Source organism: Actinoplanes sp. NPDC021490 (assembly GCF_055562135.1).
This window is the reverse complement of the sequence record NZ_JBVHFW010000003.1, coordinates 107,198-332,329: the sequence shown is the minus strand read 5'-3', so window position 1 is coordinate 332,329 and position 225,132 is coordinate 107,198. Positions and strand designations below refer to the sequence as shown.

General features: G+C 71.2%; 209 protein-coding genes and 4 pseudogenes (2 of these 213 only partly in view). 114 read left to right on the top strand and 99 right to left on the bottom strand.

All coding sequences use genetic code 11. From position 1 onward, the window contains the following. From ACZ3I4_RS09800 to ACZ3I4_RS09790, 3 genes are all read right to left on the bottom strand, one after another. Positions 1-1,287, bottom strand: partial view of a CaiB/BaiF CoA-transferase family protein gene (locus tag ACZ3I4_RS09800; protein ID WP_465381493.1) — the 5' portion only. The gene continues 900 nt to the left of window position 1, outside the view; 1,287 of the gene's 2,187 nt are visible here — the first part of the coding sequence; it begins with the start codon at positions 1,285-1,287; its stop codon lies beyond the left edge, outside the window. Further along, on the bottom strand, positions 1,284-2,807 hold the full coding sequence (locus ACZ3I4_RS09795) for an AMP-binding protein (protein ID WP_465381492.1): 1,524 nt from the start codon (positions 2,805-2,807) through the stop codon (positions 1,284-1,286). The genes ACZ3I4_RS09800 and ACZ3I4_RS09795 overlap by 4 nt, the downstream gene beginning before the upstream one ends. A 101-nt stretch (positions 2,808-2,908) precedes the next feature. Continuing rightward, a complete protein-coding gene (locus tag ACZ3I4_RS09790) occupies positions 2,909-4,357 on the bottom strand; it encodes an aldehyde dehydrogenase family protein (protein WP_465381491.1) in 1,449 nt (482 codons plus the stop codon). Between the two features lie 145 nt (positions 4,358-4,502). Here ACZ3I4_RS09790 and ACZ3I4_RS09785 point away from each other — a divergent pair, with 145 nt between their 5' ends. Beyond that, on the top strand, positions 4,503-5,234 hold the full coding sequence (locus ACZ3I4_RS09785) for an SDR family NAD(P)-dependent oxidoreductase (RefSeq protein WP_465381490.1): 732 nt from the start codon (positions 4,503-4,505) through the stop codon (positions 5,232-5,234). Positions 5,235-5,299: 65 nt separating this feature from the next. Here the strand turns inward: ACZ3I4_RS09785 and ACZ3I4_RS09780 are convergent, their stop codons facing one another. Next, a complete protein-coding gene (locus tag ACZ3I4_RS09780; protein ID WP_465381489.1) occupies positions 5,300-7,768 on the bottom strand; it encodes an FG-GAP-like repeat-containing protein in 2,469 nt (822 codons plus the stop codon). Between the two features lie 393 nt (positions 7,769-8,161). Between ACZ3I4_RS09780 and ACZ3I4_RS09775 the strand changes: the two genes are divergently transcribed. Genes ACZ3I4_RS09775 through ACZ3I4_RS09745 form a run of 7 tightly spaced genes read left to right on the top strand, consistent with a single transcriptional unit; the run spans position 8,162 to position 15,081 of the window. Beyond that, positions 8,162-9,175, top strand: a complete 1,014-nt coding sequence (locus tag ACZ3I4_RS09775) for an SIS domain-containing protein (protein ID WP_465381488.1) — start codon at positions 8,162-8,164, stop codon at positions 9,173-9,175. Between the two features lie 19 nt (positions 9,176-9,194). After that, positions 9,195-10,274, top strand: a complete 1,080-nt coding sequence (locus ACZ3I4_RS09770) for a substrate-binding domain-containing protein (RefSeq protein ID WP_465381487.1) — start codon at positions 9,195-9,197, stop codon at positions 10,272-10,274. 58 nt (positions 10,275-10,332) lie between these two features. Beyond that, complete coding sequence (locus ACZ3I4_RS09765) at positions 10,333-11,370, top strand: ABC transporter permease (protein WP_465381486.1); 1,038 nt, start codon at positions 10,333-10,335, stop codon at positions 11,368-11,370. Then, positions 11,367-12,143 carry an ATP-binding cassette domain-containing protein gene (locus tag ACZ3I4_RS09760; protein WP_465381485.1) on the top strand — a complete coding sequence of 259 codons (777 nt, stop codon included), beginning with the start codon at positions 11,367-11,369 and terminating at the stop codon, positions 12,141-12,143. The genes ACZ3I4_RS09765 and ACZ3I4_RS09760 overlap by 4 nt, the downstream gene beginning before the upstream one ends. Next, on the top strand, positions 12,140-12,955 hold the full coding sequence (locus tag ACZ3I4_RS09755; RefSeq protein WP_465381484.1) for a PfkB family carbohydrate kinase: 816 nt from the start codon (positions 12,140-12,142) through the stop codon (positions 12,953-12,955). Before ACZ3I4_RS09760 ends, ACZ3I4_RS09755 begins: the two co-directional genes overlap by 4 nt. Beyond that, positions 12,952-14,280, top strand: a complete 1,329-nt coding sequence (locus tag ACZ3I4_RS09750; RefSeq protein ID WP_465381483.1) for a M20 family metallopeptidase — start codon at positions 12,952-12,954, stop codon at positions 14,278-14,280. Before ACZ3I4_RS09755 ends, ACZ3I4_RS09750 begins: the two co-directional genes overlap by 4 nt. A gap of 54 nt (positions 14,281-14,334) precedes the next feature. Then, the gene (locus ACZ3I4_RS09745) at positions 14,335-15,081 is read left to right on the top strand and encodes a GntR family transcriptional regulator (RefSeq protein ID WP_465381482.1); all 747 of its coding nucleotides are present in this window, start codon (positions 14,335-14,337) and stop codon (positions 15,079-15,081) included. A 75-nt stretch (positions 15,082-15,156) separates the two neighbouring features. Here the strand turns inward: ACZ3I4_RS09745 and ACZ3I4_RS09740 are convergent, their stop codons facing one another. After that, positions 15,157-15,849 (bottom strand): SDR family NAD(P)-dependent oxidoreductase, encoded by a 693-nt coding sequence (locus ACZ3I4_RS09740; RefSeq protein ID WP_465381481.1) that lies wholly within the window; start codon positions 15,847-15,849, stop codon positions 15,157-15,159. A gap of 36 nt (positions 15,850-15,885) precedes the next feature. After that, positions 15,886-16,209, bottom strand: coding sequence for a putative quinol monooxygenase (locus tag ACZ3I4_RS09735; protein ID WP_465381480.1), 324 nt, complete (start codon positions 16,207-16,209; stop codon positions 15,886-15,888). A gap of 142 nt (positions 16,210-16,351) precedes the next feature. Between ACZ3I4_RS09735 and ACZ3I4_RS09730 the strand changes: the two genes are divergently transcribed. Next, the gene (locus ACZ3I4_RS09730) at positions 16,352-17,212 is read left to right on the top strand and encodes a helix-turn-helix transcriptional regulator (RefSeq protein WP_465381479.1); all 861 of its coding nucleotides are present in this window, start codon (positions 16,352-16,354) and stop codon (positions 17,210-17,212) included. A 12-nt stretch (positions 17,213-17,224) separates the two neighbouring features. Here the strand turns inward: ACZ3I4_RS09730 and ACZ3I4_RS09725 are convergent, their stop codons facing one another. Then, on the bottom strand, positions 17,225-17,959 hold the full coding sequence (locus ACZ3I4_RS09725; RefSeq protein ID WP_465381478.1) for a siderophore-interacting protein: 735 nt from the start codon (positions 17,957-17,959) through the stop codon (positions 17,225-17,227). 53 nt (positions 17,960-18,012) lie between these two features. On the opposite strand from ACZ3I4_RS09725, the gene ACZ3I4_RS09720 reads away from it, so the two are divergent. Both ACZ3I4_RS09720 and ACZ3I4_RS09715 read left to right on the top strand, forming a co-directional pair. Then, positions 18,013-18,753 (top strand): helix-turn-helix domain-containing protein, encoded by a 741-nt coding sequence (locus ACZ3I4_RS09720; protein ID WP_465381477.1) that lies wholly within the window; start codon positions 18,013-18,015, stop codon positions 18,751-18,753. Positions 18,754-18,825: 72 nt separating this feature from the next. Next, the gene (locus ACZ3I4_RS09715; protein ID WP_465381476.1) at positions 18,826-19,953 is read left to right on the top strand and encodes a 4-hydroxybenzoate 3-monooxygenase; all 1,128 of its coding nucleotides are present in this window, start codon (positions 18,826-18,828) and stop codon (positions 19,951-19,953) included. A gap of 186 nt (positions 19,954-20,139) precedes the next feature. On the opposite strand, the gene fdxA is transcribed toward ACZ3I4_RS09715, so the two are convergent. After that, positions 20,140-20,481 (bottom strand): ferredoxin, encoded by a 342-nt coding sequence (gene fdxA, locus ACZ3I4_RS09710; protein ID WP_465381475.1) that lies wholly within the window; start codon positions 20,479-20,481, stop codon positions 20,140-20,142. A gap of 2 nt (positions 20,482-20,483) precedes the next feature. Next, positions 20,484-21,455: an NAD(P)/FAD-dependent oxidoreductase gene (locus tag ACZ3I4_RS09705; protein ID WP_465381474.1), complete on the bottom strand. Its 972-nt coding sequence runs from the start codon at positions 21,453-21,455 to the stop codon at positions 20,484-20,486. A 168-nt stretch (positions 21,456-21,623) separates the two neighbouring features. Between ACZ3I4_RS09705 and ACZ3I4_RS09700 the strand changes: the two genes are divergently transcribed. The 7 genes from ACZ3I4_RS09700 (at position 21,624) to ACZ3I4_RS09670 (ending at position 28,785) form a co-directional block, all read left to right on the top strand. After that, positions 21,624-22,898 (top strand): aromatic ring-hydroxylating oxygenase subunit alpha, encoded by a 1,275-nt coding sequence (locus ACZ3I4_RS09700; protein WP_465381473.1) that lies wholly within the window; start codon positions 21,624-21,626, stop codon positions 22,896-22,898. Beyond that, the gene (locus ACZ3I4_RS09695) at positions 22,898-23,824 is read left to right on the top strand and encodes a DODA-type extradiol aromatic ring-opening family dioxygenase (RefSeq protein ID WP_465381472.1); all 927 of its coding nucleotides are present in this window, start codon (positions 22,898-22,900) and stop codon (positions 23,822-23,824) included. Before ACZ3I4_RS09700 ends, ACZ3I4_RS09695 begins: the two co-directional genes overlap by 1 nt. Continuing rightward, complete coding sequence (locus tag ACZ3I4_RS09690) at positions 23,821-25,080, top strand: M20 family metallopeptidase (protein WP_465381471.1); 1,260 nt, start codon at positions 23,821-23,823, stop codon at positions 25,078-25,080. The genes ACZ3I4_RS09695 and ACZ3I4_RS09690 overlap by 4 nt, the downstream gene beginning before the upstream one ends. Continuing rightward, entirely contained in the window at positions 25,077-25,937 is an 861-nt protein-coding gene (locus tag ACZ3I4_RS09685; RefSeq protein ID WP_465381470.1) for an alpha/beta fold hydrolase, read from the top strand. Before ACZ3I4_RS09690 ends, ACZ3I4_RS09685 begins: the two co-directional genes overlap by 4 nt. Positions 25,938-26,142: 205 nt before the next feature. Beyond that, on the top strand, positions 26,143-26,967 hold the full coding sequence (locus ACZ3I4_RS09680) for an alpha/beta fold hydrolase (RefSeq protein ID WP_465381469.1): 825 nt from the start codon (positions 26,143-26,145) through the stop codon (positions 26,965-26,967). Then, positions 26,967-27,890 (top strand): quinone oxidoreductase family protein, encoded by a 924-nt coding sequence (locus ACZ3I4_RS09675; protein ID WP_465381468.1) that lies wholly within the window; start codon positions 26,967-26,969, stop codon positions 27,888-27,890. The genes ACZ3I4_RS09680 and ACZ3I4_RS09675 overlap by 1 nt, the downstream gene beginning before the upstream one ends. An 85-nt stretch (positions 27,891-27,975) precedes the next feature. Then, positions 27,976-28,785, top strand: a complete 810-nt coding sequence (locus ACZ3I4_RS09670; RefSeq protein ID WP_465381467.1) for an IclR family transcriptional regulator — start codon at positions 27,976-27,978, stop codon at positions 28,783-28,785. Here ACZ3I4_RS09670 and ACZ3I4_RS09665 read toward each other — a convergent pair. Both ACZ3I4_RS09665 and ACZ3I4_RS09660 read right to left on the bottom strand, forming a co-directional pair. Continuing rightward, positions 28,766-30,673 carry a GMC family oxidoreductase N-terminal domain-containing protein gene (locus ACZ3I4_RS09665; protein ID WP_465381466.1) on the bottom strand — a complete coding sequence of 636 codons (1,908 nt, stop codon included), beginning with the start codon at positions 30,671-30,673 and terminating at the stop codon, positions 28,766-28,768. The genes ACZ3I4_RS09670 and ACZ3I4_RS09665 overlap by 20 nt on opposite strands. Further along, positions 30,670-31,479, bottom strand: coding sequence for an alpha/beta fold hydrolase (locus tag ACZ3I4_RS09660; RefSeq protein ID WP_465381465.1), 810 nt, complete (start codon positions 31,477-31,479; stop codon positions 30,670-30,672). Before ACZ3I4_RS09660 ends, ACZ3I4_RS09665 begins: the two co-directional genes overlap by 4 nt. 311 nt (positions 31,480-31,790) lie before the next feature. On the opposite strand from ACZ3I4_RS09660, the gene ACZ3I4_RS09655 reads away from it, so the two are divergent. The 12 genes and pseudogenes from ACZ3I4_RS09655 to ACZ3I4_RS09600 all read left to right on the top strand — a co-directional run bounded on the left by ACZ3I4_RS09655 (position 31,791) and on the right by ACZ3I4_RS09600 (position 48,440). Then, entirely contained in the window at positions 31,791-33,305 is a 1,515-nt protein-coding gene (locus ACZ3I4_RS09655) for a sugar ABC transporter ATP-binding protein (RefSeq protein WP_465381464.1), read from the top strand. Further along, positions 33,302-34,360: an ABC transporter permease gene (locus ACZ3I4_RS09650; RefSeq protein WP_465381463.1), complete on the top strand. Its 1,059-nt coding sequence runs from the start codon at positions 33,302-33,304 to the stop codon at positions 34,358-34,360. The genes ACZ3I4_RS09655 and ACZ3I4_RS09650 overlap by 4 nt, the downstream gene beginning before the upstream one ends. 105 nt (positions 34,361-34,465) lie before the next feature. Beyond that, positions 34,466-36,394: an FAD-dependent oxidoreductase gene (locus ACZ3I4_RS09645; protein WP_465381462.1), complete on the top strand. Its 1,929-nt coding sequence runs from the start codon at positions 34,466-34,468 to the stop codon at positions 36,392-36,394. Between the two features lie 77 nt (positions 36,395-36,471). Beyond that, a complete protein-coding gene (locus tag ACZ3I4_RS09640; RefSeq protein WP_465381461.1) occupies positions 36,472-37,458 on the top strand; it encodes a sugar ABC transporter substrate-binding protein in 987 nt (328 codons plus the stop codon). Between the two features lie 57 nt (positions 37,459-37,515). After that, positions 37,516-38,925: an amidase gene (locus ACZ3I4_RS09635; protein ID WP_465381460.1), complete on the top strand. Its 1,410-nt coding sequence runs from the start codon at positions 37,516-37,518 to the stop codon at positions 38,923-38,925. After that, positions 38,922-40,442: an amidase gene (locus ACZ3I4_RS09630; RefSeq protein WP_465381459.1), complete on the top strand. Its 1,521-nt coding sequence runs from the start codon at positions 38,922-38,924 to the stop codon at positions 40,440-40,442. The genes ACZ3I4_RS09635 and ACZ3I4_RS09630 overlap by 4 nt, the downstream gene beginning before the upstream one ends. Before the next feature lie 187 nt (positions 40,443-40,629). Beyond that, positions 40,630-41,306: pseudogene (locus ACZ3I4_RS09625) on the top strand (IS5 family transposase). Between the two features lie 325 nt (positions 41,307-41,631). Continuing rightward, entirely contained in the window at positions 41,632-43,002 is a 1,371-nt protein-coding gene (locus ACZ3I4_RS09620; RefSeq protein ID WP_465381458.1) for an FAD-dependent oxidoreductase, read from the top strand. Between the two features lie 78 nt (positions 43,003-43,080). Then, a complete protein-coding gene (locus ACZ3I4_RS09615; RefSeq protein WP_465381457.1) occupies positions 43,081-44,259 on the top strand; it encodes a sensor histidine kinase in 1,179 nt (392 codons plus the stop codon). 112 nt (positions 44,260-44,371) lie between these two features. Further along, a complete protein-coding gene (locus ACZ3I4_RS09610; RefSeq protein WP_465381456.1) occupies positions 44,372-46,684 on the top strand; it encodes a N,N-dimethylformamidase beta subunit family domain-containing protein in 2,313 nt (770 codons plus the stop codon). Positions 46,685-46,737: 53 nt separating this feature from the next. Further along, entirely contained in the window at positions 46,738-47,235 is a 498-nt protein-coding gene (locus ACZ3I4_RS09605) for a SigE family RNA polymerase sigma factor (RefSeq protein WP_465381455.1), read from the top strand. Then, positions 47,232-48,440, top strand: coding sequence for a WD40 repeat domain-containing protein (locus ACZ3I4_RS09600; protein ID WP_465381454.1), 1,209 nt, complete (start codon positions 47,232-47,234; stop codon positions 48,438-48,440). Before ACZ3I4_RS09605 ends, ACZ3I4_RS09600 begins: the two co-directional genes overlap by 4 nt. Here the strand turns inward: ACZ3I4_RS09600 and ACZ3I4_RS09595 are convergent, their stop codons facing one another. Continuing rightward, the gene (locus ACZ3I4_RS09595) at positions 48,441-49,247 is read right to left on the bottom strand and encodes an IclR family transcriptional regulator (RefSeq protein WP_465381453.1); all 807 of its coding nucleotides are present in this window, start codon (positions 49,245-49,247) and stop codon (positions 48,441-48,443) included. It lies immediately after the preceding gene. Between the two features lie 185 nt (positions 49,248-49,432). On the opposite strand from ACZ3I4_RS09595, the gene ACZ3I4_RS09590 reads away from it, so the two are divergent. The 4 genes from ACZ3I4_RS09590 to ACZ3I4_RS09575 are packed head-to-tail and all read left to right on the top strand — an operon-like array spanning position 49,433 to position 52,255. Continuing rightward, positions 49,433-50,911, top strand: coding sequence for an aldehyde dehydrogenase family protein (locus ACZ3I4_RS09590; RefSeq protein ID WP_465381452.1), 1,479 nt, complete (start codon positions 49,433-49,435; stop codon positions 50,909-50,911). 31 nt (positions 50,912-50,942) lie between these two features. Further along, positions 50,943-51,161, top strand: coding sequence for a hypothetical protein (locus ACZ3I4_RS09585; protein WP_465381451.1), 219 nt, complete (start codon positions 50,943-50,945; stop codon positions 51,159-51,161). Continuing rightward, the gene (locus ACZ3I4_RS09580) at positions 51,161-51,568 is read left to right on the top strand and encodes a diguanylate cyclase domain-containing protein (protein WP_465381450.1); all 408 of its coding nucleotides are present in this window, start codon (positions 51,161-51,163) and stop codon (positions 51,566-51,568) included. Before ACZ3I4_RS09585 ends, ACZ3I4_RS09580 begins: the two co-directional genes overlap by 1 nt. Positions 51,569-51,628: 60 nt before the next feature. Further along, positions 51,629-52,255, top strand: coding sequence for a hypothetical protein (locus ACZ3I4_RS09575; protein WP_465381449.1), 627 nt, complete (start codon positions 51,629-51,631; stop codon positions 52,253-52,255). Here ACZ3I4_RS09575 and ACZ3I4_RS09570 read toward each other — a convergent pair. The 6 genes from ACZ3I4_RS09570 to ACZ3I4_RS09545 form a co-directional block, all read right to left on the bottom strand. Next, entirely contained in the window at positions 52,246-53,088 is an 843-nt protein-coding gene (locus ACZ3I4_RS09570) for an SCO6745 family protein (protein WP_465381448.1), read from the bottom strand. The two genes, ACZ3I4_RS09575 and ACZ3I4_RS09570, sit on opposite strands and share 10 nt — an antisense overlap. A 23-nt stretch (positions 53,089-53,111) precedes the next feature. Further along, positions 53,112-53,918 (bottom strand): ABC transporter ATP-binding protein, encoded by an 807-nt coding sequence (locus tag ACZ3I4_RS09565; protein WP_465381447.1) that lies wholly within the window; start codon positions 53,916-53,918, stop codon positions 53,112-53,114. Next, a complete protein-coding gene (locus tag ACZ3I4_RS09560) occupies positions 53,915-54,940 on the bottom strand; it encodes a FecCD family ABC transporter permease (RefSeq protein WP_465381446.1) in 1,026 nt (341 codons plus the stop codon). The genes ACZ3I4_RS09565 and ACZ3I4_RS09560 overlap by 4 nt, the downstream gene beginning before the upstream one ends. Then, positions 54,937-55,983 carry a FecCD family ABC transporter permease gene (locus ACZ3I4_RS09555; protein ID WP_465381445.1) on the bottom strand — a complete coding sequence of 349 codons (1,047 nt, stop codon included), beginning with the start codon at positions 55,981-55,983 and terminating at the stop codon, positions 54,937-54,939. The genes ACZ3I4_RS09560 and ACZ3I4_RS09555 overlap by 4 nt, the downstream gene beginning before the upstream one ends. Then, the gene (locus ACZ3I4_RS09550; RefSeq protein ID WP_465381444.1) at positions 55,980-57,020 is read right to left on the bottom strand and encodes an iron-siderophore ABC transporter substrate-binding protein; all 1,041 of its coding nucleotides are present in this window, start codon (positions 57,018-57,020) and stop codon (positions 55,980-55,982) included. The genes ACZ3I4_RS09555 and ACZ3I4_RS09550 overlap by 4 nt, the downstream gene beginning before the upstream one ends. 159 nt (positions 57,021-57,179) lie before the next feature. Continuing rightward, a complete protein-coding gene (locus ACZ3I4_RS09545; protein ID WP_465381443.1) occupies positions 57,180-58,784 on the bottom strand; it encodes a methyl-accepting chemotaxis protein in 1,605 nt (534 codons plus the stop codon). Between the two features lie 134 nt (positions 58,785-58,918). Between ACZ3I4_RS09545 and ACZ3I4_RS09540 the strand changes: the two genes are divergently transcribed. Beyond that, entirely contained in the window at positions 58,919-59,929 is a 1,011-nt protein-coding gene (locus ACZ3I4_RS09540) for a LacI family DNA-binding transcriptional regulator (protein ID WP_465381442.1), read from the top strand. Between the two features lie 182 nt (positions 59,930-60,111). After that, positions 60,112-62,079 carry a right-handed parallel beta-helix repeat-containing protein gene (locus ACZ3I4_RS09535; protein WP_465381441.1) on the top strand — a complete coding sequence of 656 codons (1,968 nt, stop codon included), beginning with the start codon at positions 60,112-60,114 and terminating at the stop codon, positions 62,077-62,079. 76 nt (positions 62,080-62,155) lie between these two features. On the opposite strand, the gene ACZ3I4_RS09530 is transcribed toward ACZ3I4_RS09535, so the two are convergent. Next, entirely contained in the window at positions 62,156-62,620 is a 465-nt protein-coding gene (locus ACZ3I4_RS09530; RefSeq protein ID WP_465381440.1) for an NUDIX hydrolase, read from the bottom strand. 95 nt (positions 62,621-62,715) lie between these two features. Here ACZ3I4_RS09530 and ACZ3I4_RS09525 point away from each other — a divergent pair, with 95 nt between their 5' ends. Continuing rightward, positions 62,716-63,132 carry a hypothetical protein gene (locus ACZ3I4_RS09525; protein WP_465381439.1) on the top strand — a complete coding sequence of 139 codons (417 nt, stop codon included), beginning with the start codon at positions 62,716-62,718 and terminating at the stop codon, positions 63,130-63,132. Here the strand turns inward: ACZ3I4_RS09525 and ACZ3I4_RS09520 are convergent. Next, positions 63,107-64,446: pseudogene (locus tag ACZ3I4_RS09520) on the bottom strand (serine hydrolase domain-containing protein). The gene ACZ3I4_RS09525 and the pseudogene ACZ3I4_RS09520 overlap by 26 nt on opposite strands. Positions 64,447-64,554: 108 nt before the next feature. On the opposite strand from ACZ3I4_RS09520, the gene ACZ3I4_RS09515 reads away from it, so the two are divergent. Then, positions 64,555-65,199, top strand: coding sequence for a TetR/AcrR family transcriptional regulator (locus ACZ3I4_RS09515; protein WP_465381438.1), 645 nt, complete (start codon positions 64,555-64,557; stop codon positions 65,197-65,199). On the opposite strand, the gene ACZ3I4_RS09510 is transcribed toward ACZ3I4_RS09515, so the two are convergent. Then, a complete protein-coding gene (locus ACZ3I4_RS09510; RefSeq protein ID WP_465381437.1) occupies positions 65,184-66,761 on the bottom strand; it encodes a Na+/H+ antiporter in 1,578 nt (525 codons plus the stop codon). The two genes, ACZ3I4_RS09515 and ACZ3I4_RS09510, sit on opposite strands and share 16 nt — an antisense overlap. 24 nt (positions 66,762-66,785) lie before the next feature. Further along, complete coding sequence (locus tag ACZ3I4_RS09505) at positions 66,786-68,246, bottom strand: FAD-binding oxidoreductase (RefSeq protein ID WP_465381436.1); 1,461 nt, start codon at positions 68,244-68,246, stop codon at positions 66,786-66,788. A 384-nt stretch (positions 68,247-68,630) separates the two neighbouring features. Here ACZ3I4_RS09505 and ACZ3I4_RS09500 point away from each other — a divergent pair, with 384 nt between their 5' ends. After that, complete coding sequence (locus ACZ3I4_RS09500) at positions 68,631-69,125, top strand: hypothetical protein (protein ID WP_465381435.1); 495 nt, start codon at positions 68,631-68,633, stop codon at positions 69,123-69,125. 20 nt (positions 69,126-69,145) lie between these two features. On the opposite strand, the gene ACZ3I4_RS09495 is transcribed toward ACZ3I4_RS09500, so the two are convergent. The 4 genes from ACZ3I4_RS09495 to ACZ3I4_RS09480 all read right to left on the bottom strand — a co-directional run bounded on the left by ACZ3I4_RS09495 (position 69,146) and on the right by ACZ3I4_RS09480 (position 72,515). Further along, on the bottom strand, positions 69,146-69,595 hold the full coding sequence (locus ACZ3I4_RS09495) for a hypothetical protein (RefSeq protein WP_465381434.1): 450 nt from the start codon (positions 69,593-69,595) through the stop codon (positions 69,146-69,148). 105 nt (positions 69,596-69,700) lie between these two features. After that, positions 69,701-70,849, bottom strand: a complete 1,149-nt coding sequence (locus ACZ3I4_RS09490) for an endo-1,4-beta-xylanase (RefSeq protein ID WP_465381433.1) — start codon at positions 70,847-70,849, stop codon at positions 69,701-69,703. A gap of 255 nt (positions 70,850-71,104) precedes the next feature. Beyond that, positions 71,105-71,506, bottom strand: coding sequence for a hypothetical protein (locus ACZ3I4_RS09485; protein WP_465381432.1), 402 nt, complete (start codon positions 71,504-71,506; stop codon positions 71,105-71,107). A 166-nt stretch (positions 71,507-71,672) separates the two neighbouring features. Then, positions 71,673-72,515 (bottom strand): phosphotransferase family protein, encoded by an 843-nt coding sequence (locus ACZ3I4_RS09480; RefSeq protein ID WP_465381431.1) that lies wholly within the window; start codon positions 72,513-72,515, stop codon positions 71,673-71,675. 56 nt (positions 72,516-72,571) lie between these two features. Here ACZ3I4_RS09480 and ACZ3I4_RS09475 point away from each other — a divergent pair, with 56 nt between their 5' ends. The 4 genes from ACZ3I4_RS09475 to ACZ3I4_RS09460 all read left to right on the top strand — a co-directional run bounded on the left by ACZ3I4_RS09475 (position 72,572) and on the right by ACZ3I4_RS09460 (position 75,433). Beyond that, a complete protein-coding gene (locus ACZ3I4_RS09475) occupies positions 72,572-73,003 on the top strand; it encodes an SRPBCC family protein (RefSeq protein ID WP_465381430.1) in 432 nt (143 codons plus the stop codon). Next, entirely contained in the window at positions 72,996-73,310 is a 315-nt protein-coding gene (locus ACZ3I4_RS09470) for a metalloregulator ArsR/SmtB family transcription factor (protein ID WP_465381429.1), read from the top strand. Before ACZ3I4_RS09475 ends, ACZ3I4_RS09470 begins: the two co-directional genes overlap by 8 nt. Before the next feature lie 144 nt (positions 73,311-73,454). Further along, entirely contained in the window at positions 73,455-74,453 is a 999-nt protein-coding gene (locus ACZ3I4_RS09465; RefSeq protein ID WP_465381428.1) for an alpha/beta hydrolase, read from the top strand. 5 nt (positions 74,454-74,458) lie between these two features. Beyond that, on the top strand, positions 74,459-75,433 hold the full coding sequence (locus ACZ3I4_RS09460) for a helix-turn-helix domain-containing protein (RefSeq protein WP_465381427.1): 975 nt from the start codon (positions 74,459-74,461) through the stop codon (positions 75,431-75,433). A 132-nt stretch (positions 75,434-75,565) separates the two neighbouring features. Here ACZ3I4_RS09460 and ACZ3I4_RS09455 read toward each other — a convergent pair whose 3' ends face one another. Continuing rightward, entirely contained in the window at positions 75,566-77,428 is a 1,863-nt protein-coding gene (locus tag ACZ3I4_RS09455) for a diguanylate cyclase domain-containing protein (RefSeq protein ID WP_465381426.1), read from the bottom strand. Between the two features lie 196 nt (positions 77,429-77,624). Here ACZ3I4_RS09455 and ACZ3I4_RS09450 point away from each other — a divergent pair, with 196 nt between their 5' ends. The 3 genes from ACZ3I4_RS09450 to ACZ3I4_RS09440 all read left to right on the top strand — a co-directional run bounded on the left by ACZ3I4_RS09450 (position 77,625) and on the right by ACZ3I4_RS09440 (position 81,179). After that, positions 77,625-79,913, top strand: a complete 2,289-nt coding sequence (locus tag ACZ3I4_RS09450) for a putative bifunctional diguanylate cyclase/phosphodiesterase (protein ID WP_465381425.1) — start codon at positions 77,625-77,627, stop codon at positions 79,911-79,913. Between the two features lie 198 nt (positions 79,914-80,111). Further along, on the top strand, positions 80,112-80,543 hold the full coding sequence (locus ACZ3I4_RS09445) for a DoxX family protein (RefSeq protein ID WP_465381424.1): 432 nt from the start codon (positions 80,112-80,114) through the stop codon (positions 80,541-80,543). Positions 80,544-80,549: 6 nt separating this feature from the next. Next, positions 80,550-81,179 (top strand): diguanylate cyclase domain-containing protein, encoded by a 630-nt coding sequence (locus ACZ3I4_RS09440; protein WP_465381423.1) that lies wholly within the window; start codon positions 80,550-80,552, stop codon positions 81,177-81,179. A gap of 14 nt (positions 81,180-81,193) precedes the next feature. Here the strand turns inward: ACZ3I4_RS09440 and ACZ3I4_RS09435 are convergent, their stop codons facing one another. Continuing rightward, positions 81,194-83,917, bottom strand: a complete 2,724-nt coding sequence (locus ACZ3I4_RS09435) for an AAA family ATPase (RefSeq protein WP_465381422.1) — start codon at positions 83,915-83,917, stop codon at positions 81,194-81,196. Positions 83,918-84,015: 98 nt separating this feature from the next. On the opposite strand from ACZ3I4_RS09435, the gene ACZ3I4_RS09430 reads away from it, so the two are divergent. Beyond that, positions 84,016-84,795 (top strand): class I SAM-dependent methyltransferase, encoded by a 780-nt coding sequence (locus tag ACZ3I4_RS09430; RefSeq protein ID WP_465381421.1) that lies wholly within the window; start codon positions 84,016-84,018, stop codon positions 84,793-84,795. On the opposite strand, the gene ACZ3I4_RS09425 is transcribed toward ACZ3I4_RS09430, so the two are convergent. Beyond that, entirely contained in the window at positions 84,782-85,798 is a 1,017-nt protein-coding gene (locus tag ACZ3I4_RS09425) for a LacI family DNA-binding transcriptional regulator (RefSeq protein WP_465381420.1), read from the bottom strand. The genes ACZ3I4_RS09430 and ACZ3I4_RS09425 overlap by 14 nt on opposite strands. Before the next feature lie 214 nt (positions 85,799-86,012). On the opposite strand from ACZ3I4_RS09425, the gene ACZ3I4_RS09420 reads away from it, so the two are divergent. The 7 genes from ACZ3I4_RS09420 (at position 86,013) to ACZ3I4_RS09390 (ending at position 93,036) form a co-directional block, all read left to right on the top strand. Beyond that, on the top strand, positions 86,013-87,365 hold the full coding sequence (locus ACZ3I4_RS09420; RefSeq protein ID WP_465381419.1) for an extracellular solute-binding protein: 1,353 nt from the start codon (positions 86,013-86,015) through the stop codon (positions 87,363-87,365). A gap of 2 nt (positions 87,366-87,367) precedes the next feature. Continuing rightward, complete coding sequence (locus ACZ3I4_RS09415) at positions 87,368-88,294, top strand: carbohydrate ABC transporter permease (RefSeq protein ID WP_465381418.1); 927 nt, start codon at positions 87,368-87,370, stop codon at positions 88,292-88,294. Next, the gene (locus ACZ3I4_RS09410) at positions 88,291-89,136 is read left to right on the top strand and encodes a carbohydrate ABC transporter permease (protein WP_465381417.1); all 846 of its coding nucleotides are present in this window, start codon (positions 88,291-88,293) and stop codon (positions 89,134-89,136) included. The genes ACZ3I4_RS09415 and ACZ3I4_RS09410 overlap by 4 nt, the downstream gene beginning before the upstream one ends. Beyond that, positions 89,133-90,668 carry an arabinosylfuranosidase ArfA gene (gene arfA, locus ACZ3I4_RS09405; RefSeq protein WP_465381416.1) on the top strand — a complete coding sequence of 512 codons (1,536 nt, stop codon included), beginning with the start codon at positions 89,133-89,135 and terminating at the stop codon, positions 90,666-90,668. Before ACZ3I4_RS09410 ends, arfA begins: the two co-directional genes overlap by 4 nt. Positions 90,669-90,748: 80 nt before the next feature. Further along, positions 90,749-91,606, top strand: coding sequence for an SDR family NAD(P)-dependent oxidoreductase (locus ACZ3I4_RS09400; RefSeq protein ID WP_465381415.1), 858 nt, complete (start codon positions 90,749-90,751; stop codon positions 91,604-91,606). Between the two features lie 42 nt (positions 91,607-91,648). Further along, positions 91,649-92,659 carry a molybdopterin-dependent oxidoreductase gene (locus tag ACZ3I4_RS09395; protein WP_465381414.1) on the top strand — a complete coding sequence of 337 codons (1,011 nt, stop codon included), beginning with the start codon at positions 91,649-91,651 and terminating at the stop codon, positions 92,657-92,659. Positions 92,660-92,712: 53 nt separating this feature from the next. Further along, complete coding sequence (locus ACZ3I4_RS09390) at positions 92,713-93,036, top strand: hypothetical protein (RefSeq protein WP_465381413.1); 324 nt, start codon at positions 92,713-92,715, stop codon at positions 93,034-93,036. Here ACZ3I4_RS09390 and ACZ3I4_RS09385 read toward each other — a convergent pair. After that, entirely contained in the window at positions 93,033-95,954 is a 2,922-nt protein-coding gene (locus ACZ3I4_RS09385) for an MGH1-like glycoside hydrolase domain-containing protein (RefSeq protein ID WP_465381412.1), read from the bottom strand. The two genes, ACZ3I4_RS09390 and ACZ3I4_RS09385, sit on opposite strands and share 4 nt — an antisense overlap. Before the next feature lie 188 nt (positions 95,955-96,142). Between ACZ3I4_RS09385 and ACZ3I4_RS09380 the strand changes: the two genes are divergently transcribed. Continuing rightward, complete coding sequence (locus tag ACZ3I4_RS09380; RefSeq protein ID WP_465381411.1) at positions 96,143-97,015, top strand: GNAT family N-acetyltransferase; 873 nt, start codon at positions 96,143-96,145, stop codon at positions 97,013-97,015. Here ACZ3I4_RS09380 and ACZ3I4_RS09375 read toward each other — a convergent pair. Then, the gene (locus tag ACZ3I4_RS09375; RefSeq protein WP_465381410.1) at positions 97,008-97,433 is read right to left on the bottom strand and encodes a GNAT family N-acetyltransferase; all 426 of its coding nucleotides are present in this window, start codon (positions 97,431-97,433) and stop codon (positions 97,008-97,010) included. The genes ACZ3I4_RS09380 and ACZ3I4_RS09375 overlap by 8 nt on opposite strands. Before the next feature lie 104 nt (positions 97,434-97,537). Here ACZ3I4_RS09375 and ACZ3I4_RS09370 point away from each other — a divergent pair, with 104 nt between their 5' ends. Together ACZ3I4_RS09370 and ACZ3I4_RS09365 are read left to right on the top strand one after the other, a co-directional pair. Next, positions 97,538-97,765: a hypothetical protein gene (locus ACZ3I4_RS09370; protein ID WP_465381409.1), complete on the top strand. Its 228-nt coding sequence runs from the start codon at positions 97,538-97,540 to the stop codon at positions 97,763-97,765. Between the two features lie 19 nt (positions 97,766-97,784). Beyond that, on the top strand, positions 97,785-98,747 hold the full coding sequence (locus tag ACZ3I4_RS09365; RefSeq protein ID WP_465381408.1) for a LacI family DNA-binding transcriptional regulator: 963 nt from the start codon (positions 97,785-97,787) through the stop codon (positions 98,745-98,747). A 5-nt stretch (positions 98,748-98,752) separates the two neighbouring features. Here the strand turns inward: ACZ3I4_RS09365 and ACZ3I4_RS09360 are convergent, their stop codons facing one another. The 3 genes from ACZ3I4_RS09360 to ACZ3I4_RS09350 all read right to left on the bottom strand — a co-directional run bounded on the left by ACZ3I4_RS09360 (position 98,753) and on the right by ACZ3I4_RS09350 (position 101,004). After that, the gene (locus tag ACZ3I4_RS09360; protein ID WP_465381407.1) at positions 98,753-99,178 is read right to left on the bottom strand and encodes a hypothetical protein; all 426 of its coding nucleotides are present in this window, start codon (positions 99,176-99,178) and stop codon (positions 98,753-98,755) included. An 80-nt stretch (positions 99,179-99,258) separates the two neighbouring features. After that, a complete protein-coding gene (locus ACZ3I4_RS09355; protein WP_465381406.1) occupies positions 99,259-100,194 on the bottom strand; it encodes an endonuclease/exonuclease/phosphatase family protein in 936 nt (311 codons plus the stop codon). A 24-nt stretch (positions 100,195-100,218) separates the two neighbouring features. Beyond that, positions 100,219-101,004, bottom strand: coding sequence for a class I SAM-dependent methyltransferase (locus ACZ3I4_RS09350; RefSeq protein ID WP_465381405.1), 786 nt, complete (start codon positions 101,002-101,004; stop codon positions 100,219-100,221). Between the two features lie 173 nt (positions 101,005-101,177). Between ACZ3I4_RS09350 and ACZ3I4_RS09345 the strand changes: the two genes are divergently transcribed. After that, positions 101,178-102,413 (top strand): ricin-type beta-trefoil lectin domain protein, encoded by a 1,236-nt coding sequence (locus ACZ3I4_RS09345; RefSeq protein ID WP_465381404.1) that lies wholly within the window; start codon positions 101,178-101,180, stop codon positions 102,411-102,413. 55 nt (positions 102,414-102,468) lie between these two features. On the opposite strand, the gene ACZ3I4_RS09340 is transcribed toward ACZ3I4_RS09345, so the two are convergent. From ACZ3I4_RS09340 to ACZ3I4_RS09295, 10 genes are all read right to left on the bottom strand, one after another. Next, positions 102,469-104,364, bottom strand: a complete 1,896-nt coding sequence (locus tag ACZ3I4_RS09340) for a putative bifunctional diguanylate cyclase/phosphodiesterase (RefSeq protein WP_465381403.1) — start codon at positions 104,362-104,364, stop codon at positions 102,469-102,471. A gap of 106 nt (positions 104,365-104,470) precedes the next feature. Continuing rightward, positions 104,471-105,742 carry an Nramp family divalent metal transporter gene (locus ACZ3I4_RS09335; protein ID WP_465381402.1) on the bottom strand — a complete coding sequence of 424 codons (1,272 nt, stop codon included), beginning with the start codon at positions 105,740-105,742 and terminating at the stop codon, positions 104,471-104,473. A 3-nt stretch (positions 105,743-105,745) separates the two neighbouring features. Beyond that, the gene (gene groL / locus ACZ3I4_RS09330) at positions 105,746-107,437 is read right to left on the bottom strand and encodes a chaperonin GroEL (protein ID WP_465381401.1); all 1,692 of its coding nucleotides are present in this window, start codon (positions 107,435-107,437) and stop codon (positions 105,746-105,748) included. Positions 107,438-107,460: 23 nt separating this feature from the next. Continuing rightward, positions 107,461-108,177, bottom strand: a complete 717-nt coding sequence (locus tag ACZ3I4_RS09325) for an iron-sulfur cluster assembly protein (protein ID WP_465381400.1) — start codon at positions 108,175-108,177, stop codon at positions 107,461-107,463. Beyond that, a complete protein-coding gene (locus ACZ3I4_RS09320; protein ID WP_465381399.1) occupies positions 108,174-109,244 on the bottom strand; it encodes an amidohydrolase family protein in 1,071 nt (356 codons plus the stop codon). Before ACZ3I4_RS09320 ends, ACZ3I4_RS09325 begins: the two co-directional genes overlap by 4 nt. A gap of 5 nt (positions 109,245-109,249) precedes the next feature. Beyond that, on the bottom strand, positions 109,250-109,624 hold the full coding sequence (mimD, locus tag ACZ3I4_RS09315; RefSeq protein ID WP_465381398.1) for a propane 2-monooxygenase effector subunit MimD: 375 nt from the start codon (positions 109,622-109,624) through the stop codon (positions 109,250-109,252). Next, a complete protein-coding gene (locus tag ACZ3I4_RS09310) occupies positions 109,621-110,790 on the bottom strand; it encodes a ferritin family protein (RefSeq protein WP_465381397.1) in 1,170 nt (389 codons plus the stop codon). The genes mimD and ACZ3I4_RS09310 overlap by 4 nt, the downstream gene beginning before the upstream one ends. Continuing rightward, complete coding sequence (locus ACZ3I4_RS09305) at positions 110,790-111,815, bottom strand: FAD-binding oxidoreductase (RefSeq protein ID WP_465381396.1); 1,026 nt, start codon at positions 111,813-111,815, stop codon at positions 110,790-110,792. The genes ACZ3I4_RS09310 and ACZ3I4_RS09305 overlap by 1 nt, the downstream gene beginning before the upstream one ends. A gap of 19 nt (positions 111,816-111,834) precedes the next feature. Beyond that, complete coding sequence (locus tag ACZ3I4_RS09300) at positions 111,835-113,484, bottom strand: ferritin family protein (RefSeq protein WP_465381395.1); 1,650 nt, start codon at positions 113,482-113,484, stop codon at positions 111,835-111,837. Positions 113,485-113,564: 80 nt separating this feature from the next. After that, complete coding sequence (locus ACZ3I4_RS09295) at positions 113,565-113,801, bottom strand: hypothetical protein (RefSeq protein WP_465381394.1); 237 nt, start codon at positions 113,799-113,801, stop codon at positions 113,565-113,567. A 114-nt stretch (positions 113,802-113,915) separates the two neighbouring features. Here ACZ3I4_RS09295 and ACZ3I4_RS09290 point away from each other — a divergent pair, with 114 nt between their 5' ends. Continuing rightward, positions 113,916-115,688, top strand: a complete 1,773-nt coding sequence (locus ACZ3I4_RS09290) for a sigma-54-dependent Fis family transcriptional regulator (RefSeq protein WP_465381393.1) — start codon at positions 113,916-113,918, stop codon at positions 115,686-115,688. Between the two features lie 11 nt (positions 115,689-115,699). After that, the gene (locus ACZ3I4_RS09285) at positions 115,700-115,996 is read left to right on the top strand and encodes a hypothetical protein (RefSeq protein WP_465381392.1); all 297 of its coding nucleotides are present in this window, start codon (positions 115,700-115,702) and stop codon (positions 115,994-115,996) included. A gap of 106 nt (positions 115,997-116,102) precedes the next feature. Here the strand turns inward: ACZ3I4_RS09285 and ACZ3I4_RS09280 are convergent, their stop codons facing one another. From ACZ3I4_RS09280 to ACZ3I4_RS09270, 3 genes are all read right to left on the bottom strand, one after another. Then, entirely contained in the window at positions 116,103-116,942 is an 840-nt protein-coding gene (locus ACZ3I4_RS09280; RefSeq protein WP_465381391.1) for an IS5 family transposase, read from the bottom strand. A 68-nt stretch (positions 116,943-117,010) separates the two neighbouring features. Beyond that, positions 117,011-117,607 carry an RICIN domain-containing protein gene (locus ACZ3I4_RS09275; RefSeq protein WP_465381390.1) on the bottom strand — a complete coding sequence of 199 codons (597 nt, stop codon included), beginning with the start codon at positions 117,605-117,607 and terminating at the stop codon, positions 117,011-117,013. 265 nt (positions 117,608-117,872) lie between these two features. Further along, positions 117,873-118,871: an aldo/keto reductase gene (locus ACZ3I4_RS09270; RefSeq protein WP_465381389.1), complete on the bottom strand. Its 999-nt coding sequence runs from the start codon at positions 118,869-118,871 to the stop codon at positions 117,873-117,875. Positions 118,872-118,974: 103 nt separating this feature from the next. Here ACZ3I4_RS09270 and ACZ3I4_RS09265 point away from each other — a divergent pair, with 103 nt between their 5' ends. After that, a complete protein-coding gene (locus ACZ3I4_RS09265; RefSeq protein WP_465381388.1) occupies positions 118,975-119,817 on the top strand; it encodes a helix-turn-helix transcriptional regulator in 843 nt (280 codons plus the stop codon). A gap of 29 nt (positions 119,818-119,846) precedes the next feature. Next, entirely contained in the window at positions 119,847-120,581 is a 735-nt protein-coding gene (locus tag ACZ3I4_RS09260) for a lysostaphin resistance A-like protein (protein WP_465381387.1), read from the top strand. Here ACZ3I4_RS09260 and ACZ3I4_RS09255 read toward each other — a convergent pair. Continuing rightward, positions 120,578-124,501, bottom strand: a complete 3,924-nt coding sequence (locus tag ACZ3I4_RS09255) for a WD40 repeat domain-containing protein (RefSeq protein WP_465381386.1) — start codon at positions 124,499-124,501, stop codon at positions 120,578-120,580. The two genes, ACZ3I4_RS09260 and ACZ3I4_RS09255, sit on opposite strands and share 4 nt — an antisense overlap. A gap of 653 nt (positions 124,502-125,154) precedes the next feature. Between ACZ3I4_RS09255 and ACZ3I4_RS09250 the strand changes: the two genes are divergently transcribed. Genes ACZ3I4_RS09250 through ACZ3I4_RS09240 form a run of 3 tightly spaced genes read left to right on the top strand, consistent with a single transcriptional unit; the run spans position 125,155 to position 130,308 of the window. Continuing rightward, positions 125,155-125,832 carry a hypothetical protein gene (locus ACZ3I4_RS09250; RefSeq protein ID WP_465381385.1) on the top strand — a complete coding sequence of 226 codons (678 nt, stop codon included), beginning with the start codon at positions 125,155-125,157 and terminating at the stop codon, positions 125,830-125,832. Continuing rightward, positions 125,832-128,984: a helicase HerA domain-containing protein gene (locus ACZ3I4_RS09245; RefSeq protein WP_465381384.1), complete on the top strand. Its 3,153-nt coding sequence runs from the start codon at positions 125,832-125,834 to the stop codon at positions 128,982-128,984. Before ACZ3I4_RS09250 ends, ACZ3I4_RS09245 begins: the two co-directional genes overlap by 1 nt. A 25-nt stretch (positions 128,985-129,009) precedes the next feature. After that, positions 129,010-130,308 carry a cytochrome P450 gene (locus ACZ3I4_RS09240; RefSeq protein ID WP_465381383.1) on the top strand — a complete coding sequence of 433 codons (1,299 nt, stop codon included), beginning with the start codon at positions 129,010-129,012 and terminating at the stop codon, positions 130,306-130,308. Here the strand turns inward: ACZ3I4_RS09240 and ACZ3I4_RS09235 are convergent. Both ACZ3I4_RS09235 and ACZ3I4_RS09230 read right to left on the bottom strand, forming a co-directional pair. Further along, positions 130,285-131,748: a diguanylate cyclase domain-containing protein gene (locus tag ACZ3I4_RS09235; protein ID WP_465381382.1), complete on the bottom strand. Its 1,464-nt coding sequence runs from the start codon at positions 131,746-131,748 to the stop codon at positions 130,285-130,287. The genes ACZ3I4_RS09240 and ACZ3I4_RS09235 overlap by 24 nt on opposite strands. 127 nt (positions 131,749-131,875) lie before the next feature. Continuing rightward, positions 131,876-133,234, bottom strand: a complete 1,359-nt coding sequence (locus tag ACZ3I4_RS09230; RefSeq protein WP_465381381.1) for a DUF1996 domain-containing protein — start codon at positions 133,232-133,234, stop codon at positions 131,876-131,878. A 368-nt stretch (positions 133,235-133,602) separates the two neighbouring features. Between ACZ3I4_RS09230 and ACZ3I4_RS09225 the strand changes: the two genes are divergently transcribed. The 4 genes from ACZ3I4_RS09225 (at position 133,603) to lexA (ending at position 136,681) form a co-directional block, all read left to right on the top strand. Further along, a complete protein-coding gene (locus ACZ3I4_RS09225) occupies positions 133,603-134,304 on the top strand; it encodes an ANTAR domain-containing protein (RefSeq protein WP_465381380.1) in 702 nt (233 codons plus the stop codon). A gap of 183 nt (positions 134,305-134,487) precedes the next feature. Continuing rightward, complete coding sequence (locus ACZ3I4_RS09220; protein ID WP_465381379.1) at positions 134,488-135,282, top strand: SigB/SigF/SigG family RNA polymerase sigma factor; 795 nt, start codon at positions 134,488-134,490, stop codon at positions 135,280-135,282. Between the two features lie 17 nt (positions 135,283-135,299). Continuing rightward, a complete protein-coding gene (locus ACZ3I4_RS09215) occupies positions 135,300-135,992 on the top strand; it encodes an ANTAR domain-containing protein (protein WP_465381378.1) in 693 nt (230 codons plus the stop codon). Positions 135,993-136,039: 47 nt separating this feature from the next. Then, on the top strand, positions 136,040-136,681 hold the full coding sequence (gene lexA / locus ACZ3I4_RS09210) for a transcriptional repressor LexA (protein WP_465381377.1): 642 nt from the start codon (positions 136,040-136,042) through the stop codon (positions 136,679-136,681). Here the strand turns inward: lexA and ACZ3I4_RS09205 are convergent. The 8 genes from ACZ3I4_RS09205 to ACZ3I4_RS09170 all read right to left on the bottom strand — a co-directional run bounded on the left by ACZ3I4_RS09205 (position 136,678) and on the right by ACZ3I4_RS09170 (position 145,749). Next, positions 136,678-138,129, bottom strand: coding sequence for a GGDEF domain-containing protein (locus ACZ3I4_RS09205; protein WP_465381376.1), 1,452 nt, complete (start codon positions 138,127-138,129; stop codon positions 136,678-136,680). The genes lexA and ACZ3I4_RS09205 overlap by 4 nt on opposite strands. Before the next feature lie 125 nt (positions 138,130-138,254). Continuing rightward, positions 138,255-140,690, bottom strand: a complete 2,436-nt coding sequence (locus tag ACZ3I4_RS09200) for a transglycosylase domain-containing protein (RefSeq protein WP_465381375.1) — start codon at positions 140,688-140,690, stop codon at positions 138,255-138,257. A 787-nt stretch (positions 140,691-141,477) separates the two neighbouring features. Further along, on the bottom strand, positions 141,478-142,239 hold the full coding sequence (locus ACZ3I4_RS09195; protein WP_465381374.1) for an ABC transporter ATP-binding protein: 762 nt from the start codon (positions 142,237-142,239) through the stop codon (positions 141,478-141,480). Next, positions 142,236-143,204: a FecCD family ABC transporter permease gene (locus ACZ3I4_RS09190; protein WP_465381373.1), complete on the bottom strand. Its 969-nt coding sequence runs from the start codon at positions 143,202-143,204 to the stop codon at positions 142,236-142,238. The genes ACZ3I4_RS09195 and ACZ3I4_RS09190 overlap by 4 nt, the downstream gene beginning before the upstream one ends. Positions 143,205-143,218: 14 nt before the next feature. Next, positions 143,219-143,986 carry a class I SAM-dependent methyltransferase gene (locus tag ACZ3I4_RS09185; protein WP_465381372.1) on the bottom strand — a complete coding sequence of 256 codons (768 nt, stop codon included), beginning with the start codon at positions 143,984-143,986 and terminating at the stop codon, positions 143,219-143,221. Further along, a complete protein-coding gene (locus tag ACZ3I4_RS09180) occupies positions 143,983-144,921 on the bottom strand; it encodes an ABC transporter substrate-binding protein (protein WP_465381371.1) in 939 nt (312 codons plus the stop codon). The genes ACZ3I4_RS09185 and ACZ3I4_RS09180 overlap by 4 nt, the downstream gene beginning before the upstream one ends. A 71-nt stretch (positions 144,922-144,992) precedes the next feature. Further along, positions 144,993-145,373, bottom strand: a complete 381-nt coding sequence (locus ACZ3I4_RS09175) for an SRPBCC family protein (protein ID WP_465381370.1) — start codon at positions 145,371-145,373, stop codon at positions 144,993-144,995. A gap of 19 nt (positions 145,374-145,392) precedes the next feature. Next, positions 145,393-145,749, bottom strand: a complete 357-nt coding sequence (locus tag ACZ3I4_RS09170) for a hypothetical protein (protein ID WP_465381369.1) — start codon at positions 145,747-145,749, stop codon at positions 145,393-145,395. Positions 145,750-145,791: 42 nt separating this feature from the next. On the opposite strand from ACZ3I4_RS09170, the gene ACZ3I4_RS09165 reads away from it, so the two are divergent. Next, positions 145,792-146,373, top strand: coding sequence for an NAD-dependent epimerase/dehydratase family protein (locus ACZ3I4_RS09165; RefSeq protein WP_465381368.1), 582 nt, complete (start codon positions 145,792-145,794; stop codon positions 146,371-146,373). A gap of 18 nt (positions 146,374-146,391) precedes the next feature. Here the strand turns inward: ACZ3I4_RS09165 and ACZ3I4_RS09160 are convergent, their stop codons facing one another. Next, positions 146,392-146,892: a YbhB/YbcL family Raf kinase inhibitor-like protein gene (locus ACZ3I4_RS09160; RefSeq protein WP_465381367.1), complete on the bottom strand. Its 501-nt coding sequence runs from the start codon at positions 146,890-146,892 to the stop codon at positions 146,392-146,394. 76 nt (positions 146,893-146,968) lie between these two features. Here ACZ3I4_RS09160 and ACZ3I4_RS09155 point away from each other — a divergent pair, with 76 nt between their 5' ends. The 4 genes from ACZ3I4_RS09155 (at position 146,969) to ACZ3I4_RS09140 (ending at position 149,696) form a co-directional block, all read left to right on the top strand. Next, on the top strand, positions 146,969-147,607 hold the full coding sequence (locus ACZ3I4_RS09155; protein ID WP_465381366.1) for a GntR family transcriptional regulator: 639 nt from the start codon (positions 146,969-146,971) through the stop codon (positions 147,605-147,607). 138 nt (positions 147,608-147,745) lie between these two features. Beyond that, positions 147,746-148,897, top strand: a complete 1,152-nt coding sequence (locus tag ACZ3I4_RS09150; RefSeq protein ID WP_465381365.1) for a GAF domain-containing sensor histidine kinase — start codon at positions 147,746-147,748, stop codon at positions 148,895-148,897. 66 nt (positions 148,898-148,963) lie between these two features. Next, the gene (locus ACZ3I4_RS09145) at positions 148,964-149,320 is read left to right on the top strand and encodes a PRC-barrel domain-containing protein (protein WP_465381364.1); all 357 of its coding nucleotides are present in this window, start codon (positions 148,964-148,966) and stop codon (positions 149,318-149,320) included. A 100-nt stretch (positions 149,321-149,420) separates the two neighbouring features. After that, complete coding sequence (locus tag ACZ3I4_RS09140) at positions 149,421-149,696, top strand: SCO0607 family lipoprotein (RefSeq protein ID WP_465381363.1); 276 nt, start codon at positions 149,421-149,423, stop codon at positions 149,694-149,696. 45 nt (positions 149,697-149,741) lie between these two features. Here ACZ3I4_RS09140 and ACZ3I4_RS09135 read toward each other — a convergent pair whose 3' ends face one another. The 4 genes from ACZ3I4_RS09135 to ACZ3I4_RS09120 all read right to left on the bottom strand — a co-directional run bounded on the left by ACZ3I4_RS09135 (position 149,742) and on the right by ACZ3I4_RS09120 (position 153,515). Next, positions 149,742-150,962 (bottom strand): PEP/pyruvate-binding domain-containing protein, encoded by a 1,221-nt coding sequence (locus ACZ3I4_RS09135; protein WP_465381362.1) that lies wholly within the window; start codon positions 150,960-150,962, stop codon positions 149,742-149,744. Continuing rightward, positions 150,959-151,501 carry a transcriptional regulator gene (locus ACZ3I4_RS09130; RefSeq protein WP_465381361.1) on the bottom strand — a complete coding sequence of 181 codons (543 nt, stop codon included), beginning with the start codon at positions 151,499-151,501 and terminating at the stop codon, positions 150,959-150,961. The genes ACZ3I4_RS09135 and ACZ3I4_RS09130 overlap by 4 nt, the downstream gene beginning before the upstream one ends. Next, positions 151,498-152,577 (bottom strand): TetR/AcrR family transcriptional regulator, encoded by a 1,080-nt coding sequence (locus tag ACZ3I4_RS09125; protein WP_465381360.1) that lies wholly within the window; start codon positions 152,575-152,577, stop codon positions 151,498-151,500. Before ACZ3I4_RS09125 ends, ACZ3I4_RS09130 begins: the two co-directional genes overlap by 4 nt. A gap of 110 nt (positions 152,578-152,687) precedes the next feature. Beyond that, on the bottom strand, positions 152,688-153,515 hold the full coding sequence (locus ACZ3I4_RS09120) for a LysR family transcriptional regulator (protein ID WP_465381359.1): 828 nt from the start codon (positions 153,513-153,515) through the stop codon (positions 152,688-152,690). A gap of 70 nt (positions 153,516-153,585) precedes the next feature. Here ACZ3I4_RS09120 and ACZ3I4_RS09115 point away from each other — a divergent pair, with 70 nt between their 5' ends. Beyond that, on the top strand, positions 153,586-154,305 hold the full coding sequence (locus ACZ3I4_RS09115; RefSeq protein WP_465381358.1) for an SDR family NAD(P)-dependent oxidoreductase: 720 nt from the start codon (positions 153,586-153,588) through the stop codon (positions 154,303-154,305). Between the two features lie 6 nt (positions 154,306-154,311). Here ACZ3I4_RS09115 and ACZ3I4_RS09110 read toward each other — a convergent pair whose 3' ends face one another. Then, complete coding sequence (locus ACZ3I4_RS09110; protein WP_465381357.1) at positions 154,312-155,127, bottom strand: SAM-dependent methyltransferase; 816 nt, start codon at positions 155,125-155,127, stop codon at positions 154,312-154,314. A 55-nt stretch (positions 155,128-155,182) separates the two neighbouring features. Here ACZ3I4_RS09110 and ACZ3I4_RS09105 point away from each other — a divergent pair, with 55 nt between their 5' ends. The 3 genes from ACZ3I4_RS09105 to ACZ3I4_RS09095 all read left to right on the top strand — a co-directional run bounded on the left by ACZ3I4_RS09105 (position 155,183) and on the right by ACZ3I4_RS09095 (position 157,784). Beyond that, a complete protein-coding gene (locus ACZ3I4_RS09105; protein ID WP_465381356.1) occupies positions 155,183-155,647 on the top strand; it encodes an SAM-dependent methyltransferase in 465 nt (154 codons plus the stop codon). 89 nt (positions 155,648-155,736) lie between these two features. Further along, the gene (locus ACZ3I4_RS09100) at positions 155,737-157,539 is read left to right on the top strand and encodes a trypsin-like serine peptidase (RefSeq protein ID WP_465381355.1); all 1,803 of its coding nucleotides are present in this window, start codon (positions 155,737-155,739) and stop codon (positions 157,537-157,539) included. Then, positions 157,530-157,784 carry a carboxypeptidase-like regulatory domain-containing protein gene (locus ACZ3I4_RS09095; protein WP_465381354.1) on the top strand — a complete coding sequence of 85 codons (255 nt, stop codon included), beginning with the start codon at positions 157,530-157,532 and terminating at the stop codon, positions 157,782-157,784. The genes ACZ3I4_RS09100 and ACZ3I4_RS09095 overlap by 10 nt, the downstream gene beginning before the upstream one ends. Here ACZ3I4_RS09095 and ACZ3I4_RS09090 read toward each other — a convergent pair. From ACZ3I4_RS09090 to ACZ3I4_RS09080, 3 genes are read right to left on the bottom strand one after another with little or no spacing between them, the layout of a single operon-like run. Continuing rightward, the gene (locus tag ACZ3I4_RS09090; RefSeq protein ID WP_465381353.1) at positions 157,781-158,638 is read right to left on the bottom strand and encodes a phosphatidylinositol-specific phospholipase C/glycerophosphodiester phosphodiesterase family protein; all 858 of its coding nucleotides are present in this window, start codon (positions 158,636-158,638) and stop codon (positions 157,781-157,783) included. The genes ACZ3I4_RS09095 and ACZ3I4_RS09090 overlap by 4 nt on opposite strands. A gap of 42 nt (positions 158,639-158,680) precedes the next feature. Further along, positions 158,681-159,448 carry an SAM-dependent methyltransferase gene (locus ACZ3I4_RS09085; RefSeq protein ID WP_465381352.1) on the bottom strand — a complete coding sequence of 256 codons (768 nt, stop codon included), beginning with the start codon at positions 159,446-159,448 and terminating at the stop codon, positions 158,681-158,683. A 48-nt stretch (positions 159,449-159,496) separates the two neighbouring features. Next, positions 159,497-160,315, bottom strand: coding sequence for a helix-turn-helix transcriptional regulator (locus tag ACZ3I4_RS09080; RefSeq protein ID WP_465381351.1), 819 nt, complete (start codon positions 160,313-160,315; stop codon positions 159,497-159,499). A gap of 109 nt (positions 160,316-160,424) precedes the next feature. Here ACZ3I4_RS09080 and ACZ3I4_RS09075 point away from each other — a divergent pair, with 109 nt between their 5' ends. From ACZ3I4_RS09075 to ACZ3I4_RS09035, 9 genes are all read left to right on the top strand, one after another. Then, entirely contained in the window at positions 160,425-161,135 is a 711-nt protein-coding gene (locus tag ACZ3I4_RS09075) for an SDR family oxidoreductase (RefSeq protein WP_465381350.1), read from the top strand. Positions 161,136-161,604: 469 nt separating this feature from the next. Further along, complete coding sequence (locus ACZ3I4_RS09070; RefSeq protein ID WP_465381349.1) at positions 161,605-162,342, top strand: ATP-binding protein; 738 nt, start codon at positions 161,605-161,607, stop codon at positions 162,340-162,342. Positions 162,343-162,500: 158 nt separating this feature from the next. Beyond that, positions 162,501-162,671, top strand: coding sequence for a hypothetical protein (locus ACZ3I4_RS09065; RefSeq protein WP_465381348.1), 171 nt, complete (start codon positions 162,501-162,503; stop codon positions 162,669-162,671). Position 162,672: 1 nt separating this feature from the next. Beyond that, complete coding sequence (locus ACZ3I4_RS09060) at positions 162,673-163,221, top strand: P-loop nucleotide/nucleoside kinase family protein (protein WP_465381347.1); 549 nt, start codon at positions 162,673-162,675, stop codon at positions 163,219-163,221. A 152-nt stretch (positions 163,222-163,373) separates the two neighbouring features. Then, positions 163,374-163,727: a hypothetical protein gene (locus tag ACZ3I4_RS09055; protein ID WP_465381346.1), complete on the top strand. Its 354-nt coding sequence runs from the start codon at positions 163,374-163,376 to the stop codon at positions 163,725-163,727. Beyond that, positions 163,727-165,316 carry a tetratricopeptide repeat protein gene (locus tag ACZ3I4_RS09050; protein ID WP_465381345.1) on the top strand — a complete coding sequence of 530 codons (1,590 nt, stop codon included), beginning with the start codon at positions 163,727-163,729 and terminating at the stop codon, positions 165,314-165,316. Before ACZ3I4_RS09055 ends, ACZ3I4_RS09050 begins: the two co-directional genes overlap by 1 nt. A gap of 37 nt (positions 165,317-165,353) precedes the next feature. Then, positions 165,354-165,989: a TetR/AcrR family transcriptional regulator gene (locus ACZ3I4_RS09045; RefSeq protein ID WP_465381344.1), complete on the top strand. Its 636-nt coding sequence runs from the start codon at positions 165,354-165,356 to the stop codon at positions 165,987-165,989. 26 nt (positions 165,990-166,015) lie between these two features. Further along, positions 166,016-168,367, top strand: coding sequence for an MMPL family transporter (locus ACZ3I4_RS09040; RefSeq protein WP_465381343.1), 2,352 nt, complete (start codon positions 166,016-166,018; stop codon positions 168,365-168,367). Beyond that, entirely contained in the window at positions 168,364-169,260 is an 897-nt protein-coding gene (locus ACZ3I4_RS09035) for a DUF5996 family protein (RefSeq protein ID WP_465381342.1), read from the top strand. Before ACZ3I4_RS09040 ends, ACZ3I4_RS09035 begins: the two co-directional genes overlap by 4 nt. Here the strand turns inward: ACZ3I4_RS09035 and ACZ3I4_RS09030 are convergent. The 4 genes from ACZ3I4_RS09030 to ACZ3I4_RS09015 form a co-directional block, all read right to left on the bottom strand. After that, complete coding sequence (locus ACZ3I4_RS09030) at positions 169,257-170,027, bottom strand: SAM-dependent methyltransferase (RefSeq protein ID WP_465381341.1); 771 nt, start codon at positions 170,025-170,027, stop codon at positions 169,257-169,259. The genes ACZ3I4_RS09035 and ACZ3I4_RS09030 overlap by 4 nt on opposite strands. A 117-nt stretch (positions 170,028-170,144) precedes the next feature. Continuing rightward, positions 170,145-170,495, bottom strand: coding sequence for a hypothetical protein (locus ACZ3I4_RS09025; RefSeq protein ID WP_465381340.1), 351 nt, complete (start codon positions 170,493-170,495; stop codon positions 170,145-170,147). A 54-nt stretch (positions 170,496-170,549) separates the two neighbouring features. Next, positions 170,550-172,811, bottom strand: coding sequence for a CHAT domain-containing protein (locus ACZ3I4_RS09020; RefSeq protein ID WP_465381339.1), 2,262 nt, complete (start codon positions 172,809-172,811; stop codon positions 170,550-170,552). 32 nt (positions 172,812-172,843) lie between these two features. After that, positions 172,844-173,338 carry a hypothetical protein gene (locus tag ACZ3I4_RS09015; RefSeq protein WP_465381338.1) on the bottom strand — a complete coding sequence of 165 codons (495 nt, stop codon included), beginning with the start codon at positions 173,336-173,338 and terminating at the stop codon, positions 172,844-172,846. An 82-nt stretch (positions 173,339-173,420) separates the two neighbouring features. On the opposite strand from ACZ3I4_RS09015, the gene ACZ3I4_RS09010 reads away from it, so the two are divergent. Next, complete coding sequence (locus ACZ3I4_RS09010; RefSeq protein ID WP_465381337.1) at positions 173,421-173,831, top strand: hypothetical protein; 411 nt, start codon at positions 173,421-173,423, stop codon at positions 173,829-173,831. On the opposite strand, the gene ACZ3I4_RS09005 is transcribed toward ACZ3I4_RS09010, so the two are convergent. Both ACZ3I4_RS09005 and ACZ3I4_RS09000 read right to left on the bottom strand, forming a co-directional pair. Then, positions 173,802-174,122 carry a hypothetical protein gene (locus ACZ3I4_RS09005; RefSeq protein WP_465381336.1) on the bottom strand — a complete coding sequence of 107 codons (321 nt, stop codon included), beginning with the start codon at positions 174,120-174,122 and terminating at the stop codon, positions 173,802-173,804. The genes ACZ3I4_RS09010 and ACZ3I4_RS09005 overlap by 30 nt on opposite strands. Before the next feature lie 123 nt (positions 174,123-174,245). Beyond that, on the bottom strand, positions 174,246-174,902 hold the full coding sequence (locus ACZ3I4_RS09000; protein ID WP_465381335.1) for a DUF3632 domain-containing protein: 657 nt from the start codon (positions 174,900-174,902) through the stop codon (positions 174,246-174,248). Positions 174,903-175,004: 102 nt separating this feature from the next. Here ACZ3I4_RS09000 and ACZ3I4_RS08995 point away from each other — a divergent pair, with 102 nt between their 5' ends. Then, on the top strand, positions 175,005-176,807 hold the full coding sequence (locus tag ACZ3I4_RS08995) for an immune inhibitor A domain-containing protein (protein ID WP_465381334.1): 1,803 nt from the start codon (positions 175,005-175,007) through the stop codon (positions 176,805-176,807). Between the two features lie 64 nt (positions 176,808-176,871). On the opposite strand, the gene ACZ3I4_RS08990 is transcribed toward ACZ3I4_RS08995, so the two are convergent. Further along, entirely contained in the window at positions 176,872-177,513 is a 642-nt protein-coding gene (locus ACZ3I4_RS08990) for a DUF4360 domain-containing protein (RefSeq protein ID WP_465381333.1), read from the bottom strand. A 277-nt stretch (positions 177,514-177,790) separates the two neighbouring features. Between ACZ3I4_RS08990 and ACZ3I4_RS08985 the strand changes: the two genes are divergently transcribed. Beyond that, positions 177,791-178,378 carry a hypothetical protein gene (locus tag ACZ3I4_RS08985; protein WP_465381332.1) on the top strand — a complete coding sequence of 196 codons (588 nt, stop codon included), beginning with the start codon at positions 177,791-177,793 and terminating at the stop codon, positions 178,376-178,378. Here the strand turns inward: ACZ3I4_RS08985 and ACZ3I4_RS08980 are convergent. Both ACZ3I4_RS08980 and ACZ3I4_RS08975 read right to left on the bottom strand, forming a co-directional pair. Next, a complete protein-coding gene (locus tag ACZ3I4_RS08980) occupies positions 178,347-179,279 on the bottom strand; it encodes an SDR family NAD(P)-dependent oxidoreductase (RefSeq protein WP_465381331.1) in 933 nt (310 codons plus the stop codon). The genes ACZ3I4_RS08985 and ACZ3I4_RS08980 overlap by 32 nt on opposite strands. Next, on the bottom strand, positions 179,276-179,917 hold the full coding sequence (locus ACZ3I4_RS08975; protein WP_465381330.1) for an NAD(P)-dependent oxidoreductase: 642 nt from the start codon (positions 179,915-179,917) through the stop codon (positions 179,276-179,278). The genes ACZ3I4_RS08980 and ACZ3I4_RS08975 overlap by 4 nt, the downstream gene beginning before the upstream one ends. Before the next feature lie 57 nt (positions 179,918-179,974). Between ACZ3I4_RS08975 and ACZ3I4_RS08970 the strand changes: the two genes are divergently transcribed. From ACZ3I4_RS08970 to ACZ3I4_RS08960, 3 genes are read left to right on the top strand one after another with little or no spacing between them, the layout of a single operon-like run. Then, the gene (locus ACZ3I4_RS08970) at positions 179,975-180,538 is read left to right on the top strand and encodes a TetR/AcrR family transcriptional regulator (RefSeq protein ID WP_465381329.1); all 564 of its coding nucleotides are present in this window, start codon (positions 179,975-179,977) and stop codon (positions 180,536-180,538) included. Between the two features lie 53 nt (positions 180,539-180,591). Next, entirely contained in the window at positions 180,592-182,103 is a 1,512-nt protein-coding gene (locus ACZ3I4_RS08965; RefSeq protein WP_465381328.1) for a beta-N-acetylhexosaminidase, read from the top strand. Between the two features lie 36 nt (positions 182,104-182,139). After that, the gene (locus tag ACZ3I4_RS08960) at positions 182,140-182,613 is read left to right on the top strand and encodes a hypothetical protein (RefSeq protein WP_465381327.1); all 474 of its coding nucleotides are present in this window, start codon (positions 182,140-182,142) and stop codon (positions 182,611-182,613) included. A gap of 3 nt (positions 182,614-182,616) precedes the next feature. On the opposite strand, the gene ACZ3I4_RS08955 is transcribed toward ACZ3I4_RS08960, so the two are convergent. From ACZ3I4_RS08955 to ACZ3I4_RS08940, 4 genes are read right to left on the bottom strand one after another with little or no spacing between them, the layout of a single operon-like run. Next, a complete protein-coding gene (locus tag ACZ3I4_RS08955) occupies positions 182,617-183,789 on the bottom strand; it encodes a zinc-dependent alcohol dehydrogenase (RefSeq protein ID WP_465381326.1) in 1,173 nt (390 codons plus the stop codon). Further along, on the bottom strand, positions 183,786-184,190 hold the full coding sequence (locus tag ACZ3I4_RS08950) for a hypothetical protein (protein WP_465381325.1): 405 nt from the start codon (positions 184,188-184,190) through the stop codon (positions 183,786-183,788). Before ACZ3I4_RS08950 ends, ACZ3I4_RS08955 begins: the two co-directional genes overlap by 4 nt. After that, the gene (locus ACZ3I4_RS08945; protein ID WP_465381324.1) at positions 184,187-184,375 is read right to left on the bottom strand and encodes a hypothetical protein; all 189 of its coding nucleotides are present in this window, start codon (positions 184,373-184,375) and stop codon (positions 184,187-184,189) included. Before ACZ3I4_RS08945 ends, ACZ3I4_RS08950 begins: the two co-directional genes overlap by 4 nt. Positions 184,376-184,431: 56 nt before the next feature. Continuing rightward, positions 184,432-185,088, bottom strand: a complete 657-nt coding sequence (locus ACZ3I4_RS08940; protein ID WP_465381323.1) for a sensor histidine kinase — start codon at positions 185,086-185,088, stop codon at positions 184,432-184,434. A 30-nt stretch (positions 185,089-185,118) separates the two neighbouring features. Between ACZ3I4_RS08940 and ACZ3I4_RS08935 the strand changes: the two genes are divergently transcribed. Then, on the top strand, positions 185,119-185,772 hold the full coding sequence (locus ACZ3I4_RS08935; RefSeq protein ID WP_465381322.1) for a response regulator: 654 nt from the start codon (positions 185,119-185,121) through the stop codon (positions 185,770-185,772). A gap of 51 nt (positions 185,773-185,823) precedes the next feature. On the opposite strand, the gene ACZ3I4_RS08930 is transcribed toward ACZ3I4_RS08935, so the two are convergent. Next, positions 185,824-187,059, bottom strand: a complete 1,236-nt coding sequence (locus tag ACZ3I4_RS08930; RefSeq protein WP_465381321.1) for an Nramp family divalent metal transporter — start codon at positions 187,057-187,059, stop codon at positions 185,824-185,826. A 116-nt stretch (positions 187,060-187,175) separates the two neighbouring features. Between ACZ3I4_RS08930 and ACZ3I4_RS08925 the strand changes: the two genes are divergently transcribed. The 3 genes from ACZ3I4_RS08925 to ACZ3I4_RS08915 all read left to right on the top strand — a co-directional run bounded on the left by ACZ3I4_RS08925 (position 187,176) and on the right by ACZ3I4_RS08915 (position 190,216). After that, positions 187,176-188,093, top strand: a complete 918-nt coding sequence (locus ACZ3I4_RS08925) for a manganese catalase (protein ID WP_465381320.1) — start codon at positions 187,176-187,178, stop codon at positions 188,091-188,093. Between the two features lie 72 nt (positions 188,094-188,165). Beyond that, entirely contained in the window at positions 188,166-189,143 is a 978-nt protein-coding gene (locus tag ACZ3I4_RS08920) for a methyltransferase (protein WP_465381319.1), read from the top strand. Further along, positions 189,140-190,216 carry a carboxylate-amine ligase gene (locus tag ACZ3I4_RS08915; protein WP_465381318.1) on the top strand — a complete coding sequence of 359 codons (1,077 nt, stop codon included), beginning with the start codon at positions 189,140-189,142 and terminating at the stop codon, positions 190,214-190,216. The genes ACZ3I4_RS08920 and ACZ3I4_RS08915 overlap by 4 nt, the downstream gene beginning before the upstream one ends. On the opposite strand, the gene ACZ3I4_RS08910 is transcribed toward ACZ3I4_RS08915, so the two are convergent. After that, positions 190,213-191,331 carry a SigB/SigF/SigG family RNA polymerase sigma factor gene (locus ACZ3I4_RS08910; protein ID WP_465381317.1) on the bottom strand — a complete coding sequence of 373 codons (1,119 nt, stop codon included), beginning with the start codon at positions 191,329-191,331 and terminating at the stop codon, positions 190,213-190,215. The genes ACZ3I4_RS08915 and ACZ3I4_RS08910 overlap by 4 nt on opposite strands. A gap of 96 nt (positions 191,332-191,427) precedes the next feature. On the opposite strand from ACZ3I4_RS08910, the gene ACZ3I4_RS08905 reads away from it, so the two are divergent. From ACZ3I4_RS08905 to ACZ3I4_RS08885, 5 genes are all read left to right on the top strand, one after another. Continuing rightward, a complete protein-coding gene (locus ACZ3I4_RS08905) occupies positions 191,428-191,694 on the top strand; it encodes a DUF6412 domain-containing protein (protein WP_465381316.1) in 267 nt (88 codons plus the stop codon). 54 nt (positions 191,695-191,748) lie between these two features. Beyond that, positions 191,749-192,492: a membrane protein insertase YidC gene (gene yidC / locus ACZ3I4_RS08900; protein ID WP_465381315.1), complete on the top strand. Its 744-nt coding sequence runs from the start codon at positions 191,749-191,751 to the stop codon at positions 192,490-192,492. Between the two features lie 58 nt (positions 192,493-192,550). Beyond that, on the top strand, positions 192,551-193,348 hold the full coding sequence (locus tag ACZ3I4_RS08895; protein ID WP_465381314.1) for a serine/threonine-protein kinase: 798 nt from the start codon (positions 192,551-192,553) through the stop codon (positions 193,346-193,348). A gap of 7 nt (positions 193,349-193,355) precedes the next feature. Beyond that, positions 193,356-194,645, top strand: coding sequence for a VanW family protein (locus tag ACZ3I4_RS08890; RefSeq protein WP_465381313.1), 1,290 nt, complete (start codon positions 193,356-193,358; stop codon positions 194,643-194,645). Positions 194,646-194,726: 81 nt separating this feature from the next. Next, entirely contained in the window at positions 194,727-196,985 is a 2,259-nt protein-coding gene (locus ACZ3I4_RS08885; RefSeq protein ID WP_465381312.1) for a hypothetical protein, read from the top strand. Here the strand turns inward: ACZ3I4_RS08885 and ACZ3I4_RS08880 are convergent. Further along, on the bottom strand, positions 196,982-197,536 hold the full coding sequence (locus tag ACZ3I4_RS08880; protein ID WP_465381311.1) for an alpha/beta fold hydrolase: 555 nt from the start codon (positions 197,534-197,536) through the stop codon (positions 196,982-196,984). The genes ACZ3I4_RS08885 and ACZ3I4_RS08880 overlap by 4 nt on opposite strands. On the opposite strand from ACZ3I4_RS08880, the gene ACZ3I4_RS08875 reads away from it, so the two are divergent. From ACZ3I4_RS08875 to ACZ3I4_RS08840, 8 genes are all read left to right on the top strand, one after another. After that, a complete protein-coding gene (locus ACZ3I4_RS08875) occupies positions 197,523-197,843 on the top strand; it encodes an MmyB family transcriptional regulator (RefSeq protein WP_465381310.1) in 321 nt (106 codons plus the stop codon). The two genes, ACZ3I4_RS08880 and ACZ3I4_RS08875, sit on opposite strands and share 14 nt — an antisense overlap. 12 nt (positions 197,844-197,855) lie before the next feature. Further along, positions 197,856-198,413, top strand: a complete 558-nt coding sequence (locus ACZ3I4_RS08870; protein ID WP_465381309.1) for an RNA polymerase sigma factor — start codon at positions 197,856-197,858, stop codon at positions 198,411-198,413. Further along, positions 198,413-199,219: a hypothetical protein gene (locus ACZ3I4_RS08865; protein ID WP_465381308.1), complete on the top strand. Its 807-nt coding sequence runs from the start codon at positions 198,413-198,415 to the stop codon at positions 199,217-199,219. The genes ACZ3I4_RS08870 and ACZ3I4_RS08865 overlap by 1 nt, the downstream gene beginning before the upstream one ends. An 18-nt stretch (positions 199,220-199,237) precedes the next feature. Further along, a complete protein-coding gene (locus ACZ3I4_RS08860) occupies positions 199,238-199,972 on the top strand; it encodes an IclR family transcriptional regulator (protein WP_465381307.1) in 735 nt (244 codons plus the stop codon). A gap of 49 nt (positions 199,973-200,021) precedes the next feature. Next, a complete protein-coding gene (locus tag ACZ3I4_RS08855) occupies positions 200,022-200,792 on the top strand; it encodes a 2-keto-4-pentenoate hydratase (protein WP_465381306.1) in 771 nt (256 codons plus the stop codon). Beyond that, positions 200,792-201,733, top strand: a complete 942-nt coding sequence (locus tag ACZ3I4_RS08850; protein WP_465381305.1) for an acetaldehyde dehydrogenase (acetylating) — start codon at positions 200,792-200,794, stop codon at positions 201,731-201,733. Before ACZ3I4_RS08855 ends, ACZ3I4_RS08850 begins: the two co-directional genes overlap by 1 nt. Further along, entirely contained in the window at positions 201,730-202,740 is a 1,011-nt protein-coding gene (gene dmpG, locus ACZ3I4_RS08845; RefSeq protein WP_465381304.1) for a 4-hydroxy-2-oxovalerate aldolase, read from the top strand. The genes ACZ3I4_RS08850 and dmpG overlap by 4 nt, the downstream gene beginning before the upstream one ends. A gap of 131 nt (positions 202,741-202,871) precedes the next feature. Continuing rightward, complete coding sequence (locus tag ACZ3I4_RS08840; RefSeq protein WP_465381303.1) at positions 202,872-204,224, top strand: S28 family serine protease; 1,353 nt, start codon at positions 202,872-202,874, stop codon at positions 204,222-204,224. 121 nt (positions 204,225-204,345) lie between these two features. Here the strand turns inward: ACZ3I4_RS08840 and ACZ3I4_RS08835 are convergent, their stop codons facing one another. The 5 genes from ACZ3I4_RS08835 to ACZ3I4_RS08815 form a co-directional block, all read right to left on the bottom strand. Further along, the gene (locus ACZ3I4_RS08835; RefSeq protein WP_465381302.1) at positions 204,346-205,167 is read right to left on the bottom strand and encodes an alpha/beta fold hydrolase; all 822 of its coding nucleotides are present in this window, start codon (positions 205,165-205,167) and stop codon (positions 204,346-204,348) included. A gap of 291 nt (positions 205,168-205,458) precedes the next feature. Next, positions 205,459-205,920 (bottom strand): DUF3291 domain-containing protein, encoded by a 462-nt coding sequence (locus ACZ3I4_RS08830; protein WP_465381301.1) that lies wholly within the window; start codon positions 205,918-205,920, stop codon positions 205,459-205,461. Positions 205,921-205,941: 21 nt separating this feature from the next. After that, on the bottom strand, positions 205,942-206,553 hold the full coding sequence (locus ACZ3I4_RS08825) for a helix-turn-helix transcriptional regulator (protein ID WP_465381300.1): 612 nt from the start codon (positions 206,551-206,553) through the stop codon (positions 205,942-205,944). 48 nt (positions 206,554-206,601) lie between these two features. Next, the gene (locus ACZ3I4_RS08820; RefSeq protein WP_465381299.1) at positions 206,602-207,828 is read right to left on the bottom strand and encodes a M15 family metallopeptidase; all 1,227 of its coding nucleotides are present in this window, start codon (positions 207,826-207,828) and stop codon (positions 206,602-206,604) included. A gap of 32 nt (positions 207,829-207,860) precedes the next feature. After that, complete coding sequence (locus tag ACZ3I4_RS08815; protein WP_465381298.1) at positions 207,861-209,258, bottom strand: lysozyme; 1,398 nt, start codon at positions 209,256-209,258, stop codon at positions 207,861-207,863. Positions 209,259-209,626: 368 nt separating this feature from the next. Between ACZ3I4_RS08815 and ACZ3I4_RS08810 the strand changes: the two are divergent. Beyond that, positions 209,627-210,160, top strand: a pseudogene (locus ACZ3I4_RS08810) (cupin domain-containing protein); the annotation flags it as partial. A gap of 87 nt (positions 210,161-210,247) precedes the next feature. On the opposite strand, the gene ACZ3I4_RS08805 reads toward ACZ3I4_RS08810, so the two are convergent. After that, positions 210,248-212,995 (bottom strand): AfsR/SARP family transcriptional regulator, encoded by a 2,748-nt coding sequence (locus ACZ3I4_RS08805; RefSeq protein ID WP_465381297.1) that lies wholly within the window; start codon positions 212,993-212,995, stop codon positions 210,248-210,250. Between the two features lie 289 nt (positions 212,996-213,284). Here ACZ3I4_RS08805 and ACZ3I4_RS08800 point away from each other — a divergent pair, with 289 nt between their 5' ends. Beyond that, entirely contained in the window at positions 213,285-213,878 is a 594-nt protein-coding gene (locus ACZ3I4_RS08800; RefSeq protein ID WP_465381296.1) for a hypothetical protein, read from the top strand. On the opposite strand, the pseudogene ACZ3I4_RS08795 reads toward ACZ3I4_RS08800, so the two are convergent. From ACZ3I4_RS08795 to ACZ3I4_RS08785, 3 genes and pseudogenes are all read right to left on the bottom strand, one after another. Next, positions 213,826-214,457, bottom strand: a pseudogene (locus ACZ3I4_RS08795) (MmyB family transcriptional regulator). The gene ACZ3I4_RS08800 and the pseudogene ACZ3I4_RS08795 sit on opposite strands and share 53 nt — an antisense overlap. 298 nt (positions 214,458-214,755) lie before the next feature. Beyond that, entirely contained in the window at positions 214,756-214,971 is a 216-nt protein-coding gene (locus ACZ3I4_RS08790) for a hypothetical protein (RefSeq protein WP_465381295.1), read from the bottom strand. A gap of 7 nt (positions 214,972-214,978) precedes the next feature. Further along, on the bottom strand, positions 214,979-216,208 hold the full coding sequence (locus ACZ3I4_RS08785; protein WP_465381294.1) for a L,D-transpeptidase: 1,230 nt from the start codon (positions 216,206-216,208) through the stop codon (positions 214,979-214,981). A gap of 217 nt (positions 216,209-216,425) precedes the next feature. Between ACZ3I4_RS08785 and ACZ3I4_RS08780 the strand changes: the two genes are divergently transcribed. Continuing rightward, positions 216,426-217,019: a dihydrofolate reductase family protein gene (locus ACZ3I4_RS08780; protein ID WP_465381293.1), complete on the top strand. Its 594-nt coding sequence runs from the start codon at positions 216,426-216,428 to the stop codon at positions 217,017-217,019. 8 nt (positions 217,020-217,027) lie between these two features. Here ACZ3I4_RS08780 and ACZ3I4_RS08775 read toward each other — a convergent pair whose 3' ends face one another. The 7 genes from ACZ3I4_RS08775 to ACZ3I4_RS08745 form a co-directional block, all read right to left on the bottom strand. Further along, positions 217,028-217,591 carry a DUF1349 domain-containing protein gene (locus ACZ3I4_RS08775; RefSeq protein WP_465381292.1) on the bottom strand — a complete coding sequence of 188 codons (564 nt, stop codon included), beginning with the start codon at positions 217,589-217,591 and terminating at the stop codon, positions 217,028-217,030. A gap of 31 nt (positions 217,592-217,622) precedes the next feature. Next, positions 217,623-218,687: an LLM class flavin-dependent oxidoreductase gene (locus ACZ3I4_RS08770; RefSeq protein WP_465381291.1), complete on the bottom strand. Its 1,065-nt coding sequence runs from the start codon at positions 218,685-218,687 to the stop codon at positions 217,623-217,625. After that, positions 218,684-220,018 (bottom strand): LLM class flavin-dependent oxidoreductase, encoded by a 1,335-nt coding sequence (locus ACZ3I4_RS08765; RefSeq protein ID WP_465381290.1) that lies wholly within the window; start codon positions 220,016-220,018, stop codon positions 218,684-218,686. Before ACZ3I4_RS08765 ends, ACZ3I4_RS08770 begins: the two co-directional genes overlap by 4 nt. After that, the gene (locus ACZ3I4_RS08760; RefSeq protein ID WP_465381289.1) at positions 220,015-220,734 is read right to left on the bottom strand and encodes an ABC transporter ATP-binding protein; all 720 of its coding nucleotides are present in this window, start codon (positions 220,732-220,734) and stop codon (positions 220,015-220,017) included. Before ACZ3I4_RS08760 ends, ACZ3I4_RS08765 begins: the two co-directional genes overlap by 4 nt. Beyond that, positions 220,710-221,540, bottom strand: a complete 831-nt coding sequence (locus ACZ3I4_RS08755; protein ID WP_465381288.1) for an ABC transporter permease — start codon at positions 221,538-221,540, stop codon at positions 220,710-220,712. Before ACZ3I4_RS08755 ends, ACZ3I4_RS08760 begins: the two co-directional genes overlap by 25 nt. Beyond that, complete coding sequence (locus ACZ3I4_RS08750; RefSeq protein ID WP_465381287.1) at positions 221,537-222,592, bottom strand: ABC transporter substrate-binding protein; 1,056 nt, start codon at positions 222,590-222,592, stop codon at positions 221,537-221,539. The genes ACZ3I4_RS08755 and ACZ3I4_RS08750 overlap by 4 nt, the downstream gene beginning before the upstream one ends. A gap of 97 nt (positions 222,593-222,689) precedes the next feature. Beyond that, positions 222,690-223,823, bottom strand: coding sequence for an ROK family protein (locus tag ACZ3I4_RS08745; RefSeq protein ID WP_465381286.1), 1,134 nt, complete (start codon positions 223,821-223,823; stop codon positions 222,690-222,692). A 96-nt stretch (positions 223,824-223,919) separates the two neighbouring features. Here ACZ3I4_RS08745 and ACZ3I4_RS08740 point away from each other — a divergent pair, with 96 nt between their 5' ends. Beyond that, a protein-coding gene (locus ACZ3I4_RS08740; RefSeq protein WP_465381285.1) for a S9 family peptidase crosses the window boundary here: on the top strand, positions 223,920-225,132 show its 5' portion. The gene runs 773 nt beyond the window's last position; only the first 1,213 of its 1,986 coding nucleotides appear in the window; it begins with the start codon at positions 223,920-223,922; its stop codon lies off the right edge, out of view.

Below are 225,132 nucleotides of genomic sequence, written 5' to 3'. Positions count from 1 at the left end.
CTGCGCGGCCAGCCGGCGCACGATGTCCTGGCCCTCGGCGGTGCGCATGTTCACGGCGATCGAGCGCTTGCCCCGGTTGAAGTTGAGGAAGTAGCCGCCGTCGTCGTGCGTGGCCCCGGGCCGCAGCCGCATCGAAGGCGCGAACCGGGTCGGGTCCTGGCGGTGCCTCGACTCGACCTTGATGACGTCGGCGCCGTGGTCGGCGAGCTGCCGGGTCGCGTACGGGCCGGCCAGCACCCAGGTCAGGTCGAGCACCCGCAGCCCGGCCAGCGCGGGCTGACCCGGGCCGCCGCGCCGCCAGGTCTTCGAGCCCGGTTCGGACGCGGGCAGCTTGACGGCGTAGCCGACGTCGGTCAGCCCGTCCACCTCGATGAAGAAGCCGCGCGCCCGCAGCTGGGGATTCTCGGCGAGCTGGTCGGCCCGGCTGACCGCGGCCCACGGCAAGGCGCGCCGCCGTCCCTCTTCGCCGAGCGTTTCCGCCGTACGCCGGGCCGCGAACCGGGCCACGATCTCGTCCACGTGCGGGCGCGAGTTCCAGCGGAACACGGCGTCGGCGTACTTCTCGCCGGTCAGGTCGCCGGCCTCGCCGGTCTCGTCCATCCAGGCCAGCAGGTCGGTCCACATCCGGTTGCTGCCCGAGTAGCCACCGGCGGCGTACCCGTCGGCCGCCCGGAACACCCGATGCGCGACGTGGCCGTAGATTCCGCCCGTACGCCGGGGGAACGCGCCGCCGTGGATCCAGGCGATCGCACCGGTCTCCAGGGTGGCCGCGACCGCCTCCTGCGCCGACACGTCGATCAGCTGGCCGATGCCGTCCCGGTCGCGGGCGAGCATGCCGAGATAGGCGGCGATGGCCGCGTGGGCCCCGGCCACCTGCAGCGCCGACTCGCGTGGGGGCGGCTTGGGCGGTCCGTCCGCTCGTCCGCCGAGCCACGTCATGCCGCCCGCCGAGGCCGCGATCAGGTCGTCGGCCAGCCAGTCGCGGCGCGGGCCGGTGAGCCCGAACGGCGTCACCACCACGTGCACGAGCGAGGGCCAGCGCGATTCGCCGTCGGCGGTGACGCCGCGCAGCCGGGCGACCGGCCCGCTCTCCACGACGACGTCGGCCTCGGCGGCGAGGGCGTCGAGGTCCCCGTGGGCGGCGGTCCGGGTTCCGGCATACCAGTGCAGCTCGGCCGCCCGATCCCCGTCCGGGTCGGTGCCCGGTCGGATCACGTCGGCGCCGAGCCCCACGAGGGCGCGGATCGCCGCCGCTCCGAGCTCGTCGGTCAGGTCCAGGACTCTCACTGTCGATCCTTTCCGGGGATACGCCTCAGGTGCTCCAGGTCGGCCGCGGCGGCCACCACCGCCGGGTCGCGGAGAGCAAGCTTGCTGACCTTGGTGGAACCGTTGCGGGGCAACGACTTCAGGACGGCGATGTAGCGGGGCCACGCGTGCCGGGGCAGCCGCTCGCGGCACCACGCGTGCACGTCGTCGGGTGTCGTCCCGGCGACCGGGACCACGGCGACGAGCACGTCCTCCTCGGTGAACTCGGAGCTGACCCCGGCCGCGGCCGCCTCCCGGACGCCCGGCATGGCCGCCACGACCGACTCCACGTCCCAGGCCGAGATGTTCTCGCCACGGCGGCGGATCACATCGGAGTGCCGGCCGCAGAAGACCAGCCGGCCGTCCCCGTCGAACCGTCCCAGGTCGCCGGTCGCGATCCACTCCGGCCGGTCCCCGGCGACGCCGGTGTAGCCGAGGCTGCTGATGTGCGGGTGCCGGGCCCGGACCGTGATGCCGCCGACCGCACCCGCGGGCACAAGCTCGCCGGTGGCGCCGCGCAGCGTCACCTCGTACTCGGGAAGCGGTTTTCCGGCCGTTCCGGGCGCGACGTCGCCGACGCGGTTGGACGTGACGTCGCCGAGTTCGGTGCAGGCGTACGCCTCGATCAGCTGGACGCCGAAGCGCGAGCGGAACTGCTCGGCCAGCCAGCGGGGGGCCGGCCCGCCATAGGCCCGGGTGACGCGATGCCGCATGTCCGAGGGGCCGGGCGCCGTACGCAACAGGATCGCCGCCACCGCACCCATGAAGTTGAACGCGGTCACGCCCTCGTCCCGGCAGATCGCCCAGAACGCCGACGCCGAGAACCGCGGCACCGCCAGCAGCCGCGCGCCGCTGACCAGCGCGGCCAGCAGGCCGGTGTGCCGCACGTTGACGTGGTTCCACGGGAAAGCGTTGTAGAGAACGTCGTCCGGGCCGTACCCCATCGAGTCGCTCACCCGCCGCGCGTGCCGGACCCCGGCGAAATGCGGCAACAGCACCCCCTTGGGCCGTCCGGTGGTGCCCGACGTGCTCAGCACCAGCGCCGGGTCGCCGGGCGCGGGCAGCCGGGGGAGCGGGCCCGGGCGCAGCTCGTCGAGGGTGCCCGGGCCGCCGCCGTCGTCCACCGTGAAAACGGCCGGGGCCAGGGTGGCCAGTGCGGGGTTGGCTTGCAGGGCCGCGGTCCCGATCAGGGCGACCGGGGCGTCCGCGTGCCGGCCTCCGGGCGAGTCCAGGGCGACGGGCACCTCGACCCGCCCGGCCCGGGCCACTCCAGCGACGACGGCCGCGAGGGCGCCGCCGGGGCGCAGGCACGTGATCACCGGGGCGTGCGGGCCGAGGCCCAGCCGCGGCGCGGACAGCAGCCGGGCGACCCGCTCGGCCCCGTGGAGCAGCTCGCCCGCCGTGATGCTGCCCGCGCCGTGAAACGTCGCCACGACCGCCGCGGCGTCATTCTCGGCCCGCCGGACGAGAACGTCGACCACCGTCTCCGGCTTCGCTGTCACCGGGTTCGGCGGCTCTGTCACGGGTTTCAGCGGCTCTGTCACGGTTTTCGGCGGCTCTGTCACGGGTTTCGGCGACGCCGGCACGGTTTTCGGCGGCTCGGTCATCGGGCCAGGTTGACCCATACGCCCTTGGTCTCGGTGAACTCGTCCAGCGCGAACGTGCCCATCTCGCGGCCCCACCCGGAGAGGCCGAAGCCGCCCCACGGCGCGCCCGGGTCGATCAGGGGCAGCTGGTTGACGAACACCGTGCCGGCCTGGATGCGGGCGGCGAGCCGGTGCGCCGACGTGAGGTCCTGCGTCCAGACCACCGCGGCCAGACCGAAATCGGTGTTGTTGGCGCGGGCGACGACCTCGTCCTCGTCGTCGTAACTGAAGATCGACAGCACCGGGCCGAAGATCTCCTCACGGGCGATGGTCATGTCGTCCCGTACGCCGGAAAAGACTGTCGGGCTGAAGAAGTAGCCCTCGTCCAGACCCGGGCCGGACGCGCGCCCGCCCCCGGTGATCAGCTGGGCGCCCTGCTCGAGGCCGCCGCTCACATAGCCGGCCACCCGGTCGAGATGCTCCTGCGAGACCAGCGGCCCGAGCACCGTGTCGAACTCCAGACCCGGCCCGATCTTGAGGGTCTGCGCGGCCTTGGCGATCTTCTCGGTGAACTCGTCGGCCCGCTGGGCGTCGACGTAGAAGCGGGTGTACGCGCCGCAGGCCTGCCCGGTGTTGAACAGCGCCCCCTGCAGGTTGCCGGCCACGGCGGCGTCGATGTCGGCGCCGCGGGTGATGATGCTCGGCGCCTTGCCACCCAGCTCGAGGCTGACCCGCTTGAGGTCGGCCGCGGCCGCCGCGGCGATCTGCTGACCGACCTCGGTCGACCCGGTGAACGAGATCTTGTTGACGCCGCGGTGCGCGACCAGGGCCTTGCCGACCTCGGGGCCGCCGGTCAGCACGTTGACGACACCGGCCGGGATACCCGCCTCGAGGCAGAGCGCGCCCAGCTTCAACGTGCTCAGCGGGGTCTGCTCGGCCGGCTTGAGCACCACGGTGTTGCCGGTGGCCAGGGCCGGCGCCAGCTTCCAGGCGGCGATCGCGAACGGGAAGTTCCACGGGGTGATCAGCCCGACGACGCCCAGCGGCTCCCGCCGGGTGTAGTGCAGCGTGTCCGGCACCGACACCGACGACAGCTTGCCCTCGATCTTGGTGGCCCAGCCCGCGTAGTAGCGGAAGACCTGCGCCGCCAGCGTCACGTTGACGTTGGTGGTCAGCGCGATCGGCATGCCCTGGTCGCGCGTCTCCAGCTCGGCCAGCGCGGTCGCGTCCCGCTCGATCAGGTCGGCGACCTTCCAGAGCAGCCGCCCCCGCGCGTCCGGCGTCAGGTCGCGCCAGGCCGGGTCCTCGAACGCGGTCCGGGCCGCGGCCACCGCGGCGTCGACATCGGCCCCGCCGGCCTCGGCGAAATCGGCCAGCTTGGCCCCGCTCGACGGGTCGAAGGTCTCGCTGGTCCGCCCCGACGCCGCCGGAACCCACTCGCCCGCGATCAACAGCTGTTCCGCCACGGTGCCCTCCCTCACCGGCGGCACGCCGACCGTGCCACCGAGGTCCCGATCGTCGGGCGGCCCCCCGGGACGGTCAACGCGATCGGACCGCCCACCGGACCGCCGCGATAGCCGGGCCCCTCACCCGCGGGCCAGGATCGGCGGCATGGGAGCTGTGCTGATCACCGGCGGTACCAGCGGCATCGGACTGGCGGTGGCGGCCGCGCTGGCCGCGCGGAACCGCCCGGTGGCGCTGCTGGGCCGCGACCGTGACCGCTGCGAGGCCGCCCGGGCCGCGCTGGGCGGGGACGTGCCGGTGATCCGGGGCGACACCACGGACGCCGGGGACCTGTCCGCGCTGGTGGCCGAGGCGGAACGCCGGTGGGGCGCGGTCGATGGCCTGGTCACGGCGGCCGGGCGGCTGGCCCGGGGCAGCCTCGAGACGCTCGCCGAGGCCGACTTCCGCGCCGCCTGGGAAACCAACGTCCTGGGCACCTGGCTGGCGATCCGGGCGGTCGCCCCGGGCATGACCGCGCGCGGCCACGGCCGGATCGTCACGATCGGTTCGGTGCTCGGCTCGACCGGCGCTCCCGAGCGCGCCGGATACGCCGCCACCAAGGGCGCGGTCGCGGCCCTGACCCGCTCGCTGGCCCTGGAACTGGCCGGCACCGGCGTCACGGTCAACTGCGTCGCCCCCGGCCCGGTCCGCACCCCGATGAACGCGGCCGCCGCCACCTCCGACGCCGCCGCGCAGGCCGCCTTCACGGCCAAGGTGCCGCTGGGCCGCTGGGGCACCCCGGAGGAGGTCGCCCACGCCGTGATCGCCCTGCTCGACCCGTCGGCCGGCTTCACCACGGGCAGCGTCTGGCACGTGGACGGCGGCTACACCGCCCAGTAGCTCATGTACCGCACACGGCGAAGGCCCCCTCCCCGCGTACGGGAAAGGGGCCTTTGCCGGTGGAACTAGAAGATCAGGTTGAACTGGTTCCAGCCCGTGCCGATCTTGATGTTGGTGGAGGGGTCGATCCAGGAGCCCTTGCCGTTGCCGCGGTACAGGCGGAGCTCGCCGGCGGCGTTGCGGCCGATGACGTCGGTGAAGCCGTCGCCGGTGAAGTCGCCCGGGGAGAAGATCTGGTTGAACTGGTTCCAGCCGGTGCCGACCTCGTCGGGGTCGGTGCCGTTGAGCCAGCCGCCCTTGCCGTTGCCGCGGTAGAGCTTGAGCTCGCCCGCCGAGGTGCGGCCGATCACGTCGGCGAAGCCGTCACCGGTGAAGTCGCCCGGGGAGAAGATCAGGCTGTACTGGTTCCAGCCGGTGCCGATCTTGATGTTGGTCGAGCCGTCGATCCAGCGGCCCTTGCCGTTGCCCCGGTAGAGCAGCAGCTCGCCCGCCGCGTTGCGGGTGATGACGTCGGTGAAGCCGTCGCCGTTGAAGTCGCCGGGGGAGAAGACCGCGGTGAAGCTGTTCCAGCCGACGCCGATCTCATCGGGGTTGCCGCCGTTGATCCAGCCGCCCTTGCCGTTGCTGCGGTACAGCTTGAGCTCGCCGGCGGCGTTGCGGCCGGCCACGTCGAGCGCGCCGTCGCCGGTGAAGTCGCCGACCGGGAACACGTGGTTGTACTGCTGCCAGCCCGAGCCGACCTCGATGTTGGTCGACGGGTCGATCCAGGAGCCCTTGCCGTTGCCGCGGTACAGCTTCAGCTCGCCCGCCGGGTTGCGGCCGATCACGTCGGCCCAGCCGTCGCTGTTGAAGTCGTTGCGCCACGCGTCCAGCGGGTAGTTGACCGGGCCGTGACCGGGGTCGGTGACCTCGACCGGCTCGTCGGTGACCGTCAGGTCGTCGATCAGGCCGCGGAAGCCACCGGCGTTGCGCGGCTGGTCGTAGCCGACGACGACCGTGGTGACCTGCTTGTCGGCCAGGGTGCCGAGCGGCACCACGACCTGGTTCCAGCGGTCGGCGACCAGCTTGCTGCACTGGAACGCCGGGTGCACGCGGACGCCGTTCTGGTCGGTCAGGCCCGAGTCGCGCAGCGTGGTGCCGTCGCTGAACACCAGGTCGACCGAGACGCAGGTGCTGTTGCGGGTCTTGACCTCGGACCGGGCCGCCGTGCTCTGCGGGAAGATCCAGTACGACAGCTTGGTCGACGGCTTCACCGCGATGCGGCTCACCGTCATCGTCTTGAGGTACGCGTACGAGGAAAGGGTGTTGACGTCGGTGCCGGAGTAGACGAGCGCGGACGTCCCGCTGTGGCCGGCGCCGGCCGCCACGGTGACCGTGGGGCTGGTGACGTTGGCGATGCTGCCGCTGACCGGGGTGGTCGGCTGCACGTCGGCCGCCTCGAAACCGGTGGTCACGTCGAGGTCGAACTGCCCGGCCCGGACGAAGTCGTTGAGCTGGGTCGGCGTGCCGGCCAGCGCCTTGGCCGCGTGGTGGGCCAGGTTGAGGTCGCCGTTGGTGGTGGCGGTCGCCTTGATCTGCAGGGCGATGGCGCGGTCGGCCTGGTAGGCCCGCTCGAGCGCGATCGCGATGTCGCGGTCCTTGGCGGCGTGGATGCCGGTCTCGATGAACGTCTTCCACACGGCCGCGTCGTTGCTGCGGGCGGCCGCGATGGCGGCGGCCTGCACCTCGGTGCCGTCGGTGGCGAAGTTCCACACCTCGGTCACGAAGTCGCGGTCGGGCAGGGTGAGCAGCTGCTCGGTGACGGTCAGGCCGATGCGGTTGGCGGCCAGCTTCTTGGCCGCCCGCGACCGTTCGGCGGCCTTCTGGGCCTCGGTCGTGGCGTCGTCGGCGGCGATCCGGTCGTCCACGTCCTGGTGGGCGGCGGCGGCCAGACCGGTCGCGATGAAGGCGGTCCGGTCGGCGTCGGTGCCCTCGCGGGCGGCCCGCGCGGCCGCCTTGACCTTGGGCCACTTGCCGTCGTCGGCGACCTTTTCCCAGATCAGCCGGACGAAGTCGGAGTCGGTGCCGTTGAGCAGGGCGGCGTCGGCCACGACGTCGATGCTGGCCGCGGCCGCGCTGCGGGCCAGGTCGCTCTGCCGCTTGGCCTCGGCCTCCTGCCGCTCGCGGGCGACGTCACGGTCGAACGCGGCGAACACGCCGGTGACGATGAAGTCGTAGGAGGCCTGCTCGGCGGCGTCGGGCGCTTCCTCGTTGGCCGAGAACGCCCGCTCGGCGGCGGCGCGGACCTCGAGGTGGTCGTCGTTGTTCCGGACGTGGTTCCAGATCGCGATGACGAAGTCGCGGTCGGCCAGCTCGATCAGCGCGAAGTCGTCGCCGCGGCCGAACTTGATCGCGACGGCGAGCTTCTGGTTGTACGTGGCCTCGCTCGCGGCGAGCACCGCGTGCACCGGCCTCGGGACAGCGTGGGCCGCGGCCGGGGTGACGACCAGAAAGGTCGCGACGATCCCGGCGGCGAGAAGTTTTCTGGGCAGCATGAAGTTGGCGTTCCCCCGTGGTAGTTCGTTGCGGATCGATTCGACTCGATCCGGGGAGAGGGTAACGGATCGACCAGGGTGACGATGCCCCGCTTGCCCGTACGCCCGAGCCGGCGCGTTCGGGCGAACTGCCGGGAACGCCCGTGCCGCGAGCAATTTCCGATCTGCCGGGACACCGCCGGTCACGGAGTGTTACCTATCGGTTAACTCAGGTAACGGAGTCGTTCACCCTATTGACAGCGTAATCAGACAACACAACACTGTCGTTCACTGACCTGGCAAGTCATCAGACAATTCAGAATCTTGAGAAGCCGCAGGTCGTGGACAACAGGGCGGAAGCCCGATCGCTCGAGCGCGAGCACCGCGCGTTCCGCACGAAAGTGAGCAAGAGCTTTGCTGAACTTCGACGAAGACCGGTTCGTGGCCATCCAGGCGTCCGCCGTGGGTCTGGCCGAGCCGATCGACACCCTCATCGGCCGGTTGGTGAACGAGGGAGCCCGGAACCTCTTCTTCCTCGGCGCCGGCGGCGCGGGCGTCCTCATGCAGCCGGCGGCGCAGCTCATGCACCGCGAGTCGGACTTCCCCACGTTCCTCGAGAACGCGGCCGAGCTGCTGGCCGTGGACTCGAAGAACCTGGGCCCGCAGTCCATCGTCGTCATCCCCTCACTGTCGGGCACGACGAAGGAAGCCCTCGCGATCAGCGACCTGGCCCAGAAGAAGGGCGCCACGGTCGTCGCGCTGACCGGGAACGACGAATCCCCGCTGGCCCGGGCGGCCGATCACAACTTCACCGTCCGGGCCGCCGACGACACCTCGTCGGAGTCCTTCTATCTGCAGTCGCTGCTGATCGCGCTGTCGATCCAGAAGCACCGCGGCGAACGCGACGACTACGCCCAGCTGGTGAGCGAGCTCCGGACGCTGCCCGGCCACCTGCTCGAGGCCAAGCGCGCCTTCGAGGACCGCGCCGCCGAGCTGGCCGCCCGGTTCAAGGACGAGGGCTACCACATCTTCACCGGGGCCGGCCCGTCCTGGACCGAGTCGTGGTACTTCGCCACCTGCATCCTCGAGGAGATGCAGTGGATCCGGACGCGTCCGGTGCACGCCTCGGACTTCTTCCACGGAACGCTGGAGCTCGTCGAGAACGGCGTCAGCGTCTTCCTCCTCAAGGGCGAAGGTCCCACCCGGGAGCTGGCCGAGCGGGTCGAGCGCTTCGTCCCGACCGTGACCGACACGTTCACCGTCATCGACTCGGCCGGCTTCGCGATGCCCGGCGTCAGCCCCGAGGCGCGCGCCCTCGTGAGCCACGTCGTGCACGCCACCGTTCTCGAGCGCCTCAGCGTGCACCTCGAGCAGGTGCGCAACCACCCCCTGACGACCCGCCGGTACTACCGCCGCATCGACTACTGACCAGATAAGGAAACCCCCCATGGTTAATCGGAAGGTCCTCGCCGTCTGCAGTGCGGCGCTCCTCATGGCGGGCCTGGCGGCCTGCTCGTCGGACAGCGGCTCCTCCGCCGCCGGTGGCGACGACAAGAAGGTGTCGGTCTCGCTGATCATCAAGACCCAGGGCACCTCGTTCTTCCAGAAGATGGCCGACGGCGCCACGAAGGCCTCCGAGGATCTCGGGGTGAGCCTGACCGTGGCCGCCGGCAAGGTCGACGGCGACGAGGACACCCAGATCCAGGCCATCGAGAACGCGGTGTCCCGGGGCGACCAGGGCATCCTGATCACCCCGAACGGGCCGGGAGTCTTCGACGCGATCGCCAAGGCGCGGGACGCCGGCGTGAAGGTCATCGCCCTCGACACGGTGCCGGACCCGGCGACGCTGGTCGACACGACCTACGCCACCGACAACTTCGAGGCGGGCCGGCTGGTCGGCGAGTGGACCGCGAAGAAGCTCGACGGCAAGGACGCCACGATCGCCCTTCTCGACCTTTTCGGCGACAAGGTGCTGACCGTCGACTACGACCGTGACCAGGGGTTCCTGACCGGGATGGGCATCGACGTGGCCGACCCCAAGGTCAACGGCGACGAGGCCAAGACCGGCAACTACACCGGCGGCAAGGGCGGCAAGTACACGATCGTGGGCAACCTGCCGACGGAGGGCACCGAGGACGGCGGCCGCACCTCGACCGAGACGCTGCTCAGCAAGAACCCGAACATCAACGTGATCTACGGGATCAACGAGCCGGCCTCGTACGGCGGCTATCAGGCCCTGAAGGCCGCGGGCAAGACCGACGGGCTGATCACGGTGTCGATCGACGGCGCCTGCGACGGCGTGAACTACGTCAAGGACGGCATCCTGCAGGCCACCGCCCAGCAGTACCCGCTCAAGATGGCCGAGCAGGGCGTCAAGGCCATCCACGACCTGGTGGTCAACGGCACGCAGCCGAAGTCGGACGAGGGCAAGAACTTCGTCAGCACCGGGGTCAACCTCGTGACCAGCGACCCGCAGGACGGTGTGACCAGCATCGACCCGACCGAGGGCCTCAAGGACTGCTTCTGACGGCTGACGGGTGGGGGCGCGCGAGTGCCCCCGCCCGGCTCAGTTCTGGAGAATATGGATGACCAACACGGTACCGCCGCCGACCGCGACACCAGATCTGTCCTCGGCCTTCCTCGACCGCTCGACGCCCCTCTCCCGCGTGCGTGATCTGCTGCACCGGTATCCCGCCATCAGCCCCGCCGTCGTCCTCGTCGTCGCGGTGCTGGTGTTCGGCCTGCTCAACGATCGCTTCCTGGCGCCGGCCAACCTGTCCCTGATCACCCAGCAGGTCGCCGTCGTCGGCACCCTGGCGATCGCGCAGACCCTGGTCATCCTGACCGCCGGGATCGACCTCTCGGTCGGCGCGGCCATGATCCTGTCCGCCATGATCATGGCTCAGTCGGCGTCGTCCACGGGTGTCCCCCCGGCGCTCAGCCTGGTGCTCGGGCTCGTCGCCGGCATCGCCGCGGGCAGCCTGAACGGATTCCTCGTGACCCGCCTCAAGCTCCCGCCGTTCATCGTGACGCTGGGAACGCTGAGCATCTTCACCGCCCTGACGCTTCTCTACACCGGCGGCAGCACGATCCGCGGCTCACAGCTCTCCGGCACCCTCACCCTGACCGGCAACACCCTCTCGGTGCTCGGTATCAAGATCAGCATCGGTGTCCTCATCATGCTCGCCCTCTACGTCCTTATCGCGTACGTCCTCAAGGGGACGGCCTGGGGACGCCACGTCTACGCCGTGGGCGACGACAAGGAGGCCGCGCGGCTCTCGGGTGTGCGGGTGAACCGGGTGCTCGCCTCGGTCTACCTCGTCGCCGGGGCGATCATCGCGATCACCGCCTGGATCCAGATCGGGCGGACCAACGCGGCCAGCCCGAACTCCGGCATCGACCTCAACCTGGACTCCATCACCGCGGTCGTGATCGGCGGCACCAGCCTGTTCGGTGGCCGCGGCGTCATCTGGGGCACGCTGCTGGGCGCCCTCATCGTCGGGGTGTTCCGCAACGGCCTGGCGCTGGCCGGCCTCGACGTCCTCTATCAGACCCTGACGGTCGGCATCCTGGTGATCGTGGCCGTGGCCGTCGACCAGTGGATCCGGAAGGCGAAGTCATGACGGTCGAGACAGCCGCCGCCCGGCCCGTCCTCGAGGCCCGGGACCTGGTCAAGACGTACGGGCGGGTGGTCGGCCTGGACGGGGTCGGGCTCCAGCTCTTCCCGGGCGAGATCCTGGCCGTGGTCGGTGACAACGGGGCCGGCAAATCCACCCTGATCAAGTGCCTGACCGGCGCGGAGGTCCCGACCTCGGGCGAGATCTTCGTCGACGGCTCACCGGTCAGCTTCCGGCGTCCTCAGGACGCCCGGGCCGCCGGGCTGGAGACGGTCTACCAGACCCTGGCGGTCTCCCCGGCGCTCGACGTCGCCTCCAATCTCTTCCTCGGGCGGGAGATCCGGCGCAAGGGCTTCGCCGGATCGGTGTTGCGGGCCCTCGACGTCAAGGGCATGCGCGAGCGGGCCCGCGCCGAACTGGCCGAGCTGGGAATCTCGACGCTGCAGGACGTGACCGTGCCGGTCGAGAACCTGTCCGGCGGCCAGCGTCAGGCCGTCGCGGTGGCCCGGGCCGCGGCCTTCGGCTCCAAGGTCGTCGTGCTGGACGAGCCGACCGCGGCGCTCGGCGTGCGCGAGTCCAACCAGGTCCTCCAGCTGATCCGATCCCTGCGCGACCGGGGTACGGCGGTGATCCTGATCAGCCACAACATGCCGCAGGTGTTCGAGGTGGCCGACCGCATCCACATCCAGCGTCTCGGCAAGTGCGCCGGCACCATCACCCCGCAGAGCCACTCGATGACCGAGGCCGTGGCCATTATGACCGGAGCGCAGACCCTGTGAGCGCCGGGCCGCGACCCTGGGTCGCCGTCGTCGGCGACAACTGCGTGGACCGGTACCGGGGCAGCGAGGACCGCGACTACTCCGGGGGCAACGCCTTCAACGTGGCGGTCCAGCTGGCCCGGGCCGGAGTGGCCGTGCGCTACTTCGGGGCGGTGGGCACCGACGACCTGCAGGCGGTCATCCGGTCCGGCCTCGAGGTCAACGGCATCCCCACCGGCGACCTCACCGTGCTCGACGGCCCGACGGCCGTCACCGAGATCAGCGTGGCGGCCAACGGCGACCGCACCTTCGACCGCGAGGACTTCGGCGTGACCGCGGAGTATTTCCCGGCGGAGGCCGAGCTCGACCGGATCGCCGGGGCAAGCTGGGTGCACATCGGCATGCTGCCCGAGGCGACGCGGCTGCGGAAGGCGCTGGCCGGCCGGGTCACGGTCAGCCAGGACTGCGCGGTCGCCTCCGGGCTCACCGACCTCGACGTCGCCTTCCTCTCGGCCGGCGAGACCGGCGACGCCCACGAGGCCGCCGCCGGTCCCGCCGCCGCGGGCGTGGGCGTGGTCGTCGTGACGCGCGGCGCCGAGGGCTCGGCCGGCCTCAGCGAGGGCCGCTGGTACGAGCAGGCGGCCCTGCCCGCGGTCGTCGTCGACACCACCGGCGCCGGGGACAGCTTCATCGCCGGTTTCATCGCGGCCCGCCTGAGTCGCGGATCCGTGCCCGAGGCGCTGGCCAACGGCGCCCGCTTCGCCGCGGCCACATGCGCGTACCGCTCGGGCTGGCCCCACCTGCCCCTGTCCCTCAACGAGGAGTCACGATGAACGACCCCGACGGCACCCTGGCGGCCATCGACGCCTCGATCGCCGCCGGCGCCGGCGATGCCGAACAGCTGCTCGTCGACCTGGTGGCCTGCCGCAGCGTCAACCCGCGGCAGCCCGGGGTCGACGCCGCGGACTACGAGGGAGAGGAGCGACGGGCCAACCAGATCCTGGCCGAGGCGCTGCGCCCCCTGGGCTTCGACATCAACTGGGTCGAGGAGGCCGAGGGCCGCCCGAATCTGGTCGCCGTGCGGCCCGGCCACGGCGGCGGGCGCTCGCTGGCGTTCAACGGGCACATCGACACCGTGGCCCCGCAGCGGGGCCGGTTCGACAACCCCTGGAAGGCGGTCGTCGAGGACGGCTACCTGTACGGGCTCGGCGCCACCGACATGAAGGCCGGGCACGCCGCCATGTGGCTCGCGGGCCAGGCGCTGCGGGACGCCGGGGTCACGCTGGCCGGAGACCTGCACATCCACTCCGTGGTCGGCGAAGAGACGATGAGCCACGAGATCGGCACCACCGCCGTGCTGAACGCCGGTTACACGGTGGACGGCGCCCTGGTGCCCGAGCCCACCTCGCCCGAGCCACGGGTTCTCGACATCTCGAACGTCGCGGCCGGCAACTATCTGTTCTCCCTGACCGTACGGGGGAAATCGGCGCACTGGGCCGCCCGCAACCTCGCCATCCGGGCCGGCGGCTCGGGCGACGCGATCGGCGTCAACGCCATCGACAAGGCGGTCTACGTCTATCAGGCCATGCGCCAGCTGGAGGAGCAGTGGGCCTTCACCAAGGCGCACCCGGCCTTTCCGCCGGGCGCGTTCATCATCCATCCCGGCGTCCTGCGCGCGGACATCGGCGTCGAGGCCGCGCCGTTCTTCCCCGACCGGGCGCGCATCGACTACCTGCTGTCCTTCCCGCCCGGAAACACGTCCGAGCAGATCCGCGACGAGATCGAGCACCACATCCGTACCTCCTCGGAACTCGACCCGTGGCTGCGCGAACACCCGGTCGAGTTCACCTGGACCGACACGTGGCCACCGGCCTACACCGACCCCGACAGCGATTTCGCCCGGCAGATGATGGCCGAGCGGACCCGTCTGGCCGAGGCCGACGCCCGGGTCAACCCGCTGGCCGCGCCGGTCACCGCCGCGGCGCAGTCCGACGCCAACTTCTACGAGGCCATGGGCATCCCGGCTCTGGTGTGCGGTCCCGGCGACGTCCGCCGGGCGCATGCGGCGGACGAGCGCGTACGGCTGGAGAACATCGCCCTGTCGGCGGCCTTCCTGGCCCGCGCCGCGCTGAACTGGTGCGGGAGGTCCGGACGCTGAACGTAAAGTGACCCATGCCTCCATCCCCGTGCCGCGCTCTCCGAGGAGAGAACCTTGACGTCCCCAGCCGGCGCTCGCCCCGCCAAACGCTCCACCATGGCCCCGCAGCTCAAAGAAGACATCCGCCGGCTCATCACGCAGGACGGGATGGGGCCGGGTGATCAGCTGCCCACCGAACCCGAGCTGTCGGAACGGTTCGGCGTCTCCCGCAACAAGATCCGGGAGGCGTTGAAGCTGCTGGAGCAGGACGGCATGGTCACCGCCATTCAGGGGCGGGGCCGGTTCGTGTCGGCCCTGGGGTCGCTGCCGATCGAACGGCCGGTGAACATCTACGAGAGCATCACCGAGCTGCTGCAGGGCCTCGGCTACACGGTCACCAATGTGGTGCTGGGCGTGGAAGAGGCCACCGCGGACGCCCGGGTCGCCCGGGAGCTGCAGCTGAACGAGGGCGACCCGATCATCCGGCTGGTGCGCCTGCGTCTCGGCGACGACCAGCCCATGGTCTTCAGCATCAACATCATCCGCCGGGAGGCGCTGCCCGGCCCGCTGGAGTTCCGCAACTGGGGCGCCTCCATCACCAAGATCCTGGAAGGACACGGGCACTACGTCGTCTCCTCGATCGCCCGGCTGTCCGCCGCGAACCTCCCGGCCGAGCATTCCAAGAACTACGACCTGGCCCAGTACGACCCGTGGCTGCTGGTCGAGGAGACCTGCGTGACCCGCGAGGGCGAGCGGGTGCTGTACGCCATCGACTACCACCGCAGCAGCGAGATCGCCTTCAACGTGGTCCGCCGCCGATAGACCACGCGAGCCGGGCCGGCGGCGCCGCGCGGGCGTCACCGGCCCGGAAGCTCCTGTTCGAGACGGTGATCCTGCCTACCAGGGGAGGACACCATCGCGGTCGGTCGCCGTACCGCTCGGCGTCTTGTCGCCGAGGGTAGCGATCCGCACGACCGCGTCCGTACCGTCCTGCACGCTGTGGCCCACCCCGCCGGTAAATTCCGTAGCCGATTGTCCGGGGTCTACCGCGTTGAACCGGACGTCCGGGATGGTCTTGGCATATTGCATGGTGAGCATGGTGACCGCGACCTTGGACGACCCGTAGGCCGCCAACGGGTACCGAGACTCGACCCGGTTCGGGTCGTGAACCAGCGTGAAAGATCCGACGCCGCTGGTGACGTTGATGACTGACGGCGCCTCGGCGGCCCGCAGCAGCGGCAGGAACGCACGGGTGACCCGCACGGTGCCGAACACATTGGTCTCGTAGACGGGACGCATGTGCTCGACGGTCATATCCTCGGGCGACGTGACATCTCCGAGGATTCCGGCGTTGTTGACAAGAATGTCCAGGTGTCCGGCCTCGGCCCGGATCGTCTCGGCGGCCGCGACGACCGACGCGTCGTCGGTCACGTCGAGCTGCACGAATCGGGCGCCGAGCCGGTCGGCGGCGGCCTGACCCCGCTCGGCGTCCCGGGCGCCGAGCCAGACTGTCTGGCCGGCCTCGATGAGGCGGCGTGCGATTTCGTAGCCGAGTCCCCGGTTGGCACCGGTGATGAGCGTGGTGATCACGTGAATGGGTTCCTTTCGATGGCGACGGGGCCGGTGCTACTGGGCGGGGCGGAACGGGCGCAGCAGGGTGATTCCGTCCTCGATGGAACCGTCGATCAGTTCGAGCATCCGCGGCACGAGTTCCTGCATGCGGGGGGCGCCGAGGTGCGCGTCGAGGTATTCGCGGTTCTCCCAGCGTTCGTAGATGACGAAGGCGCCAGGCTGACCTTCGACCTCGTGGGCCTCGTAGTCGATGTTGCCGGCGTCGTTACGGGAGGGGGTCACGGCGGACGTGATGAAAGCCTTCAGATCGGCTTCCTTCCCGGCCTTGGCCCGGGTCTGCCAGATGACGGTCACGTAGCCGTTGGACGTTGCGGTCATGTTGATGTCCCTTTCCCTGTGGTGCTTTGAGCCTGCGGCCTGCCGACATCCGTAGCCAGGTAAAGACCGTGCTACCCATCCGGCCCAGCCTGGGATCGCCGGTACCAGGCAGAACTCGTGCGCCACAGGCAGAATGAGAGCAATGACCTCCGCACCGCTGTCTCTCGGTGAGCTGCTCCGCAGCCGGCGCGAGCACCTCACGCCCGCCGACGTCGGGCTGGAGTCCTTCGGCCGGCGTCGCACGGCGGGGCTACGGCGCGAAGAGCTCGCGCAGCTGGCCGGCGTAAGCGTCGACTACATAACGCGTCTCGAACAGGGACGCGCCCGCACGCCGTCCCCGCAGATAGTTGCCTCGCTGGCCCGGGCCCTGCAGCTGAGCCGCACCGAGACGGCACTGCTTCACCGCGCCGCCGGCCTGACTCCACCAGCATCGGGAACCGTCTCGCACCACATCCCGGCCGGGGTACAGCGGATGCTCGCCCGCATGTCGGACATGCCGCTGGCTGTGTTCGCCGCCGACTGGACTCAGCTCGCCTCGACGCCGCTCTGGCAGGCGCTGTTCCAGACCCCTTCCGTGGCGGCCGACCCGAACCAGAACCTCCTCGTCCAGGCGTTCATCGACAACAGCATCAGCGAGGTCGCGACCGCCCACGGCGGCCCGGACGCGTTCGAGCGCGCACTGGTCCACGACCTGCGCCGTTCCGCCGCCGACTACCGCGACGATCCCCGGTTCCGGGCGTTCGTCGCCGACCTGCGAACGCGCAGCCCTCGGTTCGCCGCAATGTGGGACGAAGGGCGGGCCGCTGCTCATCAGAGCATGGTGAAGACCGTGCACAACCCGGTGGTGGGTGACATCGTGCTCGACTGCGATGTCGTCGTCGTTCCGGCCTCCGACATCAAGGTCGTCATCTACTCGACGGCACAGCGGGGAACGGACGCGGAGAAGCTCGACTTTCTCCGCGTGAGCGCCGTGCAGGCGATGCACCGAACACTGGGTCCCTGATCACTGCGGCTGCTACCCCAGGCTTGCGCGGCCCAGCCGCCAATAGCCGCGGAAAGTGACGTCGGAGCGGGCCACCCCGCGGTCGTTGACGAGATGCCGGCGTACGCCGGTGGCCAACGCGGATTCGCCCGCCACCCACGCGGAGAACGGGCCCGGGCGCAGCGGCGCGTCCCTCACGGCCGGCAAGGCCAGCGTGCCCGCGCCGGCTCCGTTGCGGGGCAGCCAGTGGATGCCGGGCACATCGGAGCGGATGTCCGCGCTCGTCGGCACCTCGACGTAGGCCACCGCATCGGGGCAACGGTCCAGGATCGCCAGGATGGCGGGCAGCGCGCTCTCGTCGCCCACCAGTAACTGCCACACGGTGTCCGGGCGCGGCGCATAGCCGGCTCCCTGGTCGAGGAAGGCGACGCGCTCGCCCGGCTCGGCCGTGAGGGCCCACGCGCTGCCCGGCCCGTCCCCGTGCACGGCGACCTCGATGTCGAACGCGGCCGTATGGAAACGCCGGATCGTGTACGTCCGGATCCGCGGCCGCTGCCGGCCCGGCTGGAACGTCGTCCGCAGCATCCAGTGCCCGTCGGCCGGCAGCACGACGTCGTCCCGGCCGGAGCCGGCGAAGAACAGGCGGCCCGACTGGTCGTAGCCGGTCCGCTCCAGATGCCTGACGTCGTTTCCGCCCAGGGTGACGCGGACGAAGTGGGGGCTGATCTGTTCCCGGTCCAGGACGGTCAAAGCCAGCATGCGTCTCATGCATCGATCGTCGGCGGCCCACCGGCGGCCGACCACCGGTAAGCTGACTCGCTATGCCGGAAACCCGCCAGACCCCGAGCGGCGGGGGCACCATGCCGCACGGCTATCAGCTGGACGCGCACCGCCACGATCAGGGCCAGCTCGTCTACGCGGCGGCGGGCGCGCTCGCGACCACGACCGAGCGCGGCACGTGGGTCGCGCCGGCCAACCGGATCACGTGGACGCCGCCCGGTTTCGAGCATGGGCACCGGTTCTACGGCGACACCGACGTCCGCATCCTTGCGATCCCGGTCGAGATGTGCGGTGAGATCGTGCCGCACCCCAGCGTGTACGCCGTGAGCCCGCTGCTGCGGGAAGCGTTGCTGGCGCTGACCGATCGGCCCGAGGCGCGGCCCGGCGCCTTCGAGCGGCTTCGCGCGGTGGTGATCGACGAGCTCGTCACCACGCCCGAGCAGTCCCTGCATCTGCCCGAGCCGCGCGACGACCGGCTGCGCAAGGTGACGGATCTGCTGCACGCCGACCCGGGACGGGCCGCCACGCTGGCCGAGCTGGGCCGCGCCGCCGGGGCCGGGGAACGTACGCTCAGCCGCCTTTTCCACGCCGAACTCGGTATGAGCTTTCACCGGTGGCGCACGGTCCTGCGCGTGCATCACGCCCTGGTGCATCTCACCGGTGGCCGGTCGGTCACCGAGACGGCCACGGCGTGCGGCTGGTCCAACCCGTCCAGCTTCATCGAAGCGTTCACCGAGGTCGTCGGTCAGACGCCGGGCCGCTACCAATCCACCGTACGGTAATTGGCGGGTTTTCGGCATCAAGGGTCGTTTTACCGGTGGTGGTCGGGGCTCGCCGGCGGCCAGAGTGGCGACATGGTGAAAACAGACGTGGTGATCGTGGGGGCCGGGGTCGCGGGGCTCACGCTCGGCAATTTCCTGCTGCGTAACGGAATCGGGTGCATCGTCCTCGAGAAGCACCGCCGCGAATACGTCGAGCAGCGGCAGCGGGCAGGCACGATCGACAGCCTCGGCGTGCGCATGTTCCGGGCGTGGGGTCTGGGCGAGGTGATCGAGGGCGACCCGATTCCGGAGGCCGAGGGCGGCTTCTGGATCGACGGCCAGGAAATGCCGGTCGACTTCGACGACGACAGCGACAGCCTGTTCTGCCCGCAGCAGGTGCTCGTCCGCAACCTCACCGACGTGTTCCTGCGTGACGGCGGAGACCTGCGTTTCGAGGCCGGAGGAATCTCGATCGAGGACAACGTCGTCCGCTATGGCGACACCGTCATCGAAGGCCAGTTCATCGCCGGCTGCGACGGCGATCGCGGGGTGACCCGGGCCGCCATTCCGCCCGGAGTTCTCACGAGCTATTCGCACGCGTACGGGTATGCCTGGCTCAGCGTGCTGGCCGCGGTGCCCGCAAAACCGTCCGGAATGGCCATCCACTCCCGGGGCCTGGCCGGGCTGATTCCTCGCGGAGCGACCGCCAGCCGCATCTATCTGCAATGCCCGCCCGGCGACTCGGTCGAGGACTGGCCCGACGATCGCATCTGGACCGAACTGGAGACCCGCTTCGGCACCCCGCTGCCGAAGGGCCCGATCCTCGACAAGCGTCTCGTGCCGTTGCGCAGCGTCGTTCACGAGCCGATGCGGCACCGCAACCTGTTCCTGCTCGGCGACGCCGCCCACATCGTGCCGCCGATGAGCGCCAAGGGCATCCACCTGGCCCTGTACGACGCCGAGGTGTTCGCCCGGGCCGTCATCGAGCACGCCAGGACCGGCGACACGACGTTGCTGGACAACTATTCCGACACGTGCCTGGAGCACATCTGGAACTACCAGGCGTTCGCGTCCTGGATCACCGACCTGATGCACAACGCGGGCGATTCCTCGTACGAGGGCGAGTTCCGCAAGCAGGTGGCCCGGGCCGAGCTGCAGCGCCAGTTCCGCTCACCGGCCGCCAACCGCCTCTTCGCCGAGCTGACCGCGGGCCTGAACTAAGGCCAGGGTGGCCGCGTGCACGCCGGGCGCGGCCGCCACGTAGCCCTCGCCGGCGCGGCACCACGAGCTGCCGCTGCCCCTGCCCCGCCCGCCGATCATCGGCGTCTGGCACCAGCGTTACGACACCGACACGGCACACGCCTGGCTGCGCGACCGCGTCCGCGACGCCGTGGCCGCCGTGGTCCCTCAGGCGTCGTAGCCGGCGATGAACGGGGTGTCCACGCCGAGTTCGCCGACCTTGCGGGCGCCGCCGGGGGAGCCGAGGGGCGTGTCGCGGCCGGGCAGCACGATGGTGAAGAAGTTGCGCTGGTCCTCGACGAATTGGGTGCGCTCCTCGTCGCCCCGGGCCTTGCGGTCGACGAAGATGGCCTCGACCGGGCACTCCACCTCGCACGCGCCGCAGTCGATGCACTCGGCGGCGTTGATGTAGCTCTTGCGGTCGCCGACGTAGATGCAGTCGACCGGGCAGACGTCCATGCAGGCGCGGTCGTTGACGTCGACGCAGTCCTGGCCGATCACGTACGGCATGTTCAGGCTCCTTCGGTGGAGTGGCCGGGGAAGAGGGCGGCCTCGGGGTCGAGCTCGACCGCGGCGTTGTTGACCGCGGTGGCGACCTCGCCGAAGCCGACGGACATCAGCCGCACCTTGCCCGGATATTCGGTGACGTCGCCGGCTGCGAAGACCGCCGTCAGGTTGGTGCGCATGCGCTGGTCGACCACGATCGTGCGGCCGGACAGCTCGAGTCCCCAGCCGGCCAGCGGCCCCAGGTCGGAGATGAAGCCCAGCGCGGCGATCACGCTGCCCGCCTCGAGGACGTCGGAGGAGCCGAGGCGGACGTGCGAGACCCAGTCGTCGCCGATCAGCTCGTCGACCTCGCAGTTGGTGCGGAACGCGACCCCGGCCCGCTCGGCCTCGGCGATCGAGGCGGCGTGGGCGCGGAACCGGGCCCGCCGGTGCACCACGGTGACCGAACGGGCCAGCGGCGCCAGCGCGTTGGCCCAGTCGATCGCGCTGTCGCCGCCGCCGACCACCACCACGTCCCGGCCGGCGTGCGCGCTCAGGTCCGGCACGAAGTAGGACAGCCCGCGGCCCAGGAACTCCTCGCCGGCCGGCAGCGCCCGCGGGGTGAACGTGCCGATCCCGGCGGTCAGCACCACCGCGCCCGCGTCGACCACCGTGCCGTCCGAGAGGGTCAGCTGTGGCCGCCCGGCCTCGTGGCCGATCCCGACCGCCTGCCGCTCCAGCAGGTAGCGCGTGCCGAACGCGTCGGCCTGCGCGGCCAGCCCGTCGACCAACTGGCGGCCGGTGACCGCGGGCAACCCGGCCACGTCCCGCACGACCTTCTCCGGGTACAGCGCGGCGATCTGACCGCCGACCTGCGGCAGCGCGTCGACCAGGACGGTGCTGAGCCCGCGGAAGCCGGCGCAGAACGCGCCGTAGAGGCCGGTCGGTCCGGCCCCGACGATGACCAGATCCGTGTGGACCGTCGTGGTGGGTTCCATGGCCAGGACCGTAGGAAGCGGAGCGGGACGAGCCGAGCGAAACAGACCGCTGAGCGGACCGTGTACCGCTGAGCGGAACGCGTTTCGGTGGGTGGACTCTTCGGCTGGGACCGGGACGAGAACGGTGATTCTCTGCTCCCCATCGAACAGCACGATGGGAGTTGCACCATGGTCGCAGAACCCACCACCGGCGGCACACCGGCGGCGCGTCCTCCGCGAGCCGAACGGCCGCGGCGCCCCTCGCGGCGTGGCCGGCTGCCCGGCCGGCAGGACTGGTCGAGCTGGCCGCACTACCAGCAGGCGGCGGCTGGTTTCCGCGGCTACTGGTATCCGGTGGCGTTCTCGTCGCAGATCACCGGCAAGCCGACCGGCGTGACGCTGCTGGGCGAGCGGATCATGGTGATGCGCGACCGCGGCACCGTGTACGCCCTCAAGGACCGCTGCCCGCACCGCGGCGTTCCGCTGAGCTACGGCAACCAGCAGTTCCCGGGCACGGTCAGCTGCGTCTACCACGGCTGGACGTTCGACCTGAAGACCGGCGACCTGGCCGCGGCCATCACCGACGGCCCGAACTCGCCGATCTGCGGCAAGGTCACCCAGCCCACGTACGAGACGGCCGAGCGGCTCGGCATGGTGTGGCTGTTCGTCGGCGACGGCGAGGACGCCCCGCCGATCGATGAGCAACTGCCCGAGGAGCTGGTCGGCAACGCGGCCGTCGTCGGCGCGCGGATTCAGCCCCGCGAGGGCAACTGGCGGTTCGCGGCCGAGAACGGCTACGACGAGGGGCACGCGAAGTACCTGCACCGTACGGCGTTGTGGCGGCTGTTCAAGGCGATGCCGGTGCACAACGACACCCGGATCGTCAAGCGCGGCCGCTGGATCTACCGGGTGCAGGACGCTCAGTACTGGGATGCCGAGTTCCCCGGCCTGGGCAAGTGGAGCGGCAAGGCCTGGTACAAGATCGACCCGTCGAAGAAGAAGCCGGGCACCAAGGTCAACAGCAACATCGGCAACACCGGTGGCGCGGCCAAGGTCAACGAGGTCATCGCGGCCCAGGAGTTCCCGGGCTTCGCCTCGATCTCGATGCCGGGCGTGCTGCGCATCGCCTACCCGGGCTTCATCCACTACGAGTTCTACGTGCCGGTCGACGCGGACAACCACCTGTACGTCGGCGTCATGGTCAACTTTGCCCAGGGCGCGGCGACGCTGCCGTTCTACGCGAAATACCTGGGCGCGATCCGGTGGCTGTTCCACGGCGAGTTCTCCGGCCAGGACAAGTGGATGGTCGAGGTGACCGACGCCCCGCCGGAGCGCCTCTACCGTCCCGACGAGTCGCTGCTGCAGTGGCGCAAGCTGGCCGAGGACGTCACCGAGGAACGCGTCGAGCGCCTCCAGGAGCAGGGCATCACGGCCGAGCACAGCAAGCCGGAAGTGACGCGCTGATGGGCGGGATCGTGCTGGGTGTCGCGGCCTCGCACTCGACCCTGATGAACACCCACTGGGACAAGGTGGCCGGCCTCGACCGGGCCGAGCGCTTCCGCGACGCCCTGGGGGAAGCCCGCGACGCGATCGCCGAGGCCCGGCCGGACAACGTGGTGATCATCGGCTCCAACCACTTCCGCGGTTTCTGGCTCGACCTGATCCCGTCGTTCACCCTCGGCGTCGACGAGGTGATCGCGGCCGGCGACGGCGGCACCCCCAAGGGCCCGCAGAAGTCGGATCCCGCGTTCGCCCAGGCCCTCGCGGAGGAGCTGGTCGAGCGGGGCACCGAGGTCGCGATCAGCGCCAAGATGACGATCGACCACGGCCAGAGCCACGCCGTGCAATATCTGCTGCGCGACCTCGACGTGCCGATCACCCCGCTGGTCGTCAACGTCTTCGCCACCCCGCTGCCGACCGTGAAGCGCTGCATCGAGCTGGGCGGCAACCTGGCCCGGGCCATCGAGAAGAGCGACAGGCGCGTGGTGGTCGTCGCCTCGGGCGGGTTGAGCCACCAGCTGCCCTGGCCGAGCCGCTGGCAGGACCCGGACGGCGACGACGAGGAGTTCCTGGTCGAGGCGTGGCGCAACGGCCGCGGCGAGTGGGAGAAGTACGACAAGCGCCGTCGCGAGATCATCGTCGGCGCCCGGCCCACCCTGTTCCCCGAGTTCGACGAGGCCTTCCTGGGCCGGCTCGACCGCGGCGAGCTGGACCACTACACCGGCTGGACGACCGCGCGGATCGGCGCGGAGGCCGGCAACGGCGGCCAGGAGATCCGCACCTGGCTCACCATGGCGGCCGCGCTCGGTTTCGCGCCGGGCCGCACCCTGGCCTACAGCCCGATGCCCGAATGGCTGACCGGCATGGGTGTCGGAGTGATCCGTCCGTGAGCGACCTCCTCGAGGAGGTGCTGCGCCGCATCACGCCCGAGCGTCTGCGGGCGGCGGCGGTGGCGGTCACCTCGATCCCCAGCCCGACGGGGGAGGAGCGGCCGCTCGCGGAATGGCTGGCGGCCCAGTTGCGCACGTCGGGCATCGACGGCCAGGTCCAGCGGATCGATGCCGGCCAGGCCAACGCGGTCGGCCGGGTGAGAAGCAGCCGGCGCGGCCAGGACCTCATGCTCTACGCCCCGATCGACACGCTCACGACCGGCGACGCCGCGGAGGACGTCCCGTGGATCGGGCCCGAGCTGCGGCCGGACATGCGGCCGCAGGCGACGGTCGACGGCGATTACGTGCAGGGCCTCGGCGCCGGCAACCCCAAGGGGCACGCCGCGTGCGTGCTGGTAGTGGGCCAGGCGTACGCGGAAGCGGTTGCCGCGACCAGGGCCGGGACCCTGGGTGATCTGGTGCTCGCGTTCGGCGCCGGCGGGATGCCGACCAACGCGCTGGAAAAAGAGGGACGGCAGAACACCGGCCACGGGGTCGGGGCGTCGTTCCTGCTTGAGCGCGGCTGGTACGCCGACCACGCGATCATCGCCAAACCCGGTGACTTCGTGGCCCACGACGAGGTCGGGCTCTGCTGGTTCGAGGTGATGGTCAAAGGCATTCACACGTACGCCGGAAGCCGCCACCGTCTCCCGTACGAGAACCCGATTGTCACCGCGGCCGAGGTGATCACGCGCCTGGAGCGCTGGCTCGCGGACTTCCCGGCCCGCCACCGCACCGCCACGGCCGCGCCGCAGGGCATCATCGGCTCGATCGCCGGCGGCTGGGAACGCATGCTCGCCGTCACCCCCGCCGCCGTCCGGATCCGCCTCGACATCCGCCTTGCGCCCGGTCAGACGCCGCTCGGCGTACGGCGGGAACTTGCGGCCTTTCTCGGTGACGACGCGGATTGCGAGCTGGTGGCCCACATCCCGGCCACCACGACCGATCCGGGCGCCTGGGTGATCACCGAGACGATCCGCGCGTGGGAGGCGGCGTCGGGCCGCGAACACACGCCGATCCCCGACAACAGCGGCGCGACCGACGCCAACATCCTGCGCGCCCGCGGCATCCCCACCGCGCGCGTCGGCATGCCGAAGGCGCCCCTGCCCGGCATCGACTTCGCGCTCGGCATGAACACCGTCCAGGTGACCGAGATGCGGCGGCTCTGCGAGGTGCTCGCGCGCGTCGCGGTCGCGAACTCCGAGGAGGAACGATGAGCAAGGCGCCCGAGGGCAAGTACGCCGACGGCTACCACTACCTGGACATGGGCGCGGGGCTCGACACCGTGTTCCTGCACGGCGGTGGTCCGGGCTGCACGGGCTGGAGCGACTTCGGCCCGGTGGCCGGGCTGTTCGCCGCCGACCGGCGGGTGCTGATCCCCGACATCCTGCAGTACGGCCGGTCCGAGAAGGTGCGCATCACCGGGCCGATGTGGGACTTCCACGCGGCCAGCCAGGTGCGGCTGCTGGACACGCTGGGCGTCGAGCGGGCCGACTTCGTCTGCAACTCCTGGGGTGGCACGATCGCGCTCAACCTGGCCGCGAAATACCCCGATCGCGTACGGTCGCTGGTCGTCACCGGCAGCATGCCGGTCTTCTACGGACCGCTGGCCCCGCTTCCCGAGAACGGCCACCGCGGCCGTACGGCCCGGGACGTCTACTACGGCGGGGAGGGCCCGACCCGCGAGAAGATGCGGCAACTGATCACCCGCCTCGAGTGGTGGGACGGCGGCAAGCTGCCCGACGAGACGCTCGACATGCGCTACGAGCAGAGCCTCGACCCCGAGGAGCGCGCGCTGGCCGCGATGTCGGACTCGCCGCGCGGCGACTGGCAGGACCTCACCGCCGAGCTGGGCCAGGTGCAGGCGCCGACGCTGTTCATGTGGGGCCGCGAGGACGCGTTCCTCACCCCGGACTACCCGATGATGCTGGCCCGCATGGTGCCCAACGGCAATCTGCACGTGATGGACCACGTGTCTCACCACCTGCAGGAGGAGCAGCCCGAGCGCTACCACGCCGTCGTCGCCGCCTTCCTGGCCGACGTCGCTCGTCGAGAAGGAGTTTCCGCACAGTGAAGATCATTTTCTGGTTGACCGGCGCCGGCGTACTCGTCGTTCTCGGCCGGCAGCTCGCCAAGCGCAGCAACACCCAAGTCCACCGCATCAACCAGCCGTAGGAGAGCCCGCTATGAACGACTGCACCGGAGAAAGCGTCAGCGTCCGTAGGGCCAGGAGTGCATGGCAACCGCAGGCTCAGTCCATCTGGACCGACCTGACACCGTTGCCGTTCTCGCTGTCCTACGTGGACGCCGGCGGCGTGCGGACCCGGACGCTGCGGGCCGGCGAGGGCGCCCCGGTGGTGTTCCTGCACGGCACGAGCGGGCACCTCGAGGCGTTCACGCGCAACATCGCGCCGCACGCCGAGCAGTATTCGGTGCACGCCATCGACATGCTCGGCCACGGCTACACCGGCAAGCCCGGCCACCCGTACGAGATCCCGCTGTATGTGAAGCACCTGCTCGACTATCTCGACGCCGTCGGGATCGAGAAGGCGCACATCGTCGGCGAGTCGCTCGGCGGCTGGGTCGGGGCGCGCGCGGCCGTCGACTTCCCGGAGCGGATCGCCAGCCTGCAACTGCTCTGCGCGGGCGGCACGGTGGCCAACCCCGAGGTGATGCAGCGCATCGACTCCAGCACCCGCCAGGCCGTGGCCACCGACGACGTCGAGCTGACCCGCAAGCGGCTGCGGCTGCTGATGGCCGACCCGGTCAACGCCACCGAGGAACTGGTCGACGTGCGGCACCGGATCTATCACGAGCCCGACTTCGTGGCCAACATCGACAACCTGCTCTCGCTGCAGAAGATGGAGATCCGGCAGCGCAACCTGCTGACCCGGGAGCAGATGGGCCGCATCACCCAGCCCACGCTGATCGTCTGGGGCCGCAAGAACCCGTTCGGCGACGTGCCCGAGGCCCAGGCCATGCACGAGGCCATCCCGGGTTCGCGGCTGGAGCTGTTCGAGGAGACCGGTCACTGGCCGCAGCACGAGCAGGCGGCGATCTACAACCCGCTGAGCCTCGAGTTCCTCGCGAAGGCGTCCGCCTGATGCGGGCGCTGCGCTTCCACGACTGGGGCCGGGACCCGGTCATCGACGAGATCGAGGAGCCCGTACGGGGTGCGGGCGAGGTGCTCGTCGAGGTGCAGGCGGCCGCGCTCGCGCACCTCGACCTGACCGTCGCGTCGGGCACCTTCGGTCTCAAGCCGCCGCTGCCCTACACCGGCGGCGTCGAGGGCAGCGGCGTCGTCCTCGAGGCCGACGACCTGGAGCCCGGCACCCAGGTGATGCTGCGCGGCGCCGGCCTCGGCCTGCTGCGCGGTGGCACCTGGCAGGAGCGGGTGAGTGTGCCCCGCAAGGCGGTCACCGTGCTCGACCCGCGGCTGCCGGCCGAGGTGGCGGCGACGTTCTTCGTGCCCACCACGACCGCCGCGGTGGTGCTGCACGACGTGGCCAAGGTGCAGCCGGGCGAGAAGGTCGCCGTGGTCGGTGCGGCCGGCGCCGTCGGCGCGAGCGTGGCCCAGCAGGCCCGGCTGGCCGGGGCCGAGGTGACCGGTCTGGTCGGCCGGGAGGACCAGCTCGCGCTCGTGCCCGAGGGGGTCACCGGCGTGGTGCTGGGCTCGTTCGACGACCGCCCGTTCGACCTGCTGGTCGACACGCTGGGCGGCGACGGGCTGGTCGGGCGCAGCCGCTGGGTGCGGCCGGGCGGACGGGCCGTCGTGATCGGCTACGTGGCCGGCACGCAGATCACCATCGACCTGCCGAGCTGGCTGCTGGACGACGTGGCCCTGCTGCCGGTCAACATGATCCGCCACGAGCGCCGGGCCCGGGAACTCGCGCCCGCGCTCATCGTGGGGCTGGCGGCCGGCGAGCTGGACGTGGCGGTCGAGTCGGTGCCGCTGGAGGACGCCGTCGACGCGATCGGGCGGATGCGCTCGGGACACGTACGGGGACGCGCGGTTCTGCATTTCTGAAACCCCGGGGTCCGGTCAGCGGGACGTGTTCCGCTGACCGGACCAATTCGTTGATAAGTGTGACGGCGGCGACGAGATTCGGGTGATGGAGGCCACGACCGGACCCAGCTGCCTGTTCCAACCCGACCCCCGCGAACCGCACCCCGTCCCCGACAGCAACAGCGTGCTGGGCAAGGTGCGCCGCATCCTCGAGGTGTTCGGCCTCGACGACGAGACGCTGAGCCTCAGCGAGCTGGCCCGCCGGACCGGCCTGGCCAAGGCGTCGGTGCACCGGCTCAGCCAGGAGCTCGTGCAGTGGGGGCTGCTCGAACGGCGCAACGGCGAATACCGGCTCGGCATGCGGCTCTTCGAGATCGGCCAGCGCGTGCCCCGCCAGCGGATCCTGCGCGACCTGGCCCGGCCCCTCATGATCGACCTGGTGCAGGCCACGCACGAGACCGCGCACCTGGCCGTGGCCGACGGGCTCGAGGTGCTCTATCTGGACAAGGTGTCGGGGGAGCACGCCCAGATCAGCCGGCCGTCCCGGGTCGCCGGCCGGATGCCGCTGCACTGCACGGCGACCGGCAAGGCGCTGCTCGCGTTCGGCCCGCGGCACCTGCTGGACGAGGTGATGACGGCGCCGCTGACCCGCGTGACGCCGCGGACCACGGTGGCGCCGGGCCTGCTCGCCCAGGAGCTGCAGAAGGCCCGCGAGCAGGGCTTCGTGGCCGAGTACGAGCAGACCCGCATCGGCTACATGAGCGTGGCCATCCCGCTCACCGGCGCGACCGGCGCCGTCGTGGCGGCCCTGTCAGTGACCGCCCCGACGACGCGGGCCAAGGTGGATCGCTATGTCGGCCTGCTCAACCTGGTCGGCCGCCGGATGACGAAGCTGCTCAGCGCGCAGGAACTCTAGAGCTCACGGCTGTGACGATGTGCCCGGCGGTCTTCGCCGCGTACGCCTCGATCGAGACCATCGGATTCACCCCGGGCGCGGTGGGCAGCGCCGACGCGTCGGCCACGTAGACACCCTTCACGTCGAACAGCTGGCCCTCGCCGTCGACGACAGTGCCGGTCGCGCACGTGCCCGACTGGTGCGCCGACAGCGTCAGCACGTCCGGCCCTTCCAGAGCGCCCAGCACGGTCAGGAATTCCTCGAAGTCCTCGCCCTCGCGCCAGCGCGGATCACCGGGCAGGAACGTGAAGATCTCCTGGGCGCCGGCTCCGCGCAGCAGCTTGGCCAGTTCGACGTGGCAGCGCCGCACGACTTCCAGGTCGACGGCGTCGTTCAGATCCCAGTGGATCAGCGGCATGCCGTCCGGGCCCAGCTCGACATGGCCCGAGCCGTGGTCGCGGGCGAAGCCCCAGACACCCGAGACGTGCCGCAGCCGCAGCTGTTCGCGCTTGTGTGCCTCGCCGTCCTGCCAGGGTGTGAGCGCCGTCCAGAAACCCAGACCCATCGGGGCCGCCTCCACGACGAAGCCGTGCTCGCCCGCGACGTGCTCGTAGTCGTGGCTCACGCTGGTCAGGATCTGCCCCTCCCAGCCGCGCACGTCCTCGGCGAAGACCCCGCTCATGAAGTACGACGGGTGCACGTGCAGGTTCCGGCCGACTTCGGGGCCGCCGATGCCCGACGCGAGCAGCAGCGCGGGACTGGCCAGGGCGCCCGCGGCCACGACGACGACCGGCGCCCGCAGCTCGACCTCCCGATCACCGACCTTTGCCCGTACGCCGGAAGCCTGTCCTTGATCGTGCAGGATCTCGCGCACGTCGCAGCCGGGCAGCAGGCGCGCGCCCTGGTCCGACGCGTCCTGCAGGAACGTCTTCATCGTCGACTGCTTGCACCCGACCAGGCAGCCGGCGTTGCACTCGCCGCAGTAGCGCGATTCGTCGTCCTTGGCGTTGCGGGCGAGCGTGGCCCAGGCCAGCCCGGCCGCCTCGAAGCCGCGGATCAGGATCTCGTTGACGTGGTTGTGCACGGTGTTCGACGGTTTCGCGTTGATCCGTTCCATCACCGCGCGCACGTGCTCGTCGAAGTCCTCCAGCCCCTTCATGCCGCGCTGCCGCCACTCCTCGACCACATAACCGGGCGTGGGCAGACAGGCCATCGAGTTGACCGTGGTGCCGCCGCCGACGGTCGAGCCCGCGAGCAGACCGACCGAGGCGCTGGCCGACCACAGGAAGCCGCCGCCGAGATAGAGGTTGGGGAACGACAACGCCTCGAGCTGCGGCAGATCGGGTTCGTTGCGGTAGGACCCCTTCTCCAGCACGAGCACCCGCAGCCCCGCCTCGGCCAGGCGCGCCGCCGCGACCCCGCCCCCGGCGCCCGAGCCGACCACGATGGCATCGGCGGTCAGGTCGTCGTCCGCGGTGATCGTGCGCAGGGTCTTGGGGAACTCGGCCTCGCTCGGCGTGGGCAGCAGCGGGCCCGCGTAGCCGATCGCGGGCCAGGTCGGGTTCTTGGCGTCGGCGTCCGGGCCGGTGTAGAACATCGCCAGCACGGTGCTCTGCAGGATGATCGCGCCCGGGTAGGTCCCCGGGTTCTCCAGGACGGACCGCCAGCGGCGAGCCCGCTCCTCGTCGCCGGCCGCGGCGAAGTCGTCGCCGAGCGCGCCCAGTGTCGCCGTGATCTTGTCTTGGACGTGCGGCGCGAGCATCGGGATCACGGCCGCGGCGATCGCGTCGATCCCCAGGTCCGAGGCGCTCAGGCTGAGCAGCGTGGCCGCTTCGAGACTGTCGTCGCAACCGGCCGGCACCCGGGGGATGAGGGTGTCGCAGACGGCTTTCAGCGTTTCCGTGTTCATGCGCGTTCTCCGAGGAATTCCAGGACGACGGCGGCCACTTCGGGGGCCTTCTGCTCCATGAGCGGGATGGTGCCGCCCTCGATCACGGCGGTCTCGACCCGTACGGCGTTGGTCAGGTGTTTCTGCAGCCGTTCGACGTCGGGCAGCGCGAACGGGTCCGCCGACGCGCCGATCAGCAGCACCGGGGCCGTCACGAGGCCGATCCGGTCCTCCATCAGGTAGCGGGCGCAGGCCATGTGCCCCTCGGCCGGGTCGACGCCCGGAGCCAGCGCGTCCCGGATGAACCGGTCGAGCAGGTCGGGCCGCCCGGCCGGGTAGTACGGCTGCCGCAACGCCCACAGCTTGGTCAGGTGGGTGCCGTCCGCGGCCGTCACGGCCTCGTCCACCCCGGGCCCGTTCGCGTGGCCCTCGCGGTAGGCGGCGTCGGTCCAGGGCGCCGAGGACAGCACGAGCGCCGCGACCCTGGCCGGGGAGGCCGCGGCCATCTCGATCGCGACCGCGCCGCCGGTGTGGTGGCCGAGAACGGTGGCCTGTTCGATGCCGAGCGCGTCGAGCAGCGCGAACGCGCCTTCGGCGATGGCCTCGATGGTCTGCGGGGCCGGTAGCGGGGCGCTCAGCCCGAACCCGCGCATGTCCATGGCGATCACCCGGTGCCCATCGGCGAGCAGCGGCTGAACCTCACGGAACTCGTCGTACGAGCGCGGGGTCTGGTGCAGCAGCAGCACGGCGGGGCCCTCGCCCAGCTCGGCGTAGTGCATCTGGCCGTACGGCGTGGCCGCGTACCCGCGGGTCGGCACTGGGCTCATGCCCCCGCCTCCACTTCGTCACGGCAGAGGCCTGAGCCGGGCTTTGAGCCCACCGATTCACTCGCAAGCTCGTTCATGGGCGTGTCCTCCGTCGGAATGTGTTCTGGGTCTCCACAACACGCCTCCGGTGTTACGCGCGCCTTCCCCGCGGTCCGTTCACCGGACTGCCCGGCCAAATCTCCGAACGTCGCGATCCGGCCACAGTCCGTTCAGCGGAACAGGTCGCTTAGGCCGGTAACCCGCCGGTGCCAAGGTGAGCGCCAATCCGGTTGACGGTGGGTGAACTCACAAACCCCCATGGAGGTACGCAGGTGAACGCAAGTGCGGCGCCTCTGGTCGAGGTACGCGGGGTCTCGAAGAGGTATCCGGGCGTCCTCGCCCTCGACAACGCCAGTCTGTCCGTCAGCGCGGGCGAGATCGTCGCCCTGACCGGCGAGAACGGCTCCGGCAAGTCGACCCTGTCGAAGATCATCGGCGGGGCCGAGCAGCCGGACGGCGGCGTCGTGCTCGTCGACGGCGCCGAGACGGTGATCGCCAACCCGGCGACCGCCCTCAAGCTCGGCATCGTGATGATCAGCCAGGAGCTCACCCTGGCCCCGCAGCTGACCGTGGCCGAGAACGTCTTCATGGGCCGGCTGCCCCGCCGCGGCCGGGTGATCGACTGGGCCACCGTCCGGCGCCGGGCCCGCGAGGAGCTGGCCGCGCTGGACGTGCACGTCGACGTCAACGCCAAGGTCGGCGACCTGTCGGTGGAGCTGCAGCAGGAGGTCGAGATTGCTCGCGCGGTCTCCTCCAAGGCCCGGCTGCTGATCCTCGACGAGGCCACCAGCTCGCTCTCCGAGCATGCCACCGAGCGGCTCCTCGAGCTGGTGCGCGAGCAGGCCAAGCGGGGCGTGGCGGTGCTGATGATCTCGCACCGGATGCCCGAGCTCTATGCCACGGCGAGCAAGGCCGTGGTGCTGCGCGACGGCAGGCTGGTCGGCACCGTGCCCCTGCCCGCGACCTCCGAGTCGCAGCTGGTGCGCATGATGGTCGGTCGCGAGCTCAACGACTACTACGGGAGCCGCGACTGCGTGCCCGGTGACGTGGTGCTGCAGGTGCGCGACCTGGCCTCGGCCGACGGCGCGCTCGCCCCGACGTCGTTCGAGGTGCGCAGCGGCGAGATCGTCGGCATCGCCGGGCTGGTCGGCTCGGGCAAGGCCCAGCTCGGCATGGCGCTCGGCGGGGCCATCCCGGCCACCGGCGAGGTGCGGGTCAACGGGGCCGCGGTGACGCTGGGCGATCCGAGGCGGGCGCTCGGCGCCGGCATCGGCCTGGTGCCCGACGACCGCAAGCGCGCGGCCCTGCTGCCGACCCGCAGCGTGGCTCACAACATGACCCTGACCTGGCTGCCGAAGCTCTCCAAGTTCGGCGTCGTGCCCACCCGCACCGAGAAGCGCCGGGTCCGCGAGGCGATCGCCGAGTACGGCGTGAAGACCTCCTCCCCGGCCAAATTGATCACGCAGCTCTCCGGCGGCAACCAGCAGAAGGCGATCCTCGGACGCATCTTCGCGCTGGACTGCCCGGTCTACGTGCTCAGCGAGCCCACCCGCGGCGTCGACGTCGGCTCCAAGAGCCAGATCTACGCCCTGTTGCAGAAGCTGACCGAGAGCGGCGCCGCTGTCGTGATCATCAGCTCCGAGCTGCCCGAGCTGATCGGCCTGGCCGACCGGGTCCTGGTCTGTTTCCAGGGCGCGGTCCACGGCGAGGTCAGCGGCGAGCAGCTCCAGGAAGAGGTGCTGAACGCGATCGCGGTCAGCGGGCACGTCCACGAGGAGTCGTCATGAGCCAGGACACGTCGATCCGTCCTCCGGAAAAGGTCGCGGCGCCGTCCGATCCCGGTCGCCACGGCATCCTCACCAACGTGTGGCGGGCCTCCGGCAAGACCACCGGGGTGCTGGCCGGGCTGATCCTGCTGGTGGTCTACCTGTCGATCACCCAGCCGATCTTCATGACCTGGGGCAACATCACCAACATCGTGGCCAGCAACAGCGTCGTGCTGGTGCTCGCGGTCGGGGCCACGTTCGTGATCATCTCGGGCGGGCTGGACCTGTCCACCGCTTCGGCGGCGGCGGTCACCGGCATGTCGTACGGGATGCTGCTGCAACACGGGATGAGCGCCTGGGTCGCGGTGGCGGGCGCGCTGGCCGTGGGCCTGCTCCTCGGCATCGTGAACGGCGTCCTGATCTCGTACGTGAAGATCTCGTTCCTGGTCGTCACGCTGGGCACGTTGTCGGTCTTCGAGAGCGCGGCACTGGTGATGTCGCAGGGCAAGACGATCAACGTGTTCGCGATCGAGGGCTTCCAGCCGATCTACAACCTGGTCAACGGCAAGATCGCCGGGATTCCGTACCTGCTGATCTTCGACGTGGTCCTGGTCGTGGTGGCCGCCCTGGTGCTGCGTTACACGACGTTCGGCCGCGGGGTCTACGCGCTCGGCTCCAACCGCGAGGCGGCCCGGCTCAACGGCATCAACGTCGCCCGCACCACGCTCAGCGTCTTCCTGATCGCCGGCCTGGCCGCCGCCGTGGCCAGCCTCATCCAGGTCGGCCGGCTCACCGGCGCCAGCCCCGGCATCGACTCGACGCTGCTGCTCACGGTGGTGGCCGCGGTGCTGATCGGCGGCACGGCCTACACCGGCGGCGACGGCGGCGTGGGCGGAACCGTCCTCGGCGTCCTGTTCCTCGGCGTGATCCAGAACGGCCTGACGCTGAGCGACGTGTCGACGTTCTGGCGCGGCACGGTCAACGGCGTCGTGCTGATCGTCGCGGTCGCCCTGGGAGTGGCCCGGGACCGGGGCTGGTTGCGGTTCAATCGGGGCAGGACCCCGGCATCGTCCTGAACGCCACCCACTCACCAATCGCCTTTCTCGGATCTGCACGACACGCACCATGCCCCACGCCGGGCGGGCTTCACGGCCCGATCGGCTGACGCGACGGAGGACTCCATGCCGGAATCACAGGACCAGGCGATCATCCAGGCGGTCTCCGACACGTTCGCGCCGTCCCTGGACGCCCCGTCGGGCGCGGATGACGCCACCATCGCGTTCTACCGCGACGGGGCCAAGGCGCGCGGCATCGACGTGGCGGTGGCCGGCGCGGTCGGGTCGCTCGACGCCCTCACCCGCGGGGCCGTCGCGGAGCTCGTCGACCGGCTCGGCCCGAGCTTCGTCGACACCGATCTGGAGACGCGTACGGCGACGCTGCTCGCGGTGGCCGACGAGTCGATGCGGCTGCGTCTCGGCGTACGGCAGCTCAAGGCCATGACCCTCGCGACGCTGGTCGGGGCGGTGGACGAGACCGGCACCAACCCGACGTGGCCCGCGCTGGGCTACCCCGGCCCGGCCTCCAAGCCCCCGGCCGCCCCCAAGGATTTCCCGCTCCTGTCGTTGCCCGCGGGCCCGGCCGAGCTGGACGCCGACGTCGTCGTGATCGGCTCGGGGGCCGGCGGCGCGATCGTGGCCGCCCGCGCGGCCCAGGCCGGGCTCTCGGTGCTCGTGCTGGAGGCCGCGCAGTACCGCAACGAGGCCGACTTCCGGCAGATCGACTCGCTCGGCGCGGCCACGATGTTCCTGCGCGGCGGCTCGCTGTGGTCGTCGTCGGGGCAGATGGGCGTGCTGGCCGGCGCGACCCTGGGCGGCGGCACGGTGATCAACTCGATGGTCTGCCTGCGGACGCCGCAGCACATCCGCGAGCTGTGGGCCTCGTACGGGCTCGAAGGTCTGGACGGGCCCGACTACGACAAGTTCACCGACATGGTGTGGGACCGGATCGGGGTCAACACCGACGCCACCCGGTACAACGCCAACACCCGGGCCATGATCACCGGGCTCGCCTCGCTGGGGCACCGGCACGAGCGGCTGCCCCGCAACGCCGCGCTCGACGACGACGCGACGATGTGCGGCTACTGCAACGCCGGCTGTCAGCAGGGCAAGAAGCGCTCGACCCTGCACACATACCTGCAGGACGCCGTGGACGCCGGGGCACGCGTTGTCGTCGGCGCGCACGTCGACAGGATTGTCACTGCGGACGGGCATGCCACGGGTGTCCTGGCCACCGTCGACGGCACCACTTCGTTGTCCGTCTCGGCGAGAAACGTCGTCGTCGCGGCCGGCGGCATCGAGTCGCCCGCGGTGCTGCTGCGCTCGGGCATCGGCGGCCCCGCGGCCGGCAAGAACCTCACCCTGCACCCGGCCTGGATCGTCACCGGCGTCTACGAGGAGCCGGTCGAGGCCTGGCACGGCCAGATCCAGTCGGCCGTCAGCTTCGACCTGACCCGGGTCGTCGACGGCGGCGGCTTCCTGGTCGAGAGCCTCGCCCTCAACCCCGGCACGTGGGGCGGGCAGTCCCCGTTCGTCGACGGTCGCACGACCCGCGACCAGCTGCGCAAGCTGCCCTACTTCGCCACCTGGCACGGCGTCTCGCACGACCACGGCAGCGGCGAGGTCTATCTCGACGCCGACGGGCGCGCCGCCGTGCACTGGAACCTCGACGACGACGTCGACCACCGCATCGCCGTACGGGCGCACACCGAACTGGCCCGCATGCACCGTGAGGCCGGCGCCACCGAGATCTTCACCTTCCACTGGAGCGACCAGCGCTGGAAGCGCGGCGAGGACTTCGACGCGTACCTGGAGCAACTGGCCGGTTCCCCGATCGACGACCACACCGCTTTCTCCGCCCACCAGATGGGCTCCTGCCGGCTCGGCGCCGACCCGGCCACCTCGGTGGCCGACGGCTGGGGACAGCTTCACGACGTCAAGGGCGTCTGGATCGGGGACGCGTCCGCGTTGCCGACCGCGCCCGGCGTCAACCCCATGATCACAGTCATGGCCCTGGCCGAACGGACTGCCTCGGCCCTCGTCAAGACCTTCTAGCGCTCGCTTGTTGTGCCTCACCCCTCGGAGGAATCGTCATGCCCGTTTCCCGGTGGAAACTTACCTCTTGTAGCGTTTTGGGCATTGCCGCCCTGCTCGGCGCCACGGCCTGCGGCGGGGGCGACGACGCCTCCGCGGGCGGCAGCTCCGGCGGCCTCAAGGTCGCCTACTCCAGCCCGGTCGCGTCGCAGCCGGGCCAGCAGATCGTCACCAACGGCCTCAACGCCGGCGCCAAGGAGCTGGGCTGGGAGGTCAACGTCATCGACGCCAACCTCTCGCCCGACCAGCAGGTCTCCAACGTGCAGACGATGATCCAGCAGCAGGCCGCCGCGATCGGGCTCTGGGCGCTCGACTCGGGCGCCATGGAGGGCACGTACGCCCAGGCCAAGGCGGCCAACATCCCGGTCATCGGCGTCAACTCGGAAGGCGCGAACGTCTCCTCGACGGTGTGGTGGGGCGTCAACCGCTGCGACGACGACCAGTCGCCGTACCGGCAGGCGGCCAAGCAGATCGCCGAGGCCCGCCCGGGCGGCAAGGTGATCGTCATGGGTGGCCCGCCGGTGCCGTCGATCCAGGCCAACGTCAAATGCTTCAGCGACGCGGCCAAGGCGGCCGGGCTGACCATCCTGGCCCAGATCGACAACACCAAGGACACCTCGGCCAACGCGGCGTCGCTGACCGGCGACACGTTCACCAAGTACCCGGACGTGGACGCGGTCTGGTCGTACAACGACTCGTCGGCCATCGGCGCGTCGACCTCGGCCACCCGGGCCGGGCGCAAGATCTCCGACGGCACCACCGAGGGCATCATCATCCAGGGCTCGAACGGTGACCCGGACGCGATCGAGGCGGTCAAGCAGGGCCGGCTCAGCGGCACGTGGGACCCGGACTCCTTCGCCACCGGCATGGCCGTCATCAAGGCGATGGACGACGCCAAGAAGGGTGTGACCGGCAAGAACTACGTGGTCACGGCGAAGTACTGGAGCCAGGCCAACATCGCCGAGTACAAGGACACCGCGACGCTCGGCTACACCCTGGCCACCATCCCGGTCACCGAGAAGTAAAACCCGAGGAAGCCCCCGGTCGACGGCGGCCGGGGGCCCAGGAAGGGGTTCGATCACGTGACTGACACTCCACTCGACGCCACGGCGATGGCCGCGCTCGTCGCGTCCGGGGAGGCGAGCCCCACCGAGCTGGTGAGCGCCGCGATCGGCCGGATCGAGGAGCTCGACGGCCGGGTCAACGCGGTCGTGCACCGCCGCTTCGAGCAGGCCCTCGACGAGGCCGCGGGCCCGCTGCCGGACGGACCGTTCCGCGGCGTGCCGATCGTGCTCAAGGACCTGCGCAGCGGCAGCGCCGGCGACCCGGACCAGCAGGGCAACGCCTTCCTGCGCGGCATCGACCACCGCGCCGCGCACGACGCCAACGTGACGGCCGCCCTGCGCCGGGCCGGCTTCGTCGTGCTCGGGCGCACCAACACCCCCGAGTTCGGCCTGGTGTCCACCACCGAGCCGCGGGCCTTCGGACCGACCCGCAACCCGTGGGACCTCACCCGCTCACCGGGCGGATCCTCCGGCGGCTCGGCCGTGGCCGTCGCCACCGGGATGGTGCCGCTGGCTCAGGGCACCGACGGCGGCGGCTCGCTGCGCATGCCGTCGTCGCACTGCGGCGTGTTCGGCTTCAAGAGCAGCCGGGGCCGGGTCAGCGCCGGACCCGACGAGGGCGACGCGCTGGCCGCCCACAACATCTACGGCGTCATCACCCGCAGCGTGCGCGACAGCGCGGCCGCCCTCGACGCGATCGCCGGCGAGCACAGCGGCGACCCGGTGGTGGCGCCCGGGCCGTCCCGGTCGTTCCTGGCCGCCGCCTCCGCCGAGCCCGGCCCGTTGCGGATCGGCGTGATGCTCGTCGACGACGTGAACGGCTACCCGGTCGACCCGCGGGTGAACGCGGTCGTGCGGCGCACGGCCGACCGGCTGGCCGCCCTCGGCCACCACGTCGAAGAGGCCTACCCGGCCGCGATGACCGATCCGGCCTACCTCGAGCACTGGCTGGGCCTGCTCAGCCCCAGCGTCACCGTGCTGATGGAGGACCTGGCCGCCATGGCCGGGCGGCCGCTGCGCCGCGACGAGTTCGAGGAGGTGACGTGGTGGTGGGCCGAGCAGGGCGCCAAGGTGTCGGCGGCCGACTACGTGCGTCACGAGACCTGGCGCGACGACTTCCGCCGCCGCATGGGCTCGTGGTGGACCGGCGGCTACGACCTGCTGCTGAGCCCGGTCGTGCCCAACCCGCCGCCCCCGCTGGGCCTGTTCGACGGGCCGGACGGGATCCGACGCTCCATCGACATCCTCTGCTTCACGCCGCAGTTCAACACCACCGGTCAGCCGGCCATGGCGGTGCCGGCCTCGCTCCCATCGGAGGGGCTCCCGATCGGCGTGCAGTTCGCTGCCGCCTACGGTCGCGAGGAGACGCTGTTCTCGCTGGCCGGGCAGCTCGAGGCGGCGCACCCGTGGATCGGGGCCGGCACATGACGATCACCGGACCGGCCGACCGGCACATCCGGGCCGCCGCCGGCCACCTGGGGCTGCCGCTTTCCGAGGCCGATGTCGTCGCCGTACGGGCCGACATCGCGCCCATCATCGAGCTGCTGGGCGGGCTCGACGCCATGGCCGAGCCGCTGCCCCCGGTACGGTATCCGCGCACCCCGGGCCACCGTCCGGGCGCGGCCGACGACCCGTACAACGGCTGGGCCGTCCGCACCGACATCGCCGGCGCCGAGTCCGGTCCGCTGGCCGGGCACCGGATCGCCGTCAAGGACACGGTCGGCGTGGCCGGGGTGCCGATGACCGCCGGATCAGCCACGCTGCAGGGCTTCGCGCCGGACTTCGACGCCACGATCGTGACCCGCATCCTCGACGCGGGCGGCATCCTGGCCGGCAAGGCCAACTGCGAATACTTCTGCTACGGCGCGGGCAGCCACACCAGCGCGAACGGGCTGGTGCGCAACCCGTGGGGCCCGGCCCGCACGGCCGGCGGCTCCTCATCCGGCAGCGCGGTGCTGGTCGCCTCGGGCGCGGTCTCGATGGCCGTCGGCGGCGACCAGGGCGGCTCGATCCGGGTGCCCGCCGCCCACTGCGGTGTCTACGGCCTCAAACCGACCCACGGGCTCGTGCCGTACACGGGCGTCATGCCGGTCGACCCGTCGATCGACCACGTCGGCCCGATGACCGCCACCGTGACCGACAACGCGCTGCTGCTGGACGTGCTGGCCGGCCCCGACGGGCTCGACCCGCGTCAGGTGGGCGTGCGAAAAGGCGACTACCTCAGCGCGGTCACCGGCGGCGTCGAAGGCCTGCGCATCGGCCTGCTGACCGAGGGCTTCGGGCAGCCACTGGCCGAACCGGGCGTGGAGGACCTGGTCCGCGCGGCGGCCGACCGGCTCGCGGCGGCGGGGGCCACGGTCGTCGAGGTCTCCGTGCCCGAACACCGCACGATGATGAACGTCTGGGCGGCGATCATCCTGGAGGGCACCGTCCAGATCGCCATGCACGGCAACGGCGCCTGGATGGGCATCACCGGCCTCAACCCGACCGCGCTGATGCGGGCACACGCAGGCTGGCGGCACCAGGCCCACCTGCTGTCCGAGCCGATCAAAACCGGGCTGATCGCGGGCCACTACCTCCGTGAGGTCTACGGCGGCATCTACTACGCCAAGGCGCAGAACCTCGTCCGCGTCGCGCGAGAGGCGTACGACACCGCTCTGAACCAGGTCGACGTGCTCGCGCTGCCGACCGTGCCGTTCGTGGCGCCGCCACTGCCCCTGGGCACCAGCCGGGCCGAGATGTCCGCCCCCGGCTTCGACCCCGTGGTCAACACGGCGCCCTTTGACTGCACCGGGCATCCGGCGCTCTCCGTACCGTGCGGGCTCAGCGACGGGATGCCCGCGGGCCTGATGCTGGTCGGCCGGCACTGGGACGAGGCGAGCCTTTACCGGGCGGCCGGCGCGCTCGAACGGGCGGGGGACTGGCGCGATTGGCGGTCCGAGTAAGCAGGTGCCCGCGGCTCGGCTCCACGTTGTCCACAATCCCGGCCACCGTGCAGCGCCCTGTGGACAACTAAGGCGTGTTTCGTAAGTCCCGCTGGGTCTGAAGTTGCGGCGTGGCGGTGATCGATAACTGAAGAGGTCTCCGGTATCTGGTTCTGCGACCAAGCAAGAACTTCATACCGGAGACCTCGTGGCCACCTTAGCGGTGACGAGGCGGCATGACCTGACCGACAGGCAGTGGGCTGTGCTGGCCCCGCTGCTGCCTGCCGCGTCGTCCACGGGTCGGCCGCCGAAGTGGGAGAAACGGCAGCTGATCGATGGGATCCGGTGGCGGATCCGGATCGGTTCCCCGTGGCGTGACGTGCCGGCGGAGTACGCGCCCTGGCCGACGATCTACGGGTTGTTCCGTCGATGGCAGCGTGATGGGACCTGGGATCGGATCCTGTCGGCGTTGCAGGCTCAGGGCGATGCTCAAGGTCGCATCGACTGGACGGTCAGCGTGGACTCAATGACCAGCCGCGCTCACCAGCACGCTGCGGGTGCCCGCACCGACGGGCATCTGCAGAAGGAACCCCCCGGCGGCGTCCACGACGAGCCGGCCGATCACGGACTCGGCCGTTCCCGGGGCGGGCTGACTACCAAGACGCATCTGGCCTGTGAGCAGGGCCAGAAAGTCCTGTCGATGATCGTGACTGCCGGGCACCGCGGCGACAGTCCGCAGTTCATCCCGGTCCTGCGCCGGATCCGGGTGAGCCGGCTCGGTGTCGGCCGCGCCCGCGACACCGCGGTGTTGCCACCCGCTACGACAAGTTAGCCGTCCGCTTTCAAGCCGTCCTGACCATCACCATCATCGGCGAGTGGTTATGAAACACGCCTTAGTGCCAGATCCCGCCATCCAGGCGTAGGGTCCAGCCCCTGCCCTTGGGTGGGCGGGGGAGGTGGCGGCACTCCACCGATCTTGAGACAAGCAGGCCCCGGTCAACGGCGACCGGGGCCTGCTCTTGATTCGTTAGGGATTACCTGGAGCGCCACGCAGCGATCGTCGGGTTCGTTCCGCCTACGCTGCTCGTCTCCGCCAGGGGGTTCGCCGCCGGTCCGCCGTCGCGGCGCGGGACCTGGCTGCCGGATGCCGACGCCCGACCAGCGGAAGCGGGGCCCAATTAATCGATGAAATCGAATATGGTCCGGCTTCATGGGCCTGACACGTAAGCAAGTTCTCTCGATGATGGGGGCCGCGGCCGCGGCTCCGTTGGTGGCCGGGGCGGGCAAGCCGAGGGTGATCCGGCGGGACGTCTGTGTGCTGGGCGGCGGCTCGGCCGGCACGTACGCCGCGGTACGCCTCGGTGATCTGGGGCGCAGCGTGGTCGTGGTGGAGGCGCAGGACCGGCTGGGCGGCCACACCGAGACCTACCACGACCCGGCGACCGGCGGCACGATCGACATCGGCGTCGTGGTGCTCGAGGACGAGCCGGTCGTTCGCAACCACTTCGGCCGGTTCGGCGTCGATCTTGTGCCGCTGGCCGGTGGTGAGGGCGGCACGACGGTGCAGGTCGACTTTCGCACCGGGCGGCCGGTCGGCTACACGCCCCCGCCGCCGGCCGCGCTGCCCGTCTACTACCAGCAGATTCTCCCGTACGGGCCGATCGACACCGTGCTCGATCTGCCCGACCCGGTGCCGGCCGAGCTGGTGGCGCCGTTCGCCCGGTTCGTGGCCGAGCGCGACCTGGGCTCGATCGTCCCGCTGGCTTTCGCGTACGGGCAAGGAATCGGCGATCTGCTGGGGCTGCCCGCGTTCTATGCGCTCAACCTGTTCGGGCAGGGCGTGGTGGGCAAGCTGCTCGGCGGCGGCTATGTCACCTCGGCCGCGCGTGACAACAGCCTGCTTTACGAGCGCGCGACCGAGCATCTGGGCGACGACGTGCTGCTGGGCACCCGAGCCGTACGGGTCGAGCGCACCCGCAACGGCGTCCGGGTGCTGACGGCCGGTCCGGACGGGCCGGTGCTGATCGAGGCGGGCAAGCTGCTGGTCACGATTCCGCCGCTGGCCCGCAACCTGACCGCCGTCGACCTCGACGCCACCGAGCGCTCGATCTTCGGCAAGTTCACGAGCGGCGGCTATTACACCGGTGTCGTACGCCTTTCCGGCCTGCCCGCCGGGGTGGGCCTCGACAACGCGGCCCCCGAGACGCCGTTCCACCTGCCGCCGCTGCCGGGGCTTTACATGGTCGCGCCGAGCGCGGTGCCGGGGCTCTACAGCGTCAAGTACGGCAGCCCGTCGCCGCTGCCGGACGCGGTGGTGCGGCGCGAGATCCGGGCCGGCATCGAGCGGGTCGCCGCCGCGGGCACGTACCCGGTGCGGTTCGAGGGTTTCGCCACGTACGCCGGGCACGTGCCGTTCGAGCTCAAGGTCGGCCCGCGCGACATCGCGGGCGGCTTCTACCGGCGGCTCAACGCGCTGCAGGGCCGCAACCGCACGTATTGGTCCGGCGCGGCCTGGCACTCCCACAACTCGGCCCGCATCTGGGTCGGGCTGGAGAGGCTGCTGCCCTCGATCGCAGCCTGAGAAGGGGAGTTACCTCTACCCCGGATCCTCGGGTCTGCGGGATCGATCGGGCGTCCCGGCCGGCGTTGCATGGACCCCATGGTGACGATCGGAAAGGCGGCCCTGGCCGGGCTGCGGACGGTCGCGGTGGGGCGGGAGCCGCCGGGGCTGCGGCGGCGGCCCTGGCTCACCGTGCTGTTCTTCCTGCTGGCGTTCGCGGCCGGGGCCGGGGTGCACGACGAGCTCGACGGGCAGCCGCAGGTGGTGCGGCTGGGCTTGGCGGTGGCAGTCGGGGTCTCGGTGGTGCTGGTCCCGCGGCATTCGTTGCCGGCCTGGCGGATCGCGATGGTGGCGACGCTGCTCACCCTGCCGCCGGAGATCGCGCCCGGGGGCGTCTCGTGGCCGTGGCATCCGATGCAGCTCTGGGTGCTGCCTCTGCTGGTGCTGGTGGTTACGCTGCGGCATCGGACCTCGACGACCGTCGTCGCCGCGCTGCTCACGGTGGCCACCGCGGCCGGGCATCTGCGCTCCGATCAGGTGCCGGTCGTGGTGGGGGCGGTCGTGGTGCTGGCCGTGATCGGTGATCAGGTCCGGCGGCGGGTGGAGGCGCAGCACAGCCTGGTCGCGGCGCGCGAGCTGACCGCGGCCGAGCAGGAACGCAGCGCCGTGCTCGAGGAGCGGGCCCGCATCGCGCGGGAGATGCACGATGTGGTCGCCCATCACATGTCGATGATTGCCGTACGGGCGGAGACGGCGCCCTATCGGCTCAGCGATGAGCGGGAGGCGCGCGATGCGGAGTTCGGCGCCATCGCGGGCGCGTCGAGGGCGGCGCTGCAGGACATGCGGCGGCTGCTGGGGGTGCTGCGCAGCGACGACGTGGATGCCTCGCTCACCCCGTCACCGGGGCTGGGCGACATTGCCGGCTTGGTGACCGAGGCGGTGGAGTCGGGGCTGGACGTCGTGCTGACCCAGAGCGGCAACGCGAACGCCGCGCCGCTGGTGGGGCAGACCGCGTACCGGATCGTGCAGGAGGGCCTGTCCAACGCGACCCGGCATGCGGCCGGCGCGGCCGTACGGGTCGAGGTCGCGGCGCGGGAGCGGGCGTTGTACGTCACGGTGCACGGCGATGCCTCGACCCGGGCGGACCGCACGACGGGCGGTGGTCACGGCATCGCGGGTATGCGGGAACGGGTCACGGCGGTCGGCGGCGAACTGACGGCAGGGCCGGCCGCGGACGGGGGCTTCGAGCTCCGCGCCGAGCTGCCGCTGAGCGGTTGACCATGGCGGCGGTAACAGCCGGATGCCCGCAGTTCAAGCCGGGCCGAAAAGCCGGTCCGTTGACCGGACCCAACTTCCTGCGCGGCCGTCATGGCGCTGCGATCGTGCGGAGATGAACATCATCGGGTATCTCGACCGGCTCAGTTACGCGCCCGGTGCCACCGTGCACGCCAAGTTCAGCACGCCCGCGGCCAGTTTCGAGGCGCGGCTGGTGCGGCTGATCAACGGGGACGCCCATCCGCTCGGGCCGGGCGTCGACATCCGGGCGGTTCCGTCGGCGCTCGACGGGCTGAGCTTTCCGGGGCGGGTGCAGCCGATTCGTGCGGGTTCCTTCGCCCGTACGGCGGAAGGCCCCGTCCCCGCGGGTCACGTCGAGCTGCGCCTCGCGTTCCGGCCGACGCTCGCCACGGGTGCCGGGCACGAGCAGACGGTGGTGGCTCTGACCAGCGGTGACGAGCTGGTGGCCGAGGTTGTCATCGAGGAGGGACAAACCTTCCTGCGTACGGGGGAAGGGTCTGTTCTCGCCGGCGAAGTGGTGACCGGCCGCTGGTATCGGCTCGTGCTGGCCGTGTCAGGATCGACGGCGAGCGTGGCGCTCAGCCCCGGCCCCTCACCCGCCTCCGCCAAGCGGATCCCCACAGCGCAACAAATCGTGATAAGTCCGGTTTGGGCGGCGGAGGGTGCGGCGACCGGAACAGTGGCGGCGGCCGGGACAGTGGCGGCGGACGAGGGAGGAGCGGCGGCCGGGACAGGGACGGCGGACGCGGCAGGGACGGCGGACGCGGCAGGGACGGCGGACGCGGCAGGAGCGGCGGACGCGGCAGGAGCGGCGGACGCGGCTGGGGTGGGATCACGAACCTTGGCGGTCGCGTTCGCGGCCGGCGGCACCGGGAAGAACCACTTCAACGGCCGCATCGATCGCCCCACGCTGCACGCCGGTGACACCGTGATCGCCGAGTGGGATTTCGGGCCCAGCCGCACGCTGCGGCAGATCGCCAACCGGGTCGGCCCCGATTTCCACGGCGAGTCGGTCAACTTCCCGCTGCGGGCCTGTCTCGGGATCGACGGCGCGGCCGACGACGTGGACCCGCGGCTGGCGCCCGAGGCCTACCAGGCGATCCACTTCCACGACGACGACCTCGACGACGCCGGCTGGGCCGACGACCTGACCCTGGACGTGCCGGCCGAGCTGCCCAGCGGCGTCTACGGCATCCACGTCACGGCGGCCGACGGCACCGAGGACACCGTCCCTTTCATCGTCACGCCCGGTGACAACCCCCGGAAGCGTGCCCTCGTCGTGTTACCGACCTTCAGCTACCTCGCGTACAGCTGCGAGCACGTCATGGCCGACCCGGGCGCCCGCGACTATCTCAAGGGGGTCGGCGTCGGCGAGCCCCCGGAGTTCGGCGGCAACGTGCACGACGCCTACCTGCTGGCCAACGGTCTGCGCAGCCTCTACGACGTGCACACCGACGGCACCGGTGTCTGCTTCACCAGCACCCGGAAACCCCTGCCCAACGTACGCCCGGAGCACCGCTGGGCGGCCGTGGCCGGGGGCGAGACGTCGGCCCACCAGTTCAGCGCCGACCTGCACCTGCTGGCCTGGCTGGACGCCGAGGGCTACGACGTCGACGTGATCAGCGACGAGGAGGTGCATCGGGAGGGCCTGGCCGCGCTGGCCCCCTACCGTGTGGTGCTGACCGGCAGTCACCCGGAGTATCCGACGACGGCGATGATGGCCGCCTACGAGTCGTACCTGGAGCAGGGCGGCCGGCTCATGTATCTGGGCGGCAACGGCTTCTACTGGGTCACCTCGATCGACCCGGAGCGCGAGCACACGATCGAGATCCGGCGCACGGCGGGCATCCGCGCCTGGCAGCCCGAGGCCGGCGAGTGGCATCACGCGACGACCGGCGAGCTGGGCGGGCTGTGGCGGCTGCGGGGCAAGGCGCCCCAGAAGATGCTCGGCGTCGGCATGGCCTCGCAGGGTTTCGACACCAACCGGCCGTACGACGTGGCCGAGCGGGTTCCGTTCGTCTTCGAGGGCATCTCCGGAGACCGCATCGGCGACTTCCCGTCGCTGGTCAACGGGCACGGCGCGGCCGGGGTCGAGATCGACCGCGCCGACCGGGCGCTCGGCACGCCCGACGACACGATCGTGCTGGCCTCGGCGACCGGCTTCTCCCGGGCGTACGGGCTGGATCCGATCGAGGTGCAGCTGCCGGACGGCTGCTACGACGGCACGACCAGCGACAAGGTCCGCTGCGATTTGGTGCTGGTGCCCAAGCCGAACGGCGGCGCGGTCTTCTCCACCGGCAGCATCGCCTGGTGCGGCTCGCTGCTGGCCGGCGAACGGCGCAACAACGTCTCCGTGCTCACCGGTAATGTGCTGCGGGCGTTCCTGACCCGAGACGAATTGATGTAGCCCCCAACCATCCGTCGCCTGGCCATCGTTAGGGCGGGTGAAGGGGGTGAGGGATGGACGACTTCCGGGACTTCGTCCGGGAGCGCTCGCCGGCGTTGTCGCGGCACGCGTACCTGCTCACCGGGGACCACCAGCTCGCCGAGGATCTGCTGCAGAGCGCGCTGGCCGGCGTCTACCGGCATTGGCGGCGGGTGCGCGACGACAATCCCGAGGCGTATCTGCGCCGGGCCATCTATCACCAGCACGTCAGCTGGTGGCGGCGCCGCCGCGTGCGCGAGCACCTGACCGGGGCGCCGCCGGAGGTCGAGCGGGCCGACCCGGCCGAGGCCACCGCCCTGCGGCTCAGCCTGGCCCAGGCACTGTCGGCGCTCAGCCCCAAGCAGCGCGCGGTCATCGTGCTGCGCTTCTACGACGACCTGACCGAGGCTCAGGCGGCCGACGTGCTCGGCGTGCGGGTCGGCACGGTCAAACGGCATGCCCACGACGCGTTGCGCCGGCTGCGGGAGATCGCGCCCGGCCTCATCGACGACGGCGAGAGGAGCCCCCGGTGACTGCCCACCTGCGGGAAGAGCTGCGGCGTGAGGCCGCGACGGCGAAAACCTACGACGTGTACGCCGGGAGTGTGCGCCGGGCCAGGCGGGGCCGCCGCCGCACTGCCGTCGTGTGGGCCGTGCTCGTGGCGGCGCTGGCGCTGGCCGTGCCCTTCGCACCTCGGCCGTCGACGACCCCGGCGGCTTCGGGCGGCGTGATCTCGCTGCCCGACAAGCTGGGCCTGCCCGCGTACGGGGCCCGTGGGGTGTCCGGGCTCGGCGCGGCCTCCGTCGTCTATTCGGGTTACGGCCCGCGCTTCGGCCCCTGGTTCGACGACCACGACACGTACGGGCTGGTGGGTGCGGCAGAGGAGGACTACCGGAAGATCCACACCGGGCTCGTGGACGACGGGGTGCTGCTCGCCCCGGACGGCGCCACGCTGGCCGTCCCCGATCGGCTGGTCGACCTGCGGACCGGTGACGAGCGGCCGCTGCCGGGCTTTCCGCTCGCCTGGTCGCCGGACGGCCGCCGGCTGGTGACCGACGACGGAACCGTGCGGATCATCGACGTGACCAGCGGCGGCACGACCACGCTGGGGTCGGCGCCCACCCAGTCCTCGGCGGCCTGGTCGGCGGACGGCACCCGGCTCGCCTGGACCAGCGAGGGCAGGCTGACCGTGACCGATCCGGCCGGGCGGACCCTGACGTCGTTCAGCGTCGGCTTCGACGGGCTGCTGGCCGGCAAAGGCGCGTGGACGCCGGACGGCCGGGCGGTGGCCGTCAGCGAGCAGGAGGACCGGGCGCCCAGATGGTTCGACCCGGCGACCGGCCGCGAGGCCGACGGCCCGGATTTGCCCGCGGTCGACGGCACCGTCTACCGCCAGTGGTTCGCGGGCTGGCGGCCCGACGGCAGCGCGCTGGTCTTTGTCCTCGGCGACGAGCCCCGGCTCCTGGCGCTGACCCCGGGCGCGAACCGGCCGACGACCGCGATGACGCTGCCGTCCCAGGTCAACTATCTCGACCTGGCCGATGCGGCTGTCGACTCGGGGGCCGTACGGAAAGGGAATTCTCCGTTCTTGATCGGCCCCTGGTGGTGGCTCAGGCTGGGCCTCGGCGGGCTGATCGTGCTGGCCGTGACGCTCGTCGTGCGCAGGCTGAACGAGCGCGCCCGCACGCGCCGCGTCGTCGCGATCCCGTGGGAGACCACCCACGGGCCGCTGGTCTGATCAGGCCGCCGTCCGCGCCTCGACCGCCCGGTGGATCAGCTCCGCCGTCGCCTGCACGATCGGCAGCAGGCGGGGCACGATCAGCTGCGACGTGGGCATCGTGATCGACACGGCGGCATAGATCTCCCCGTACGCGTCGACGACCGGCACGGCCAGCGAACTGTGCCCGACCAGCATCTCCTCGAGCTCCACGGAATGCCCGCGCTTGCGCACCTCGGCCAGCTGGCCCGCCAGCGCCTCCAGGGTGGGGACGCTGCGCGTGGTCGGGCGCATCAGCCCGTGCCGGCTCAGCTCGGCCAGGGCCGCCCGCCCGTCGGGGCGCAGCGCCAGAAACAGCTTGCCCGAGGCGGAACAGCTGGCCGGGAGCCGGCCGCCGACCTCGGAATGGGTGAGCACGTTGGCCGCGCCCGCGATCTTCTCCAGGAACAGCACGTGGGTGCCGTCGGGGACGATCAGATGCACGGTGGCCCGGGTGGCCGCGTACAGGTCGACCAGGGCCGGCCGGGAGACGCGGCGCAGAATTGCCGCCACCGGCACCCGCTGGCCCAGCTCGAAGACGCGCAGGCCGAGCTGATAGCTGTTGCCGACCCGTTCCAGCAGCCCCCACTGCACGAGTTCCTGGGCGAGTCGGTAGGCCGAGGCTTTCGGGACCCCCGAGCGGCGGCTGAGCTCGGTCAGCCGCAGATGGACGGCGCCCGCGCCGAACGCGGCCAGCAGCAGCTGGGCCTTGCCCAGCACGGACTTCGGGGTGCCGGTCTCGTCATCGAGCTCGACGTCAGGCGGGATGCGGAAAGCGAGGTCGGTCATAAGCGGCTCCCTCCACGGCTGTGGATCTTGCCTTCCCGACGATAGCCCCGTGTCGCGTAGGGTTGCCGCTGCCGGGCAGACAGTAATTTCCGCCCGTTCGGGCCGGGTCCGGTGACCGGAACGCGCTGGTTGCCGCCCCGGGGGCGCGGCGGCGACGCTCATTCGAGCCGACCCTGAGGAGTGTCATGGAGCGATTCCGTCCCGCCGCGGACTACCGGATGTTCGTCGGTGGCGACTGGGTGGCCGCTTCCGGGTCCTTCGAGGCCGTCGACCCCAGCCTGGGCAGCCCGTGGGCGGCCATCGCGGACGGCACGGCGGCCGACGCCGAGGCCGCGGTCGAGGCGGCCCGCAAGGCGCTGCCGGCCTGGCGCAAGTCGTCCGTGGCGACCCGCCAGGCGCTGCTGAGCAGGATCGCCGACCGCATCGAGGCCAACGCCGACCTGTTCGCGCGGCTGCTGCCGACCGAGAACGGCCGTCCCGTACGCGAGGTCGCGATCGCCGACGTGCCGGCCAGCGCGGCGATCTACCGCTACTACGCCGGCATCGTCCGCTCGCACCGCGGCGACCAGATCCCGGTCGAGGACCCGCACAGCCTCGTCTACACCGTGCGCGAGCCGCTCGGCGTGATCGCCGCGATCCTGCCCTGGAACTCGCCGCTGATCACCACGGCCAACAAGCTCGCCCCCGCGCTGGCCGCCGGCAACACCGTCGTCCTCAAGCCCAGCGAGTTCGCCTCGGCCGGCGTGCTCGAATTCGTCAAGCTGATCGCCGACCTGCTGCCCGCGGGCGTGCTCAACGTCGTGACCGGCGGCCCGGTGGTCGGGGCCACGCTGGCCGGGCACCCCGACGTGGCCAAGGTGACGCTGACCGGCGGCGGCCCGACGGCCCGCGCGGTGATGACGGCGTCGGCGGCCGTGCTGACCCCGACAATCATGGAGCTGGGCGGCAAGAGCGCGATGATCGTGGCCGAGGACGCCGACCTCGACCGGGCCGTGGCCGACGCCGCCATGGGCATCTACCTGGCCAACGGGGAGGCCTGCATCGCGTCGTCGCGGCTGCTGCTGCACGCCTCGATCGCCGATGACTTCCTCTCCCGGTTCGCTGCGCTGGCCGCCTCGATCAAGGTGGGCGACGCGCTCGACCCCGCCACCCAGGTCGGCCCGTTGGTGTCGCGGCCGCACTACGAGCGGGTGATCGGACATCTGGGCCGGGCGCGCGAGGAGGGCGTCCGCGTGCTCGCCGGCGACGAGGATCTGGGTCTCGCGCCGGAGAACAAGAACGGCTTCTTCGTACGGCCGACCGTGCTGCACGACCCCACCGGCCGCGCCGGCATCGTCACCAGCGAGGTGTTCGGCCCGGTGACGGTGGCCGAGACGTTCACCGACTACGACGAGGTGGTCGCCCGGGCCAACAGCACCCGCTACGGCCTGGCCGCCGGCGTGTGGACGACCGACCTGGCCCGCGCCCACCGCATCGCGGGTGAGCTGGAAGCCGGCATCATCTGGGTCAACAAGTGGTTCGACCTGCCCGCCGGTGCCCCCATGGGCGGCGTCAAGGACAGCGGGTTCGGCCGCGAACTGTCCTGGGAGACGCTGCTCGAATACAGCGCCCCCAAGACCATCAACGTCGACCTCGGTGCGCCCCGGTTCCCGCTCTGGGGCTAAGAACCGGATCTTTGCCGCCGATGGACCCGATATGGGGGCCGGGAACAGCGTCGGAGTGCTGGCGCCGTTCGTCGGAGGCACCTACTACGGCAGTCTCGTCGCGGGCACGGTCGCGGCGGCGGCCACCCACGGGCGCCCGCTGATCGCGATCCAGACCCTCGACGCGGCGGCCGAACTCAGCGTCAGCGGCGGCGACCCGGCCTTCGACGCCCCGGTCGCCTGGGACCATTCACCACCGCGCTGTCCCTGATGGTCGGCCGCCCCGGCGCAGTGCTCTTCCTGGACCTGGACGGCTTCAAAAAGGTCAACGACACCCTGGGCCACCACGCCGGCGACGACCTGCTGATCCGCGTGGCCGGCCGCATCCGCCACTGCCTCCGCGAAGCCGACCTGGCCGCCCGCTTCGGCGGCGACGAGTTCGTCATCCTGCTCGGCGACAGCGTCCCCGGCCCCGACCAGGACAGGCTTGTGGAACGGCTGCGCGCCACGATCAGCGCCCCGTACCGGATCGGCGACCGCACCGCCCACATCGGCGTCAGCATCGGCGTGGCCGACTGCGCCACCGGAACCAGCGCCGAACAACTGCTCCGCGACGCCGACACCTCGATGTACCGCGTCAAGGCGGCCCGCCGCCGGACGCCCGCCGCCACCCACTGACCGCCGCCGCGTCTTGGTGGGGGCTGACCGGCCCGGCCCCACAGAAGGGAGGATGGTGGCATGGCTCTGCTTCCCTGGTCCGACCTGTCCGCGGCGAACTGGCTCACGGCCGACGACCGCCCCTGGCATGAGCTGGTGACGTTCGGGCCTTCGGCAATGAAGTCCTATGCCCGGCTGCGATTCCTGCCCGACCCGGCGTTCCCGGGGCAGAGTGAGAACGACGCCGCCGGCGACGAGGACGCGCCGTCGGAGACCGAGCGGCTGCGGATGGTTCTGGAAACGCTCGCGCGGCACACCGGCACGCCGGAGGAGTGTTACTTCCTGCTCTGGGAGGGCTGGGGCACCGCCCTCTGGGGCGACCACCGCACGGCCCCGGCCTTCCCTCCCGCGGTGCTCGACGGCCCGAAGGTCGAGCTGCCCCACCGCTCCTACTTCCTGTTCCGCGGCCCGCTCACCGACTTCGGCGACTGGGGCGCGGCCGACATGTGGCCCGGCCGGCCCCGGCTGGACATGCCCGGCCCGGCGTTCGTCTGGCCCGCCGACCACGCCTGGTGTGTGGCCGACGACGTCGACCCGCACTGGGCCGGGATCGGCGCGACCGAGGCGGCCGTCCGCGAGCTGACCGCCGACCGCCGGATCGATGTGGTGCCCGCCGACCCGGGCCGTCCGCAGCCGGCCTACAGGTGAGCCGCGCGGCGCAGGGGGATCGGGTTGTCGTCGGGCACGACCCGCCAGGCCCGGTCGGCCAGCGGTTCCAGCAGGGTGGTGGCCGCCTTGTCCAGGTTGTCCCACGGGCCCGCCGCCAGCTGGTCGGTCAGTTGCTCGACCCAGGCGTACGCGTCGCGGCCCTGATCCGTGGCGGTGCCGTCGGCGGCGACCCAGCCGCGCTCCTCAAGCCGGTCGGTCGCCGCCCGCCACTCGTCGTCGGTCCAGCCGCGGGCGGGCTGGGTGACCTCGCGCAGGCGGCCGCCGTCGAGGGCGGCCCGCCAGGCCAGTGACTCGCAGCCGTCGATGCCCGCGGTCAGCAGGGCGGCCACGTGCCCGTCGCCGCGGTGCTCGCGCAGGACGGTGGCCGCGTGCCAGAGCCGGCCGATCGGGTCGTCGGGCCAGGGCAGGTCGGCGTGGGCGGCGGCCAGCACCCGCCCCGGCATGTCGGCGGCCCGCGCGGCCTCGGTCAGCACGTCGGCGGCTTCGGCGATCGTTGCCGCCGGCAGGCCGGTGAACAGGTCGGTCAGCGCGGCGGTGGCCCCGGCCGTGCGGGCGGCCAGGGCCGCGGGCGGCGTGATCCGCGACCAGACGCCGGGCAGTGCCCGCGACACCATGGCCGGCGCGAACCCGAAGAAGGCCGCCGTCACCGGGCCCGGCCCGACCGGGCCGAGCGCCGCGGCGCGTCCGGCGAAGTAGCGCCGCCAGAAACCGGTCACCCCCGCCTGCTCGAAGGCCACGGCGCCCTGCGGGGCGAAGTAGACGACCGCGTGCAACGGCTCGAAGAGCGCCCACATCCGGCGCGCGACAGTCATGCCCTCATCCCACCACGAGACTGTCAACCGGCGATCACATGGTGGCGGCCCAGGGGCAGCATCAGCGGCTTGCCCGACGTGGGGTCCGTGATCACCTGGCTGTCCAGGCCGAACACCGCCCGTACGCAATCCTCGGTGAGCACCGACGACGGGTCCCCGGAGGCGTGCAGTGCGCCGTCGGCCAGGGCAATCAGGTGGTCGGCGTAACGGGCCGCCATGTTGAGGTCGTGCAGCACCATGACGATGGTCGTGCCGCGGGTGTGGTTGAGGTCGGTCAGCAGGTCCAGCACCTCGACCTGGTGGCTCACGTCGAGGAACGTGGTCGGCTCGTCGAGCAGCAGAACGTCGGTCTGCTGGGCCAGGGCCATCGCGATCCACACCCGCTGGCGCTGGCCGCCGGACAGCTCGTCGACCGAGCGGTCGGCCAGGTCGGCGGTGTGGGTGGCGTCGAGGGCGGCCGCCACGGCGACGTCGTCCTCATGGCTCCAGCGGGACAGCAGCCGCTGGTGCGGGTTGCGGCCGCGGCCGACCAGGTCGGAGACCGTGATGCCCTCGGGCGCGATCGGGGACTGGGGGAGCAGCCCGAGCGTACGGGCGAGCTCCTTGGCCGGCATCCGGTGCACCTCGCGCCCGTCGAGCAGCACGTGGCCGGCCCGCGGGGCGAGCAGCCGCGACATCGAGCGCAGCAGCGTCGACTTGCCGCACGCGTTGGCGCCGACGATCGCGGTGATCTTGCCGGGGAGGACGGTCAGGTCGAGCGACTCGATGACCGTACGGTCGCCGTAGCCGAGCTTCAAGGAGGAGACGAGCAGGGAATGTGAAGCGGTCACAGGGAGCCTCCCGCGCGGTTCGTGCGGATGAGCAGATAGACGAGGTAGGGGGCGCCGAGCACGCCGGTGATGACGCCGACCGGGTAGCGGATCTCGAACGCGTACTGGCCGAGCAGGTCGGCCAGCAGCACCAGCAGCGCGCCGACCAGGCCCGCGGGCACGAGCAGGGAACCGGCCGCGCCGACGATGCGGGCCGCGATCGGGCCGGACAGGAAGGCCACGAAGGCGATGGGGCCGGTGGCCGCGGTGGCGAAGGCGAGCAGCCCTACGGCGGCCACGATCACCAGGATCCGAGTTCGTTCCAGCCGTACGCCGAGGGCCGCGGCCGTGTCGTCGCCGAGCTGGAGCATGAACAGGTTGCGGGCCTGCCCGAGCAGCACCGGCCCGAGCACGAGCAGCGCGATCACCACCGGCACGGTCTCGTCCCAGGTCGCGCCGTTGAGGCTGCCGGTCAGCCACCGTACGGCCTGTTGCAGGTCCCACTGGGCGGCCTGGCTCAGCACGTACGCGGTGGCGCTGTCGAGCATGGCGGCGATGCCGATGCCGATCAGGATGAGCCGCGTGCCCAGCACCCCGTCGCGGAACGACAGGACGTAGACGATGATCGCCACGCCGAGGCCGGCCACGATCGCGAACGCCGACACGCCGGTCTCGCTGAGGCCGAGGATGACGATGGCGAACGCGGCCGCGGCGCTCGCGCCCGAGGTGATGCCGATGACGTCGGGGCTGGCCAGGGGGTTGCGCAGCATGGTCTGGAAGGTGACGCCGCCGAGCCCGAAGCAGAACCCGGCCAGGGCGGCCAGCGAGGCCCGGGGCAGCCGCAGCTCGCCCACGGTGAACGACGCCCCCGGCACGGTCTCGCCGAGGATTACCCGCCAGACCTCGGACAGGGAGTAGAAGGTCTCGCCGACCATGAGGGAGGCGGCGTAAAGCGCGGCGATGAGAAGGGCGAGGACGCCCATGACAAGGGCGCGGCGGCGCGAGCGGCGAACCCGGCTGTGGATGACGGCCTGGAGAGTCACAGCTCGCGCACCTTCTGCCGCCGGACGATGTAGATGAAGAACGGGGCGCCGATCAGCGCGGTGATGATGCCGACGTCGATCTCCTGCGGCCGGGCCACGACCCGGCCCACCACGTCGGCCGCGGTCAGCAGGGCCGCGCCGACGACGGCCGAGAACGGCAGCAGCCAGCGGTGGTCAAGCCCGATCAGCAGGCGGCACAGGTGGGGCACGACCAGCCCGACGAAGGCGATCGGCCCGGCCACGGCGGTCGACGCGCCGCAGAGCAGCACCGCGCCCAGGGCGGCCACGCCGCGGGCCAGCGCCACCCGCTCGCCCAGACCGGCCGCGAGGTCGTCGCCCAGCGCCAGCGAGTTGAGCGATTTGGCCGAGAGCAGCGAGATCGCGAACCCGACCAGTAGGAACGGGCCGGCCTGGCGCAGGCTGTCGTACGAGGCGCCGCCCACGCCGCCGATCTGCCACGACTGGAAACCGGTGGCGATGTCGCTCCGCGGCAGCACGAACGCGCTGATCAGCGAGGCCAGCGCGGCCGAGATGGCGGCACCGGCCAGGGCGAGCTTGAGGGGAGTGGCCCCGCCTCGGCCGAGCGAGCCGACGGCGTACACGAAAACCGCCGTGACCGCCGCACCGAGAACGGCCACCCAGACGTAGGAGGCGGCCGAGCTGAGGCCGAACGTGACGATGCCGGTGACGACGGCGAGCGAGGCGCCCATGTTGACGCCGAGGATGCCCGGGTCGGCCAGCGGGTTGCGGGTGACGCCCTGCATGACGGCGCCGGCCAGGCCGAGCGCCGCGCCGACGACGACCGCGAGGAGCGTACGGGGAATGCGTTTGACCACCGCGGCCTGGCCGAGGTTGTCGTCGCCGCCCCGCACGCCGGCGACGATGTCGTGCCATCCGACGACGCGCGAGCCGAACGCGACCGACGCCAGCATGAGCAGGGCCAGCGCGGCCAGGCCGGCGAGGATCCAGAGCGTACGCACCCGTGCCGGGCGCCGCCGCGGAACGGCGGGGCCCGGCACGGGACGGGAGTCGAGCTGCGTCATGACACCTTGTCGGCGGCGGTCGCGAGCAGGTTGACGTAGTCGTCGAGCACGAACGGGATGGCCAGGACGGTCGGGTTGGCCGCCGTCGCCAGCGGGGTGCTGCCGACCAGGCTGACCACCGAGCCGCGCTTGATCGCCGGGATCTTCGACAGCAGCGGGTCGGCCTGCAGCTTGGCCAGCTGTTCCGCGCTGTCGGCGTACATCACGATCACGTCGACGTCGTCGAACGCCTGGATCTGCTCGGCCGACTGGTTGAGGGTGAACTGGTCGGTGCCCTGCGACGCCTTCTCCACCACGTCGGCGATCTTGAGGCCGAGGTCGCTGAAGAACTGGGTCCGGGTGTCGTGGCTGGTGTAGTAGCCGATCTTGCTGAGGTCGGTCGGGTCGATGTGCGTCACGAACATCGTCTGCTTGCCGGCCAGCTGCGGCTTGGTGGCGGCCGCGTCCTTCATGGCCTTCTCGGTGCTCGCGATGAGCGCGTCACCCTCGGCGGCCAGGCCCAGCGCCTGGCTGGAGAGCTTCACGATGTCGCGCCACGGGGTCGCCCACGGCGCGTCCGGGTAGGCGATCACCGGCGCGATCTTGCTGAGCGTGTCGTAGTCCTGCTGGGTGATGCCCGAGTAGGTGGCCAGGATGACGTCCGGCTTGGTGTTCGCGACCTCCTCGAACGCGATGCCGTCGGTCTCGTCGAACATGACCGGGGTCTGGCCGCCGAGCTGCTTGATCTTCTCGCCGACCCACGGCAGCATGCCGTCGCCGTCGTCGTCACCGAAGTTGGCCTTGGCCATGCCGACCGGGACGATGCCCAGCGCCAGCGGGACCTCGTGGTTCTCCCACTGCACGGTGGCGACCCGCTCGGGCTTCTTCTCGATGGTGGTGGTGCCGAGCTTGTGCTTGATCGTGATGGGGAACTGCGCGGCGGCGGAGCTACCACCGGCGGGGGTCTCGTCGGGCTCGTCGGAACCGCCGCCGCAGGCGCCCAGCGCCAGGGCAGCGGCCGCGGCGACAGCGGCCGCCAGCAAACGGTGTGCGCGCATGCGCGACTCCAGTTCTGCAAATTCGAAGTAAGGGGTGCCTAACCTAACATCGAGTTTGGAGGAGTCCAGAGGTCGCGGCAACTCAAGGGCGCAGGTCACGGGCGGGTGAGGGCCTGTCGCGGGGCTGGACGGGATCTGCTAAGCCCCCGCCGCTGACGCTCAGGACAGGCGGTAGACCGAGACCGTCGCCTGCAGCTCGGCCGCGGTCCGGGCCAGGCCGGCCGCCGTCTGCCGGGTGTCGGCCGCGCCCGAGGTGACGTGCGAGGCGGCCTCGGAGACGCCCGCGATCGTGTCGGCGATGCTGGTCGAGCCCATGGCGGCCTCGCTGACGCTGCGGGTGATCTCGGCCGTGGTGGCGGTCTGCTCCTCGACGGCGGCCGCGATGGTCGTCGTGTAGTCGTTGATGGTGGCGATGACCTCGCCGATCTGCTGGATCGCGATGACCGCGGCGTTGCTCTCGGCCTGGATCGCGCCGACCTGGGTGGTGATCTGCTGGGTGGCCCGCGCGGTCTCCTGGGCCAGGTCCTTGACCTCGCTGGCGACCACCGCGAAGCCCTTGCCGGCCTCGCCCGCCCGGGCCGCCTCGATGGTGGCGTTCAGCGCGAGCAGGTTGGTCTGCTCGGCGATCGAGGTGATCAGCGCGACGACCGAGCCGATCTGGGCCGACGCCTCGCCGAGCCGGGCCACGCTCGCGTTGGTGCTCTCGGCGGCGCGGGCCGCGTCGGCGGCGACACTGGCGGCCTCGTTGGCGTTGTTGGCGATCTCGCGGATCGACACGCCCATCTCCTCGGCGCCCGCGGACACCGTCGTGACGCTGGTCGACACCATGGACGCCGACTCCGACACCGTGGACACCTGGGCCGAGGTCTCCTCGGCCGAGGCCGAGAGCTCCGACGACACCGCCGACAACTCCTCGGAGGCCGAGGCGAGCAGCGTCGAGCTGTTCTGGATGCGCTCGACCATCTCACCGATGGCGACGGCGGTCCGGTTCAGCGTGCCGGACATGTGGCCGACCTCGTCGTCGCTCTCCACCGGGACGCGCGCGGTGAGGTCGCCCTGGGCGATGCGTTCGAGCGCGTCGACGTTGCGGGCCAGCGGCTTAACGATCATGCGAGAGATGGCGTAGGCCAGGGCCAGGCCGAGCAGCAGGCTCCCGGCCAGCAGCGCGATCACCAGCGTGCGGGTCGACTCGTAACGCGACTGGGCCGAGGCGGCCTGCTCCGCGCTCGCCTCGACGGTCATGTCGGACAGCGAGGTCAGGTCGGCGCGGACGTCCTTCATCTCCTTGGCCAGCACGCCGTCGCGCAGCGTGTTGAGCGCGGCCTTGGCGTTGCGGTCGGACAGCGGCATGACCTCGCCGGAGAGCAGCTTGGTGTACTCCGCCCAGTTCCGGTCGAAGTCCCCCGCGGTGGCCAGCGCGGCCGGGCTCACCGGGAACGACTGGAACTCGCGGGAGAACTGGGCGACCTCGCCCTCGGCCTTGGTGATGGCGGCGGCCGCGGTGCTCCGCTCGGCGGCCGTGTCGGCCAGCAGGTAGTCGTCCATCGCCAGCCACGTGCGGTTGACGGCGGCGCGCAGGTTGCCGATGCTGTTGAGCTCCTGGTTGTGCTCGAACCCGTGCTCGACCTCGTGGTTGGTCGCGCTGAGGCTGCTCAGCGCGTACAAGCCGTTGCCCACCCCGAGGAGGGAGACCACGCCGACAGCGGCCATGATCTTCGTGCCGACGCGCCGGTCGGTGAGCAGGCGCTTGAATCGAGGGCTCACGGGTCAACTCCGTCTTGCTTGGCGGGGCGGGGGCTGTCCCGGGCAAGATCGGCGGACCGGCGTACGGGCTTCAGGAAGCGCCCGGGTGCGAAAAGGTTGCGATACTGAGTTCCGCTGGAATCGGGAGGGATGCCGTGGCACGTGAGCCGCAGCGGGCGACGCTGGCCGCCGTCGCGCGGGAGGCCGGCGTGTCGGTGCCGACCGTCTCCAAGGTGGTCAACGGGCGCGCCGACGTGGCGTCCGAGACCCGCCGGCGCATCGAGGAGCTGCTGGTGCGGCACGGTTACGTGGCCCGCGGCCCGGGCGGCGCGCAGCCGGCGACCCGTACGGTCGAGGTGGTCTTCGACGGCATGCGCTCGCCCAACAACCTCGAGATCCTGCACGGCGCGCTCGAGGCCGCGGCGGCCGAGCCGGTCGAGATCGTGGTCGGCACCCTGCCGCAGGATCCGCTGGGCGCGGCCTGGGCCCGGCGGATGGCCATCGCCCACCGCGAGGGCCTGATCCTGGTCACCTCTGAGATCAACCCGCACCAGTGGCGGCAGTTCGCCGAGCAGCACATCCCGGTGGTGACGATCGACCCGATCAACCTGCCCGGCCCCGACGTTCCCAGCGTCGGCGCCACCAACTTCAACGGCGGCATGGCGGCCACCACGCACCTGCTCGACCAGGGCCACCGCCGGATCGGCTTCATCGAGGGCCCGCCCGGCGCGATGGTGGCGATCGCCCGCCTGCACGGCTACCACGCCGCCCTCGCGCAGCGCGGCCTGTCCAGCGACCCCGACCTGATGAGGGCCGGACCGTTCCAGTTCGACACCGGCTTCTCGGCCGCGCTGGAACTGCTGGGCCTCCAGCCCCGGCCGACCGCGCTGTTCGCCTCGAACGACGGGCAGGCGCTGGGCGCGATCGAGGCCGCCCGCACGCTCGGCCTGCGCGTGCCCGAGGACGTCAGCGTGGTCGGCTTCGACGACATCACCGCGGCCCAGTGGTCGGCGCCGCCGCTGACCACCGTGCGTCAGCCGTTCGCCGAGATGGGCCGGGTGGCGATGCGCCGCCTGCTCCGGCTGATCGACGGCGAGGAACTGGCCTCGCCGCGCGTCGAGCTGGCCACCCAGCTGATCATCCGGAAGTCGACCGCCCCGGCCTGACGCTGCTGACTCTGCTGCTGCCGTCGCTGCCGCAGCCGTCGCCGTCGTCTTCCTCGGCTCGAAAGTTTTCGAGACCTTGACATGACGTTTTCGCAATCTTACGTTGACGCGAGTCTGCACCGTGCCCCTGGCAGTCTGAACCGGCCAGGACCCCAGGCTCGGCACAAGAGAAAGGCTCGTTCATGACCTCCGTGTTCCACGTGGCGACCACCGGCTCGGACACCGCCGCAGGATCTGAGGACCAGCCCTTCCGTACGATCAACCGCGCGGCCGCCCTCGCGCAGGCGGGCGACACCGTGATCGTGCACGCGGGGGAGTACCGCGAGTGGGTCAAGCCCCGCCGCGGCGGCCTCAGCGCCGCGCGCCGCATCACCTATCAGGCCGCCGAGGGCGAACACGTCGTCATCAAGGGCTCGGAGCGCATCACCGGCTGGGTCCAGGAATCCGGGACGGTCTGGCGCGTCGACGTTCCCAACACGCTGTTCGGCGACTTCAACCCGTACGCGGAAGAAGTCGGCGGCGACTGGATCGTCTATCCCGAGGGCGCCCCGCACAAGCACCTCGGCGACGTCTACCTCAACGGGCTGAGCTTCTACGAGGCCGACTCCGCGGAGGCCGTCGCCTCGCCCGAGGCCCGTACGGAAATCGTCGACAACTGGACCACGACGACCGACCGCGTCCGCAACGTCGAGCAGACCAAGCTCGTGTGGCACGCGACGGTCGGCGAGGAGTCGACGACCATCCGGGCCAATTTCCAGGGCGCCGATCCCAACGCCGAGCTGGTCGAGATCAACGTACGCCGGTCGGTCTTCTACCCCGATCTTCCGCACCTGGACTACATCACCGTGCGCGGCTTCGAGCTGGCCCAGGCGGCCTGCCCGTGGACGCCGCCGACCGCCGACCAGCCCGGCCTGATCGGTCCCAACTGGTCCAAGGGCTGGATCATCGAGGACAACGTCATCCACGACGCCAAGTGCTCGGCCGTCTCGATCGGCAAGGAGGCGTCGACCGGCCACAACTACGCCACCGAGCGCGGCGACAAGCCCGGCTACCAGTACCAGCTCGAGTCCGTCTTCTCGGCCCGGCAGATCGGCTGGGACAAGGAGCACATCGGCTCGCACGTCATCCGCCGCAACACCATTTACGACTGCGGCCAGAACGGCATCGTCGGCCACCTCGGCTGCGTGTTCTCGACCATCGAGGACAACCACATCTACAACATCGCCCTCAAGCGCGAGTTCTACGGCTACGAGATCGGCGGCATCAAGCTGCACGCGGCGATCGACGTCGAGATCCGGCACAACCGCATCCACGACTGCTCGCTCGGCACCTGGCTCGACTGGCAGACCCAGGGCACCCGGATCTCGCGCAACGTCTTCTACAACAACAGCCGCGACATCTTCATCGAGGTCAGCCACGGCCCGTACCTGGTCGAGCACAACGTCTTCGCCTCACCGGCCGCGATCGAGCTGTTCAGCCAGGGCGGCGCATTCGTCAGCAACCTGATCTGCGGAACCGTCCGCGTCGAGGCGGTCATGGACCGGGCCACCCCCTACCACCACCCGCACACCACGCAGGTCGCCGGTTACGCGTACATCCGCGCCGGCGACGACCGCTGGGTCAGCAACCTCTTCGTCGGCGGAGACTCTTCCCTCGCGTACGGTCCCGGCGCCGAAGGAAAAGCTCCCGCGCTCTCCGGCACGTCGGCCTACGACGGCTACCCGGCTTCGTTCGAGGACTACGTGGCCCGCATCAAGGCCCAGCCGCCCGGCGACCACCAGCGCTACCTCGACGTGGTTCAGGCCGTCTACACGACCGGCAACGTCTACGCGGCCGGCGCCCGCCCCTTCGACGGCGAAACCAGCCCCGTCGTGGTCACCCCCGGCCAGGCCTCGGTGGTGGAGGAGGACGACGCCGTCTACCTGGTGACCGACCTGCCGGCCGACTTCGACGACGCTCGCCTCGCCCCGATCACCGGCCGCGACCTCGAGCGGGTCCGCTTCGCCAACGCCGAGTTCGAGGAGCGCGACGGCACCCCCGCCGTGCTCGACGTCGACCTGGTGGGTACACACAAGCCGGCCGACTCCCGTTTCACCGCGGGCCCGATCGCCGGCCTGGCCTCCGGCTCTTCCCGTACGCGGATCTGGTAGCCCCCCCCCCCGGAAGCGACCGCGCGACGCCGCGCGGTCGCTTCCTTCACCACCACCAGCTGCCCGCGCGGCCGCCTCACCGGTGTAATCGGCAGAGCTCCGCATCCAGCGCGGCCAGGTTCGGGAGGTCCGATCCGTCCCACCATCGGATCTCGCCGATTTCGTCGTTGGGTTCGAACGGCGCCCGGCCGGTCAGTGCGGCTCCGAACACTGCCGCGTACTCGAGGCGGTCGTCCGGCTTCAGGCGGAACGTGGCCAGGCCGCTGTAGGTGACCACCGGCGCCTCCTGCCCGGTCTCCTCGATGAACTCGCGAACGGCAGCTTCTCGGGGACTCTCGCCGTGTTCGATCATGCCGCCGGGCAGCTCCCACTGCCGGCGCCGGCGGTTGAAGACAAGCAACGTGCAGCCCTGATGCCGCCCCACGACCAGTGACAGCGGAAGCGGAATGCCGGGGTCGAGTTGCTCGAGATTCTGTTCGGGTCCCACCCGGTATTCCAGAAGCTCGTTCCCCTCGACATCGACCGCGATCGGCGAAGTCATGGACGAAACAGTTCCCTTCCCAGCGAGGCGCTTCAAGCGTGAGCCGACGCGCCATCGGCAGTTACTGGGCATCACGCCAGCTAGCCTTGCCCACCATGGTGGAACGGCCGACCACGTGGTGGCGTGAGCGAGTAGCTGACGAAGTAAGCGAGATCGCGGCGGGCACTCTCGACCCGGATGACGCGTTCGCGGCCGGCCTGTTTCCCGCGGAGATGCTCGCCCAGACGGACCAGGTTCTGACCCGATTCGAGCAGGACGTCGCTGATCTGGTCAATCATCGCCGGGAACCGGCGGCCGACTCGGACGTCTTCGCAGTGATCGAGCGGACGGTGAAGGCGCTCAACGCGGTCAATGCCCGTTTCGAAGGGGCGGCATACGAGACCGGTGAACGTGAACAGCTCTGCGAATACCTCAACGAAGCCCTGGAGGACGGCGGGATCGATGTGGACGCGTTCGCCGGCCGTCATCGGATGACTCGCCACGAGATCACTGATGAGTGGCGGGATTGGTAGGCCCCCGCTCACCGGCCGTCCGGAAACGTGACAGGGCGAGGGCTCCGAGGCGGGTGGTCGCGAGCGCCGCGGCCAGCACGGCGACCACGACGATGGTCCAGCCGATGTCGGGAACCCACAGCAGGGCCTGGCCGAAGTCGCCGCTTAGCTGGGCCGGCAGCACCACCAGGACGAGGGCGATGAGGACGGCGGATCCGGCGGCCGTCGCGACCGCGGGCCACAGTTTCCGGGCCGGCCGGATCAGCGACGAGGTGACACCGGCGGCCAGCAATGCGGCCACGGCCAGAAGCGCATACCGGACGTAGCCGAGCACCGGATCGGCCTGGCCCGGCTCCGGGGATCGGCCCAGTGTCATCCGGGCCACGTTGAAGCCCAGGGCGGCCAGCGAGTCGTCCAGGGCCAGGCTGTAGCTGTTGGCCAGCACGACCACGCCGAGGTCCGACCCCGGCAGCACCACGTGCGCGAAGTAGCCGGGGGTGGCGCCGGCGTGCCACACCACGCGGGCGCCGTCCATCTCGGTATCGCGCCAGCCCAAACCGTAGCCGTTGGGGGTCTGGCCGGCGTGCATCGCGCTGTGCTTCCCGCCCAGATGCGCCCGCGCGAACAGCGCCATGTCGTCCAGGCTCGCCGCGACATAGCCGTACGGCGCACCGGACGTGTCGTATCCGGGATCGAAGCGCCGCGGATGGCCGAGCCAGTATCGGTGACCCGCGGGCAACCCCACCCGTTCCGCCTCGGCCTCGGTGGCGGCGGCGTGCCGCATGCCCAGTGGTTCGAAGATTTCAGAGCGCAGGAATTCCCGTACGGCTTCCCCGACACGGTTTCCACGAGCGCGCCCAGCACCATGTAGTTCGCGTCGCTGTATTCGTGGGCGGCGCCGGGAGCCCGGGAAGGCTTGACGCTCGCGAGATCGCGAACCGACCGGGCCAGCCCGTCGGCGCTGTTGTCGAACCGGTCGGTGCGACTGGCCCACTGCCCGAGGCCGCTGGTGTGGGTCAGCAGGTGCCGCACCGTGATGCGGCCCGCGGCGTCCTCGTCGGCCAGCCGGAACCAGGGCACGTGCCGCCGCACCGGATCGTCCAGCCCGACCCGCTTCGTCTCGACCAGCCGCATGACGGCTTGCGCGGTGACCGGCTTGGAGACCGATCCGATCAGGAACGGGGTCTGCGCGGAGACACCCCAGGCCGCCTGGCGAACCACGCCGTCACGGTCCACGATCGCGTACGCGAGCCCGGGGATCCGCAGCTCCGCCTGCTGTTGCCGCAGATATCCCTCGACGTCGTCACCCGTTGCGGCATGGGCCGGGACCGGCATGAGAAGCACCAGCAACACCATCAACCATCGCATGACCATCACGCCATCCCCCATAATCGTATGGCCGTATGGTTATAGAGATATACCGTACCGCGATATGGTTATGCAATGGCTCGCACCGCGGATCACGACGCCCGGCGACGGCAGGTCGCCGAGGCCGTCGAACACCTCGTCGCGACCGAGGGATACGACGCCGTGACGGTGGCCAAGACGGCGGCCGCGGCGGGCATCTCGGTCGGGCTCGTGCAGCATTACTTTCCGAGCAAGGACGAGATGCTGCTGCACGCGTTCACCCACGCTCGCGAGCGGACCGAGCAACGTTTGCTGGCCGACGCCGCGAACGCCGACCGGGCCGGCGCCCGCATCGAGCACATCCTGCTCGACGCGCTGACCGAGCTGCTGCCGCTCGACGAGCGCCGCCGCCGCGAGTGCCGGGTCGAGCTGGCCTTCACCGGCCGGGCCGTCGACAACTCCCGCGTCGCGCAAGCGCTGGGCCGCAGCAACGCCCATCTGCGCGCTCAGCTGGAACAGGCGATCCGCAACGGCAAGGAATGCGGCGAGGTGGCCGCCGGCATCGAGGAGCGCGCCGAGGCGGCCCACCTGCTGGCCATCCTGGACGGGCTCAAGCTGCACGCGTACACCGAACCGGCGACGATGACGGCCGCCGCCTCCCGCGACGCGCTGGCCGCCCAGCTGCACCGGATCTTCTCAGGCACGTGCCATCACCGCCGGGGCGGTCAGTCGGCGACGTGATCGCCGAAGTTGTGGTGGCGGATCTGGACCTCCTCGAAGTCCAGCGTGGTCTGGATGCTCTGCAGCACCTCGTCGTCGATGACGCCCTCGTCCCGCAGCCGCACGACGGTGGCGTGCTTGTGCGCGATCGCGGCCAGCCGTAGCCGCCGGTCCTGCTCCTCGCGGAGGCGGGCGCCACTGCTGTCGTCGGGGCCGTCGGCGCGCAGGATGCCCAGCCGGCGGTCGAACTCCTCGCGCAGCTGGCCGGCCAGCTCGGGGGCGGCGCCGGTCTCGGCGGCCAGCTCGGGCAGGGCGGCCACGGCCTCCTCGGCCGCGGTGATCTCGGCCCGGTGGCGTTCCCGGGCGGCCTCGCCGTCGTCGGCCAGCCGGGCCCAGCGCACGATCCGCGGCAGCAGCGGCGCCTGCACGACCAGCGTCACGGCGATCACGCCCGCGGTCACGAAGACGACCACATCGCGGCCGGGCAGGCTTTCCGGCACGGCCAGGGCCGCGGCCAGCGAGACCGCACCCCGGAAGCCCGCGGCGGCCATCACCGTACGGGGTCTCGCACCCAGCCTCAGCTCGCGTTGCCGGGGGCGGCGGTCGAGCAGGCGGATCGCGTACGGGCTGGTGAACAGCCAGGCGAAGCGCACGCCGATCACCGCCGCCGACACCGCGACCACCGCCGCCAGCGCCTGCGCGAGCCCGACCGTGCTGAGACCCCGTACGGCGGACTGCACTTCCAACCCGACCAGCACGAACAGGGCCGCATTGGCCAGCGCGGTCAGGAAGGCCATGACGGTCCCCACGTAGTGCCGGGCGTCGGCCGAGAACAGGCGGGGCGCGGCCCGGCTCACCCACAGACCGCTCACCACCACAGCCAGCACCCCCGAGGCTTCGACCTCCTCGGCCACCAGGTACGCGGCCAGGGGCGTGGCCAGGGCGACGATGTTGTGCTGGAACGGGTCGTCGAGGCGCTTGCGGGCCTGCACGCTGAGCCACGCGAGCGCGAACCCGATCGCGATGCCACCCAGGTACGCCAGCAGGAATCGGCCCGACACGCTGGCCAGGCCGACATGCTCCTCGCCCATCGTGACCCCGACCGCCAGCGCGTAGATGACCAGCGCGGTGCCGTCGTTGACCAGGCTCTCGGCCCGCAGCGTGGTGGCGATCCGCCGGGGCAGGGACCGGCCCAGCACCCCGACGGCGGTGGCGTCGGTCGGCGCGACGGCCGCGCCCAGCACCCAGGCCGGACCCCACGGCATGCCGAGCAGATGCGCCGCGGTGGCGGCCACGGCGGCCGTCGCGGCCACCAGCACCGTGCTGAGCAGCAGGATCGCGCGCAGGTTGGTGCGGATCTCGCGCAGCGACGACGTGAAGCTCTCCCAATAGAGCAGCACCGGCAGGAACAGCAGCAGCACCGCCTCGGGCGGCAGGTGCGCCGACCTCAGCGCGGGAACGAAGCCGAGCAGCACCCCGGCGAGGAGCAGCAACGCGGGCGGCGCGATCCGGAACTGACGAGCCAGGCTCGTGCAGACCAGAACCGCCATCCCGACCGAAACGGCCAGCAGCAGACTGAGCACGTCCGGCTCCGCTACCCGATCGGCTCAGCCGGTAACCTTCCCCGGATTGAACAGATTCAACGGGTCCAGCGTCTGCTTCACGGCGACCTGCATGGCCAGCACCGCGGGCGACAGCTCCTGTTGCATGCCGGCCCGCTTGAGCAGCCCCACGCCGTGCTCACCGGTGACCGTGCCGCCCATCGCGATCGCGGCGCTCAGCATGTCCTCGAAGGCCGCCTGGGCCGCCCGCTTGGCCTGCTCGTCGCCGGCCGGGGCGAGGATCAGCGGGTGCAGGTTGCCGTCGCCGGCGTGCGCGATGGTGGCGATCGTCGAACCGTGCCGGGCCGCGATCTCCTCGATCGACGCCAGCATCTGCGGCACCTTCGAGCGGGGCACGCAGATGTCCTCGGTGAGCACCGGGCTGAGCCTTTCCAGGGCCGGGTAGGCCAGGCGGCGCGCCGCGAACAGCGCCTCGGCCTCCATCTCGTCGGTCGACTGCTCGGCCCACATCGCCCCGGCCGCCCGGAACACCCCGGCGACCGCGGTGGCCTCCTCGTCACCGGCCACGCCCGGGGTGTCGAGCTGGGCCAGCAGCAGCGCGGCCGCGTCGGCCTCCAGCCCCAGGTGCTTCCATTCCTCGACGGCCCGCAGGCAGGTGCGGTCGAGCAGTTCGAGGGCGGCCGGCAGCAGACCGGCCCGGGTGATCGCGGCAACCGCCTCCCCGGCCGCGACCACACTTGCGAACGCGCCGACCACCGTGCGCGGCGCCTCCCGCCGGGCGGGCCTCAGCCGTACGGTGACCTCGGTTATCACCCCGAACGTGCCCTCCGAGCCGGTGAAAAGCCCGGCCAGGTCGTAGCCGCTGACACCCTTCGTGGTGCGCCGTCCGAGCCGGACCACGGTCCCGTACGCCCCGGCGGGCCCGCCCACCACGGCCTCCAGCCCGAGCACGTAGTCACGGGTCACGCCGTATTTGAGACAGCACAGCCCGCCCGCGTTGGTCGACACGTTCCCGCCGATCGTCGACCAGGGCGCGCTGGCCGGGTCGGGCGGATACCACAGCCCGTGCTCGGCGACGGCCCTCTTCAGATCGTCGTTGATCACACCCGGCTGGACGGTCGCGGTCATGTTCTCGGCGTCGATCTCGACGATCCGGTTCATCTTCGACAGGTCGAGGATCATCGCGCCGTCGACCGCGTTGGCCCCGCCCGACAATCCCGTCCCCGCCCCGCGCGGCACGATCGGGATCCGCCGCTCGGCGCAGGCCGCCACGACCGTCCGCACCTCTTCGGTGGTCCGCGGCCGGACAGCGGCGACGGGCTTGCCGTACGGCGCCCATTCCGCGTCGTCGTGGCTCAGGCTTTCGAGCACGTCGGCGTCGTCAACAACGTCGATGCCCGGCAGAAGTTGCTTCACGTTGGTCCGCTCCGGCTGGTCGACGTTGACGGCATGCCGCTCACCCTGCAGCCCCGCCCGGTCGCCGTCGCTGGTGTGGATCGTGCCCATACCGGCGACCCTACGCCCGGACTCCGCCGACCGCCCCGGGCCGGCAAGGTCCCCTCAGGGCAAGGCGGCGCGTGCATCGTCACCGTCTGACCGGCAGCGGCCCCGGAGCCCACCCCGGTGGCGCACCGGAGTGGGCTCGCCCGCGTCAGCAGAGAGTGCTGGGCAAGCGGTGAACCTGGAGCTGGTAGTCGTAGGCGAGCGACGTCGCCTGGTCGGCGGGACCCCGGAAATTGACCCAGGAAGTCCAGGAGCCACCGGTCCCGGCCGCCCGGCGGAAGGCCCGCACGCAGTAGCCGTTGCAGGTACCTTCTCCGCCGGGCGCTGTGGGATTCCTGTGGCTCGATCTCTCCGGCGGCCGGTCTTGACTGGACGTGCCGGGAGACGATGGCGCACATCCTGGATGACCTGGGCGCCTATGCGATGCAGCTGTCCGGGACGCATGGCCACGAGGGCTACACGCCGCTGATGGAGTTCTCGCTGACCCCCGGGCGACCCGCATGCATGTTCTGGCCGGAGGAAAGCGGTGGCACCCGAGCGGTGCTCGACTGTCTCGACGCTGTCGGGGGTCTTCTCGTCGCAGTAACCGCCGGCGTGCCCGCTGACCGCACCGGCTGGCATCCGTACGGAAACCCCGACCGGTCGGCTCTGGCCGCGATGGGGATCGCCGAGCTGATCCTTCACACCCACGACATCTTGGGCGCGCATCACCTCGACTACCGGGCGCCGGCGCAGATCGTCGCGCCGTGCCTCGAGCGGATCTTCCCCCACGCCGTACGTTCCGATGATCCGTGGCATGACCTGCTGACCGCCACGGGCCGGACTCCGGAGAGCCGGGGGCGCGCTTGGCGCTGGGACTCCACGGCGAGGGCTGTCCTCTGACGCCCGCGGCCCTGTCCGCATCAGCCGATATGCAGGAGAAGCACGTCGTCGTCGGCCAGCCCCGCGATGGTCTCCCGCAGCAACGACAACGTGTCGGTCATCGCTTCGCGGGCCTCTTGGCCGTCGAGCCCCAGCTCGATCGGTCCGTCGAGCAGGTCGCCCGGTTCATAGGCGGCCGGATCGAGCCGGTCGATGAAAGCCTTGGCGTCGCTGGGGATCAACGTGGTCAAGCCGAACTCCGCGTTGATCGCCTCGGACGCTTCCCGAAGGCTCGGGCTGTCCAGCATGACGCCCAACTCGTCCAGGCTGTCCAGCACGTTCATCATGACGTAGCCGGACCAGTCGTATTCCCCGCCGGCCCGCGTACCGAGCTTCCGGACCACAGCACCGGCGCCGGCCGAACCGGCGGCGCTGACGACCGCCGCCAGGTCCGCGATCTTGATTACGTACAGCGAGGCAATGGATGACATCGGCGGACTGTATCGCCCTGCGGTGCTACGCCGACGCGTCTCCTGCCGTACGCGGTGGATTCGGCAGGCTGCCGCCGGCTGTGTGCCGGCGGCAGCGGGCCGAGGTCAGCGGCGCGGGGCGCCCGCGGCAAGCGCCAGATCCTGCTGCAGCACGTCGTACTGGCCCTTCGGGTTCAGCTGCTCGTCGTAGATCAGGGCCGCGCCTTCCTGCGGGTTGGCGAACACGCCGGGCACCCACGAGTACGCATCGCCGAAGCCCCACGGCGTGAACGAGATGCAGGCACGGAGGGCCAGGCATGCTTTGAGCGTGCGCGACCAGTAGCTTTCCTGGGCGTACGGGGCGAGCGCGTCGACCGGCTCGTTGACCGCGTCCGCCTTGGTCAGCGTGCGGACGTCCACCTCGGTGAGGGCGACCTTCAGCCCCAGGGCGGCGAAGCGCTCGAGGTTGTTCGTGAGGTCGGGGTAGCCGTACTGGGTGGAGAGGTGACCCTGGAATCCGAGGCCGTGAATCGGCACACGCTGGGCCTTGAGCGAGCGCACCAGCGCGTACACGGCGTCGCTCTTCACGCCGGTGAACTCGAGGTTGTAGTCGTTGTAGAAGAGCAAGGCCTTGGGGTCGGCCTGATGCGCCCAGCGGAAGGCGTCGGCGATGTAGCCGGTGCCGCCCCACGCCTTGTACCAGATCGTCTGGCGGGGCTGGCCGTTGTCGTCGAAGGCCTCGTTGACCACGTCCCATTGCCAGATGTCGCCCTTGAAGTGGCGGGCCTGGTCGAAGATGTGCTTCTTCAGGACCGCCTTCACCTCGTCGTTCGACAGGGTGGTCGTGTAGCCGTCGGAGGACAGCCACGTGGGCAGCTGGTTGTGCCAGAGGAGCGTGTGGCCGCGTACCAACTGCTTGTTCTTCTTCGCGAAAGCGACGAGCTGGTCGGCCTTTTCCCAGGTGTAGGTGCCGCGGGTGGGCTCCACTTCGGCCCATTTCATCACGTTCTCCGCGGTGACTGAGGAGAACTGCTGCGCGGTGATCTGCGTGTACTTCTCGTTGGTGCCGAGCTGGTCCATGTTCACGGCCGTGCCGACGCGCAGGCCGACGCGGGCGGCGAGCGCGCGCAGCGAATCGGCGGGGTAGGCCTGAGGCGGTGAGGGTTTGGCCGCCGGTGGCGCGGCCCCGGCAGGAACCGAGCCGACGAAGGTCAGCTGTCCGCCCAGCAGCACGGCGGCGCTGACAACAGAAAAGGTAAGCCTGAAACGACGCACCGGAACTCCTTGCGATGAGGACGATGGAGACCGAAACTTCCGGAAACATTTCGGAAGTAGTGACAGGAATCTATGCGCCATCTCTCCGGGCGGTCAAGAGGGCCCTTCCCACGTGGACTGTGGCAGCGCCCAGAGCCGAAGGCCGTCACGCATGCCGAGCTTGAAGGCGCGTGGGACCAACGGCGGTCATGCCGTGGTGCGGACGGCTCCCGAAACATCCGGATTTGCCGCGAGGCGCGCGATGCAGCCGAACCGCTACGCGTCCCGGAACCAACCGATCATCGGGGCTTCCATATAGCCGTCCTCATGGTCCGGCGGCCAACGGTCGTGGAGAGCCTCCAGCGTCTCGCCGCTTGCGGGCCCGGCGCTGATGCACGGCGGTGAGTGGAGGCACCCCGGGAGACCCGCTTTTGCGAAGCTGCGGTGCATGTCCCACGCTTGGGCCAATTGCTCGCCAGTCAGCCGGTGCAGAATGTAGATCCGAGGCTCGAAGGCCCAATGCCCGCCGTCGCCGTCATTGGCAACCATGACGAACCAGTATTCGCGGCCCTCGTGCAGGGCGACGCCCGTAAGCGGGCCGTCGTACCAATCGCTGAACCAGATTTTCCGGACGGTGGTCAGCTCAGGTAGACCCGAGAGGGAGCGAGCGGCATGCACAATGTCGACCGTACTGCCGGCTGGGGCGCCCACATGGTCCTTCTGGCAGTACTCGAGCAGCGGCCCCTTCGCCGGGGACTCGAACCAGTGGCACGGCGGCCTCGATCGGCTTCGCGCCCTGGCCTGCAACGGTGGCTGCTGAGTTCCCGTGCCGATCACCGCCGCTCTAGCGGAGCTGCAAAACCTCGTCCAGTCGCTGTTCGAGTCGCCGCCGTGCCGTCTCGTCGCTGAGCTCCACCCCGGCGTCACGCCACGGCTGAGTCACCTTGGCCGGATCAGGCAGATACCCGACCACGTCCATGACGCTCCAATATCGAACTTCCTTCATCCCGTACGCCTCGTGGAAGCGCCCGGCGGCGTCGCGCCCGTGCAGCATCGCCAGGTAGGTGGCCGCGTGCGCGACGTCCAGCTCGGCCGGGCCCCACGACGTCTCGACCCAGTCGACCACCCCGCTGATCCGGTCGCCCTCCCACAGCAGGTTGCCGAGGTGGAAGTCGCGGTGCAGGAACACGCCGTCGTACGCGGGTGCCGGCTCCGAGAGCACCGCGAACGCCGCCTCCCACAACGCCGGTCGCTCGGTCCAGGCCGGTACGACGCGCTTGGTTGGCGGCGCCCATGACTGGAACTCGCGTGGGCGTGAGCTTCCCGGTTCAAAGCGATGAATCTCGGCCAGCATGCGCGCCGCCGCCTCGGAAAGGTCGGGAGAGTCGAGGCGGAGCCGGCCGGGCAGCCAGGACATGAGGTGCGCGGGGGTGCCGTCCAGGTCGACGGCGATGCTCCGCGGAACGGCAATCGGCGACCCCGCCAGTTGCCGCTGAACAAAGGCCTCGCGCGTCAGCAGGCCAGGTGCGTGCCGCCGCCACGGATTCTTGGTCATCAGGCGCAGGACCGCCCGTTCGCCGTTGTCGGCGGTCAGCGCCAGCATGGTCGAGGTCCAGCCGCCGCTGAGCTTTCGCGCGTCCGCCACCGGGCGCCAGACGCGGGCGACCCAGTCCCGCTTGTCATCCACAACGTCTTACCGTACGGTAATGCATTACCAAGCGGTAAAGCGTTGAGGAGGCCATGATGCCGGACGTTACTCGTTCCCTGGAGATTCCCGCCCCGCCCAGCGCCGTCTGGGAGTGGCTGTCCACTCAGGATGGTCTGCGGCGGTGGCTGTCGCCCGAGCTGGTGATCGACGCGCGGGTCGGTGGCGCCTATCGGATGCCCGGCGGTGACGGCGAGACTTGGATCAGCGGCGTGGTGCTCGAGATGGTGCCCGAGGGCCGGCTCGTGCTGTCGTGGCTCGAGGAGGAGTCGGGCTGGGTGCATCCGGGGCGCCTGGTCATCGGCCTGGAGCCGACCGCGGGCGGCACGCTGGTGCATCTGGTGCACGACGGTTTCGCGGGGATCGGCAAGCCGGGCTGGGAGCAGACCGCCGAGGCGTACGAGCGTGGCGCCGACAAGCATCAGGTGCTGCGGCGCCTGGCCGACGTGGTGACGGCGGCCGGTGTCTGACGAGGACGACCTGTTCCGGGCGCTGGCCGACCCGACCCGCCGGCGGATCCTCGACCTGCTGGCCGAGCGGGGAGCGCTGACGGTGGGCGAGCTGGCCGCCCACTTCCCGGAACTGGTGGCGTCGAGCATCTCCAAACACCTGATGGCTCTGCGCGCCGCCGATCTGGTGACGGCGACCAAACAGGGCCGCCATCAGGTCTACCAGCTCAACGCCGAGGCGATGTCCCGGGTGTTCGCGCCGTGGCTGGCCAAGTATGAGGCCTACTGGTCCGGCGCCCTGTCCCGTCTGCGTGGTCTGGCGGACTGATCGGGCTGCGGCCGAGCCGGGCGGTATGGTGCAGGCACCCGCCAATTGGCGGGCAAGTTCCGCCGTCCGGCGCTCGGCTCGCGGCCCCGCGGGACAACAGAATGAGTCACACCGCCGAAATCTTCCTGTAACAAGGGGGTTCCCGTGACCAGCGTTCTGCCCGAAGCCACCCGACCTGTCGGCCCGCCTCCGCCCTTCGACCCCGAGCTGGCCGCCGCCCTCGGCGTCATCGGGGCGCAGCTGCCGCCGTCGCTGACCGCCGACATGATCCAGCCCATGCGTGAGGGCTCGCTGCTGGCCGAGCTCAGCGACGACGACCTGGCCCGCGACGGGGCCTTCACCGTGGCCCGCCGCAGCGTGCCGGGGCCGGCCGGCGATCCCGACATCGAACTGCTGATCCTGACGCCGGCCGGCGCGGCGGGCGACCTGCCGGCGATCTACCACACCCACGGCGGCGGCATGATCGTCGGTAACAACCGGACCGGCGTCGAGGTGGTGCAGGACTGGGCGGCCGAGGTGCCGTCGGTGATCGTGTCGGTCGAATATCGGCTGGCCCCCGAGCACCCGCATCCGGCGCCGGTCGAGGACTGCTACGCCGGGCTGGTCTGGACCGCTGCCCACGCCACCGAGCTGGGCATCGACCCCGAGCGCATCGTCATCGCGGGCGCCAGCGCGGGTGGCGGGCTGGCCGCGGGCGTGGCCCTGCTGGCCCGCGACCGTGGCGGCCCGGCCCTGCTCGGCCAGATGCTGCTCTGCCCGATGATCGACGACCGCAACGACACCCCGTCGGCGATCCAGATGGCCGGTCGCGGGGTGTGGGACCGCACGGCCAACGACACCGGCTGGACCGCCCTGCTCGGCGCCGATCGGGGCGGGCCCGGCGTCTCCCCGTACGCCGCCCCGGCCCGCGCGGACGACCTGTCCGGTCTGCCGCCCGCGTTCATCGACGTCGGCTCGGCCGAGACGTTCCGCGACGAGGACGTGGCCTACGCGAGCGCGATCTGGCGGTCCGGCGGCCGGGCCGAGCTGCACGTCTGGCCCGGCGGCTTCCACGGCTTCGACATGATGGTTCCGCAGGCCGCCGTCTCGCAGGACGCCCGCGCGGCCCGGCTGCGCTGGCTCACGAGGTTGATGGGGATGTAACGAGTGTGAAGGATCTCGCCGTCCGTCTGGCGGCGCTGGACCCCGACGCCGGCGCCGCCCTGCATGTGATCGCGTATTTCGACCGGCTCGCCGAGGCGCGGGCCGGTCTGCACGCGATCGTGCGCGGAGCGGCGGTCCTCTCGGGTTGCCCGGCCCGGCTGGCCGACGACGAGCGCCGCGTCCAGATCCGGGTCGAACCGGACGGGTCGGTCAACCCGGCGGGCGTACGGAAAACGGAGTGGATGTCGGCTCCGGCGGGCTCCGCGACCCTGTGGCTGGAACGCGCAGGGCCACCCGGGCCGGTCGACGCGATGATTCTGGAGCGGGCCGCCGCGGCCGCGCGTGATGTGCTGGGCCGGACCCGGGGGCACGCGAACCAGGCCGATCCGGCGCTCATCGAGCTGCTCGTCGATGCGCGTGCGGCCGAACCGACCCGCCTGCAAGCGGCCGTCCGTCTGGGTTACAACCCCGCTGATCTCGTACGCGTCGTCGCGCTGGAAAGCGGAGCGGTGCGCTTGCTCCCCGGGCCGGGCGACCTTCCGGGCGGTCGCGCCGGAATAGGCCCGGCCGGCCCGATAGCCGGCCTCCCCGCCTCGTACGAGGGTGCTCGGCTGGCTCTTCGCTTCACCGCCGAGGGCACCGACGAGGACCCCGGCCCGCGCGTGGTGAACGCCGACGACCTCGGTGGTCTGGCGCTGCTCGCCGCGGTCGCCGGCCCCGGCACCGAACCCGTCCCCGACCAGCGCGCCCTCGACCGGGCCGCCGCCACCGCCCCCTGGGTGCTGGCCACGCTCAACGCCGTGGCCGAGTCACCCAGCCTGCGCGCCGCCGCCACCGCCCTGCGCGTGCACCACTCCACGCTGCAGGACCGTCTCACCCACACGCTTCCCGTGCTCGGCTGGGACGTCCGCGACCCCCGGGGCCGCCTGCGCCTTCAGCTCGCCCTGGCGCTGCGCCGGCTGCACCGGCATCCGCGTTAAGCCGTCCTTAGGCCGGCCGAAGGCGGTGCCCGGCACGGTGTCGGCATGAACAACGAACCGAGCGGACTTCTCCTCGCCCACCGGGCCATGCTGCGCGACCTCGACCGGTCGGTGCGGTTGCCGGAACAGACGCTACCGGGCCGCCGTCCGCCGGTCGTCCCTCCGAACGGCGGATTTACCAGGTCGACCTAACGAACTGCGGAGGGCCTTCTTGCGGTACATCGCCGCGTCGGCGTCCTTGAGCAGTTGCGTCGCGTCGCCCGGGGCGCCCGTGGCCACGCCGACGCTGGCGCCGACGGTGACCTCGCGCCCGTCCGGCAGCCGGATCGGCTCGGCCACGGCCAGCGCGATGTGCTCGGCCCGGTCGGCGGCCGCCGCGGCGGCGGAGCCGGGCAGCAGCACGGCGAACTCGTCGCCGCCGAGGCGTACGGCCAGGTCGTCTCCGGAGGTCCAGGTGGCCAGCCGCTCGGCCACGGCGATCAGCACCTGGTCGCCGGCGTGGTGACCGTGCCGGTCGTTGATCGGCTTGAACCCGTCGAGGTCGATCAGCAGCACGCTGACCTGATCCTCGGCCGAGCCGGCGAGCCGCTGCTCGAGCAGGCTGCGGTCGGCCAGCCCGGTCAGCGCGTCGTGGGTGGCCCGGTGGCTCAGCTCCTCGTGCAGCGCCCGGGCCTCGGTGACGTCGCGGGCGTTGAAGACGATCGCGTTCACGCTGGGGTTGCCGGTGAGGTCGACCCCGACCACCTGCAGCCACCGGTACGACCCGTCGGTGTGCCGCAACCGCACCTGGGCGTCGGCCTCGGCGCCCGGCCGGGCGGTCAGCCGCTGCATGAGATCGTGCAGCACCGTCGTGTCCTCGGGATGCACCCGGTCAGCCAGCGCCGTGCCGTCGATCTCGTCGGCCCCGATGCCCAGCACCTTCTGCACGGCCGGGGTGGCGAAGTGCACCGACCCGTCCCGGCCGGCCACCAGCGTGACGTCGGAGGAGTGCTGCACCAGCGACCGGAACCACTCGCGGCTGCGGTCGATCTCGTCGATCAGGCGCTCGTTGTCGGTGAACGCGGCGATCTGCCGGCTCAGCACCAGCGCGGTGATGCCGACCGCGCCGAGCGTCACGCCCCACACGCGCAGGTCGCCGCCCCGGCCGATCAGGGCGGCGATGAGCAGCAGCTGCACCGCGCCGACGGCCACGTACGGGAGACGGCTGGACCGCCGCCGCCCGGCCCGGCCCGCCTCGGTGCCGCGGCGGCGCATCTGCAACTCCTGGTACCGCATGCCCATCGGCATCAGCAGGCACGGCACGAGCTGGGAGGCGTAGATGACGCCGGGGTCGTCGGTGCCGGTCAGCAGGGTGACCGTGGAGGCCGCGATCGCCGTCCCGGCCACACCGATGCTGGCCACGATGCCGGGGCCGCGCCCGAACGGGGCGGTGCCGCTGAGCAGCAGCTTGAGCAGGCCGACGGTGATCAGCAGCATGACCGCCGAGGTGGCGACCGCGCCGACCAGTTCGGTGGTGTCGCCGTCGGTCACGACCTGGGCCAGCACGAAATACCAGAGGAAGACGATGACCGAGGTGAGCACCGTGGCCGCGTCCAGCCACAGGCGCAGTCGCTGCCGCCCGGACCCGCCGAGCGGGTGGAACAGCATCGTGACCACGACCGTGAGCATGCCGAGCACCACCAGGCCGGTCTGGATCGGGCTCGGCTGGTGGTTCGCGCCGTGGGCGACCGTGAGGACCGTCTGGTAGCCGTCGCCGAACGCGCAGAGCACGCCGGTGATCATGACCGCGCGCCAGAAGCGGCGGGCGTACCGGTCGTCCGCGGTGGCCCGGATCATCCGGACCGCGAACCCCGCGATCAGCACGTCGAGGCACGTCTGCACGGCCCAGGACGTGGTCGCGCCGCCCGGCCCGGCCAGGAACCACAGCACGATCGCCACGCTGAACGCCGCGAGCCCGGCCAACGCCGGGTCCGGCCGGCGTGCGAGGTCTCTCATGCAGGCTCCGTTCCGCGGCCGTCCATGGCCTGCTCATCGGCAGCATCCACGAGCACGTGAGGAAACGACGAGGCTATCCGGATCGATCAGTCCGGTCGATCTCCTGCGGGCGGCGGGTCCCCGGGTTTGCTTCAGATCGCCGGGGCCGGGCCGATAAAGGCACCCGACGACGGCTCACGGGAAATGAGGCAGGGTTTTGGAGCAGGCGAAGCTGTGGCTGTACCGGAACGCCCTCGCGGTGTCCGGCGCGCTGCTCGTACTGGCCGACGCCGCGTGGCTCCTGGCCGGGCTCGGTCACGAGTGGTCCCACCCCGTGGTCGGCTGGCTGCCCTTGCCGGTCAGCACGGCCCTGGCCGCGTACGCCTGCCTGCGGGCCTCCCGGTTGGAGCTGCTCGACCCGGCCACGCGGCGGTTCTGGCGGCATCTGGCGCTGGCCGGCGTGCTCTTCACCGGGGGCGTGGTCGCCAACATGGTCGACGCGCTCGGGGGCGCCGAGCCCTCGCAGCGGATCGGACGCGTCACCACGACGTGGTACCTGGCCGTCATCGCGGTGGTGATCTGGGCGCTGCTGCGGCTGCCGTCCTGGCAGCGCAGCCGCGGCGACTGGGTCCGCTTCCTGCTCGACTCGTGCGTCGTGCTCGTCGCCGGTGGCGCATTCGTCTCGCAGTTCTCGCTCAGCAACCAGGACGCGTGGGTGGCCCAGACCGGGTCGGCCGGCGCCATGCTGGCCATCGTGGTCGTCGGCCTCCTCGCCACGATCACCTTCATCAAGGTGGCGTTCGCCGGGGCCGGCCGGCTCGACCGGCGGGCCCTCTACATCCTCGCGGCCGCGTGCGCGGTCAGCGGGTTGCTGGGCAGCCTGTCCCCGTTCCTCGTCGGCCGGCCGTACCTTTCGTCGAGTTTCGTCGCCGTGCCGGTGGCCGCGCTCGGCATCGTGCTGGCCGCCGGACGGCAGCTTCGCAGCGACTGCCGCCCGCCCCGGTCGCGCCGCAGCCGGCGGATCAGCGCGGTGCCGTACGTCGCCGTCGTGGCCATGGACGCCCTCCTGCTGTGGGTCGGCGGCAACAGCACGGCGGTGCGGATCAGCACGGCCGTGCTCACGGTGCTGGTCATGCTGCGTCAGGTGTACGCGTTGCGCGAGAACCGGCGGCTGCTGACCACCGTCGACGCCAGCCTCAGCCGGCTGCGCGAGACCCAGGACCAGCTGACGTACCAGGCCACCCACGACACGCTCACCGGGGTCGGCAACCGTGCGCTGTTCGAGGAGACCGTCGATCTGCTGCTGGCCACCGGGGCGCCGTTCCATGTGGCCCTGCTCGACATGGACGACTTCAAGAGCGTCAACGACCGGCTCGGCCACACCACCGGCGACTCGCTGCTGATGGTGGTCAGCCATCGCCTGCGCGCCGCTGTCGGCAGCGAGGGCATGGTGGCCCGGCTCGGCGGCGACGAGTTCACGATCGTGTTGCGCGACGTCACCGACGGCCGGGTCGAGCTGATCCTCGAGCGCGTGCTCGCCACCCTGCGCGAGCCGACCTCGCTGGGCGCCGGCGTGCGCAGCGTGGCCAGCATCGGCGTGACCACCGCGCGTGACGGCGACGCCGGCGTCGACCTGCTGCGCCGGGCCGACGTGGCCATGTACGAGGCGAAGGCCCAGGGCGGCGACCGGCGGCACTGGTTCGACGCCGCGATGGACGAGCAGGCCCAGCGGACCGCCCGGCTCGGCGCCGACCTGCTCGGCGCGCTCGACCGCGACGAGTTCTTCCTGCTCTTCCAGCCGATTGTGGAGTTGCCGCACGGCCGCGCGACCGGCGTCGAGGTGCTGCTGCGCTGGCGCCACCCGGTCCACGGGCTGGTCCCGCCCGACGAGTTCATCCCGCTGGCCGAGCGCAACGGCGGGATCGTCGAGATCGGCCGCTGGGTGCTCGAGAGCGCCTGCCGCCAGGCCGCCGAGTGGCAGCACCGCTTCGGCCCGCACGCGCCGTCGAAGGTCAGCATCAACGTGTCCGCGCGCCAGCTCGCCGAGCCCGGTTTCCTCGCCGAGGTCGAGGACATTCTCGCCCGTACGGGGGTGGACCGCGCCGGCCTGCTGCTGGAGGTCACCGAGACGGCTGTGTTCGAGGCCGGCGCGCCGCTCGAGGCCGTCCGGGAGCTGCGCGAACGGGGCCTGCGGGTGGCGCTGGACGACTTCGGCACCGGCCAGTCCTCGCTGAGCCTGCTGCTCACCGTCCCGGTCGACGTTCTCAAGGTCGACAAGTCGTTTGTCAGCGGCGACGCCGCCGACCACGCCGGTGCGGTGATCGTCGAGCATCTGATCGGCTTCACCAACGGCCTGCGCATCGAGGCGGTGGCCGAGGGCGTCGAGACCGAGGACCAGGCTCACCGCCTGCACGCCGCCGGCTACCGGCTGGCTCAGGGCTACCTGTTCGGCCGGCCCGTCACCGCCACCGAGATCGAGGCCCGCCTGATTCCCACCCGCGTCTAGCCGGATGTGGTGGAAAGCACTCTCTCTGAGTTCTTTCTGAGACACGCGAAGTGATCAGCGCATGTCGCCGGCGGGACATATTTCCGACAACTGGCCGATGTCGCTCGATTCGGATTCAGTGGTCCGGGACGCTTGTTGGCCCAACCTTCAACTAATTAACGTACGTCTATGTAATGTCCCCCTGACTAGGGAGAACACATGGACACTCACCGTTTTTCGGGCCCGTTCTGGTCGGTTTTCCGGATCGTGATCGGCCTGCTCTTCACGTTCCACGGCGCCCGTACGGTGCTCGGCCTGTTCGGCGGCGTCGAAGGCTCGGGCGACCCGGCGCCGATGGGGGCGTGGCCGGGCTGGTGGGCCGGGCTCATCCAGCTGGTCTGCGGCATCCTCGTGATGGCCGGCGTCCTCACGCGCCCCGCGGCGATTCTGGCCTCCGGTTCCATGGCGTACGCCTATTTCGTCGTACACCAGCCGCAGGGCCTGCTGCCGATCGAGAACGGCGGCGTGTCGCCGGCCCTTTACGCGTGGGCCTTCCTGGCCATCGCTGTCCTCGGCGCGGGCCCGTGGTCGGTCGACGCGCTGCTCAAACGTCGTACCGGAACTCAGGCCTTGAGCCCGACTCCGCAGTAGCCGTCCATGGCCGGCGGGTGGCGCGGGATCGGTCGTTCCGACCGCATCCTGGCCGCGGTGGCCGATCTGCTGCGCGGCGCCGTGCGCGACGGCGACGTCGTCGGGCGGCTCGGCGGCGACCAGTTCGTGGTGCTGGCCCCCGGCATCGCCGTGCCCGCGCTCGAGGAACTGGCCGGCCGCCTCCAGGCCGCGACGGCCGCCCCGATCGACGCCGGCGGCCGTCCGGTCTCGGCCCGGGCCAGTGTGGGCGTGGCCGTCGGTGCGCCCGGTGACACCGGAAACGACCTGCTGAACAAGGCCGACATGGCCCTGCGCGTGGCCAAGACCCTCGGCCGGGGCCGGCCGCGCCATTACGAGCCGGGCCTCAAGCGCCGCTTCCTCGACCAGGCCGCCCTGCTCGACGGTCTGCACGAGGCGGTCGAGGGCGGCCAGATGGAGCTCGTCTACCAGCCCATCGTGCGGCTGGGCCAGGGCTCGCTGACCGGGCTCGAGGCCGTGGAGAGTGCCGCGCAGGCCGAGAAGCTCCACGACCTCGGCTACTGGCAGGGGATGGGCTTCCACTACGCCGTTCCCCAGCCGGCCCGGGCCAATCCGCTGTTCCTGGCCGACGAGGCGCTGCTGACCCCGATGGCCTGACGATCGCCGGCGGCCTACGCGGGCCGGTGGGCCGGGCCCTCCGGGCTCAGCGCCGCCGTCAGGTCGCGGCGCGAGGCGATGCCCAGCTTGTGATAAGCGTGGGCCAGGTGCGTCTCGATCGTGCGCCGGCTCAGCACCAGCCTCAGCGCGATCTCCCGGTTGGTCAGCCCGCCCGCGGCCATCCCGGCCACCTGCTGCTCGGCCTCGGTCAGCGCCGCGGGCCCGTGCGTCGCCACCCGCCGGGGCCGCGCGCCCGCCGCGTGCAGTTCGGCCGTCGCGCGGGCCGCCAGCCGATGAGCGCCTCCCGCCGCGGCGACCTCCAGTCCCGTACGCAGCGGACCACGCGCCGCCTCCCGCCGACCGGCCCGCCGCAGGGCGCTTCCCAGGGCGACGAGCCCGTACGCCCAGGCGAGCCGTTCCGGCGTCCCCCCGCAGACCGCGACCGCCCGCTCCATCATCGGCAACCGCTCGTCCCGGCCCGCCACCGAGGCCGCCACTTGCAACGCATAGCTGAGCGCTCCCGGCGCCGCCGCCTCCTCGGCCGCCTCGAGATGCTCCCGGGCACTCTTGTCGTCCGGCGCTCCCACGGCCCGCGACGGCGCGACCAGATCGGCCCGCCACGAGGCCAGCCCCGGATGGCTGACGCCCAGCTCGTCCCACATCCGCCCGGCCGCCCGCAGATCGGCGATCGCCTCGACCGGCCGTTCCTGCGCCCACCGCAGCCGCCCCCGGCTCTGCAGGAACAGCGGACTGCTGAGCCCGTACGGGGGTGGCGGCCCGGGGAACGCCGCCGCGATCAGCGCGTCAGCCTCGGTGAGCCGGTCCGCCTCGACGAGCGCGTCGATCAGCGGGCACAGCGCGAACAGCAGCCCCTCCGGCGGCGTGTGGCTGCTCAGCTTGAACTCCACCGCGGCCCGCGCGTCGGCGATGGCCTCGGTGACCAGCCCGGCCGGCAGCACCGCGAGCGACCGCAGGAACCGCCCGTGCGCCACCGTGCTGAGCCATCCCCGCGCCTCCGCCGCCGCGGTCACCGCCTCGCTCATTGCCCGGGCCGTCCGGGTGTCGCCGTTGACGATGAGCGTCAGCCCGGCCATCGTGGGCAACAGGGAGTCCTGCTCCTGGGCCAGCGCGCCGCTCTGCAGGAGCGGCCGCAGCAGGGCCAGGGTGCCGGCCGCCGCCCGCCCGGCGAAGGTGTCTTCCATGGCCTCGACGACCCGCCACAGGGGCAGCGCCGGTGGGTCCCGCCGGCAGCGTTCGACCAGTCCCCGCCCCAGCGCCCGGGTGCGACTGTCCATTCCCGCGGCACCGGCGAGCTCGGCCTCGAGCCGGGCCATCGTCGCCGCCGGAACGCCCGCCCCCGGGGTGTCCAGCGCGAGCCGGCACACCGCGATGGCCGCCGCCCCGTAGGCGCTGATCGCCAGCGCCCGCCCGCAGCGCAACGCCGCCTCGGCCCGCGCCGCGGGGTCGGCGATCCGCGCCACCGCCTCGTAGGCCAGCGCCTGCGCGCCCTCCTGGCGCCCCGCGGACAGCGCGAGCGCCAGTTCGAGCCGGATTGCCGCGTCGTCGGCCCGGTCGGCCACCGGCTCGTCGAGCGCCCGTCGCAGATAGACCGCCGCACTCTCCGGCGCCCCACGCCCCGCGGCCTGTGTGGCGGCCGCGCGCAACATCGCCACCACCTCCGGACAGCCCGCCGGCTCGGTCCGCAGCAGATGCCCGGCCGTGCGTTCCGGATCGGACCCTCGCGCGGTCAGCAGCGCGGCCGCCCGGGCGTGCCACAGCCCGCGCTCCGCCGCGCCGAGACGTTCCGGCAACGCCGACGCGATCATCGGGTTGGCCGGCGACCAGTCCTCGTGCGACAGCACCCCCGCCGCCCGCAACGCGTCGGCGCACGCCGCCGCCCGGTCCGGAGCCAGCCCGGCCAGCGCGGCCGCGTCGTTCAGCCGGGCCGCCGGTCCGAGCAGGGCCAGGCCCGTGGCCAGGGCCGCGCAGCCGTCCGGCATCCGGGAGAGCCGCAGCGACAGCCAGCGCGCGACCTCGGCGGGGCTCACGGCCGGCGCCGAGTGGCCGTCCGAGTGGGTCAGCAGAGCCGTCAGCAGGTACGGATTTCCGCCGCTGGCCGCATGGCAGGCGGCCGCGAACGCCGCTTCGGCGGCCGGGAACCGCTCCCGCACCAGCCCGGCCGAGGCCGCGGCGTCGAGCGGGCCCAGCGTGACCACCGTGCCCGCCAGCAGTTCGCCGAGGACGGGCGCACCCGTGCCCGCGGTCAGCACCAGCGTCAGCGGCAGCTCGTCGGCCCGCCGGGCCAGCGCGGCCAGCCAGTGCTGCGAGGCGACATCGGCCCAGTGCACGTCGTCGACGACCAGGACCGCCGGGTTGCGGGCCGCCACCGCCGCCGTCAGGCAGAAGAGCCCGTGCGTGGCCGCATAGGGCCCGTCGAGCGGGGCGCCGCCGTCCAGCACGCGCTCACCCAGCGCGGCCGGCCCCCGGCACAGTTCCGGCCAGCCGGGCGCGGCCTGCAACGGGGCGAAGGCCTGCCGGGCTATTCCGAACGCGAAGTCGCGGTCGAGCGGGCCGCCCCGCGCCCGCAGCACGGTCAGTCCCCGCTCGCGGGCGTCCGCCACCGCCGCTGCCACCAGCACGGACTTTCCTGTCCCGGCCTCGCCCCGGACGGTCAGCAGACGGCCCGAACCGGCCGCGGCCGACCGCAGCGCGACGGTCACCTCGGGCTGACTTCGCATCATCGGTACGCCAAATCTCGGTAGAGCCTCCACGATGCTCCCGGTCGCCGCCCCGGGCCAGCGTGGAGGCACATGCCCGACAGTCGAGGGGGAGCATCATGACCGGGTACGTCATGGGTCGTACGGCCGAGGAGCACGAACGGCTGCGCCGGCAGGCCGCGATCTGGCAGCGGGCCACCGGCCGGCTGCTCGACCTTGCGGGGCTGTCACCGGGCGACCGCTGTCTGGACGTCGGCTGCGGCACCGGCGCGGTGATGGAGCTGATGGCCGGCCGAGGCGGCCAGGTGACCGGAATCGATCTGGACGCCGAGATGGGGGAGGCCGCGGCCGGGGCGGGCGGGACGTTCGTACGGGCCGACCTGGAGACCGACGACGACGCGGTGCCGGCGCAGAGCTTCGACATCGTCTACGGCCGCCTGATCCTGCTGCACATGAAGGACCCGGTCGGGGCGCTGAGCCGGATGTGGCGGTGGGTGGCGCCCGGCGGGCGGCTCGTGCTGCAGGACTACGACATGGAGGCAGTGACGTCGATCCCGGCGCTGCCGGTGCTCGACGAGTGGCGGCGGGTCTTCCTCGGGGCCTACACGGCAGCCGGCCGCGACCACCGGATCGGCCTGCGCCTGCCCGCCCTGTTCACCGCGGCCGGCATCGGCGCGCCCGACCTCACCGACGTGGCGGGCCGGCTCGGCACGATGGCGGATTCCGGGGCCATGCTGACGGCGACCTACCGCAGCATCGCGCCGCTCGCCCTGCAGCAGGGCCTGATCACCGAGGAGCAACGTGACTGGTTCCTGGACGACATGCGGCAGGCCGAGGGCGAGCATCCGGACCACATCGCGATGTGGCCGCTTCTGATCGGGGCGGTCAAGCGCCGGTAGTGCTCTGCCGCGGGATCAGCCGATGGGCCGCGCGGATCTCCTGTCCCGGTACGGGTTCCGCGCTGCCCATCCGCAGCACCAGCCGCTGGACGGCGATCCGCGCGATCGCGCCCTTGTCCGGCGAGATCGTGCTGATCGTGGGCCGCCCGTACCGCCCGTCCTCGATGTCGTCGTATCCGATGATCGCCACGTCCTCGGGCACCCGCAGTCCCCGCTGGAGCAGCGTGTGGATGGCCCCCGAGGCGACCAGGTCGCTGTAGCAGAACACGGCGTCGGGCCGGTCGTCCCGGTCGAGCAGCGCGGCCATCGCGGTCGCGCCGTCGAGCCGGTTGAACCGGGCCGTCCCGATGATCAGGGACTCGTCGACGGTCAGGCCGGCCGCCGCGTGGGCCGCCCGGAATCCGCGCGTGCGCAACTGGGCCGCCTCGCCCGTCGGATAGGGCTGGTCGCCGATGGCCGCGATCCGTCGTCGTCCGATTCCGATCAGGTGCCCGACGGCCTCGGCCGAGGCGGCCACGTCGTCGATGCCCACGTGGTCGAAGGTGCCGTCGGAGCGGCGTTCCCCCAGCACGACCAGGGGCAGGGCGGGATCCCGTACGGACAGATCGTCCTGGGACAGCCCGAGCGGGCTGAAGATCATGCCGTCGAAGAGCAGTTGCCGGGCCCCCCGCCCGACCAGCGAGGACTCGTGCGCGCGGTCGCCGTCGGTCTGGTCGACGAGCACGTTGTAGCCGGCCTCGCGGGCGGCCGGGATGATCGCCTGCAGCAGTTCGGAGAAGTACGGGGTGTCGAGATAGGGCACCACCACGACGATCTGCCCCGAGCGGCCGTTGGCCAGGTTGCGCGCGAGGACGTTGGGCCGGTATCCGAGCTGGGCGATGGCCCGTTCGACCTTCTCGCGGGTGGCGTCGGTGACCTTGGCATAGCCGTTGACCACGTTGGAGACCGTGCGCGGCGAGACGCCGGCCAGGTCGGCGACATCGCGCAGCGTAGTTTCGCGCATTGATTGTTTCCCATCTCTTGCCAGGATCCGCGCGACGGAGCATAGTCCTTTGCAGCGCTGCAATCGCATCTCAAAGTTCTCGAAACCGGCGAGTGTGTTCTCCCCTCACCCTCCTCGGCATCCCACCCATAGCGCGCCGCGGCACGGGCTCTATCACGCTCGGTGATGACTCCTGCCCTAGGAACGGTGCGCGATGTTTCCGGAGGCCAGGAAAATGCGCAGAATCCCCGCTGCCCTGCTGTGCCTGACCGTCGCGTTCTCCACGGCCGCCTGCGGCGGAGACGACGACGGCGACGGCGGTGGCACCGCTGCCAAGCCCACCAACTGCACGAACAAGGTCGTCCACGACGAGGCGCCCCGGGTGCTGGTCTGGGCGTGGTACCCGAACATGGCCAAGGTCGTCGACAACTTCAACAACCTGCACACCGACGTCCAGATCTGCTGGACCAACGCCGGCCAGGGCCAGCCCGAGTATCAGAAGTTCCAGACCGCGATCTCGGCCAAGAAGGGCGCGCCCGACGTCATCATGCTCGAGGCCGACCAGCTCGTCGGGTTCGAGATCCAGGACGCTCTGGTCGACCTGGCCCCGTACGGCGCCAACGACGTCAAGAAGAACTTCAGCGAGGGCGCGTGGAAGGACGTCTCGCAGGGCGAGGCCGTCTACGCGATCCCGGTCGACGGCGGTCCGATGGCGCTCATCTACCGCACCGACGTCTTCAGCAAATACAAGATCCAGCCCCCGAAGACCTGGGCCGAGTACGCCGAGGCGGCCGCGAAGGTCAAGGCGGCCGGCGGTCCCGTGTTCGGCGACTTCGGCAGCAACGTGCCCGCCCTGACCACCGCCCTGATGATCCAGAAGGGCGCCCAGCCGTTCGTCTACAACCTGGCCGACAAGCAGAAGATCACCATCAAGCTGGACGACCAGGCCACCAAGGACGTGCTGACCTACTGGGGCGAGCTGGCGACCAAGGGCCTGGTCGGCAAGGAGGACCAGTTCACCACCGACTACATCGCCGGCATGGTCGGCGGCAAGTACGCCACCTACGTCTCGGCCGCGTGGGCGCCCGGTTATCTGTCCGGCTCCGGGGTGGGCGCCGGCAAGGACAAGGGCAAGTTCGCCGTCGCGCCGCTGCCGCAGTGGGATCCGGCCAACCCGGTCTCGGTCAACTGGGGCGGGTCCGCGTTCGCCGTCACCTCGCAGGCCGCCGACAAGGCCCTGGCGGCCAAGGTCGCGATCGGGATCTACGCCGACGAGGCCTCGCTCACCGACGGCTGGAAGACGCAGACCATCTTCCCGCTCAATCAAGGCGTGCTGAAGTCCGACGAGTTCGTCAACGCGAAGGTCGCCTTCTTCAACGGGCAGACCGCGAACAAGGACATCTACATCCCGGCCGAGAACGCGTACAAGGGTGCGGTCTACAGCCCGTTCACGGTCTACTACTACGCCCAGTTGCAGGCCCAGATCGTCAAGATCCTCGGCGGGAAGACGACGGGCGCGCAGGCGGCGACCGACCTGCACAACCAGATCGTCGAGTACGCGAAGAGCCAGGGCTTCACGGTGAGCTGACCATGGTGCAGACCCTGTCGACTCCCACGTCCCGGCCGACGAAGCCCGCGGCGGCACGGCGGAGGCTCAGCCCGGGCTGGTTCTTCGTCGTCCCGTTCCTGATCGTCTTCGTGGCTTTCCTGCTCGCTCCGCTGCTCTACGCCGGCTACCTCAGCCTCTACACCAAGGGGCTGGCCACCGGCACCACGTTCGCCGGGTTCGACAACTACACCCGCGCGTTCGGCGACCCGTCGTTCCGCAAGGGCCTGTGGTTCGTGCTCAGGTTCAGCGTCGTGGTCATCCCGCTCCAGATCGTCGTGGCGCTCGTCGCCGCGCTGGTCCTCGACGAGGTGACCGGCCGGCTCGCGCGCTTCAGCCGGCTGGTCATCTTCCTCCCGTACGCGATCCCGGTCGTTCTCGGCGCTCTCATGTGGGGCTTCCTCTACAGCCCGAGCTTCGGCCCGATCGAGCAGATCGCCGGAGCCTTCGACGTGCGGGCGCCGTTCCTGCTCAGCCAGGGCAACATCTTCTACGGCCTGCTCAACGTGGTGACCTGGCAGTGGTCCGGCTACTACATGATCATCATCTACGCCGCGCTGCGCAGCATCGACTCGTCGATCTACGAGGCGGCCCGGATCGACGGGGCCAACGCCCGCCAGATCGCCTTCCGCATCAAGGTGCCGATGGTGTCGTCGGCGCTCGTGCTGATCCTGATCTTCTCGCTGATCGGCACCCTGCAGTTCTTCACCGAGCCGCAGATCCTCGGCCCGATCGCCAACGGCTCGGTGACGCCCGACTTCACGCCCAACATCTACGCGTACAACCTGGCCTTCCGGTACGCCCAGTTCAACTACGCCTCGGCGATCTCGTTCTCGCTGGGCTTCGTGGTCTTCCTGGTCGTCGCCGTCTTCATGTTCGCCACCCGCAAGCGGGGGAGCCTGTTCTCATGAGACCTCGTCACGTGGGCGCGAAACTCCTCCTGCTGGCGCTCTGCGGCTATTTCCTCATCCCCGTGTGGTGGCTGATCGTGGCCAGCACGAAGAACGCCGAAGGCCTGTTCTCCGGCTCGGGAGCCTTGTGGTTCAACGGTTTCCACCTGGCCGGCAATCTGCGCGACCTCTTCGCGTTCAACAACGGCGAGTTCGTGCGATGGCTCGGCAACTCGGTTCTCTACGCGCTCGCGGGCGGCGTCGGCTGCACCGTCATCTCGGTCCTGGCCGGCTACGGATTCGCGAAATACAGCTTCCGCGGCCGCAACGTGGTTTTCGCGCTCGTTCTCGGATCGGTCATGGTGCCGTTGACGGCGCTGGTCCTTCCGACGTTCGTGCTGATGTCGAACGTCGGCCTGGTCGACACCGTCTGGGCGGTTATCCTGCCGTCGCTGCTCAGCCCGTTCGCCGTCTATCTCATGCGCGTCTACGCGGCCGGGTCGGTGCCCGACGAACTGCTCGACGCCGCGCGCATCGACGGCGCCGGCGAACTACGGACCTTCGTCCGGGTGGCGCTTCCCCTCATGCAACCGGGCGTGATCACCGTGCTGCTGCTGTCGATCGTCACGACGTGGAACAATTTCTTCCTGCCGCTGACCATGCTGTCCAGCTCGAAACTGTTCCCGCTGCCCGTCGGCATCGGCCTGTGGACCCAACTGGCCAGTTCGAACAACGCCGGCGGCCAGTCCCTCTGGAACCTCATCATCACCGGTTCGCTGGTGTCGATCGTGCCGCTGATCGTCGCCTTCCTCACCCTCCAGAAATACTGGCAGGGCGGGTTGTCCGTCGGGAGCCTCAAATGACTCTGCACGCCTCGCTCAACCTCGATCCCGCCCGCGTCGTGGCTCCGGTCTCGCGCCGCACGTTCGGCTCGTTCGTCGAACACCTGGGCCGCTGCGTCTACGGCGGCATCTACGAGCCCGCCCACCCGTCGGCCGACGCGGACGGCTTCCGGCAGGACGTGCTTTCCCTCGTACGGGAAATGGGTGTTTCCGTGGTCCGCTATCCCGGCGGCAATTTCGTCTCCGGATATCGCTGGGAGGACGGCATCGGCCCCGTCGCCGACCGTCCCGTGCGCCGCGACCTGGCCTGGCACAGCCTGGAAACCAACGAGGTCGGCGTCGGCGAATTCATGCGCTGGGCCGATAAGGCGGGGGTCGAGGTCATGTACGCCCTCAACCTCGGAACCCGGGGCGTGCAGGAGGCCCTGGACGTCCACGAGTTTCTGAACCAGCCCGAGGGCACCCATCTGTCCGGCCTGCGCGGCGGAAAACCGTACGGGATAAAGATGTTCTGCCTCGGCAACGAGATGGACGGCCCGTGGCAGACCGGCCACAAAACCGCCCACGAATACGGCCGGCTGGCCGCCGAAACAGCCCGCGCCCTGCGCTCGGCCGAACCCGGCCTGGAACTGATCGCCTGCGGCAGTTCCCATTCCACCATGCCGACCTTCGGCGCGTGGGAGGCCACGGTGCTCGAGCTGGCTTACGACACCGTCGACTACATTTCCGCGCACGCCTACTACGAACCACTCGACGGCGACCTGCCCTCTTTCCTGGCGTCCGCCGTGGACATGGACCACTTCGTCACCAGCGTGACCGCAACAGCCGACGCCGTGGGCGCCCGCCTCAAGTCCACCAAGCGCATCAACATCTCCTTCGACGAATGGAACGTCTGGTATCTGAGCCGTTGGCAGAACGCCCCGACCCCGCCGGAGTGGCAGACCGCGCCCCGCCTGATCGAGGACACCTACAACGTCGCCGACGCCGTCGTGGTCGGAAGCCTGCTGATCTCGCTGCTGCGCCACAGCGACCGGGTGACCGCCGCCTGCCAGGCCCAGCTGGTCAACGTCATCGCCCCCATCCGGGCCGAGCCGCAGGGCCCGGCCTGGCGGCAGACCACGTTCCACCCGTTCGCCCTGACCTCCCGCCTGGCCACCGGTTCGGTCCTCGACGTCAAAATCGATTCCCCCACGTACGCCGCCGCCCGCTTCGGCGACGTCCCCGCACTGGACGCGGTGGCCACCCACGACCCGCTCTCCGGCGACCTGACAGTCTTCGCTGTCAACCGCTCGCCGGAATCCCCGGCCGACCTGACGTTCCCGCTCACCGCCTTCGGCCCGGCGAGGGTCGCCGAGTCGTGGCTCCTCGCCGACCCCGACCTGACCGCCACCAACACACAGCAGGACCCCGACCGTGTGACCCCCTGCCCGGCCCCCGGCCTCGAACTCGACGACGGCGCCCTCCGAGTGACCCTGCCCGCGGTCTCCTGGGTGGCGATCCGCCTGACCACTGAGCCGGAGACCGTTAGCCACGCCCTGCCATTCAGCGGCTGAGCAGGGCCTTCATCCACCGCCACGGAGCCGCTTCTACTGGAGGACGACAGAACGAGCACATTTGCACTCGAGGAGTTCTCATGGCCACATGGACCGCGGACCAGTTGCCGGACATGACCGGCGCCACGGTGATGATCACCGGCGCCGGCGGGGGAATCGGGCTGGTCACGACCCGCGAGCTGGCCCGCAGCGGCGCCCACGTGGTGCTGGCCGTGCGCGACGTCGACAAGACCCGCCGGGCCGTCGCCGGCATGCCAGGTGACCTCGATATCCGGCGCCTCGACGTGTCCGACCTCGACTCGGTCCGCGCGTTCGCGCAGTCGTACACCGGCGACATCGACGTCCTGATCAACAACGCCGGGGTGATGGACATCCCCGCCGCACGTACCCCGCAGGGCTTCGACCTGCAGACCACGACCAACTACTTCGGGCCCTTCCTGCTCACCAACCTGCTGCTACCCCGGCTGACCGATCGCGTCGTGACGGTGTCCAGCCAGCTGCACCGCTTCGGCAAGCTGCACCTCGACGACCTCGACTGGCGCACCCGCAAGTACAACGGGCTGGCCGTCTACGAGTCGTCCAAGCTCGCCGTCGTGCTGTTCTCGCTGGAACTGCAACGCCGCCTGACCGCCGCGGGCAGCCCGATCCGCTCGATCATCGCCCACCCCGGCGTGGCCCGCACCGGGCTGGTCAACCACTCGAAGCTGAACATCGTCAACCGGTTGCCGTTCCTGGTCCAGGACGTCGAGCACGGGGCGCTGCCACTGCTGTACGCGGCCACCCAGGACGTCCCCGGCAACGCCTACGTCGGCCCGGACGGTCTCTTCAGCTTCACGGGATACCCGGCCGTCCGCAAACCCGGCCGCGCCGGACAGGACTCGACCGTCGCCAAGAAGCTGTGGCAGGCCACCGCGGCCCTCACCGGAGCGGGCGCGTGAACGATGTCTCCGCAGCCGGCCGGCTGGGGTTAGCGTTCCGGTATGAGGCTGGGACTGCGAGGGCGCCAGGGTGGGCGGCGGGTCGACCTCGTGCTCGGTCTGCTGCTGGTCCTGAGCGTGGTCACCGGCGTGACGGCCAACACAGTCGGGGTGAACTGGCCGTTCGACCTCATTCAGCTGCACGCCGGTGCGGCGCTGGCGATTCTGCTGCTCGCGCCTTGGAAGTACGTGATCGTGCGCCGTGGGCTGCGGCGGGCTCGGCGCGGGCGGGCGATCAAGACGCTTTCGCTCGTGCTCGCGGTGCTGGTGCTCGTGACCATCGGCAGCGGGCTGCTGCATTCGACCGGCCGGGTCGAGTACGTCGGCCCGCTCACGCTGATGCAGATTCACGTCGGAGCGGCGGTCGGCGCGGTGCTCGCCGTGGCCGGTCACTTCGCCGGTCACGCCGTGCGCCCGCGCCGCGCCGACGCCGACCGGCGGGCCGTGCTGCGACTGGCCGTGCTGGGCGCGGGCGCGGCCGCGGTCACCGCCGCCTGGGACGGGTGGGCGGCCACCGGGCGGCGGTTCACCGGGTCGGTGCCGTCGCCGGCGCTGAAGGTCACCGCCTGGTTCGACGACGGCATTCAGCGGGTCGACCCGGCGCTCTGGACCTTGCGGGTGGGAACGGCCGCGCTCGACCTGGCCGCGGTCCGGGCCCTGCCGCACGAGAGCTTCCGGGCGGTCCTCGACTGCACCAGCGGCTGGTACAGCGACCAGCAGTGGGAGGGCGTGCGGCTGAGCGCCGTGCTGGCCGCGGCCGGGATTCCGGCGGGGGACTGGCGCAGCGTCAAGGTGCGGTCGACGACCGGCTATGCCCGCTGGTTCGGCGCGGGAACGCTCGACGACGTCTGGCTGGTGACCGCGGTGAGCGGCCGGCCGCTGTCGTACGGCCACGGCTTCCCGGCCCGCATCGTCGCCCCGTCCCGCCGCGGCTTCTGGTGGGTGAAGTGGGTGTCCTCCATCGAGCCGTCGGCCCGCCCGGCCTGGGCCCAGTCCTTCTTCCCGCTGAGCTGACCGGCCCGGGCGAGGGCCGTGACCCCGCGGTACCGGCGAAAACGGTGGCGGGCGTGCCGCACACTACCGCCATGGAGATCCTGATCGTGGTGGGCGCCGTCCTCGTCGTCGCGGTGTTCGTGGTTCTCGTCGTGCGCGCCTGCAACGACCCGCGGCCCCAGTCCAAGCGGCAGGGCCACGGGGGGAGCAGCGGCAGTTTCTGGTCGGGCGGCAACTACAACGACGGCGGCAGCTACGACAGCGGCGGCAGCTACGACAGCGGCGGCAGCTACGACAGCGGCGGCAGCTACGACAGCGGCGGCAGCTACGACAGCGGCGGTGGCGACAGCGGCGGTGGCGACAGCGGCGGTGGCGGTGGCGGTGGTGGCGGAGACTAGCGGCTGCGGACAGTTACCCGGTTGAGGGCCAGCGTCCCCGCGTCGAGGCGCAGGCCGAAGGCGGGCGAGCCGGCCACCGAGGCCAGCGGCGCGGTGTGGACAAGGTTCCAGGCGCCGTCGCGTTCGTGCCAGGTGGTCAGCGTGCCCGAGCGGGCCAGCACCGCGAACCGGTCGTCGGCCTGCCACTTCACGTTTGCGCAGCAGCCGCCATCGGGCTGGGGCTCGCCGTCGGTCCGTACGTCGGCCCCGGACGTGCCGAAGTGGTTGTTGTACCAGGCCAGCGCGTTCGTGCGGTCGTTCGACGAGAGGCCCAGGAACAGGCTGTCCTCGGGGGCCGAGCCGGCGAACTTCGACGGCTCGACGATGACCGCGGTGCCGGCCGCCGAAGCGCTGACGGGAGCGGCCAGGACGGCGAACGAGCGGGACGTGGACGCCGCGGTCAGGGTGCCGCCGGCGACGGTCAGGGCGGGGGACGGCTCGGCCGCCGGGTGGTCGACCCGATACTGCGCCAGGCGGTCGGTGGAGAAGTCGTCGTCCCACAGCGTCACCGGGTAGCTGTCCGGGTCGAACCGGTAGGACGTGGGCAGCAGGGCCCCGCTCACCCCGGCGGCGGACCGGGCGAGCACCCGCACGGGCAGGCCGGCCAACGGATCGGTGGTGGCCGGCACGGTCACGTCCCAGGTTGTCGTCAGCGTGGTTCCGGCGTTCAGAACCGGGACTTGCGCGGCCGTACGCGGACGGGCGGTCCATCCGCGGGGAGTCTCGAGCGACACCCGTACGCCGGGAACGGTTTTCGAGGCAGTGACGCGCGTCTGCACGGTGGTGGTGACTCCCGGGTCGACGGCCAGGGATCCGGTGGCGAATCGGGCGGTCAGGCGGGGATCGGGCTGCCGCCACACCTGCAGGGCGGTGATGCCGACCGCGCCGCCACCGGTTCGCGTCGGCACCACCCGCAGCCGGTCGGTGGTGAGCGGCGGGTCGACGACGATCCGGTTGACGGCCCGGCCCACCGGCGTCGCGGGGGAGCGCTGCTGACCCGGCACGTCGGCCCAGACCCCGGCGGCGGTCTGGTACTGCAACGCGTACGCGTCGGGGGTGCGCACCCCGCCGCCGTCGTCGTAGAAGTCGAGGCGTACGTCGGAAACCACGGTCGGCGCACCGAGATCGACGGTCAGCCAGTCCGACGCGTTGGGCGACTGCCAGGTGGTCCAGCGGGTCGTCGGCACGTCGAGGTGGAAGTCCTGACCGTCGATCGCGTTGGTGGCGCTGTCGGCCGGCCAGGTGTACGACGCCGTCGCCCGGGGATAACCGGTTTCCCGTACGTTCGCCGCGTCATCGACGAGGTCGGGCTGATCGACCGGGGCGGCCGGCGGGGGAACGGTGAGCCGCACGTCCCCGAGGGCCGGCCGGGAAAGCCGCTGCACGCCGTCGACCCACACCCGCATTCCGGCGCCGTGGCCGTAGACGGTGCCGTCGCGATCCCACACGACGGTCAGGTTGTGACCGTGGTACGGCACGTTCTCGACCGCGAAATGGTTCCACGTCGAGGGAACAAGAGGCGCCACCCGTACGGAATCGCCGTCTTGCGCCCGGATGCCCAGCAGCCCGGACAGCACCAGGTCGGTGAAGGTCGAGTGGTTGTAGTCCTCGGAATGCCCGGCGCCGTCGTAGATCCAGCGGTCCTCGTCGGGGTGGTGCGCCTCGGCCACGTACGGGAGGCCGTTCTTGCGCTGGGTCAGCGCGTAACCCCGGAGGATCGCCGTGTAGTCGTCGCGGTTCACGAAGGACTGGGCCGGATAGTCGAGCAGCTGATTGGCCAGCGCGGTCAGGGTCTGGCTGGTCGCGAACGGCCAGCTCGGCCCGTCCCAGCGGCAGCAGCCGTTGAGCGCCTCGTGCATGAACCAGCGGCTGCGGCGTTCGGTGGTCGTCGGCCCGTACGGCGCGGCGAAGCCCTGTGGGTCGGTCAATTGCGCCCACGCCGTCGCCTTGCCGGCCGAGGGCATGTGGAAATACCAGGGGATGAAGCCGATCTGCTCGCGGTCGGCGATCCGGGTGTCCTGCCCCTTCATCACGTGTTTGTAGAACGAGCCGTCCCACATCACGCGGTCGGTGGCCGCCTTCAGTTGCGCGGCCTCGTTCTCGTAGCGCTGGGCGGCCGCCGTGTCGCCGGTCTTACGCTTCAACAGGGCCAGGGCGCGCGCATCCCCGTACTGGTAAGCGTTGAGGGTGGGCCGGTAACCGTCGCCGCCGTGATAGGGATCGCTGGTCTGATACGAACCGGCGGTGAACTCCATCGCGTCCCACACCGGCGTCTGCCAATAGACGCCGCGCGACGCGTCGAAGTTGGTGCGTTTCCAGCCCTCGTACTGCTTTTCGAGCGCGGCCGTCCGGTCGGTGAGGAACTTCCAGTCCCCGGTCACCTCGGCCCGCGAGACGGCGGCGTCGACGGCCCAGAACGAATACTGATGGGCCCAGTCGGTCGTGTTCTTGTTCAGCTCTTCGGTGGCCGGCTTGGCCTCGGAACCGGACCCGGTCAGCCAGTAGTCGAGGTAGTCGTCGAGATAGCGCCGGTCCCGCAGCCACCGCCCCTCATAGAGGTGATGCCCGGCGGCCGCGTCGATTCCCCCGGAGGGCGCCGAATAGCCGACCGGGCCGAGGAACTCGGAAACGATCCAGCCGTCCTTGGGCCCGGTGTATTTGAGCGCCTCCTTGAACGTGCGCCACCGGTAGTAGTACGTCTTCTCGATCTCGGCGTCGGGCAGGTCGACGAAGGGAATGTTCGACTCGTACCAGTCCGGCTCGGGCGTATCGCCGAGCAGTGCCCGATGGTCGAGAAAATGCGTGGTCGTTCCCACCGGCGGATAGAGCGGCGGTGGCGCCCCCGCGGCCCCGGCGGGGCTCCCGGGCGCAAGGGCCATCCCCAGCACCGTAACGGCCCCGACCCAGCGACCAATCACCATCGCACGCTCCCCGGAACCGAACCACCAAGAATCCCCAAAGTCAAACATCGGCGTTCATCAACGTCAAGGCCGGGCCGGGAAAGGCGCGCCGGGAAGGCCGCGGGTAAAACCATTGCGTTGTCCCGGCGGTGTGGTTGGGTCGACGCATGTCGATCACGATGGAGCGCGTCACGCCGCAGTCCCTGGGTGCGGTTGTCGAGGCGGTGGCGAGCTGGCAGCACGCCGGCGGTCCGGTCCAGCTCCATCCCGGTGATCTCGGGTGGAACTGGAGTTTCGGCGCGCGCGAGCTGGCGGCCGCGGTCCGGTTGTGGGTCCGCGACGGGCAGATCCTGGCCGCCGGCATGGTCGAGGACGCCAGCGGGCTGATCCGCCTGGGCCTCGCCCCGAGCGTGGACGACGACGTTGCCTTCGCCGAGCAGCTGCTGGCCGGCCTGTCCGGGCTGACCACCGTCGAAGCCCGCTTCGGCACGGCGTTCCGGACCCTTCTGCGCCGCGGCGGCTGGGTGGCCGACGAGCCGTGGACGCCCCTGTCCCGCGACCTGAGCAAGCCGGTGGAGGAACCCGGGATCACCATCGAGGTCCTCGACGCCGACGACGTGCGGGACCGGATCGTGCAGGACCGGGTGGCGATGCAGCGGGCGATGTTCACCAATTCGACGTTCACCCTGGAACGCTGGAACGCGATGGCCGCGGCCCCGCCCTATCGCCGGGCCCGGTGCCTGGTCGGTTACGACGACGACGGCTGCCCGGTCGCCGCGGCGACGGTCTGGTCGGCGGGGGAGGGCCGGCCGGGTCTGCTCGAGCCGCTGGGCGTGCACCGCGATCACCGCGGCCGGGGCTACGGCCGGGCCATCACCGTGGCCGCGGCGGCCGCCCTGCAGCAGATGGGGTCGTCGTGCGCGACGGTGTGCACCCGGACCGCCAACACCGGCGGCGTGGCGACGTACGTGTCGGCCGGCTTCCGGCGGCTTCCGGACGTCGCCGACTTCCGCCGGGCCGGCACCCCGGCCGTCACCTGAGCGGCTTCACCCAGCGGGAGCACTCCTCCTGCCGGTGGTAGCCCCGCGCGGACCAGACACTGTGCGCGCGCTCGTTGGCGTCGAGCACCATCGCGTCGGCCCGGGTGCCGCCGAGGCCGCGGAAGCGCTCCTCGGCCGCGGTCACCAACCGGCTCCCGAGGCCGGCCCGCCGCCGGTGCGGGGCGACCGCGAGCCGGTACAGGTGACAGCGCCACCCGTCCCAGCCGGCGATGACCGTTCCGACGATCTCACCGTTGTCGACGGCGAGAATCAGCGCCAGGGGATCGCGCGCGAGCAGCGCCTCGAGGGCCGCCGCGGAATCGACCGGCCGGTTGTTGTTCTCGGCCGCCACGTGCCAGAACTCCAGCACGGCGGCCACTTCGGAGGCCTGCGCGGCCCGGAGGATCAGTTCGCTCACCGCCGCCACGCTAGCGGGCGGCGACGACAAGGCGCCCGGCACCCGCCCGGGAGGCGTCTCACAATGAGACGCCTCGCCGGGGCCGGTGGGGGTTCGATGGCCTCATGGAGCCGGCCACGTTCGCCGGGGTCGCCGGGATGGTGACCTGGTTCGGCGTGCTCGGCCTGATCGTGGCCGGGCTGGCCCTGGTCGCCGTGCGGCTGGTGCAGGCCGAGGCGGTGCCGGCCCACGTCCGGGGCCGGGCCCGCTGGTGGGGCGCCCACAACACCGGCTTCATGCTGGCCAGCCTGGCCCTCGCGCTGGCCGGGGTGCTGGGCCTCGCCATCGCCTGACCGCGGCTATCGTCGGGGCATGACCGACCAGCGACCGACGCTCGCCGATGTCGCCCGGGTCGCCGGGGTGTCGCGGGCGGCCGCCTCCCGGGCCATCAACGGGGCGTACGGCGCCTCCGACGCCGTCCGGCAGCGGGTGCGGGCGGTCGCCGCGGAGCTCGGCTTCGAACCGCACGCGGCGGCCCGCGCGCTGGCCACCGGCCGGGCCACGGCCGGCCGGCGGGAGCGCATCGAGATGCTGATCGTCGACCCCGATCCGGACGCGATGAGCGTCAAGCCGTTCTACGGCCGGGCGTTGACCGGCGCGATGCGCGGGCTGGCCGGCCATGACCTGTCGCTCGAGGTCCGCCGGGTGTCCACGCTGCCGGTGGACGACCACGACCCGCCGTTCGGGCGGCTGCTGATCAACGTGCCGGGGCCGGCCGGGGCCGCGTACGCGCGTCGTGGCCGCACGGTCGCGCTGGGCCGGTCCGCGCCCGGCGTCGCCTTCGTCGCCCCCGACAACGACGGCGGCGGGCATCAGGCCGCCGTTCACCTGGTGAGCACCGGCCGCAAGCGCATCGGCGCGGTGTTCGGCCCGCCCACGCCATGCGCCCAGGAGCGCCGGACCGGGTTCCTGCGCCTGATGGAAGGCAGCGGCCGGGCCGTGACCTGGGCCGACGGCGACTTCACGGGCGCCCGGGCCTACGCCGCGGCCCACGAGCTGCTGGCCCGGGAACCGCGGCTCGACGCCGTGTTCGCCGCGTGCGACGTCACCGCGATGGGCGTGCTGAGGGCCCTGCGGGAGACGGGCCGGCGGGTCGGCGACGACGTCGCGTTGGTCGGCTTCGACGGCAGCGCCCTGGCCGAGGCGGCCGACCTGACCTCGGTCTACATGCCGGTCGAGGAGGAGGCGGCGGCCGCGGTGCGGCACCTGCTCGACCCGGCCCTGCCGGCGCCCGCCCGCCTGCCGACCACGCTCACTGTGCGCGGATCAAGCTGACCCGATCAGCCGTTCGCCGCGGGCTGATACACGTCGCACTGGCGGCCCAGTTCGGCCTGCGCCGTCGTCCAGCCGGAGCAGAGCCGCACCGGTGGTTTGACCCCGCGGAACATGTAGGACGCCTGCACCCGGAAGCCGGTCCGGCCGCGGCCGCACTGCTTGCCGAACGTCTGCCATTCGAGCCCGTCGGCCGGTCCGCTCCGGCCGACCTGGATGACGGCGCAGCGGAACAGGGTGCGCCCGGTCAGGGTGCCGGTGATCCGGAACGGCGGCACCGGCTGCTCCGGGATGCTCATCATGTGCTGGTAGGTGCCGGACCCGACGACACCCCCGGCGACCAGCCGGAACGAGCTGTCCCCGGCGGCCGCGGCGGGGGCCGCGGCCACGCTGAGGCCGGCTACGGCGGCGACGACACTGGCGAGTAGGCGCACGGTCTGCTCCTTGCGAAGACGACGGTGGCCCGTACGGGCCACCACCACACCAACGCCGTGAACCGCCTCGGGGTCGCGCCTCACGGCAGGCGCAGGCGGACCTGGACGGGCAGGTGGTCGCTCGGATACTGCGTTCCGCTGTGGTGGGTGTTGATCAGCGCGGCCGAGACGGCGACCCCGCCCGTGGTCAGCACCCAGTCGATCCGCGGTCCGTCCGGCACGAGCGGCCGATAGCCGTGGAAGGTGCCGTACGCGGCGCCGTGTCTCGCCGCCGCGGTCCAGGCGTCCCGGTAGCCGGCCCGGCCCAGCAGGTCGTAGACGTAGCCGGTGGGCTCGGCCGGGGTGTTGAAGTCGCCGGTCAGCACGATCGGCAGGACCGGCCGCTGCGCCCGCAACCGGTCGCGGATCAGCTCCGCGGCCCGGCGTCGCGCGTTCTCCGCGGCGTTGTCCAGGTGGGTGTTCACGGCGTAGAACCGCTTGCCGGTCGTACGGTCGAGGAACCGGACCCAGGTGACCATGCGGACCGACCAGCCGCCCCACGTCTCGGATCCCGGTATCTCCGGCGTGTCAGAGAGCCAGAAGTTCCCGTACGCCTGCGGGGTCAGCCTGTCCTTGCGGTAGAAGATGGCCATGAACTCGCCAAGGGTGCCACCCAGCCGCCCCTTGCCCAGATAGTCGTAGTCGCCGCCGAGGTCGGTCCGGATGTCGCGGAGCTGGCCGGACAGCCCTTCCTGGGTCCCGATCAGGTCGGGCCGCTCGTCGCCGAGCAGCGAGCGCATCGCCGGCCGCCGGTCGGCCCACGAGTTCGGAGTGGCCGTGCCGGCATAGCGCAGATTGAAGGTCATCACGTGCAGGTCGGCCGCCGCCGCGCGCCCGGCCAGCCGCTCCATGGCCGAACGCTCTGGACCGTCCGGCGCGACCGTGGCCGGCAGCGTGCTCACGACGGCCAGTACGGCGGAGACCAGCGTCCGCAGCACCGACCCGCGCTCCCCGGCGAATCGGCTGACGCGCCCCATGCCGCCCATGGTAGTTCGGACGGCTTAACCCGGCCGCTCGGCGACGATCACCATTCGGTGGTGGTCCGCGGTCAGCGGGTGGCCGTCCTCGCCGTGCCCGGCCACGCCGGTGAAACCCGCGGCGAGAAGCCAGTCGCGCAGCTCCGGGAAGGCGAACAGCCGTTTCAGGAAGGTGAGCCGCCGGGCCTGGCCGTCCCGGACGACCGTGCGTTCGACCTCGAACCGCCCGGTCAGCGGATCGAGGTGGTGGCGGTCGACCAGCATGTCGCCGTTGTCGCGGGTCGCGGTGATTCGCGACGGCGTGTAGGCGCTCAGGAACCGGGTCAGATTGTCCAGGTCCATGGCGAGCCGGCCGCCGGGGCGCAGGACCCGGGCGATCTCGGTCAGCACGCCGCGGTTGGTGGCGTCGTCGAAGTACCCGTACGCGGTGGTCCAGTTGATCACCCGGTCGAAGCGGCCGGTCCAGGCCGGAAGGGCGCGCATGTCACCGCGCACGTACTCGACGTCCACCCCGGCCGCCGTCGCGCCGGTCCGCGCCCGGTCCAGGAAGACCTCCGACGAGTCGAGCCCGGTGACCCGGCAGCCGCGCGCCGCCAGCTGGTTGGCCATCACTCCGTGACCGCAGGCGAGATCGAGCACGCTCATTCCGGCGGTCAGGCCCAGCAGCCGCCAGACCAGATCAACGGCGGCTTCGCCCTCGTACGCGGTGGCCACGAGCGCGCCGTGGGTCGGCCCGGTGTCCGAGGAGGCGAAGAAGTGCAGGTAGTCCTCTTCGTACATGGCCGCGGCATCGAACAGATCGACCGTCATGGTGCCGACGTTAGGCCATGCGACGCGGTGGCGCAGGGGGCAGCAACTAGCCCCGCGGCCCTGTTCAAAGGGGCAAAATTTCCGATACGACCGTCTTTGGCTTGACTGGCGGCGGCCCTTTATTAACACTGCTGACAGTTATCCCCTCTCCTCTCCCCCGGAGGATTTCCCCCATGCGTAAGTCCAGGTTCTTCATCGCGGCGACCGCCCTCGTGGTCGCCCTGGGAGCGGGCCTCGCGGTCGGTTCCCGCAGTGACACGGCCGAGGCGGCCGTCGTCTGGAACGAAGATTTCAATGGTCCGGCCGGCGCCGGCGTCGACACGTCGAAGTGGAACTTCGACACCGGCGGCAACGGCTGGGGCAACCAGGAGCTGCAGTACTACACCAACGGCACGAGCAACATCGCCATGGACGGGCAGGGCCGCCTGGTCATCACCGCCCGTAAGGGCAGCGGCGGCCACAACGACTGCTGGAACGGCACCTGTCAGTTCACGTCGGGCCGGATCCAGACCTCCGGCAAGTTCTCCCAGCAGTACGGGCACATCGAGGCCCGCATCCAGGTCCCCAACGGCTCGGGTCTGTGGCCCGCGTTCTGGATGCTCGGTGGCGGCAACTGGCCGACCGACGGCGAGATCGACATCATGGAGGTCGTCGGCCGCGAGCCCAACCAGCTGTTCGGCACGCTGCACGGCCCGGGCTACTCCGGCGGCGCCTCGCTCGGCGGCATCACCACCTCCAGCACGCCGTGGCACCAGGCCTTCCACAACTACGCGGTGGACTGGTCGCCCAACCTGGTCGTCTGGACCGTGGACGGCCGGGAGTTCTTCCGCGCCACCCCCGAGTCGCTGCGGGCGGCCAAGGGCAACGTGAACTGGGTCTTCAACCACTCGTTCTTCATCATCCTCAACCTGGCCGTGGGCGGTAACTTCGGCCAGGGCAACCCGGCCGGTCTGCCCGCCGAGAGCAAGATGCTGATCGACTACGTGCACGTCAGCACCTCCGACTCGACGCCCCCGCCGAGTGGTGGCGGCAACGGGCTCAAGTCCAGCCTGAGCGGCCGCTGCATCGACATCCCGGGCGGCAACGCGGTGGACGGCGCCCGGCTGCAGACCTACGACTGCAACGGCACCGCCGCCCAGCAGTGGGCGGCCAACGGCGACGGCACGATGCGGGCCCTCGGCAAGTGCATGGACCCGGCCGGTGGCGCGCTGACCAACGGCACCCCGATCCAGCTGGTCGGCTGCAACGGCAACCCGGTCCAGCGGTTCACCCTCTCGGCCGCCGGCGACCTGGTCAACGTCTCCGCCAACAAGTGCGTCGACATCAAGGACCGCAACACCGCCAACGGCGCCCAGCTCCAGCTGTGGGACTGCAACGGCGGCTCCAACCAGAAGTGGACGCGCGCCTGATCCGCTGAAACCCGTTCCACCGGCGGCCGCTCCGGCCGCCGGTGGAATTCGGCGTTCAGGCGGTCTGCAGGGTTTCGCTGAGGCGGGCGGTCAGGGCGTCGGCCGGCAGGGGCCGGGCGAAGTGGTAGCCCTGGGCCGTGTCGCAGCCGATCTCGCGCAGGGCCTCGGCCGCGGCCTCGTCCTCGACCCCCTCGGCGACCACGGTCAGGCCCAGGCGGTGGCCCAGTTCGACCGTCGAGGCGACCAGCGCGCGGCTGCTCTGGTTCTCGGCGATGTCCATGACGAAAGAGCGGTCGATCTTCAGCTCGGCGATCGGCAGCACCTTCAGATACGTCATGGAGGAGTAGCCGGTGCCGTAGTCGTCGATCGAGGATTTGACGCCGGCGTCGCGCAGGCGTGTCAGGTTCTCGATCGCCGTGTCCGGGTCGCTCATCAGGGCATATTCGGTGACCTCGACGGACAGCAGTTCGGCGGGCACGCCGGTCTCGGCCAGCAGGGCGGCCACGCGTACGGGGAAGTCGGGGTCGAGCAGGCTGCGCGTCGACACGTTGACGGCGACCGGCACGCGGTGGCCGGCGTCGAGCCAGGCACGGGTCTGACTCAGCGCCACCGTCAGCACGTGCTCGGTGAAGCGGTGCATGAGGTTGGTGACCTCGAGAACCGGGATGAAGTCGGCCGGTGAGATCGGGCCCCGCTCGGGGTGGGTCCACCGGGCCAGGGCTTCCACGCCGACCAGGGCGCTGGTGCCGACGTCGACCTTGGGCTGGTAGTTGAGGGTGAGCTGGCCCGGGTCGTCCAGGGCCCGGCGCAGGTCGCCGAGCAGCGAGAGCCGCGCGGCGACGTCCTGGCGGGCCTCCTCGCGGAACCGGTGGAAGCCGGCATGGTGCTGCTTGGCGTCGTGCATGGCGGTGTCGGCGTGGCGCAGCACGGTGACCACGTCCTCGCCGTCGCGGGCGGTGTGGGCGCCGATGCTGGCCTCGAGGTCGACGGTCACCTCGTCGAGCACGAACGAGCTGTCGAACGCCTCGGTGAGCCGGGCCGCGATGGTCTCGCCGATCCGCGGGTCGTCGTCATGCAGCAGGATCGCGAACTCGTCGCCCCCGAGCCGGGCCACCACGTCGTCACTCTGACGCACCAGCGACGCCAGGCGGCGGCCGGCCTCGACCAGCAACAGATCGCCGATGCGGTGCCCGAGCTGCTCGTTGACGTCGCGGAAACCATCCACGTTGACGATGAGCACGGTGGGACAGCCGTTCTGCATGGCGACGGCGGTGCGGTTGGTGAAGGCGGTCCGGTTCAGCAGGCCGGTCAGCGGGTCGGTGGCGGCCATCGCCTCGACCTGGCGGCGCAGGGCCCGGCGGGACAGGCCGAGGCCGCCGAGCGCCACGACGCCGAGCAGGAACACGACGATCACGGCGATGACCGAGTTGCGCGAGTCGCGCAGCGAGTCGGCTTCCTTGCTCTCGTAGTCGGCGAGGTGATGCTCCTGCTCGTGCAGCAGCGTCCGCATCATCACCGTGTACTCCGGCTCCAGCACGTCCTCGAGCGTCGCCTCCGCGGCGCCGTCGTCGCCCCGGTCGACCTGGGCGAGGAACCCGACGATGACCATGTGCAGGCCGCTGTGGTGCTCGGCCAGCTCCCCGGCGACTTTCCGGTGCTCCTCGTCGATCGAGGCCATCCGGGCCATCGCGGCCTGGGTCCGCTGGTCGGCCTCGAGCACGTTGTCGCGTTCTTCGCCGTCCGGCTCCAGCATCGTGGCCTGCAGCAGGGCCATCTCGGTGGTCACGGCGAAGGAGGCGGCCTGGTACGCGTCGGTGTCGCTGCCGGCCGCCGCGACGTCGCGCACGCGTTGCGCCTGCTGCCAGTTCGCCAGCACGGCGTAGCCGGCCAGGACGGCGAGCAGGACGGCCAGAATCACAGTCACGGTGCGGGGCGCGCGCAGAAACGACACCGGCAACCCTCCCGTCCGTTGTCACGGGCCGAAAAACCCGTTGATGCGAGCATCGGACGTCCGGGGTACCGGTTGACGGGTGTTCGGGTTGCGAAATGGGTGCAGGTCACCCCGCAAACACGTCGTACAGGAGGAACGCGTTCAAACCGATGATCATCGCCGCGGCCAGCCCGGCCACCGCCGTGGTCAGACGTTTGTTGACGAACACCCCCATGACGTCGCGGCGGCGGGTCAGCATCAGCAGCGGCACGAGCGCGAACGGGATGCCGAACGACAGCACCACCTGCGAGATCACCAGGCTGTCGGTGACCGGCAGGCCCAGGGCCAGCACGACCAGCGCCGGGGTCATCGTCACCGCCCGCCGCACGAACAGCGGGATGCGGCGGCGGATGAAACCCTGCATGACGATCTGACCGGCGTACGTTCCCACGCTCGACGACGACAGACCGGAGGCGAGCAGGGCGACGGCGAAGGCCAGGGCCGCGCCCCCGCCGACCATCCGCCCGAGCCCGTCGTGCGCCGACCGGATCACGTCCGGAGAAGCGAAGGCGGTGCCGTGGAACAGCGACGCGGCGATCACCAGCATCGACAGGTTGATCAGTCCGGCCGCGCCCAGCCCGATCATCACGTCGAGACGCTGGAAGCGCAGCAGTTCCCGCTTCTCCCCGTCGTCGCGGCAGGCCACCCGGGACTTGGTCAGCGCGGAGTGCAGATAGACCACGTGCGGCATCACGGTCGCGCCGATGATGCCGCAGACCAGCAGCAGGCTGTCGCCACCCGCGAGCCGGGGGATCATCCCGGACGCCACGCCGCCGGGGTCGGCGCCGACCACGGTCAGGTCGTACAGGAAACCCAGGAAGACCAGGCCGAGCAGGCCCGCGATGGCCAGCTCGAAACGGCGGTAGCCGCGCTGTTCGAGGGCGAGGATGCCGAACGCGATGACGGCGGTGATCAGCCCGGCCGGGAACAGCGGGACGTGGAACAGCAGGTAGAGGCCGACCGCGGCGCCCAGGAACTCGGCCAGGTCGGTGGCCATCGCGATGATCTCGGCCTGCGCCCAGAGACCCCGGGACACCGTACGGGGAAAGTGTTGCCGGCACAGCTCGGGCAGGTCGCGTCCGGTGGCCACGCCGGCCTTGGCGCTCAGGTACTGCACGAGCATGGCGGTGAGGTTGGCGACGACGATGACCCAGGCCAGGGTGTAGCCGAACCGCGCCCCGGCGGTGAAGTTGGTGGCGAAGTTGCCCGGGTCGATGTAGGCGACGGCGGCCACGAACGCCGGGCCGAGCAGCGCGACCGTGCCCCGCAGACGCCCCCGGGCCCGCAGCTGGCGGAAGACGGACTCGGGGGCGGCGACGGAGCCCTCCAACGGGCTCACGCCTTAGCCGACGGACGGGCCGAGGCCCAGCGACTGCGGCGTGCTGGAATCCGGCGAGGGCTGCCGCAGCCCCTCGTCCAGCTCCCCGAACTCGGTCATCAGGGCCGGACTGCCACCCCAGGGCGTCTGCTCCTCGGCCACCAGCGTGTTGGTGGTGAGCAGCAGCCCGGCGACCGAGGCGCCGTTCTGCAGGGCCGACCGCGCGACCCGCAACGGGTCCACGATGCCCATCTCGATCATGTTGCCGAACCGGCCCTGCAGCGCGTCGAAGCCCTCGTCCGGCCCGAGCCGGCTGATCTGGGTGACGGTCTCCTGACCCGAGAACCCGGCGTTGTGGGCGATCAGGAAGGCCGGCTCGGGCAGCGCCCGCCGCACGATCTCGACCCCGGTCGCGTAATCGTCCTTGAGGTCGAGCCCGTCCAGCGCGTCCGCGGCGTGCAGCAGCGCCGCGCCGCCACCGGCCACGATGCCCTCGGCCATGGCGGCCCGGGTCGCCGAGAGCGCGTCCTCGACCCGGTGCTGCAGCTCCTTGAGCTCGGCCGGGGTCGGCGCGCCGACGTGGATCACCGCGACCTTCCCGGTCAGGGCGCCGATCCGTTCGGTCAGGATGTCCTCGTCGGCGCCGAAGCTCGCCCGTTCCAGTTCGGCCCGCAACTGGGTGACCCGGAACTGGACGTCGCCGGGCGATCCGCCGCCGCCCACGATCGCGGTCCGTTCCGACTCGACCCGCACCTGGGCGGCCCGGCCGAGCTGGTCGATGGTCATCGTCTCGAGGGTGAAGCCGGAGTGCCGGCTGTAGACGGCGCCGCCGGTGATCGCGGCGAGGTCCTCGAGCTTGTGCAGCCGGCGGTCGCCGAAACCGGGGGCGCGCACGGCGACGCACTGGAAGACGCCGTTGACGTGGTTGTGCGTGAGCATCTGCAGGGCGGTGCCCTCGACGTTCTCGGCGATGATGATCAGTGGCCGCGGCGCCCGCATGATCTTGTCGAGCAGGGGCATGAGCTGCTGCACCTTGGTGATCTTTTCCGAGCAGAGCAGGATGTACGGGTCGTCGACGATCGCCTGCAGCCGCCCGGGGTCGGTGACCATGTAGGGCGACAGATAGCCGTTGTCGAACTCGAAGCCCTCGACGAAATCGACGCTCATGCCGTGCCGCTGCGACTCCTCGACGGTCACGATGCCGCCGTCGCCCACCGTGTGCAGCGCCTTCGCGATCACCGCGCCCACCACGTCGTCGTCGTTGGCCGAGATCGCCGCCACCCGGGTCAGCTCCTCCTCGGTGCCGGCCCGGCGGGCCACCGTGTGCAGGCGCTCGACCAGCCGGTCCACGGCCAGATCGACACCGCGTTTCACGAGTACGGGGTTGGCCCCGGCCCCGATCGCCGCCATGCCCTCGCGCACGATCGCCTGGGCGATCACGGTGGCGGTGGTGGTCCCGTCGCCGACGATGTCGTTGGTCTTGATCGCGGCTTCCTTGACCAGTTGCGCGCCCATGTTCTCGAACTGGTCCTTGAGGTGGATCTCCCGCGCGATGGTGACGCCGTCGTTGGTGACGACCGGCGACCCGGTGATCTTCTCGATGATGACGTTGCGGCCCTTCGGGCCCAGCGTCGACTTGACCGCCTCGGCCAGTTTGTCGACGCCGCTCTGCAGCAGAGTGCGCGCGTCACTGCCGTATCGGAGTTCCTTGGCCATCGGGGTCGTCTCCTCGAGCTCGGTCAGTCGGACTTCGGGTGGCGGGCGGGGCGGCCGGACGGGTCCTCGCCCTGACCGTCGGTGTCGTAGCGGTGCCGCAGCATCCCGCGGCAGATGCTGGTGTTCGCGTCCAGCGAGGTGCCGACGAGGCGGGCCTTGCGCAGGTGCAGCGGCACACCTCCGGCGTCGACCGGGTGGCCGGTGGCCGGGTCGATCAGCAGCGCGGAGTCGTCGGAGCAGGGCAGGCCGAGGTCGCCCCGGCGCCGGCGGAGCCGGTCGAGCGCGGGGGAGGCGGGGACGTCGCCGAGCGTCATCGTGGCCAGGTCCTGACCGGCGAGCGGCCGGCACACCGCGTCGGTGCCGGCCAGCACGGCCTTGCGCAGGAAGACGATCCGCAGGCTGTCCAGCTCGCCGAGCGCCTCGCCGTCGAACGAGCGCGCGAACCCGGCCCGGGCGGCGACCCCCTCGTTGATGGCGTCCGACGCGAAATGGTCGTCCAGGATCACCCGGGTGCGGAAGCCGAGCGCGGAGACCTGGTCGTACGCGTCGGCGACCATCAGATAGGCGAAGTTGGGCGCGCAGAAGTAGGTGGGCAGCCGCAGATGCACCTCGGCCGCCCCGTCGGAGGTCACGGCGGCGGACGCGACGAAGCCCAGCGCCGTGATCGGCTCGTCCAGCTCGGGGTCGCGCACCTCGGCCAGAGCGGCCAAGATGCGCGAACCCGTGGTCGTGGCGGTCATCCGAGCGAGGCCGCCGGTGACCCGGAGCTGACGCCCACAGCGTCGTCCCGGGCCGCCGGTGCCCCCTCGCCCGCGCCGAGCTGATATTCCGCCGGAACCTCAATGCCGTACAGGCGCGCGGCGTTCAGGCCGAGGATCTTCTTCTTGGTCGCGGTCGTCACCCGCGGATAGTCGGAGTACTCGTCACCGGGGTAGTCCCAGTCGACGAAGCCCTCGATCTGCCACTTCGGCTCCCAGATGCCGTAGTCGCTGCCGAAGGTCATCTTGTCCTCGCCGACCCAGAACAGCAGCTCGCCCATCACCTTGGCGAAGAACCGGGGCCGCGCGTGCATCAGACCGCCGATCACCACGGACAGACCGGCGTACACGTTGGGTTCCTGCGTCGCCATGAAGCAGAAGTCCTCGATGCGGGGCAGCCCCACGTGCTCGACGATGAAGTTGAGCTCGGGGAAGTCGGTCGCGGCGTGGTCCACGTCGGAGACGTCGAACGCGTCCTTGTCCAGCGGCCAGATCGTCGGGCCCTTGTGCACGTGGACGTTCTTGATGCCGAGCTCCTGGGCCTTCTCCAGATACCGGTACGCGGCCGGGTCTTTGAGCGTCCAGCCGCGCGAGCCGTTGTTCCACTCGGCCGTGTAGAGCTTGACGCCGATGCTGCCGTACCGCTCGACGTTCTCGGCCAGCTTCTTGAGCCCGTCGTCGCCGTCGCGCGGGTCGAACCGGGTGTTGGTGACGAACTTGCCGGGGTGCTTGGCGCCGAGCGCGGCGTTGCGCTCGGTCGTGTTGAAGCCCTCCCGGTACCACTCGGTCAGATATGTCGGCTGGAAGATCGCGACGTCCACGTAGCCGTCGGTGAAGACGTCCTTCATCAGGTCGTCCTCGGTGTACGACTGGAACTTTTCGATCGGCCAGTGCGTCTCCGGCGGCCCGAGGCCCTGGTAGGCGTGGAAGCATTCGATCCAGCCCTTGGCGTACTGCTCGGCCCCGGGCACCCAGTTGGACGGATCCGCGTTCCAGTAATGCATGTGGCTGTCGACGACGAAGTACTTCTCCCCGTCCTTCTCGTACATGGGCTCTACCTCGATTCGGCGAGGTCGAAGCCGATGAACTCGGCCGCGTCCTCGGGGTTGGCGAACATGATCGTGCGGTCGTCCTCGTGGATCATGCGGCCGTAATGGGTCGACATGCTCTCCTCGAACTGGGCCGCGTCGAAGAAGCCGGGCTCCTCGCCCAGCGCCTCGGAGATCTCGTCGTAGACGAAGTCCATCCGGTTGGTCGCGTCGACCCGGATCATCGAGGGCAGGGGAGTGACCCGCACACCGGGCTTGGACCCCATGACCTCGGCCACGACCACGCCGATCTGGCTGTTCATGAGGGTGACGCCGCACATGTTGGACGCCGTGTTGTCGCTCTTGAAGGGGCTCTCGGCCGTCTTGAACTGCTGCGTCACCGTTCCAGCTCCTTCGGGATGTCCAGGCCGAGCTCGTCGGCGATGCCGGCGAAGCGGCTCTTCACCCGGTCGAGCGCGTCCTCGAAACGGATCGGCTTGGTGTCGGGCTGCGACCACAGCGGCTGCATGGCGCGGGCTGCCGTGACGGCCTGCCCGGTCCAGTCGGCCAGCCAGGTGTTCATGATCCGGCGGTTGTGCTCGGCGAACTCCCGGTCGTGGGAGAGCAGGTCGAACAGCGCCTTCGTGTAGCGCAGGTCGCGCTCGGAGAAGTCGAACTCCTCCGCGCCGACCACCGTCGGGGTGACGAAGTCGCCGTTGCGCGGCGCCACCTGCATCACCAGCTGACTGCGGAACAGCTCACCGACGAGCGGCTGGAAGACCACGTTGGCCGCGAAGATCGCCTCGGCCCAGTCCTCGGTCGCGGTCAGTCGCTCCGCGGTTTCCCGTACGCCCTGCCAGGCCGGATCGGAACTCCAGGTCTCCAGGTGGGCGCCGCCGTCGAAGCCCTCCACCTCCTCGCTCAGGGTGAGCTGATAGAGCGCCAGGTCCTGGGCCGAGCGGATCAGGTGCATGCTGTTGACCGCGATCGCCGTGTTGTGCATGTTCGTCGGGCCGCGCCGGTTGGCGTTGGCGAACAGATACAGCCCCAGGCCGTGGTCGACGTGCATCCACGCGCCCACGTTCTGCTGCACGAAACGCACCCAGTTCGGATTCCACTGCTGGAACGACTTGGCCTGCTTGGCCGCGTCCACGTTGGCCTGCAATTGCCGTACGACATTGGCGTTGTAGCGGTACAGCGAGAGTTCCCACTCCTCGTTCGGGTCGCGGAACTCGTGCCATCCGTGCGCCGGCCATTCGTAGCCCCGGCCGCCCGTGCCGGGACCGCGCTCGGGCACCGGCCGGTCGCTGCCCCACGCCTTGAGCACGGTCCAGTCGAGCGGGTAGCCGCCCTGGCCGTCGGCGAACCCGTACAGCCAGCCCTGCGCGAGGTAGTGCCGCGGATCCGGCTGCACCTCGACGGTGACGTCCTCGTAGTGGGTCTGCTTGCGTTTCTGCGGAGTGAAGTAGTTGAAACGGCGCGCGTGGGAGTCCGGGAACTCCTTCGCGCCGGCCTCGGCGTCGGTGAAGACGGGCTTGGGAACGCTGCGTTCCGTCGCGGTCGTCATCAGTCCTCCCCACCTGTCGTGGTGAACTTGTCGTAGTAGATGTGCTTCTCGGGCGTGCCCAGCTGGGCCAGCAGCGGCATGGCGGCGTCGACCATCGGCGGCGGCCCGCACAGGTACGCGTGGGCGTGCTTGAGGTCGACCTCGTAGCGCCGGAGCACGTCGGTGATGAAACCGACCTCGCCCGTCCAGTCCTCGCCCTCGGCCGGCTCGGAGAGCGCGGGCACAAAGCGGAAACCGGGCAGCTTCTGGCGCAGCGCCTCGATCTCCTCGACGAAGCACAGGTCCCGCGCGCTGCGGGCGCCGTAGTAGAAGACGGCCTTGCGCTCGATGCCACGCTCGGCCATCGAGCGCAGCAGCGACAGGATCGGCGCCAGCCCGGCGCCCCCGCCCACGAAGATCAGGTCGCGGCCGGGGGCGTCGCGCAGGGTGAAGACGCCGAACGGGCCGGTCAGGTCGAGCCGGTCACCGGGCTTCAGCTCGCTGTCGAGGTAGGACGAGAAGATCCCGTCCGGGTAGACCTTGATGACGAACTCGAGCCGCCCGTCCTGTTTGCTGGACGTGTTCGCCATCGAGAACGAGCGCGTGACGTCCGTACCGGGAACTCGGATGTCCATGTATTGACCCGGGAAGAACGTGATCTCGGCCGGCTCGATCAGCCGCAGGACCAGGTGCCGCAGGTCGTGGGTCACGTGGTCGATCGCCACGACCTCGGCCACCGCGTTCTGGATGGGCAGCCCCGAGCGGATCATGTCCTCGTCGAAGTTGAGCAGCTCGATCGTCACGTCCTCGTACACGTGCGCCCGGCACAGGAGCGTGAAACCCTCCTCCTTCTCGTAGTCGGGCAGCGCGAACGTGGAGTAGCGGTCGAGCTCGATGTCGTCACCGTCGAGGACGAACGACTTGCAGGCGGCGCACTGACCCTCCTTGCATCCGTGCATGAGCATCAGCCCCTGCTCGGACGCGGAGCGCAGCACGGTCTGCTCCTCGTCGACCTCGATCTCGATCCCGACGGGCTCGAACCTCACCCGGTGCTTCTCGCCCATGTCAGTCCCGTGCCGGCCGTCCGGCCGGGCCGCCCTTGATGTAGTTGGCGTGGAACTTGGCCCGCTCCTCGGCCGTCATCTGGTTGAGCAGCACGTTCGGGCTCTGCAGGTTGGGCATGCGGCGCAGGTGGTCCAGCGTCCACAGCTTCTTCGGGTCGTCCAGGTTGAGGTGCGGCTGCGCGACCATGGTCTTGCCGTCGTCGCGGACGAAACCCATGTCCTGCACCACGTCGGCCCAGTTCCAGCCGTGGTAGAGCGTCTCCCACTCGCGGGCGCCGATCAGCTGGCCCATGTTCGGGGTGCTGCGGCCCTGATAGACCGGGCGGAACGCCTCGGCGTCGGTCCAGCGGCAGGCCTCGTGGCAGTACGTGCGCCACTGGCCGTCGACCTCGGCCATCACCATGTCCTCGCGCACCAGGCACGGCACCATGCAGGTCCAGCAGCGGTGCGGGTACTGGTAGTCGACGTCCTCGGCGACGATCGGGTGATGCCCGTTCGGCGTGGACAGGCGGTTGTACTGCTCCCACCACTTGCCGTACCGGTCGTACCAGCCCGGATATTTGAACTCGAACCACTCGAAGTCCTTGTCGGTCATCGGGTCGATCCGCCAGTAGTTGGCCAGCCAGCCGGTCGCGAAGAACTGCGCCACCTCGTGCACGTATCCCTTGTGCCAGATCTGGTTCCACGACTCCTCGATCAGGTCGTGCGGAATGACCAGGCCGTACTTCTCCAGCGGCACCAGATAGCTGCGGTAGTAGTCGTCGTAGATCCAGCGGCGCCACATCTCCGCGTACGACTCGCGGTCCTTGCGGCGGTCCTTGGTGCCGTACTCGATGAACGTGCCGATCGCCGCGTCGACCACGCGGTGGTTGTTCCACCAGGCGTAGCGCAGGTCGCGTTCGAGCAGCTGGTGGTTGCCCTCGTCGGCCAGCGCCATCAGCAGGGTCGCGTAGCCGTTGGAGATGTGCCGCGACTCGTCCGACTGCACCGAGTGGAACACCGTGGGCAGCAGGTAGTCGCCGTTCGCGGCGGCCTCGGCCGGCATCGCGACGAACAGGGTGTTGGTGAACGCCGTCTCGGCCACGATCGTCAGATAGATGCTGGCCGCGGTGATCGCGTCCCCGGTGATGAAACCCTCGGCGAACTGGCGGCCGATCGTGCCGCAGTAGTCGTTCTGGAAGTTGCGCAGGCTCGAGTTGAAGCCGGCCGGGTCGATGTAGTTGTTCATGTACAGGCGCTTGAGGTTCTGCTGGATCGTCGAGTGCCGGACCTCGTCGATCATCTGGATCGCCTGGCCGTTGTGCAGTTCCGGGTTGGGCACGTTGCGGAACAGCAGCGGCATGGCGCGGGCGGCCGAGATCTCCGGCAGCGGGATGATCGACAGGAACAGCTTCTGCCACTCCAGCCAGCGCTCCTGCACCTGGCGGAACATGTTGCCGCGGATCGCGCCGTCCGACGCGCCGTACACCCGGTGGTCCTTCTCCTCCTGCATCGGGAAATACGACCGCAGCACCTGCTTGAGCGGGTCCTTCTTCTGCGCCTTGCGGAACGTGTAGTCCGTTCCGTAGTGCGAGACCGGCTGGTGGTACATCGGTTCCCAGGCCAGCTCCTGGATCTTCTGATGAGCCTTGGCCACACTCTGGCGACTCATGAGTGCTCCCTATCCTCTGGCTGCTTGCCTTCCTGGCGCATCAGACCCCAGCCCCGGATGTACGGGGGTCTCACATTGAGTCAGGCGTCCTCGCCGAACACGGCCGCCCGAATTTCCGCCAGGTGGCTTTTCACGTTTTCCCGCACCTGGCGGTCGCCCTCGGCGGCCGGCTCGACGCCCAGCGCGCGCAGCAGCTCGGCCGCGGGCGCGCCCGGATCGGCCCCGCCCAGCACCGGATGCAGGCCCTGAGCAGCCAAGTGGTGGAAGACCACGTTGACGACGGTCCACGGGTTGAACGTCTCCGGCGCCGGTTCCATCGCCCGAGTCCACGCCTTTGTGTCCGGGGTGGCGGTCTCAACATGAGACGGGGGTCACCCCGGCCGGGCCTATGGTGAAACAGGCCCGTAACCCCCTGAGGACAGGGGACCCCCATGCCGCTCGGAGAGAACGATCGACTAGCGAAGACGCGAGAACAGTTCCTGACGGCCGAACAGGTCGACCCCAACCAGGTGCGCGACGCGATCCTGGCCTCGTGGTGGCGTTCCCGCCACTGGAACGTGGCCGCCGACCGGGTCGACCTGACCTATCGGCGCGACCCCGATCTGGACACGCCGCTCACCCGCAGCGCGCTGCCCGTGCTGCAGCATCTGCGCGAGCACCTCGACGGGCAGCCGATCAGCATCATCCTCACCGACCCGACCGGGCTCGTGCTGACCCGGCTCGACGCGGGCCGCGACCTCGACGCCCACCTCGACCGGGTCAACCTGGCCCCCGGCTTCAGCTACGCCGAGGAGTTCGTGGGCACCAACGGCATCGGCACGGCCCTCGAAGGCGGCCGGCCCATGCACGTGTTCGGCCACGAGCACTACGCCGAACACCTCGAGGACCTGGCCTGCGCCGGGGTGCCGATCCACCATCCGATCTCGGGCAAGACCGTGGGCGCGGTCGACCTCACCTGCTGGCGGCGTGACGCCGACCCGCTGCTGCTCGCGCTGGCCAAGACGACCGCCGGGCAGATCCAGCAGGCGTTGCTGGCCGACAGCGGCATCCGCGAGCTCGAATTGCTGCAGGAATACTTGCGCACCTGCCGGCGTACGGCGGGAATTGTCTTCGCCCTCAACAACGACGTCGTGATGATGAACGACAACGCCCGGCACGTGCTCGAACCGGCCGAGCAGTCGATGCTGCTGGCCCGGGCGGCCGAGACGCTGGCCGGCCGCAACCCGACGGCGTCGCTCACGGTGGAACTGCCCAGCGGGGTCAAGGCGCGGATGTTCTGCCGGCCGGTGCGCGGCGAGGGCGGCCTGACCGGCGGTGTCGTGCACGTCAAACTGGGCGAGCAACCGGCGGGCGTACGGCTGGAACCGGCCCCCGTGCCCCGGATGTTCCTGCCCGGGCTGGTCGGCTCGGGCGGGCTCTGGCTGCGCGGCTGCCATCAGGTCAAGTCCGCGTACACGGCTGGGGAGTGGCTGGCCCTGGAGGGCGAGGCCGGGGTGGGCAAGCTCGCCGTCGTCCGCGCCATCCACCAGCACGACAACCCCGGCGCGCACTTCGCCGTCGTCGACGCGGCCGCACCCGGCCGGGGCTGGCTGATCGACGTGCGCCGCGAACTGGCCGACCCCGGCGGCGCGCTGGTGATCCAGCACGCCGACCGCAGCGGCGACTACCTGTCCGCCCTCTGCCGCCTGCTCGAGAAGGCCCGCACCGCCGGCCCCGCCCCCTGGGTCGCCGTCACCCTGAGCCCGCGCCACGACGGCGGTGACCTGGCCGACCTGCTGCGTTTCTTCCCCAGCACGGTCGAACTGCCGCCGCTTCGCTATCACCTGGAGGACGTGCAGACGCTGGTGCCGTTCTTCCTGGCCCGCCTGGTGCCCGACGGCCGCCTGACCTGCTCCCCCGAGGCCGTGCAGATGCTGAGCCGGTCGTCGTGGCCCGGAAACATCGACCAGCTGTGGCAGGTGCTGCGCAACATAGTCCAGCACCGCCGCAGCGGCGCCATCCAGCCCCGCGACCTGCCCCCCGAATGCCGCACGGTCTCCCGCCGCCTGCTGAGCCCGTTGGAGGCGATGGAACGCGACGCGATAGTCCGCAGCCTCCTCGACTGGGACGGCAACAAGGTCAAGGCGGCGGCCGCCCTGGGCATGTCCCGCGCCACGATCTACCGGAAGATCCACGAGTACGGGATTGTCGCCCCGGCCAAGTAGCCTTTCCGGTCATGCGCGTTCCCACCGCGGTCATCACCGCAGGCTCCCTGATCGGCGGCTGGCAAGTGGCCCGCCGCACCGGCATCCGCCCCCTGGGCGGCGCAGTCCTGGCCGCGGGCGGCCTGGCCGCCGGCCGCGAGTGGTCCCGCCGCACCTCACCGGCCGTGACGGGCGCGCTGGTCGCCACCTACCTCGGCGCGTTCGGCCTGTCCCACCCGCTGGCCAAGAAGATCGGCTCCTGGCCCGCGGTCCTGACCGTCTCGGCCCTGACCGCAGCCATCTCCTACGCCGCCGCCGACCGCCGCTGATCGGCATCGCCGATCCGGTGAATCGCTGCGCGCCTGAGGACGGCCCGCGCGAGAACCGGCCGCGGTGAGCTGCCGCGGCCGGTTCCTGTGGCTCTAAGTGAGTGTTTTAGAGGGCTGCAGTTCGGGCTTGTCGTCGTTGCTGGCGGCGAGCCGGTTCACCGCGGGCGAGACGCCGGAGCATCTGGTTGATTGCGGCCCAACGGATCAGCTCCTCGGAGACTGCCGGGTCACGTTCGTAGTCACGGGCCAGGCGGCGGTAGGCGGTCAGCCAGGCCAAGGTTCTTTCCACCACCCACCGCTTGGGGTGTACCTCGAACCCGCGCTGATCGGCGGGCTTACGCACGATGTCGATCACGATGTTCAAGGTGCGGGCGGCCCAGTCGAGCAGCCGGCCGGCAAAGCCCTGATCGGCGAACACGTAACGGATCGGCGTGAACAGGAAGACGCTCAGCAGGGCCGTCTTGGCGCCGTCGCGGTCCTGCCACGACGCGGCCAGCACTGTCACGCTGACGAGCAGGCCGAGGGTGTCGGTGACGATGAATCGCTTACGCCCGTTGACCTTCTTGCCCGCGTCGTAGCCTCGGGTGTCACGCCCGACGGTGTCGGCCGCCTTCACCGACTGCGAGTCGATCACCCCGGCTGACGGCTCGGCGCTACGGCCCTCGGCCAGACGGATCTGCTCACGCAGCTCCTCCAGGATCCGCTCGGTGACGCCGCGTTCCTTCCATCGCTGGAACCAGCCGTACACGGTCTGCCAGGGCGGGAAGTCCACCGGCAACTGCCGCCACGAACACCCCGACCGGTCGATGTACAAGATCGCGTCGACGATGTCCCGGAAAGGATGCTTCGGGATCCGTCCCGGCTCCTTGATCAACGGAAGCATCGGCTCGATGATCTCCCACTGCTCATCGGTCAGGTCAGACGGATACACACGCTCACGGCCCACACCCAGACCCTGGCGCGACTACCGGGATCACCGCGGACACGCCGTCCGGCCACCCTCAGAAACACTCACTAATACTCCACTGCGTCGAAGTGCCAGTGCTGTAGGGCATGCCCTGTCCAGGCCCAGTTGCCGACCGGCCGGCCGTTCCCGGTGCCCCCGTTGGCGAACGCGTCCATGTGGTTGTTCGGGCCGCCCAGTTGTACGGCGAGCAGCCGACCGCCGACCTGCGCGTTGTAACCGGAGACGCGGAACCTTTGACCGGTGCTGTACATGCATTCGTAGACGTTGTACCGCTTGCCGTTGGCGCCGCCGGAGGACGCCGGATAGTCCAAGCACTTATTGCTGAAACGAATGCTCTCGAGCCAGTATGGATAGTCGAACTCCCGGTTGTACAAGAGCTTCCAGCGCAGCGGTGCGCCGTTGTTGCAGTCCCAGAGATCAACCGGCGAGTTGTTCGCCCCACCGCGGTTCTCAGGAGCGTCCAGACACTTCTGAGCGCCCGCGTTCCGCAGGTAATAGATGCCGAGGAACTGAGTTCCCGGCCAATCAGCCCCAGCAATGAAGTCGTCGCCGGCCGCGACCACGGCCCTCGCGACCACGGCTTTCGCGGGCGCGGCCGTGGGAGCCGCCAACACCAGCAGGACACCGGTCAGGACGGCGGTCACCGCCGCTAGCGTTTTCCTGATGTGCATAAATCCTCCCGTGTCATGACTACACGGCGAACCGTGCGAGTCTGTGCCTCAGCTTTATCCGGGAGTCCGGCCCTGGTGTCAGCGCAGCGCGCACAGGTCTACGCAGGCAACGCACATCGAGCGGAGACGCCAACCGACCTGCACGAGACGCGCTACTTCCGCGGCATGAACGACGACCGTCTCGACCCCGACGACTTTGCCGGGCCCTGCTCCCGGTGAGCCGCCGGCGCCCGCGAACTCAGTTGCCCGTGCCGAGGGTGCCCATCATCGCGGTGGGGTAGCGGTCGCCGCGGGCCGCGCCGGGTGGGACGGCCTTCTCGATCTCGGCCAGGTCGTCGGCGGTCAAGGTCAGGTCGAGGGCGGGCAGGGCCTCGGACAGGCGTTCCCGCGTACGCGCCCCGACCAGCGGGACGATGTCGTTGCCCTGCGCGGCCACCCACGCGATGGCCAGCTGGGCCACCGTGCAGTCCTTCGCCTCGGCCACCCGGCGCAGGGCCTCGACCAGGGACAGGTTGTGGCCGACGTTCTCGGCCGAGAACCGCGGGGTCATGCCGCGGAAGTCACCGGCCTGGCCGGCCCGGGAGGCGTCCCAGTGGCCCGAGATCAGGCCCCGGCTGAGCACCCCGTACGCGGTCATCCCGATCCCCAGCTCGCGCAGCACGGGCAGGATCTCGTCCTCCACGGCCCGCGAGATCAGCGAGTACTCGATCTGCAGGTCGGCGATCGGGTGCACCGCGCGAGCCCGCCGGATCGTCTCCGCGTTGACCTCGGAGAGGCCGATGTGGCGTACGAAACCGGCGTCGATCATCTCTTTGACGGCGCCGACCGTGTCCTCGATCGGGACGGCGGGGTCGAGGCGCGCGGGGCGGTAGATGTCGATGTAGTCGGTGCCGAGCCGGCTCAGCGAGTAGGCCAGGAAGTTCTTGACCGCGGCCGGGCGCCCGTCGGAGCCGCCCCACGAGTGGTCGGGGCCGCGCAGCGCGCCGAACTTCACACTGAGCTGGTAGCTGTCGCGGGGGCGGCCGCGCAACGCCTCGGCCAGCAGCATCTCGTTGTGGCCCATGCCGTAGAAGTCGCCGGTGTCGATCAGGGTGATGCCCGCGTCCAGCGCCGCGTGCACGGTCGCGATGCTTTCCTCGCGTTCCGGGTGGCCGTAGACGCCGCTCGACATGCCCATCGCGCCCAGGCCGAGCGCCGAGACGGCCGGACCGTTGCTGCCCAAGTTTCGTGTCTGCATGGATCCCACCCTGCGCCGGTCGCCGCGCCGGCGAAAGCGGAGCGCTTATCGTGGGAGGGGCGCTCCCTGGATAGCCGCCGGGCGTGCGGGCGAGGATGGGTTCATGCAGCGTGACGAGTTGGCCGACTTCCTGCGCCGCCGCCGCGAGGCCATCCGCCCGGCCGAGGTGGGCCTGGCCGACGGGCCCCGCCGCCGCACGGCCGGCCTGCGCCGCGAAGAGGTGGCGATGCTCGCCGGCATGTCGTCGGACTATGTCGTACGCCTCGAGCAGGGCCGCAGCAGCCAGCCGTCGACCCAGATGCTGGGGGCGCTGGCCCGCGCGCTGAGGCTCTCCGACGACGAACGCGAGCACCTGTTCCATCTGGCCGGCCACCAGCCCCCGCCGGCCGACGGCACCGCCCGGCTGGCCCGCTCCGGTCTCGTACGGATGCTGGATCTGCTCGGCGACACCACGGCGCTCGTGCTGTCCGACCTGGGGGAGATCCTCGCGCAGAGCCGGGGTTCGCTGTTGCTGTCGGGCGACCAGACCCGGCACACCGGGGATCGCCGCTACCACGTGTACCGCTGGTTCACCGACCCGGCGACCCGGGCCGTGCACCCGCCCGAAGAGCACGATCATCTGACCCGGGCGACAGTGGCCGACCTGCGCGCGGTCGCCGGCCGCCGGCATGCCGACGCGGACGTCGTACGGCTGATCGCCCGCCTGTCCGCCGAAAGTGACGAATTCCGCCGCCGCTGGGCCGAGCACGAGGTCGCGGTGCGGCGCGCCGACCGCAAGACCTTCCATGATCCGCGGGTGGGTCCCCTGGTCATGGACTGCGAGACCCTGGTGACCCCCGATCAACGGCAGATCCTGCTCGTGCTCACACCGGCCGACGCGCCGTCACGCGAGCGCTACGAGCTGTTGCGGGTGCTGGGCCTGCAGGAGTTCAACGCCGGAGTATGACGGCCGCATCCGGGTACGCTTCCCCGGTCATGCCGCACAGTCCCGCTGCCCCACCGTCCCGTCGCCGGCTGTTTCTGCTGCTCGCCGCGGTCGTCCCGATCCTGGCCGCGGTCAACGTCGCCGACAAGTTCGGTCCCCGCCACACCGGCTTGGTGGCCGGCCCGCTCGTCGCGGTGATCCTGGTGCTCCTCGCCCGCCGAGCCGGTCTCACCTGGCATGATTTAGGGCTTTCCCGCCGTACGCTCGTGCCCGGTCTGAAATACGCGATCGGCGCGATCCTGGCCGTCGCGGTCGTCTACGCCATCGGTGTCGCCCTCCCGTGGACCCGCCCCGCGTTCCACGACGTCCGCTACCACCTGCACCCCGGCGCCGCCCTGATGGCCGCCTTCATCATCGTCCCGCTGGGCACGGTGCTGCTCGAGGAGATCGCCTTCCGCGGCGTGCTGATGGGCCTGGTCAACCGCCACCGCGGCGCCGTCTGGGCCAGCCTGACCTCGTCGATCCTGTTCGGCCTGTGGCACATCCTCCCGTCGCTGCGCCTGAACTCGGCCAACCAGGCCGTCGGCGCCGCCGTCGGAGCGGGCACCACCGGCCGCATCCTGGCCGTCGCGGGAGCGGTCGCCTTCACCGCGGTGTCCGGCCTGCTCTTGTGCGAGTTGCGCCGCCGAAGCGGAAGCCTGCTGGCCGCGGCCGCCCTGCACTGGGCCACCAACGGCCTGGGCCTGCTGGTCGCGGCCGGCCTGGCCTCCACGAGCTTCGCTTAGAGACCGTCGAGGGTCAGGGCCAGCAGACCGCGGTCGAGGCCGACAATCAGGTGGTCGTCGATCTGCCGGCAGGTCAGCGCCCGGTGATAGACCGGGATCACCAGCAGCGACTTGCCGAGCCGCGGATCCCACACCCGTACGGTCCGGTCGAGCCCGCACGACACCAGCACCACCCGCCCGCCGATCACCGCCGGCGTGATGCCCGTGACCTCGGCGGTGTGCCCGGTCAGGACCCGCACCGGACGGCCGTCGGCCAGGTCCCACAGCCGGATGGTGCAGTCGATCCCGGCCGACACCACCACCTGCCGGTCCGGCAGATCGAGGGCGCAGAGAGCGTTCACCCCGTCGTTGTGGTGGTTCTGCTCCCACAGCCGGTGGCCGTCGCCGTCCCACAGCCGGACGACACCGTTCTTGTCGGCCGAGGCGAGCGCCTGACGCCCGTCCCGGACGACCGTGGTCAGCGAGGTCACCCAGTTCCGGTGGCCGATCAGCCCGTCGACCGGCCGGGTGGTCTGCGGTTCCCACAGCCGTACGGTCATGTCGTCCCCGGCCGACGCCATGACCGGCTCGCCTTCCCGGTCGACCACACAGACCGCCTCGACCGGCTCCTCGTGGGCCAGGAACGGCTCGGGCGGCTCGTGGCCGTCGACGTCCCACAGGTGCACCTGCCCGTCCTCACCGGCCGACACCACCCACGACTCGACCTCGCACAGCGCGTTGACCGGCCCGAAGTGCGATCCCAGCTCGTCGCGGGCCTCGCCGCTCTCCAGATCCCAGAGCCGGATCGAGCCGTCGCCCCCGGCCGTCGCGACCAGCGTCTCGTCGCCCCGCCGCACCGCGCAGACGTCGGCGACGAGGCCGGGCAACTCGCTTTCCCGGAGTGCCTTGGGCAGATCGCCGGTCGGGTCCCAGACCCGCACTGTGCCGTCGTCGCCCGCGGTGGCCAGCAGGCTGCGCCCGCTCACCGGCAGCTCGCAGACGGCCCGGACCCAGCTCGCGTGCCCGCGCAGCCCGCGCCGCTCGGCGCCCGTCTCGACGTCCCACAGCCGGACCGTGCCGTCCTCCCCGGTGACCGCGAGGATGCAGTTCTTGCCGGACCGGATCGTGCAGATGTCGGTGATCGGCCCGGACCCGGGGCTCAGCGTCGCGACCGGCCGGCCGTCGACCGGGTCCCACAGCCGGACCGTGCCGTCGTAGCCGCCGGAGGCGAGCAGCGTCCCCTGGTCGGTCACGACCGGATAGAGCGTGGTCACCCAGCCCTTGTGGCCGCGCAGCACGCTCCGCGACCCGCCGGTCAGCGGATCCCACAGCCGCACGTAGCCGTCGAAGCCGCTGGAGGCCAGGACGCCGTACGACTGCGGGACCGGCACGTGCGTCACGGCGGTCACCCACCCGGAGTGGCCTCTCAGCGTGCGCACCGGCGTCCCGGAGGCGACGTCCCAGATCCGTACGGTCCGATCGTCGCCGGCCGACACGAGCAGGTCGCCGGCGGGCGTCGGCACCGAGCACAGGTTGCGGATCCAGTCGTCGTGCCCCACGAACGTGTGCCGGCGGGTCCCCGAGCGCGGATCCCAGACGCCGATGGTGCCGTCGTGACCCGCGGTCGCGAGCAGCGTGACGCCGTCGGCCCGGACGGCGCTCAGACTCCGGATGCAGTCGTCGTGACAGGCGAAGGAGCGGACGGTCTGGTTGGTGATCGGATCCCAGAGCCGGACCGTGCCGTCCTCGCCGCCCGACGCCAGCAGGCTGCGGCCGTCCACGACGATCGCGCACACGTCGTGCACCGCCAGCGAGTGCCCCTCGAGAACGGTGCGCTCGAGCCGCGGAGGCGTGTGCGCCCAGCGGGCCCGGTACCGGGCGTCGAAGGTGCTGACGCCGGCGCCGAGATCGTCGAGCCGGTCGACGACCGAGAACTGGGCCGCCCGTTCCTCCGGCTCGGCCGTGACCGCCACCGGGGCGCGCTGGAGCAGCAGCTTCCGGGCCCGGCCGGCCTCCGTTCGGGCCGCCTCGGCATGCGGCAGCAGTCGTTCGAGGCGGGCGTGCAGCAGATAGCCGTCGTCGGTCAGCAGCTCGTCGATCAGCCGGGCCCGCGCCGCGTGCGCGGGCAGCGACCGGAGCAGATAGTCCGGCGCCTCGCCCCAGCCGTCCGCGCGACCGAGCCCGAGCCAGGCCCCGACGAGCCGCCGTTCGTCGTCGCGCCGCCGCCCGGCGTCCTCCCGGCTGCTCAGCAACGCGTCGTTGAGGGCCTGGTGGAACAGCCGGTACGTGGGCTGCTCCGGATCGCCGCTCTCCACGAGGAAGTTCGCCGCCGACGACCTCGCGAAGTCACGCAGCTGTCCGTCCGTGACCTCCGCGCCCAGCGCTTGCATGGCCAGCTGCCACAGATTCAGGGGCAGACCAGGCGTTTCCGCGTACGCGAGAGCCGTGAGCGCCAGTCCGGCCGGTGCGCCGCCCGCTGCGGGCAGGTCGTGGACGTACTCGTTGAGGGCGTCCCCGACCGTGGCCGTGAACGAGACCCGCGCCGGGTCGACCGGTTCCACGTCGCGCAGGGCCCGGGTCCGCGCCACCAGCCCGGCGACCAGGAAGTTGCGGCCGGCCAGCTCGGCGATCCGGCGCGCGACGGGCTCGGCGACGGCCGGATCGGCGTAGGTGGTGCCGCCCGCGAGTTGCAGGGTGGCCTGGGCATAACCCGCGAGATCTTCGGCCGAGAAGAAGGCCGGGGCGTCCAGGTCGACCAACTCGGCGTCCTCGCCGAACCCGCCCAGCAGGTCGCCGGAGTCGTCGGCCCGCCGGGTGCCGACCACCACCTGCGCGCCGAGCTCGGCACACTCGCGGGCGAGCGGCACCAGCACGTCCTCGACCAGGGCGCGGGCGTCGGCCGGGGTGACGACCTCGTCCAGGGCGTCCACGACCAGGTTGAAGCGGCGGGGCCGGGCCTGGAGGCGGGCCCGCAGGGCCGGCACGAGGTCGACGGTGGCCTGGGGCAGCCGGACCCCGGCGCCGCGGGCGATCTCCTCGGCGATCTCCAGCGCGGACTTGCCCTTCGCGTGCACGGCACAGGCCACCGACCCGGTCGTGGCCCGTTCGGCCGCGTCCTCCGGCGGCAACGCGGCGACCACCCCCGGGTCGGCCGTCGTGACGATCCGGCCCAGCACGGCCGACTTGCCCACGCCGGGCGAGCCGGTGACCACCAGGGGACGGCCCGTCGCGTCCGCGCGGTCGAGGAATGCCCGGATGTGCCGCAGCGCCGCGCCCCGGCCCCGGAACCGCGAGCCCCGCTCGGCGCCGCTCGCCACCCCACGGGCGCGTGGCAGCCAGTGCCGCCGGGCCTCGTCGTCGGTCTCGAGGGCCCAGCCCCACGCGGCCAGGGCGGGCTCGTCGGCGTCCTCCAGCCGCCAGTCGTCGAGCGCCGACAGTTTCAGGCCCGGCACGTGCTCGTCGGCGTAGGCCAGCATGAGCGCCTGACCCGATTCCGCGCCGACGACCAGTCCGACCACCGCCTGATAGTCGGAGGACCAGAGGGCCGCGCCGCTGAATCCGCGGGTCACGCCGGCGTCCCCGGCCGGCGTGGACAGCCGCACCAGGCCGTACCCGCCGCTGTCACCGATCGTGCCGGCACTCCGGAGGCCGCCGCCGCTTCCGGGTGGGAAGCCGTAGGCGCGCCATTGCCGTCCGAGCAGTCCCTGGGTCGAGGGCAGGCGCAACCGGGCCGGGGCGACCGAGGCGGGCACGGGCTCGTCGAGCTCCAGCAGGACGATGTCGAGGCGGTTCTCCGCACGGCCGTTGAGCCGGCAGGCCCGCACCTTGCGCCGTACGGTCGGCGGGACGTGCAGGGCCTGCGGGAACGCCACCCACAACTCGCGCAGCTCGCCGTCGGTGAAAGCCACCCGCTCGCTGGAGACGATCAACGTCTGATCCACCACGAACCCGGCGCCCAGCGGCGTTTCGTCGTGGGGGGGGGGGGGGCGCGCCCCCCCCCCCCCCTCCCGCGTGGGGGCGCAAGGGGTCAAACGGCCCCCCGGGGGGTGCGGGGGGGGGGGGGCGGGGGGGGGGGGCGCCCCCCCCCCCCCCCCCCCCCCCCCCCCCCCCCCCCCCCCCCCCCCCCCCCCCCCCCCCCCCCCCCCCCCCCCCCCCCCACGACTCCGTCTTGGCGCCTATCGGGATCAACGGCACGCCGGGGCGTTCCGGTGTGGTGGGGACGGCGTGTGGTGTGCGGGCGACACGGACATCGGACCCCCATCAGGCGGCGAGGATGGGCGCGCGGAAAGCGGGAAAGGAGCCGGGCCGGGGCCCCGCTCTGCGGCAATGCTGCACGGTGATTAGCCGGATCGCAACGACCATTCGGATGATCAATTCGCCGGGCCGCGCCATTCTTTCCGCTCTGCTCGCTGAGCTGCAAATATAAAGATCCACCATGCGCTTTGTCGGATTTTGGCGGCTTGTTCGGGCACCTTGCGCCGCCCGCGCGGCGTCGGCACAATCGGGCCCAACTCGGTAATTCGATGATCCGTTTCCAGCCGTGACGCCCCGGGCGTCCCGGCGGCGCGGTCGTGCGTTTCAGGAGGTCGGCCGCATGCCCGAAAAGGAACTCACCGTCGCGCAGCGGGCTGCCCTGCTCGCTTTAATGATCAAAGCGGGGCCGCTGGAGAATCGTTTCCTGGAGGGCGCGAAGATCAGCCTCAAGAAGACGCCCTATCGAAATCAGCTGGTCGACTGGAAATTGATCACGCTGAAGGAAAGGCCCGAGGCTCCCTATCTCACTCTGGAGCTGACCGAGGCGGGCTGGGGGCGGGCCATCGAGGAGCTTTCCGAGCCGGTTCCGGAGCGGGCCGGCGCTCTCGGCGGGACGCTTTATCTGCTGCTCGGCGTGCTCCGGCAGCACTTCGAGACCCACAGTCTCTCGGCCGCCGAGTTCTTCGCGGCCGACGCGACCCGGGCCGGCTCGCACGCGGCCGCCCCGAGCCCGGCTCCGCGCGGCGAATCCGCCGACGGCGAACTGGACTCGCGTATCCGCAAGGCCTACGCCGGGCTCGCGCCCGAGCGCGGCGCCTGGGTCATGCTCGAGGACGTCCGGCAGGCCGTGGGCGACGCGGACAGGTCGAGCGTCGACGAGGCCCTGCGGCGCCTCGGCCGCGAATCCGACGTGACGTTGATTCCGGAGTCGAATCAGAAGGTCCTCACGGCCGGCCAACGATCCGCGGCGGTCCGCATCGGAAACCAGGACGTGCACCTTCTCGCCGTCGGCCGCTGATGGACGACGACCAGCGTCGCGCCCTGGCCGCCCTGAGGTTCAACTGGGCTCCCACGCCCGACGACGTGTGGCGGTCGGCCCCCTTCCACGTGGACGGTCTGCATCACGCCGTGGTGCGCATGGTGCTCGACGGCGTCGACGAGGCCGAGCGCAGCAGCGAGTCGAGCCCGATCGGCGTGGCGATTCTCGGTCAGCGCGGCAGCGGGAAGACACATCTGCTCGGCGCGGTACGTGCGCAGGTGCAGAGTGCGGGCGGCTATTTCTTCCTGATCAGCCTGCTCGAGACCAGCGCGTTCTGGCGCAGCGCGGCGTTGTCGATCCTGGACGGCTTCGCCCGGCCCACCGCCTCGGGCGAAAGCCAGCTGACGACGTTCCTGCGGCGGCTCGGCACCGCGGTCGGCGCCACCCGCGGCGTGCACCGTGCCGTCTTCGGTGACGCGGAGGTGACCCGTCCCTCCCTCGACGCGTTCATCGATCTGCTCCGCAAGCACCACCGCCAGATCGGCATGGAGAGCCAGGACACCGCGCGGGCCCTGGTGCTGTTCGCCAGCGGCAACTCCGCGTCCCAGGACATCGGTTTCCAGTTCCTGTGCTCCAACGACGAGGAGGAGCCCGGTCAGCGGGCCGCCTGGGGCATGCGACGGGGCAAGCGATCGGCCCAGGAGGTCGTGCGCGACATCTCGCGGCTGCTGGCCCTCACCGGACCCACCGTGATCGCGGTCGACCAGATCGATCTGCTGGTCGCGCAGTCCACCAAGGCGACCAACGCCCAGGGCGACGGGGCCGTCGGGTGGCAGCACGCGCTGTTGCTGGAGCAGGTCGCGGGCGGTCTGATGTCACTGCGGGAGACCACCCGCCGATCACTGTCGGTCGTGGCCTGTCTGCCCAATACCTGGACCGAGATCACCACGCAGGCGACCGACACGGTCCAGGACAGATTCCGGGAAGCCTCGACGTTGCGCAAGATCCCGACGGCCGAGATCGGTCGCGAGCTGATCGCGAAGCGTTTCGCGCAGCCCTTCGAGGACGCCGGGTTCACGCCGCCGTACCCGACGTGGCCGGTCCGGCCCGAGGCCTTCGAGGACGCCCCCGACTACACGCCCCGCGAGCTGCTTCGCGTCATCGACAGCCACGTGCGGGCCTGCCTGCGCGCCGAGGCCGTCTCCGAGCTGCACAAGCTGGATCCGGAGGCGGAGAACACCGTGCCGGTGGTGACGCCGATGCTCGATCCCGAGCCCACGGCGGAGAGCCTCGCGCCGATCGACGAGCAGTACGCGCAGTTCCTCGAGCACGCCGATACCCGGCCCGCGGTCGATCAGACCACCGAGGATGTCGAGGTTCCGTTACTGCTCACCGCCGGCCTCACGGCGTGGATCGGGGAGCGCGGCGCCGACGGGGACGCGTTCAGCGTCGACCCGCACGCCGGGGGCAAGCCGGCCCTGCACGCCCGGCTACGGCTGAGCCTCACCGGGGACGACCTCGACGCCGAGTCCGAGGACGAGGAGCACTGGGCGTTCCGGGGCATGTGCGCCGTTCACCACATCGCCGTGCTCAACCGGATCCGCAACGCGGTCACCACGGCCGGGCTGACCGCGGGAGTCACCAAGCGCCGCCTCTTCCTGCTGCGCAACCTCGACGTTCACCCGTGGTCGCAGGGCGCCCGCACGCGCGAGGTCGTGAAGGACTTCACCGAGGCCGGCGGCGTGGTGCTGCCGTTCATCGACGATGACATCAGGCGTCTGCGGGCACTGGCCGACCTGCTCGACAAGTTCGGGTCGGAGCGTCTGCTGCCCTGGTTCCGCGAGCGGCGGCCGACCGCCGAGATCGGGCTTCTCCAGCAGGCGCTGGGGACGATCGAGGCTCCGGCCGCGGTTCCGTCGGCGGCTCCCGCGGGTGGTTCGCTGCCGCTGGGCTTCCCGGTGGACGGGGGCGAGGCGGTGACCATCGACCTGGAGGCGATGCGCCGGCACACGGCCATCTTCGCGGGGTCCGGGTCGGGCAAGACGGTTCTGATCCGCCGCATCGTCGAGGAATGCGCCCTGCGCGGGGTGTCGACGATCGTGCTCGACCCCAACAATGACCTCGCCCGCCTCGGAGACCCCTGGCCGGAGCGGCCGGAGTCGTGGGACGACGAGGAGGCCGCGCGCGCCGGGGAATATCTGCGGTCGACCGAGGTCGTGGTCTGGACGCCGAACCGGGACAGCGGGCGCCCGATCAGCTTTCAGCCGCTGCCCGAGTTCGCCGACATTCTGGATGACCCGGACGCGTTCGCGGCCGGCATCGACTCCGCGGTGGCCGCGCTCGCGCCGCATGCCCGCGTGGACGGCAAGACGGACAAGGCGGTGCTGGGGCGGGCTGTGCTGCGCGAGGCGATGATGAGCTATGCGCGGGCGGGCGGCAGCGACCTGCGCGGCTTCATCGGCATGCTCAACGCGCTGCCCGAGGGGGTCAGCCTGCTCGACGAGGCGACCAAGCTGGCCGGCCACATGGCCCAGCTGCTCACCGCGGCGATGGTCAACGACCCGATGTTCGGCGGGCGGGGCGCGGCCATGGACCCGGGCGAGCTGCTGACCCCGTCCGAGGGCTTCCGCGCCCGGGTGTCGGTGATCAGCTTCGTGGGGCTGCCCGACGACCAGCAGCGGCAGAACTTCGTCAACCAGCTGCAGATCGCGCTGTTCGCGTGGATCAAGCGGAACCCGGCGGGCGACCGGCCGCTGGGCGGGCTGTTCGTGATGGACGAGGCCCAGACGCTGGCGCCGTCGGGCACCATGACGGCCTGCACGCAGAGCACCCTCGCGCTCGCCTCCCAGGCCCGCAAGTACGGCCTCGGGCTGATCTTCGCGACTCAGGCGCCCAAAGCCCTGCACAACCGGATCCCGGGCAACGCGGCGACCCAGTTCTTCGGCCTGCTCAACAGCCCGGCCCAGATCACGGCCGCGCAGGACATGGCCCGGGCCAAGGGCAGCAGCATCGCCGACGTGGCGCGGCTCAAGGCGGGCCAGTTCTACGCGACCGTCGAGGGCGGTCCGTTCGTCAAGCTGAGGGCGCCGCTGTGCCTGAGCTACCACCCGCGCAGCCCGCTCACGACCGAGGAGGTGCTGGCGCGTGCCGCGGACCGACGGAGCCGGCATCGGGGGATGCCTATCCCTTGACCGGGTGTGAACGTACGGTGAGGGGATGACAGCGGCGACGGTTCCCGGCGCGGTCCTTCCGGACGGGCCGGACAACCACAGGCTCGTGCAGGCTCTCAAGTTCGCGGTGTCGCGGCGCGGGACGATGCAGAGGCTCCGGCGGCGGTACGGGTCGGCGTTCACCGTGGAGTCGCTCAACCTCGGGCGCATGGTGATGCTGGCCGATCCGGCCGAGGTGCGGGAGCTGTTCCTGACCGGTCCGGATCTGGCCGACACGCCCGACGCCAACCTGGGGTCGGTGCTCGGGCCCGGGTCGTTCTTCGCGATCTCGGGGGAGGAGCACCGCCGGCAGCGCAAGCTGCTGACGCCGCCGTTTCACGGGCGCCGGTTGAAGGCGTACGAGGAAATCATCGAGGCCGAGACGCGGCGCGAGACGGCGTCGTGGCCGGTGGGACCGGAGTTTCCGGTGATGCCGTCGACGATGCGCATCACGCTCAATGTGATCCTGCGGGCGGTTTTCGGGGCGGACGGGGCCGAGCTCGACGAGTTGCGCGGGTTGCTGCCCAAGGCGGTCAAGCTGGGGTCGGTGCTGGCCGTGCTGCCGGTGCTGCGGCTCGATCTGGGCGGGCACGGGCCGGGGGCGCGGTTCGAGCGGCACCGCAGGCGGTACGACGAGATCGTCGATGTGCTGGTCGAGCGGGCGGCGGCCGATCCGCGGCTGGCCGAGCGGGACGACGTGCTGGCCATGCTGGTGCAGGCCCGCTACGACGACGGGTCGCCGATGAGCCGCAGCCAGATCGCCGACCAGTTGCTGACCCTGCTCACGGCCGGTCACGAGACCACGGCCACGACGCTGGCCTGGGCCGTCGAGCGGCTGCGGCGGCATCCGGAGATCCTCGAGCGGCTGGCGACCGGCGGCGACGACCTGATCGACGCGACGATCACCGAGGTGCAGCGGGTGCGGCCGGTCATCGAGATGACGTCGCGGCAGGTGCGGGCCGAGTCGCTGCGGATCGGACGCTGGAACCTGCCCCGGGGCACGGTGGTCACCGCCTGCATCGCCCTGCTGCACGAGAACGAGTCGCTCTTTCCCGAACCGGGACGCTTCGACCCGGACCGGTTCGCCGGCGCGCGCGCCGACACGTACGGCTGGATTCCTTTCGGCGGCGGGGTGCGCCGCTGCATCGGGGCCGCGTTCGCCGGGCTCGAGATGCGCGTCGTCCTGCGCACGATCCTGCGCGACTTCGTCCTCGAACCCACCACCGCCGCCCCGGAACGCTCGCACAACCGCGGCATCGCGGTGGCCCCGGCCCGGGGCGGCCTAGCGGTCGTGCGCCGCCGTTAGATCGTCGTGGTGGACGCGGTTGCGGCCGTTGTTCTTGGCGACGTACATGGCCGTGTCGGCCCGGCGCAGCTCGGCGTCCGGGCTGGCGCCCGAGCAGGCGGTGATGACGCCGATGCTCGCGCCGATGTAGACCGGGCGGCTCGGGGTGTCGAAGGGCCGGGACAGCGCCTCCAGGATGCGCCCGGCGACCGTCTTGGCCGTCTCGTCGTCGGTCCACGGCAGGATCACCGCGAACTCGTCGCCGCCCAGACGGGCCACCACGTCTCCCGTACGCACGTTGGCGCTGATCCGCGCGGCCACCGCGACCAGCACCGCGTCACCCGCCTCGTGGCCGAACGTGTCGTTGACCGGCTTGAAGCCGTCGAGGTCGATGTAGAGCAGCGCGGTCGGGCCGACCGACTCGCCGATCGCGGACGCCCACCGGTCGTGGAAGCGGCGGCGGTTGGCCAGACCGGTCAGCTGGTCGGTGGTGGCCTGCTCCTCGACCGCGCGCAGCGCCTTGGCCAGCAAGTGCACCAGACCGTTGAGGCGGGCGATGACCAGCAGGAACAGGATGGTGCAGCCGGCCACGATGACCGGCACGTCGATCGGCATCCCGCGCATCCACTCGATCGCCAGCACGGCCGGGGCCATCAGGCTGGCCACGGCGAGGGCGGCGACCCGGTGGCGCGGGGCTGGGCCCTCGGCCGACGGCGTGCTCTTGCGCGACAGCAGACCCACCGAGGGGTGCAGCGCCGCGGCCCCGCCCAGCGCCTGCATGGCGATCCAGCCCAGGTCGACGATGTTGCCGGCCTGGTAGCCGATGCTGAGCTCGAGCAGCGCGTAACCGATGTCGGCGTAGAGCAGCGCGACGATGCTCGCGACGAGCAGCCGGAAGGACGGCGGCCGGTCGCCCTTGCCGGTGACCAGCCGCGAGAGCACGGCCAGGACCAGCAGATCGGTGATCGGGTAGGCCAGGGAGACGGCCCGGGCGAGCGGGCTCAGATCCTCGGCCCGCACGTACGGCACGATCAGGAACACCCAGGCCAGCATGGCCGCGCCGGTCGAGAGGACGAGCGCGTCGATCAGACCGGGCAGGTCGCGTCCGGGGCGGCGGGCCCGCACCAGCCCGACCACCGAGATCGCCAGCATCACCGCGAAACTCAGGTACAGCAGGTCCACGTACGAGGGGAAGACGTCCCCGCCCGTCGTGAAGTGCTGAATCCAGTACGCCACCTCGGCCAGAGCGAAACAGGCCCGCGCGGCCGCCATGAGATACCAGGGCCACCGGACGGCCGGCCGGTGACGCCGCACCCCGGCCACGATGGCCACGGCCGCCGACAGGCCGACCCCGGCGACGATGGCTGCCTGCACCCATTCGAGCGGGAAGGCGTAATAGACCACGGCAGCCGCGGCGCACACGGTCAGGTACACCTGCCAGGCAGCGAACCGCCACCTCATCACCGCGTACCCCCTGCCGTTGTCTCGACAGGAACCCGAATCGGTCGCCGGCGCCCCGGGTTGAGCAATTCCGGCCGCCACCTACTGAGCGACGGGCGGCGCTCCGGGGAGCGCCGCCCTCACAAACCTAGAAGTCGCCGTTGGTGTTGCACTTGGCCTTCTGGGTCAGGCAGTTCTTGACCCGCTCCGACTGGGCCCGGTTGTCCCAGGCCATGAAGGCGTCGCCGTGCATCGACGAGGCCATGCCGGAGGCCAGGCGGAAACCGGCCGGGCTGCCGCTGGTGGGGTAGGAGATGAGGAAGGACAGGTTGGGGATGGCCACCGGGTAGTCGCCGCGGCAGGCGCCGTCGTAGCTGTAGGACACGTGCGCCTTGTGGGTGGGGCTGTCCAGGTTGCGGCCGTCCCAGCAGTCCTGGAAGACCAGGTGGAACATCAGCACGGCGGTGGGGGCGCAGACCGGCCAGTTGCCGTCGGAGCTGCGGCCGATCTCGCCGCCGGGGCCGGCGCAGTAGAACGCGTTGACCGAGCCCGCGGGCGTCGGGGTCTGCAGACGGGCGTCGCCGGCGATCATGCGGAAGCCCTGGGGGAAGGGCACCGTGGCCGACGGGTCGGTCAGGCGGGAGCCGTAGTAGACGACCACGTCCTTGGGTTCGATCGCCCGGTCGTTCTCGTACAGGCTGGGGATCCAGTACGCGGACAGGTCGGGCGACGGGCGGCAGGTGGTGCCCGCGTTGGCCAGCAGGGTGCGCGTGGTGGCGTACGCGTCGGTGCTCTTGTTGCCGAGGAAGGTGTGCATGTGGGAGGCGCCCGGCATGCCCGGGAAGATGATCGGGTCGTCCGGCCGGGAGTGGCTGTAGGCGCAGGTCGCGTTGAATTCGGGCACGCGCACCGAGTTGGCCGGCACGGGCCGTGGGGTCAGCGCCCGGAACTCGGCCAGCTGGGCGTTCCAGGTCGCGGCGTCGACCGGCACCCAGCCGTCGCCGCCGCCGGTGCTGCCGGACCCGAATGAGAACCAGTTGACGTTCACGAAGTCACCGCCGGTGGTGTTGCGCAGCACCGCGAACACGGTCTGGGCGCCGGTCGGGTGCGAGGCGGCGGTCGCGGTCAGGGTGGTCCAGGCCTGCCAGCCGCCGGTCGACGTGATCGCGAACTGGGTCAGCAGCGGCCCGGTGGCCGAGCCGGTGCGCAGCTCGATCCGGCCGGTGCCGACAGCCGAGGCGACCCGGACCGAGACGGTGAGCGAACCGGCCGGGCCGAGGTCGACGCCGTCGTACCGCAGCCAGTCGCCTTCGGCCAGGTAGGCGAGGTTCTGCCCGCCGCCGGTGTCGGCGGTCGGTTCGGCCTGGGCGCCGGACTGCGCGGCGTACGCCTCGGCCTGCACGGTCACGGTGGCGGCGCGGGCCGGACCGGGCGGGGCGGCGAGGATGCCCGCGGCCGCGGCGAGAGTGGCCGCCAGCAGAACGCGGATTCGTGGGGATGAACGCATGACGCTCCCTTCGGGGGGAGAGGGGGAAGGGGTGCCCCGGAGTATCAATGCCGGGGAAGCGCTCTCTCAACATTGACGCTCGCTGATCACCGCCATGTGCGGAAACGAGCACTGATTCCCGGGAAGCGCTTTCCCTGAGTAGCGACGAGCGGCGACGAGGGATGCTGAGTGGCGATCCGGAGGTAGGTGTGCGACCACTTCGATCCGGTGGGTAATATCGGTCCCTGCGGTCGGCCTCGCTCGAGGACCGGCCGTCCTGCGTCAAGCAGCGGCGCAAAACGGGACTCTCCGGTCTTTTCCGATCCCGTCCACCCGCCCGTACAGGCCGCCGCCGCGGCCCGCTCCGCTGCAAGGACTGTTCGACATCCATGACGCACGACCCGAACGCCTTCGCGTTGCTGGGACAGGTCCGATTCGAGGACACGAACCTGGCCGGCCTCCTCGAACGCGTGGCCGCGCTCGCCCGCGAAGCGATACGAACCGCCGAGGCGATCTCCATCACCCTGATCGGTGAGGCCGGCGCGTACACCGCGGCCTCCACCGCGGACCTGGCGCTCCGGCTCGACCTGCTGCAGTACGAGCAGCGCCGTGGACCATGCCTGCAGGCCGCGACCGAGCTGGTCACGGTCTCGGCCCCGGACACCGGCGTGGACGACCGGTGGGGCCCCTGGGCGCCCCGCGCGGCGTCGGCCGGGGCCGGCAGCGTGCTGTCGATCGGGCTGCCCATCACGGCCGGGCTGACCGGCGCGCTGAACATCTACGGCGGCCCGCCGCATGCGTTCGGCGACGAGGAGACCGTACGGGCGGAGACCTTTGCGGCTTATGCGTCGGTCATCGTGGCCAATGCGCACCTGTTCTACAGCGCCGTGTTGCTCGCCTCACAGCTGCAGGAGGCGATGGGCAGCCGCGCCGTGATCGAGCAGGCCAAGGGCGTGATCATGGCCCAGCGGCGGTGCACGGCCGACGAGGCGTTCGGCTATCTGACCAAGGTTTCGCAGGACAGCAACCGCAAGGTGCGCGACGTCGCGGCGGCCGTCGTCGCCGACATCAGCCGCAACCCTTCCGGCTGACCGGCTGACGCCGACTCGTCCTTTCGGCTGGCATACCCCTGCTCGTTCGGGTACCGTCCGGGCTATCGGTCAAGAAGGCGCCGACTCTCGACGTGCGGTTACGCCGTCGCGGTTCGACGCGCCTTTTGCTGGTGTCTGCCGCACGTCGCGAACCACACGGGATGCGCTGGCGAAGGAGACACCGTGACCGTAACCACCCGACCGGCTGGACGACGCACGTTCGAGGTGACGGACGAGGACAGGCGCGCGACCGCGCTCATCGAGGCGCTGGCAGCCCTGCCGGAGGACCACCCCGACCGGCCCGCCCTGCGCAAGCAGGCGATCGAGGCCTGGCTGCCGATGGCGCAACGCCTCACCCGGCGTTATGCCAACCGCGGCGAGCCGTTCGACGACCTGCTCCAGACGGCCACGATCGGCCTGATCAAGGCGATCGACGGCTTCGACGCCACCCGGGGCGTCGACTTCACCGGATACGCCATTCCCACCGTCCTCGGTGAGATCAAGCGCTACTTCCGGGACCGCTCGTGGACGCTGCGCATCCCGCGCCGGCTCCAGGAGCTGCGGATGGCCATCGGGCACGCCCGCACCGAACTGGAGAACAGGCTCACCCGCGCCGCCACGGTCGCCGACATCTCGGCCTACCTGGGCGTGGGCGAGGAGGAGATCCTCGAGGCGCTCGAGGCGGGCCACGCCTACCGTCCCGATTCGCTGAGTTCCCCCGTACGGGATAGGGAAGACCTGACGCTGGGTGACACCCTCGGTGGCGAGGACCGCGGATATGCGCTGGCCGAGTTCGGCGCGGCGCTGCCGCCCGCCATGGACACCCTGACCGAGCGTGAGCGCACCATCGTGATTCTGCGCTTCTACGGCGAGCTCACCCAGTCCGCGATCGCCGAACGGACCGGAATCTCGCAGATGCACGTCTCGCGGCTGCTCACCCAGGCCCTGGGCAAGCTGCGCGCGCAGATGGACGGGTAGGGCGATACCTTAGGGGAATGACCGATTCCCAGGCGGCGCTGGCCGAGCTCGGACGCATCCGGTTGAGTGAAGTGCCGCTCGACCAGGTGCTGTTGCGGGTGGCCACGCTCGCCCGGGATGCGGTCGGCGCCGACGAGGCCTCGGTAACCCTTGTCGGCGCCAAGAGCGCCGGCAGCGCCGCCTACACCGGCGATCTCGCCAAGATGCTCGACGAGTGGCAGTACGAGAACGAGGGCGGTCCCTGTCTCGAGGCGGCCGCCTCCACCGTGACCCTCTCCATTCCCGACGCCACCCGCGAGGAGCGCTGGCCGGGATACATCAGCCGGGCGGTCGACGCGGGCGCGCGCAGCCTGCTGTCGATCGGCCTGCCGGTGCAGGAGGCGGTGACCGGCTCGCTGAATTTCTACGCCCTGCGCGAGGCCGCGTTCGACGACCATGCGATCACGGTCGGGCAGACCTTCGCCGGGTACGCCGCGGTCGCACTGGCCAACGCCCAGTCGTACGACTCGACGGCCACCCTGGCCCGCCAGATGCGCGAGGCGATGGAGCACCGGGCCACCATCGAGCAGGCCAAGGGCATCATCATGGCCGAACAGCACTGCACGCCCGACGAGGCGTTCGCCCGGCTGAGCAAGCTCTCCCAGCACGCCAACCGCAAGCTGCGGGAGGTAGCGGCCGCCCTGGTCGCCCAGGCCTCCCAGCCCCGCTGACGGCGCGCCTGCGTGACCCGGGGACCGGGGTGCCGCAAGATCACTGGGTGCTGATGGATGAGGACTACTACGACACGTCGACGCTGACCGAACGACAGCGGCAGATCCTCACCGTCATTCAGGACTGGGCCCGGCGGTACGGGTATTCGCCGTCCACCCGCGAGATCGCCGACGCGATCGGCCTCGCCTCGACGTCGTCGGTCGGCCGGCACCTGCGCGCGCTCGAGGAGGCCGGGTTCCTGCGCCGGGGGCGGGCGACCAGGCCCATCGACGTACGCATGTTCCTGCAGCCGGTGCCGCATCAGCGCGCCGAGTCGACCGTCGGGGTGCCGGTGCTGGGCGACATCGCGGCCGGCACGCCGATCCTGGCCGAGCAGAACTCCGACGAGGTGCTGCCGCTGCCGCGCGACCTGGTCGGCCGGGGCAACCTGTTCGGCCTGCGAGTGCGGGGCGACTCGATGATCGACGCGGCGATCTGCGACGGCGACATCGTCGTGGTCAAGCAGGGACACGAGGCGTACAACGGCGACATCGTGGCCGCCATGATCGACGAGGAGGCGACCGTGAAGGTCTACCGCCGTCGTGGAGGCCACGTCGTGCTCGAGCCGCGCAACCGGGCGTACGAGAACATCGACGGTGACCGGGCCGTGGTCCTCGGCAAGGTGGTCTCGGTCCTCCGCCGTACTTAGCCCTTTACACCCGTCGGCTGCTGCGCCGTGCAGATCCGGTCGCGGCCGGCGGCCTTGGCGGCGTACAGGGCCGAGTCGGCCCGGGCGACCAGCTCGTCGGCGGTCTCCTCGAAGTCCCACTCGGCCAGGCCGGCCGAGAAGGTCTGGCCCTCCGGCGTCACCGGGCGCAGCCGCTCGAGCACGGCCGCCGCCTCCGGCAGCGACAAGCCGGTCAGCAGCAGGATGAACTCCTCGCCGCCGTAGCGGGCCAGCAGGTCGTACGCGCGCAGCTGACCCGACCAGGCCTGCGCGGCCGCCTTGAGCAGGCGGTCGCCGGCCGGATGCCCGTACGTGTCGTTGAAGGCCTTGAAGTGGTCGAGATCCACCATGCCGACGACGACGGAAATCCGGTCGACCGAGGCCTTGCGCAGGAAACCCGGGAACTCCTCGGCCCAGACCCGCCGGTTGGGCAGCCCGGTCAGCTCGTCGCGGCGGGACAGCTCGCGCACCAGCCGGCCCTGCCGTTCGGCCTGCTTGAGCAGCTGGGTGAAGCGAACCATGACGAGCAGGAACATGATCGCCGAGCCGATCCCGATCGCCAGCCCGTCGACGATGCCGCCGGTCAGGTCCTGCGTGATCAGCAGAGCGGGCGACATCAGCATGGCCAGCGTGAGCACGGCCAGCTGTCGCCGGCTCAGCTGGTGGGCCGCGCCGGCGCCGTCGCCCTCGCCCCGCACCCGCGGCCAGAGGACGGCCAGGGTCAGCAGGAGCAGGGACAGCAGGTAGTCGGCGTTGATCAGCCGGGCCGTGAACCAGGAATCGGCCCAGGCCTCGTTGACCGTGCGTAGCACGACCCAGGCGCAGTCCCCGGCCAGATAGCCGCCGATCGCGACCGCGACCATCACCGGCGCCCGGCGGCCCTCCCGCCCGTTACTGCGGGCCAGCAGGATCGTCATCGTCAGCAGCACCAGATCGGCGATCGGGTACGCGGCCGAGACGAGCCGGATCACCGTCGCCGTGGTGCCGTCACGCAAGACCGGCGCGATCGCGTACGACCAGGCGATCAGCCCGATGCCGGAGGTGACGGTGAGCGCGTCGACCAGGGCGGCCCAGTCGGTGCGCCGGCGCGTCTGCCGGATCATCAGGGCCAGACCGGTCGCCATCGCCGGATAGAAGGCCAGGAAGAGCCAGTCGGCCGGGCCCGGCTCGGCACCTTCCGGGAAGGGCAGGGTGGCCAGCGTCGTGCAGAGCAGGCCGAGCGCGAAGAACAGCCACGGCGCCCGGTCGCCGGCCGGCACCCGCCGCAGCCCGGCAAGCAGGCCCGTGAGGATCGAGGCCTGGATGCCGGCCTGGAAGCCGGTCTCGATGGCCGCGCCCGCGGGCGCGGCCACATAGACCACGACGGCCGCCACGATCACCGCGGCGAACGCCGGCCAGGCCTTGCGCTCAGCCCCGGCTTTCGTGTTCACAACGTGAGAGCCCGTCCGTGAAGTGGTCGCAAACGTCGTCGCGGATCACTTCGGCAGCCTGGACGAAGCTATGAGTCCCCGGTCACTATCTGGGATTGCTCTGTTGCCGTACGTGACTAAACATGCTAGTTGCGGCCGTTCCCATTGCCGCCGTTGCCGTTGCCGTTGCCGTTCCCGCCGTTGCCGGCTCCGGTGCCGCCGGGGACTCCGTTGCCGGGGTTGCCCGGCCCGTTGATCGGCGGGGTGACCGTGCCGCCCGGGTTGTTGGGGTCGACACCCGGCGGGCAGACGGTGCCGCCCAGGATGCAGCCGTTGTCCGGGGGCTCGGGCAGCGGGTCGAGGCCGTTGCCCTTCTTGTTCGGGTCGCCGACCTGCACGTCCGGCGGGAAATCGGTCTTCTCGGCGTCCAGGGCCTTGTTGGCCAGGTCCATGAAGACCTTCCAGGTGTCGCCCGGGGTCGAGCCGCCGGTCATGCCCTTCTTGCTGTTCGGCTTGTAGATCGGCAGAAGCTGCATCTGGTTCTTGACCTGCTTCTCGCGGCCGATCCAGACCGTGGCGGCCAGATGGGGGGTGCCACCCACCCACCAGGCGTCGCCGTTCTGGCCGCTCTTGCCGTCCTTGTACTCCCAGGTGCCGGACTTGCCGATCGCGTGGTAGCCGCTGCGCAGGTTCTGACCGTTCTTGCCCGGGATCTTCTGCAGCACGGTGTCGATCGAGGCGACTACGCCCGGGTCGAAGGCCTGGGTGAACTTGACCCGCTCGGTGTGGACCGTCTTGAACTTGCCGGTCTTCTCGTCCCGCTCGGCCACCGACTTCACGAAGTGCGCCTTGATGTAGCGCCCCTCGTTGGCCAGCGTGGCCACGCCGTTCGCGTGGTCGAGCGCGGTGATCGCGTACTGGCCGTAGCCGATCTCGTTGCCGTACTGCTTGAGCTCGTCGCCCTTGGTCTTGGTGAGGTCGACCCGGGCGCCGATCTTGGTCGGGCTGGAGATGTACTGGATGCCGGCCTTGTGTGCCGCCTCGGCCACCTTGTCGGGGCCGAGCGCCGCGGCCAGGTGGTAGAAGGGGAAGTTGTACGACTGGATGGTCGCCTCGTCGAGCGGGCAGCGCCGCTTGTCACACGAGAAGTTCGTGCGGCTCGAGTTGTTGATCGCGTCGCCGCCGACCTTCTTGGCCTCGGAGTCCCACGTCGTGTTGAAGCCGTAGCCGTCGCTCAGCGCGGCCAGCAGCGTGTAAATCTTGAAGGACGAGCCCGGCGGGCGTCCGCCGCCGATGAAGTCGCCGTCGTCGTTGTAGTTCGGGCCCGCGTAGTCCCAGCCCACACCGTCCGGGCCGCCGTAGTAGCCCATCACGTGGCCGTTGGCCGGGTCGATGGCGACGAGCGCGGTCTTGTACGACGCGTCGAGCTTGCGCAGCGGAGACTTCTTGCTGGTGCGCATGGCGGCGGTCTCGGCTGCCGCCTGCACGCCCGGGTTGATCGTGGTGGTGATCCGCAGGCCGCCGCTCTTCTGCTTCTCGTCGCTGATGCCCATGGCACGCAGCTCCTGCTTGACGTACTTGACGATCTTGCCGGTGGCCTTGTTGTTGCCGCAGGACGTGCGGCACGCGTCCGGGTCGAACTTCGCGACGGTCGGATACGCGGCCGGCTTCGTCTTGATCCAGCCCTTTTCGAGCATGTTGTTGATCGTGTAGTCCCACCGGATCTTCGCGTCGGTGGGGTTCTTCTGCGGGTCGTAGCCCTGATGCGTCGCGGACGGCTCGGGCTGCTTGATCACCGAGGCGATGACCGCGGCCTCGGCGGCGGTGATCGCGCCCTTCTGGCCGGGCGGGGTCAGCACCGACCGGCTCGGGCCGAAGTACGCCTTCACGGCGGCCTCGATGCCGTAGGCGCCGCGCCCGAAATACACCGAGTTCAGATAGCGGCCGAGGATCTCGCCCTTGGAGTACTGGTCCTCCATCTTGCGGGCGATCACGGCCTCGCGAAGCTTGCGGTTGTAGCTGATCTCCTTGAGCTCGGCGGCGTGCCGCGCGTACTGCTGGGTGATCGTCGAGGCGCCCTGCTGATCGCCGCCGGTGAAGTTGTTCCAGGCCGCGCGGGCGATGCCCTTCATGTCGATGCCGTTGTGGTCGAGGAAGTTCTTGTCCTCGGCCGCCATGACCGCCTGGCCGATGACCGGGTTGATGCTCGCGTACGGCACCTGCTGGCGGGTCGAGTTGCCGATGGTCGCGATCTGCGTCTTGTTGTCGGCCGCGAAGATCTGGGTGACCTGGTCCTCGGCCTTGGGCTCGGTGAACTTCACGTCGTCGAAGAAGTAGGCCCCGCCGACCACGCCCGCGCCGAGCAGGATGACGAGCACGGCCGCGGCCACGGTGAGCAGGTTGGTGCGGCGGCGCTTCTTGAGAGCCTTCTTGTCCTTGGCGCGCGGGGGTTCCGCACCCGCGGGCTTGGGCCGCACCGCGGCGCGGGCCACGGCGCCGCTCGCGCTCTTGCCGGCGACGGGTGCCGCCCCGACGGGGGCCGCGCCGACCGACGCGCGCCCGCCCACCGGCGCCGCTCCCACGGACGCCGACCCCACGGAGGCGCGAGCGCCCACCGAGGCCGAGCCCACGGATGCCCGGCCGCCTGCGGGAACAGGGCTGGCACTGCCCCGCACGGGGGCCGAGCCGGAACCGGGCACGCTGGCCCGGGCGCTCGCAGACTGCGGATCGCCGTAGGGGTTCATCTGTCCTCGTCGTCGCTGAAGTGGATCTCTTTACTACACGACTTTGTCAAGACCGGACAATAAGTCGCGCGCTTGATGATGCCGAGCTTCGGGAAGCCATGGTAAGGGTGAGCGGCGTCTGTCCGGGGGGAGAGATTCATCCTTGTGGTTCCGCGACGCGGTCGTGGCCAAGCCGGTCAGCTGCGGTTCCGGGGCCGGTGAGGGTTCGGGAGCGGTCGATGGCCGGTCGGTGCGGATTGTCGTCGTCGCGCTCGGATGAGGGCCGGGCGGGGCTTTGCGCGGGGTCTCGTAAAGGGGGCCTGGCCTCGGCAATCATGATGTCCGCGGGTCGGGGGGACGGCGCGCTCGCGTATCGGGAGTGGTAAGCGCCACACTGGCGCTCGGGTCCGCCTTTCGGCCCCCTTAAGTCCACCAAAACGGCCGTAACCGGACAAACAGGGTTGGATTTAGTTTGAGGCGCTGGTCGGCGCGTCGCCGGTTTCGTGAAAAAGGAAGTAACCGACGAAGGCCCTGCCGTGGTGCGTATCCGACTGTTTCCCATGCGCGGCCCACCCTTCCGGGGGTAACCCCCACCCTTGAACAGCGGCGCGCTCACCATAGGCCGTCGCCGGTGCCGGACCCCGAGTTATCCACAGGCCAGGCGTTGTCCACAGGTCAGCAGCACCCGGAGGCGGCCCGCGGCATCATGTGTCACCTCGGCGGCCACGCCGAACACCGCAGCGATCCGGGACGGGGTGAGCACCGATGCGGGTGGACCGATGCCGACGATCCGGCCGGCGTCCAGCAGGACGATCCGGTCGCAGTACTGCGCGGCCAGATCCAGGTCGTGGAGGGCGGCGACCACCGTGACCGGCAGGCGGGTCAGCTCCTCCAGCAGGGCGAACCGGTGCCGGATGTCCAGGTGGTTGGTGGGCTCGTCGAGCAGCAGCACGTCGGGCTGCTGGGCCAGCGCCCGGGCGATGGCGACCCGCTGGCGTTCGCCGCCCGAGAGGGTGGGCCACGCGCGCCCCTGCCAGCCGGTCAGGCCGACCCGGGTCAGGGCGTCCGCGACGAGCGCCAGGTCGGCGGCGGTGACCGCGGCCAGGCGGGCCCGGTGGGGGATGCGGCCCAGCAGCACCACGTCGGCGACGGTCATGTCGGCGTCGTCGGGAGTGTGCTGCAGCACCACGGCCACGTGGCGGGCGAAGGTTCGCCGCGGCGGGGTGGCCCCGTCGAGCAGCACCCGGCCGTCCTCCGGGCGGTTCAGGCCGGCCAGGGTGCGCAGCAGGGTCGACTTGCCCGAGCCGTTGGGGCCGAGCAGGCCCACGATGCTGCCGGATGAGGCGTCGAAGGTGATGTGGTCGAGGAAGGGCAGGCGTTGCGAGATGTCGACGGCCGAGAGCTTCATCGGGTTCTCCGGAACAACAGGGCGAACACCGGCACGCCCAGCAGCGCCGTGACGACACCGACGGGCAGTTCCTGCGGGGCGAAGGCGGTGCGCGCGGCGGTGTCGGCCCACACCAGCAGGACGGCCCCGGCCACAGCGCTCATCGGCAGCAGCCGGCGGTGGCGCGAGCCGGTGAGACGGCGTACGAGATGGGGGACGGTGAGGCCGACGAAACCGATCGCGCCGCTCGCCGCGACGAGCACGGCGGCCAGCAGGGCGGTCGCGGTGAACAGCAGTGCCCGGACGCGGGCGGGGGAGAACCCGAGCGACTGGGCCACGTCGGCGCCGAACGAGAAGGCGTCCAGCGCGGGGGCGCAGGCCCAGCAGACGAGCAGCACGGCCCCGCACAGCGCCGCGCACAGGGCGACCGACGGCCACGAGGCGGCGGTCAGCGAGCCGAGCAGCCAGAACAGGGTGGAGCGGGTGCTGTCCGGGCTCGCCGCGGCGATCATCACCAGGCTGGTGAGGGCGCTGAAGAGCTGGGCCGTGGCCACGCCGGCGAGCAGGATCCGGGAGGGCTGGGTCCAGCGGTGGCCCGCGAGCAGCAGGGCGACGGCGAACGCGGCGGCGCTGCCGGCGAACGCGCCCGCCGACAGCGCCACGGCCCCGCCGCCCAGGCCCAGCACGAGCACGGCGACCGCGCCGGTGGAGGCGCCGGCCGAGATGCCGAGCAGGTACGGGTCGGCCAGCGGGTTGCGGGTCAGCGCCTGCAGCACGGCCCCGCACACGGCCAGGCCGGCTCCGACGAGGGCGGCCAGCAGCACGCGGGGCATGCGCAGGTCCCACACGATGCTGTCGGCCAGCGGGGGCAGGGGGCGTACGGGGAACCCGAGGTGGGCCGCCACCGACCGGAGCACCTCGCCCACAGACAGGTCGGCCACGCCGATGGTGACGGCGGTGGCGATGCTCAGTCCGAGCACAGCCACCGCCAGGACGATCCTCACCGGCGGGCGAAGACGACATAGTCGTCGAGGTACTGCCAGACGGTGCCCGTCTCCGGGAAGCCGGCCGCGCGCAGAGCCGCCAGGTGGAACTCGAGCGGTGACAGCGGCTGCGGCGGGCGGTCGGCGAAGCGCTTCTCGCGCTCGGGGAGCAGAGCGGCCAGTTCGGGCTCCTCGGCGGCCAGCGCATACCAGGCGGCGTAGTCGAGGGCGCCGGCCGCGAAGTCGCCGGCCTGGGTGCGGGCGTCGTGACGTTCCGAGATCGAGAACAGAGTGGGGGAGCGGTCGTCGAAACGGAGGTGGTCGGCATTCATCAGGACGCCTCCGGGCGGCAGGAGCGACGCGGCGTCGCGATAGACGGCGAGCAGCTCGGCGGGAGAGAGCCAGTGCAGCGCGGTCGAGCTGAGAACCGCGTCGAACGGGCCGGGGGCGACCAGCGACGGCCACAACGGCGAGGTCAGATCGGCGTCGACGATCCGGAGCCGGTTCCCGTACGGGGAAAGGGCGCGCTCGGCGATGCGCAGCAGCATCGGGTCGTAGTCGACGGCGGTGACGGTCACGCCGGGGAACGTGGACAAGACACGCTGCGAGATCGCGCCCGGGCCGCAGCACAGATCGAGCACGCGCAGGTCGTCGCGGTCGAAGTGCAGGCGCAGCACGTCGAGCATGGCCAGGAAACGGTTCTCGCGGTGGGCTACGTACGCGGTCTGCTGCTTGTCCCACGCAATGAGCAGCCGCTGCGCCGACGAGACGGAAAGGGCGGTCACAGCGCCGCCCCGACCAGCTCGACGGCGCTCACGCTGCGTACCGACGGGTCCAGGGACGAGCCGGGCACGGTGATGAACCGGCCCGCCTTGACCGCGTCCAGCTGCGAGGTCACCGGGTTCGTACGGAGGAAATCGATCTTTGACCGGGCGCTGTCGCCGTCGCCACCGCGGGACAGGTCGGCCACGACGATCCAGGCCGGGTTGCGGGTGGCGATCTGTTCCCAGTTGCCGGCGGGCCAGGTCTGGCGAGCGTCGGCGTAGACGTTGATCAGCCCCAGCTGCGAGCTGATCGCGGCCGGGACGCCACCCGGCCCGGCCACGTACGGGGTGCTGGTGCCCGAGTAGTACCAGAGGACCGACGCCGGGTCGTGGGTCCGCGCCACCGCCGCGGCGAGACGCGCCTTCTGGTCGGCCACGAGCGTGGCGCCGCGGCCGGCCACACCAAAGACGGCCGCCACTTCCTCGATCTCCTGGAAGATGCCGTCGAACGAGAAGTTCTGCGGCGAGGACTCACAGGCGAAGCGCGACAGGTACGCGGGCACGCCCAGCCCGGCCAGGTCGGCGCGCGGGCCGGCGGCGTCGGGGGCGTAGGCCGACGTGAAGGTCGAATAGACGAAGTCGGGCCGCGTCTCGAGCACCTTCTCGCGCGACGGGTAGAGCTTGGCCAGCACCGGCACACTCGCGTAGGCGTCCGACAGCGAAGCAAGCACGGGGTCGGTCTGGTAGCTGGTGCCCGCCATCCGGTCGGCCAGCCCGAGGCTGAGCAGGATCTCGGTGGCGTTCTGCTCCATGGTGACGGCCCGCGCGGGCGGCGCCGGGACGGACAGCGGCCGCCCGCAATTGGTGATCGTGGTGGACGAGGCGGAGGCGGCCGGTGCCACGGCCGGGGCGCATCCCGCCAGGGCCACTACGGCGATAGCCGAAATGAAACTCATTTTCACGAGAGCGAACCTAGGCCGGTCCGGGAACGGGGGTCAAAGCGTCACCTGCGCATATGAGCAGCGGCTTATTCGCTGACCAGCTTCCGCAGCGCGAGCCGGGCCGGCAGCACATAAGCCAGCACGATCGGTGCGGACCCGCGCAGGGTCAGCGTGGTCCGCGTTCCCTCCGCGACCGCCTCGACGCGATGCCCCAGCTCCATCTGGATGCCGGCCACCCGGACCATCCACGACCACGACTGTGGCGGCGAGACGCGCACGATGACGAAATCGACCCGTACGCCCAGCGGGCCGCGCACCACTCCGGCGGTGTGGTCGCGCAACGTCGGGGAGGCGTACTCGACCGACCGGATCTGCGGCGACCACTCGGGCCAGCGCGCCGGCCGCACGTACCGGTCCCACACATCCCCGGCGTCGCGAGGGCCGGTGGCTTCCAGATCGCGGCGCATCAGCTCGTCGCGCCGCCGCTCACTTGATGCCGGCCTTGGCGTCCAGCTCCTGCAGCAGGTCGTGGGCGGCCAGTTCGATGTCCTTGTGCCGCCATTCGGAGGCCCGATAGACACAGGCGATCAGGCCCGTACGATGCAGCCGCCGCAGATCGCCGTAGACGAAGGCGTAGCGGGCCTTGGTCTCGTCACCCGCGCCTTCGGTCAGGCCGAGATGCCAGGCGCCGTACTCCTCGAAGGAGTGCTTGTCGAGATAGGAGTTCTCGGCGTCGGCGCGCGGCTGCACGCTGCCCCAGTCGCTGTCCAGCACGTACTGGCGGGCCGCGATCAGTTCCCGGGCCCGCCGTACCGCCGCGTCATTGACCTCGTATTTGGCCATGCGGGTCCCTTACCCCCGGCCGCGCCGATCTAGGCTCGCCCGGTGCGGATCTTCCTGGCCGGTGCGACCGGCGTCATCGGGCAACGACTCGTCCCCCTCCTGACCGGCGCGGGTCATGTCGTGGGTGGCATGACCCGCTCGCCGGCCAAGACCGGGGCGGTTGTCGCGCTGGGCGCCGAGCCGATCACTTGTGACGTCTTCGACCGGGACAGGCTTGTTGACGCCGTACGCCTCTTCGCGCCCGACGTGATCCTCAACGAGCTGACCGACCTGCCCGACGACGCCGCGAAGATCGCCGAGCATCAGGCGCTGAACGGCCGGATCCGTGCCGAGGGCACGCGGAACCTGGTCGCCGCCGCCCGCGCGGCCGGTTCGCCGCGCCTGCTCTCCCAGTCGATCGCCTGGCCGGCCGCCCCCGGGCCGGGCGCCGACGGAGTGGCCGCTCTGGAGCGCGAGACCCTGGCGTACGGGGGAGTGGTTCTTCGATACGGCCAGTTCTACGGTCCCGGCACCTTCTACGAGGGTGAGCCGCCGGCCGAGCCGCGCATTCGGATCGACCGGGCCGCTTCCCGTACGGTCGAATTGCTCGACGCACCCTCCGGCACCGTGGTGATCGTCGACTGACCGGCCCGGCCCTCGAGGTCAGGAGGCCGGGGTCTCGGCCGTGGCGACGATCGTGGCGCGGCCCAGGATGTGACCCGCCATCGTGAAGCCGAGGATCGCCGGGGTGGCATCGGCCGGCACCCCGATGTCCTCGACGTCCAGGGCGTGCACGGTGATGAAGTAGCGGTGCGGACCGTGACCGGCCGGCGGGGCCGCGCCGATGAACTGCGGCAGCCGGGCGTCGTTGGGCAATTGGTAGGCCGGTTCCGGCAGGGCCTGCGCCCCCTCGGGCAGGGACGTGACTGCGGCCGGGATGTTGGCGACCGCCCAGTGCCAGAACCCGGAACCGGTCGGGGCGTCCGGGTCGTAGACGGTCACGGCGTAGCTCTTCGTGCCCTCCGGGGCGCCGGTCCAGCTGAGCTGCGGCGACCGGTCCTGACCCGACATCTGGGCCGGGGGCAGGGCCTCGCCGTCCTTCACCGACGTGCTGGTGAGGGTGAAGGCGGGCACCTCGGGAAGGCGTTCGAACGGGTTGTTCATGTCTGCTCCGTCTCTGCTTTCGTGTCTCAGTCGATTAATGTACAGATAATCGATTATCTTGGGTAGGGTGATCAGCATGACAGCGTCCGAGAAGGTCTACGCGTCGCTGCGGACGGCCGTGCTGCACGGGGAGTTCGAGCCACGGCAGGCGCTGAAGCCGCAGGAACTGGCGACGCGCCACGGCGTGAGCCTGGCCGTCGCGCGCGAGGCCCTGCTCCGTCTGGTCGGGGAGGGTCTGGCCGACCGCCTGCCCAACCGGGGTTTCGCCGTGCCGGCCACCGGTGCCGGACGCTGGCAGCAGATCGCCGAGGCCCGCGCCATCATCGAGCCGGCGGCGCTGCGGCTGGCCGTCGAGCGCGGTGACCTGGAATGGGAGGCGGCCGTGCGGGCCGCCCATCACCGCCTGGCCGGCACCCCGTTCTTCGACCGCGAGGGGGACAGCCACCTCAGCGACGCATGGCACGAGGCGCACCGCCTGTTCCATCGCACCTTGCTGGCCGCGTGCGGCAACGACGTGCTGCTGGAAACCTTCGACCGCCTCTGGACGGCCGGGGAACTGGCCCGGCGCTGGTCCGTCCGCGGTGACCCGTCCCGCGACGCCGCCGCCGAGCATCAGGCTCTGGAGGAGGCGGCCCTGGCCCGCGACGGCGCTCGGGCCGCCGAGCTCCTGCGCTGCCACGTCCTGCGAACGGCCGAGGCCCTAGCCCGTTCCTAGCCTCCTAGGATGCTTTAGCGGATGTGCGGTGCCGGTTCGCTCCCCGGCTGCACCGGAGGGGGTTCTGCAGCGGGCGGGCGGGTGGCCGATGAATCTTGCTGTCCAGGGAGAATCGTCGGCGGGGGATGAGAAGCGATGGTGTCGTTCAGCATCGAGCCGCGGCATGTGGCGGCGGGAAGCTATCGGTCTGCGGTCTCGGATGTGCCCGAGGTTCTCGAGCTCGTCGCCGACGTGTGCCAGGCGCCCATGGTCGCGCTGAAGGTGGCCGACGAGGCCCACGCGCACTTCGCGGCGACGCTGGGCATGCCGATGGCGGTCGACGTGCCCAAGTCGCGATCGTTGTGCGACATCGTCGCCGGGCGCAACGACGCCATGGTGGTCGACGACGCGTCGCACGATCCGCGGCTCGCCGATCACCCGCTGGTGTCGGGTTCGGCGCACGTCAACTTCATCGCGGCCGCCCCGCTGCGGCACGACGGGCACATCGTCGGGGCGCTGTGCGTGTTCGACAACGGCCGCCGCGGTCTCGACGCCGACACCACCCGCCGCTACCTGGAGCGTCTCGCCCGCCGGGTCGACGCCGAGACGGGTCTGCGGCATCTGCTGGACAACCGCTCGCCGCTCGAACTGGCCGGCCAGGAGGACATGCTCGCGACGATGTCGCACGAGTTCCGAACCCCGCTGAGCGCCATCCAGGGCTACATCGAGCTGCTCACCGGTGTGCCGGGGGCGGTCCCGCCCGCGTTCGCCCGCCAGCTCGACGCGATCAGCCGCAACGCCGGCCGCCTCGGCCGTACGGTCGACACCCTGCTGCGCGCCGCCCAGCAGCACCACCAGGAGCCCGTCGGTGATCGCCGCACGGTCGACCTGACGTGTCTCACGGCGTCGGTGGCGGCCGCGCTCGGCCTGGCCGGGTCGCGGATCGTGCTGGAGGGCCCCGGACGTCCGATTTCCGTGTACGCCGACCCGCAGCTGCTCGAGGTGGCGATCGGTCACCTGCTGAGCAACGCCCTCGGGTACAGCCACGCTGACCAGCCGGTGACCGTGTCGCTGACCGACGGACCGTGCCCCGCTGTCGAGATCCGCGACCACGGCCCCGGTCTGGGCGAGCAGGAGCTGACCCAGCTCGGCATGCCGTTCTTCCGGGGCGCCGACGCCCGCCGCAACGAGTCGCCGGGCATGGGTCTGGGCCTGGCCGTGACCCGCCGGATCATTCAGGCTCAGGGCGCCGATCTGACCTTCTCGAGCCCGGTCGGCGGCGGTCTGACCGCCCGCATCGTCTTCGGCTGAGGCCCGTCCGGCCCGGTTGTGCGAGCGTGCCGTTTCACTGCAGGCCAGGACGGGCATCTGAGGCGCATGTTCCCCGCTGAAAACCTGCGTGACTGGCGCGGCGAGAAAGTCATCGACCCCGACGGCGACAAGATCGGCGAATTGGAAGCGGTGTACGTCGACACCGCCACCGACGAGCCGGCGTTCGCCACCGTACGCATCGGCTTCATCGGCCGGCACCGCCTGGCCTTCGTGCCGCTGGGCGGCGCCACCGTCCGGCCCGACGCCGTCCGGGTGCGTTACGGCAAGAAGCTGATCGGCGACGCGCCGACGATCGAGGTCGACGGCGAGCTGACCGCCGCCGACGAGCCGGGCGTCTTCGCCCACTACAACTTGCCCTACCAGACCGGCCAGGCCGGCGAGCGCCGCCTGGCCCGGCGCTGAAAGCCGCCGTCCGCTCGCCCTGAGCTGACGGCAAGCCACAGCAGGTGCGGCTCCGGTTCAGGGGTGACGGGTGCGGCGGGAATCCGGGAGAATCGCGGGCATGAGCTTGCGCCGCCCCGCCGCCCTCGCGCTGGTCGCGTCCAGTGTGGCCCTGCTGCTCGGCGGTTGCATGAAGGACGCCATCTGCGGATCCGACGACTACCCGGTCCTGCAGACCGGCGGCAGCGGCCGCCAGTGCGTCCCCAAGGACGAGGAGCCGCCGGCCGGTTTCTCGCGTTTCCCGGACGGCCAGGAGCCCAAGCACGTCGACGACGAGTGGGACGTCTATTGGCGGACCCACACCGTCGACAAGTCCGGCGCGGTCACGTCCCAATAGACCACGCGCCACGCGTTTCGGCCTACGCCGTCCAGTGGTGGTGGGCTACGGCGGTGGCTGGCCGGACCACTTCAGTAGGCGGCGCAAGTGTGGGTCGGCGGTGCCGGGGGTGGCGCCGGGGTCGCCCAGGGCTATCTCGCCGGAGCTGCCGTCGATGGTGATCAGCGTGCCGGGGGTCAGGGCGGTGAGGTCGGTGGTGCCTACGACGGCGGGCTTGCCGAGGGAGCGGGCCACTACCGCGGCGTGACTGGCCAGGCCGCCGCGGGCGGTGACCACTCCGGTGGCGGCGGCCAGGCCGTGCATGTCGAGCGGTGAGGTGACCGGGCGGACGAGGATGGCGGGGCCGGGCATGTGGACGGCTTCGTCCGCGGTGTGGGTGACCCGGCCGGTGGCCACGCCGGGGGAGGCGCCGCGACCGCGGGCCAGGACGGTGGCGGGCCGCATCCGGGGTGTGGCGGCCGCGCGCAGTTGGTGCGGGGTGAGACGGCCTACGGCGTCGGCGCGGGTGATGAGGCCCTCGTCGGCGAGGTCGACGGCGACGCGTACGGCGGCGCGCGGGGTGAGGCCGCCGGGGCGGACCTGCAGCAGCCACAGCCGGCCCGACTCGAAGGTGAACTCGACGTGGCAGGCGTCGCGGTAGTGCTGTTCGGCGCGGGTCAGGGCCGCGGTCAGGCCGGACCACACGCCCGGTTCGCGGCCGGCCAGCTCGGCCAGCGGCAACGTGTTGAACTCGCCCGACACGACGGCGTCGCCGCGCCGGCCGAAGAGCACGTCTCCGTACGGGGTGGGGTCGCCGGTGCCGGGGTCGCGGCTGAAGGCGACGCCGCTGCCGCTGTGCTCGTCGCGGTCGCCGTGGACCATGGCCTGGACGATCACCGCCGTGCCCAGGTCGTGCCGGATGCCGTGCAGTTCGCGATAGGTGACGGCGCGCGGGGTGTTCCACGACTCGAACACCTCGCGGACGGCGGGTGTGACCGGCCCGCGGACGTCGAGGACGGTGTTCATCATGCCGGGCATCGACACGGCCGCCCCCGAGCGCACCGACACCGCTGAAGCCCCGAGGTCTTGGGCGGCGGTCTCGAGCCCGTCGGGAAGCCGGCCGTCGCGCAGGAAGTCGCGGCACGCGCCGGCGCCGATGACGAAGGCGGGCGGCACCGGCAGGTCGAGGCGCAGCAACCGGACCAGGCCGTGCGCCTTCGCCCCGATCGAGCCGGCGGGCTCGTCGAGCGCGCGGTCGAGCGGCCACCACGCGGCGGGGGTGGTCATGTGCGCGGGATTCCGAGCGTGACCAGCAGATCTTCGTGCAGCTGGAACCAGACCACGTGGTACGAGGTCATGCTGTCGGTCAGCTCCTCCATCGCCCCGCCGCGGGCCCGTTGCAGCGCCGCGTCGAGCCGTTCCCGGTAGCTCCCGAGCCGGGGCAGCGCGCCGAGGACCGGGCGGACGCGGCGGTTGAGGTCGGCGAAGCGGTCCAGCACACGGCCGGGGTCGAGGGTGGCGTCGCGCAGCTGCCACATCGAGCACAGGTCGAGCAGTTCGGGGTTGAGGGTCAGGAACGTCTCGTACGCCGTGGTGACCGCGGCCCGCGCGCCGGCGGCATCGAGCTCGGCGGCCGCGGCCGAACAGGCGGCCGCTTTGCCTGTCTCGGTGAGCCCCCAGGCGCCCATCGAACGGGTGACCAGCCCGTCGACGGCCAGGTCGATCAGCTCGGATTCGGTCTCGGCCTCGGTCCGTCCGGCTGTGGCGGCGATCCGGGTCAGGTCGGCATGGCCGATGCAGCGCAGGGTGTGCAGCACGACGTTCATGGCGTCGCCCCGGCCGCCGCGTGCCCGGCCCCGCGGCCGTCGGCGCGGGCCACGATCTCGCCGGACCGCACGCGTACAGCGGACTCCGTGCCGGCCGCGGCCGGGGCGCCGAGGGCGGCGGCGAGGACGCCCCGGTCGTCGAGGACCAGGCGCAGCGAGGGCCGGACGCCGGGCCCGAAGACCTGGCGCAGGCTGGTCGTCAGGTCGGTGACGCGCAGGCGGACGAGGGCTCCGGTCTCGGCCGGGTCGTCGGTGACGAGCGCGAGGGTGACCACGTCGCCGGGGCGGGCCGCGCGCACGGCCTCCTCGGCGGCTTCGAGCCGGTCGGTGCCGAGTACGACGAGCACGCCGTCGTCGCCGAAGCCGGTCGGCCGGCCGCTGAGCTCGTCGGTCAGGTCGCCGGGCGGGCTCCACGGCTCGCGGACCGGGCGGGGCGGGGCGACGTACGGGAGGTGGGGTGGATTCCATTCATCGGTGAGCGGCAGCCCGGCCAGATGCCGGCAGGCCCGCGCGACGTCGAACGGGTCGCCGAACCCGGGTGCGGTCTCGGCCAGGTGGGCCGCGCCCTGCAGCAGCGTGAGGATCAGCTCGGCCAGCCGCACCCGCCGCCCGGTGTCGCGGGCCCGGCACGACTCGAGCGCGACGGCCAGCAGCATCGCCTCGAGCCGGGTGATCTGGGCCAGGGTGGCGCGGCCCGGGGAGTCGTCGACCACCCCGGTCAGCGACCGCGCGGCGAGGCGACCGGCTTCGGCTTCGTCGACGGCCAGCGGCAGGCGTTCCAGCCAGACCCGCGCGAACGCCTCGACGGCCGAGGCCAGATCGGCAGGATCATCGGCCGGGGCGGGGGCCGGTGATGGCTTCGCGGCGTGCGGGGAGAGGGAGTCGAGCAGGACGGCCAGGTAGAGCGAGCGCTTGCTGGGGAAGTTCGAATAGACGGCTCCGCGGGTCAGCTCGGCCCGCTCGGCTATCCGGTCGACCTTGGCCGCGGAATAGCCGAAGTGTGAGAACTCCCAGTGCGCGGAGGAGAGGACCGCCTCCTTGGTGCGCTCCTGCTGCTGTGCCCGGGTCAATCTCATGCGCGGCACGATACTCATGCCATCCCGATGATGGCAACATCCGAAATCTTAGCTACCGGAGTTGCGGGATGACGAAGTAGTGGGGGCAACGACGCCGGTGGCGAGCCCGCTCAGAGGCGGGTCGCGGCCAGGATCAGGCCGGCCAGGGTCCGGGAGCGGCTGTGTGGCGGCCAGGCGATCACCGTGGTGACCACCGGGGCGTCCAGCACCGGCACGGTGGCGATGTCGTCGCCGAGCTGGGCGCGGCACGATTCCGGCAGCACGGCCACGGCCCGGTCGAGGGTGATGAGCTGCAGCAACTGGGTGTGGTCGTGCACCTCGGGTCCGGCGCCGGGGGGATACACGCCGTCGCGGCCGGGCCAGCGTGGCAGGGGCAGGCCCGACAAGTCGGACATGCGGAGGTGGGGGCGCGAACTCAGGGGGTGGCCCGCGGGCAGCAGCAGCACCTGGCCCTCGGTGTTCAGCTCCTCGACGTCGAAGCCGGCCGTCGAGTCGAACGGCAGGTGCAGCAACGCCACGTCGGCCCGCCCGTCGCGCAGCAGTCCCTCCTGCTCACCGACCCGGCACAGCACCACGTCGACCGGCACCGAATCGGGCTCCGCGGCGTACGCGTCGAGCAGCTTGGCCAGGATCTCGCCGGCCGCCCCGGCCTTCGCGGCCAGCACCAGGCCGGGCTTGTGCGAGGCCCGCCGCGTGCGCCTCTCGGCCGCCTCGACCGCGTCCAGCGCCGCCCGGCCCTCGCGCAGCAGCACCGTGCCGGGCTCGGTCAGCGCCACCGCGCGGCTCGTGCGGGTGAACAGGTCGACTCCGAGGCGCCGCTCGAGCTGGCCGATCGCCCGGGACAGCGGCGGCTGCGCGATGCCGAGACGCTGCGCCGCCCGCCCGAAGTGCAGTTCCTCGGCCACGGCGACGAAATAGCGCAGCTCCCGCGTTTCCATACCCCCACGGTATCGCTGCCCACCCAAACGGTGTTGGCCGCTAACCCCGGCCGGGCGAACCATTCAAGGCATGAGCAATCAGACAACCGCGCTGGTCACCGGCGCGAACAAGGGCATCGGCTACGAGATCGCGGCGGGCCTCGGCGCGCTCGGCTGGGCCGTCGGTGTGGGGGCGCGGGACGACGTACGGCGGGAGGCCGCGGTCGAGAAGCTGCGCGCGGCCGGCGTCGACGCGTTCGGTGTGCCGCTGGATGTCACCGACGACGCCAGCGTCTCCGCGGCCGCGGCGCTGCTGCAGGACCGGGGCCTGGACGTGCTGGTCAACAACGCGGGCATCACCGGCGGCGGGCCGCAGGAGCCGACCCTGGTCGACCCGGCCACCATCCGCGCGGTCGTGGAGACCAACGTGATCGGCGTCGTGCGGGTGACCAACGCGATGCTTCCGCTGCTGCGCCGCTCGGCCGCCCCGCGCATCGTCAACATGTCGAGCACGGTCGGCTCGCTGACGATGCAGAGCGCGAACACCGACGCCACCGGGCCAGTCTCGGCGGCGTACTCGCCCTCGAAGTCGTTCCTCAACGCGGTGACGATCCAGTACGCCAAGGAGCTGCGCGACACGAACATCCTGATCAACGCCGGTTGCCCGGGCTTCGTGGCGACCGACCTCAACGGGTTCCGCGGATACCGCACGCCCGAGCAGGGCGCCCAGATCGCCATTCACCTGGCCACCCTGCCCGGCGACGGCCCGACCGGCGGCTATTTCGACGACAACGGCCCGATAGCGTGGTGACCGCGGTCAGGGCTTGCGGCCGACCGCCGTCCAGATGTTGATGTCGGAGCGCGCGGGAATGACCGCGCCGGGCTCGGGGCGCCACTCGCTGGCCGGCACCACCCCGGGCTCGACCAGCTCGAGACCGTCGAACAGGGCGGCGAACTCGTCCTTGGGGCGGGTCCACACGTCGGACTTGCCCTGCTCGATGATCTGCCGGTAGAGCGCCTGCTGCTCGGGCGTGCCGAAGTCGGACGTGGCGTGGGTGGCGACCAGGTAACTGCCCGAGGGCAGGGCGTCGAGCAGTTCGCGCACGATCGGCAGGGCGGCGCCGTCGCCGTGGATGAAGTGCAGGACCGCGATCAGCATCAGGCCGACCGGCTGGTCGAGGTCGAGGTTGTCGCGCAGCGTCGGATTGTCGAGGATCGCCCGCGGCGTGTTCAGATCGGCTTCGATGTACGCCGTCCGCCCCTGCGGGCTGCTGTTGAGCAGCGCCCGGGCGTGGACCATGACGAGCGGGTCGTTGTCGACGTAGACGATCCGCGCGTCGGGGATGATCCGCTGCGCGACCTCGTGGGTGTTGTTCGCGGTGGGCAGGCCGGTGCCGATGTCGAGGAACTGCCGGATGCCGGCCTCGGCGGCCAGGAAGCGCGTCGCCCGCTGCAGCTGGGCCCGGTTGGCCAGGGCGCCGTCACGGACCTTGGGAAACAGCTTTTCGAGCGCGTCACCCGAGGCCCGATCGGCGGCGAAGTGGTCCTTGCCGCCCAGCCAGTAGTTGTAGCGCCGGGCAGGATGCGGGACATTCGGGTCAAGTCCGGCCGGGGCGGTGCTGCTCTGATCCACAGCGGAACAATACAGCTGGTTCCGGGGCCCTGTCTCCTTGGTCCATAGTAGAGCGATGGACGAGCAGCCGCAGACGGCGCGCATCTGGAACTACTGGCTCGGCGGCACGGACAATTTCGCGGTCGACCGGGCGGTCGGCGATCAGATCCGGGCGGCATTTCCCGACATCGCCGACAACGCGCGGGCATCGCGGGCGTTCCTCGTGCGCGCCGTCAGCTTCGTGGCCGGTCAGGGCGTCCGGCAGTTCCTCGACGTGGGCACCGGCCTGCCCACGGCCGACAACACCCGCGAGGTCGCGCAGCGGATCATTCCGGAGGCGCGGATCGAGCATGGCGAGGCCGAGAAGATCTGGAACGAACAGGCCAACCCGCCGTACGTGCTGCGCGGCCACGCCCAGTTCGCGCGTTTCTTCGACGGGCTGACCCTGGTCGAACCGGGAGTGACCTCGGCCCCGCTGTGGCGCCCCGATCAGGTGACCCCCGAACGCCTCGACGTGGTGTGCGGAGTAGGGATCAAATAGGAAATTGTATTCGCGGCCTTATCGCTTTCCCGACGCGACGCTATTTGGTTCTTGGCCGCGGTGCTGTGATGACCCCCGAGGAGGTCGTCATGGCACCGACCATCATTTACGTACACGGAAACGGCAATAAGATCGCCGTCGATCGGCTGCGCTCGGAATGGGATCACGCGCTTTTCGGGCGGGATCTCGGCGCGGCCTCTCGGATGGCCTACTGGGCCCGGCTCCGCTATCCGAAACCGCTGGGGGAGGCGGCCGCGATCGAGGCCGAGCAGGCCCCGCAGATCGTCGACCCCGAGACGTTCGTCGCCGACGCGATGCGCGAGGCCCGCCAGGAGCCGGGCGCCGCGGCCGAGGCGGGCGGCGCCGATCAGCGGCTCGAGCAATGGCTGCGCCGGATGACGTACTACGCCGACGCGCTGGCCGAGGGGGAGAGCGCCGGGCCGGCCGAGGCGCTGCCGCTGCCCCGCAAGCTGCGCATCGCCGCGTTCCGCGCGCTGGTCAAGAACGCGTTCCACGACGTGTACGCGTACTTCTTCGGCGGACTGCGCGACCCCATGCGCAAGGTCGTCACCGACGCCCTGTCCGGGGTGGGCGGCCCGCTCGTGGTGGTCGGGCACAGCCTCGGTTCGATCATCGCGTACGAGGCGCTGCTCGAGGCGGGCGCGGCGGCCGACGTCAAGCTGTTCGTGACGGCGGGTTCGCCGCTCGGCGTCCTGGAAGTGCAGGACCTTCTGGCCCGGCCGTTGCGCGTGCCGGACGGCGTACGGGAATGGCGGAACGTGAACGACTCGGCCGATCTGGTCGCGCTCGACCATCGGATCCGTCCCGAATACGCACCACCGGGCAAATGCACGGACTTCATCGTGCGCAACAGCAGCGCCAACCACCACGGCATCGGTGAATATCTGGCCAGCGCGCCGATCCGCGACGCGATCCTGTCCCTCTTTCACGGAGAGGTGGCGCCGCTGCCGGTCACCGGGCTGCGCTCGGTCAGCAAGCCGGTCACTCCGATCGAGGCCGAGTCGGCCCCGGTGGCCGAGCCCGAGCGGCCGGCCGCCACGCCGGGCAGCACGGGCACCGGGACCGATGAGACGTCCCGGTCGGCCTACACGCTGATCGCCAAGGGCAAGAGCGGCCCGATCCGGCGCATGCTCAGCACCGAGTCGGTCATCGGCCCGGCCGACGAACGGGTCCGGATCTTCGACACCCACCTGACCCCGTGGCGGATGATCTGCTCGCTGCGGCTGACCGGCCCGAGCGGCGCCGGGGCGATCGGCACCGGCTGGTTCATCGGCCCCAGGACGGTGCTCACCGCCGGGCACTGCGTCTACAGCACCCAGTTCTTCGGCGGCTGGGCCAGCGAGATCTCGGTGATTCCCGGACGTAACGGACCGGGCGACTCCGCCATCACGACACCGTTCGGCCGGGTCAGCAGCACCCGCTTCTCGTCGATCGGCCAATGGATCGACAGCGAGGACGCCGACTACGACATCGGCTGCATCCACCTGGACCAGCCGCTGGGCGCCGACGTTGGCTGGTTCTCGCTGGCCGCGGTGCCGGCCGACGACCTGGCCGGCTTCCAGCTGAACATCTCCGGCTACCCCGGGGACCGCGGCGCGGGGCAGGAGCAGTACTTCGCCCGTAACCGGGTTCTGCGGGTCACCGAACGGCGGGTCTTCTATGAGGTCGACACGTTCGGCGGCCAGAGCGGCGCGCCGGTGTGGATCCAGGAGGACCAGGAATCGCCGCCCAAGGCGGTCGGCGTGCACGCCTACGGCACCGGCGGCACCCCGGCGGACTTCGGCATCACCGCGAACTCGGCCCCCCGGATCACCCCCGACGTGCTCGCGACGCTGACCCAGTGGGTGCAAGAGGACGGCGGATGGCCGTAGCGGGCGAATGGGCCGGGCGCGTCGTCGACGGTGACGACGCGCCCGTCGCCGGGGCCACGGTGGTCGTGGTCGAGGGCTCGGCCCCGATCCCGGAGCTCGCGCTGCTCAGCGACGCCGGCGGGCGGTTCCGGCTGCGGTTGCCGCCCGGCCGGTTCACGTTGCGCGCGCACGGCCCGGACGGCAGCGGGGAAGCTCGCGTCGACACCACCGGCGCCGAAGGCGAGATCCTCATCAGGCTCGGCTAAGCGGCCGCGGCGACCCGGTGCGGGCGGGCGCGCAAGAACGCCTCCAGCCCGGCCAGGTCGTCGGTGTTGATGTGGTCGACGCCGGCCGCCACCAGCTCGTGCCAGACCGCGTCGCGGGCCGGGCCGGGCACGTCGGGTGTCGCCCAGAAGCGCACCCGCTGACCGTTCGCGTGCGCGTCCCGGACGAACGCGCGCAGCTTCGCCCGTTCGGCGGCCGGGAACTCGCCCACACCCTGCCAGGTGAACAGGTTCGTCCAGTTGTCGCTGATCAGCGGGATGAACGACGCCGGGGCGCCAGAGCCGAGGTCGGCCGCGCGGCCGTCGTAGAACGCGTAGCGCCGGGTCTGGGCGGCCATCAGCTCGCGCGGCCGGTCACCGCTGACGACCACCGTGACGGCCCGATCGAAGACCCTTCCCCGGGCGTACGAGGAAAGCATGCTCCGGTATCGGCGGAGAACCCGGTCCAGCTCGGTGTAGGTGGCGGCGCCGGTGTTCTTGATGTCGACCAGCAGCTGCAGGGAGAGGTCGCTGCCCCGGTAGACGCGGCCGTGGTTGGCCCGCACCCGGCGTGCCAGCGGATCGAGGTAGAGGCTCTGCAGCGTGCGGCCCGGCACGACGTCCTCCGGGTCGTGCGCGACCAGCAGTTCGCCGCCGACCAGATAGATGTCGGCCTCGACGCTGGTGAAGCCGTGCGACAACGCGTCGATCAGGGGACGCTCGTGCTCGTAGTCGTTGTGGGCGTGCGCGCGGGCCAGCGGGCGCACCCCGTGGCGGCCGTCGGCGTGCGCGGCGGCCGGCGCGAGGACCAGCATCGCGCACAAGGCGGCGAAGAGGGCGAGGGCTCGTCGGGTCATACGCCCGACACTAGGACTGCATCGTGAAGTGTCAATGAGTTGTCAGCGGCGCCGGGCGATGACGCGGGTGAAGCCGAGGTGACGGCCGGTGTCGGCTCGCAGCATGGCCACTTCCCGGGGGACGAGCCGCAGGGCGGTGTCATTGTCGGTGTTCTCCAGGACGGCTTCGCTCCAGTCCAGCCAGTCGCGCCACCCGTCTTCCAGCAAGTCGGCGCGCACGTCGTCGACCACGCCGCTGCGGCTCCACAGCTGCTGCCACCAGGCCGGCGAGTGGAAGGCCCAGAAATCCGGTTCCCAGTGCGGCGTGAGGTGCTCGGGCAGTTCGCCGTCGAGTTCCGCGGTCAGCCCCGGCACCGCGATGCCGAGGTGGCCGCCGGGCGCCAGGAACCGGCCCAGATACGGCAGGTACAGCGCGTCGGTGCCGAAATAGTGGTAGGCGTCGACGCTGACGATGGCGTCGAAGTAGCCCTCGGCGAACGGCAGGTCATGGGCCTCGGCCCGCAGCGGCGTGACCAGCCGGGCCTGGCCCGCGGCGTCGATCCGACGCCAGTTCTCGGTGGGCTCGATCCAGAGATCGGCCGCGACGACCTGGACGCCGAACTCCTTCGCCAGAAAGATCGACGTGATGGCCCGGCCGCATCCGAGGTCGAGCACGCGGGCGCCGGGCGCGAGGCCGAGGTCGGCGCACAGCCATTCGAGCAGCCAGAGGGCACTCGGGCCCATCCAGTTGTCGACCATCCACTGGGGGTCGTAGCCGGCACTCCTCGGGAACCGCGGCCGGTCGAGCCGCTGCCTCAGATCATCGGTCATCGGCGCAGGATGGCACCCGTGGCCGGATACGTCGATCGATTTGGCGAGCTACGACTGTTCCGAGCGGGTGAGCATGCCGAGCAGGGCCACGGCGTCGGCGCTGGGTGAGGCGGGCTCGGGAAAATAGACCGCGAGTTCCTGACCGTCGGTTCCCCGTACGGAGAACGTCTGCACCCGCAACGTCAGCTCGCCGACCTCGGGGTGGCGGAACGTCTTGACGTCCAGGCTCTTGCCCCGCGCGTCGTGGCGGCGCCACAGGTCGGCGAACTCGGGGCTGCCCTCCAGCAGCTCGGCCAGCACGGCCCGGATGCGCGGATGGTCGGGCGCCTTGCCCAGCTGCATGCGGAACCCGGCCACCGAATTCGCGGCCACGGTCGGCCAGTCGGCGTAGAAGTCGCGCGCCCGGGGCTCGGTGAACATGGCCAGCATGAGATTGCGCGGCAGGCCGGCGAACAGCGCCTCACCGAGCACGTTCGCCGCCACGATGTCGTAGGCCCGGTTGTAGACCAGCGCGGGCGTGGCCGGCCAGGCATCCATCAGCTGCGCCAGCGCCGGGTCGACCCGATCCTTGCCGTACGCCGCCCGGGCCGTCGGGGCCAGCCCCGCGAGCCGGAACAGGTGGGCCCGTCCGTCGTCGTCGAGCCGCAGGGCCACCGCGAGCGTCTCGGCCACCTGGGCCGACGGGTTGCGCTCGCGGCCCTGCTCGAGCCGCACGTAATAGTCGACGCTGACCCCGGCCAGCTGCGCGACCTCTTCGCGGCGCAGCCCGGCCACCCGCCGATCGCCGTGATCGGGCAGGCCCACCTGCGAGGGCCGGACGGCGGCGCGGCGGCGGCGGAGGAAATCCCCGAGATCGGTGGTCGGCATGGGTCCACGGTAGGCCGGGGGCGGCGGATGTGCCTGGTCCTGTTGTGCCTACCCAGGGTGGTAGTGCTGCACCCTTCCAGCCCGCCGCCGGGTGCCGCAGGGTCGGAGCATGACCGACACGCAGAAGATCATCCTGGTGACCGGCGCGAGCAGCGGCATCGGCGCGGCCACCGCCCGGCGACTGGCCGCCGCGGGCCACGTCGTCGTGGCCGGCGCCCGCCGCCCGATCGAGCCGGCCGAGCGTCTGGAACCGGCCCGGCTCGACGTCACCGACCGCGACTCGATGACCGGTTTCGTGCGCGACGCCGCCGAGCGTCACGGCCGGGTCGACGTGCTTATCGCCAACGCCGGCGTCATGCCGCTGTCCCGGCTCGACGCGCTGCTGGTCGACGAGTGGGACCGCATGATCGACGTCAACGTGCGCGGCCTGCTGTACGGCATCGCCGCCGTCCTGCCGGTCTTCCGCCGCCAGGGTGCGGGCCACCTGATCACCACCGCCTCGGTCGGCGCGCACGAGGTCGTGCCCACGTCGGCGGTCTACTCGGGCACCAAGCACGCCGCGTGGGCGATCACCGAGGGCCTGCGCCAGGAGTCCGAACCGGGCATCCGGGTCACCACGATCACCCCGGGCGTCACCGAGTCCGAGCTGGCCGGACAGATCAGCGACCCGCACGCCCGCGACGCGATGGTCGAATACCGCCGCGACTCCATCCCGGCCGACGCCATCGCCCGCGCGATCCAGTTCGCCATCGACCAGCCCGCCGACGTCGACGTCAACGAAATCATCGTCCGCCCGTCCCGCCAGCGCCCGCCCGCCTGACGGCTCGGCTTTGGCTTGCGCCCGGCCGGCCAGCGTCCGCCGGCTTGACGGGCTTGGCTTTGGCTTGCGCCCGGCCGGCCAGCGTCCGCCGGCTTGACGGGCTTGGCTTTGGCTTGCGCTCGGCCGGCCAGCGTCCGCAGGCCAGACGGCTTTTGACTTTTGGGCGCAACCACTCACGCACGTCGCCGTGGTGGGTTTCGCGTTCTGGACGCGTAGCGGCCAGCGAAGCCCGCCGCGGCCCTCGGCGTGAGCAGCGATCCGTACCCCCCACCCCGCTACGACCTCTAGTTCTTGACTTACGATCCCTAAACGGACAAAATTCAGATAAATGTCACTATTGGTAGCGGTACTCTCCGCTCAATTGGGTGATAGGCGCGCGACCAGGGATTGCGCGCGACCGTCCGCCGGGCGTTACGTGAGGGGCGCTACGGACGGGGAGGTGCGAGCAAAGGCTGCCATGGTGAAAACAGTGATCGACCGGAATCTCGACACCGGGGTCACGACGGTACGCCTGGGTGGCGCGCTGTCGCCGGCCTCGGTGCCCGACGTGGGCCACGCCATCGCCAAGGTGGCCGCGGAGTGCCCGTCAGCCGTGATCGTCGACCTGTCGGAGTTCTGCCACGACGCCGATCCGTTGCTCAGCGTGTTCGCCACCATCACCTACGACGCCCAGCTCCACTGGGGAGTGCCGGTCCTGCTGTGCGGGGCGACTCCCGGCGTACGGGAGGGTCTCAGCGGTTTCCGCACCTACGTGGCGCTCTACGAGAGCAGTTCCCAGGCGATGCTGGCGGTGCACGCGAACGTGCCGCGCTGGGTGCGCCGGCATCTGCCGGCCCAGCCGAGCAGCGCGGCCGCGGCCCGCAACGTGGCCGGCGAGGCCTGCCTGACCTGGGGCCTGCCACACCTGCGGGGCCCGGCCCGGCTGGTGGCCAACGAGCTGGCGGCCAACGCGATCGTGCACACCGGGGCCGCCTTCGACCTGACCGTCGTCTCCACCGGGCGCTACCTGCGGATCGCGGTGCAGGACAGCACCCGGGCGATGCCCCGGCCGCCCGAGGAACCGGCGGCGACCAGCACGCTGATGCGGCCGGGCTCGGGCCGTGGCCTGCGCATCGTCGCCGCGGCCTCGACCCACTGGGGCGCCACCCCGCGCCCCGGCGGCAAGGTCGTGTGGGCGCTGATCCGCTCGGACGAGCCGCTATCCTGACCCGCATGGGTTGCTTCGCCTGCATGCAGATTCGCCCCGCCGCCTAGCGGCGGTCTGACGGTCGCCGCAACTGGCGCCGGGCGTACCGCCGGATCAGTGTCCTTCCGGCAGCCGTGACGCAGTGCTGCCGGATCCTCATCGTGATCCGGAGAGCATCCATGTCCCACCATCACCCTGTTGCCGTCTCCGAACACCTCGCCCTGTCGCTTGAGGCCCTGGGACCGGCCGGCCGCCACCGGCTGACCGGCCTGCGCCTGCTGCGCCTGGGTGACACCGCATCGGCGGTGCCGTACCTGACCCGGGCCGACGAGCTCGCCGGGGCGTGGTGACATGGGCCGCGCCGAACTGCTCCTGATGGTCGGGCTCCCCGGGGCGGGCAAGACCACCCGGGCCAGGGAGCTCGCCGCCGCGCGCCAAGCGCTGCGGTTCACCCCGGACGAATGGATGATCTCCCTGTACGACGGCGTGCAGCCCGACGGCCGCCGCGATCTGCTGGAGGGCCGGCTCCTCACGGTCGCCGGGCACGCGCTGCGGCTGGGCACCAGCGTCGTGCTCGACTTCGGCCTCTGGTCCCGCGACGAACGCTCGGCGCTGCGCTGGCTGGCGGCCTCGTGCGGAGCCTCCTGCGAGGTGGTCTATCTGCCCGTCGGCCGGACGGTCCAACGGGCCCGGATCGCCCACCGCCAGGCCACCGAACCGCACACCACGTTCCCGATGAGCGAAGCCGACCTCGACCTGTGGGACGGGCAGTTCGAGGCGCCGGACGCCGCCGAGCTGCGCGCCGGTTCACCCCTGCCGGAGCCACCACCGGGCTGGCCCGGCTGGCCCGAGTGGGCGGTCACCCGCTGGCCTACCCTCGACCTGACCCCATTTTGCTGACTCCGGCGTTGCCCGATCGGCAACAGACGAGGTCACGGAGTCGGATCACAGACGCTCGCTCGCCCACCCGGATCGTCGGTGGGAGCATCGGCGTCGTTGGTAGCTCAAGAGTTTCCGGAGCCTCCGGGCTCCGCAATCCGATGGAGCCTGTCATGGCCGCTGAGAGCACCGCGAAACGTCGCTCGGTCACCTTGACCGTTCTCATCTTCTTCGGCATGGCGCTGGTCGTCGCCGGATTGGTTCTGACCATCCTCGGCATCAGTGACGACGCCGCGCTCGAGGCGTCGATCGGCCCAGTTGATATCAAGGCCACCGGCGCTGGGCTGGCGGTCATGGCGGTGGGCGCGGTTCTGTCCGGCGGTGTCGCCATGAACCTCCCTGAGGGCGTCGAAACCTTCGGTCCGGCGCCTTTGTCCTTTTCGGAGCGGCTTCGCCGGCTCGGGCTGCCGATGTTGCTTCTGGCACTGGTCTCCCTGATCTTCCTCATCGTGATCGCAGTGCGGTGATGGAGTGGAGCGAGACGGACGCCGTCGAGGTCTTCGGCAACGATCCGGAAGGGAGCTACCTCGATGCGGTGCGCGATCCGGTCACCGGCCAATACCTCATGTACGCCCGCCCGTCCGGCAGCGGCGGTAGTGATGACTTCTACGCTCTGAAGGCAATCGTGGACGGCGTCGGGAAGGACCGCGCTCCGGCGGCACCCGTCTTTGCCATCGTCGACACCGGATTCGTGCACGGTCATCCCTCCCTCCGCGAACGGATTCTCGACGAGGTCGACTTCACCGGTGAGGGAACCGAGGATCTGCACGGGCACGGCTCGATGATGGCGCTCATGGCGGTGCAAGGTCTCGACGTCGCCGACTCGCGCCTGATCAATGTCAAGGTGGCGGACAAGAAGGGGCGCGGTGCTCCGGAGAATCTGATCCGGGGCATGGATTGGCTGCTCGCCTACCAGCAGAGCCATCCGGAGCTGAGAATCCTCGCCAGCATCAGTGCCGGGGTGTATCGACGTCGGGCGTTGGGTCTGCTCAGCTGCGACGGTTCGTGCGACGTGTGTTCGGCCGCCCTTCGCCTGGCCGCGGTGAACGTCATGGTCGGGGTGGCGTGGGGACGCAAGCCCAGGCAGGCGGCATGTCCGGCTTTGGCGGGCATCCGTCACCCTCAGTCCGGCATTGTGGCGACGACCCTGGTGGGCCTCGGTGGAACAGACTCCGGCGCGATTGTGGTCGATCCGATCGACCTGGCACGACCTCAGCCGCCTCGACCCCCGCTGACCATGTCGGCGATCGCGGGGTCAGCCGGTGATCGTTTCGCGCTTGACCTGGCGCGCGACCTGCTCGACCGCGACGACCAGCCGCAGGCCGAAAAAGTGTTCCGCAACGTCGCCGGGCACGGTGTGTCCGCCGAGGCCCGAGCCGAGGCGGTGGCTGGGCTCGGTGTCCTCCTCGCGGCCCAGGGCCGTGGTGCTGAAGCGGAACCGCTTCTGCGCGAGTGCGTGGAGGGCCAGTACGCGCAAGTTGGCGCCTGGCGAGGGCAATGTCTCTACACCCTCGGACGGCTGTGCCGCGATCGGGACCGGCCGGCCGCCCTCGACCTCATGCGCCAGTCGATTGCCGCCGGTGATCCGCAAGCCACGCAAACGGCGTCCAATTTTCTGGCCGTCGAGTTGTTGTCCGACGGAGAGTTCGAAGCGGCGTTGCCGTATCTCCTGGCGGCGGTCGAGGGACCGGACCCCGAGGTGGCTACCTCGGCCCGTTTTCATCTGGCCGGCGTTGATCGCAAGTTAGGGCGACGGGCCGAGGCGTACGACAACTATCGATCGGTCGCCGGGTCCGAATCGTCTCGACGGCACCAGGCTCATCTGAGCCTGGGCAGCATGCTTGCCGAGGAAGGGCAGCTGCAGGAGGCCGCCGCGATGTTACATCGCGCTACCGAGGGTGACGACGTCGACGTCGCCGCCTTCGCGGAGCTCGGTCTCGGCGACATCGCGGCTGCACTTCACGACCCGGCTCTGGCCGCTGCGTTCTGGACGAGGGCTGTGGTTCGCAATGTGGAGCCGGCGTCCGGCCTGGCTCGCCAGAGGATGGGCCACTGATTTGCACTCCGTGCAACGGTGCATTTAGTGTAAATACGTGGTGGTCAATACCGAGTCGCCGGATCGGCGGGCTGCTCTCAAGGCCCGGCACCGGCGGGCGATCCTCGACGCGGCCAAGGGGCTGATCGAGCAGGGCGGCGCGGCGCGGTTCAGTGTGGATCAGCTGGCCGAGCGGGCCGACGTGTCGCGGCGCACGATCTTCAACCACTTTGTCTCGATCGACGACGTGGTGACGACGGCGTGCACCGAGGTGCTGGGGGCCGTGATCGAGACCTTTCGCCGGCAGGTCAGCGCGAGCGCCGTCGAGGCGGGCGGGCGGGCCGAGATGTTCGAGACCGTGGCCGCGGCCCTGCGGGCGACCGACGTGCCGAGCACCATCGCCTTCCTGTGGCGGGCGCTCGGCGGGTTCAGCGCCGACGATCCGCGGCCCCAGCAGATCTTTCAGGCGACCTTTTCCCGTACGACGGCGGATCTGGCCCGGGAACTGGCCGGGCGCCACGCCGACCGCGATCCGCTCGAGGCCGAACTGCTGGTCAGCTCGCTGATGCACGGCACCGAGGTGATCGCCCACCACTGGATAGCCGACACCGGCGCCGGCACCGGCCGGCAGGCCCGCGCACACTGGCAGAAACTGCTCGACCGTTTGATCGACCATATCCGTACCGGTTACTGACGTCCCTCCTCGAGAGAACCGGATCAATGGCTGAACTGCTGTACCGACTGGGACGCTTCTGCGCCCGCCGCGCCTGGACCGTGGTGCTGACCTGGGTCGCCGTCCTGGCCCTGTCCGTCACCGGCTACCTGGCCTTCGGCGGCGCGCTGTCGTCGCAGGTCACCATTCCGGGCACGGCCACCGAGGAGGTCTCGGGCAAGCTGGCCGAGCGGTTCCCGAGCGCGAGCGGCGGCAACGGCGCGATCGTGTTCCACACCGCCGACGGGTCGGCGTTCACGGACACCCAGCGTACGGAAATCGGAAAGCTCCTCGAGAGCACGGCCGATCTGGACGGCGTGGCCGCCACCACCAACCCGTTCAGCACCGAGCAGCAGCTGGCGGATCGGGCCGCCGAGATCACCGCCGGGCGGCAGAAGCTGGAAGCCGGCCGGGCCCAGGTCGAGCAGCTGCCCGCGGCCCAGCGCGAGGTGGCCGAGCAGCAGCTCGAGGCGCAGAGCACCACCCTGGACCAGTCGCAGCAGCTGATCGACATGTCGGCCCGGATCCGTACGGTGTCGGAGGACGGCACCGCCGCGGTCGCGCAGGTCATCTTCACCGAGGCCCGGCTCGACGTCACCCCGGAGACCAAGCACAGCGTCGTCGACCACGTCGGCGCGGGCGTGCCGGCCGGGGTCGAGGCCGACTTCTCCAACGACATCACCCAGGGTGTTCCCGAGATCCTCGGCGTGGGCGAGGTCGCCGGTGTGGTCATCGCCGCGATCACCCTCATGATCATGCTGGGGGCGGTGCTCGCCGCGGCCCTGCCGATCGTCACCGCCCTGGTCGGCGTGGGGATCGGCGTCACCGCGTCGCTCGCGCTGAGCGGCGTCGTCGAGATGCTCTCGATCACGCCCGTGCTGGGGGTCATGCTCGGCCTGGCGGTCGGCATCGACTACTGCCTGTTCATCCTCAACCGGCACCGCCGCCAGTTGCTCGGCGGTGTCGAGCTGCACGAGTCGATCGGGCTGGCCAACGGCACGTCGGGCAACGCGGTGGTCTTCGCCGGCTCGACCGTGCTGGTCGCCCTGCTCGCGCTGAACGTCACCGGCATCGGCTTCCTCGGCATGATGGGCACGGTCGGCGCGATCTGTGTCGCCGTCTCGGTGATGCTGGCCGTCAGCCTCACCCCGGCCCTGCTGTCGCTGCTCGGCCCGCGGATCCTGCGCCGCAAGGCCCGCGCGGCCATCGGGCGGGCCCACCACGGCCAGGTTCCGAACAAGCCGATGAGCACCGGCCGCGCGGTGCTGACCGTGATCGGCGGGCTGGCCGTGCTGCTCGCGATCGCCGTGCCCGCCCTGTCGATGCGCCTCGGCCTGCCCGACGGCAGCTCCGAGGCCGAGGACTCCACGCAGTACCAGGCGTACAAGGTGATCGAGGACAAGTTCGGCGCGGGCGTCAACGGGCCGCTGCTGGTCGTGGCCGACGTGCCGCAGCCGGTCACCGAGCAGGCCGCCTCGGTGGCCGAGCAGGTGCGCATCGCCGACCGGCTGCTCGCGCTGGACGACGTGGTCGCGGTCGCGCCGATCGGGCAGTCCGAGGACAAGACCCTGTTCGCGTTCCAGGTCATCCCGGCCGACGGCCCGTCCAGTTCGTCCACCGAGCAGCTCGTCCGCGACCTGCGCGAGCTTTCGCCGCTGCCCACCGACGTGCGGCTCGGCGTGGCCGGCAGCGCCAGCGGCAACATCGACATCTCCGAGCAGCTGGCCGACGCGCTGCCCGGCTATCTCGGGCTGGTGCTGGGCCTGTCGCTGCTCATCCTGATCTTCGTGTTCCGCTCGATTCTGGTGCCGCTGACCGCGACCCTCGGGTTCATCCTGTCGCTGTTCGCCACGTTCGGCGGCCTCACCGCGATCTTCCAGTGGGGCTGGGTCGGCGGGGTCTTCGGCGTGCACGACCCCAACCCGGTGCTCAGCTTCCTGCCCACGATCCTGATCGGCATCCTGTTCGGGCTGGCCATGGACTACCAGCTGTTCCTGGTGTCGGGCATGCGCGAGGCGTACGCCCACGGCGCCCCGGCCCGGCTGGCGGTGCGTCAGGGTGTGCGCGCCGGGCGTACGGTCGTGATCGCCGCCGCCATCATCATGATCTCGGTGTTCGGCGGCTTCATCTTCTCCAACACCGCGATCATCCGGTCGCTCGGTTTCGGGCTGTCCTTCGGCGTGCTGACCGACGCGTTCCTCGTACGCATGCTGCTGATCCCGGCCGTCATGCACCTGCTCGGCCGGTCGGCCTGGTGGATCCCGCGCTGGCTCGACCGTCTGCTGCCCAACGTCGACGTCGAGGGCGCGGCCCTGGAACGCAACCATCCCGTGGCCGCGCCTGGCACTCTTGACCGGTGAGCAACTCGACTTGGCCACGGCTTCTCGTGGCGGACTGGACCGATACCCGCGACACGCTGCACATGTGGACGCAGATCGTCGGCAAGGTACGGATGGCCTACGCGCCGCCGGTCAACCACTGGTGGCACGTCACGCTCTATCCGAGCGCGCGCGGGCTGAGCACGTCGGCGGTCCCGTACGAGGGCGGGGTGTTCGACATCGAGTTCGACTTCCTCGATCACCGGCTGCGGGTGCGCACCAGCGACGGCCGCGCCGGTGAGGTGACGCTGGAAGCCAAGACGGTGGCCGCCTTCTATGCCGAGACGATGAAGACGCTGGCCTCGCTGGGTATCGAGCCGACCATCCACGCGGTGCCCAACGAGGTCGAGTCGGCGATCCCCTTCGCCGAGGACCAGACCCATTGCTCGTACGACGGTCAGGCCGCGCAGCTGTTCTGGCGGCAACTGCTGCAGGCCCAGCGGGTGTTCGAGCGTTTCCGGTCCGAGTTCGTCGGCAAGGCCAGTCCGGTCCACTTCTTCTGGGGCGCGATGGACCTGGCCTACACCCGCTTCTCCGGCCGGCAGGCCCCGACGCACCCCGGCGGCGCCCCCAACTGCCCGCCGTGGGTGATGCAGGAGGGCTATTCCCACGAGCTGGCCAGCTTCGGCTTCTGGCCCGGCGGGGGTGCGGAGGGTGCGTTCTACGCGTACGCCTATCCGGAGCCCCCCGGCTATGCCGAGCGCAACGCGGCCTTCTACGACGAGGCCCTGCGCGAGTGCGTGCTGCCCTACGAGACCGTCGCCGGTTCCGACGACCCCGACGCGACCCTGCTGACGTTCCTGCGCTCGACCTACCTGGCCGCCGCCGACCTGGCCGACTGGGACCGCCCGGCGCTGGAAGCCGTCTCGCCTTAGTTCTTGCGGGCGATCCCGGCGTACATGGAGACCTCGGCGGGGTCGGGGCGCGGTGGCGGCTCGGTGTCGTCGCGCCACCGGGGGAGGGGTACGACGCCCGGCGGCAGCGTGTCGAGGCCGTCGAAGAACTGGCTGACCTCGTCGCGGGAACGCAGCCGGCCCGCACCGTGGCGGCCGGACGTGATCGACGCGACGACCTCGGGCGGCAGCCAGTCCCCCGAGGCGTGCGAGAGGGCCACGTAACTGCCGGGCGGCAAGGCCTCGGCGAAAGTGCGGACCAGCGCGTACGGGTCCTGGTCGTCGGTGATGAAATGCAGCACGGCCAGCAGCATCAGGCCGATCGGCCGGTCGAAATCGAGCGTGCGGCGGGCCTCGGCGATGATCGTGGCGGGGTCCCGCAGGTCGGCGTCCACGTAGGAGGTGGCGCCGGTCAGCAGCGCCCGGGCGTGGGCCAGCACGAGCGGGTCGTTGTCGACGTAGACGACCCGCGAGCCGGGCGCGACCTGCTGAGCGACCTCGTGCGTGTTGCCGGCCGTGGGCAGCCCGGTGCCGATGTCGAGAAACTGGCGTACGCCCTCGGACCCGGCCAGATAGGTGACCGCCCGGCGCAGGAACCGCCGGTTTTCCACCACGGCCGTGCGGATGCCGGGGAACTGGGCGGCGATCGCGTCCCCGGACTCCCGGTCGGCGGCGAAGTTGTCCTTGCCACCGAGCCAGTAGTCGTAGCGGCGGGCCGGATGCGGCACGCTCGTATCGAAGGCGCTCATTCGCGGATCTTACGCCCGGCCCGCCACCCGCCGGCCGGTGCACTTTGCGGCCTTCGGGGCCAGGGCGTGTTTCGTGGCTGGTCCCGACCTGCGCCGGGCTCAGCCACGAAACACGCCCTAATCCGGAGTGACCAGGCCCTGCAGGCCGACCACGATGGCGATCAGGCCGAAGATCGCGAGCAGCAGGGCGGGCGGCGCCGTGCGTCTGGTCAGCCGGTCCCAGAGCAGCGCCACGCCGACGAGGATGCCGACCACCTCGAAGTGGAAGACGCGCGGCCCGTCGAACAGGTGCACGAGCAGGTAGTAGCCGCCCGCGACGAGTGCCACCACGCCGACGATCCACCCGAACGGCGCCACCCGGTCGGCGCCCCGGCCGAGGGCGTCCCCGGCCCGCGGCACCCGCCGCAGCAGTGAGATCGCCAGCAGGAACCCGCCGACGATGTTGGCTAGGTCGAGAAGCAAGGCCATGATCACGGCGCTCGATATACCCGGGAGCGCTCCCACGGGAAACCTGGCCCGGTTCTACCGCCCGAAGTGAATCAGCCCGGCCCAGTCGGTGATCGGACGGTCCAGCGAGGCCAGCTGGGCCTTGCGCAGCGCGTCGGCGGGACGCTCGCCGGCCGCGATGCGTTCGTGGAAGAGCACCATCAGCTCGGACGTCGCCCGGTCGGGCAGGCCCCACTGGGCCGCGACGACCGAGCCGGCGCCCGCGGCCAGAAAGGTGGCGGCCAGGCTGAACGCCTCGTCCCAGCCCCGCCCGGAGACCGCGCTGCGGCAGGCGGCCAGGACGACCAGGCCGGGGCGCCGGCCGTTGCGGGTCGCGGTGGCCAGGCGGTCGGCGCTGAGCCGCTCGCCGCCGTCCAGCAGCAGGTAGGCCTGGTCGTCCCGGACGCCGCCGTGGCAGGCCAGATGCAGCACCCCGCCGGTCTCGGCGTCCTCGGCCAGCCACGCCTCGACCTCGGTGGCGCTGCCGGTGCCGTCGGCGGTGTCCGCGGGGCGGCCGATGTAGCGGGCCCGCGGGAAGAAGCGGTCGTGGACGGTGTGCGCTTCGACCCGGGCGGCGGGCAGGTCGGGAGCGGCGCCGCCGGTGTCGGGGTCACCGACGATCAGCGCCGGGCCGCCCGTCCCGGCCCCGGCCGTGGCCGCCCGGCACAGCATCCGGGCCGAGGGGGCGTACGAGATGGTGGCGCGCTCGATCGCGTACGTCCCCGCCGATCGGGCGGCATGCCAGGCCACGGTGCCGAGTTCACCCATCGGGATGAGCACCAGCCGCGGCTCCCGGCCGCCGACCGGCCCGGCCAGCTCGTCGAGCAGCGGCCCGATCGCCGCGTTCCAGGCCCACGCGCCGTCGTCGTTGATCTGCTGCGGCTCCAGGTCGCGCTCGGCCGCGGTCGCGATCGCGGGCCGGGGCGGATCGGTCAGGCCCGGCAGCTCGAGGATCGTGGCCGGGCCGTCGGCCGGGACGATGACCGCGCATCCGGCCTGGTCGTCCTCGGGGACCAGGTAGACCAGCGCGTCGCTCTGCAGGGCGATCAGCGCCGCCCGGATCTCGTCGCCGGTCGGTGGGTCGAGCAGGCGGCGCGGTTCGACCAGCCGCTCGAAGACCGCGTGGCGCAGCGCGGCCGGCTTGGCCTCGAGCCCGGCGGGCAGCGCGGCCCACTGCCCGGCCAGGTCGTCGAGGCCCGCCGCGGCCAGCTGTTCCGGCACGTCCCGGGTCTCGGTCGTCGCGTGCAGGATCAGCGCACGGCCCGCCTCCAGCGCCGCGGCCGCGCCCTCGGCATCACCGTCGACGGCGTGCCAGCCGGCGACCTCGAGCGCGTCGTCGGCCGCCCACGTCACGACGGCGGCCGCGGCCGCGGTGTGCGCCTGCATCAGCACCTGCCACATGTGCCCGCGCAACCCGTCGGCCCCGACCACCTGGGCCTCGGCATCGCGCCCGGTCATCCGGTAGGCCAGCCCCAGCCGCAGGCAGATCATCGCCCAGTGCGGGTGCCCCGGCCAGCCGGCCAGGTCGCGCGCCTGCTCCAGCAGCGCGATCCCCTCGTCCGCGTCCCGCAGCGCGCCGGACATCGGGCGCACCGACATCCGGGTGATCATCCGGGACACCCCGCTCGGCGCCTGGCTGGTCGCCCAGGCCCGGTTGAGCAGGGCGTCGGCCAGTATCAGCAGGTAGTACGGTCGCTGCGGGTCTCCCTCGGCGGCATGCATGGCGGCCATCCGCAAGTCGCGGATTGAGACCCAGTCCAGCGCGGGGTTGCCGTGGCCCGAGCCGATCAGCCCGATCAACGCGAACAGGTACGCCTTGTTGATCGGCGAGAGATCCATCCGTGCGGCGTCGCGGCGCAGCTTGTTGACCACCTTGGGCGCCACCGCCTCCCCGGCCGTGAGCAGCCGCAAAGCCTGCTGGACGGGGGCCGGCAACGAGCCTCCGACCTCGGGTGGTGCGGCGAACCGGCCCCCGCGCGGCCGGGTGACGTTGCGCGCCATGAACTCGGCCATCCCGATGAGCGAGTCGAGCTCGTCCCGCAGCGGCGAGTCCGCGGGCAGCCGGGCCCGCAGTTCGGCCAGCCGGCCCGGATAGGCGGTCAGCGCGGCCACGTCCCGATGCTGATAGCCGGTCAGGAGTTCGGCCACCGCCCGCAGGGCCGCGGTCTCGTCCTCGCCGATGTGGGGGGCCAGCTCGTCGACCGCCCGGCTCAGATCGTCGGCGCCGGCCCCGGGGTGGCCCTGGGCCAGCGCCGTCATCACCCGCTGAAGCTCGGCCGCGGCCTCCTCGACATTCACACCCCTGTACTGACGGACTGCCCGCCGCGGGTTCAGCTGCCCGGGCTGGAACCGATGATCAGGAAGGTGGGAACAGTCCGGTCGGCGGCGTGTCCGCCGGGCGGCGGCAGCCGCAGCATGGTGATCAGGACCTCGCGCGGCCACCAGCGGGTCGGCTCGCGCCAGCCGCACTCCACGATCGTGGCCTCCGGGTTGTCGGCGCAGTCCCCGATCTGTTCCCAGTGGTCGAGCTGCGTGGCGACGACCTGGCGCGACCGCAGCCACGGCGAGCCGGGCGGCAGCCGGTAGGCCCGTACGACCGGCTTGCCCCGATCGCTGCGGAGGCTGCGCGCGACGATGCCGGCCCGGTCGAGGACGGCCCGGTCGAATCCCGGACCGTCCGGCGCCGGCAGCTCCGCTCCTTCGGGCGGGCTGATCGCATGCGCGACGCCGGCCGCGTTCCACCGGACCAGGCCGAGGGCGCCCACGGCGAGAACGACAACCAGCCCCGCGAGAGCGACGCCCAGGCGCCATCCACCGATCCGCACAGCGGGGAGTTTAGGCGGTGGCGCGTATCCCAAGATCCCGGCGGGCGGTTGTTCAGGAGAGGCCGACACCGAGGAGACCCCGATGGGACGCACCATGAAAGCCGCCCTGGCCGTTGCGTGTGCGGCAGCGTTCCTGCCGGGCACCCCGGCGTACGCCGCGCCGCCGCCGGCCGAGTCCATCGTCATGGAACGCACCGGCGGGTTCGCCGGCCGGCACGACACGTTCGTCGTCGACCGCTCGACCGCCGGCGGCCGGCGCCCGCTCCGCCTGGCCGGCAGCGCCGAGTTCCGGTCGCTGCGCGGCTCGTACCAGCCGAAGAACTCCTGCTGCGACCTCTACTCCTATCGGCTCACGGTCGCCTACCGGCACGGCCGGGCCAAGACGGTCACCACTGTTCAGGGCGCCACCGCCCCGCGCATCCTCTGGTCCACCATCAACGAGGTGCAGCGTGTCGGGCGAAGCTCAGAAGGGCTCGCGCGCGGACTCGCGTGACCCCGGCAGCCACGGCGGCACGCGGTGGCGGTTGGACGGATAGAGACGGCCCGTGGGCGCATCCATCAGCCGGTCGGACAGCACGGGATGTGTCCGCACGACCCTGGTGCTGCCCTCGGAGCGGTCGAGAGCGTGCTCGGCCGGCCGGGAAACAGATTCCGGCTCCGCCGGCTCCTCCGTCCTGGCCCGATGAGCGCCGGTCCGCACCGGCAGGCCCTCGGCGCCCCGTCCGGACCGGACAGCGAAGATCACGATTGCGAGCCCGAAACACATCACAAAAATGAAGAACACGAACTTAACGTAACCGCGACATCCGCGCATGGTCACCGGACGCCAATAGCAAAAGCCGTGATGATCGGATAACCACGAGCCGCTAGCCGGACTAATCAGATCGAGCGCGCGAACAGCCGTAACTCAGGACAAGAGCACGGTGCCGGCCTGACGGATCGCCCGTAGTCCCCGCCGCGCCACCGGATCGCCGCCGGCCGCCAGCCCCTCGAGACGGCTGCGCCAGAACGTCCAGCGGGGCAGGTTGAAGCCGCCCTCGGACAGCCCCTCGTGCTCGGCCCGCTCGCGCAGCCGGCCGGGTCCGGGCCCGAACGTGCGCCGGTGCCGGGTCGCGGTGGCCAGCTCGGGCCCGCACTGCTCGAACCACTCGACGGCGGCCGGCAGGTGCTCCGCCGGGTCGGCGAACGTCTCCAGCGCCGTGCCGATCGACCACAGCCCGAACAGCGAGAAGTCGATGCCGGCCGCGGTCAGCCGGGCCGCGAAGCCGTTCAGCCGGGTCCACGACTCGACGCTGCGGTCGTCCGGCGGCACCAGATTCCATGCCTCCCGCATCTGCGCGCCGAAAATCGGCAGGTCGCCGAAGAGCCGCCGCCCGCCGACGCGCACACCCTCGACATCGGTTTCCCGTACGCGGGTGAGCAGCGCGACCAGCTCGTCCAGGTCCTGCTCGCCGGCCTCGGCGGCCGCGTCCACGACCTCCTTCCAGGTGGCCCAGAGCAGGCCCTCGAGGACCGGTTCGGACGCGCCCGCCCGGGCCGCCGTCACGATCCTCTGTATCGACATATCGAGATGCATGAGATTTTATGATCCTGACCCGCGCCGGAAACGGAGTTCGACGAGCGTGCTCAGCGTCCGGCTTACCTCTGAACGTTTGAGGAGTGCTCCTTGAAACAACGTACCGTCGTGCTGGCCGCCGTCTCCGCGATCGCGGTGACCGCCGGTCTCACGGCCACCCCGGCGTCCGCCGCACCCGGCACCGACGCCGCCGCTTCACCGGCCGCCGTTGAAGCTTCGCTGGGCGAGGACAACCTCCCGCATCCGCTGGGCGAACAGCGCGAGGCCGAACGCACCGAGGCGCTCAAGAAGCTCATCGCAGGCCAGGTCACGAGCGAGACCCGTACGGGATCGGAGGTCATCAAGCTCGGCCAGAACCGCTTCGTCGAATACCGCAAGAAGGAGACGAAGACCGACCCGATCCTCACGTTCCTGGTCGAGTTCGGCGACGCCGTCTACCCGGCCGCCGGTGGCACCCCCGGACCGGTGCACAACCGGATCGCCCAGCCCGACCGGGCCAACGACAACTCGACGATCTGGGCGCCCGACTTCAGCCCGGCGTACTACAAGAAACTCCTGTTCGACAAGAAGCAGGAGTCGATGACGACCTTCTACTCGAAGCAGTCGGGTGGCCGGTACACGGTCGGCGGGGACATCTCCGAGTGGGTGAAGGTGCCCTACAACGAGGCCCGCTACGGCAGCAACGAGATCGGCGAGGACGACGGGTACTGGAACTTCATCAAGGACAGCGCCACCGCCTGGTACGACTCGCAGGTCGCGGCGGGCAAGACGCCCGAGCAGATCAAGGCATACCTGAAGACCTTCGACGTGTGGGACCGCGACGACTTCGATAAAGACGGCGACTTCAACGAGCCGGACGGCTACGTCGACCACTTCCAGGCCATCCACGCCGGCGAGGGCGAGGAGGCCGGCGGCGGGGCGCAGGGCGCCGACGCGATCTGGTCGCATCGGTGGTACGCGTACTCGGACCTGGACGGCACCGCCGGACCCGCGAACAACCTGGCCGGCGGCGTGCAGATCGGCGACACCGGCCTGTGGATCGGCGACTACACGACCGAGCCGGAGAACGGCGGCCTTGGCGTCTTCGCCCACGAGTACGCCCACGACCTGGGCCTGCCCGACCTGTACGACACGGCGGGCGGCGACAACGGCACCGGCTTCTGGACGCTGATGTCGGCCGGCTCCTGGCTGGGCCGCGGCGCCCCGACGATCGGCTCGACGCCCGGCTACATGGGCGCCTGGGAGAAGATCTTCCTCGGCTGGTCCAACTTCGTGACCGTCAAGCCCGGCAAGTCCAAATATGTGACCCTCGGATCGGCCGCGCGCGGCGAGGGTGTGCTGCCCCAGGCGGTCGTGGTGCCGCTGGCCGACGGCTCGTACTACGCCGCCGAATACAGGACGTACACCGGCTACGACGAAGTGCTCAAGACCGGCCCGTACAACTGGGGCTGGCAGGACACCAGGCCCGACTGGGCCGAGCGCTTCCCGTACCAGGACGGCCTGGTGGTCTGGTATGTGAACCCGGCCGTCGGCAACAACAACACGAGCCGCCACCCCGGTACGGGCCTGGCCCTGCCGGTGGATGCCCGCCCGGCCCCGGTCGTCTTCCCGGACGGCGCCCTGCTCGGCAACCGCCGCCAGCCCTTCGACGCCTCGTTCGGCCTGCAGAAGACCGACCCGGTCACGTTCCACCGCAACGGCGTCCCGGTCTCGGTGCCCAAGCAGCCGGCCATCCCGGCCTTCAACGACTCCGACCCGCTGCGCTACTGGAACGCGGCCAACCCGCAGAACTCGGTGAAGGTGGCCGGGGCCGGCGTGAAGATCGAGGTCAAGACCCAGATCACCGGCCTGATCCCGCTGATGACCGTCAAGGTCACCCCGCCCGCCGCCTAGGCAGCGGTGCGGCCGGGCCTCGTGGACAGCCACGGGGCCCGGCCCGCCCGGGGGAGTGCTGTGGTCAGCACTTCTTCCAGGCGAGGTGATAGACGGTGTCGAGGTTGCCGTCGGTGGAGTCCATGGTGAGCATGCTGGTGGTCTTCTTGGTGTCCGACCGGCCGGCGCTGACCCGCAGCTCCGTGTTGACGTTGAGGTTTCGCTCCTCGCCGCAGGGGTGGTAGGCCAGCGAGCTGATGCCGATGCTGTCGGTGCGCTGCCAGTCCCCGTCGAGCGGGCCGCTGAAGTTGTGCCGGCTCTTGGTGGTCTGCCGCTCGCCCTGGAAGTAGTAGAACGAGGTCTGGGTCGCGGAGGCCCCCCGCTCGAGGCGGGCGAACCCACGGTAATCGGTGCGGGCGATGGCGTACGTGAAGCCCTGCGGCACGTGGACGTTCAGGCCCAGCTGGCAGTTCTTCCGGAAGTCGATGGGCTTCGCGCCCACTCCGACCTGGGCGGTGAACGCGCTGTAGGTGACGGTGAAGGCCTTGCTGTCCGGTGACACGCTCACGTCGGCGGTGCCCCAGGGGCAGCCCGAGCCGTTGGCCGACACCACGTCGATGACCATGTCGTCCTTCGGCCCCGAGGTCCACGCGGGGGACGCTTGAGCGGGAGTCGAAGTGAGCAGCGCGGCGAAGGCCGAGACGCCGATGGCGAGTGTCTTGAGCATGGTGAGCCCTCCAGAATTCAGGTCAGTGGAATGCGGTGCTCCCTGGCCAGGGCATTGCTCGCATAACGTACATATGCCTCGTCGCATCGCGGACTGATTGACACCGGAGCCGACGATCTTGAGCGCGGCGGCGCCGCCATTCGGTCCGCGCGGGGGAGCACGCGGTAGCCGATCGGACGGCCCCGAAAGCGACGTCACCCTCGCGGGCCGGGGAAGGGCCGGGCCGATACGGGTTCGCTATCGTTCGGGCTCGTTGATCACGGGACGGGGAGACGATATGGGCCGGCGACGGTACTGGGCCGCGGGAATGCTCATGCTCGCGGTCGCGGGTTGCACCCCGGACTCCGAGCCGGCCGCGAGCGCTTCGCCGGCGCCGGCGCCGGTGTTCGCCGCCGGCTGCCCGAGCTTGTCCGCCGCACCGTACGGCGTCGGCGCCGAGGGCAGACAACTGCCGGGCAAGACGGTGCCTGAGGAGCAACGGGCGCTGGACCGGCTCGTGCCGGGCGCGCAGATGGACTATGTCGTCTGCCGATATTCGAGGCCGGGTGCCGCCGCCCCCGGCATCGAGATCGACGTGCGGACGTTCCGCGGTGCGAGCGGCGCGGCCCAGGCCACGACCCTGGCCGACGCGGAGCAGGGCTCGACATCGGACTCGTACACCGACTTCGTCACCCTGCCCGGCACCGGCGACAACGGGGCCTTCGCCTGGTACGACGACCCGTACGTCTCCATGGCCACGCACTCGGGCAACGCGTACGTGGTCATCACCGCGGACCCGGGCACCGCCGCCGGCCAGGAACCCTTGCGGAAACAGGCGCCCACGCTGACCACCATCATGACCAGCGTGCTGCAGGCGCTGCGGTAGCCCGCCCGCGCGAGAAGTGCGCCGCGCTGAGCGCGAGAAGCTTCTGCTGCGTGGCCGGGTCGTGCGAGACCGGTGGAGTGGCGGCCTCGACGCCCCGGTTGAAGTATCGGCCGGTGACTCCGGCCAGCTCCGGATCGGTGGCGAGGCGCAGGGTGGTCGCGGCGCCCTCGGCCGGGGTGAGCATGGTGCGGCGAAGGAGCGCGGCGAACGGGCGCAGCAGCGCGGGCACCAGGTCGTCGATGATGTCGGTGGCGACGATGCCCGGATGCACGGCGTTGACGGTCACCTGGTCGGGGGCCAAACGCCGGCCGAGGGCGTGCCCGGCGGTGACGGTCATGAGCTTGGCCCGCGCGTACGCCTCGAACGGCACGAACCCCTCCTCGGGGTTCAGTTCGGCCAGGTCGCCGACGCCGGCGAGGTCGAGAACCGCCGGGCGGGGCTTCCCGGCGAGCTTGATCTGCCGTGTGTCGTTGAGCGTGTCGCTGGCCACGTTGACCACCCGGGCCCGGCCGCGCCGCAGCGGTCCGTCCAGCCCGGTGATCAGGCCGTAGGCGGCCAGATAGTCGAGGGCGATGTGCATCTCGAGACCGTCGGCCGAGACGCGGTGCCCGGGAAAGTGTGCCCCGGCGTTGTTGATCAGCAGGTGGATCCGCTCGTGGCGGGCGGCGATGATCCGCGCGGCCGCCGTGACGTCGTCGCGCCGGGACAGGTCGCCGGGGATGATGTCGATCCCGGGGCCGAGGTGGGCGCGGAGGGCGTCGGCGCGAGCCGGGTCGCGGGCGACGGTGACGACGTGCGCGCCCGCGTGGACGAGCTCGGTGGCGATGATCAGGCCCATGCCGCCGGTGGCGCCGGTGACGACGGCGACCTTCCCGGTCAGATCGGGGAGCTCGATGGTCATCGGGTGATCCGGGGGCGGGCCCGGACGTACCGCGGGGTCTCGGCCTCCTCGATCAGGAAGGTGGCGAGGTCGGCGCGGCCCACAGAACTCCACACCCGTACGGGCCGGGCCGTGCCGATCCGGCTGTGCCCGGTGGCCGGGTCATCCGACAACTTCGGCGGCCGCACGATCGTCCACTCCAGGCCCGACGCGGTGATCAGCCGTTCCATCGCCTCCTTGTCGCGCATCCGGTCCGGCACCCCGGCCCAGACCGCGCGCGAGTAGAGCGATTTGTCGTGGCTCTCCAGGACTCCGTGGGCGCTGACGGCGATCAAGCGGGCGACGCCGGCCGAGTCCATCGCGGGCAGCGTCGAGCGGATGCCGTCGGTGCACACCGTCGTCGGGCCCTTCCGCGCTGCGCCGAGAGCGCTGATCACCACGTCGGCGCCGGGCAGGGCGCCGGCCAGGGCCGGGACGTCGGTGACCTCGGGCCAGATCGCTTCCTCGAGCCCTGGCCGGGGCGTGAAGGTGCCCGCCCGGCGGACGAGCGCCACGACCGTGTGACCTCGTCGGAGAGCCGTGGCCACCACCAGCCGTCCGGTGGCCCCCGATGCGCCAAGGACGGCGATCCTCAACCGCTGTGATACATCTTGTCTCATAGAGGAAGCATGCACCGACGTGGACTATGAGTCAAGACGTCTCATAAGCTGGGGGACGTGAACGCCGAGACGGATCCGCGATTTCAGCGCAGCCGGGAAGCCATCCTCCAGGCCGCTCGTGAGCTGCTGCTGGAGAAGGGCCCGGGCGCGGTCACGCACGCGCTGGTGGCCGAGCGGGCGCGGGTGGGCCGGGCGACCGTCTATCGGCACTGGCCGCGCGCCGACCAGATTCTGGGCGAGGCGATGGCCACCGTGCCGATGCCGTTTCTCGGCGAACCCACCGTTCCGACCCGGGACTGGCTGCGGCGCGAGCTGACCGCGCTCGCCCGTGAGCTGGAGATGGACGAGGTGCGCGCCGTGTCCACGATCCTGGCCGGCGCCGCGCTCTGGGACGACAAGATGGACGCTCGGCGGGCGCGGTTCGCCGGCATCCTGGCCGGCCGCCTCGCCGCCGCGCTCGACGCGGCCCAGGCGCGGGGCGAGCTCACTCCGGCCGTGTCCAGCCGCAACGCCGCCGCCCTGGCCATCGGCCCGCTCTACTACCGCAGCACGATCGAGCACGCCCCGGCCGACGCCGACCTCATCGAAGCTGCGGTCGCCGCGATGGGCGCCTGGAGCTGAGCGGACGGGCAAGACTCTTCACAGATTGACGGCAGACTATGTACGGTCGGGGCATGCGCACCCGTCTTGCTGTGCTCCTTGCCTGCGCCCTCCCGCTGACCGGAGCGGCGGCCCCGGCCCAGGCCGCCCCGCCCGCGGTGGCGCTGGGCAGTGTCATTCCGGCCCCGGTGGACGTGCGGCCGGGTGGCGCCGGGTTCACGCTCACGCCGGGCACCGTCATCGAGGCGCCGGGCGGCGCGCGGCCGGTCGGGGAGCGGCTGGGGGAGGCGCTGCGCCTGCGGGTGGTGGGTCACGCGTCCGGGCGTACGCCGAAGATCGCTCTGGAAATGGGCCGGGTGGGGGCGCAGCCGGAGAGCTACAAGCTGTCCGTGAAGAAGCGCGGCATCACCCTGCGCTCCTCGACGGCGGCGGGGCTGTTCGCCGGCGTGCAGACGTTGCAGCAGCTCGTGCCGTTGAGCGGGGCGCGCACCGTCGCCGGTGGGGAGATCGTCGACTACCCGCGGTTCGGCTATCGCGGGACGATGCTCGACATCGCGCGGCACTTCCACACGCCGGCCGAGATCAAGCGGCACATCGACGAGATCAGCAAGTTCAAGGTGAACTACCTGCATCTGCACCTGTCGGACGACCAGGGGTGGCGCATCCAGATCGACTCGTGGCCGCGGCTCACGACGGTCGGCGGGGCGGCCGGCACCGGCGTCGACGGGGTGGGCGGCGGCTACCTGACCAAGGCCGACTACCGCGATCTGGTGCGGTACGCGGCCAGCCGGTACGTGACGATCGTGCCCGAGATCGACATGCCGGGGCACGTCAACGCGGCCCAGGTGGCGTATCCGGAACTGACCTGCGACGGGGTCGCGCCGCCGCCGCGCACGGACACCGCGGTCGGGTACAGCTCGCTGTGCATCGGGTCGGAGACGACGTACCGCTTCGTCGAGGACGTGATCCGCGAGCTGGCCGCGATGACGCCGGGGCCGTACATCCACATCGGCGGTGACGAGGCGCACGCGACGCCGGAGGCCGATTACCTGACGTTCCAGAAGCGGGTGCTTCCGCTGGTCCGCAAGTACGGCAAGACCGCGTACGGGTGGAACGAGATCGCCGCCGCCCCGGAGGCCGCCGCCGCGGTGGCCCAGTACTGGGGGCTGACCACGCAGAACGCGACCCTGGCGGCGGCCGTGGCCCAGGGCACCAAGGTGATCATGTCGCCGGCCAACCTGGCGTACATCGATCAGAAGTACGACCCGTCGACCCGGCTCGGACTCAGCTGGGCCGGCTACATCGAGGTGCGCACGGCGTACGACTGGGATCCGGGGTCGCACGTGACCGGCGTACCGGAAAGCGCTGTTCTCGGGGTGGAGGCGCCGCTCTGGTCGGAAACCCTGCGCAGCCTGGACGACATCGAGTTCATGGCCTTCCCACGGCTGGCCGCGATCGCCGAGCTGGGATGGTCGCCGGCCCGGGACTGGGAGTCGTTCCGGACCCGGCTGGGCGCCTACGGGCCGCGCTGGACGGCTCGCGGCGTCGACTTCTACCGTTCGCCGCAGATCGACTGGGCGAACTGACGGGAACCCGGCCGGCGCCGGCGGTGTCTGCAGGTCATGAGGACACTCGCCGTCGCCGCCGTGTTGCTGCTGGCCGGCTGCACCGCCAACGACCCGCCGCCCCCGAGTCCGTCGGCTTCCGCTGAGATGTGCGGCGAAACCGTCCGCACCGACGCCCTGCCCGAGTGGGCCCGCGGCGGCTTCAGCGGGGACGGCAGCGGCACCCGGCACGTCTACAGCGACCAGGGCGGCATCATGGCCGTCATCTTCGGCTACCCGCTGGTCAGCCCGCCCGCCCAGGACCGCAACAACAAGATCCTCTGGGTGGCCCGGGACCCGTACGAGCCCGGCGGCAGCCTGAAGATCACCGCCGAGCTGGCCGGCACCACGGTCCGCGCCGGGGCCGAGGTCGGCGGCGGCCCCGGCCCGTCGATCGTCGATCTGCCCCGGCCCGGCTGCTGGCGTCTCACCCTCACCTGGCCGGGACACACCGACACCATGGATCTGACCTACGGCGTCCCCGCGTCGTAAGGGTCAGCCCGGCAGGAACACCGACCGCATGCAGTTGTCTTCCTTCTCCTTGAAGATGCGGTAACCCTCGGGCGCCTCGTCCAGCGGCATGACGTGGGTGGCCAGGTATTCGGTCACCAGCTCGCCCTTGGCCATCCGCTCGAGCAGCATCGGGATGTAGCGCTGGCCGTGCATCTGGGCGCCGCGTACGGTCAGGCCCTTGTTCATCATCGCGCCGATCGGGAACTTGTCGGCGAAACCGGCGAAGACCCCCAGGACGAAGACCGATCCACCCTTGCGGCAGGCGTGGATCGCCTCGCGGACCGCCGAGGGCCGGTCCGTCTGCAGTCGCAGCTGCTGCTTGACCTGGTCGTAGACGTTCTGCGGGCCGGGCGTGTGCGCCTCCATGCCGACCGCCTCGATGCACACGTCGGGACCCCGCCCGCCGGAGCGTTCACGCAGCTCCAGCGCGACGTTCGTACGCTCGTAGTTGAGCGTCTCGACGCCGAACTGCTTCTCGGCCTGCTGGAGCCGGTAGTCGTAGCGGTCGATCAGGATGACCCGGTCGGCGCCGAGCAGCTGGGCCGCGCGGGCCGCCATCTGCCCGACCGCGCCGGCGCCCCACACCGCGACCACGTCGCCCGGGTTCACGCCGCCCATGTCGGCGCCCATCCAGCCGGTGGAGGCGGAGTCCGACGCGAACAGCGCCCGCTCGTCGGTGACCTCGTCGGGCACGGTGAACGCGCCGACGTCGGCGAACGGCACGCGCACGTATTCGGCGTGGCTGCCGGGATTGCCGCCCATCGCGTGGGAGTAGCCGAAGCAGCCGCCGGGGGCGTGACCCCACAACGTCTCGGTGATGGCCGGGTTGGTGTTGCCGTTGTCGCACAACGAAAACAGTTTCTGCGAGCAGAAGTAGCACTTGCCGCACGCGATGAACGAGGACACCACCACCCGGTCGCCGCGCCGGTGCCGTCCCACCTCGGCGCCGACCTCGACGACCTCGCCGACGAACTCGTGCCCGAGCACGTCGCCCTTCTCCATGAACGGGATGTAGCCGCCGAGCAGGTGCAGGTCGGAGCCACAGGTCACGGTCCGGTTGACCTTCACGATGACGTCGCCCGGGTTGATGATCGAGGGGTCGGGCACCTCGCCCACGGCCAGCTTGTTCACGCCGTTCCACTGCAGAGCCTTCACAGCATTCCTCCCGTACGGGACCGGCGCGTGACCGCGCGCAGGGGCCGGTTGAGCAGCGTCGGAGTCGTGGTCGGGCCGCCGGGACGCAGGACGTCGCCCACCTCGAGCAGCGAGCGGCTCTCCCGCAGGATCCGCTGCACCTCTTTGTCGGGCGGTCCGCCGTCGAAGGCCCGGGCGTGCACCTCGGTGCCCCGGTCGCCGGGCGCCGCGACCAGCTTGACGTCGAGCGTACGCAGCTCCTCGGGCAGGTTCTCGCCGACGTCGGCCATCGGACGGAACACGGTCAGGGAATGCCAGCGCCGATCTTCCGCGGAACTCCGGGCGCGGCGGGCCAGTGTCACGGCGGCGGCGCCACCGGCGACGCCGGCCACCACCAGCGCCGTACGGGTCAGGGGTCTCATGAGGGGCGAATACCGGCGGGCCGGGTTTCCAAACGGGCCTGTTTGCCCGGACGACGGTCGCGCAGCAGAGCGACCGTCCACAGGGTGACCAGCGACAGGGCGATCAGGACGGTCCGCGGTTCCCGCTCGGCCAGGACGAGCAGGGCCGCGAGCCAGCAACCGAGAACGAGTGAACGGAAAACCATGCCGATCGGGTTCCCGCCCTCACCGGTCCGCGGGGGCCAGCCCTGGCACCGGGGGGTCAGGCGCGGTATCGGGGCAGCGACGCCTGGACGGACTTGCCCGGCGACGACGCCCGCGACTTGATCGTGCCGCCCGCGGCGGTCACCAGCCCGCGCACGACCCACAGCCCGAGGCCGCGGTCGGTCGGCGGCGGTGTCCGGCGGCGCAGCGCGGTCGTCAGCTCCCGCGACGGCAAGCCGGTGTCGAACACGCTCAACCGCAGGCGGGTGCCCCAGCGGCGAGCGACCAGCCGCACCGGGCCGGGGGAGTAGCGCATCGCGTTGTCGATCAGGTTGAACAGGATCTGCCGGGTGTGCTGGGCATGGACCGGCCAGGCGGCCGCGCCGCGACCGGTCGCCACGGTCAGCCGTTCCGACTCGGCCGGGGGGAAAGCGGCCTCGACGGCCGGCAGGATCGCCGCCAGCGTGGTGGCGGGCGCTCGCGCCGGGGTCAGCCCGTCGGCGGCCGCCGCGGCCTGCCCGAGCACGGCCTGCGCGTGGACGGCGTGTTCGGCGGCCAGCCGGGCCAGCTCGCCGCGCCGCTCCTCCGGCTGGTCCCGCTCGAGCGCCTGCACCAGCGCGGTCAGCGTGGCCATCGGGGGTCGCAGCTCGTGACAGACGCTGCGCAGCAGAACCACGCCCGGGTCGGGCTCGCGCCGGGGCCGGATCAAACGCATGACGGGCCGCGCCCGGGGCATGCCGCCGCCATGCAGAAAACGGTTCGGGTGGCGATCGTCGACGACCATGAGTTGTTCCTCCGAGGTCTTGAGCTGCTGCTTCCCGAGGCGACCGGGGGCCGGGTGAGTGTGGTCGCGTCCACCGGGGACGCGGCGTACGCGGCGAGCGTGGTGCGCCACGCGGTGCCGGATCTCGTGCTTGTCGACCTCCACATGCCGCATGGGGGCGGGCCGGTGACCGCGGGCGGGATCCGGGCGATCTCGGCGATCCGCGCGGCCTCCCCACGCGCCCGGGTGCTGGCGATGTCCGGTGACGACGACCCGGCCCTGGCGGTGGCCGCGCTGCACGCCGGCGCGGTCGGCTTCCTGCCCAAGAGCAGCGAGCCCGCTTCCCTGCTGCCGCCGCTGCTGGCCGCGCTCGAGGGCTGGGCCGTGATGCCCGCCGCCCTGCTGCCGGTGCTGGCCGGCCCGCCCGCGGTCAGCGCGGCCACCGAGTCGCTCAGCGACCAGGAACGCGACCTGCTCCGGCTGATCGCCAACGGCGCCTCGACCGTGCGGATCGCGGCCGAGCTGCACGTCTCCGAGCGCACGGTGAAGCGCCTGACCGCCGGCCTGCTGCGCCGGCTGCGGGTGTCCAGCCGCACCGAGGCGGCCGCCCTCGCCGGGAGCGCCGGTCTGTTGTAGCGGGCCATGGGCGCCCGGATCCCCCGATCCGCGGCAATCAATCCCACGAGGTCACCTGAGGATCTGCACTACCAGGAACGCGTTGAGCGCGATCACCAGCACCGTCACCGCCGTGCCGATCGCCGTGGTGGCCGGATGGTTGACGTGCACGCCGAGGACGTCGCGCCGCCGGGTCAGCCAGATCAGCGGGATCAGCGCGAACGGCACCCCGAACGACAGGATCACCTGCGACCACACCAGCGCCTGGGTCGGGTCGGCGCCCAGCAGCAGGACGATCATCGCGGGCGCCATCGTGAGCAGCCGGCGCAGGCTCAGCGGGATGCTGCGCCCGATGAAGCCCTGCATGACGACCTGACCGGCGTACGTGCCGACGCTGGACGACGCGAACCCGGAGGCGAGCAGGGCCAGCGCGAAGGCGACCGCGGCGGGCTGGTCGAGCACCACACCGAGACCGTGGTGGATGCCCTCGAGCGTGTCGGTGCCCGCGATGCCCGAGCCGTGGAACAACTGCGCCGCGATCACCAGCATGGCCAGGTTGACCAGCCCGGCGGCGCCCAGGGCGAGCAGCGTGTCGGCCCGCTGCCAGCGCAGCGCGGTGGCCAGGCGCTCCGGATCGGCGGTGGAGCGCGAGGTGGTCAGGGCCGAGTGCAGATAGATGACGTGCGGCATGACGGTGGCGCCGAGGATGCCGACGGCCAGCACCATGCTCTCAGTGCCGGAGAAGGACGGCACCATGCCGCCGGCCAGCGCGCCGGCGTCGGTCCCGGACCGGATTCCGTTGTAGAGGAAGCCGAGCAGGATCACGCCGAGCAGCCCGGCGATCGCCGTCTCGAACCGGCGGGCGCCCCGTTTGTGCAGGCCCAGCAGCGCGAACGCGACGATGCAGGTGATCAGTCCGCCGATCGGCAGGGGGATGCCGAACAGCAGGGAGAGCGCCAGGGCGCCGCCGATGATCTCGGCCAGGTCGGTGGCCATGGCGACCAGTTCGGCCTGCACCCACAGCCCGGCGCTGACCGGGCGGGGCAGCCGGTCGCGGCACCACTCGGGCAGGTTGCGCCCGGTGACCAGGCCCAGCTTGGCCGACAGCGACTGGATCAGCATCGCCATCAGGTTGGCCGCGACCAGCACCCACACGAGCTGATAGCCGAACGTCGCGCCGCCGGTGAAGTTGGTCGCGAAGTTTCCCGGATCCGCGTACGCGATCGCGGCCACGAAGGCCGGGCCGAACCAGGGCGCCACCCGGGCCACCCGTTTGCGCAGCGGCGCGGTCAGGTCGAGAACCACCATGCCGCCGGGTTTCCCACGCCCGCCGGGCCTTCGGGGCCACGGACGGCCCCATGGGGCCGGGGCGCCGGGAACTCACCACGACGTGCCAGTCAGGCGCCCGAGAGGAGCAAGCAACCATGTTCAAGCACGTTGACTACCTGCAGTTCCAGGCCAAGCCGGAGAAGCCGGACGCGTTCTTCGCGGCCAAGCTCCAAGAGCTGGTCGGTGGCCAGTTCGGTGAGATGACGGTGATGATGCAGTACCTGTGGCAGGGCTGGTCCTGCCGGGTGCCGGGCAAGTACAAGGACATGATCATGGACATCGCCACCGAGGAGATCGGGCACGTCGAGATGCTGACGACGATGCTGGCCCGGCTGCTCGAGGGCGGCCCGGCCGAGGCGACCGAGAAGGCCGCGGCGGCCAACCCGGTGCTGGCCGCGGTGCTCGGCGGGCAGAACCCGCAGCACTCGATCGTCACCGGTGGCGGCGCCATGCCGACCAACAGCCAGGGCGTGCCGTGGAACGCCGGCTACATCGTGGCCAGCGGCAACCTGCTCGCCGACTTCCGGTCGAACGTGTCGGCCGAGGCGCAGAGCCGGTTGCAGACCAGCCGCATCTACAACATGACCGACGACCGCGGGGTCAAGGACATGCTGCAGTTCAACCTGGCCCGCGACACCTACCACCAGCAGCAGTGGCTGCTCGGCATCGAGCAGCTGATCGAGGACGGCTTCACCGAGAACGGCATCGAGGACTCGAACGCCGAGTTCGAGCACCCGGAGGCCAACCACACCTTCTACAGCTTCGACCCGGAGAGCACGGCGGGCGAGGGCCGGTGGGCGCGCGGACCGGCGCTCAACGGCAAGGACGAGATCATCTATGTGCCGGACGCGCAGCCGCTGACCGACGACAAGCCGTTGGGCCCGGCGCCGGACCCGAAGCTGTTCGTCACGTACGACGGCTCGATGGGCAAGGGCAAGCCGGGCACCGGCGCCGGCGCGCACGCCCAGGGCATGGCCAACGTCGTCAACAAGATCAAGGGCGCTCTGGACTGACCGCCCCGCCGCGGGTTACTCGGGCCGGATCTCGCCCGAGTAACCCGGGCGGGCCGGGGAATGCCCCGGCCCATGACGACGACCGACACCGTTCCCGCGTCCATCGGCGAGGACAGCGAGGCCGCCGATGAGGCGCTGTTTCAGATCGGCCGGGAACTGAAGCGTTCCGGCTACCGGTTCACCACTGTCACCCCAGCCACCCACGCACACGTCAACCGCCGCCCGGAAAACGCCACGGCGCGTAGTGTGCGTGATGTGTTCGGCTGGAGCCGCCCGTTCGCACCCGAGGTGCTGCCGGCGCCGATCCTCGCCCTGCTCCGCACGGCCGATGCTGTCGAGGAAAGCGGCGACCTGCTCCGCAGCCGGGTGCGTTTCTCCTCCTACGACGACGAGCTCTTCGTCCATTCGGCGTACCCGACCGACTCGCCCGACTCGGTGTTCTTCGGCCCCGACACGTACCGCATGGCCGACGCGGCCGCGGCCCACGTCAGCGGACGTGAACAGCCGGTCCGCCGGGTGGCCGACATCGGCACCGGCACCGGGGCGGGAGCGATCACCGTGGCCAAGCGGGCCCCCGGGGCCGAAGTGTTCGCCGTCGACATCAACGACACCGCGCTGCGGTACGCCCGGATCAACGCGGCTCTGGCGGGCGCCGGCGGGGTCCGGCCCTGCCACAGCAACCTGCTCGACGGGGTCGACGGCCAGTTCGACCTGATCGTCTCCAACCCGCCATTCATGATCGACCCGGCCGGGCGCACCTACCGCGACGGCGGCGGCCCGCACGGCAACGAGCTCTCCCTCACGATCATCGACGTGGCCGCGAAACGTCTGGCCCCGGGCGGCTCGCTCGTGCTGTTCAGCGGGTGCGGCATCATCGACGGCCTCGACCCGCTGCGCGAGGCGGCGGCCGGACGGCTCGAGGGCACCGGCCTGACCTGGACCTACCGCGAGGTCGACCCGGACGTCTACGACGAGGAGCTGGACGGGCCCGCGTACGCCCGGGCCGAGCGGATCGCCGTGGTCCTGCTGACCGCCACCCGGCCCCGATGACCCGCACGCTTGGCGTCGAGGAGGAGTTCCTGCTGCTCGATCCGGACACCGGTGAGAACTCGCCGCTGGCCGAGAAGGTCGTGGCCGGGCTGCCCGGCGACCTGCGCCGGCGCTACCGCCGCGAATTCCGGCCCAGCATGGTCGAGATGGTCACCGACGTCTGCACCGGCCTGGACGAGCTGCGCGACCAACTGCTGGTCGCGCGGCGGGCGGTGGCCGAGCAGGCCGCCGCGGCCGGGGCGAGCCTGGTGGCGGTGGGCGCCACCCCCGTCGCCGAGGAGCAGCGCGAGCCGGCCGACGACGCCCGGTTCCGGGCGATCGTCGGCCACTACGGGCCGATCGCGCGCGACCCCGCGGTCTGCGGCTGCCACGTGCACGTCGGCATCGACGACGTCGAGCTGGCCGTGCAGGTCTGCACCCGGCTGCGCGCGTCGATGCCGGTGCTGCAGGCGCTGGCGGCCAACTCGCCGCGGTTCGAGGGGGCCGACACCGGCTACGCCAGCTGGCGGTCGATCCAGCTCGAGCGGTGGCCGAGCATGGGGCCGTGGCCGCATCTGCGCTCGGCCGCGGACTACGAGCGTACGGTCGGGACGCTGATCGCCTCGGGCGAGATGATGGACCGGAGCATGATCTTCTGGTACTCGCGGCCGTCCGCGTCGTTCCCCACCGTGGAGATCCGGGTGGCCGACGTCTGCCTCACCGCCGACGACACCGTGCTGGTGGCCGCGCTGGCCCGCGGTCTGGTCGACACCGCGGCCCGGGAGGCGCGGGCCGGTCGGCCCGCCCCCGAGATCCCCGACGTGGTGCTGCACGGCGCGCACTGGAACGCCGCCCACGACGGTCTCGGCGGCACTCTGCTGGACCCGGTCACCGAGCAGTCCCGTCCGGCCTGGGACGTCGTCGGCGAGCTGGTCGAGCGGATCACCCCGTCGCTGCGCGAGCACGGTGACCTGGCCGTGGTCGAGGCCGGACTCGACCGGCTGCGCCGCGAGGGAACCGGCGCGGCCCGGCAGCGGCGGTTCCCGGAGAGCGGGTGGCTCGATCGGATGGCCCGGGCCACCGTCTCCGGCTAAACGCTGACGTAGCCGTCCAGGCCGGAAACGGTCAGGACCTGCCGGACGGTGCGCTGGGGGCGGGTGATCCGGAAGCCGCGGCCGGCCACGCCCGTCGCCCGGGCCAGGTCGGCCAGCATGGCCACGCCGACCGCGTCGAGGAACGGCACCTCGTGCAGGTCGATGGTGACCGACGAGCACTTGGCGTCCCAGACGGCCCGGTGCAGGGCGATCAGGGTGCGGTTGGCCTCGTCCCGGTCGAGCTCGCCGCTCAGCGCGACGGTCAGGTCCGGTCCGTGCTGCTCGACCGTCATGCGGACCCCGTACGCGTGCCGGCCGGAGCCCCGCCACGGCGGCACGTGGTCGCTCAGCAGCGCCTCGCGCAGCCAGGCCAGCGCCGTGGCCAGCAGCCGCGACACGTGCATCTGCGAGACGCCCAGCTCGGCCCCGATCTCGGCCTGGCTCTTGTTGCCGTAGAAACGCATGGCCAGGATGCGCTGCTCGCGCTCGGGCAGGCGCAGCAGCAGCCGGCTGACCGACAGGCGGTCGTCGACCTGGGTCAGGTCGGGGTCGAGGGAGCCGATCAGGTCGCCCAGCTCGGCCGCGTTCTCGTCGCCGATCGGCGCGTTCAGCGAGCCCGGCGAGTGCCCGGCCGACGCCGCCATCGCCTCCCGCACCTGGGTGACCTCGATGTTCAGGTGGGCCGCGATCTCGGCCGTGCCCGGCTCGCGGGACAGCTTCCCGACCAGCTCGGCCCGGGCGTTGCGGACCTCGAGCGCGGTGTCGCGCAGGTGCCGGGTCACGTGCACGCCCCAGGTCTTGTCCCGGAAGTGCTTCTTGAGCTCACCCTGGATCGTCGTGACCGCGTAGGCCGTGAACGACCCGCGCTCGGGGTCGAACCGGTCGATCGCCTTGACCAGGGCCAGCCGCGCGACCTGGACCAGGTCGTCGACGGGTTCCCCGCGGCCGCGGTAGCGGCGGGCCAGCCGCCCGGCGAGGGGCAGGCACAGGTCGATGAACGTTTCGCGAGCCTTGCCGGCGTCGCCTGCGATGAGCCGGGCGTGGTAAGCCGCCGCGGCGCCATCGAGATCCTCACGCCTGGTGTCGGCAGGCCCGTGCTGGTTCTCGAGAAGCATGGCGCGGCGCGTGCCCGCCCGATCGACGCGCCAAACATTTGTCCGACGACAATTAAGAAGGAAATTCCGGTAGCGCGGGATTGCTAGCTTCGAGGCATGACGTGGCTGGGTGCTCTCTGGTGGTTGGTCAGCGTGCTGACCGACGCCGGGCCGTCCACCCTCGCCGGCGTTCTCCTCGTCGCGGCGCTGGCCGCGGTGGTTCTGGTCGTGGTGCGGCAGGTGGGCGGCGACCGCACGGCCGGCGCGCGGCTCGGCCTGCGGGCCCGGGCCGACAGGGCCGGCGTTCCCCGTCACCGGGATCCCGATGCTGCGGGACGCACCCGTCCGAGAGGACCGACTGCGCGGCCCCTGGCGGCCGCCTGAGATAGACGCGGCCGCTGGTGACGCCTGTCCGCCAGCCTCTCGAGGAGACCCGCCGTGTCCATCGTTTATACCGGTATTTCCGAACTCATTCAGCTTTGGCAGTCATTGTGGGGCTTTCTCGGACCGAACTGGTCCTGGGTCGCCGCCATCGTTTTCGTCGTGCTGACCGTCCGGGTGGCCCTGCTGCCGCTGTTCGTCCGGCAGAAGCGCTCGCAGCGGGCGATGCAGCGCCTGCAACCCGAGATCCGCGAACTGCAGGCGAAACACAAGGGCGACCCGATGGCGCTCGGGACGGCGATGACTGAGCTCTACCGCCGTGAGGGCGTGAGCCCGTACGCGAGCTTCGTGCCCCTGCTCGTCCAGGCGCCGATCCTGTTCGGCCTGTTCCACGTGCTGCGCCACCTGCGCCCGGCGATCACCGACCCGGCCACGCAGACCCTGTACGGCTGGACCGCCGCCCAGTTCCACGAGGCGTCGCACGCCACCCTGCTCGGCGCCCCGCTCGCCTCCACCTTCAGCAGCGGCGGCGCCCTGGTGGCGGCCGTCCTGATCGCCGCCATGGTCACCACGACGTTTCTGACCATGCGGTTGTCGGCGGTCCGCAACGCCGGAGCCGAGGATCCGACGCAGCGCACCATCCAGCGGGTGATGACGTACGGGATCCCGCTCTCCCTGCTGGTCAGCGGCGTCATCTTCCCGGTCGGCGTGCTGCTCTACTGGACGACGCAGAACGTGTTCGCCCTCGGCCAGCAGGCCTGGCTGCTGCGCCGATACCCGATGATTCCGGCTAGCCGGTAGCCGGGTTGGGGGCTCGCCGTGACGACAGCGGCCCGGTGATCGACCAGTGTCGTCAGGCATGACGGGACGAACGGTCGGCGGCCGGTACCGCCTGCACTCGGTGCTCGGCCGCGGCGGCATGGCGACGGTCTGGCTGGCGGCGGACGAGCTGCTGGGACGCTGGGTCGCGGTCAAGCGCGGCGGGGCCGAGGTGCTCAACGAGGCCCGCGCGGCGGCCCGGCTCAGCCATCCGGGGGTGGTGCGGGTGCTCGATCTCGTACCGGACGGCGACCGGCCGTGGATCGTCATGGAGGCGCTGAGCGGGCGCAGCCTGGGTGACGCGATCCGCGAGGACGGGCCGCTGCCGGTCGACCGCGTACGCCGCATCGGGCTCTGCCTGCTCGACGTGCTCGAGGCGGTGCACGCGGCCGGGCTCGTGCACCGGGACGTCAAGCCGGGCAACGTGCAGCTGTGCGCCGACGGGCGGGTGGTGCTGTTCGACTTCGGCATCGTGCTGTTCCCCGGGCACACCGCCGAGCCCCCGGACGGCTTCTTCGAGGGCAGCCCGGCCTACGTCTCGCCCGAGCAGTTGCGCGGCGCCGCGCTGGCCCCGGCGACCGACCTGTTCTCGCTGGGCGCGACCCTGTACGCGGCGGCCGAGGGCCGTTCGCCGTTCGACCGGGGGGATCTGTTCGCCACCGTCCTGGCCGTGAGCGAGGCCGCCGCCGCCCCGTTCCGGCACGCGGGCCCGCTCGCCCCGGTCATCTCGGGCCTGCTCACGGCCGACCCGGACCGCCGCTGGGACATCACCCGGACGCGCGCGGCCTTGCAGGAGCAGTCGTTGTACGGATGGCGGAGCAACCGTGCCCGGGGATGATCACTTCGTGACGAACGAGCGTTGGACCGCGAGCGCGGCGGTTCCGCCGGCCGCCCCTCACCGCAGGCGGCGTTGGGTGCTGGGCGTGGGCGTCGGGGTGCTGGTGCTCCTTGTCGGGATCGGCGTGCTTCTGGTATGCCCGTCGGCCGTGTCGCCGGCCGGCACCTACATCGCGGGCGTGGCCGTCGGCGGCCTGGACGACCGGCAGCTGCGGGCGGCGCTGGACGGCCCGGTCCGCGACCGGGTCGAGCAGCCCGTCACCATCGAGGTCGGCGACGAGCGGTTCACGGCCCGGCCCGGCGAGCTGGGCGTCCGGCTGGACGCCGAAGCCACCCGGCGCGAGGTGGGCGCGACCCGGCTGCGGCTGCCCGGCGGCGGGCGGCACGACGTCACGCCCCTGCTCGGCGTGGACGAGGGCGCGGCCCGGAAGGGACTGGACACCCTGCTCGCGCCGGTGATCAAGCCGGCCCGCGACGCGTCGGTCGAACTGGCCCGGCCGGGGACCGTGCTCGACGGCAAGGGCGATCTCGCGTACGAGGCCTCGGACCGTGGTGTGACGGTGAACGACGGCGAGCCGGGCCGGGGCGTGGACACCGCCGAGGCCGTACGGCTGCTGACCGGCACTGTCGGCAAGGGCGGCACCACCATGACCCTGGCCGTGAAGAACCTGCCGCCCGGCCAGGCCGATCCCAAGCTGGCCGGGGTCGACCAGCTGATCGGCACGTTCACCACCTACCACCCGTGCTGCGCGCCGCGGGTCACCAATATCCACCGCATCGCCGAACTGGTCGACGGCACCGTGGTCCCGGCGGGGGAGACGTTCTCGCTCAACGACACCGCCGGCGAGCGCACCCGGGCCCGCGGCTTCGTGGCCGCCCCGGCGATCGTCGACGGCGAGCTCGAGGACCAGCTCGGCGGCGGGGTCTCGCAGTTCTCGACCACGCTGTTCAACGCGGCCTGGTTCGCCGGGCTCGACGTCGTCAAGCACCAGCCGCACTCGCTCTACATCGGCCGCTACCCGCCCGGCCGCGAGGCGACCCTGGACTGGCGGGCCATCGACAACGTCATCCGCAACGACACGTCGGCGCCGTTCGTCATCCGGGTCCGCACCACGGACACGTCGGTGACCGTCGGCATCTACGGCCACACCGGCGACCGCGAGGTCCGGTCGGTCACCGGCCCCCGGCAGCCCCGCGACAACGGCGGCTTCCGCGTCACCGTCGAGCGGACCGTTCTGCAGGACGGCCGGGAGGCCGGCACGAAGACGCTCAGCTGGACGTATCGGGGCCTGGACTGAGAGGAACGCCGGGCTCCCGCAGGCATCGTGGATCTTCTATGATCTGCGCGCCCGAGACCTCGGGCCGGTACGGGGAGTCCGATGAGAAAATTCTTGCTGTCCATCTTCGCGGCGGTGCTCGCCGCCACCACCTTGACCTACACACCAGCCGCGGCGGCCGAGTCGTGCGGTGGCACGCTGGCCATCGGGGAGATCGCCCGCTGCGAGTCGATCAGCGGTACTCAGGAGCACGTCTACTTCGTCAACGTTCCCAAGGCGAACGACGTCTTCTACACCATGCTCACCCGGGGCAGCGGCGAGTCGCCGCAGGCCCGCGTCACCGGGCCCACCGGCGCGCAGGTCTGCCTGGTCCACTCGGACGCCGACCGGTGCGAGCTCAAGGGCGCGGGCACCTACAAGTTCGTCGTGTCGCTCTACTTCGCCGAGACCGGCGACTACACGCTCGGGGTGCAGTCGCTCAAGTCGCCGTCGGCCTGCACGACCCTGCCCGCCTCGTTCTTCTCGTTCGCCTCGACCGGTCACAGCGGCTCGCTGCCGGCCGGCGCCCCCGGCGACTGCTTCCGGTTCAACCAGCCGACCGGCAGCGTGCTGCGGCTGTGGTCGCCGAAGGGCAACGGCGACATCCAGGGCGACATCCTCGACGCCGATCTGCAGCGCGTCTGCCAGATCCGGTACGCGCAGAACTGCACGCTCACCGGCACCGGGCCCTACCGGCTCAACCTGGCCGAGTACTACGGCGTGGAAACCCCGTACACGCTGCGGATGTCGCGCATCTCGAACGCGGCCGGATGCCAGGTGCTCAAGAACGCGCCGTTCGGCGACCCCACCGGGAGCACGGGGACGGGAACCCTGCCGCAGGAGGAGGACATCACCTGTCACAAGACGCGGGTGACGGCCCCCGGCTCGCTGGGCGTGCGCATCTACAACGCGCAGAGCATCGCCTGGACGGTCTACGACGACGCGGGTCAGCCGATCTGCTCCAAGTGGGGCCAGGAGCCGTGCGCGCTGCCGGCGGCCGGTGACTACACGGTCATCTCCCTGAGCCAGCACTGGAATCCGATCGACTTCCAGATCGCCGTCAACGCGCTGTCGCGCAACGCGGGATGCCTGCCGGCGACGGGGCTGTCGTGGGCCGCCGACGCGCTGGTCGTGCATCAGAGCTCGGCCGTGCAGACCAACTGCCACCCGTTCAAGGCCAACGCCGGGGACCGGGTCATCGCGTACGCCGCACCGACCGTCTACAACGAGGTCAGCACGTCGATCGTCGACAGCACCGGCGCCAAGGTCTGCCCGGGCTACAGCGAGGAGCACGGCTGCGTCCTGCCCGCCACCGGCACCTACCGGGTGCTTTCCTACCTGGGCGAATGGGGTCCGGACGACACCGACGAGACCTACAAGCTGCAGGTACGCCGGTTGTCTCAGCCCGCCGGCTGTCCAGTCGTGCGGCCGGGCGTCTACAACGAGCCGCCGTCCGGGGCCATGGGTCCGATCCGGTGCCGGACGCTGGTCGTCACCGCGCCCGGCGCCTACACGGTCCACGCCTTCGACGACGAGAACTACGAGACGTACGGGCAGCTGTACGACGGCGCCGGTCTCAAGGTCCGCGCGGAGGATCTGGCGGCCGGCCGGTACACGTTCGTGCTGAACGGCGGCGTCACCTCCTCGGTGATCGACAACAATTTCAACTATGTGACGTCGTTCCTGCCGGCCAAGCCGTCGGGGTGCCCGGCCACGGCCACCGACGGCCTGACCGGCGAGCAGTGGAAGGCCGGGTTCACCGCGCCCGGCCAGGTCCTGTGCCGCACGCTCGACCTGCCGGCCGGTTCCCGGCTCGCCCAGCTCCGGTCGACCGACGGCATCACCCCCGACGCGTCGCTGCTCGACGCGGCCGGGACGCACGTCTGTGACTCGTCCACGCTGACCCAGTACAGCTGCCCGCTGGCCGGGCCGGGCCCGTACACGGTCGTGGTGAGGCAGGACGAGGGCGACGCGCCGGGCCCGTTCACGACCGCGTTCGCCCGGGTCGACGGCTCGCCGGCCTGCCCGGTCCTGCCGGCCGGCGCGGACGGCGCGACCGCGGAGACCGGCGCCGACCGGGTCGCCGCCTGCTTCAGCATCCCGGCCGGCCAGCGCGGCGAGCGGGAGACGTTCGCCTGGCAGCGCACCGCGGGCGAGGGCACCGCCCGGCTCGCCGTCTACAACTCCGACGGCGTCCGGTACTGCCGCACCGGCGCCTTCGAGGAGCGCACGGTGACCTGCACGCTGCCGGCCGGCCCGCTCACCGTGGTGCTGGAGGGCCCGGCCGCGGGCGGCGCTTTCCGCCTGTCCCACACGCCTTAGTCGTCGATCGCCGCCAGTAAAGGGCCGGGCGCCTCCAGTTGAGGGAGGTGCCCGGCCCCGGGCAGCAGGGTGAACCGGGCCCCGGGGATCGCCTCGGCGTAGGCCCGTCCGTAGTCCGGCGTGACGATGCCGTCGGACTCGCCCCAGATCACCTGAACCGGCACCTTCACCCCGGCCAGACGCATCCGCAGGCTGGGATCGGTCATGCGCATTCCCGTGTACGCGGCCAGCGCGGCCACATCCGGCCCCGGGCGCGACGGGTCGGCCGGGAACCGGCTCGGGTCGTGGAACGACAGCCGGGCCAGCTGAGCCGGGCTGAGCCCGCGGACGTCGGCCACCGGATGGCCGGGCACGTCCAGCCCGACCGCGTTGACGAGCACGGCCTTGCGCACCGCGGGCAGGCCGAGCAGGGCGAGTTCGGCCGCGACCCACCCGCCGATCGAATTACCGATCACCGTGACGTCGTCGCCGTCGTCGATCAGGGCGGCGTAGTGGCGGGCCAGCCCGGCGATGCTGGTCAGTCCGTCGGGCCGGGGTGTGGCCCTGGCCAACCTGCTCGACTTCCGGGCCGAGTTCGCCCGCCATCCCGGCGATCCGGCCTACGTTTCGCTGGTCGAGGAGCTCAGAGCCAGGAGCCGGGTTTTCCGTACGTGGTGGGAGCGCCACGATGTGGCGGCGCTCGAACCGGTGCGCAAGCTGATCCCGCACCGGACGCTGGGGGAGCTGACCCTGCTGTTGCTGCAGAGCCGGCCGACTCACGCTCCGTGGCTGCGCTTGCGCATTCTGGTGCCGGGCGACGAGCGTACGCGGAAGGCTCTGGAAAGACCGGAAACATCGGGCGGGCCGGCGACATGTTGAGGTGTGACAGAGATGCGGGAACGGCTCGACCGGCGACGGTACGAGGAGGTGTATGCGCGCACCTACGCCGACCTCGTGCGGTTCGTGGTCCGGCGCGGCCACCCCGGCGAGCAGGCCGAGGATGTCGTGGCCGAGGCCTTCGTCGTCGCCTGGCAGCGCCTCGGGGATCTGCCCGGCGACCTCGGTGAGGCCCGCGCCTGGCTGTTCGGCATCACCCGGCGGCTGCTGCTGGCCAAACAGCGGGCCGACCACCGGGGTCAGGCGCTGGCGGTCCGGATGGCCGGGCAGGTCGCGGCCGGCGGGCCGACGCTCGAGCACGACGACCTGGTCGCCACCTCGGTCGACCTGGTCAACGCCTGGGCCCGGCTCACCCCGATGCATCAGGAGGCCCTGAGCCTGTCGGTCTGGGACGGCCTGACCGGCGCCCAGGCGGCCCAGGTGCTGGGCATCTCGTCGGTGGCCTTCCGGATCCGCGTCAGCCGCGCCCGGCGGCTGCTCAGGCACCATCTCGGCGCCACGGCCGCCGACACCTCCCGGATGTCCGCCGGCCGCGAAGAAGGATACGTGTGATGACGATCGACGAGCAGCTCCGACGTCACGACCCGGCCCGTCATGTGCCGGCGGATCTGGTCCGCTCGCCGCGTGCGCGGGCCACGCTGGCCCGGGTGACGGCGACCGAACCCGGCGCCGGCGCCCCCGCGGTGTCCCGGCCGGCCCGGCGGCGGGTGGCCCGGTTCGCGTTGGCCGGGGTGGTCGCGGCGGCCGGGGTCAGCGCCGCCCCGATCCTGGGCACCGACCACGCGGCCACCGCCACCTGGGACGCCGTGGCCCGCCCGGCCACGCCCGCGGAAGTGGCGGAGAACGGGCGTTCGTGCGCGGAATGGACGCGGATCGGTGCGGGCGCCACGCCCCGGATGGTCGAGATGCGCGGCACGTGGGTGATGACCTACGTGACCACCGCGACGGGCGAGGCGCAGTGCCTGAGCTCGACCGTGCGGACGGACGAATATCCCGACGGCGAGGGCGAGGCGTTGTCCGGCCCGCTCCTGCCGGTGCCCGCGCCGGACGCCCTGGCCACCTTCGGCGTGCACATGACGTCGGGCGGGGTCAGCTCGGGCACGCAGTTCATGGTCGCGGGCAAGGCCGGCGCGCAGGTCACGACGGTCGTGTTCGAGACCCAGGACATGCGGATCGAGGCCACGGTGAAGGGCGGCTACTTCACGGCCTGGTGGCCCAAGCGCAAGCCGGACACCATCGCCGGCCGCGTGATCGACTACTCGGGCTACAACGGCTCGCCCAACCCCGAGGTCGCGATCACGCTGGAGAGCGGCCGGACCATCCACACCCGGATCAAGGACTACGACGTCAACCAGTGACCGCCCTAGGCTGGGCGCATGTCGGTCATCGGGAAGGTGTCGCTGATCCTGGACTCCTTCACCGCCGAGGATCGGGGGATCGGGTTCGCCGAGTTGCAGCGGCGGACCGGGCTGGCCAAGGCGACGCTGCACCGGCTGACCGGCGAGATGGTCGACGCGCGGCTGCTCGACCGGGTCGGCGGCAAGTTCCACCTCAGCGGGCATCTGTTCGCGCTGGGCATGCGGGCCTCGGTCGAGCGCAGCCTGATCGAGGTGGCCACGCCGTTTCTGGAAGACCTCTACGAGCGCACCCACGAGACCGTGCACCTCGGGCGGCGCGAGGGGACCGAGGTCGTGTACGTGGCGAAGATCGGCGGTCACCGGCAGGCCCGCGCGCCGTCCCGGCTGGGTGGGCGGTTGCCGCTGCACGCCACGGCGATCGGCAAGGCCCTTCTGGCCTTCGCGCCTGATCCCGTACGGGAGGAAGTGCTGACGAAACCGCTGGTCCGGCTGGCCCCGAGGACCGTCACGTCGGCGGCCATGCTGCGGCGCCAGCTCGACGAGGCGGCCGAGACGGGATTGACCTATGAGGCGGAGGAGTCGGCGGTGGGGATCGTGTGCGTCGGCGCTCCCGTGCTCGACGGCGACGATCTGGCCGTGGCGGCGATCAGCGTGGCCGGGCCGTCGACCCGCTTCCAGCCGCGTCAGCACGGCGCCGCGGTGCGGGCGGCCGCGGCGGAAATCGCCATCACGCTGGCCCGGCGTTCCGCATAGCGGAACTTTTTGCTAGGACAAACCGGCTCGGGCACGGCATCGTCGAACCATGACATCGCCAGCGGCCCAGCGCCTGCTCGACGCGGCCCGCACGGGGACACCGTGCCCGCCGGTCCGTGACCTGATCGGCGCCGACGACATCGAGGCGGCGTACGCCGTGCAGCGCGAACAGAACTCCCGCCGGCAGCAGAATGCCCGGGTCGTCGGGCACAAGATCGGCCTGACCTCGCCCGCCGTGCAGAAGCAGCTCGGCGTGGACCAGCCCGACTTCGGGGTGCTCTTCGACGACATGGACGTCAGCGGGCTCGACCCGGTGCCGGTGGCCGGGCTGCTCCAGCCGCGCATCGAGGCCGAGGTCGCGTTCCTGCTCAAGGCCGACCTGACCGGCGACTTCACGGCGGACGACGTCCGGGCGGCGGTCGACCTGGTGGCCCCGGCGCTCGAGATCGTGGACAGCCGGGTGGCCGGGTGGGACATCAGCATCGCCGACACGATCGCCGACAACGCGTCCAGCGGCCTGTTCGTGCTCGGCCCGGCCCGCAAGACGCTCGACGAGGTCAGCCCGGTCGACGTCCGGATGGAGATGACGGTCGACGGCGAGGTCGTCTCCAAGGGCTCCGGCGCCGCCTGCCTGGGGGATCCGCTGACCGCCCTGGCCTGGCTGGCCGCCGCCGCCCGCGACCACGGCGACCCGCTGCGGGCCGGGCAGGTCGTGCTGTCGGGCGCGCTCGGGCCGATGGTTCCGGTGCGGCCCGGCATGCGCGTCCACGCCACCCTCACCGGCCTCGGGCCGGTCTCGACCACCTTCGGAGAGGCCTGATGGGTACGAAAGTCGCCGTCATCGGCTCGGGCAACATCGGCACCGACCTGATGATCAAAATCCTGCGGCTCTCGGAGTCGCTCGAGATCGTGGCCATGGTCGGGATCGACCCCGCCTCCGACGGCCTGGCCCGGGCCGGCCGCCTCGGGGTGGCGACCACCGCCGACGGGGTCGACGGCCTGATCGCCATGGACGGCTTCGACGACATCGACATCGTCTTCGACGCGACCTCGGCCGGTGCCCATCTGGCCAACGCGGCCAAGCTGGAGCCGTACGGGAAGACCTTGATCGATCTGACCCCGGCGGCGATCGGCCCGTTCGTGGTGCCGGCGGTCAACCTGAACGAGCACGAGAACGTCCGCAACATCAACATGGTGACCTGCGGGGGACAGGCGACCATTCCGATCGTGGCCGCCGTGTCGCGGGTCGCGCCGGTGCCGTACGCGGAGATCGTCGCCTCGATCGCGTCGAAGTCGGCCGGGCCGGGCACGCGGGCCAACATCGACGAGTTCACCGAGACGACCGCGCACGCGATCGAGAAGGTGGGCGGGGCCACCCACGGCAAGGCGATCATCGTGCTCAACCCGGCCGACCCGCCGCTGATCATGCGGGACACGGTGCTGTGCCTGGTCGACGCGCCCACCCCGGTGGCGCGCGAGGAGATCAAGGCGTCGATCGAGGCGATGGTCAAGGTCGTCTCCGGGTACGTGCCCGGCTACCGGCTCAAGCAGCAGGTGCAGATCACCCCCGTGCCCGAGGGGCAGCCGGTGCACACGCTGGCCGGTGCCGCGCCGGTCACCCACCAGGTGTCGGTGTTCCTCGAGGTCGAGGGGGCGGCGCACTACCTGCCCGCGTACGCGGGAAATCTCGACATCATGACCTCGGCCGCCATCGCCGCGGCGGAGAGGATCGCCGGGCGCGCCCAGGAGGTTCAGCCGTGACCAAGTTGTTCATTCAGGACGTGACCCTGCGCGACGGCATGCACGCCGTCCGGCACCGCATGGAACTCGACGCGGTCGCCAAGATCGTCGGGGCGCTCGACGCGGCGGGTGTGGACGGCATCGAGGTCTCGCACGGCGACGGCCTGGCCGGCGGCAGCCTCAACTACGGCCCCGGCTCGCACACCGACTGGCAGTGGCTCGAGGTGGCCGCGGCCAACATCAACCGGGCCCGGCTGACCACGCTGCTGCTGCCCGGCATCGGCACGATCGCCGAGCTCAAGCAGGCGTACGCTCTGGGGGTCCGCTCGGTCCGCATCGCCACCCACTGCACCGAGGCCGACGTCTCCGCGCAGCACATCGCCACGGCGCGCGAGCTGGGCATGGACGTCTCCGGCTTCCTGATGATGAGCCACATGGCGCCCCCCGACGTGCTGGCCGGGCAGGCCAAGCTGATGGAGTCGTACGGCGCCCACTGTGTCTACGTCACCGACTCGGGCGGCCGGCTGATGATGGACGGCGTCCGCGACCGCATCCGCGCCTACCGCGAGGTGCTCGACCCGGCGACCGAGATCGGCATCCACGCCCACGAGAACCTGTCCCTGTCGGTGGCCAACTCGATGGTCGCCGTCGAGGAGGGCGTCTACCGGGTCGACGCCTCGCTGGCCGGCCAGGGCGCGGGCGCCGGCAACTGCCCGATCGAGCCGTTCGTGGCCGTGGCCAACCTCAAGGGCTGGGAACACAACTGCGACCTGTTCGCCCTGCAGGACGCGGCCGAGGATCTCGTACGCCCGCTGCAGGACCGCCCGGTGCGGGTCGACCGCGAGACGCTGACCCTGGGCTACGCCGGTGTCTACAGCTCCTTCCTGCGCCACGCCGAGGTGGCCGCCGAGCGCTACCACGTGGACGTGCGCACCATCCTGGTCGAGGTCGGCCGGCGCGGCCTGGTCGGCGGGCAGGAGGACCTGATCGTCGACATCGCCCTGGACCTCACCGCGGGCCGCGCGTAGGTCCATCCGTCCGGCCCGTGGTCCGCGGGCCGGACGGCCGGGTGCGTGGTCTGGGAGTGGTTCGACCCGTTCTGAGCGGCTGATCCGGCCACGGACTCCCGCCGGCCGTCAGCATCGATTAATCTGCATCAATGCGTCGACTGCTGGCGGTACTCGGCTCGGTTCTGGCTCTGCTCCTGCCCGCGGTGCCCGCCGCCGCGGCCGACGATCTGCTCGACCGCCTCACCGCGATCCCCGGTCTGACCGTCGTGTCGCAGACCCAGCCGACCGGCTACCGGTTCTTCGTGCTGACCTACCGCCAGCCGGTCGACCACCGGCATCCGGGCGCGGGCACGTACGAGCAGCGGCTGACCCTGCTGCACCGCTCACTGGACGCGCCGGTCGTGCTGGCCACCAGCGGTTACGGCCTGGCCGCGAACCCGGCTCCCGGCCGAACCGAGCCGACCCGGCTGCTCGACGGCAACCAGGTGTCGGTCGAGCACCGGTTCTTCACGCCGTCGCGGCCCGCGCCGGCCGACTGGGACGACCTGACGATCCGGCAGGAGGCCGGCGACGAGCACCGGATCGTGACCGCGCTCAAGACGATCTATTCCGGCAAGTGGATCCAGACCGGCGGCAGCAAGGGCGGGATGACCTCGGTCTACCACCGGCGGTTCTATCCGGGCGACGTCGACGGCGTGGTGGCGTACGTGGCGCCGAACGACTCGCTCAACGACTTCGACGGCGCGTACGACCGGTTCTTCGGCACCGTGGGCGACGCGGCCTGCCGCAGCGCGCTCGACGGCGTCCAGCGGGAAGCCCTCAAACGACGCGACCGGCTGGTGCCCCGGCTCGAGGCGGCGGGCTACACCTTTTCCCGTACGCTCGGGACCGCCGACCGGGCGTACGAGATGACCGTGCTCGACACCGTGTGGGCGTTCTGGCAGTACCGCCTGGCCGCCGACTGCGCGACCGTGCCACCGGCGACGGCCACCGACGACGAGCTCTACGACTGGATCGACGGCGTGGCCGGCTGGTCGTTCTACACCGATCAGGGCCTCGAACCGTACTGGCCGTACTTCTACCAGGCCGCGACCCAGCTGGGCTGGCCCTCGCTGCGCTTCGCCCACCTGCGGGGCCTGGCGCGCTATCCCGGTCTCTACACGGCCAACACGTCACTGCCGAAGGAACTGCGCTCGCGGCACAATCCGCTCCCCATGATCGACGTCGACCTGTGGGTGCGTACGCAGTCGCAGCGCATGATGTTCGTCTACGGCGAGAACGACCCGTGGGGCGCCGAACGCTTCACCCCGAGCCGCCGCGACTCGGCCCTCTATGTGGCGCCCGGCGCCAACCACGGCGCCAACATCGCCCGCCTGAACCCGCAGGACTCGGCCGAGGCCACGGCCACCCTGCGGCGGTGGGCCGGGGTGCCCGCCACCCTGGCGCGACGCCCGGCGGCCGACCTGCCCTTCGAAGACATGATCGAGCCGCCGCGCGGTTGACCGCCGCGCCTCACGCCGTGCAGACGCACGCCTTGTTGCCGTCCGGGTCGGCGATCACCACAAAGGACGGCGCCTCGCGGTCGTCGACGACCTTGCCGGTGGGGCGCCCTCAGCCGCGGGGTCAGCCGGTGATGAAGTCGAGCAGGTCCTTGTTGAACTCCTGCTCGTGGGCGCCAGTGAGGCCGTGCGGAGCGCCGGGGTAGATCTTGAGTGTCGAGTTGGTGACGATCTTCGAGGACTTCAGCGCCGACGCCTGGATCGGCACGATCTGGTCGTCGTCACCGTGCAGGATCAGGGTCGGCACGTCGATCCTCTTGAGGTCTTCCGTGAGGTCCGTCTCGGAGAACGCCTTGACGCAGTCGTAGGCGCTTTTGATGCCGACCGACATGGACATCAGCCAGAACGCGTCATGGGCCCCTTGACTCACGGTCGACCCCGGCCGATTGGCTCCGTAGAACGGATAGGCCAGATCGCGGTAGTACTGCGACCGATCGGCGAGCACGGCCTCACGGATCTCGTTGAACGGCTCGATCGGTAGCCCTTCCGGGTTGGCGGGGGTCTTGAGCATCAGCGGCGGGATGGCGCCGAGCAGAACCATCTTGGCGACCCGGGAGGTTCCGTGACGTCCGACGTAGCGGGTTACTTCACCGCCGCCGGTGGAATGCCCGACCAGGACGATGTCGTGCAGGTCGAGGTGCTCGATGACGGCGGCCAGGTCGTCGGCGTAGTGGTCGAGGTCGTTGCCCTCCCACGGCTGGCTCGAGCGTCCACCACCGCGACGGTCGTGGGCGATGGCCCGGAACCCGTGGCTGGCGACGAAGTTCGCGGAGCCGTCCCATGCGTCCGCGGTGAGGGGCCAGCCGTGGCTGAAGACGACGGGTTGCCCGCTGCCCCAGTCCTTGAAGAAGATCTCGGTTCCGTCCGGTGTCATGACTGTCGGCATGTGCTGGCCTTTCTGGTGGGTGAGACACACGCACGCCCGCGGCCGCTGCGTGCCGTGGACGCCGATATGGCGGGCGACCTCGCCGGGTCTCTTCCGAAGCTCGCAGACATCACGGTCGGGGGATAGGCGGGCTGACCCGAACACCAGGGGGGTTCACCGGAAGAGACCAGGACGCCGGCCGCAAAAACCAAAGGCGTCGACAGGCACTTGCAGGACATGCTCCACGTCACCCACACAGCGACCATGGAGAGAGCAACGGCCCCGGAGTGCACCTCCGCGATCACCGGCCGATCAGGACAGAACCGGCGAGCCGGGGGCGGGATAGGGCTCGCGCAACGTGAAGGCTGCCGGGCCCGGGCCGTCGCCGCGCAGCTGCTCCAGGCGCTCGGCGGCCTCGGTGATCTCGGGGAGTGTGCCCGCCGGGAGCCACCACAGCACCAGGTGCGGGGCGTCGAGGGGGACGAACCAGTCCCGGCGGCGGCGCAGCGGGCTCAGGTGGGGTGTGCGGTAGGTGAAGGCGCGCAACGCTTCTACCGATTCCCAGACGGTCAGGTTGACGATGACGTCGGAGCCGAAGGGGCGCAGGGCGGTGGCGTCGCCGGAGTCGTCCTGCAGGCGCCAGACGTAGCCGGGCGAGCTTTCGGCCAGGGCGTTGATCTCGGGTAGCTGAGCGACGAAGTCGGAGAGCTCGGGACTGTCGAGCGGGGCGCGCAGGCGGGCGATGTTCAGCTGTGCCAAGTGGTGGTCGGCCATGGCGCCAGACTAACTTCTATGTCAACCTTGATTGTTTTTAGAAGTGATGGTGACGCAGCAGCCGGTCGGGCCGGGGTCGATCCGGGCGTCGGCGCCGGTCAGGCCCTGGAGCAGGGCCAGGTTGAGGCCGCAGACCAGGCCGGGGTGCGACTGGGCCAGCGCGTGGAACGGGCAGTTGCGCAGGCGGATGGTGTGGCCGGCGTCCTCGTACGGCTCGTAGCCGAGCTCTTCGAGGCGGGGCATCAGGTCGCCGCCGCCGGCCAGTTTGGCGCCCTGCTCGCGGGCCGCGGCGTAGAGGAGGGGTTCGGCGCCGGACTGTTCGACCGCGGTGGCCAGCACGGTGGCCAGCAGGCGGTAGTCGCGCGGGGGCAGGGACACCGTGTGTTCGGTGTTCGAGCGCTGGTAGAGCTTGGCCGGGCGGCCGGCGCCGGGGCCGCCGGTGCGTTTCGCGTACGAGGTCTCGAGCAGGCCGGCCTCGGCCAGCTTGTCGAGGTGGAACGCGGCCAGGGTGCGGCCCACCCCGACCGCGTCGGCCACCTCGTTGCGGCCGACCGGCTCGGCCCTCGCGACGACGAACTCGTACACCGCCCGGCGCAGCGGCTCTCGCAACGCCCCGAGGGCCTCCAGCGACATGCAACCGACGCTACCCGCAGGGGGAAGAACGGCGAGAAAGGCATGAGGTCAGTGACCGTTGGTCGACCAGTGCCAGTCTTCACTGGAGTAGTTCTTGAGCCCGTACGCGGCGGCGTTCTTCGACAGCCAGGTGTAGCAGGCCGACTTCTTGAGGCAGTTGGTGAAGTCGATCGCGAGGCCCTTCTCGTGCATCGAGGTGCCCGGCCGGGCGGTGTGCGGGCTGCACTGGGTCGACGGCTTGTCATAGATGTCGTACTTGGTCGGCCCGCAGTTCTTCTTGCGCAGCGCGATCTGGCTGTCGACCGTACGGAATCCGGTGCCGCACAGGGAGGGTCCGGCCGCCAGCATCCGGGCCACCTGGTCGCCGATCGTGGCTGACACGGTGATCGAGCCGCCGGCCGGGCACCGCGCGCTGGCGAGCGCGCCGGTGACGACGGTCTGCCCGACCGCGGGGGCCGGTGGCGTGTTGGCCTGGCTCACCGCCGAGCCGAAGAACGGCGCCGACAGGGCGAACACGCCGCCGTCGGAACCCAGCATCCACACGCCGGTGCCGAGGCCGCGGGTGGCGTCGACGATCGGGGCGTTGAGCCGCTTGCCGGCCAGCGAGCCCGGGAACGGGAAGTCACCGAACGCGAACGTGCCGCCGTCCTGGCCGACCAGCAGATAACCCTGGCCGGTGGGCGAGTCGACGATCGCGGTGACCGGCTTGGCCAGCGGCTTGCCGCCCATCGAACCGTGGAACTTGGCGCCGCCCAGCGCGAAGACGCCACCGTCGGCCGCGGCCAGCAGCAGGCCACCGCCGGCCGGGCGGACGGCGTCGACGATCGGCGCGGCCAGCCGGGTGCCGGCCAGGGAGCCGGGGTAGGGCGCGTCGCCGAAGTTGAAGGTGCCGCCGTCCGCGCCGACCAGCGTGTAGCCGTTGCCGGAGGCGGTCGGCACAATCGCGACGATCGGCTTGGCCAAGGGTTTGCCGCCCATCGAGCCGAAGAACGGCGCGCCGAAGCTGAACACGCCGCCGTCGGCCCCGGCCATCCACAGACCACCGGTGCCGGGCCGGGGCGCCGCGTCGACCATGGGGGCGGCGAGGGGCTTGCCGGCCATGCTGCCCGAGAAGACGCTGCCGCCGTAGTTGTACTGGCCGCCGGTGCCGCTGACGATGGCGTACCCGGCGCCACCGGGAGCGGCGACGATGGCCGTGCCGGCGTCGGGGCCGCCGAGCGCGTGACTGGTGGTAGCCGTGAGGGCCACGGCGGCGACGGCCGCGGCCGCTGTCACCGTCGCTGTCGCAAGAACGCGGAATCGAGGCATCAGAACGGGCACTCCGGGGTGAGGCGGGCGTAGGACCCGCGCGCGAACAGGTTGCCGTCACTCACGCGGCGGCTGTAGAGGCCGCACGACTTCTTGGTGCCGGCCTTGACGTACAGCTTGAAATGCTCGGGAATGCTCCCGTACGCGCGAGCGCGCAGATCGGCGCCGATCGTGCCGGTCTGCACCGGCGCCGGCCCGGTGTTGAAGACCAGGTCGACCAGCGCGTCGAATTCGGTCTGGGTCAGCGGCACGTCCGGGTGGGCCTTGCGCAGGGCGGCTGCGTAGATGTGCTCGGCCTTGTCGCGCAGCATCGACTTGGCCAGGTCCTGATCCATCCGCTGCTGCTTCTCGGCGGCCGTGCAGGCGCCCTTGTGCAGCGCGAAGCCGTAGCCGATGGTGCAGGTGCCGTAGCCGTCGTCGTAGGCGGTGGCCCGGAAACCCTCCCAGACGGCGATGAACTCGACGCCGGCGTTGGAGAGTGTGCGCGTACGGGCCGGTTGGCGACTGCCCGGGTCGGGCGCGGCGGGCACGTCGGCCACGGTGGGGCGGCCGCGGAAGCTCGCGTCGCCGAACGCGAAGACACCGCCGTCGCGGGCGACCATCAGATAGCCGCCGCCGCTGGGGGTGCGCGTCATTGAAGAGACCGGGGCGTTCAGGCGTACGCCGCCGAGGCTCTTGTAGAACCCGGCGTCACCGAAGGCGAAGACGCCGCCGTCCGACCCGGTGAGCCAGTAGCCGCGGCCGCTGGGCGTGGCGGTGATGCCGACGATGTTGCTGACCTTGACGTTGAGGCCGGGCAGTGACTTGTAGAAGCCGGCGTCGCCGAACGCGAAGACGCCACCGTCGGCGCCGGCCAGCCAGTAGCCCCGGCCGCTCGGGGTGGCGGTGATGCCGACGATGTTGCTGACCTTGACGTTGAGGCCCGGCAGTGACTTGTAGAAGCCGGCGTCACCGAATGCGAAGACGCCACCGTCGGCGCCGGCCAGCCAGTAGCCCCGGCCGCTCGGCGTCGCGGCGATGCCGACGATGTTGCTGACCTTCGCGTTCAGGCCCGGCAGCGACTTGTAGAAGCCGGCATCGCCGAGCCCGAAGACGCCACCGTCCGCACCGGCCAGCCAGAGGCCGCGCCCGGACGGGGTGGCCGCCATTCCCACCACATTCGCGACCCGTACGCCCAGGGCGGGCAGGTCCTTGACGGCGGCCGCATCGCCGTACGCGGCGACCTCCCCCGACCGCGAGGCGATCCAGTAGCCCCCGCCGGACGGGGTGCCCGCGACGGCCACGGGCGCGTTCTGCAGGCTGCTCGTCGCCGCGGACGCGTCTCGCTGGACGAGCCCGTAGGCCGCGACCACGGTGACGACGCTCAGCAGGAGAGCGCCGGTATGACGGTGTTTCATCGTTCTCCAAGGGGTCTCGTCCCGGCTCACCGGGCGAACGTAAGGCCCCCACCTCACGCCCGACCAGGCCGGAACGTCCCTTTTGCCGCCTCGGCCGACGAGTCCATCCGCTCATCGCCGCGACGCCGCGATCCGGCTTACCCCATCTGGCGGACAGCCGTCCGGCGGCAATCCCCGCGACGCATGACAGCATGGCCCGGTGACGCGTGTGGAGATCAACGGGGCGGCGGCGATCGTCGAGGCGTTGTATCGCGTGGAGCCGGTCCGCACAGCTCAGAGACAGTCAGCGGACGACAAGGCGTAAGTCTGCGGGGACCACGTTCCCCGGAGTTTTCTTGGGGGCGACGGCCCGCAGCGCCGGGCCGTCGATGGGGCCGCTCGCATCAGCCGGCGGTAGCGTTGCCGTTTGGACGTTCTCGGCGAGGCACTGGCGAACGTCCGGATCGCGCGCGGAGGCGTGCTTGTTGCGGGCGTCGGGATCGTGGGGATGGCGGCATCCGGCTTTCGCGGGCAGCGGATTCCATCTGGTCCTGAACGGTGACGCCTGGTTGGTGACCGCGGACGGACCAGCCCGGCGGCTCGCACCCGGAGACGTCGTTCTCACGCCGTCGGGCGGTGAGCACGGCTTGAGCCACGCACCGTCCGCGCTGCGGAGCCTGCCTCTGGCCGTCTCGAAGGAGGATCTGCCGGAGCCGGCCCGGCCCGATGTCGAGATCCTCTGCGGTGCGTACTGGCTGGATCACAGTCCGGTGCCGCACTACCTGCAGAGGTTGCCGGACGTGATCGCGGTCTCCCCAGACCACGACCGCAACCCGCACCTGCGTCCGCTGCTGGACCTGGTGCGAGCAAACCTCGCCGACACCGGACCGGGCACCGGAGTCACCCGCCCGGCCCTGCTCGATCTGGTACTGACCCACCAGGAGACGTGGCCGGGGAACAGCCGAACCGGGCGCGGACTGCACGCCTCTGATCCGCAGCCCGGCGGCGCTTCATGCCGGGCGCAACTCCCTGAGGATCACCTCGGCGCTGCTGCGGTCGGCGCGGGCCGCGTCCGGGTGACCCGCCTTCTCGTGGGTCTCCGCGCGGCTCGCCAGACTTTCCGCGAGGTTTCGCCGGTCGCCGGCCCGCTCGAAGGCGGCGATCGCCCGGTCGAACAGGGTGATTGCCTCGTCGAGGTTACCCAGCCGGTAGTGCGCGAGGCCGAGACTGTCGAGGGAAGCCGCCTGTTCTTGTGCCGTGCCATAACGCTGCTGCAACTCGAGCGCCTCGGTGCAGACCACGATGGCTTCCCGGTGACGCCCGGCCTGGACGTGAAGCCATCCCGCGGCGCTCAGCGTGTTCGCCTGCCACAGGGTGTCACCGACCTCCCGGAACGCCTCGAGCGCCATCGCGGCGTACGTCTGGGCACTGTCGAGGTCGCCCAGTTCCAGAGTGACGTCGAAGAGTGCGAAGTACGCATGCCCGCGGGCCGCCGTTCCGGTGTTCAAAGTGAGCGCCCGGTCCAGCAGGCCGGCTGCGGCCCGGAGCTCGCCGAGCCGCAGATGGGCACGTGCTTGCAGGCGCGTGCTTCGCGCCTGCGCCTCATCGTCACCGAGCCGGCGGGCCGCTGTGACGGCTTTTCCGGAGAGTTCCAGCATGTCGGTCCAATGGCCCTGACGGTCGAGATAGGTCGCCAGTGCCCAGGTGATCTGCCAGACGTACGTGTCGAAGCCGTGTGCGCAAGCGTGCCGGACGGCGTTGAGCAGGACCTGGTGCTCGGCGGCGAACCAGGTGACACCATCCGAACCGTCGGGGATCTCACCGATGGTGACGCCGGGAGCAGCCGGCGTGAGCGTGCCGGCGCTTCTGCTCGGAAAATACCGGACGGACGCCCGCTGCGCAGTTTGCGAATAATGGTCCAGGAGCCGGTGCGTGGCGGTCATCTTCTCCGGCTGACTCGTCAGTTCGCCGGCATAGGCGCGCAGAAGGTCATGGCAGCTGTAACGGCCGAGTCGATGTTCCTCGATGAGACCTGCGGCGGCCAGCTCGGCGAGCAGTGGGCGGATCGGGGCGGGCTCGGCACCGCTGAGGCTGGCGGCAGCGGCGACGGACACGTCCGAGCCGGGGTCGAGAGCGATCAACCGGAACAGGCGAGCCGCAGCCGTGCTGACGGCCTGGTAGGACCAGGACAGTACGGCTCGGACGTCGGTCGACGGATCGTCGGTGGCGAAGGCGTCCAGTGTGCCCACCGTCGCGCGCAGCTCGGCGGCGAGCTCAGCGAGTGAGGAGGACGACACAATGGCCGCCCGGGCGCAGACCAGCGCGAGCGCGAGCGGAAGGCCGGCACAGCTGTCGATGATTTGCTGAACCGCCGCGGGATTGGAGGCGAGACGCTCCGGTCCGAGGCGCCCCGTCAGGATGGCATGCGATCGAGTTGTGTCGAGCACGCTGAGCTCGACCGGATGTGCGCCTTGAGCGACTACCAGGCCGGTCAGCGAGCTGCGGCTGGTCACTACGACCTGGCAGGAGCCGGCTCCGGGCAGCAGCGGACGAACGTGCGCGGCGTCGCGGGCGTTGTCGAGCACGACGAGCATCCGGCGGCCCGCCAGGCGGGAGCGGTAGAGAGAGCGGCACGCTTCCGGGTCGGCGGGAATGTCGCGGGCCGGCGTGCCCAGGGCGCCGAGGAAGTGGCGCACGGCGTCGTCGGCCGTAACGACGCCGTGCAGGTCGAACCCGCGCAAGTTCACATAGAGCTGGCCGTCAGGAAAGCGGTCACGGGCCATGTGCGCCCAATGGACGGCGAGAGTGGTCTTGCCGATACCGGCAGTGCCGAATATCGCCAGGATCGTGAGGGTGGTGGGTTCGGCGGAGGCGGACCTGCTGATGGCCTCCATCCGGGCCAGCTCGGTCCCGCGGCCGGCGAAGCCGCGCACGTCAAGCGGTAGCTGCGCGGGTACCGCGGATCCGCCCGATGACGATGTGGACGGCAGGGCGGTTCGCAACTGGCCGTCGTGGCGGAGCACCGCGCGGTGCACTTCACTCAGTTCAGGACCGGGAAGGACGCCGAGCTCGTCGGCGAGTACCGCCGCGGTACGCCGGAAGACGTCCAATGCATCGCTCTGGCGGCCCGCCCGGTACAGCGCCACCATCAGCTGGGTGGCGAAGCGCTCCCGGTACGGATAGCGGGCGAGCAGGGCGCTCAGCTCCCCGACGAGGCTGTCTCCGGCCCCCGCGTCCAGGTCGATCTGCAGCCGTTGCTCGACCGCCAACAGCCAGGCATCCTCGAGCCGGGCAGCTTCAGGCGCTATCAGGTCGACATAGCTGACGTCCGCGAACGCCGGGCCGTACCGCAGAGCCGTCGCCCGGCCCAGCACCTCTCGAGCACGGGCGATGTCTCCGCCGGCCCGGGCCGCGTCCGCGTCCGCGCGCAAGACGTCGAAGTCCCAGGTGTCTACTGACACCCCTGAAGGATCGATGCCGTAGCCGGTCCGGCCGTCGCCGACGATGACACCCGCGCCAAGCCTGCGCCTCAGGCCGTGCACGTACGTCCGAAGGTTGCTGTCGACGGAAGCCGGCGGAGGCCCGGTCCACAGTGCGTCGATCAGTTCACCGCTCAGCACCCGGCCTTCCGTGCGGCAGAGCAAAGCGCCGAGCAGCATGCGTTGCTTCAGCGACCCCAGCGCGACCTCGCGTGCTCCGGAACGCGCCTTGAGGGGGCCGAAAGCACTGATCCGTAGAACGGTCGAGCTCTCCTCCACGGCACCCAATCTAGGCGAGCCGGCACGTCGCCGCCTCCGCTAGGTGGACGAGGCCGGTGAAGGCTGTTGTGCGTCCAAGATGGTCGTCATGTCCCCGCCGGCCGGAGCGGCGTCTGCCGCCACCTCGTCGATGTGCGAAGAATGTGCGTGCCCTGTACGCGGTTGCGCTTTGCTCCTTCCAGCACGAGGGCATACCACCTCGTGGGTCGCGTCGGCAGATCGCAGATCTGCTGTGCGCCAGCTTCGTGAGAAGGACGTGAGACGATTGCGTAATACCTATCGTATGGGTGTGGGTGTGGCGGCGCTGTGTGCGGCTGTGATCATGCCGAGCGTGCCCGCCATGGCTGCTCCCAGCACCGGCGGCTCGCAACTCAGTGCGTTCGCGCCGACAGTGTGCGAGCCGAACGCAAAAAAGTACAAGGTGACGCAGCTGAAGAAGCCGTGGACCGTCACCCACGCATCCCGCTACGAGAACACCGTCGACAGCACCTCGGTGCACACGGTCAAGGCGGAGGTGCAGACGGTGATCAAGGCGACCGTCACGGTGACCTTCGGAGCCGAGTCCGAGGCCGGAGCGATCTTCGCCAAGGTGAAGGCATCCGCCGGGTTCGGTGTCGCGGGCGAACGGCAGAAGACGAAGACCTCGTCGGTGAGCGTCACCACCAAGATGAAGCCGAAGAAGACCTACGTCTTTTTCTCCGGTGTCCGTAAGGTGAGCGTCCAGTGGGCCCTGCTCCAGTGCAACTCCCGGGGCACCGCAGTGGTCGAGAAGGCGCGCGGAGCGGCCAAGACCTTCGGCGTCAAGACCGACGGCGCCGTGCGGTGCGGCATCAATGCGAAGGCCGGCACCCTCGCCGCCAAGGCCGAGAAGAGCTACTGCTGACCGGACCCGTGCCCCGTCCACGCCGGCGCGCGGGCGGGGCACGGGCTTGTGAGCCTTCCCGATTACATCGGAGCGTGGAGCCGTGACGGCGCCCTATGCCGGCCGTCAACGTGCTGTGGTCGGGCCCCGCTGTGCCGTGGCGACGCAGCTGAGGAGCATTTGCAGCGCGTCCGCCGTTACTGTGCCGGGACGGGGGAGGTACACCAGCAGGGAGCGATCGGGCCGGGCCGGCCACGGTGAGCACTTGGTAGTCGAACTCCAGCGGGCCGGCGACATGATGGTTCAGATGGACGACGCCGATCCGCTTCTCCAGTACGTCGCCTCTGGCCCAGAGCTGGCGGATTCGTTGCTGCGGATGGCGAGCTCGCCGATGAGCGACGTGAGCCGCGCGTCATCGGGCCATCGTCCGGCCAGAAGCTGGAGGTGTGCGACGATTTCGGCGGCTGCGGCTTGCCAATTCCCGTAGCGCGCCCTGGCGTCCGGGGTGAGAAACAACTGCCGGGCCGAGTTGGGTGGTGGAGCCATGCCCGAGACCTCGAACACCGCCTCGGCGGCCGCATTGGCCGCCAGGATGTCCATGCGTGTGTCGACGAGCAGCGCCGGCACGTCGGCCATCGCGTCCAGAAGCCTGGCCAACGGCTCGTCGGTGGCAGTCGCCGATCGTAGAGCGTGAGACGACGAGGTCGGATCTGACGGTCGGACGAGGTTACGCAGGTGTTCGGTCTCCACGTCCGACAGCGAGAGCGCACGCGCGACCGCGTAGAGCACTTGGTCGGAGACGCCTGCTGTGTGGCCCTGCTCGAGCCGCACATAGTAGTCCGGGCTCACTCGGATCGTTCTGGTCCCGTAAGAAGCGTCCCCTGTCACGTAGATGCTTTCACGTACGCGCTGCTCGCGCCGATTCCATCTCGATGACGGCCTTTCCGAAGGACTCCTTGGAGGAATGCCGTGCGTAGGCAGCCGGCGCGTCGAAGAAGTCCACCACCTGATCGATCACCGGACGCACGCGCAACCGGTCAACGGTGGCCACCAGGTCGTCCTGGGCGGCGGAACTGCCCACCGCGACACCGCGGATGCTCGCGGCTTTGACCATCAACGCCCTAGCGGCCGTATTTGTCGAACGGGACCGTCCAGTCGCCCAGGCCGTTCCAGATCGGGAGGTCGCGCGGGGAGTTGGTGACGTCGACGACGTCGCCGACCAGGAAGGTGTTGTAGACCCACTTGGCGTCGGCCGTGCTCAGGTTGATGCAGCCGTGCGACTTGTTGGCCTGGCCCAGCGAGTTGTTCCACGGGGCGGCGTGCAGATATTCGCCGGAGTAGGTGATCCGGGTGCAGAACTCGATGTTCTCCGACACGTAGTAGTTCGGGTCCTTGGGGTCGGTGACGCCGTAGGTCGCCGAGCTCATCGTGTGCTTGCGCTTCTTGCCCAGCACGACGTGCGGGCCGCCTGCCGTCCAGTAGTTGATGCGCTCGCCGTTCGCCCCGGTCGTGCCGCCGCCCTTGCCGAGGCTGCTCTTCATCGTGCGTACGAGCTTGCCGTCGATGTAGACCTTGGTCATGTGGGTCCGGTTGTTGCTGATGGCGATCAGTTGCCGGCCGATCCGGAAGTGGGTCGAGGCGTTCCGGGCCCCGTACGTCGTCTTGCCCAGCTTGACGCCGAACGCGTTGACGTTGACCTCGATCTTTGTGCCGGCCGTCCAGTACTTCGCCGGCCGCCAGTGCACTGTGCGGTCGTCGCGCCAGTAGAACTTGCCGGGCACCGAGGGCGAGGTCTGAATCTCGATGGCCTTCTCGGCCGCGTTCTTGTTGACGGCGCGGCTGAACCGGACGATCACCGGCTGCCCGGCGCCGTACGTCCGGCCTTCCTTGAGGGAGAGCATGGCGTTGGCCTGAAAGACGACCGTGGCCGTCTTTTCCGGCTTGAGCGTGGTGAAGGTGCTGCTCTTGGTGGTCTTCACGCCGGCGCTGTCGGTGGCCGTGACCGTCACCGTGTATTTCTTGCCGTACGCCAGGTCACCGGTCGAACGCCACGTCCCGTCGTCCTGCAGCGCGCCCGCCACCGCCGCCTTGCCGGCCGCCACGGTGACCGACTGGAGCGTGCCGTCGGCCGCGCTGACGACGATCGGCTTCACCGGCGAGACGTCGGTGTTCCCGTGCGCCGGGGTCACGGTCAGCCGGACCGGCACGACGACCGCCTGTTCGGCGTCGGCCGCCGACCCGACCCAGGAGGAGCCTCCGGCGCTGCCCTTGCCGGACGAGGAGCACCCGGCCGCCGTCGCGGCCGCGGCCAGTCCGACCGCGCCGATGATCACCTTGCGTCGCTGAATCATGACTCTCACATTCGAGGGATGCCGACCGGCGCCGTTCAGGCCCCGCATAAGAGACGCGAGCAGGACGCGAAAACGTTGCACCTTCATGCGAAGGGAGATGATCCTGACACATTCGAATCCGGCTCGGTAGCCCGTAACTGTCGGATCGGGGCGCCCCTGTTCGTGGAAGAGGGGAAGGGGCGGCCATCGGGGCCGTCCCGGCGAGAAGGGCACGGACATGACCGCGGTCTACACCTGGGACGTCTTTTCCACCCTCGACGGCTACGGCTCCTACGCCGAGCCCGGCGACTGGGGTGGCTACTGGAGCAAGCAGGGCCCCGAGCTGCTGGAGCACCGGGCCGCCCTGTTCGGCACCCCGCAGCGGATGGTCTTCGGGGCCACCACCTTCCGGGAGATGGCCGAGATCATGTCCTCGGGCATCGACCCCCACGCGCTCGACGAGTGGAACGTGCGGACGATGCGCTCGCCCGCGACGGTCGTCTCCAGCACGCTGAAGGACACCCTCGGCTGGCCGGACGCCACCATCGTGAGCGGCGACGCCGCCGAGATCGTCACCCGGCTCAAGCAGGAGTCCGACGTGCCGCTGCGCTCGCAGGCCAGCCTGTCGCTGAACCGGGCGCTGATGGCCGCCGGCCTGGTCGACCGCCTGCAGGTGACGATCTTCCCGGTCATCTCGGGCCGGACCGGGATCAGCCCCATCCTCGCGGGCGCCGACGACTACGACCTCGAACTGCTCGAGAGCCGCACCCTCGACGGCCGCACCCAGGAGCTCGTCTACCGCCCGTCCCTGCGGCGGAACGGGCTGAACTGACGGCCGGGCTATTCGAGACCCTCGCGGGAGATCGGCTCGCCGACCCGGAAGTGCCGGAACGTGACCTCGAGCCCCGCGCGTTCCGGCGAGCAGCACATGACGCCGACCTCGACCGTCTCGGGCAGATCCAGATGGCCGAGCCGGACCAGCTGCCAGGAGCCGGCGCCGTCGCCGCGGTGCACGCACACCGCGGAGCCGAAACGGGTCAGCCGCAGCGCCAGCTCGCCGTCGAATCCGGGCACCGGCACCACCGACAGGTCGGAGTCGTCGCGGGTGAGCACCGTGCTCAGCTGGACGGCGCCGGACGTGACCTCGAGCCCCGTCTTCAGCCACGAGCGCTCGGAGGCCCGCAGCATCAGGCCGGCCTGGTCGAACAGCGCCGAGTGCCCGGCCGACACCACCACCTCGGCGGTGAAGTCACCGGTCACCGCCCGGTGGTAGAAATGCCCGTTGTCGGTGACGTAGCCGTAGAAGGTGCGCCGCCAGAAGTCCGTCTTCAGCCCGGTGACCACCCGGATCTCGTCGTCCTGATCCGACCACTGCGGCGGTTCGTTGAGCCACGACATCGACATCGGCCCATCGTAGGCCGGATCGGCGCCGGGGCTATCGATGGGCGGCGCTGACCAGGCGGGGGATCAGGGCGTCGCCCACGCGGGCGGTCTCCTGTTTGTACGGGGTGTCCGACAGGACGAAGTGCGTGACCCCCAGATCCGCGTAGCGTCGCAGCGCCGCACTCACCTCCTCGGGGCTGCCGACCAGCCAGGTGGTGCCCGCGCCGCCACCCCCGTGGCGGCCGGGGGCGGTGTAGAGGCAGCTGTCGAGCACGTCGCCGCGGGCGGCCAGGTCGAGGAGCCGCTGCTGTCCGACGGCGGGGCCGTGGCGATCCAGGAGCCGGTCGTTGCGGTGGCCGGGCTGCGCGGCCATGGCGGCCACGCGCGCCTCCGCATCGCGCCATGCTTCCGCGGTGGTGTCGCGGACGACGGTGGTGATCCGCAGGCCGAATTCCAGCGGTGGCAGATCGCGCCCCAGGTCTTCGGAGAGGCGGCGCAGGCGGGAGATGCGGTCGGCGATGCCCGCGAGCGGCTCGCCCCAGAACAGCTGCACGTCGGCCTCGGTGGCCGCGACCCGTTCGGCGGCTTCCGAGGCGCCCCCGAAGTAGAGGCGTGGGCCGCCGCCCGGCGGGCGCGGCACCACGGTGGAGGCGGTGACCTGGAAATGCTCGCCCCGGTAGGTCACGTTCTCCTGGGTCCACAGCAGGCGGACGATCCGCATGAACTCCTTGGTGCGGGCGTACCGCTGGGCCGAGTCGTTTTCGGCATCCCCGTACGCGGCCAGGTTGTCCCGTCCGCTGACGATGTTGACCAGCAGCCGGCCGCCGCTGAGGCGGTCGAGGGTGGCGGCCGCGCTGGCGAAGTGGGCCGGCTGCCAGTAGCCGGGACGGATCGCCGCCAGCGGCCGGAACGTGGTCGTCCGGGCGGCGATCGCGGTGGCCACGGTGAACGTGTCGGGGCGTCCCCAGCCGGTGCCGATCAGAGCCCCCGACCAGCCGTGCTGTTCGGCCGTGCGGGCCAGCTCGACGCTGTGCTCGAGGGTGCCGTAACCGGCCACGGCGTCGTCACCGCGGTGCCCCGGCTCGACGGTGTTGGGGATGTACCAGAGGAACGTCATCGGGTGGCCTCCTGCAGGGCGAACCGGTTGGCCGGGCGGGGCAGGCCGTAGTGCTCGCGCAGCGTCGCGCCGGTGTATTCCGTACGGAAAAGCCCTCGCTCCTGAAGAATCGGGACGACCTCGCTCGCGAAGCGCTCGAGGCCCGAGGGCAGCACGGCGGGCATGATGTTGAAACCGTCGGCCGCCCCGTTCTCGAAGTAGTGCTGGATCGTGTCGGCGACCTGCACGGGCGTGCCGGCGAAGGTGCGATGCCCGCGCCCGCCGCCCAGCTTGCCGATGAGCTGGCGCACGGTCAGGTTCTCCCGGCGGGCCCAGTCGACGATCAGGGTGCGGCGGCTCTTCGCGCCCTCGATCTCGTCCTCGCCGGGCAGATCGGCCGGCAGCGGCTCGTCCAGTTTCAGGCTCGCCGGGTCGACGCGCAGCGTGTGCGCGAGGGTGCCGATGGCGTACTGCGGGGCGATCAGCCGGTCGAGTTCGGCGTCGAGCTCGCGCGCCTCGGCCTCGGTGGCCCCGATGACCGGCACGATGCCGGGCAGGATGACCACGTGGGCGGGGTCGCGGCCGGCCGCGGCGACCCGGCGTTTGAGGTCGGCGTAAAAGGCCTGGCTCTCGGCCAGCGTCGGCTGCGCGGTGAAGACGGCCTCGGCCCAGCGTGCGGCGAAGTCCTTGCCGTCCTCCGACGATCCCGCCTGCACGAGCAGGGGATGGGCCTGCGGCGAGCGGGGCAGGTTGAGCGCGCCCTCGACCCGGAAGAACTCGCCCTCGTGCTCGATGGCCAGCACCCGCTCGCTGCGGGCGTGCACCCCGGCCGCCTTGTCGGCGAGGATCGCGTCGTCGGCCCAGCTGTCCCACAGTTTCGTCGAGACGTCGAGGAACTCGTCGGCGCGCTCGTAGCGGGTCCGGTGCAGCGGCTGCCCGGCCAGGCCGAAGTTGCGCGCGGCGGCGTCCCCGGCGGTGGTGACGATGTTCCAGCCGGCCCGGCCGCCGGACAGGTGGTCGAGCGTGGCGAAGCGGCGGGCCAGGTTGTAGGGCTCGTTGTACGAGGTGGAGGCGGTGGCGATCAGGCCGATCCGGCTGGTGCCGGCGGCCAGCGCGGCCAGCAGCAGCGTCGGTTCCAGCTTGCCGGCCGGCCGGCGTCCCGGGTCGCTCCACAGCACCGGGCTGTCGGCCAGGAAGACCGAGTCGAACTTGGCGTTCTCGGCCACCTGGGCGAGGTGCTGGTGGGCGGCGAGCGAGAGGTTGGCGTACGGGTCGGAGGCGGGCAGCCGCCACGACGCCTCATGGTGCCCGGTGTCGTGCAGGAACAGGTTGAAGTGCAGCTGACGGCTCATCGGCTCTCCCCTTCGACTCCGAGCTCGGCGAGCAGATACGCGCGGAGCTCGTCCCTCGATCGATCCCGGTCCACCTGTACGTCGGTGCGCACCACCCCGCCGTCGAGCACGATCACCCGGTCGGCGAGCACGATGGCCTCGTCGACGTCGTGGGTGACCAGCAGGACGGCCGGCCGGTGGGTCTCGCACAACTTGCGCAGCAACGCGTGCATCCGGATGCGGGTCAGCGCGTCCAAGGCGCCGAACGGTTCGTCGGCCAGGAGCAATTGCGGTTCCCGTACGAGGGACCGCGCCAGAGCCGCACGCTGTTGCTCACCACCGGACAGTTCGAACGGCCAGGCCCGCTCCCGGCCGGCCAGCCCGACCTCCTGCAGGGCCTGCCGTCCCCGATCGTCGGCGTCGTGGGCGCGCAGACCGAAGACGACATTGCCGAGCACCCGCTTCCAGGGCAGCAGCCGCGAGTCCTGGAAGACGACCGACACCTGCTCGGGAACCGTGACGCGGCCGCGGCCGGCCACGTCGCGGTCGAGCCCGGCCAGGGCCCGCAGCAGCGTGCTCTTGCCGGTGCCGGAACGCCCGATCAGCGCCACGAACTCGCCGGACGCGATGTCCAGGTCGAGGCCGTTGAGGACGCCGCCGTTGCCGGTGAAGCTGCGGTGCAGGTTCCGGACCTGGACGGCCGGGCCGGCGATCAGCCCTCGAGTGTCTGCCGCCATGCCAGCACCTTCCTTCCGGTCAGTCGCACGGTGGTGTCGGCGCAGTAGCCGAAGACGCCGTAGAGGACCAGCCCGACCACGATGACGTCGGTCTGGCCGTACTGCTCGGCCAGCGTGATCATGTGACCGATGCCGGCGGTGGCGTTGTACTGCTCGACCACGACCAGGCCCAGCAGCGACGAGGTGACCGCGAAGCGCATGCCGAGCAGAAACCCGGGCAGCGCGCCGGGCAGCACGATGTGCCGGATGAACTCGCCGCGCCCGATGCCGATGGTCTCGGCCAGCTCGGCGTACTTGCCGTCGATGCCGCGCAGCCCGTTGTGGGTGTGCACGTAGATCGGGACCAGGCTGATCAGCGCGATGGTGACGATCTTCATCTCCTGGCCGATGCCGAACCAGGCGATGAACAGCGGGATCAGCGCGAGCGTGGGAACCGACCGTTTGATCTGGATGGGCCCGTCGATCAGGGACTCGCCGACGCGGGACAGCCCGGAGGCGACCGCGAGCACGCCGCCCGCGATCACCCCGATGGCCAGCCCCGAGGCGGCCCGCCCCAGCGACGATCCGATGTTGCCGAGCAGGTCGTGGTCGGCCCACTGGTCGCGGAAGGCGACCACCACGTCCCACGGCGCGGTGAGGATGGCCGGCTTGATCAAGCCGGTGGCCGAGCCCACTGACCAGATCGCCAGCACGACGGCCGGGCCGACCCAGAACGCGCCCCGGAACCGGTGGCCGGGTCCGAGCCGGCGGCGGACGACCCGCTCGTCGCCCTCGAACACCCGGGCGGGCGCCTCGATGACCGTCATGCGGCATCACCGGTGACCACTTGCGAGCCGGCCGCCGCGGCCTCGACCTTTTCGAAGCGCCGGTCGACCAGCGTGGTCACATCCAGCTTGTCGTGCTTCTGCTCGGCCGCGAGCAGGTCGGCCGTCGCCTGCAGCCGGGCGATGGCGTTGTCCCAGGTGGCCGGGATGGCCTTGACGCCGTCGGCGGCGATGACGTCCCGAGCATCCTCCGGGCTCAGGCCCTGCACCTTCTGCAGGTACGCCTTCGAGTAGCCGTCGGGGTTCTCGTTCTGCCAGAGCAGTGCCTTCGCGCGCAGGCCGACGTAGACCTTGAGGGCCGCCGCCTTCTCGGCGTCCTGCACCGACGAGGTGAGGCAGTAGAGGGTCGACGCGTCGTCGCGGATGCCGGTCAGGATGGCCGTCGCCCCCGGGTACTTGCCCTTGTAGATCTTCACGTTGGCCGCCCCGATCGGCGCCACGTCGACGGCCTTGCTGCCCAGAGCGGTCACGTACGAGTCGCCGGTGCTGGTCAGCTCGACCAGCGTGACGTCCTTCTGGGTCAGGCCGGCTTTCTGCAGCACCCGCAGCACGAGCGCGCCCTGGGCCTGCCCGGCGCTGTAGGCGATCTTCTTGCCGCGCAGGTCGGCCAGGGACGTGACGTTCACGCCGGGCGCCACGCCGAGCTGGTAGATCGGGTTCTGCACCGGATCCTTGGTCACCGACTGAAACACGATCTTGGTGGGGGTGCCGGTCCACGCCGCGAACAGCGACGGGATGTCGGCCACCGCCGAGCAGTCAAGCTTGTCGGCGCGGAAGGCCTGGATGCTCTGCGGGCCGCCGCTGATGTTGGCCCACTCGACGGCGACGCCGGCCTCGGTCAGCTCCTTGTCCAGGCCCGAGGCGCCCAGGATGGCCTGGATCGTGGGGTCGCCGATCCGGATCTCGGTGCCGCTGGGCACCTTCTCCGGCAGCGCGGCCGACAGTTCGAGGGTGGCGCCGGCGTCGTCGCCGGCGCAGGCGGTCAGGACGCCGGCCAGCAGGACGGCGGCCGACAGGGGTAGGAGTCTTCTCACGAGGAGCTCCGTTCACGTGCGTAAGGGGGGCAACGGGAGCGCGCTGCAATTCATACTAAACAGCTAGGAGAAGAAGGCAACCAAATACCCGGCTGAATTAACTAACCGCAGGTGAGAGCGGTTCTGCGTACACATGGTCGAGGGCCACCGCGCCGCCGGCCACGGCGAGCACGGTGGCCGGGAAGCTCGTCGCGCGGACCACTTCCGAGACGTCGGCGCCCGCGGTGGACCAGGCCGTCACCTCGGCCCGCAGCGTGGCCAGGCAGGCCGGGATCCGGTTCGCGCCGGCCTCGGCCACCACCAGCACCTCGGGGTCGAAGAGGTCGAGCAGCAGCGCCGCGGCCCGGCCGACCAGCCGGGCCCGTTCGTGGAACAGGGCGAGGGCGTGCGGGTCGCCACCCTGAGCCGAGGCCACCAGGGCGGGCAGACCGGTCGCGCCGGAGCGTCGCACCAGGGTCTGCTCCGAGACCGCCACCTGCAGGCAACCCGTACGGCCGCAGGAGCAGAGCGCGGTGCATCCCTCGACGCTCAGGTGGGCGACGGCTCCGGCGGCCGACCGCGGCCCCTGATGCACCACGCCGCCGGTCGCGAAGGCCACGTCGACGACGTTGCCGACGAACAGGTGCACCGCGCTCTGCCGGGCCCGCCCGGCGACGTCGCCGAAGAGCTGCTCGGCGCGCAGCAGGGCCCGCGAGTTGCTGTCGGCCCGTACGGGAAGCCGGGTGGCCTTGGACAGGGTGGCCGCGACCGGCACGTCCCGCCAGCCCAGCGCGGGATGCTCGACGACCGTGCCGGTGACCGCGTCCACCCACCCGCCGGTGGCGACGCCGACCCCCAGGACGCGACGCCGGTTCCGCACCTTCCGGATGCGCTCGGCGAGACGCCCGAGAACGGCGGCGGGATCGCGTCCGTCGTGCGGCTCGCGGTGCTCCTCGACGACCCGGCCGCGCAGGTCGAGCAGGGCGACCGTCGCGTGCGGCACGGCGATGTGCGCCCCGATCACGCCGACGCCGCCGGGATCGATGTCCAGCGGGACCGTCGGGCGGCCGATCCCCGGGCGCCCGGCCGCCTCCGGCGCCTCCCGGATCAGGCCGCGGTCGAGCAGGGCGGCCGTGACACCGCTGATCGAGGCCGCGGACAGCCGCGTCGCCCGGGCCACGGAACTGCGGGCGACCGGGCCATGGTCGAGAACGGCGCGCAGCACCGCCCCCGCCGAGTCGCGGCGGGTCATGGCTGCAGGCTAACGACCTTTTCGCCGCAATGAGGCGGGTCGTCATAGGACGTTTCAGGGTCGGTAACACCCGGCGGCGGTGATAGAACAGGTCAGGTGACTGCCTTCGCGGATCTCGATGCGTACGTTCGTCTCTCTCACGTCGACGGGCTGTGGCTCTCGCCCGACGGGCGCCGGCTCGTGGTCGGTGCGGGCACGCCCAACAAGGAGAACAACCGGTATGTCACCTCGCTGTGGGAGGTCGACCCGGAGGGGCAGCGGCCCGCGCGGCGACTGACCCGCAGCGTCAAGGGCGAGGCGGCGGCCGCTTTCACGCCCGACGGCGATCTGCTGTTCACCTCGTCGCGGCCCGACGTGGAGGGCGACGACGACTCGGCGCTCTGGCGGCAGCCCGCCGCCGGTGGCGACTCCGAGGTGATCGCCAAGCTGCCCGGCGGGCTGCACGGCGTCCGGGTCAGCGCGAACGGCACGCTGGTGGCCGGCTCGGCGGTGCTGCCGTCGGCCGAGGGTGCCGCGGCCGACGAGGACGCCCGCGAGCGGCGCAAGGAGGCCGGGGTCTCGGCGATCCTGCACGAGGGCTTCCCGGTGCGGTTCTGGGACCACGATCTCGGGCCCGCGCGGCCCCGGCTGGTGACCGCGTCCCTGGCCGGCGAGCTCGAGCTGCGCGACGTGACCGGGCACGTCGGACCGGCGCTGGACATGGACACCCCGGGGGACTGGGACCTCACCCCGGACGGGCGTACGGTCGTCACCGCCTGGGTGGTCGCCGAACCGGCCGGGTCGCAGCGCACCGCGATCGTCGCGATCGACGTGGCCACCGGCGAGCGGCGCGCGATCGCCGACGACCCCGGTCACGAGTACGACAACCCGCGCGTCTCGCCCGACGGCGCCACGGTGGCGTTCTTGGTGCGCGCCCGGTCCACCCCGGACGAGCCGGGCGACGTCTGGCTCGCGGTCGCTCCGGTGGCGGGCGGCGCCGTACGCGCTCTGACCGCCGACTGGGACCGCTGGCCCGGCCCCGCCCGCTGGACGCCCGACGGCACGGCCCTGATCGTGGCGGCCGACGACGACGGGCGCTCGCCGCTGTGGCGGGTCGACGCCGGATCCGGCCAGGTCACCAGGCTGACCTCCGACAACGGCTCCTACCGCGACGTCCGTGTCGCGCCGGACGGCCGGTGGGCGTACGCGATGCGCAGCGCCGTCGACAGCCCGCCCTCGCCGGTCCGGGTGAGCCTGGCCGGCCCGGCCCCGGTCGAGTTCCTGCGTGGCCCGGCCGAGACCCCGGAGCTGCCCGGGCGCCTCGAGGAGG

Coding starts and splice junctions, on each gene's coding strand:
- ACZ3I4_RS09785 (WP_465381490.1), top strand. CDS start 4,503: ATGGGAGCTGTGCTGATCACCGGCGGTACCAGCGGCATCGGACTGGCG.
- ACZ3I4_RS09780 (WP_465381489.1), bottom strand. CDS start 7,768: ATGCTGCCCAGAAAACTTCTCGCCGCCGGGATCGTCGCGACCTTTCTG.
- ACZ3I4_RS09770 (WP_465381487.1), top strand. CDS start 9,195: ATGGTTAATCGGAAGGTCCTCGCCGTCTGCAGTGCGGCGCTCCTCATG.
- ACZ3I4_RS09765 (WP_465381486.1), top strand. CDS start 10,333: ATGACCAACACGGTACCGCCGCCGACCGCGACACCAGATCTGTCCTCG.
- ACZ3I4_RS09760 (WP_465381485.1), top strand. CDS start 11,367: ATGACGGTCGAGACAGCCGCCGCCCGGCCCGTCCTCGAGGCCCGGGAC.
- ACZ3I4_RS09750 (WP_465381483.1), top strand. CDS start 12,952: ATGAACGACCCCGACGGCACCCTGGCGGCCATCGACGCCTCGATCGCC.
- ACZ3I4_RS09735 (WP_465381480.1), bottom strand. CDS start 16,209: ATGACCGCAACGTCCAACGGCTACGTGACCGTCATCTGGCAGACCCGG.
- ACZ3I4_RS09730 (WP_465381479.1), top strand. CDS start 16,352: ATGACCTCCGCACCGCTGTCTCTCGGTGAGCTGCTCCGCAGCCGGCGC.
- ACZ3I4_RS09725 (WP_465381478.1), bottom strand. CDS start 17,959: ATGAGACGCATGCTGGCTTTGACCGTCCTGGACCGGGAACAGATCAGC.
- ACZ3I4_RS09720 (WP_465381477.1), top strand. CDS start 18,013: ATGCCGGAAACCCGCCAGACCCCGAGCGGCGGGGGCACCATGCCGCAC.
- ACZ3I4_RS09715 (WP_465381476.1), top strand. CDS start 18,826: ATGGTGAAAACAGACGTGGTGATCGTGGGGGCCGGGGTCGCGGGGCTC.
- fdxA (WP_465381475.1), bottom strand. CDS start 20,481: ATGCCGTACGTGATCGGCCAGGACTGCGTCGACGTCAACGACCGCGCC.
- ACZ3I4_RS09705 (WP_465381474.1), bottom strand. CDS start 21,455: ATGGAACCCACCACGACGGTCCACACGGATCTGGTCATCGTCGGGGCC.
- ACZ3I4_RS09700 (WP_465381473.1), top strand. CDS start 21,624: ATGGTCGCAGAACCCACCACCGGCGGCACACCGGCGGCGCGTCCTCCG.
- ACZ3I4_RS09695 (WP_465381472.1), top strand. CDS start 22,898: ATGGGCGGGATCGTGCTGGGTGTCGCGGCCTCGCACTCGACCCTGATG.
- ACZ3I4_RS09685 (WP_465381470.1), top strand. CDS start 25,077: ATGAGCAAGGCGCCCGAGGGCAAGTACGCCGACGGCTACCACTACCTG.
- ACZ3I4_RS09675 (WP_465381468.1), top strand. CDS start 26,967: ATGCGGGCGCTGCGCTTCCACGACTGGGGCCGGGACCCGGTCATCGAC.
- ACZ3I4_RS09670 (WP_465381467.1), top strand. CDS start 27,976: ATGGAGGCCACGACCGGACCCAGCTGCCTGTTCCAACCCGACCCCCGC.
- ACZ3I4_RS09665 (WP_465381466.1), bottom strand. CDS start 30,673: ATGAACACGGAAACGCTGAAAGCCGTCTGCGACACCCTCATCCCCCGG.
- ACZ3I4_RS09660 (WP_465381465.1), bottom strand. CDS start 31,479: ATGAGCCCAGTGCCGACCCGCGGGTACGCGGCCACGCCGTACGGCCAG.
- ACZ3I4_RS09650 (WP_465381463.1), top strand. CDS start 33,302: ATGAGCCAGGACACGTCGATCCGTCCTCCGGAAAAGGTCGCGGCGCCG.
- ACZ3I4_RS09645 (WP_465381462.1), top strand. CDS start 34,466: ATGCCGGAATCACAGGACCAGGCGATCATCCAGGCGGTCTCCGACACG.
- ACZ3I4_RS09630 (WP_465381459.1), top strand. CDS start 38,922: ATGACGATCACCGGACCGGCCGACCGGCACATCCGGGCCGCCGCCGGC.
- ACZ3I4_RS09620 (WP_465381458.1), top strand. CDS start 41,632: ATGGGCCTGACACGTAAGCAAGTTCTCTCGATGATGGGGGCCGCGGCC.
- ACZ3I4_RS09615 (WP_465381457.1), top strand. CDS start 43,081: ATGGTGACGATCGGAAAGGCGGCCCTGGCCGGGCTGCGGACGGTCGCG.
- ACZ3I4_RS09610 (WP_465381456.1), top strand. CDS start 44,372: ATGAACATCATCGGGTATCTCGACCGGCTCAGTTACGCGCCCGGTGCC.
- ACZ3I4_RS09605 (WP_465381455.1), top strand. CDS start 46,738: ATGGACGACTTCCGGGACTTCGTCCGGGAGCGCTCGCCGGCGTTGTCG.
- ACZ3I4_RS09595 (WP_465381453.1), bottom strand. CDS start 49,247: ATGACCGACCTCGCTTTCCGCATCCCGCCTGACGTCGAGCTCGATGAC.
- ACZ3I4_RS09590 (WP_465381452.1), top strand. CDS start 49,433: ATGGAGCGATTCCGTCCCGCCGCGGACTACCGGATGTTCGTCGGTGGC.
- ACZ3I4_RS09585 (WP_465381451.1), top strand. CDS start 50,943: ATGGGGGCCGGGAACAGCGTCGGAGTGCTGGCGCCGTTCGTCGGAGGC.
- ACZ3I4_RS09580 (WP_465381450.1), top strand. CDS start 51,161: ATGGTCGGCCGCCCCGGCGCAGTGCTCTTCCTGGACCTGGACGGCTTC.
- ACZ3I4_RS09575 (WP_465381449.1), top strand. CDS start 51,629: ATGGCTCTGCTTCCCTGGTCCGACCTGTCCGCGGCGAACTGGCTCACG.
- ACZ3I4_RS09570 (WP_465381448.1), bottom strand. CDS start 53,088: ATGACTGTCGCGCGCCGGATGTGGGCGCTCTTCGAGCCGTTGCACGCG.
- ACZ3I4_RS09555 (WP_465381445.1), bottom strand. CDS start 55,983: ATGACGCAGCTCGACTCCCGTCCCGTGCCGGGCCCCGCCGTTCCGCGG.
- ACZ3I4_RS09550 (WP_465381444.1), bottom strand. CDS start 57,020: ATGCGCGCACACCGTTTGCTGGCGGCCGCTGTCGCCGCGGCCGCTGCC.
- ACZ3I4_RS09535 (WP_465381441.1), top strand. CDS start 60,112: ATGACCTCCGTGTTCCACGTGGCGACCACCGGCTCGGACACCGCCGCA.
- ACZ3I4_RS09530 (WP_465381440.1), bottom strand. CDS start 62,620: ATGACTTCGCCGATCGCGGTCGATGTCGAGGGGAACGAGCTTCTGGAA.
- ACZ3I4_RS09525 (WP_465381439.1), top strand. CDS start 62,716: ATGGTGGAACGGCCGACCACGTGGTGGCGTGAGCGAGTAGCTGACGAA.
- ACZ3I4_RS09515 (WP_465381438.1), top strand. CDS start 64,555: ATGGCTCGCACCGCGGATCACGACGCCCGGCGACGGCAGGTCGCCGAG.
- ACZ3I4_RS09505 (WP_465381436.1), bottom strand. CDS start 68,246: ATGGGCACGATCCACACCAGCGACGGCGACCGGGCGGGGCTGCAGGGT.
- ACZ3I4_RS09500 (WP_465381435.1), top strand. CDS start 68,631: ATGGCGCACATCCTGGATGACCTGGGCGCCTATGCGATGCAGCTGTCC.
- ACZ3I4_RS09495 (WP_465381434.1), bottom strand. CDS start 69,595: ATGTCATCCATTGCCTCGCTGTACGTAATCAAGATCGCGGACCTGGCG.
- ACZ3I4_RS09475 (WP_465381430.1), top strand. CDS start 72,572: ATGCCGGACGTTACTCGTTCCCTGGAGATTCCCGCCCCGCCCAGCGCC.
- ACZ3I4_RS09455 (WP_465381426.1), bottom strand. CDS start 77,428: ATGAGAGACCTCGCACGCCGGCCGGACCCGGCGTTGGCCGGGCTCGCG.
- ACZ3I4_RS09445 (WP_465381424.1), top strand. CDS start 80,112: ATGGACACTCACCGTTTTTCGGGCCCGTTCTGGTCGGTTTTCCGGATC.
- ACZ3I4_RS09440 (WP_465381423.1), top strand. CDS start 80,550: ATGGCCGGCGGGTGGCGCGGGATCGGTCGTTCCGACCGCATCCTGGCC.
- ACZ3I4_RS09435 (WP_465381422.1), bottom strand. CDS start 83,917: ATGCGAAGTCAGCCCGAGGTGACCGTCGCGCTGCGGTCGGCCGCGGCC.
- ACZ3I4_RS09430 (WP_465381421.1), top strand. CDS start 84,016: ATGACCGGGTACGTCATGGGTCGTACGGCCGAGGAGCACGAACGGCTG.
- ACZ3I4_RS09425 (WP_465381420.1), bottom strand. CDS start 85,798: ATGCGCGAAACTACGCTGCGCGATGTCGCCGACCTGGCCGGCGTCTCG.
- ACZ3I4_RS09420 (WP_465381419.1), top strand. CDS start 86,013: ATGCGCAGAATCCCCGCTGCCCTGCTGTGCCTGACCGTCGCGTTCTCC.
- ACZ3I4_RS09415 (WP_465381418.1), top strand. CDS start 87,368: ATGGTGCAGACCCTGTCGACTCCCACGTCCCGGCCGACGAAGCCCGCG.
- ACZ3I4_RS09410 (WP_465381417.1), top strand. CDS start 88,291: ATGAGACCTCGTCACGTGGGCGCGAAACTCCTCCTGCTGGCGCTCTGC.
- arfA (WP_465381416.1), top strand. CDS start 89,133: ATGACTCTGCACGCCTCGCTCAACCTCGATCCCGCCCGCGTCGTGGCT.
- ACZ3I4_RS09400 (WP_465381415.1), top strand. CDS start 90,749: ATGGCCACATGGACCGCGGACCAGTTGCCGGACATGACCGGCGCCACG.
- ACZ3I4_RS09395 (WP_465381414.1), top strand. CDS start 91,649: ATGAGGCTGGGACTGCGAGGGCGCCAGGGTGGGCGGCGGGTCGACCTC.
- ACZ3I4_RS09385 (WP_465381412.1), bottom strand. CDS start 95,954: ATGGCCCTTGCGCCCGGGAGCCCCGCCGGGGCCGCGGGGGCGCCACCG.
- ACZ3I4_RS09380 (WP_465381411.1), top strand. CDS start 96,143: ATGTCGATCACGATGGAGCGCGTCACGCCGCAGTCCCTGGGTGCGGTT.
- ACZ3I4_RS09370 (WP_465381409.1), top strand. CDS start 97,538: ATGGAGCCGGCCACGTTCGCCGGGGTCGCCGGGATGGTGACCTGGTTC.
- ACZ3I4_RS09365 (WP_465381408.1), top strand. CDS start 97,785: ATGACCGACCAGCGACCGACGCTCGCCGATGTCGCCCGGGTCGCCGGG.
- ACZ3I4_RS09355 (WP_465381406.1), bottom strand. CDS start 100,194: ATGGGGCGCGTCAGCCGATTCGCCGGGGAGCGCGGGTCGGTGCTGCGG.
- ACZ3I4_RS09350 (WP_465381405.1), bottom strand. CDS start 101,004: ATGACGGTCGATCTGTTCGATGCCGCGGCCATGTACGAAGAGGACTAC.
- ACZ3I4_RS09345 (WP_465381404.1), top strand. CDS start 101,178: ATGCGTAAGTCCAGGTTCTTCATCGCGGCGACCGCCCTCGTGGTCGCC.
- groL (WP_465381401.1), bottom strand. CDS start 107,437: ATGGCCAAGGAACTCCGATACGGCAGTGACGCGCGCACTCTGCTGCAG.
- ACZ3I4_RS09325 (WP_465381400.1), bottom strand. CDS start 108,177: ATGACCGCCACGACCACGGGTTCGCGCATCTTGGCCGCTCTGGCCGAG.
- ACZ3I4_RS09320 (WP_465381399.1), bottom strand. CDS start 109,244: ATGTACGAGAAGGACGGGGAGAAGTACTTCGTCGTCGACAGCCACATG.
- ACZ3I4_RS09310 (WP_465381397.1), bottom strand. CDS start 110,790: ATGACGACCGCGACGGAACGCAGCGTTCCCAAGCCCGTCTTCACCGAC.
- ACZ3I4_RS09300 (WP_465381395.1), bottom strand. CDS start 113,484: ATGAGTCGCCAGAGTGTGGCCAAGGCTCATCAGAAGATCCAGGAGCTG.
- ACZ3I4_RS09295 (WP_465381394.1), bottom strand. CDS start 113,801: ATGGAACCGGCGCCGGAGACGTTCAACCCGTGGACCGTCGTCAACGTG.
- ACZ3I4_RS09290 (WP_465381393.1), top strand. CDS start 113,916: ATGCCGCTCGGAGAGAACGATCGACTAGCGAAGACGCGAGAACAGTTC.
- ACZ3I4_RS09285 (WP_465381392.1), top strand. CDS start 115,700: ATGCGCGTTCCCACCGCGGTCATCACCGCAGGCTCCCTGATCGGCGGC.
- ACZ3I4_RS09270 (WP_465381389.1), bottom strand. CDS start 118,871: ATGCAGACACGAAACTTGGGCAGCAACGGTCCGGCCGTCTCGGCGCTC.
- ACZ3I4_RS09265 (WP_465381388.1), top strand. CDS start 118,975: ATGCAGCGTGACGAGTTGGCCGACTTCCTGCGCCGCCGCCGCGAGGCC.
- ACZ3I4_RS09260 (WP_465381387.1), top strand. CDS start 119,847: ATGCCGCACAGTCCCGCTGCCCCACCGTCCCGTCGCCGGCTGTTTCTG.
- ACZ3I4_RS09250 (WP_465381385.1), top strand. CDS start 125,155: ATGCCCGAAAAGGAACTCACCGTCGCGCAGCGGGCTGCCCTGCTCGCT.
- ACZ3I4_RS09245 (WP_465381384.1), top strand. CDS start 125,832: ATGGACGACGACCAGCGTCGCGCCCTGGCCGCCCTGAGGTTCAACTGG.
- ACZ3I4_RS09240 (WP_465381383.1), top strand. CDS start 129,010: ATGACAGCGGCGACGGTTCCCGGCGCGGTCCTTCCGGACGGGCCGGAC.
- ACZ3I4_RS09235 (WP_465381382.1), bottom strand. CDS start 131,748: ATGAGGTGGCGGTTCGCTGCCTGGCAGGTGTACCTGACCGTGTGCGCC.
- ACZ3I4_RS09230 (WP_465381381.1), bottom strand. CDS start 133,234: ATGCGTTCATCCCCACGAATCCGCGTTCTGCTGGCGGCCACTCTCGCC.
- ACZ3I4_RS09225 (WP_465381380.1), top strand. CDS start 133,603: ATGACGCACGACCCGAACGCCTTCGCGTTGCTGGGACAGGTCCGATTC.
- ACZ3I4_RS09215 (WP_465381378.1), top strand. CDS start 135,300: ATGACCGATTCCCAGGCGGCGCTGGCCGAGCTCGGACGCATCCGGTTG.
- ACZ3I4_RS09195 (WP_465381374.1), bottom strand. CDS start 142,239: ATGAAGCTCTCGGCCGTCGACATCTCGCAACGCCTGCCCTTCCTCGAC.
- ACZ3I4_RS09180 (WP_465381371.1), bottom strand. CDS start 144,921: ATGAGTTTCATTTCGGCTATCGCCGTAGTGGCCCTGGCGGGATGCGCC.
- ACZ3I4_RS09175 (WP_465381370.1), bottom strand. CDS start 145,373: ATGCGCCGCGATCTGGAAGCCACCGGCCCTCGCGACGCCGGGGATGTG.
- ACZ3I4_RS09170 (WP_465381369.1), bottom strand. CDS start 145,749: ATGGCCAAATACGAGGTCAATGACGCGGCGGTACGGCGGGCCCGGGAA.
- ACZ3I4_RS09160 (WP_465381367.1), bottom strand. CDS start 146,892: ATGAACAACCCGTTCGAACGCCTTCCCGAGGTGCCCGCCTTCACCCTC.
- ACZ3I4_RS09155 (WP_465381366.1), top strand. CDS start 146,969: ATGACAGCGTCCGAGAAGGTCTACGCGTCGCTGCGGACGGCCGTGCTG.
- ACZ3I4_RS09145 (WP_465381364.1), top strand. CDS start 148,964: ATGTTCCCCGCTGAAAACCTGCGTGACTGGCGCGGCGAGAAAGTCATC.
- ACZ3I4_RS09140 (WP_465381363.1), top strand. CDS start 149,421: ATGAGCTTGCGCCGCCCCGCCGCCCTCGCGCTGGTCGCGTCCAGTGTG.
- ACZ3I4_RS09135 (WP_465381362.1), bottom strand. CDS start 150,962: ATGACCACCCCCGCCGCGTGGTGGCCGCTCGACCGCGCGCTCGACGAG.
- ACZ3I4_RS09130 (WP_465381361.1), bottom strand. CDS start 151,501: ATGAACGTCGTGCTGCACACCCTGCGCTGCATCGGCCATGCCGACCTG.
- ACZ3I4_RS09125 (WP_465381360.1), bottom strand. CDS start 152,577: ATGAGATTGACCCGGGCACAGCAGCAGGAGCGCACCAAGGAGGCGGTC.
- ACZ3I4_RS09120 (WP_465381359.1), bottom strand. CDS start 153,515: ATGGAAACGCGGGAGCTGCGCTATTTCGTCGCCGTGGCCGAGGAACTG.
- ACZ3I4_RS09115 (WP_465381358.1), top strand. CDS start 153,586: ATGAGCAATCAGACAACCGCGCTGGTCACCGGCGCGAACAAGGGCATC.
- ACZ3I4_RS09105 (WP_465381356.1), top strand. CDS start 155,183: ATGGACGAGCAGCCGCAGACGGCGCGCATCTGGAACTACTGGCTCGGC.
- ACZ3I4_RS09100 (WP_465381355.1), top strand. CDS start 155,737: ATGGCACCGACCATCATTTACGTACACGGAAACGGCAATAAGATCGCC.
- ACZ3I4_RS09095 (WP_465381354.1), top strand. CDS start 157,530: ATGGCCGTAGCGGGCGAATGGGCCGGGCGCGTCGTCGACGGTGACGAC.
- ACZ3I4_RS09090 (WP_465381353.1), bottom strand. CDS start 158,638: ATGACCCGACGAGCCCTCGCCCTCTTCGCCGCCTTGTGCGCGATGCTG.
- ACZ3I4_RS09085 (WP_465381352.1), bottom strand. CDS start 159,448: ATGACCGATGATCTGAGGCAGCGGCTCGACCGGCCGCGGTTCCCGAGG.
- ACZ3I4_RS09080 (WP_465381351.1), bottom strand. CDS start 160,315: ATGCCGACCACCGATCTCGGGGATTTCCTCCGCCGCCGCCGCGCCGCC.
- ACZ3I4_RS09075 (WP_465381350.1), top strand. CDS start 160,425: ATGACCGACACGCAGAAGATCATCCTGGTGACCGGCGCGAGCAGCGGC.
- ACZ3I4_RS09065 (WP_465381348.1), top strand. CDS start 162,501: ATGTCCCACCATCACCCTGTTGCCGTCTCCGAACACCTCGCCCTGTCG.
- ACZ3I4_RS09060 (WP_465381347.1), top strand. CDS start 162,673: ATGGGCCGCGCCGAACTGCTCCTGATGGTCGGGCTCCCCGGGGCGGGC.
- ACZ3I4_RS09055 (WP_465381346.1), top strand. CDS start 163,374: ATGGCCGCTGAGAGCACCGCGAAACGTCGCTCGGTCACCTTGACCGTT.
- ACZ3I4_RS09050 (WP_465381345.1), top strand. CDS start 163,727: ATGGAGTGGAGCGAGACGGACGCCGTCGAGGTCTTCGGCAACGATCCG.
- ACZ3I4_RS09040 (WP_465381343.1), top strand. CDS start 166,016: ATGGCTGAACTGCTGTACCGACTGGGACGCTTCTGCGCCCGCCGCGCC.
- ACZ3I4_RS09030 (WP_465381341.1), bottom strand. CDS start 170,027: ATGAGCGCCTTCGATACGAGCGTGCCGCATCCGGCCCGCCGCTACGAC.
- ACZ3I4_RS09025 (WP_465381340.1), bottom strand. CDS start 170,495: ATGGCCTTGCTTCTCGACCTAGCCAACATCGTCGGCGGGTTCCTGCTG.
- ACZ3I4_RS09010 (WP_465381337.1), top strand. CDS start 173,421: ATGGGACGCACCATGAAAGCCGCCCTGGCCGTTGCGTGTGCGGCAGCG.
- ACZ3I4_RS09000 (WP_465381335.1), bottom strand. CDS start 174,902: ATGTCGATACAGAGGATCGTGACGGCGGCCCGGGCGGGCGCGTCCGAA.
- ACZ3I4_RS08990 (WP_465381333.1), bottom strand. CDS start 177,513: ATGCTCAAGACACTCGCCATCGGCGTCTCGGCCTTCGCCGCGCTGCTC.
- ACZ3I4_RS08985 (WP_465381332.1), top strand. CDS start 177,791: ATGGGCCGGCGACGGTACTGGGCCGCGGGAATGCTCATGCTCGCGGTC.
- ACZ3I4_RS08980 (WP_465381331.1), bottom strand. CDS start 179,279: ATGACCATCGAGCTCCCCGATCTGACCGGGAAGGTCGCCGTCGTCACC.
- ACZ3I4_RS08975 (WP_465381330.1), bottom strand. CDS start 179,917: ATGAGACAAGATGTATCACAGCGGTTGAGGATCGCCGTCCTTGGCGCA.
- ACZ3I4_RS08965 (WP_465381328.1), top strand. CDS start 180,592: ATGCGCACCCGTCTTGCTGTGCTCCTTGCCTGCGCCCTCCCGCTGACC.
- ACZ3I4_RS08960 (WP_465381327.1), top strand. CDS start 182,140: ATGAGGACACTCGCCGTCGCCGCCGTGTTGCTGCTGGCCGGCTGCACC.
- ACZ3I4_RS08950 (WP_465381325.1), bottom strand. CDS start 184,190: ATGAGACCCCTGACCCGTACGGCGCTGGTGGTGGCCGGCGTCGCCGGT.
- ACZ3I4_RS08945 (WP_465381324.1), bottom strand. CDS start 184,375: ATGGTTTTCCGTTCACTCGTTCTCGGTTGCTGGCTCGCGGCCCTGCTC.
- ACZ3I4_RS08940 (WP_465381323.1), bottom strand. CDS start 185,088: ATGCGTTTGATCCGGCCCCGGCGCGAGCCCGACCCGGGCGTGGTTCTG.
- ACZ3I4_RS08935 (WP_465381322.1), top strand. CDS start 185,119: ATGCAGAAAACGGTTCGGGTGGCGATCGTCGACGACCATGAGTTGTTC.
- ACZ3I4_RS08930 (WP_465381321.1), bottom strand. CDS start 187,059: ATGGTGGTTCTCGACCTGACCGCGCCGCTGCGCAAACGGGTGGCCCGG.
- ACZ3I4_RS08925 (WP_465381320.1), top strand. CDS start 187,176: ATGTTCAAGCACGTTGACTACCTGCAGTTCCAGGCCAAGCCGGAGAAG.
- ACZ3I4_RS08920 (WP_465381319.1), top strand. CDS start 188,166: ATGACGACGACCGACACCGTTCCCGCGTCCATCGGCGAGGACAGCGAG.
- ACZ3I4_RS08915 (WP_465381318.1), top strand. CDS start 189,140: ATGACCCGCACGCTTGGCGTCGAGGAGGAGTTCCTGCTGCTCGATCCG.
- ACZ3I4_RS08910 (WP_465381317.1), bottom strand. CDS start 191,331: ATGCTTCTCGAGAACCAGCACGGGCCTGCCGACACCAGGCGTGAGGAT.
- ACZ3I4_RS08905 (WP_465381316.1), top strand. CDS start 191,428: ATGACGTGGCTGGGTGCTCTCTGGTGGTTGGTCAGCGTGCTGACCGAC.
- ACZ3I4_RS08895 (WP_465381314.1), top strand. CDS start 192,551: ATGACGGGACGAACGGTCGGCGGCCGGTACCGCCTGCACTCGGTGCTC.
- ACZ3I4_RS08885 (WP_465381312.1), top strand. CDS start 194,727: ATGAGAAAATTCTTGCTGTCCATCTTCGCGGCGGTGCTCGCCGCCACC.
- ACZ3I4_RS08870 (WP_465381309.1), top strand. CDS start 197,856: ATGCGGGAACGGCTCGACCGGCGACGGTACGAGGAGGTGTATGCGCGC.
- ACZ3I4_RS08865 (WP_465381308.1), top strand. CDS start 198,413: ATGACGATCGACGAGCAGCTCCGACGTCACGACCCGGCCCGTCATGTG.
- ACZ3I4_RS08860 (WP_465381307.1), top strand. CDS start 199,238: ATGTCGGTCATCGGGAAGGTGTCGCTGATCCTGGACTCCTTCACCGCC.
- ACZ3I4_RS08855 (WP_465381306.1), top strand. CDS start 200,022: ATGACATCGCCAGCGGCCCAGCGCCTGCTCGACGCGGCCCGCACGGGG.
- ACZ3I4_RS08850 (WP_465381305.1), top strand. CDS start 200,792: ATGGGTACGAAAGTCGCCGTCATCGGCTCGGGCAACATCGGCACCGAC.
- ACZ3I4_RS08840 (WP_465381303.1), top strand. CDS start 202,872: ATGCGTCGACTGCTGGCGGTACTCGGCTCGGTTCTGGCTCTGCTCCTG.
- ACZ3I4_RS08835 (WP_465381302.1), bottom strand. CDS start 205,167: ATGCCGACAGTCATGACACCGGACGGAACCGAGATCTTCTTCAAGGAC.
- ACZ3I4_RS08830 (WP_465381301.1), bottom strand. CDS start 205,920: ATGGCCGACCACCACTTGGCACAGCTGAACATCGCCCGCCTGCGCGCC.
- ACZ3I4_RS08825 (WP_465381300.1), bottom strand. CDS start 206,553: ATGTCGCTGGAGGCCCTCGGGGCGTTGCGAGAGCCGCTGCGCCGGGCG.
- ACZ3I4_RS08815 (WP_465381298.1), bottom strand. CDS start 209,258: ATGAAACACCGTCATACCGGCGCTCTCCTGCTGAGCGTCGTCACCGTG.
- ACZ3I4_RS08790 (WP_465381295.1), bottom strand. CDS start 214,971: ATGGTCAAAGCCGCGAGCATCCGCGGTGTCGCGGTGGGCAGTTCCGCC.
- ACZ3I4_RS08785 (WP_465381294.1), bottom strand. CDS start 216,208: ATGATTCAGCGACGCAAGGTGATCATCGGCGCGGTCGGACTGGCCGCG.
- ACZ3I4_RS08780 (WP_465381293.1), top strand. CDS start 216,426: ATGACCGCGGTCTACACCTGGGACGTCTTTTCCACCCTCGACGGCTAC.
- ACZ3I4_RS08775 (WP_465381292.1), bottom strand. CDS start 217,591: ATGTCGATGTCGTGGCTCAACGAACCGCCGCAGTGGTCGGATCAGGAC.
- ACZ3I4_RS08770 (WP_465381291.1), bottom strand. CDS start 218,687: ATGACGTTCCTCTGGTACATCCCCAACACCGTCGAGCCGGGGCACCGC.
- ACZ3I4_RS08765 (WP_465381290.1), bottom strand. CDS start 220,018: ATGAGCCGTCAGCTGCACTTCAACCTGTTCCTGCACGACACCGGGCAC.
- ACZ3I4_RS08760 (WP_465381289.1), bottom strand. CDS start 220,734: ATGGCGGCAGACACTCGAGGGCTGATCGCCGGCCCGGCCGTCCAGGTC.
- ACZ3I4_RS08755 (WP_465381288.1), bottom strand. CDS start 221,540: ATGACGGTCATCGAGGCGCCCGCCCGGGTGTTCGAGGGCGACGAGCGG.
- ACZ3I4_RS08745 (WP_465381286.1), bottom strand. CDS start 223,823: ATGACCCGCCGCGACTCGGCGGGGGCGGTGCTGCGCGCCGTTCTCGAC.